The sequence below is a fragment of the Ruminococcus sp. NATIVEDY160 genome (genome assembly GCF_045819885.1).
GTDB lineage: Bacteria > Bacillota > Clostridia > Oscillospirales > Acutalibacteraceae > Ruminococcoides.
The window spans coordinates 57,672-284,749 of the sequence record NZ_CP162391.1; the positions used below are offsets into that span (position 1 = coordinate 57,672).

Consider the following 227,078-nt stretch of genomic DNA (forward strand, 5'->3'; position numbering starts at 1 on the left):
GCCGTTCATCAGCTCGACGAAGTTCTTCGACGACGAGGTGATGTAAACATTTGGAAGCTCACGCTCGAGCATACCCCAAAGGCTCTCGCGCAGAGCCTTGTCGGTGCTGACAAATTCAATGCTGTCGAGGTTTTTGCGGTTGCGGCGGATATAGCCGCGCATATCGGCGCAGCAGCCGCGCGAGCCGCGCACATAGCCGACATAAGCCTCTGAGCAGCCGTATTTTGTCGGGTCGTCGTAATATCTCTTGTCGGTGCAGGTCTCGCCCTCGAGGAACGCCTCCCAGATAAGGTCATGCTCCTTTGTGAGGTCGAGCACGCGCAGAACGTCCGCTTCACTGAGGGTGTCTGAGTGCGCACGTACTCCGTTTTTGTATATAGCCGCGCCGTTTGAGGCGACGACCCAGCTGATACCGTCGATCGCGAGCACGTCCTTCGGCATTGACGAGAACGGCCTGCCGCTTGCGACGGCGACTTCTATTCCGCCGTCGATAGCCTGTTTTATCGAGTCCTTTACCTCGGGCGCGAGGGTGTTGTCGGTGCGCAGGACGGTGCCGTCGAGGTCGAGCGCGAGCAGCTTAATCTCCATTTTTCAGCTCCTTTACTCCCATGCGGCAAAAGCCGTTCATGCAGCAGTCTTTGCATTTGGGGCTTCTCGCCGTGCATACCGCTCTGCCGTGCAGCACGATTCGGTGACAGAAGTCGTTGCTCTCCTCGGGCGGCAGCAGCTTTCGCAGGGCGTTTTCTATCTTTCTCTGGTCGGTTTCCTTGTGCAGACCGAGCCTTGTCGTGATACGTATGCAGTGGGTGTCGACGACGACGGCGGGCTTGCCGTAAACGTCGCCGCAGATCAGGTTCGCGGTTTTTCTGCCTATACCCGGCAGCTTTGTGAGGTCGTCGATATTGTCGGGAACCTCTGAGCCGAAGTCGCTGACGAGCATCTTCGCCATCGCCACGAGGTCTTTTGACTTTGTCTTGTACAGTCCGCAGGATTTGATATACTCCGCGACCTCAGATACCTCCGCTCCGGCAAGGCTCTCCGCGTCGGGGAATCTTGCGAACAGCGCGGGCGTGACGAGGTTGACTCTCGCGTCGGTGCACTGAGCCGAGAGCCTTGTCGCGACGAGTAATTGCAGCGGAGTTTCGTAGTCGAGCGAGCATTTCGCGTCGGGATATTCTTTTTTGAGCGCCTCGACTGCCGAGAGCGCGATTTCTTTTTTCGTCATAACAGCACCTTCTCCGATAAAAATTTTATCATATTTTCAAAGCTATTGCAATCGCGGATTTTTCAATATATAATGGTATAATAAACGGAGGAGATTCAATGTACAAGAATTACATTTTCGATTTATACGGAACCCTTATCGACATCAACACCGACGAGTGGTCGGCAAAGCTCTGGAAGTCCCTGCAAATCCTCTACGCCTACCACGGCGCCGAGTACACTCCGCAGGAAATCAAACGCGAGTACGGCAGACTTGTCGACAAGGAGAAGGCTTCGGTACGCCGCCGCCACCCCGAATTTACCGTTATCGACGTGAAGATAGAGAAGGTTTTCCGCGCGCTGTTCACCCAGAAGGGCGTTAAGGTGCCGAAGAGCCGTATCGACTTCATCGCCGAGGCGTTCCGCTGCTATTCCACGAAGTATATCAAGCTGTACGACGGAGTTCAGGACTTGCTCGACACACTCAAGGCGCACGGCAAGAAGATATACCTGCTCTCGAACGCCCAGCGCGTGTTTACGGAGAACGAGCTGAATATGTTCGGTCTGGACAAGTACTTCGACGGCGTGTGCATCAGCTCGGACGAGGAGTGCTCAAAGCCCGACGCGCATTATTATCAGACGCTCTTTGACCGCTACGGACTGAAAAAAGAGGAGAGCATCATGATAGGCAACGACTACATCTCCGATATCGGCGGCGCGGCTGATTTCGGAATCGACAGCCTCTATATCCACCAGAGTATTTCACCCGAGATAAAGGGTGAGCTGCGCAGTCAGTACACCGTAATGGACGGCGACGTTTATAAAATCAAAAAATTGATAGTCAAGGAATAAAAAGCATCACCTCGGGCATACTAACCCCGAGGTGATTTTTAATGAGCAAGAAAAAGAAAAAGAAGTCCGACGACACCCCGGTTACCGAGATGAACACGGTATACACCAACGAGATGACGGGCATGGTTCCCGCGAATCCCGACGAGAACGACGAGGACTACGCTGAGGACGAAGAGCTTTAAAACAAAAGGGCGGAGATGTTTTCATCTCCGTCCTGTACTTTTAAATTATTTTACTCTGTGCATACCGCTTAGGTCGGCGGTGAGGATACAGCCGACGGAGCAGTTTTTCGCGCAGACCGCGAAGTCGGGGCAGTTGTCGCACTTTTCGTAGTCGATGACAGCCACGTTGTCGACTACCTTTATCGCGCCGAGAGGACAGACCTTCTCGCACTTTTTGCAGCCGATACAGCCGTTCGAGCAAACCTTTCTTGTGACGGCGCCCTTGTCCTTGTTGCTGCACGCGACGACGACTCTTTCAACGTCCGCAACGAGAGAGATAAGGTGGTTCGGGCAGGTCTTGGCGCAAAGACCGCAGCCAACGCAGTCCTTTGTGTTGACGCGCGCTACGCCGTCCGCGATACAGATAGCGTCGTGAGGGCAGACCTTCACGCAGTCGCCGAGTCCCAAGCAGCCGTAGGTGCAGCTTCCCTTGCCGCCGTACATCAGCTTTGCAGCGGCGCAGGACTCAATGCCCTGATAAACGACCTTGTCGCTCGTGTGCTCGCAGTCGCCCGAGCAGTGCACTACCGCGACCTGCTCGACAACGTCGGCGAATTCAACGCCCAGAATATCGCTGAGCTGTCTTGAAACGCCGTCCGCGCCGGGGATACACAGGTTAGTAGGCGTGTCGGGATTTTCGCAGAGCGCCTTAGCGTAGCCGTCGCAGCCCGCAAAGCCGCAGGCTCCGCAGTTTGCGCCGGGCAGACATTCCCTGACCGCGGGGAATCTCTCGTCCTCCTTGACCGCCATGACCTTGGCGGCGATAACGAGCACCGCGGCGCAGATAACGCCGATGATTACGACGGGTATGACCGCCGTGAGAATCGCTTCCATGTAACTTCCTCCTTACGCGAACAGATTTTCAATAACGCCGCCGAAGCCTAAGAACGACAGCGAAACGATAGCCGCCGCGACGAGCGTGATCGGCAGACCCTTGAAGCTCTTGGGCACGTCGGCTTTTTCGAGAACCGAGCGCACGCCCGAGAACATAACCATCGCGAGGAAGAAGCCCAGACCGCTTCCGAGCGAGTTGACCATCGCCTCAAGGAAGGTGTAGCCCTCGTCGATGTTGAGGATAGTAACGCCGAGAACAGCGCAGTTTGTGGTGATAAGCGGCAGATAAACGCCGAGGGACTTGTGCAGAGAGGGTACGAACCGCTTGAGCACTATCTCGACGAGCTGAACGAGAGCCGCGATAACGAGGATAAATACGATCGTCTGCAAGTAGCCCAGACCGTTCGGGTCAAGCAGATAGATCTGGATAGGATACGTCGCCGCGGTAGCCATGAGCATTACGAAGATGACCGCAAGGCTCATTCCCGTTGCGGAGTCGAGCTTCTTCGAGACGCCGAGGAACGGACAGATACCGAGGAAGCGCGAAAGCACGTAGTTGTTGATGAATACCGCCGAGAGCAGGATAATGATCAGCTTAGTCATTTGCCGCAGCCTCCTCTCTGTTCACGCAGGAGTGCGAGCAGATCTCAGCCGACGGACAGCCCGTGCAGCCGAAATCCTGTTTCTTGGGCTTGTGGGCGGAGAACTTGTTGACCGCCGCGATGAGCAGACCGAATACGAAGAAGCCGCCGGGAGCCATCGTGAGAATCGAGATGTGGTTGTCGTAAAGTACGGGGATAGGCAGACCGAAGAAGGTGCCGTTGCCGAATACCTCGCGGATAAGAGCCATCAGGCTCAGCGCGAGGGTAAAGCCCGCGCCCATGCCGAGAGCGTCGACAGCGGAGTCGAATACCTTGTTCTTGTTGGCGAACATTTCCGCACGACCGAGGATAATGCAGTTAACGACGATCAGCGGCAGGTAAATTCCCAGAGCCGCGTCGAGAGCGGGTGCGAACGCCTTGACGAGCATCTGAACCATGGTAACGAAGCCCGCGATAAGCACGATATAGCAGGGGATGCGCACCTTGTCGGGAATGACCTTGCGCAGCGCTGAGATAACGATGTTCGAGCAGAGCAGAACGACCGTCGCCGCCAAGCCCATTCCGAGGGCGGTTGAGATGCTTGTTGAGGTGGCGAGAGTGGGGCAGGTGCCGAGCACCAGAACGAGAACGGGGTTTTCCTTGACAAGACCCTTCGAGAAATTTTGCAGGGTGTTCATCACTTCGCCTCCTTCGTCAGTTGATCGTAAGCGGCAAACGCGTTGCCGAGCGCTTTTTTGTATGCCTTTGAGGAGATCGTCGCGCCCGTCACCGAGTCGACCTGAGAGTAATCGTCCTCACTTTTTCCGATGTAGTTGTCGCCGTAGTCGCCCGCGACGACCTTCGAGCCGATGCCGCTCGTTTCGTTGTGCGAGAGGGTTTTGGTTTTAGTCAGCTTGCCGTCGAGGATACCGCAGATTAGCTTGATGTCGCCGCCGTAGCCCTTTGTGGTCAGCATGAAAACATAGCCGCCGTTGTCGGCAAGGTATGCTTCCGTAACTCCCTCGGGAAGCTCGGAGTCGATTTTCTCAAAGCTGTTTGCCTCGGGCATGACCTCGAGCCGCGCTTCCTCTGCAGCCTTCTGTTCGGCGGCGAGGATTATCGGCGAGGTGACGGAGTTGATATATGCCAGCAGCGCGGTGACGACAAGACAGATAGCGCCGAGTACCGCGATGGGCTTGATTATGTCTTTCATTCCTCAACACCTCCCACCAGCGGCTTTGAGCGCGTGAGCTTGGAGATGTACGGCGTGAGGATATTCATAAGGAGTATCGAGTAGCTCACGCCCTCGGGGTAGTTGCCCCAGAAGCGGATAAGTATGGTGATAAGACCGCAGCCCACGCCGAAGATGATCTTGCCCCATTTTGTGTTTGGAGTTGTGGCGTAGTCGGTCGCCATGAAGAACGCGCCGAGCAGCAGACCGCCCGAGAGCACCTGACCGGGCACGTCCTTGCCGCAGACGAGCGACATGAGCGCGACGGTGCCGATGAACGCGACGGGAGTGTGCCATGTTATTACGCGGCGCACGAGCAGATATCCGCCGCCGAGCAGAAGCGCAAGCGCGCAGGTCTCGCCGAGCGAGCCGCCGTGTCTGCCGAGGAAGAGGTCGAGGTACGAGGGTACGTCGGTGCCGTTAGTCATCGCGAGGAGCGGAGTCGCGCTTGTTGAGGCGTTGACGTCGGTGAAGAAGCCGCTTGGGGTTATCCACTTTGTCATGTCGCCCGAGAACGCTACGAGCATGATGATTCTTGCGGTGATGGCAGGGTTAGCGAAGTTCTGACCAATGCCGCCGAAGAGCTGCTTTACCACGATTATCGCGATAACGCTGCCGAGCATCGCCTGCCAAATCGGGATAGTCACGGGCAGGTTGAAGGCGAGCAGGATTCCCGTCACGATCGACGAGAGGTCGGAAACGGTGTTCTCTCTCTTGCAGAGCTTCTCAAAGAGGAACTCCGAGAGCACGCAGGTGCCGACGCATACCGCCACGATCAGGAGCGCGCGCCAGCCGAAGATTATCGCCGAGGCGATTTCCGCGGGCACGAGCGCGATGATAACGTCGAGCATTATCATCTGTGTGCTCCGCGGCGTATGGAAGTGGGGCGAAACGGTTGAAATCAGCTTGTTCATCATTTGCCCTCCTTTTTGCTGTTCCGGTACTGCCTGAGCACGAATTTCGCTAACTTATTTGTCTGCACGAGCGGTCTGTGCGCCGGGCAGATGAAGGAGCAGCAGCCGCACTCCATACAGAGGTCAACGCAGAGCTTTTCGAGCGATTCCGCGTCGTTCGTTTTGTAGGAAATCGCGATCTCGCGCGGGTCGAGCTTCAGCGGACAGTGGTTGATGCACGAGCCGCAGTTTATGCACGGAGTAGTCCTCGGCGGCTTTGCCTCGCGGCTGTCCATCGCGACAATAGCGTTTGTGTTCTTCAATACCGGGCTGTCGAGCGTAGGTACGGCAATACCCATCATCGGGCCGCCGTAGAGCACCTTCGCAGGCTCTTCCCTGCAGCCGCCCGCCGCCTCGAGCAGATCGGCAATGCTCATTCCGATAGGCGCGATGACGTTTTTTGGTTCCTTTACCGCGCTTCCGTCGACGGTCACGCACTTCTCAACAAGCGGCATGCCCGTTTCGAGGTACTCCGCAATGAAGGCGAGGGTCGTGACGTTTATCACAATCGCGCCGACGTCCAGCGGCAAGCCGCCCTTGGGGACGATTTTGCCCGTGCAGTTGTAAATCAGCACCTTCTCGCCGCCCTGAGGGTACATCGCGGGCAGCACCTTGACGGTAACGCCGTCTGTCTGTGAGGCGAGCTCCTTCATCTTCGCGATAGCCTCGGGCTTGTTGTCCTCGATGCCGATTATGAAGGTCTTTACGCCGAGGTACTTTTTCATCGCCTCGATACCCTTTCTGATCGAGTCCGTGCGGTCGAGCATCGTGCGCGTGTCCGAGGTTATGTACGGCTCGCACTCCGCGGCGTTGATGATAACGTACTTGAAAACCGAGAGATCCTTTGTGACAAACTTCACGAAGGTAGGGAAGCCCGCGCCGCCGAGTCCGACGGAGCCGCTGTTCTTCACCGCGTCGATGAAGCTGTCGAGGTCGTGAACCCCGGGCGGCGTAATGCTTTCGTCGGGGGTCTGCAAGCCGTCGCTGTCGATAAGAATACATGGCACCTTCGAGCCGTTCATAATGGTGATCTCGTCAATCTTCTGCACCTTGCCCGAAACGCTCGAGTGAATCGGCGCTGAGATGTATCCGTCCGCCTCGGCGATCAGGGTGCCGACCTTGACCTCGTCGCCGCGCTTGACGACGGGCTTTGCAGGTCTGCCGATGTGCATGGACATCGGGATAGCCACGGTCTTTGGCGGCTCAAGCCGTACAGGCGGCAGATGTGCCGTGTTTTTCTTGTGCGGCACATGAATACCGTGTAGTTTCATATATTTCCTCCTCGTTTGGTTACAACTCTGTTTGAGCGCATATGTAATTATTATACCATTTAAAAGGGTTTTTGTATATGTGATTTTTGTCAGAAATACAGTTTTGAATTTATCGAAGTTTCACAAAAAACCGCGCCGCTGTTCTTTGTGGGTATTCCATGAAAACAGAATTGTATCGTTGTGCAGGGTGCACAATTGACAAAACGGAGAATTCGGCTGATTCTGCATAAATATAAAATTTATTTTTTTCGATTTGGAAAATGTTGACTTTGGTGAAAAGTGATGATATATTTATCTCGGAAAAATCCGCATGGATTCCGAAAGGAGATTATTTTATCATGAGAAAGATAATGAAAAAAGTCGCGGCTATCGGTGCTGCGGCGGCTCTCGCGGCAACTGCAGTTATCAGCGTTTCCGCGGCGAGACTTGAGAATGAAAACATTATTGTAAGAACAAGCACTGACAGAATGGATATGTTCAGCGCGAAAGGCGGCAATCTGCTGTACTCGTTTATATCGCGTAACGGAGATACTGCCGACGCTACCTCACGTCCGTATGTCAGCGTAAACGAAAGCATGATCATTCCGGACTTCTATGACGACGTTGTCGATCCCGCGAACCTTACGCTCACCGGTACATCAAAGGTTTACGGCATCGATGTTGTAAGAACCATCCGCATTATCGGCAACAACACCAACGGCGCGATGGATACCGCCGAGTTTTCACTCACACTCACAAACAACACCGACACATCAAAGAACGTCGGCGGCAAGTTCTTCCTCGACACCATGGTTGAGGGCAACGACCATGCTCCCTTCCGTGTTGCGGGCGTAGGCGCGATCAGCACAAAGACACAGTTTGAGGGCGATGCTATTCCCGCGTCCTTCCAGGCGTTCGACAGCCTCCAGAGCCCCAAGACGATCGGCACAGGTACATTTGCTGCAGGCGCAGGCAAGCCCGACGTTGTACAGTTCAGAAACTTCGGCGACTCAAATTATCCGCTTGTTCCCGAGATCGATACGTCGGAGGAAATCGGCGACAGCGCGGTAAACGTTATCTGGCTCGAGCGCGAGCTTGCACCCGGCGAAACCCGTGTACTCATGACCTACTACGGTCTCGGCTATATCGACGTCAGTGAAGGCAGCGAGCTCAAGCTCGGCGCGACCAAGATCGACGGCAGCTTCACCATCTCTGAGGACGGCAACAGCTACAATCCCGTCAGACTGACCTCCTACGTCAGCAACACAGGCAACAGCGAGCTCAGCGGCGTCGGCATGTACCTTGATCTGCCCGAAGGCGTTACCGTTACAGGCAGCAGCAGCGGAGTCGCCTATCCGAGCCTGAAGGTCGGCGAGGAAAAACAGCAGACATGGACGCTCGAAGCGGCTCCCTCACCCGTTGAGAGAACCGTGACCGTTACTATCAACGCGCAATCCACGGAGACCGGCAAGGGCGAGCCTATTATCTACACCTATGTAATTCCCGCAATCAACGGCGCAGAGCCCATCGTTGAGCCTACAACAGCCGAGCCCACCACAGCAGAGCCTACAACCGCAGAGCCCACAACCGTTGAGGCGACTACCGCGGCTCCCGCCACCGTACAGCCCACCACAGCCGCTACAAAGGACGAGGCGACCAAGTCAGAGGCTACAAAGTCAGAGGCCAACGGCACCGTAAAGACAGGCGAGGCATTCCCTGCGATCGCTGTTCTGATCACTCTCGTTGCAGGAGTCGGCGCTGTCTACTTCTACAGAAGAAAGTACTCAAATTAATAAACTGAATTAATATTCGGGACAGAAAGGCACAGGCTTTTCTGTCCTGTTTTTTTACCATAAAAAGTATGACAGAGACAGCCGCACCTGCCGAAAGCAGAAAGTCTGACCCGCCGTTTATGAACATTTCAGGCAGATGATTGTTAAAAAAGGCGGAGGAGGCACCCACCGGTGCACACACTTACCAAATCAATGGGCATTATCGACGGGTTCATTCGCTAACTTTTACAAAAAAAGTTAACGAATGCTTGCTAAAATACTTGAAAAGAAACGCTTTTTATGATAAAATACACTTGATACTATGTGCCCGTGTGACTAACGAGGAAATCAGCGAGGACATAGAAAAATTAATATCCGTCAGAATGGAGTTGATTATTTATGGCAAGAAGCGCAGGCGTATTATTATCCATCACTTCGCTTCCTTCCCCCTACGGAATCGGCACCATCGGCAAAGAGGCTCGCAAATTCGCGGATTACCTCAAGGAGTCAGGTCAGACAATCTGGCAGATTCTTCCCGTTGGCCCGACAAGCTACGGCGACTCGCCGTACCAGTCATTCTCAACCTATGCGGGCAACCCGTACCTGATTGATCTCGACACGCTGGTCGAGGAAGGTCTTGTTACCAAGGAGGAGCTCGACAGCCGCGACTGGGGCGACAACCCTCAGCAGGTTGACTATGAGAAGATTTACAACAACAGGTTCGCAGTTCTGAGAATCGCTCACGAGAATTTCAGAAAAAAGGACCAGAAGAAGTTCCGTGTGTTCACCCGCAAGAACAGCAAGTGGCTCAAGAACTACGCGCTGTATATGGCGGTCAAGAACAGCTTCGATATGAAGTCGTGGACAGAGTGGCCCGAGGACATCAAGATGCGCGAGCCCGAGGCGCTTGCTCGCTACGAGCGCAGACTCAGAAAGGAAATTTCCTTCTGGAAGTTCGTTCAGTTCAAGTTCTACGAGCAGTGGGAGAGCTTCCGCGCTTATGTAAACGGTCTGGGAATCAAGATCATGGGCGACATGCCGATCTACGTCGCTATGGACAGCGCCGACACCTGGGCTAACCCCGAAATCTTCCAGCTCTACGACGACGGCGACCCCATCGCTGTTGCAGGCTGTCCGCCCGATTACTTCTCCGAGACGGGACAGCTCTGGGGCAACCCGCTCTACGACTGGGATTACCTCGAGCAGACCGACTACGAGTGGTGGTTTGAGCGTGTCAAGGCGGCGTCCAAGCTCTACGACATCACCCGTATCGACCACTTCCGCGCTTTCGCGAGCTACTACTCCATTCCTTATCCCGCCGAGAACGCTATCAACGGCGAGTGGGTAGTCGGCCCGAGAATCAAGTTCTTCCGCATGATGGAAGAGGCTGTCGGCAAGTTTGAAATCGTAGCCGAGGATCTCGGCACACTCACTCCCGACGTCACCGAGCTCATGGAGCAGACCGGTTATCCCGGAATGAAGGTTCTCGAGTTCGCGTTCGACAGCGGCGAGGAAAATGACTATCTGCCCCACAAGTACACAAACAACTGCGTTGTTTATACAGGTACTCACGATAACGACACTCTGATGGGCTGGCTCGAAACCGCTAACCCCGAAGACGTCAGATACGCAAGAGAATACTGCAAAATGCCTCCTGACGAGCCGTTTAACTGGGGTCTGATCCGCACCGCCTACGAAAGCAAGGCGGACATGGCTATAGTGCCTATGCAGGATCTGCTCGGACTCGGCAAGGAAGCGAGGATGAATACACCGTCGGTTCTCGGCAACAACTGGACATGGAGAGTGACTGAGGACGCTTTCACTAAGGAACTGGCGGAAAAATTAAAAACAATGTCTGTTAAATGCGGACGACTGGAGGAATAATAATGTCAAATATTATGGAAAAGCTTGAGCTTACCGCTCAGTCCATGTACTGCAAGAAGATTGAGGAGCTTACCGCTTCCGAGCTTCACCTTGCTCTCGGCAAGGCTGTAATGGGCGAAATCGCTCCCAACTGGGCAAAGAGCAAGGCAAAGCACAACAGTGAAAGACGCGCGTACTACATGTCCGCGGAGTTCCTGATGGGCAGAATGATGTACAACAACCTCTATTGCCTCGGCATTCTCGACGAGGTAAAGAAGCTTCTCAAGAAGAAGGGCATCGACATCAACGTATTCGAGGACATCGACGACGCTGCTCTCGGCAACGGCGGTCTCGGCAGACTCGCAGCCTGCTATCTCGACTCAGCCGCTACCCATGAGGTACCCCTCGACGGTTACGGAATCCGCTATAAGTACGGCCTGTTCAAGCAGCTCATCAAGGACGGCTATCAGGTAGAGGTTGCCGACAACTGGCAGCGCTTTGAGGATCCGTGGTGCATCCGCAAGGAGGACGAGACCGTCACCGTAGCGTTCAAGGATCAGACCGTAAAGGCAGTTCCCTACGATATGGCTGTAATCGGCTGCAAGACCGACAACATCAACACCCTCCGTCTGTGGCAGGCTGAGGCTGTCAACGACTTCGACTTCACCGCGTTCAACAACACCGAGTACGACCTCGCTGTCAAGGAGAAGAACGACGCCGAGAATATCTCCAAGGTTCTCTATCCCAACGACAACAAGTACGAGGGCAAGGTGCTCAGACTCAAGCAGCAGTACTTCTTCTGCTCCGCTTCGCTTCAGGATATTATCCGCCGCTACAAGGCTAAGCACGGCAATGATTTCAGCTTCTTCGCAAAAGAGAACGCTATCCAGCTCAACGATACTCACCCCGTATCCTGCGTTCCCGAGCTCGTAAGACTTCTCCAGATCGAGGGCATGACCTTTGACGAGGCTTTCGAGATCGCGAGAAAGACCTGCTCCTACACCAACCACACCGTTCTCGGCGAGGCTCTCGAGAAGTGGCCTGCAGACCTGATGAACCAGGTTATCCCCGTAATCTACGACATCATCGCGCTCATCGCCAACAAGTGCCAGGAAGAGCTCACCGCTAAGGGCGTTTCCGAGGACAAGAAGGCTAAGATGCGCATTATCGACGGCAACGTTGTTCATATGGCAAGACTCGCAACCTATGCCGGCACCTATGTAAACGGCGTGGCACAGCTCCACACCGAGATCCTCAAGAGAGATCTTCTCAAGGAGTGGTACGAGGTATATCCCGAGCGTTTCCTCAACAAGACAAACGGTATCACACAGCGCCGCTGGCTCGGTCTGTGCAACCCCGAGCTGAGCGAGCTTATCACCAAGAAGGTCGGCTCCGACGAGTGGCTCACCGACCTCTCCAAGCTCTCTGTTCTCAACAAATGCCTCGACGCGAGAACCATCAACAAGTTCAACGACATCAAGGCTACAAAGAAGAAGCAGCTCGCCGAGTACATCAAGAAGATGGACGGCTATGATATCAACCCCGACACCATCTTTGACGTACAGGTAAAGCGTCTCCACGAGTACAAGAGACAGCTCCTCAACGCCTTCTCGATCATGGCTATCTACTTCCGCCTCAAGGAAGGCAAGCTGCCCAACTGGACTCCTACAACCTTCATCTTCGGCGCGAAGGCTGCTCCCGGCTATGCGAGAGCAAAGGCTATCATCAAGTACATCACCGAGATCGCTAACCTCGTAAACAACGATCCCGATACAAAGGACAAGCTCCAGGTTTACTTCATCTCCAACTACAACGTATCCTACGCTGAGAAGATCGTTGTCGCTGCCGATATCTCCGAGCAGACCTCGACCGCTGGCCTCGAGGCTTCCGGTACAGGCAACATGAAGTTCATGCTCAACGGTGCCGTTACCCTCGGCACATGGGACGGCGCGAACATCGAGATCGCTGAGTGCGCAGGCGAAGAGAACGAGTACATCTTCGGTGCGAGAGTTGAGGACATCGAGAAGCTCAAGGCTGAGGGCTACAACCCCAGAGCTATCTACGAGGCTAACCCCGAGACCAAGAGAGTTATCGACACCCTCATCGACGGCACCTTCGACGACGACGGCGCTCAGGGCGAGGGCAGCTTCAAGGAGCTCCACGACGCTCTCCTCATCGGTACCTCCTGGCAGGTAGCCGACCACTACTTCCTCATTTACGATCTGCCGCTCTATGTTGACGCGAAGATCAAGGCTAACTCCGACTACGCCGACAGAAAGGAATTCGGCAAGAAGTGCCTCCTCAATGTTGCGAACGCCGGCAAGTTCTCCTCCGACCGCTCGATCCTCGAGTATGCGAAGGAAATCTGGCACACCTCCTATAAGAAATAATTTGTATTTTATACAGCAAACGGGCAGTCCGAATGGACTGCCCGTGTTGTTTTAACTCTCACCCAAAACCTTATACAGCAGCTTGTAAAGCGTCTGAGCTTCCTCGGGGGTAAGATTGGTGCACGCCGCCATTTTCTGCGGAACCGATTTCGCTTCCTCGCGCAAGGCAAAGCCCTTGTCTGTCACCTCGACCATCAGCACTCTCTCGTCAACGGCTGACCGAGAACGCTTCACAAAGCCCTTCTGCTCAAGGCTCTTGATAACGGGCGTGAGGGTGCCCGAGTCGAGGTACAGCTTCTCGCCGAGCTTCTTCGCGCTGCACGAGCGGTTTTCCCAGAGCACCATCATTGTGATGTACTGGGTGTAGGTCAGGTTGAGCGCGTCGAGGTATGGTCTGTACAGCTTCGTCACCTCGCGCGCGGCTGCATAGAGCGGAAAGCAGACCTGGTTGTCCAGCTTCAGCGCGTCGTATTCAGAAAATTCCATGTCGCTCTCCGTCAGCTTCTCTCGGCAAGGCTCGCCTCGCGTACTGCTCTCGCAAGCTGGTCGGCGCAGGAGGTCGGACGTCTGCCGCAGGTGTTGCCTCTGAGCTTCTCGTCGATCTCGTCGGCGGTCATGCCGTTAACGAGCTTTGATATCGCCTTGAGGTTGCCGTTGCAGCCGCCCGTGAAGCGGATATCCGTGACAACGCCCTTGTTGATGTTGAAGTTGATTTCGAGCGGACAAACTCCCTTGGGGTGATATGTGTAATGCATAAGATTACTTCCTTTCGGTTGGATTCAATTAGATTATACACAACCGAGAGTCGGCTGTCAAGACAGAGAAAAAGGAGGCCGCGAGCGACCTCCCTGATTCTGATAAATTCGGATTATGCTTTCTTGCCCTCGAGGAATCTGTAAACACCTGCCGCGAGAGCCGCGCCTACGAAGGGACCGACGATGAATACCCACAGAGCGCCCATGGGTTCGGCGTTGCCGTTCATCATAGCAACGAGCGCGGGGCCGAAGCTGCGCGCGGGGTTGACAGAGGTGCCTGTCAGACCGATGCCGAGAATGTGAACGAGGGTGAGGGTGAGGCCGATGATGAGACCGCCGAAGCTGCCGTGACCTGCCTTCTTGGAGGTTACGCCGAGAATGGTGAGAACGAATACGAAGGTCAGGAAGCACTCAACGATAAGACCCGCAACGACGCTGCCGTTAACGCCTGCGAGACCGTTGGAGCCAAAGCCGCCTGTCTGGTCGTTCACGCCGCCGAGGCCGAAGATCGCCGCCAGAACGCCCGCACCCGCAAACGCGCCGAGGCACTGGGAGATGATGTAGGCGATGAAATCAACAGCGCTCATGCCGCCCGAGAGCAGTACGCCGAGAGATACCGCGGGGTTGATGTGGCAGCCCGAGATATTGCCGACGCAGTAAGCCATGCCGACGATTACAAGACCGAAAGCGAGAGCGGTCAGAATGTAGCCGCCGCCGTTTTTGGCGTCGCAGCCGACGAGCATAGCCGTGCCGCAGCCGAGAACAACGAGCACCATGGTGCCGATGAACTCAGCGATGTACTTTTTTACCGAATTCATAGATATTCCTCCTTTTATAATTTGCTATGAATTTTCAGCCAATTACAATATATCATAATCATTCGGAAAAAGCAATAAGATTTGCATATTTTTTGTTTGGCAAAAGTCAGTTTTTTAGTCGGTAATATTTAAAAATCGGAGCGAAGCGACCCTTAATTTTCAACTTTCAATTTTACATTTTCAATTAATTCTAATTCGTCCAGATGAGCGTCGAAAAGAATTGCTCGTACGCGTCGTCCCAGCCGTCGATAGCGTTTACGCCGCCGCCGTTGACGCTTCTGAGCTTCGCGTCGCTCGCGGTCATTCCTACGGTGAACAGCTCGCCTGCGTTAATGTCATAGCCCTTGCTCCGGCAGAACGCGCAGAAGTCCTCGACGGGGTTGTTGCTTGCGCGGGTTTTCAGCAGCGCGATCTTGAGGTCGGGGTCGGCCTTCGCGTCTTTGAGCAGGCGCTCGAGTTCAATTTCTATCATAATAATCCCTCCAAATAAAGAAAAAAAGGCGGTATATTTGTACCGCCTTTGGTTTCGCAATTATTCGATTGAGTTGTCGAGATACTCCATCAGCTCTTCGTCGTCCTTTTTCTGCTTGTCCTTGACAATCAGGAACGCGGTGAGAGCTGCAGACGCCGCAGCAACAATTGAAATGATGCCGATGATCCACATAAACTTTTTGTTTTTCATAATCGTTGACCTCCAATATAGTTAGTATTTACAATCAAGCTGTGTATACTTCTATTCTAAACATTTTTTTATAAAAAGTCAACAGAAAAACAAAAAAAGCAGAGGAAAATCTCTGCCTTTATCGTATCGTGATTGCTCTTACGCGGAAGCGTTAAGGCGCTTCGCGAGATTAGACTTGCTTCTTGCAGCAGTGTTCTTGTGAAGAATTCCCTTGGCAACTGCCTGGTCGATTTTCTTTGTAGCAAGACGAACTGCCTCCTGCTTGTTATCTGCGTTGGTGTCGATCGCGTAGAACGCCTTCTTGATGGCGGTTCTGAGAGCGGACTTGTTGGCCTTGTTGCGGGCTGTCTTAGAAGCGATAACCTTTACGCGCTTTTTAGCTGACTTAATGTTGGGCATTGTCCCACCTCCTTAAAATAGCAGTCATACAAGTGTTATTCTAGCATACATTTGGCTAAAAATCAAGCGTTTTTTCAAAAAAAGTACGGTTTTTCGCAGTTTCGCCGCGCTGCAACAATATCTTGTGGCGCGGAAACGGTCTGCGTCTATATGCGGTTCAGTTTTCCTCGCGGCCGTCCTCGCAGTGCTCACAGTGGCAGTCCTCCGCGTGAGGAACGGTCTTGTTCCGGGTATTGAACTGAGCCTTTCTGCCGCGGTACCAGATGAAAACGACCACTATCAGAAAGACTATCAGCACTCCTCTGAACACGTGACCCATAACTCCGTCGAACACAGGCAGTCCGCCGAACGCCTCAAGCCCGTACCATACCGACATGAATAAAAAGAAAACCGTCAGCAGGTAGCCCACAAGACCGTGCTTTCTGCCGATAAAGAAGCAGAGCACGGCAAGCACCGCCCAGAGAAAGACATAGAAATAGTGAATAAACGGCATAAGCGGCTCCTTTCCTTAGTATATCCGAAAATGCGCTGTGGTGAACATATATATTGTATAATAAACGCCGCTCAAAATCAAGTGGATTGTGAACGGGACGTGAAACTTTTGTAAATTGGAAAATATTTTTAATAAAATGCTTGACTTTTTCTGACTTTGGGGGTATAGTAATGATAGAGTCAATTAGCACTCACCACCCGAGAGTGCTAAAAGCAAAAATCAAGGAGGAACAGACATGACCCCTGCCGCGAGAAAAGAAACGATTCTCGCCGCCATCGTCGAGAGCTTTATCCAAAGCGGCGAGCCTGTCGGCTCAAAGGCGCTGCTCGGCGGAACAGGGCTTCAGGTTTCCTCGGCAACCGTCCGCAACGATATGGCTGAGCTCACCGCTCAGGGGTATCTCGTGCAGCCGCACACCTCGGCGGGACGCGTTCCCACTGCCTTGGGCTACCGCTACTACGTCGACAACGTGATGCGCGTAACTCCTCTGGCACAGGTCGCGGCGGCATATATCCGCGACTCGCTCGGCAAGCTCGCCGATTCTCCCGAGATGATTTTGCAGGGAGCGGCGGATCTGACGGAGCAGCTCACGGGTTCGGTTGCACTCGCCACCACCCCTGCGGCAGACAATTGCAGGGTCAGGCGGCTCAGCTTTGTGCAGACGGGCAGACATACCGCGATGGCGGTGCTTATCTGCTCAAACGGCGTGATACGCACGCGGCTTTTCCGGTGCGCGTTCGTGATCACCCCCGAGATCATCACGATGTTCGACAAATCGCTCAACGAGCTTTTCGCGGGCGTAGAGGTCGGTGTGATCGGACAGCCGTTCATTCAGTCCGCAGCGGTTCGCTTCGGCGAGCTGTCGCTGTTCATGCCGCCGGCGCTTATCGCGATAATGGAAGCGGCGCAGCAGGCGGCGAAGGTAAGCGTGAAGCACAGCAAGCTGAGCAGACTTATTTTCAACTACGGCGCATCGGCGTCGGTCAGCAGGGAGTTCATCGACTTTCTGCAGAACGAGCGCGACGTTGCGGCAATGCTCAGCCGCAGACCGCAGCATACGGCGGTCACCATCGGCACCGAGAACAGGCGCGTGGAGCTTAGCAAAAGCGCGGTGTTCTCAACGCGCTACAGCATAGACGGCACACCCTCGGGCGTGCTCGCGATAATAACGGCGCAGCGGACGGATTACGCGAGAAACATCGCGATAATCGAATGCGTTGCACAGTGCGCGGGCGAGCTGATGGAAGAGCTTATTGAAACAACAGATTAACCCTGAAGGAGATGAATAAAATGTCAGAGAAGAACAAGGCTGAGATCCCCGAGGAGGAGATTCAGGCTGAACAGACCGTCGAGGAGGTTGAAGCCGAGGCGGTCGACGCTGAGGACATTCCCGACGAGCGCGATGAAAAAATCGGGAAGCTCGAGGCGGAGCTTGCCGCTCAGAAGGACAGATACATGAGGCTCGCGGCGGAGTACGACAACTACCGCAAGCGCACCGCGAACGAGAAGCTCGGCATTTATGACGACGCTACCTCGAAGGCGGTCACGGAGATTCTTCCCGTAGCGGACAGCGTGAGAATGGCGCTCGAGAACCTCAAGGATTCCGACCCCGAGATCATCAAGGGCGTTGAGCTGATAAAGAGCCAGCTCGACCGCTCGTTTGAGAAGCTCAGGATCGAGAGCTACGGCGAGGTCGGCGACGAATTTGACCCGAACCTGCACAACGCGATTTCGATGGTGGACAGCGAGGAGCTGAAATCCAACCAGATCGCCGCGGTATTCCAGACGGGCTACAAAATCGGCGACAAAATCATCAGACACGCAATGGTACAGGTCGTTAACTAAAATATACTCGGAGCGAAGCGACCATAAATTTTCAATTTTCAATTTTTCATTTTCAATTAAAATAATTCGGAGGTATTAATTATGGCAAAGACAATCGGTATAGATTTAGGTACAACAAACTCATGCGTAGCGGTAATCGAAGGCGGCGAGCCCGTAGTAATCGCAAACGCTGAAGGTTCAAGAACAACTCCCTCAGTCGTAGCATTCTCCAAGGACGGCGAGAGAATGGTAGGTCAGGTCGCAAAGCGCCAGGCTATCACCAACCCCGACAGAACCGTTTCCTCTATCAAGAGAGAAATGGGTACAGCGTACAAGGTAGCGATCGACGGCAAGAGCTACACACCCCAGGAGATTTCCGCTATGATTCTCCAGAAGCTCAAGGCTGATGCTGAGGCTTACCTCGGCGAGACCGTAACACAGGCTGTCATCACCGTTCCCGCATACTTCACCGACGCACAGCGTCAGGCTACAAAGGACGCAGGCAAGATCGCGGGTCTTGATGTAAAGAGAATCATCAACGAGCCTACAGCGGCAGCGCTTTCCTACGGCGTTGACAAGGAGAACGACCAGAAGGTCATGGTATACGACCTCGGCGGCGGCACCTTCGACGTAAGTATCATCGAGATGGGCGACGGCGTACAGGAGGTTCTCGCAACCGCAGGTAACAACCGTCTCGGCGGCGACGACTTCGACAAGCGCATCATCGACTGGATGGTAGCTTCCTTCAAGACAGAAACAGGCATCGACCTTTCATCTGATAAAATGGCAATGCAGCGCCTCAAGGAGGCTGCTGAGAAGGCAAAGATCGAGCTTTCGGGCGTAACGACCTCCTCGATCAACCTGCCCTTCATCACTGCCGATCAGACAGGTCCCAAGCACCTCGACCTCACCCTCACAAGAGCTAAGTTCAACGAGCTGACCTCTGACCTCGTAGAGGCTACAATGGGTCCCGTACGTTCCGCTCTCTCAGACTCAGGTCTGCAGATCGGTCAGATCGACAAGGTTCTCATGGTCGGCGGTTCCTCGAGAATCCCCGCTGTACAGGAGGCTGTTCAGAAGCTTATCGGCAAGGAACCCTTCAAGGGCATCAACCCCGACGAGTGTGTCGCTATCGGCGCGGCTATCCAGGCAGGCGTTCTCGGCGGCGAGGTAGACGGACTTCTTCTCCTCGACGTTACTCCGCTTTCTCTCGGCGTTGAGACCATGGGCGGCGTAATGACCAAGATCATCGACAGAAACACCACTATCCCCACCAAGAAGAGCCAGATCTTCTCCACCGCGGCTGACAACCAGACCCAGGTTGAGATCAACGTTCTCCAGGGTGAGCGCGAGTTCGCACGCGACAACAAGCAGCTCGGTCTGTTCGCACTCACAGGCATCGCACCCGCAATGCGCGGTATTCCGCAGATCGAGGTAACCTTCGACATCGACGCCAACGGTATCGTAAACGTTTCCGCAAAGGATCTCGGCACCGGCAAGGAGCAGAAAATCACGATTTCCTCCTCCACCAACATGAGCAAGGAGGACATCGACAAGGCAGTCAAGGACGCCGAGCAGTACGCGGCTGAGGACAAGAAGCGCCGCGAAGAGGTTGACGCGAAGAACGAGGCTGAGAACCTCGCATATCAGGCTGAGAAGCTCGTCAACGAGAACGGCGACAAGCTCGCCTCAGACGACAAGAACACAATCACCACCAAGGTTCAGGCTGTCAAGGACGCTATCGCGAAGAACGATATCTCCATGATCAACGCTGCCAAGGAGGATCTGCAGAAGTCGCTCTACGAGGTTTCCGCGAAGCTCTATCAGCAGGCTGCGCCCCAGCAGGGCAATCCCGCACAGGGCGCACCCGACATGGGCGGCGCACAGCCGAACAGCGGCAATAACGGCGGCAACGGCGGCGACCCCAACGTATACGACGCTGATTTCACCGACGCTGACTAAGATAAAAACAAAGCTTTCAATAAGCCATGAGGAGCTGCCAGCCACAGCTCCTTTTGGCGTATCGGTATCATAATATATCCCACAGACGGGCGCGGGCACCGCGCTGTCTGCCCGGAGGTAAAATACCCACAGTAAATATCACATCCAAACGACGGGCGCGGGACACCGATTTACGGATAAAATCCGCACTGTCTACCCGGAGGAAAAATAATGGCAGATAAGAGAGATTACTACGAGGTTCTCGGCGTTCAGAAGGGCGCGAGCGAGGACGAGATCAAAAAGGCGTACCGTCAGAGCGCCAAAAAATACCACCCCGACCTTCACCCCGGCGACAAGGACTGCGAGGAGAAGTTTAAGGAGGTCAACGAGGCGTACGAGGTGCTTTCCGACAGCGAAAAGCGCGCGCGCTACGACCAGTTCGGCCACGCGGGCGTAGACCCCAACTACGGCGCGGGCGCAGGCGGCGGCAGTCCCTTCGGCGTCGACATGGACTTCGGCGACATCTTCTCGAGCATATTCGGCGGCGGCTTCGGCGGCAGACGCGCGGCGAACGCACCCCAGCGCGGCGGCGATGTTGAAACGAGCGTCACTATCACCTTTGAGGAGAGCGCCAAGGGCACCACAAAGAAGGTCAGCTACAACAGCGTAGATACCTGCACCGACTGTCACGGCACAGGCGCGGCGGCAGGCTCGCAGCCCAAGACCTGTTCGGCATGCGGCGGCTCGGGAAGGGTGACCATCAACCAGCGTTCACCGCTCGGCGTTATCCAGACCCAGCGCACCTGCGACGCTTGTCACGGACGCGGAAAGATCATCGACAACCCCTGCCGCAGATGTAACGGCTCGGGCAGATACAGACAGCCCCACACTGTTGACGTGAGCATTCCCGCAGGTATCCGCGACTCACAGATACTCAACGTCGGCGGCCACGGCAACGCGGGCGTAAACGGCGGTCCCAAGGGCGATCTGCACGTATATGTAAACGTCAGGAAGCACGAGCTCTTTGAGCGCAGAGGCGACGACGTATGGTGCGACCTTCCGATCACCTTCGCGCAGGCTTCACTCGGAGCTGAGGTCACGGTTCCGACAATCGACGGCAAGGCGCGTTACACTATCCACGAGGGAACCCAGCCTAACGATATATTCAAGCTCAAGGGCAAGGGCTTTACACACCTCGGCGGAAGAGGCAGAGGCGATCACTACTGCCGCGTAGTCGTTGAGATCCCGAAGAACCTCAACCAGAAGCAGAAGGATCTCATCACGCAGTTTGACCGCTCGACAACCGAGAGCAACTACTCAAAGCGCAGCGGCTTCTTTGACAAGCTCAAGAAGATGTTCGGCTAAGGTGCGGCTATGAATACATGGACTGAAATCAAAATCGCCGTAAGCGCGAAGAATATCGACCGCGCAAGCGACATCGCGAACGTCGTTGTGCCTTACGGAATATATATCGAGGACTACACCAACCTCGAGCAGACGGTAGAGGACATCGCGCACATCGACCTGATCGACGAGGACCTGCTCAAAAAGGACAGGAACCGCGCGTATGTACATATCTACCTCGAGCCCGACGTGTCGCCTGCCGAGGCGGTGGCGTTTCTGAGCGAGCGCTACGGCGCGGAGGGTATCGCGCACGAAATCGAGCTGCTCGACTGCGCCGAGGAGGATTGGCGCAACAACTGGAAGAAGTATTTCTCACCGCTCGCGGTGGGTAATAATATAATGATCGTGCCGAGCTGGTTCGAGGACGTCGACACACAGGGCAGGATCCCGCTCAGCATCGACCCGGGACTCGCGTTCGGCACGGGCGGCCACGAAACAACGCGGCTCTGTCTTGAGATGTGCGAGAAGTACATGAAGAAGGGCGACAGCGTGCTCGACGTAGGCTGCGGCAGCGGCATTCTCGGAATCGCGGCTCTGCTCATGGGCGCGTCAGAGGCGACAGGCGTTGACATCGACGAGACCGCCGTGCGCACGGCAGCCGAAAACGCTGAGCTCAACGGAGTTGCCGACCGCTTTACGGCGATTTGCGGCAGCTTCACCGAGAAGGTCGAGGGAAAGTTCGATATCGTTCTGGCGAACATCGTCGCCGACGCGATCATCTTTCTGTCTAAGGGCGTCAGCGGCTTCATGAAGGACGACGCGGTCTATATCATGAGCGGCATTATCGACACCCGCGCTGATGAAGTCAAGGCTGAGGTATCGAAGTACTTTGATATCATCGAAGAACACCTCGACGGCGGCTGGGTATGTCTGGCTGCGGTCAAATCGCGGCGGTCACGCGACCGCGGGCAAATCGCGTACTATAAGTTAAATAATAAGGCAGCGTCACTTTTTCGCGGGAAGTGTTTCCGCGGGCGGTTACGTTGCCTTTCTTGCTGACCGATAATCGCCCTTGCAAAATCCTTATAAATATACTATAATATACCTTACAAAAAAGGAAGTGATATGATGGGGCATAAGCATAAACACAGCCACGCGCCCGATTTCTACACTGCGGCGCGATTTACGTCTGACGACCTCGGCAAGCTGTTTTTGTTCCGCGACCGCTACACGGGTACGCTCTACACCTTCGAGCTTCTCGACTGCGTGACCAAATCCGTCGCGGAGCTTGACTCGCTGTTGATCGGGGAGTACAATCTCCGTCCTGACGTCGCGGTTGAGCAAATCTGGTGCCGCGTAACGCCGTCTGACTTTGACCGCGAGCGGCTCATAATCGGCTTTGACGAGAGCTATTCGGATATCTACACCGAGGACGCCGACGGCCCGGTTGCATTCGGATTGCAGCTCAAGCCGTCGAATAAGCTCGAGGGCGAGGTGTTCACAGCTTCGACCCTGAAGCCTGACGCGGATTCCTCTGTCAGCTGGAAAATCGAGGTGTGGAATGTTTAAGGCGGCGGTTTTTGATATGGACGGTCTGATGTTCGACACGGAGCGGCTGGTTTACGACAACTGGCAGCAGATGATGGACGAGCGCGGCTATCCGTACAGCATAGAGGACTTCAAGCAGACCGTCGGCAGGCGCAAGGCTGAGGTTCAGAACTTCTACTTCGGCAAATACGGCGCGGATTTTCCGTACTGGGAGCTGTCGGAGCATGGCAAGAAGATGTACATCGACAAGGTGAAGCGCGACGGTATCCCCGTAAAGCAGGGATTGTACGAAACGCTTTCCTATTTAAAGAACAAGGGCTGCAAAATCGCTCTCGCGACCTCTACCTCGCGGCAGACGGCTGAGTTCAATCTCGAAAGTGCAAAGGTGACTGAGTTCTTTGACGCTCTTGTATGCGGCGGCGACGTCAAAAACGGCAAGCCTCACCCCGAGGTTTTCCTGACGGCAGCGGCGGCTCTGGGCGAGAAGCCCTCTGACTGCATCGCGTTCGAGGACAGCATCAACGGCATAAAGTCGGCTCACGCGGCAGGCATGACGACGGTCATGGTGCCCGATTTTCTCGAGCCGACCGACGAGATACGCCCGATGATAGACTGTCTGTGCAAAAGCCTTGAGGAAAGTATATTATATATGGAAAAGGAGTAATAATATGAGTTACGGTTATCATTATTCATCAGGCGAACCCGCTTTTGCGGTGTTTATGATGATTTTCACTATGATTTACATACTGGTGATGTTCGGCATAGTGGCGGCAGCTTACATTTCGCGCTGGTTCATCTTCAAGAAGATGGGCATGCCCGGCTGGAAGGGCATTATCCCCTACTACGGCGAGTATCTTCTGTTCCGCGAGCTGTGGACGACAAAGATGTTCTGGGCGCTTGTCATCAGCGCCGCCGTATACGCGTTCGTGAGCATTTTCGCAGTGGTATTCGGCATGGTGGGCTTCGCTGTGGCAGTGGCAGGCGCTCATAGCTCGCACGCGGTCGGACAGGCGGCGATAATACCGATCCTTGCATTCGCGTTCTACGGACTGCTCACGATCGGATACCTCGTATTCGCGCTGGTAGTCAACTTCAAGCTCAACAACCGTCTGGCTAAAGCCTTCGGCAAGTCGACGGGCTTTGCGGCGGGACTCACCTTCCTCTCACCGATTTTCGATTTGATCCTCGCGTTTGACAAGTCATACTACATTGGCAGACAAGCGCCGGTGGGCGCGTTCTCCCGCCTTTGAAAACGTTAATCTCCGGAAACGTTCATAAACGGCGGGGCGGAGAAGTTTTCAATAAATCGGATAAAGGAACCGTTTCATATGAAGCGGTTCTTTTTTTGTTACCAAATGACGGCTGTGCAAAAACGACAAAAGATTAGGGATAATTTTGGATTGCGGTGTGTAAATATATGTGGTAGAATTTAGATGTGATAGTTTGCGCTTTTTGCGCGGCTGCAGAACCGTAATATCTCAAAACAAGGAGGATTCTTATGAAAAAGCTCACAAGATTTGTCAGTGTGCTTCTTTCGGCGCTGATGGTAGCGTCGATGTTCACGGCGCTGAACTTCACGGCGTTCGCGGCGGACAGCAAGCTGACAATTCGGGCAAACTCAAACATTTTCCCGACGCAGACACAGGAATTTAACGCGGACACAAATCAGATCACCGTCACATGGTGGATGCAGGTGTCCGACGCCAATATGGTCAACACCCAGTGCGTCATCACCTACGACAGCTCAAAGCTCGCGGTTGATATGACGGACGGCGTTAACTCGACCATTCAGGACGGCAAGCGCGTAGACCGTATTCTCCGCGTTACCGACGGAGTAGGTACAGTCACAAACTATGCTCCGCAGCAGACCTACCTCGATTTGCACGAGAACAACCCCTCGGGCAAGTTCCTCGACGGCGAGAGTGACAACGACGCGAGCATCAAGGTCAACTCCGTCAACCTCGAGGGCAGAGAGCTTACCGAATCGAACGGCAAGGTGCCCTTTGTATCCGTGACCTTCAACCCAAAGGACGGCGCTCAGGGCGTGACAAACGTCAACCTCTATGTCGAAATCATGCAGATCAGGGGCGAGAGCGAAGAGGAAGAGCACTACTTTATCGCCCGTTCCGAAATCGCGGACAACAAGGTTTCCTATATGCCCGAAACACCCTCGGCTGTTTACGCGGGCACGTTTGACGACTACAGCGTTCAGGCTGGCGACGTATTCACAGTCGCGGGCACAGCGAACTTCCTCGGCACCGAGTGGGAGGCTAAGCCCACCGTAAACGTGATGACCAAGGGCAGCGACGGCATCTACAAGATCACCGTCAAGAACGTCAAGGCGGTCAGCGGCGCCGTATATGAAGTAAAGGTAGTCGAGTTCAAGAACGGCGACACCGAAAATCCGATCTGGCACGGCAAGGACGGCGGCGACGCTAATGTTGACTTCGGACTCAGCAAGGACTGCGACGTAACCGTGACCTACAACCCGACCACAAAGGAAATCAAGGTAACAGGCGCAGGCGTTACCGATCCGAGCTACAAGATCGACTATGTAGCAGTAGTCGGCAACGGCAAGGACGTACCGAGCTTTGTAAACGGCAAGAACTGGGATCCGACCGCGGCAGCCAACAAGATGACGGCGAGTTCAAACGTCTACGAGATCACCTACAAGAACGTAGCCGCAAACAAGGATCTCGAATTCAAGTTTGCCGCGAACGGCGCGTGGGCTCTCAACTGGGGCAACGGCTCAGCCGTGACCCCCGGCACAGCCATGGACGCATACGACGGCGGCGAGAACATCAAATTCAACTACAAGTCATCAAAGTCGACCTTTGACCTCACCCTCAAGCTCGACCTCACGAATTGGGACGCTGACAAAAAGACAGGCGCGAAGTTCACCGTAACCGCGAAGGACTGCGAGCAGCCCACAACCGAGAAGCCCGAGCCTACCACAGTTGCTCCCACAACAGCGGCACCCACGACAGTCGCACCTACGACAGTTGCTCCCACTACGGTTGCTCCCACTACGGTTGCTCCGACAACAGTCGCTCCTACGACAGAGGCACCCACGACCGAGCCTGTCCACGTTCACACAATTGTAGTTGACAAGGGCTATCCTGCGACCTGCACATCGACGGGTCTGACCGACGGCAGCCACTGTGAAACCTGCGGCGAGGTCATCAAGGCGCAGGAGGTTATCCCGATGCATCCCGACACCATGGTAGTCAAGGGCTATCCCGCTACCTACGAGAAGGACGGCCTCACCGACGGCGTAAGATGCAAGCGCTGCGGTACATGGGTAGTCGAGCGTCAGGTTATCCCGAAGCTTATCCGCTACGGCGACGTTAACCGGGACGGCGAGATCACGATTGAAGACGCAACACTTCTGCAGAAGTTCATCGCGGAGCTGGTAACCTTCAACGAAGATCAGAAACGTGCGGCGGACACCAACGGCGACGGTCAGATCAGAATTGACGACGTTACAGAAATCCAGAAGTATGTTGCCGAGCTAATTCATGAGCTCGGTCCGAAACAAACATCCTCTTGAAACGGATAAATAAAAACAGCAACAGCCCCGAGTGCTTACCTCGGGGCTGCCGCTGTTTAGAGAGATTATTTTATAAGAAAGGAAAATCTATATGATGGACTTTCGTCCGGAGTTGGAAAATAAAAAAGGAGAAAAATAAAAAAATGAGAAAATCTATATGAATGTTCAGTTGTTAACGGGCACCAGCACGGGCAATCTCCATGCTGTAGACAATGTTGTCCTTGGCGACCATTGTAATTGATACATCGGGAGCGAACCGGTTGAACATCACCAAAAAGCTCTCGTTTCCGCCGTCATGCATTCCTGTCACAATACGGCTGACGTTATTGTCGTTGACAAACTGCGCTGCTGCCGCGGGGGCATACGCACTGAAAATAACGGTCATGTCTGCACCGTTTGCCTTCGATACCCTGTGAAGGTACTCGAGTACATCGGTTACATTTGAATAATCTTCCGTGGGTCTGAGTACGCTGAGTACCCTGAGCTCACATTCCTGTTCTTCCGCGATTGCCGCGGCGGTTTCAATAATACGGTCACAATCATACTGACCTGTGACGCAGGCGAGGATGGACGGCTTCTTGCTGTACATCGTTGCACCTCCTTTCTTTACTGTGACTATATGATACAACGTGAATATGTTTAAAATATATTGCTTGTGTGAAATATCGGTGAAAAATTTCTGAAAATCGCATGCGAGAAAAACGGAGTATTTAAGAGCATAGCAAAGCATTTGCAAGCGGTGAGGGGTGTAAATTAAATTTTTCGAAAAAAGTGTTGACAACGCGGATTTAATGATATATAATCATAGGGCACGAATAAAGATTAGGAGGAATAAATATGTCAACATATTTAGCTAAGAAAAGCGAAGTTGAACGCAGCTGGTATGTAATCGACGCTGCGGGCAAGCCCCTCGGCAGAGTTGCAGTACAGGCGGCAGTGCTCCTCAGAGGCAAGCACAAGCCCACCTTCACACCCAACGTAGACTGCGGCGACCACGTAATCATCATCAACTGCAAGGACGCGGTTCTCACCGGCAGCAAGCTCACTCAGAAGAAGTGGCAGCGCCACACCGGCTATATCGGCCACCTCAAGGAAACCCGTTACGATACCCTCATGGCTACAAAGCCCACCAAGGCTATGGAGCTCGCAGTTAAGGGTATGCTTCCCAAGAATACACTCGGCAGAAACGCTCTGTTAAGACTCAGACTCTTTGAGGGCGCCGAGCACAAGCATGAGGCTCAGAAGCCCCAGCCGTTTGAAGCATAAGAAGGAGGCAGAACAGAATGTACGACAAGACACCTTATTTCTACGGTACAGGTAGAAGAAAAAGCTCCGTTGCCCGCGTAAGACTCTACCAGGGCACAGGCAAGATCACCATCAACGACCGTGACATTGACGATTATTTCGGTCTTGACACACTCAAGCTCATCGTAAGACAGCCTCTTGCTCTCACCGAGACAGACGAGAAGTTCGACGTTGTATGCCGTGTATCAGGCGGCGGCGTAACAGGCCAGGCGGGTGCTATCCGTCACGGCATCGCCAGAGCTCTGCTCCAGTACGACACCGAGAACCTCCGCGGCAAGCTCAAGAAGGCAGGCTTCCTGACACGTGACCCGAGAATGAAAGAGCGTAAGAAGTACGGTCTCAAAGCCGCACGCCGTGCGCCGCAGTTCTCAAAGAGATAATCATACGTTATCGATTTTATCAAGGCTTTCCGATATGGGAAGCCTTGTTTTATATGAAGCTAATGCAAAAAGGAACCGGAGGAGATCAGAGATGACATTGGCAAAAAAACACCTGAACGGCAATCAGCTCAAGCTCATCGCGATAATCGCGATGACGATTGACCACCTGACGTGGGTAATATTCCCGGGAATGCAGGCGGTCTGGTACGTTTTTGCCCTTCACATCATCGGCAGGCTGACAGCACCCATAATGTGGTTTTTTATCGCGGAGGGGTGTTTTTACACCCGTAATATCTGGAAATACGCGGGCAGACTGTTTATATTTGCGCTGATATCTCACTTCGCGTACAACTTCGCGTTCGGCATACCGTTCCTTCCGTTCTCAACAGGCAGCTTCTTCAACCAGACGGGCGTAATGTGGTCGCTCGCATGGGCGGTCGTGCTGATTGCGATTTTCAAGAGCGAGAAAATCCCTCAGTGGGCAAAGTACCTTGCGATTCCCATAATATGCGTGATAACGTTTCCGTCAGACTGGTCGTGCATCGCGGTCATGTGTCCGTTCTTTTTGTATCAGCACCGCGGAAACTTCAAGGCTCAGGCGATCGATATCGTCCTCTGGACGCTGATGTATGCCGTGGTATACTTCTTCTGTCTGGATAAGCTGTACGGCGCGCTGCAGATGTTCACCTTCCTGACTATCCCGATCCTCGCGCAGTACAACGGCGAACGCGGCAAAAAGATACCCGGAACAAAGTGGCTGTTCTACATCTACTATCCCGCGCACCTCTTTGTTGTAGGAATCATCAGGCTCGCCCTGCACGGAATCGTTCCGATTATATTTTGATCATCAAGGCTTCCGAAAACCGGGAGCCTTTTTTGTGCCTGCCGCGCTTTGCCGCCCGTGCTTTTTCTCCTTGACTTTTTGCGCTGTTTGCGGTATCATTTATACTGTATAATTATAAAAAGAAAGGGGTGAGGCGAGTGTTTGATTTTTCCGTAATAATAGATATCGGCGTTGTGGCGCTGCGAATCCTGCTGCCGCTCTACGCGATATTCATCGTCTATCAGTGCTACGCCGCGATGCGCCGCCGCAGACGACCCGAAAAACCGCTTGTCACCCTCATGAACACCCGCACCTTTGAGAAGATTCCCGTACTCTTCTGGGAGAACTCGATCGGCAGGAAGAAGTCCAACGACGTCGTCGTCGAGGACGCTGCCGTGTCAAAGGTTCACGCCGTACTTCTGCGGCGCGACGAGGGATGGTTCATCAACGATACCGAGAGCCTTCACGGCACCTTCGTCAACGGAAGGCGCACCGAGGGCAGAACGCAGGTATATATCGACGACATAATCCGCGTCGGCAACACCGATTTCCAGTTTTTGCGCGGCGAGGAATACAACGAGGAGCTGCGCTCGAGCTGGTTCTTCAAGAATCCCTCGCAGAAGCCCGCCGTCAAATCGTGGAAGCTGATGCTGATGATAACGCTCTTCCACTTCTTCATGACCGTCGAGGCGGTTTACTGGAACGACGGAAAGAATCTCCTTTCGCCGCTTATCATCTTCGGCATCGTGGCGGCTGTCAACTGGGGAATGTTCATCGTCAGCTACTTCGGACTCCGCAGAACGACGTTTGAGCTGGAGGCTCTGGCGCTGTTTTTGTCGGGCATAGGCACGATACTGCTGGCGCGGCAATACGAGCGGTCGGCGTACATGCAGGTGATATCCACCGTCGTCGGCTTTGTGATATTCTGCGCGATAATCAAGCTGATTGAGGATCCCGACAAGCTCTACCGCTTCCGCATACCGCTGATGATAGCGGCGGTCGGACTGCTCGGCGTGAGCATCGTTTTCGGTAAGGTAACGAACGGCGCGGCAAACTGGATCTACATAGGCCCCTTGTCCTTCCAGCCCTCAGAGCTTGTAAAGGTCATTTATATACTCATCGGCGCGGGCGCGCTCGACAAGCTGAACACTAAGAAGGACTTGTTCATCTTCATCGGCTTCTCTGTCGTCTGCGTGGGACTTCTCGCGGTAATGCGCGACTTGGGAACTGCGCTGATATTCTTCGTCACCTTCCTGCTCATTGCGTTCATGCGCTCGGGCGACTTCAAGACGATCATACTCGCGGTTTCGGCGGCGGTATTCGGCGCGATCTTTGCTATACGCTTCATGCCGTACGTAGCCGACCGTTTCAAGGCGTACCGCCACGTGTGGGAGTACGCTCAGGCTGAGGGCTATCAGCAGACGCACGTCCTCACCTTCATCGCGAGCGGCGGACTCTTCGGCGTAGGCATCGGCAACGGCTTCCTCAAGCAGGTCGCCGCGTCCGAGAGCGACCTTGTTTTCGGACTTGTTGCCGAGGAAATGGGCATCATCGTCGCGATAACTCTGGCTCTGGCGGTAGCGCTGCTCGTGGTTTACGCGCGCGCCATCACCACAAGGAGCCGCAGCACCTTCTATTCTATCTCCGCCTGCTGCGCGGCGGGTCTGCTCGTGGTTCAGCTCACCCTGAACATATTCGGCGCAACCGACCTGCTTCCGCTCACGGGCGTTACCTTCCCGTTCATCAGCGCCGGCGGCTCGAGCGTGATCGGCTGCTGGGGACTTATCGCCTTCATCAAGGCGGCTGACGAACGCACCTATTCAATGAAACGCTGATTACTCCAAAGGGAGTGAATATATATGAAAAGAATACTGAAGCGCAGCACGCTGATCCTCGTCTTTACGCTGCTCTTTATCGGCGGCGCGTCGTTCTTCTGCGTCGAGCTTGTTTTCAACGCCGACGACTGGGCTAACCAGCCGTACAACGCCCACATCTCGGGCAACGGCGGTCTTGAACAGGCGGGCGCGGTATATGACCGGAACGGCGTTGCTCTGGCAAAAACCCAGGGTACCGACCGCGTCTACAACGAGAACTACAGCGTCCGCGTTGGTCTGCTCCACACTGTGGGCGACAACAGTCTGAATATCTCGACGGCTGTGCAGAGCAAGTACCGCTCGCAGCTCACGGGCTACAGCCTTATCTGGGGTCTTAACATGCCGCAGTCGCTGCGAACCTCTCACGACATCACCCTGACCGTCGACGCGAACGCTTCCGCCGCGGCCTACGACGCTCTGAGCGCCTACGGAAAACAGGGCGCGTGCGTTGTTTACGACTACAAGACGGGCGAGGTCATCAGCTCGGTCAGCACATATTCCTACGACCCCGAGGCTCCGCCCGAGATCAACGAGGACAACGAGCACGAATACGAGGGCGTGTATCTCGACCACGTGCTTTCCTCGTCATACACACCAGGCTCCATCTTCAAGCTCGTCACCGCGGCTGCGGCGATCGAGAACATTCCCGACCTCTTTGAGCGCACATGGTACTGCGAGGGTCACGAGGACATCGGCGGTGCGGAGGTTCGCTGCGTTGACGGCGAGGCTCACGGCACGCTCGACTTCTACGGCGCGCTCGAGCACTCCTGCAACATCGTTTTCGCGGAGCTGGCGGTCGAGCTCGGCCCCGAAAAAATGACCGCGGCAGCCGAGAAGATGGGAATCAACCTCAGCTATGAGATCGACGACGTGAGCACCGCCAAGGGTCACTACGACGTTTCCAAGGCGACGACAAACGAGCTTGCGTGGTCGGGCGTCGGACAGTACAACGACGAGGTCAACCCGATGCAGATGGCAATCCTCTGCGGAGCCATCGCGAACGGCGGCAACTCCGTCAACCCGACGTATATAAAGAGCGGTACGGGCGATCTGCTCAAGATGATAGGTCTTAACGACACAAAGAGCCGCGAGCTCCTCAAAAGCTCCACCGCCTCGACGCTCAGCCGGTCAATGCCGTCCTATACCTTCGGCAGCCTGAGCGTACGCGCAAAGACGGGTACAGCCGAGGTCGGCGATGAAAAAAGCCCCAACGCGTGGATGGTCGGTTTCTCGACCGACGAGGACTGTCCGCTCGCGTTTGCCTGCGTAGTAGAGGACGCGGGCTTCGGCAGCCAGTACGCGCGTCCCGTTGCGGAGACCGCCATGCAGAGCGCGGCGCAGGCTCTCAGGGGATATTAATACAGAAAACAACCACGAAAGGATAATGATATAAATGAATTTCTTAAAATCACTTTTCGGCAACTACAGCAAGCGCGAGGTCAAGAGGATCCAGCCCATCGCTGACAAGGTTCTCGCGCTTGAGAGCAAGTATGCCGCAATGAGCGAGAGCGAGCTCAAGAACCAGACGACGCTTCTCAAGGAACGCCTCGCAAACGGCGAGACGACCGACGATATTCTTCCCGACGCGTTTGCGGCATGCCGCGAGGCGAGCTGGAGAGTGCTCGGAATGAAGCACTTCCCCGTACAGGTGCTCGGCGGCATCGTGCTCCACCAGGGACGTATCGCCGAGATGAAAACCGGTGAAGGTAAAACCCTCGTTGCGACCCTGCCCGCGTACCTCAACGCGCTCACGGGCAACGGCGTTCACATCGTAACCGTCAACGACTACCTTGCCCGCCGCGACTCCGAGTGGATGGGCAAGCTCTATAAGTACATGGGACTCAAGGTCGGACTTATCGTACACGACCTCGAGAACGACCTCAGAAAGGAAGCCTACGCCGCGGACATCACCTACGGCACCAACAACGAGCTCGGCTTCGACTACCTGCGCGACAACATGGTAGTTTACAAGGAGAACAAGGTTCAGCGCGGCCACGCGTTCGCGATCGTCGACGAGGTCGACTCTATCCTTATCGACGAGGCGCGTACACCTCTTATTATTTCGGGCAAAGGCGACAAGTCCACCGATCTGTACGAGAAGGCTGACGCGTTCGCAAAGACGCTCAAATTACAGCGCTTCACCGAGCTCGACTCCAAGGAGGACATGGAAGCCTACTACGAGGAGAACGGCATCGACTACGTTGTCGACGAGAAGCAAAAGACAGCTACCCTTACCCAGCTCGGCGTAAAGAAGGCTGAGGAGCATTTCGGCCTTGAGAACCTCACCGACCCCGAGAACCTCACGATTTCTCACCACATCAACCAGGCAATCAAGGCTAACGGCGTAATGAAGCTCGACGTTGACTACGTTGTTAAGGACGGCGAGGTCATCATCGTCGACGAGTTCACAGGCCGTCTCATGTACGGCAGACGCTTCAACGAGGGTCTGCACCAGGCTATCGAGGCTAAGGAGGGCGTAAAGGTTCAGAGCGAGAGCAAGACGCTCGCGACAATCACCTTCCAGAACTACTTCCGTCTGTACGGCAAGCTGTCGGGCATGACAGGTACAGGTCAGACCGAGAGCGAGGAGTTCCAGGAGATCTACAAGCTCGACGTTGTCGAGGTTCCGACCAACAAGCCCGTTATCCGTCAGGATCTTCCCGACTCCGTATTCAAGACCGAGCGCGGCAAGTTCAACGCGGTAATCGACCAGATCGTCGAGGCGAACAAGAAGGGTCAGCCGGTGCTTGTCGGTACTATTTCGATCGAAAAATCCGAGCTGCTCTCGAAGATGCTCAAGCGCCGCGGTGTTGCGCACAACGTTCTCAACGCGAAGCAGCACGACAAGGAAGCCGAGATCGTCGCCCAGGCAGGTAAGTACGGCGCGGTGACCATCGCGACCAACATGGCAGGCCGCGGTACCGATATTATCCTCGGCGGTAACGCAGAGTACATGGCGAAGGCTTCCATGCGCAAGCAGGGCTATCCCGAGGAGCTTATCGAGGAGGCGACAGGCTACGCCGAGACCGATAACGAGGAGATTCTCGAGGCGAGAAAGACCTTCCGCGAGTTAAACGAGAAATACAAGGACGAGATAAAGGACGAGGCTGACCGCGTAAGAGAGGCGGGCGGTCTGATGATCATCGGTACAGAGCGCCACGAGTCGCGCCGTATCGACAACCAGCTCCGCGGACGTTCGGGACGTCAGGGCGACCCGGGTGTGAGCCGCTTCTTCCTGTCCACCGAGGACGACCTCATGCGTCTGTTCGGCGGCGACAGAATGAAGGCTATGATGGAGCGCATGAACGTCGACGAGGACACCCCGATCGAGAACAAGATGCTCTCAAACATCATCGAAGGCTCGCAGGAAAAGGTCGAGCTGCGCAACTTCGGCATACGTAAGGACGTACTCCAGTACGACGACGTTCTCAACCGCCAGCGCGAGATCATCTACGGCCAGCGCGACCAGGTACTCAACGGCGAGGATCTTCACGACACCGTGCTCAAGATGCTTTCCGATTCGATCGACACCTCTATTGTGCACTATCTGCCCGAAGGCCCCCGCGAAAACTGGAACTACCCGGGACTTATCGAGTATTACAAGGGCTGGATCATCACCGACGAGAAGCGCTACGCTCTCGACAAGGACGACCTCGAGGAGATGGAGCCGTCCGAAATCGGCGATATGATCAAAGAGGACGCTCTGAATATCTTCAAGGCAAACGAGGAGCTGCTTGCTCCCGAGGTTATCCGCGAGATGGAGCGCGTATATCTGCTCAAGGCAGTCGACACCCACTGGATGGATCACATCGACGCGATGGATCAGCTCAAGGCAGGTATCCGCCTGCGTTCATACGGTCAGCACGACCCCGTTGTCGAGTACCGTCTTGAGGGCTTCGATATGTTCGACGAGATGATCGAGAATATCCGCGAGGATACGATAAAGATGATGCTCATCATGCCAAAGCGCGTGTATGAGATCCAGAAGCGCCAGGAGGCTATCGAGGCTGCGCGCAAGGCGGCTGAGGCAGCTGCGGCAGCGGCGCATCAGGTCATGCTCGACAAGGGCGAGGAGAAGAAGCAGCAGCCCAACCCCGTTGAGGCGGCTCTCAAGCGCGAGCAGGTCGCTCAGCCCACAAAGACCTCGGGCGATGGCACCGACACCGCCAACAAGACCGTCCGCAAGGGCAAGAAGGTCGGCAGAAACGATCCCTGTCCGTGCGGCAGCGGTAAGAAGTACAAGAAGTGCTGCGGACGCGACGCTTAAATTTTCAATTTATTAAGGAAGGGCTAATCGCCCTTCCTTTCCTATTTACCACCAAAACCGACTCCGATTGTGCCATTAATTTTGGTAAACCGTGTAATTGACTTTAGCGCGTAAAAACAATAAAATTATATTGTTGAATAATTATGCAAAGGAGAGTATCTATGTTTTGCGAAAAATGCGGTAATCCCGTAAACGATAACGATAAGTTCTGCCAGAAGTGCGGCGCTCCCGTTAAGCCCCTGAACGCGGCACCTCAGCAGGCTCCCGAGGCACCTCAGCCCGAGGTACAGCCCATGCAGGCTCCCGAGGCACCTCAGCCCGAGGTTCAGCCCGTACAGGCACCCCGGCCCGAGGTTCAGCCCATGCAGGCTCCCGAAGGCTATCAGCCGGTTCCTCCTATGGCGGATGACTTCAATCAGACAAACGTTCAGACCGTACCTCCCGCAGAGAAGAAGCCCTTCCCCAAGGCTGCAAAGCTCGGCATCATCTTCGGCGGCATCGGCGTTGCAGCAGTCGCGGCTATTCTGGTTGTGATCTTCGCGGTGATCATTCCGATGACCAAACCCAAGATCGATCTTACCAAATTCGTCACAGTTGATCTTTACGAGCACGGCGAAAGTGTTGTAGACGGCAAGATCAACGGCGAGTTCGAGCTCGACAGCCGGAAGATCGTCGAGGCTTATCCCCAGATCTTCAACGGCAAGCCCGCGGCGCTTTCGGCTCTCGACAGCGCTCTCTATGATATCAAGGTCGAGTATGTTGACTCAAGCGACACCTCCAACATGGACTACGGCTACAAGTACGTAACCTTCAGCAACCTCAAGAAGGACAGCGAGGTAAAAATCACAATCGTTCTTCCCGAGAAGGATTCTTTCGGCTACGAGAGCCTCAGAACAGAGGAAAGCATGATCGGCGCGTCCTTTGTCGGCGGCACGGTCAACGTAAATATCGCTGATTCGATCGAGGCTGAGGGCTACAGCGTTGTTGACACCGAGAATATCGACCTTCTCGGCTACATCGAGAAGAACAAGCTCGCGAGCGCGATCGTCGACAGCCTCGGCGAGGTAACAATGGGTATCCTGCCCTTTGAGGCGAAGTTCGGCAGCTATACCGTCAAGAACGAGAGCTATGAGTCCTACGCTCCCTCTGTTTACGATGCGAATGACAACTACATCACAAGCATCTATCTCAGCTTTGACAAGAAAGCCGCTCTCAAGGCAGGCGACAAGGTAACCGTCAGCTACGATGGCGACAACTCCTATATGGCGGACAACTACGGTCTGGTTCTCGAGGGCAAGCCCTTCACCTACACCGTTGCAATGCCCGAGAAGCTCGACGAAAAGTCCGCGAAGAAGAACGCAGAGGCGATCAAGAAGTACATCACCGATCACCCCGAACTCGATTCCTCATACAAGAAGGGCGACAAGCTCGAGGTCACCGACCTGTACTATGTAAGCTGGAAGGATAATTCCGACTACCACGACATCGTGGCAATCGTCCGCAACTCGACTCAGAATTACTACTGCACCCTCGAGCTCGAGACGAAGGGCTTCTTCGTCAACGGAGAGTTCATCTACGGCGGCTATTCGAGCTACGCAGGCTCACACGGCAAGTCGACCGACGACGCTGCAAAGAGCAATTCCTACCTCGAACCCAACAGCAAATACTACACAGCGACAAAGCTCATCTGATAAAATCTTACGGGAGATACGGCAAAGCGCCGTACCTCCCGTTTTTTATAAACTCCGCGGACAAAAAGACGGATATAAAATACTTGTATATTTTGTTTTGATGTGGTATGATAGAGGATAAGGGAGTGAATTACCAATGAATAAAAGATTTCTGACGACTGCGGCGGCGATCCTGCTTGTCGGAGCGTCCGCTTTTTCCGCTCTTACCTTCACGGGCTGCAGCTGCACGGGCAAGGGCAATAAGACTCAGACAACAACGGCTGCAAGCGCGGTTCAGGCAAAGACCTATGAAACAAAAGACCTGCTGACCTGCGAGAGCTGGATCGGCAAGCTGACAAATCAGGTCGGCATGGAGAGCTATACCGCCAACAACCAGATCGAGGTCAAGGGTCAGCTGTTCGGCACGGCTGCCACAGGCGTTGCTACCGTCCAGAAGGGCGGCGACGTTATCAGCTCGGTCAAGCTCACAGCCGGCGCGCTCGCCTATGACACAGCGAAGGACGAGCTCACCAAGAAGTACGGCGACCCGATCAAGGACGAGGGTACGACCTGCAGCTTCCGCACGGGAAGCAACACCGCAGTCCTCACTCAGAGCGGCGACGGCGTAACATTTGAATTTAAGTAACAGAAAAACGGAGAGCGTGTTGCTCTCCGTTTTAGTTTTGGCAATTGGTAAAAATTAATTTTGAATCTAGTAAATTCCCTGAACCGTGACCTCGCCGGCGTTGAGGGTGCGGACGGTGCCGTCAGAGAGCATGACTCTCAGCTCGCCTGCCGCGGTAACTCCCACAGCCGCGCCGCTTACGGTGCGCTCGCCCTTCTTGAAGGTGACGCTCCTGCCGATCGTCGCGCAGAGCGAAACGTACTCCTCGAGAGCCTCGGGCGGAAGCTCGAGGTTATAGCGTGTGAATTCACGCTCGATCTGTCCGAGCAGCGCCGCGAGAAGGCGGTTCTTGTCGTAATGTCTGCCCGTTTCGAGCAGAATCGAGGTCGCCTTGTATGCGATTTCCTCGGGGAACTCTATCTGATCGACGTTCACGCCGATGCCCGTGATGACGTACTCCACAGCGTCGAACTCCGCGCACATCTCGGTGAGTATGCCGACGAGCTTCTTTTTGCCGATGATAATGTCGTTCGGCCACTTGATTCTGCAGTCAAGTCCCGTCGTCTTGCGCAGAGCCTTGCACACGGCAAGACCCGCGAGAGGAGTGATCGGTGTAACGTCCTTCGGAGCGAGCTTCGGGCGGAGGAGGATAGAGAACGCGAGGTTTTCGTCGCGCTTGCTCTGCCATACCCTGCCGAGCCTGCCCTTGCCGCTTTTCTGTTCGCGCGTGGTGACGACGGTGCCGTTTTCGCAGCCGTCGCTGCCGAGGCGCTTGAGATAATCGTTTGTCGAGCCTACCGAGTCGAGCACGATCAGGTTATTGCCGATAACCGAGGTGCCGAGATGTTTTCTGATGGCGGTTTCGTTGAGGTATTCGGGCAGCGAAACGAGCCTGTAGCCCTTGTTTGGCGCGGATTCGATCACGCAGCCGCTCGATCTCAGGGCGTTGATGCCCTTCCACACCGCCTGCCGCGACACGCCCAGCTCCTTTGCGAGCGCCTGACCCGAGAGGTAGCCGCCGCACTGCGTGAGCAGCGCGAGGATCTGCTCTTTCACAACAATCATCTCCTCTCTCCCAAAAGGGAGGTACTGTGTATAGATTACTTTCTTGTTCTTACCGCGTTGACAACCTTTACGATAACGGGGCAGAGGATCATGTTCACGCCAAGCTCAACGAGGAAGTTCACACCCGTCAGACCGATGATGGCGAAGAACAGAATGTCTGTGTCGCCTGCCCACTGCGCGAGAACGTCGCGGAAGAAGAGCAGCAGACCCGCGATAAAGATGCCCGTGTTGACGACGGGAGCGGCGAGTGCCGCGAGTACGGCGCCGAGGATCTGGTTCTTTTTGCTGACCGCGTTGTAGATAAGACCCGCGACGAAGCCTGCCGCCGAGCCCTTGAGCAGACAGAGCAGAATGCACATTGCGGGGTTCGCGTAGAACACCATCGCACCGCCGGCGTCAGCGCCTGCCGCGCACATGATGAGAACCACGACGCTGAATACCGCGCCGAGATACGCGCCTGCCTTCGCGCCGTAGAGAGCCGAGCCGATGACGATCGGGATCAGCGCCAGAGTGATCGCGAAGGGCTTTGTGGGGAAGTATGTGGTGACTACCTGCAGCACGATGATGATTGCCGTAAGGATAGCAAGACCCACAAGCGTAAAGGTTTTGCTGTTAGTGTTTTGCTTTTTCATTAAAACAACCTCCTGCTGTCTTTCTGCCGATTTGATACAGATAAGACGCAAAGTTTATTTACAAAGAGCCGAAGCTCGTTTGTACATGGTTAGTTGAGGAGCTGCCTGCTTACTTCCTGTTCCTCTTATATATCGATTTCAAGCCCTCGAGGATAATGTTCTCGTCAAACAAGATCTCGTGCGAGCAGTTTCTTATCATCTGGGGAGCAAGCCCGCCCGTGGCGATGATCTTGCAGTCCTCTCCGGCTTCCGCGAGGAACTTGTCGAGCATTCCGTCGAGCATACACGCCGTGCCGAACATAACGCCCGAGCGAATGCAGTCGACGGTGTTGGTGCGGATAGCGCTCTTCGGCGCGCGCAGGTCGACCGCAGGCAGAAGCGCGCCGTTGTTTGTCAGCGCGTCGAGCGAGATTCCCACGCCCGGTGCGATAGCGCCGCCGCGGTATGCGTTGTTGCTGTCGACGTAGCCGATGACCGTCGCCGTGCCCATGAATATCATCAGCAGCGGGCCGCCGTACTTCTCGAGCGCGCCGACGCAGCCGCAGACTATGTCGCCGCCGAGGGTTTCGGGCCGGTCGATACGCAGTTCAATGCCTGTTTTCAGCCCGGGGCCTACCACAAGGCTGCGCACGCCGGTGCTGACTTCGATAGCGTCGCGCAGAGGCTGGGTTATCTTAGGTACGACGGAGCTGATTATCGCCGCGTCGATAGCCTTGTTGTCGATATGGTAGATCTGGAAGAAGGTGAATAGCTCGACCGCGATTTCGTCGCTTGTCTTGCGCGTATCGGTCGAGATCCTGAGCTTGAATTTCAGCTCGTCGCCCTCGAAAAGACCGAATTTTATATTGGTATTTCCTACGTCGGCTGTAAGCAGCATAAGTGTTTTCTCCTAATGATTATTACATCAATAATTATAACACATTTTTCTACAGTTTCAAGGTGCATATTAGGTATTTTATTACAATTTGAAAAAGTGGTTAATTATTTGTTGAATTTTCACCGCGATGGTGTATAATATTTATAGCTAGGCATTGTGGTTTTCCGTCGGCATTTGTCGGAATTCAGATGCGACTTGCATTGAAAACCATGGGGGTTTTTGAGAAAGGATGGTTAATCAGATGGATAGTTCAGAACTCAGACAGCTTCGGATTCTTGCCGCAAAGTCACGCTTGGGCGCAATCCTCGGCACATATCACGCAAAGTCCGGTCACCCCGGCGGCTCGCTCTCGGCGGCGGATATCTTCACATATCTCTATTTTAAGGAGATGAACGTAGATCCCGCAAATCCCGGTTGGGCAGACCGCGACCGCTTTGTACTCTCAAAGGGACACTGCTGTCCCAGCCTCTACGCCACTCTGGCGCTCAAGGGCTATTTTGACTGGAACGAGCTTACGGTACTCCGCCACATCGGCGCGATGCTCCAGGGTCACCCCGATATGAAAAAGACGCCCGGCGTCGACATGAGCACAGGCTCGCTCGGACAGGGAATCTCAGCCGCGTGCGGCATGGCGCTGGCTGCGAAGCTCGACGGCAAAGACTATCGTACCTATACACTTCTCGGCGACGGCGAGGTAGAGGAAGGTCAGGTCTGGGAGGCGGCGATGTTCGCATCTCACCACAAGCTCGACAACCTCGTTGTAATGGTAGACCAGAACGGTCTGCAGATCGACGGCACCGTCGACGAGGTAGCGGGAATTGAACCGCTTGACAAGAAGTTCGAGTCCTTCGGATTTGAAGTAATAAAGATCGACGGCCATGATTTTGAGCAGATCGCCGCGGCTTTGGACAAGGCAAAGACCGTTAAGGGCAAGCCCACGGCTATCCTTGCCGCAACAGTCAAGGGCAAGGGCGTATCGTTCATGGAAAATCAGGTCGGCTGGCACGGCACCGCTCCCAACAAGGAGCAGTACGAGCAGGCAACCGCCGAGCTTGAGGCGGAAATCAAGAGATTGGAGGGCGAGTGCTGATGGCTCAGACAGTATTGAAGGCAACGCGCGAGAGCTTCGGCGAAGCGCTCTGCGAGCTCGCAAAGGATAACAAGGACATCGTCGTTTTTGACGCCGACCTCGCTGCGGCTACAAAGACAGGCGTTTTCAAGAAGGCATACCCCGACCGCTTCTTCGACTGCGGTATCGCCGAGGGCAACATGATGGGCGTCGCGGCAGGCATGGCGGCTGCGGGCAAGATCCCCGTAGCGGCGTCGTTCGCGATGTTCGCAACAGGCAGAGCGTTCGAGCAGATCCGCAACTCTATCGCCTATCCGCGCCTCAACGTAAAGATCGCGGGCTCACACGCGGGTATCTCCACGGGTGAGGACGGCGCGACACACCAGTGCATCGAGGATATCGCGATCATGCGCGCTATCCCGAACATGGTAGTTCTCAATCCTGCCGACCACTGGGAGATGAAGGCGGCGACAAAGGCGGCTATCGAGTACGACGGCCCCGTATATATCCGCCTCGGCAGACTGGCTATCGACAGCTTCAACGACCCCGAAACCTACTCCTTCGAGCTGGGCAAGGGCATCACTCTCCACGAGGGTAACGACGTTGCCGTTATCGCGACGGGTCTTGTCGTCAACGAAGCGCGCAAGGCTGTTCAGGAGCTCGAGGCAGAGGGCATTTCGGCGCGCCTGATAAACATTCACACAATCAAGCCCATCGACCGCGATATCATCATAAAGGCGGCGAAGGAAACGGGCAGGATCATCACCGTTGAGGAGCACAACGTTGTCGGCGGACTTGCGGACGCGGTCTGCGAGGTCGTTACAGCGGAGTGTCCCGTCAAGGTAACGCGAATCGGCGTTCAGGACGAGTTCGGCCACAGCGGTCCCGCTTGGGAGCTGCTCGACGAGTTCAAGCTCACCCAGCCGCATATCGCGAACGTTATCCGCGAGGTTGTAAAAGAGAAATAATATTATGGCGCTGCGGGGAACGAAGCAAAACGCTTCGGTCCTTCACAGCGCCGTTTTTTATTATTGCAGCTCGTTGAGCTTTTGGTTTATTTCCGCGGCAAGCTCGTCGTAATCCTCCTGCGGAAGATATCCTTTGTCGCGGCGGAATTTCAGCTCGTCAAGCTCTTCCTCAAGCTCTCTGCGCTCGCGGAGGTTCTTTTTGATACCCTGCTTCTCATTAAAATCGCGGAACACCTCCGAAAACGACGGCGTAATATTTACCAAGCCGTAAACAAGCGTGCCGATAAATACCGCGAACAGCGATACGTAGGTGATGATGTCGGCAGGCTCAAGCGGAATTGAATACATGGTGTGCTGATAGATGTAGTTGAACAGCAGGTTCGTTTGACAGAAAACAAGGACGGCTGACGCGGGGATAAGCAGCAGCCTTGACGGCAATCCCTTTATCGCGGCGGCAGCGATCACTGAGCACGCCGCGATAAATACAAGGTACATTCCTATCAGATAATAGGAGTTCGAAACTATCGGGCTGAAGCCGTTATTGTTATAGAACGGGATCTGCTGAAAAACAACAACGGCAGCGATCACCTTTTGTATTGCCGCAAGCACGAAAGCCAAGGGCAGAAGGAATACTCCCGCCTTTGTTTTGCGGAAGAAAAATATATACAGCGAAAATACAAGGCACGGCAGAACAGGGAACACTATGTATCGGATATAAAACCAGACCGTTCCGAAGCCGCCCTGCGCGTTCTGCGCTGAGCCAAAGCTTGATGTGAAGAAAATAAGGGCAATACAGGCAAGAAATCCAAGCAGTGAGATCGCCGCGCATATCATAACGGGCACCTTGCCGCGCATAATTTGTTTTTCCATAGAAATTCTCCTTTCGGTTTCTTTTGAAATTATAGCACAAATTTTTCAATATAACAAGATATAAGAAAGAGGTGTAACAAATGGCTGTATCAACACAAAAAACACTGAGAAATCAGGTGATGTATCAGGTATTCGTCCGCAATTTCAGCGACGAAGGCACCTTCGCCGCGGTTCAGAGCCGCCTTGACGAGATAAAAGCCCTCGGCACGGATATCATCTGGTTCATGCCTATCCACCCGATCGGCAGGCAGGCGCGGAAGGGTACTCTCGGCTCGCCCTACGCGATAAGCGACTACCGCGAGGTCAACCCCGAGTTCGGCAGCATGTCGGACTTCAAGAGCCTTGTCGGCGCGATCCACGGAAAGGGCATGAAGTGCATCATCGACGTGGTCTATAACCACACCTCGCCCGACTCCGTTCTGAGCCAAAAGCACCCCGAGTGGTTCTATCACCGTCCCGACGGCAGCTTTGGCAACCGCGTCGGCGACTGGACGGATATCATCGACCTCGATTACTCGAACCGCGAGCTATGGGACTACCAGATCGAAACGCTCAAGTTCTGGGCAGGCATCGTCGACGGCTTCCGCTGCGACGTCGCGCCGCTGATTCCGCTCGAGTTCTGGCTAAAGGCGCGCGAGGAGGTCGAAACGGTGCGAGAGGGCTGCATCTGGCTCAGCGAGTCCGTCGAACCCGGCTTCATTACATATATGCGCGGACGCGGAATGACCGCGCTGTCTGATTCAGAAATTTTTCAGGCGTTCGACATGGCGTACGACTACGACGTCTACGGCGCGATGAAAGCATACCTCGACGGCAGCGGCAGTCTTGAAGCCTACGCCGACGCGCTCAACCGTCAGGAGTACACCTTCCCCGATAACTACGTCAAGCTCCGCTTCCTCGAGAACCACGACCAGCCGTGCGCGAGGTTCCTGATTCCCGACGAAAACAGGCTCAAAGTATGGACTGCGTTCCTCTTCTTCCAGAAGGGCATGACGCTCATCTACAACGGACAGGAAAAGGCTGTCGCGCACGCGCCGTCGCTCTTTGACCGCGACACCGTCAGGTGGAACGCGGCGGAGAGCATTGATTTAACCAGATACATCGCGCGCCTGTCAGATATAAAGCGCGACCCGGTCTTTGCCGACTGCTCCTACACCGTCACCGCGCCCTCGGAGGACACCCTCGTCGCGCTCAGAGAGCATGACGGCAGAAAAATGCTCGGCGTATTTCCTCTCAGGGGCGAGGGCGGTTTGGTTCGCGTCGAGTTTGAGGACGGCGTTTATGAGAACCTTATCAGCGGCGAGGCTGTCGAGGTGTTCCGCGGAATGCTCAGCTCGAACGGCCTGCCCGTGATCCTGCGCAACTTCTGATATGAAGGGATTTCTGCGAACAAAAACCGCCGCCGTGCTGCTCTCTGTGTTCTGCACCCTGCTCTGGGGCACGGCGTTTCCGTTCATAAAGCTCGGATATTCGGCGTTCGGAGTGGCTGACGGCGACGTCGGCGCAATGCTGCTCTTCGCGGGCTGCCGGTTCTTCCTCGCGGGGCTGATGGTGCTGCCCGTCACCGCCTTGCAGCATACGCGCGTCCTTCCGAAGAAAGCCGACGTGCTCCCGATCGTGACCCTCGGTCTTGTGCTGACGGCGGGTCAGTACTTTTTCACCTACATCGGGCTGGGCTTCACGAGCGGCGCGAATACCTCGATAATCACCGCCTGCGCGTCGTTTCTGACCGTCCTCGCCGCGCCGGTATTCTTCCGCTCGGACAGGCTGACCGTTCTCAAAATCCTCGGCTGCGTCCTCGGCTTCGGCGGCGTGCTCGTGATGAATCAGGGCGGCGGCGTGTCGGGCGATACGCTCTTCGGCGACAGTATGATTTTCATTTCGACCGCCTGCGCGGCTGCAGGCAACCTGCTCTCAAAGAAGGTCGCAAGCGGACGGAATCCGCTGACCGTGACGGCGTGGCAGCTCCTTGCCGGCGGTGGTCTGCTGGCAGTCGCCGGACTGATTTGGGGCGGCAGGCTGAACTTCTCGAGCCTGCAGGGTGTGGCGATACTTCTGTGGCTTTCGTTTGTGTCGGCTGCGGCGTTCAGCGTATGGACTGCGCTGCTCAAGCACCACCCCGCGAGCAAGATCTCGGTCTACACGCTGCTGATACCCGTTTTCGGCACCGCGCTCTCGGGACTGCTGCTCGGTGAAGCTGTATTTAAAATAGAAACACTACTCGCGCTGCTGCTGATAGCCGCGGGAATAGTGCTTGTAAATATTACAATCAAAGCGAAAGGAGAAGGTCATGATTAAAGGTATTCTCACTGATATGGACGGTCCGGGAAGCCCGGCGGCAGAATCGCGGACTATACCGCGCCGTAATAGCAATGCCGCGCGTTTACGCGGGAGAGGTTCCGAAAGGAGAAAAGCATGATTAAAGGCGTTTTGTTCGATATGGACGGTGTTATTTTAGACAGTGAAAAGCTATACGTACGCTTCTGGTGCGAGGCGGGTCAGGCGTGCGGCTTCCCGATGGAGCGAAAGCACGCGCTCGGTATCCGCTCAATGGCGCGACCCTACGCGATCGAAAAATTACAGGGCTGGTTCGGTGAGAGCTTCGACTACGACGAAGTGCGAAACAAGCGTATCGAGCTGATGAACGCCTATGTCGACGTCCACGGCATCGAGCCTAAGCCCCAAGCGGAGTATCTTCTTTCCTATTTAAAAGAAAAGGGAATAAAGGTCGCACTCGCGACGGCAACCGCAAAGCCCCTCGCCGAGAAGTACCTCGAGCGCGTCGGACTGCTGAAATATTTCGACGCGGTAGCAAGCGCGAAGCAGGTCGAGCACGGCAAGCCTGCGCCCGATATCTATATATATGCCGCGAGCCTCCTCGGTCTGAAGCCCGAAGAGTGCATAGCCCTCGAGGACTCGCCGAACGGGATACGCTCGGCTCACGCGGCAGGCTGCAAAACGGTCATGGTGCCCGACCTCGACGGCGCGGCGGAGGAGATAAAGCCGCTGCTGTACGACATCGCTGACGGACTGGCTGACGTCGTGAGGATAATTGAAAATTGAAAATGAAAAATTGAAAATTAAAGAGAGAAACGCCCGATGGTACATCGGGCGTTTCCTGTCTGTAAAAAATGAGGGGTACAATTACGTGCCTCTGTGCCGGCACGTATTGAGGAGGGTAGAACAATATACTCGACGGTTGCGGTTCCGTCTTTTGAGTACGCTTTTATTAAACTATATCAATATGAAAACTGTGTGAATTCTGGTTGAAACCTCGCTGAAAAAATTTTTTTCAAAAAAGTCAAAACAAATGTTTGATTTTTCCGAAAACCTGTGTTACAATATAGTCGGAAAGGTGTGTGCGCTTATGAAAACACTCAGTAAAAGTCAATCGAAGATACTCGAATACCTCCGCGAATGCTCCGACAGCGGAAGGGTACCCTCTGTGCGTGAAATCTGCGACTACACGGGACTCAGCTCGACCTCGACGGTGCACCATCACCTCAAGGCTCTCGAGGAAAAGGGGCTGATTATCCGCGAGCACGGCGTTAACCGCTGCATTCAGATCGCGGGCGAGGAGAAGAGCGCCAGTGTGCCCGTCCTCGGCAAGGTCGCTGCGGGCATTCCCATCACCGCTATCCAGGACATTGAGTTCTACGTGCCCGTGCCCGAGCAGCTCAAGCGCGGCAGAGAGCTCTTTGCGCTCAGAGTACAGGGCGAGAGTATGATCAACGCGGGCATTCTCGACGGAGATATCGTGATCGTCCACCGCACGCCCGTCGCAGAGAACGGCGAGATCGTCGTCGCGATGGTCGAGGACAGCGCCACCGTCAAGCGTTTTTACAAGGAAAACGGCTGCTTCCGCCTGCAGCCCGAAAACGACAGCTTTGAGCCGATCATCGTCGACGAGGTAGTTCTGCTCGGCAAGGTCGTTTCACTCATCAGAAATTACTAAGGAGAGATAGATTTGAGCACCGTTTGCGTTTTCGGTTCCTCTAGCGAGGCGATCGACAGACGATATCTTGACGCCGCGTACTCTCTCGGCGCGGCGATATGCAGACGCGGCGAGGGTATGATCTTCGGCGCGGGAAAGTACGGGATCATGGGAGCTGCTGCGCGCGGCCATATTTCAGAGGGAGGCGTTCCGACGGGAGTCAGCCCGTATTTCTTCAGGGAGAGGAATGTCCTGCTCGAGGAGTGCAATCTTGTTTTCACCGACTCAATGCGCGAGCGCAAGGCGTACATGGAGGACAACTCCGACGCGTTTGTCATCTGCGCGGGCGGCATCGGCACCTTCGATGAGTTTTTCGAGGTGCTGACCCTCAAGCAGCTCGGCAGGCACAAAAAGCCGATCGTTATCTACAACCTTCTGGGTTGCTACGACGGGCTGATCGAGCTCATGGAGAACGCTATCCGCGGCAAATTTCTCTCTGAGGACACCAGAAGCCTTTACTCGGTCGTCGAAACCGAGGAAGAGGTCTTTGAGATCATCGACGGCTACACGGCTGTCGAGTACGACAAATACGGAGGCAGATGATGGCTGATTGCTGCGAACAGTGCGCGCACTACGTTGCCGACGAAGAGTTCGGCGACTACTGCTCGGTCAATCTTGACGAGGACGAGATGGAGCGCTTCCTCACCCAGAGCGTAAAGGGCTGCCATTACTTTCAGCTCTACGACGAGTACAAGATCGTGCAAAAACAAAATTGATAATCTATTGCGCCGTCCCGCAAAGGGGCGGCGTTATTTTTTTGTTCTGAAAGGTACATTTAGGGTTTTGCCTGCCGTACTCGCGGAAATCTGCGGATTTCCATTGCGTTTACGGTATTCTCACGTACAGCGCAAACGGCTGATAAACCTTGGTGCTTCGGCTGTTGAATATTATTACTCAAAAATTGATTAATAGCTGCGAGAAATAGCATTTAAACTGCACAAAGCAAATGTGATGTTTTTGTGAATGCATACAAAACTGTACCTTTTGTCGATAAATGATGAAAAAAGGAGTGTCTGCAATGGGTGTTTTCAAAAAGGCAGCCGAGAAGCTGACGAGTGAAAAAATGAGCTCAAAAAGCCGCAGGAGGCTGATTGTGTTCATTGCGATCATCACGCTTCTCTCGATGACCACCTCGACCGTCGCGTGGTTCACGATCAATACCTTCGCGGGTGTAGACACACTTGACGTACATATCAGCGTTGCTGTTCAGCTCAAGGTCGCTATGCACGACTACGGCACCGATCTCAGCAAGTACGGCAAGGTCATTACAAACGAGATGATCGACGAGTTCCTAGCGGGCGACAACACAAAGCTCGCGGATATTCTTCTTGACCCCGCGACCTCAAACGACGGCACACGCTTTACAAACAAGAGCGGCGCCGAGCGTCAGAGAAACAAGAAGAGCTTTCTCTTCTGCTCCTCGATGATACCTTCGAGCTCTGTGATCTTCGCCTCGAGCTGAGCCTTGATTGCCTCGAGCTCGGCGACCTTCGCGGTCAGGGCTGCAACCATTGCCTCGAGCTCCGCGCTCCTTGCCTCGAGCTCGGCGACCTTTGCTTCGAGCTCGGCGATGCGTTCCTTCGCCTTGATGAGCTCTGCCTTGACCTTCTGGAGCTCGTTCCTGAGCTCCTTGATCTGATCCTCAAGAGCCTTGATGTTGCTCTTGAGCTGTTCTATCATTCTGTCGCGCTTTTCGATTTCGCGCTTCAGCGCCGCGATTTCATTCTTCTGGTCACGAATGATCTTCTCACGCTCGCGGATTTCGTGAACATTATCAGAATCGCGACGGGCAATTATCGCGACGAGGATGAGGAGAGCATATCCGAGATAATCGAGCGCATTCAGCGCGAGGATATGGAGAAGGCAGAGGAGAAAAAACGCCGTGCCCTGAAAAACACTCAGGATATGGTCAGCATTATGGCAGAAAGCGGTTCCGAAAAAGCCGTTCCTTCCGAAGAAGCACCCGAAGCAGCTTCCGAAGATGAACCCGAAGATGAACCCGAAGAGAATGCCGATGAAAAATACGAAGAATAACTCCTTTTATGACAAAATCTACGCGGCGGTGTGCCTTATCCCGCGCGGGCGCGTCGCGACCTACGGACAGGTCGCCGCTCTTGCGGGCAACGGCGGCGCAGCGCGTGCTGTCGGCAACGCCCTTCACAAAAATCCCATGCCGGGCGTGATACCCTGCCATCGCGTCGTGAACGCTCAGGGCAGGCTGGCTCCGCATTTTGCCTTCGGCGGAGCGGACGAGCAGCGGCGGCTGCTCGAAGCGGAAGGCGTCAGGGTGGACGGCGGGTACGTCGACCTCAGGTTGTATCAGTGGCGCAATCAGTGAGATTTGCATTTTTCGACAAACTGTGGTATAATGTATAAAGATTGTGTGAATACGGTTAGAGGTGACAGATATGGACTATAAGCTCATTGCCGTTGACGTTGACGGCACACTGACCAATTCGCGTAAAGAAATCACACCGCGCACACGATACGCGCTTCTGGAGGCTCAGAAACAGGGCAAGCGCGTGGTTATCGCCTCGGGCAGACAGCCCATGGGCGTTTATCCGATTGCGCGCGACCTCATGCTCGACCGCTACAACGGCTATATCCTCAGCTACAACGGCGGCAAAATCATCAGCTGCGCTACCGACGAGACCGTCGCGACGAAGTTATTCCCGCGCGAGTACCTCGCCGACATCGTGAGCGTGCTCAATGATTATAATGTTACGATCAATACCTTTGACGACAAAAAAATCTTTTCGAACTCAAAGGTCAACGACTACACCTACATCGAGCAGGAGGTAACTCATGCCGAGATGATAGTCTGCGCGGACTTTGTGGCGGATATCAAGTTTCCGTTCAACAAGCTCCTTCTGGCGGGCGAGCCGCTCGAGCTCGACGCGTGCCAGGAGCTTCTGCGCAAGCGCTACGACGGTCTGCTCGATATCTACAAGAGCGCGCCGTATTTTCTCGAGATAATGCCGTTCGGCGTTTCCAAGGGCTCGATGCTGCCCGTGCTTCTCGACAAGCTCGGAGTCAGCCGCGAGGAGCTGATCGCCTTCGGTGATAACTACAACGACATGACAATGATAGGCTATGCGGGAATGGGCGTCGCGATGGGCAACGCCGAACCCGAGGTCAAGAAAATCGCCAACTATGTCTGCGAGACCAACGACGAGGACGGCGTCGCGAAAACAATTGAACAGATGATTTTATCAAAAGCCTGACCGTACGGTCGGGCTTTTTTGTTGACAAATCGGAAATACGGTACTACAATATTGCTGATAGTAATTCTGCACAGATGTATATAATTTTGTGATTAATGCTCAATAAAGTATGCGGCTAAAGGAAATTAATAATATGAAAAGAGGAGAGAAAATGAAACAATCAACCAATAAACTGACAGCGCTGTTTCTGTCGATGTGCATGGCGGCGTCGGTTCTGACGACTGCGTCTGTTTCGTCGGTAAGCGCGGCGGAAACGGAAAGCGCCGTCTCGTATGATGACGATTACGCGCCTGAGATTGCGGCAGACGTCACGGGCAAGACTGAGTTCGTGTATTACAACGGAGGCAGTTACCGCTATCCAGAAGTACGCCGCGGCATATGAAAAGTTCAATGCGGCGCAGCTCAAGTACGCCGATGTGAACAAGGACGGCGCGGTCGACATCAACGACGCAACCGCTGTCCAGAAGTACATCGCCGGAATAATCAAATCTTTCGATTAAAACACAAAAGGCAGGCTTTCTACAGCCTGCCTTGAATCGTCTGAGGCGGCTGTGAGGGGTATGAAAGAGCGCCTTTGGGCAATATATACAAATCGGCGGTCAAAACTTTGGAGGGTGCCAAAAGGGATAATGTTAAAAAAGAAAAATAGATTTTTTTCTCTTAAATTATAATATAAATGTATAGTCATATTCAGATTATAAGGAGGAGAATATATGGCACATATGAAGAAAATTCTTGCTCTGCTGTTGGCGGCTTGCGTTTTCTGCACGGTGGGCATTTTTGCCGCGACCGCTGCGGAGACCGACGACGCGGGCGAGGAAGTAGGCGCTGATGTCGGAATCACGGTTCACTATATCTGTGAAGACGGCAAACCTTCAATCTACTACTGGAACAGCCTGCCCCAGAACAAGGAGACAAGCTATCCGGGACCTGCGATGATTGATGAAGGCAACAACTACTACAAGTACACCTTCAGCACCGAGAGCAAAATCAACTTCCTTTTCGTTGTAGACGGAAAGCAGTCTGAAGAGCTCACCCGCAACGCAGGCGAATGGTGGTACAAGAACAGCCGCTGGTATGACCACGACCCCGATGATATAGTCACATGGGATCGCACCGACCTGCGCGAGGATTCGATCTACTTCGTTATCACCACCCGTTTCTACGACGGCGACAAGGGCAACAACGTTCACTGCTGGGACGACCAAAAGGCGAACAACTCGACTCCGACCCCGCCTGGAGAGGCGACTTCAAGGGTCTGATCGACAAGCTCGACTACCTCAAGGCGCTGGGCTTCTCCGCAATCTGGATCACTCCTGTTGTTGAGAACGCTTCGGGCTACGACTACCACGGCTATCACGCGCTCGACTTCTCAAAGGTCGACCCGCGCTACGAGAGCTCAGGCGCTACATACCAGGATCTTATCAACGCCGCTCACAACAAGGGCATGAAGATCGTACAGGACGTTGTATGGAACCACACAGGCAACTGGGGTGAAGCGTTCCTTTGCCCGATTTTCAAGAAGAACTACAGCAAGGATCTGTCCACCGCGGACTGCATGGAGATCATTCCCGGCAGCGAGATGGCGACAGGCTATCCGAACTACGCGAGCCTGCCCGCGGGCGAGCAGTTCCAGGCGCGTCTTGACGTAATGCAGGCGACCAAGAATCCCAAGTACAACTCAAAGGGCTACTATCACGATCCCGAGAACGCCGGTTGGGGACAGGCGACCGAGCAGACAGGCTCCATCGAGGGCGACTGCCGCGACGTCAACACCGAGAACCAGCCTGTAGCTGATTACATCAAGGAAGCGTACACCCAGTATGTAAACATGGGCGTTGACGCGTTCCGTCTTGACACAGAGAAGCACATAAACCGCTGGACGCTCAACAGCGCGTACTTCCCGCACTTCACAGGCGGCCAGTACAAGAACTTCTACATCTTCGGCGAGGTCTGCGCACGCTGGAGCGAGTTCATCAACGAGGGCGGCGCGTCCGACTCCTGCTTCTTCTACACATGGAAGGAAACCGACATCAAGTGGATCGGCAACTTCAGCACAACTCCGTTCACCGATTCCTCTCATAACGGCACAAACATCAAGAAATCCATGGAGCACTACGGCCAGTATCAGGAGAAGAGCGTTCCCGAGAAGAGCACCAACGCATTCCTCAACGGCGTGACCTACCATGCTCCCGACTATTCCAAGTGGAACGGCACAGGCGTTATCGACTTCACCATGCACTGGAACTTCGAGAACGCGAACAAGGCGTTCGACACCGCGAAGGGTGAGGATCACGCGTTCAACGACTCCACATGGAACGTAACCTACGTTGACTCCCACGACTACTCTCCCGACTTCTGCCAGAAGGTACGCTACATCGGCGGCGAGCAGGCATGGGCTGAGAACATGGATCTCATGTGGACATTCCGCGGAATTCCGTGTATCTACTACGGCTCCGAGATCGAGTTCCAGAAGGGCGCCGAAATCGACGTCGGCCCCAACGCTCCTCTGAGCAAGACAGGCCGTGCTTACTTCGGCGACAACATCGAGGGCAGCGTAACAGCTACCGACTTCGGTAAGTACACAGGCGCGAGCGGCGCGGTTGCGACAACACTCAACAAGCCTCTCGCAAAGCACCTCCAGCAGCTCAACCAGATCAGACGCGCTGTACCCGCTCTCCAGAAGGGTCAGTACACAACCTCTAACGTATCTGGCGGCAACATGGCGTTCACACGCCGCTACACCGCTAACGGCGTAGACAGCCTCGCGTGCGTAGCCATCTCCGGCGGCGCGACCTTCACGGGACTTCCCGACGGCCTCTACATCGACGCCGTAACAGGTGACAGACAGACCGTATCCGGCGGCAGACTCAGCGTTCCCTCCATCGGCAAGGGCAACATGAGAGTATATGTATGCTGCGCAGGCGGCTTCAAGGGCATCAGCGGCAAGATCGGCGAAAACGGCACATATCTCAAGTAATTAAAGGCATAAAAGAAAGGCTTGACTTCGGTCAAGCCTTTTTTAGTTGGCAGTATTACGTAGTGACAGCCCTTGCGGCTGTCTTTCAAAATTGCAGTTGTTCTGCAAATTTGAAGGGGAGCCCACAAGGAGCTCCCCTACGGATTAATCTAAAGTTTGAGTTTGGATTTATTTGATTCAGTACAAAGGTATAACAGGGACAGCTGCATTTTTCGCAAACGCAAACGTCTGACCCGCCGTTCATGATACCAATAATGCAGATGAACATTTAAAAAGGCGGAGAATCAATATCCGAAACGGTCGAAGAATCTGACGCCCTGATAGCTGAGAATGAAGTTCTGGCTCTCGTGGAAGGCGCTCTTGACCATGTAGGGGTTGTACATATAGAGCATGCGGTGCTGAACCGCGCTGCCGTCGTCGTCGAAGATATAGCGCACAGCCTGAACGCACTCATCGCTGGTGCCGCTGGTGGTGCTGCCGTCGTAGCGGCAGTACTTGATAACGTCCTCGACCGTGGAATAGCCGTCAAAGCACATCGCGTCCCTGACGCACTGTGCGATCATCGCGGCTCCGATAAATCCGCCCGAGCCGAATTCGCCGTAGCAGAGCCTCTCGAGCAGGTCACGATCCTCGTCGGTGAGCGAAATGTGGTAGCAGGAGTAGGTGTAGTCGGGGTTGTCGATGGCTACGAGATAACCCGCGTCCCACTGAGTCTGATAGTCGGCAGGAGTATCGGGCGCGATTGCGGTGGCGAAGGGTACGGTGCCGTCGGGAGCCGTCGAGCTCGGCGCGGTCGTGCTTGGCTTTGTGGTTGTGTTTTCCTTTTCGGTTGTCTTTGTTGCTGCAGCCGCTGTCGTTTTGGGAACTGAGGTTGCCGGCGGTGTGTTAACGGAGTCCGCCGTCGCGCGCGCTGTGGGGTAGATGTTCGAGGCAGGCAGCGCGGTAGCCTCACCGTCGCCTGCCTTCCACAGACCGCCGGTCAGCATTACCACCGTTCCGATGACGGCGAGAGCCAGCACGGTGGCGGAAATCATCACGACCTTCTTGTGGTTCTTGAAAAACTCGGATAATTTATTCATTCTTTCACCTTGAATTCTGATAATGTGTTCCTATTATAGCACAAGCTTGCGCGGATTTCAAGGGGAGATAGTTGGCAGACATGCTCCGCTATTTAAAAGGAAAACGTCCCGTCTCATCGGAAACGGGACGTGGTGCAATTAGGATTTTCGGTATGCTGACGGAGTTTTGCCGAAGTGCAGCTTGAACGCACGGTTGAAGTTCGAGAGGTTGTTGAAGCCCGAGAGCGCCGCGATTTCGATAATCGGGCTGTCCGAGGTCATCAGCAGCATCGCCGCGCGGTTCAGACGAAGCTTGTTGACATATCCCACGAAGGTGGTGTCCATAAGCTCCTTGAAGAGGTGCGATACATAGTAGCGGCTGATTCCTGTCGCGGCTGCAACCTCGTCGAGAGAGAGGCCGTCGATGTAGTGCTCGTCGATGTAGTTCGTGACTCTCTGCAGAGCGCGGTACTTCTTGCTCTTGCTCTCGGCGTCGACAATGCGGACGTACTTGTTGGCAAAGAGCTCGTAGAACGCCTCATACATTTTGCCGTAGACAAGCAGCTGGAAGAAGTCAGGCTTCTCGAACTCAGCCTTCTTGGCAATCGAGATGCAGTTCAGAATGCGGCTGTGCGGAGCTTCAATCGGAGAAATCTTCGCGTAGCTGGTGCAGTTGCCGTTGATCAGAGCACGGATAATGCTCTGCGCCAGGTAGTCCTGCGTCACGGCTGCAGGGTTTGTGAAATTAATGGTGATAACACTAATTTCGGCTTCATACTTGGTCAGCTTGTACCTTGTGTTGGGCGATATGAAGTAGATATCGTCCTGATTCAGTTGTGTTGCTCCGTCGGCGGTTTCCAGCGTGACAGTGCCATGCTTTATGTGACCGAACAACGCCTCATGATGTGAGATGCTCTTCTCAACGCGAGGCATGGTTCCGCACACGACTCTGAACGCCGAGTTGGATGCCGAAGTTGCATTCAGCAGTTCAATACTCATGAGAAATCCCCCAAAATTTGTTCAAGTAATGTGCTGTGTAAACTTATCCTATTGTACAATCATTCTATCAAATAAATGGTATTTTGTCAATGTTTTTTTGCCATAAAGATAAAAAATTGACATAAAAGCAAGAAATGACCATTAATACCGTGATGATACCACCAATATCTTGTTGTAAAAAGCAATTTTCACATATTCGGGAGAAATAATTCTTATCTTGTTTTCCATTCCGAAGAGCCACGCGTAGAATTGGGGGCTTAAAATAAGACGTAAATTGACAGTAAAAGTTTTGTCGCTCTCGGGTGAGATGATGATATCCGTGCCGAAGCGGTCGACGATAACGCCGATCTTGTCGTTGTCGACGGAGAGCCTTACGTCGGCTTCCTCGCCGCCGAACATCGAGAAAACCGCCTTTGCGTACTGAGCGGGGTTGAAGGCGTCGATGATATCGTTGTGTTCGCGCGGTGCGGCGAGCTGTTCGATACGCTCCATCTTGTCGACGCGGAAGTGCTTGATGATCCCCGCTGCGCTGTCAAAGGCGATGAGGTAATAGTTCTCGTCGTCCCAGCAGAGCGCGAGCGGAGATACCGCATACGGCTCGTCCTTTTTTGGTACCTTTTTGATTCTCTCGGGCGAGGTGAAGTCGACCTCGTACTTGTAGTAGATAAAGCTGATCTGCCTGTCGGCGGAGATGGCGTTGTGAAGAATGTCGACGCTGTAGTATATCTTCTCGTTGACGTTCTTGACGCGGTTGGTGACAAAGACCTGCCGCCGAAGCTGTTTTGCGTCGTTTTCGCTTACGAGGTGCGAGAGCTTGCCGATAAGCTCAAGGCTCTTTTTGCGCGTGATGAACTTCGAGCTCTGAATCGCGTCGACGAGGAGCTTCAGCTCGGCGAGCTGGAAGTCGCGGTTGCCGACGTAGTAGCGCACGGTGTTGGTGCGGATAGTGCAGATATCGAGTCCGCAGCCGCCGAGCAGCTCGAGGTCGTCGTAGAGCGTCTTGCGGTCGGCGTGGATATCGTAGGCGGCGAGCGCTTCCTTGAGCTCATTAACGGTCATTGCGTGGGCGTCGTCGGTTTTTTCGAGAAGGATTTTTTGAAGATAAATCAGCTTCTTTTTCTGGTTAGCGCTTTTGGGCATGGTTCCACCTCAGCTGATGACGATGTATTTGTGTACTTCCTCGAGCACGATGAACAGCGCAGCTGTGCTCGCCATCGCGCGGATATAGTCGCGCTCATTGTCCTCGCCGAGGAGCAGCTTGACGGCGTACGCGTCGGTTTCGCTGCAAATCCCGAGGAATACAAGTCCGACGGGTTTTTCGGAGGTTCCGCCCGAGGGCCCCGCGATTCCCGTAACGCTGACGGTGATGTCCGCGCCCGAGAGCTTTTTGACGCCCTCAGCCATCTGTATCGCGGTTTCGGCTGATACTGCGCCGAGTATGCTCAGCGTGTCGTGCCGAACACCGAGCAGCTTTTCTTTTATTTCGTTCGCGTAGGAGCATACGCCGCAGTCAAATACCTCGCTTGCACCGCTGACGCGCGTGATTCTTTCGCTTATCAGGCCGCCAGTGCAGCTCTCGGCGGTCGCGACCTTGAGATTTTTCTCGCGGAGCCTTTCGACCACCTCAAATTCGACCTTGTCAGGCTCGAGCCCGTTCTTTTTGAGCAGAGCCATGATGTCGGCAGATGTCAATGTTACCATAGCAGTCACCTCTCTGATTATTTTAGCACGATATATTTAATATTGCAATTATTTTTGATTTGGAGTATTATATTTATATACTATAGAACGGAGTAATGCGTATGGCATGGTTTTTCTCCGGGGGCGGGGTGCCTTCGGACGTCTATCAGTTTGACGGCGAGAACGCAAAGCACATCAGGGTTCTGCGGCTTCGTCAGGGCGAAGAGGTGACGATCGTCACACCCTCGGGCGAACAGTGCGAGGCGGTGATGGAGAACGTCTCGGGCGACTGCGTGACAGCGCGCATAATTTCGCGCAAAAGGTGCGAGAACGAGCCGGACGTGTTCGTGACGCTCTATCAGGCGCTTCCGAAGGGTGACAAGATGGACTACATCGTCCGGAAGTGCGTCGAGCTCGGAGTCAGCCGTATCGTGCCCGTGCTCAGCGCGAGGTGCGTGTCGCGTCCCGACGAAAAGTCGATGCGCAAGAAGCGCGAGAGGTGGCAGAAAATCGCCTTGCAGGCGGCAATGCAGAGCCGCCGAGGAATTATTCCGCAGGTCGGCGAGTGTGTGTCATTCGCGCAGGCGGTGGAGCAGTCGGCTGAAAACGGGCGGAACATATTCTTCTACGAGCTCGGCGGCGAAAGCGTGAAGGAGATCCTCAGCGAGAAGCCGGAGAGCGTCGGAATGTTCATCGGCAGCGAGGGCGGCTTTGAGGAGAGCGAGGCGGAGCTCGCGGTGCAGAGCGGAGCAGTCGCGGCGACCTTGGGCAGGCGTATCCTCCGCGCGGAGACAGCGCCATTGGCGGCTCTCTCGATAATCATGTACCAGACGGATAATTTTTCATAGAGATCAAGGAGTAGGAAATGATTGGTATTATCTGCGCAATGCAGCTTGAGGCGGACGGAATCGTCGCGCTCTCGGAAAACGTAAAGGAAGAAATCATCGGCGGAATGAAGTTCTACACCGCCGCTCTGCACGGCAGAGAGGCCGTTATCGTCGTCTGCGGCGAGGGCAAGGTCAACGCCGCGATGTGTACGGCGACGCTTATCCGCGAATACAGCCCGAGCCTGATCATCAACAGCGGCGTCGCGGGCGCGCTCTCGCCGATCGTCAGCGTAGGCGACCTTGTTGTCGGCAGCAAGGCGGTCGAGCACGACATGAACGGCACCGCCCTCGGCTACAAGCAGGGCGAGGTCAACCTCCCCGGTCAGGGAATGTGCACGTATTTTGACTGCGACAAGGCAGCCGCGACAAGGCTCGCGGTGATCTGTAAGGAGCTGCCCGGCACTCGCGTCGCTCAGGGCATAATCGCGAGCGGCGACGTATTCATTTCGGACAGAAAGAAACGCCTTCTGCTCAACGACCGCTTCGGCGCGGTCGCGTGTGAGATGGAAGGCGCGGCTATCGGACACGTCTGCCGCTGCTTCGGGGTTCCGTTCGCGATACTCAGGGCGATCTCGGACGACCTCGACGAGAACAAGGGCATGGACTTCGTGAAGTTCTGCCGCCTCGCCGCCGACAAGACGGTCAAGGTGCTGGACAAGTTCCTGCTGCAAACTGCCGAATAAAAAAATCCCTTCCGCCGAGGAAGGGATTTTTATTTTATTCCGCCGTGATGACCTCGTACTCTCTGACGTTGAGGACGGTTTCGCCGTCGATCTGGAGCGCGACGGGTCTGTCGAACGCTACCTTGACGCGGTTGCTGACGAAGGTCTTGACGATTTTTGTCTTGTTGACGTGCTCGCCCTTGAAGATTGACGGAAAGGCGGCGAGCGTTCCTATTTTGCCCTTGCCGTACATAACCATAGTAGTGACTGTTCTCTGCGTGTTGAGTCGGTCCTGGTCGGGAGTCGCCATCATGCCGCCGCCGTAGAACCTGCCGTTCATCGTGGGAGCGAGCCACGCCTTGTCAAAAACATGGGTCTCGCCGTTGACGGTGATCGTCGCGCGGGTGGGCTTGTAGTGGAAGAGCAGTCCCTTGATCGCGATGGAGGTGTAGTTGATCGGCTTGTCGCCCGCCTTTGTGCGCTGACGGTCGCCTTCTTCGCAGCAGTAGCCGTCGATTCCGTAGCCGATGCCGTTGATGAATTTCTTTGTCATGCCGTTGACGATGACGGACGGCAGCCTGACGAGGTAATCGTTGATCAGCGCGGGGCCGTCCTCGGCGCTCTTGCCGATGTCGGTCCAGAAGTCGTTGCCGCTGCCCGTGGGGTAATAGTAGACGCGGTTCTCGATGGAGTCGCAGTCGATTTCGTTGACGAGGAAATTCAGCGTGCCGTCGCCGCCGCAGACAACGACCTCGTCGTCGGGCGAGATGCTGTCGAACAGCTCCTGATAGGTGTCGAACTCATTGACCTCCTTGTAAACAAGCTCCTTCTGCGTCCAGATCTCCTTGATCCTGAACGCGCCCTTGGCGCCCTGATCGTTGTTGGACTTTTTGTTGTAGATAACGTAGGTTTTCATAATTGTTCGCCTCACAGATTTTTATTCATGATCCCGGCGACCCTCTCGCCGATTGCGGTCGTTTTCATACCCTTTATCTCCTCGGCAGACAGCACCCCGAGAACGTCGAGCTCGACATGGCTGCGGTGGAGAGGAAAGTTCTTCTGGATCTCATACGTGCCCTTCGCGGTCATGACCACGATCGGGACGTTCGCCTTCTGGGCGATCTTGAACATCGCTCCGTGGAAGGGCAGCAGACCCTCGTCGTAGTTTCGCCTGCCCTCGGGATAAACGGCGACGTTGACCTCGCCGCGCTTGAGCAGATCGGCGGCGCGGTTGACGGTTTTCATGGCGTTGCGCGGATTCTCGCGGTCGATCGCCATGAACAGGCAGCGGTGGATAATCCTTCCGTAGACCGGCACCTTGAAGTTCTCGGGCTTCGAGATGAACGAGAGCTGTTCCTTTCCGAAGGCGTACCATGTCAGTATCGGGTCGAACTTCGAGCGGTGGTTGCACACGAGCAGGTACCTTGTATCCTTCGGCAGAAGCTCTCTGCCCGTGACCTTGACGCGGATACGAATGAGCTTTGCCGCGACGGCGGTGGAGTTCGTCAGCAGGAAGCGGAAGAATTTGCTGTCGTGCTCGTACTCCTTATTCATGTCGACGAATAGCCCGACGATGAAGAGAAAGATGAAATAAAGCGGACAGAACGCGAGCACAGCGATAACTATCCAGAAAATGATCCAAAAAATAACGGTTCCCATAATTTACATTCCTTATAATAAGATACTATAATTATATACAAAAATCGACCGAACGTCAACGATTTCCACAAATAAATACGTTTTTTGAGTGCGGAAAAATACGGAATAACGACAAAAACAAAAGGCGTTGCCGCGGGCATTTGTACTTTTTTATGAAATTTCGGAATCGTGAAAAGACTTGCGCCGCAGATGTTGAAAACACCCTCAAATAGTGTTAAAATAACAGTGAGCAATGTACCAATCAGCACAATTGCTCCATAAATTTTTTAAAACAAAATAATAGTTACGAGGTAATTTGCATGAAGCTCAAAGAACCGTTGCTGTACTGGCTCAAGCCCGGCAAGATCCAGCCGATCAACTACACGCTCTTTATCCTGATACTCGTCGGCAGCTCGATCGTGCGCTACCGCGTCGGGGTCAACAGCCTTAATCAGAAGCTCCGCGTCGAGGAGCTCAACGGCGCGCTCGAGGATATAGCCAACCACGACAGCCTTACCCATCTTTATAACAGGCATTCGCTCAGCCGCATGATACCGTCCTATGTGGGCGCGGATATCTGCCTCAGGGAATACTCGACCGACAAGGGCAGACCCGAGCTGAGCTTTGCCTACGGCTTTGTCAGACTGACAGCCGCAGACCTCAGCGCCGTTCACGAGGCGATCTCGAGGGCGGATAAGCTGCTGTATGAGAATAAGAAAAACGCACGCGTTCAGCGTGCGTTTTTGCTTTTAATATACGATTACGGGCGTGCCGTATGAGGTGCGCTCATAGAGGATCTTTACCTTGTCATAAGGCGTGTTGACGCAGCCGTGAGAGCCGTTGCCGTTGTAGATAGTGCCGCCGAAGGACGAGCGCCAGCTCGCGTCGTGGATTCCGATACCGCCGTTGAAGCCCAGCCAGAAGTTGACGAAGGACGAATATCCGGGGCCTGTGAGGGTGGTGTTGACAGCGCGTGAGCTGATGCTGTAGCGGCCTGTGGGAGTGTTGCACTCGCCGTCGTTGTTGCCTGTAACAACGTCGGTGTCGAGATACAGCTCGTTGTTCTCGTAGTACCAGAGGTGCTGCTGCGAAATGCTGATCTCAATATACGTACCGCTTCCGGCGGCGGTGGCGGCGTTGTTCTTGCCCTCCGCCTTGGAAACCTCGATCTCGCAGGTGGTGTATGTGCCGCGGGCTTCCTTGTTATTGCCGAGCACATAGTACGGCTCAACGCGGAAGGTGTAGGTGTCGCCTGCGGTTAGCTTGTCGGTGATGAAGTAGTTCCTCTCGGTCGCGTCGAGGTACTCGAGGTCGCTGTCGCCGTGAGCGACATAGATGTTGTAGCCCGTGGCATAGGTGTTGTAGTTCCAGCTCAGGTGAACTCTGGACGCCTCGCTTGTCGCGATGAGGTCGGTAGGCGCGCTCATTCCGCAGACGAGCTGGATCGTCCTGCCCTCTGAGGGGTAGTTGACGCCGTTGTACAGAGTGCGGTTCGCGCAGACCTTGTAGGTGTAGAGAACGCCTTCCTTGACGTCGTCGTCGGCGAAGGAGGTCTTGTCGGCGTCGTTTATCTCACCGACGAGCGTGTACTTGCCGTCCTCGACGGAGCGGTAAACGCGGTAGCTGTCGGCGGTGTCGGACTTGTCCCAGCCGATCTCCATCTCGTCGGAGCTGTGCAGGACGTGGAGGTTCGAGACCTCGCCTGCCTGGGTGGCGGTTTTCTTGACGGACTCGGGATATTCTCTCGTTTCGCCGTCGATCACGGTGTAGGGAACGATCTTGATCCAGTACTGGGTGCCGCTCTTGAGCTCACCGATAGAAACCTCTGGCTCGGTGACGTCCTTTGCCTTGACGTAGTCCTCGGAGCTGTCCCTGTCGCAGATATAGACAGAGTATCCGTCGGCGTCGTCGGCAGCGTCCCACGAAAGGTCAATGCGGTCGGGCTCATAGCTGGTTTTTTTGATTGTGTCGATCACACCGCGCGACTGAACGGGAAGCGCGGCATTTTCGTTGAGCGAGGCGGGCGACATTTTTGCGACGTCGGCGGTCTGAGCCGGGGACGACGCGGCGGTGTCGTTCGCGACGACGAAGATGCTTACCGCGACAGCGGAAACCAGAACCACGGAGCCAAGGATCACCGAAAGGGCAATTCTTGATTTTTTCATATACCTTCCATCTCTCTCTCGTAAATTATACAAAGTTTTGGTTTTCAGATAGGCTGTTATCGATATTTAGATTATTATATATTATTTTGCCGCGGTCTGTCAATTCCCTGAGAGAAATTTTTGCGGCGAAAAGCTGCTTTTTATATGAACTGCCAATGCGTCGGGTAATTTTGGGGGTATTTTTGACAATATGATATTTCCGGGGCAGAAACTGCACTGAAATGACCGAAAAAAGCCATGAAAATCAGCGCGTATTATATCTTGTTACAAAAAATGACAGAAGAGGCACCGGAAAATAGCAACATTGTTTTCCAAATTAACTTGTATTATATTGAAAAAGATGATATAATTGTAATGAACTAAAGGATGGCAGAACCTGATGTTCAAAACTTGCAGCATTGCCGCGTGAAGAATAAAACACAGAATGTCTTCTATAAGCAAACGCGGCGGTGCTGTTTTTCTATCTATAAGGAACGCTTAAAAAAAGGGACGACTATGAGGTATTTCATCGATTTTGAGGCGTCGCAGTTTGCCGAGGAGATAATCTCGGTGGGCTGTGTTGACGAGAGCGGACGGAGCTTCTACTCTCTGGTGCGCCCGAAAAAACCGAAAAAGGTGACTGACTTCATCACCAAGCTGACGGGCATAACGCGCGGGGAGGTTCTCGCCGCGCCCGAGGCGGACGAGGTTTTCGCCCGTTTCTACGACTGGCTCGACAAAAGCGAGGCGTTGAAGTTCTATTGCTACGGCGACTGTGACAGGCGGTTTGCGCTCAACACGGTCGGTGCGGTCACGGATTTCAGCGCCCAGACTGCTCTGAGCCTGATCATCGCCAACATAGTCGACTTTTCGGTCGAGCTCAGACGGCATTTCAAGATGAAGCGTTCCATCGGACTTGCGAAGGCTGTGTCCTACTACCGCGGCGAGGAGATCGTGCAGCGGCACAACTCCCTCGACGACGCGGTATATCTGCGCGAGGTATTTTTCCGGTCGCGCAGCGAGGTCATCGACAAGTGCCCGTTTGAGGAGGAGCTTCCCTCCCCGGCGGATATCGTCCATACCGGCAAGCACAGCGTAGTGGCTCTCCGCGACGAGTTCGAGATCACCTTTGCCTCTTGCGGCAAGGCTGCCGAGTGGCTCTCTCAGACGCAGCTCAAGAAGAAGCTCACCGTCAGGGAGAAGCAGAACATCAGCAACAAGATCTCGCTCGCAATGGAACGCGACAAGCCCTACAGCGGCTTCATCTGGCGCAGGAACAAGCAATAAAAAGAGGTTTGACAGCGGGCAAGCGCCCGCGGGCTCCTCGCGTACTATAGGTTAAATATTCAGGCAGCGTTGCATTTTCGCGGGAAGTGTTCCCGCGATAAGTAACGTTGCTTTTTTGTTGCATATCTGTTGCATTTGCAAAAATATATGTTATAATCATTAAGGTGAAATTATATGGAAAGATATCTCGACCATTTCCGCGAGGAACACATTGAAATATTACAGTCCAAGGTGCTTTTCCGCGGCATGAACCGCGACGAAATCCGCTCCTTCATCGTCCACGCAAACCCTGTCTACGTCGAGCTTTACGAAGGTCAGCGAATGCGCCTTGACCGCGAGTTCTCACACATGATAGGGCTTGTTATCACGGGCGTGACCCACATCTACAGCGTGGGCTACGACGGCACGCGCACGCTTCTGCGCTCGCTCGAGGACGGCGAAACAAGCGGACTTCTCTGCTCGATGCTCGACTACCAGAACTCGCTTGTTGAGTTCGTCGCGTCGTCGGACGCTGAGATGATAATGTTCACGCCCGACTCTATCCGCGTACAGGAGCTCGGCGACGTTCAGGTTCAGCACAAGATCCTCGTCAACCTCATCGCGGGTCAGAAGAACCTCTACTACGAGATGACCCAGCACCTCGCCTGCCTCTCAAAGCGCACCGTCAGGGACAAGGTCATGCGCTTTTTGTACTACTACGCCGAACGAGTGCGGTGCTACGAATTCACTGTGCCGTTCTCGCGCGAGGAGCTTGCGGATTACCTCGCGGTCGACAGGGCGTCGCTCTCGCGGACTCTCGGCGAGCTGAAAAAAGAGGGAGTTATCGACTTCAACCGCAGCCGCTTCCGGATACTCGGCACGCGGCTGTTTAAATATTGATATGAAAAATTTGGGATACGGATTACAGAAGGAAGATTTATGACAAAACGGACTTTCAAACGCGCATTTCGCGACAGCCTGCCGATACTTGCGGGCTATCTCGCCCTCGGCTTCGGCTTCGGCGTGCTCCTCGAGAGCAAGGGCTACAGCTTCTGGTGGGCGATACTCATGAGCATAACCATGTTCGCGGGCTCGGGTCAGTACGCGGGCGTCGACTTTCTCGCGGGCGGCGCGACGATACTCACCACCGCCTTCATGACGCTGATAATCAACGCGCGCCACTTTTTCTACGGCTTCTCGCTGCTCGACAAGTACAAGGGCATGGGCGCTGTCAAGCCGTACCTGATTTTCGGTCTGACCGACGAAACCTACTCCGTCGTCTGTTCCGCGCAGCTCGACGACACGATAAGCAAGCGGAAATACTACTTTTTCCTGACGGCCCTCGACCACCTCTACTGGATAACGGGCTGCACCCTCGGCGCGATAATCGGCGGCGTGCTGCCGTTTTCAAACGAGGGCATAGACTACGCGATGACCGCGCTTTTCATTGTGATAATGGTCGAACAGTGGCTCAGCACAAAGGAGCACCTGCCCGCGATCCTCGGCGTGGCGACAACGGCGGTATGTCTGTTCGCCTTCGGCCCCGACATGTTCATCATTCCCGCGATGACGCTGATAGCCTTCGAGCTGGTTATCCTGCGCAGGAAGCTCGACAAGACTCAGCCCGAACCCGACGGCGGAACCGGGAAGAAAGCGGAGGTGGAGAGCGATGATTGACGGCGTTATCAACACACCATACTCGCTGATACTCATAGCGGTGATGGCGGCGGTGACGGCGTTTGTGCGCTTTTCGCCGTTCATACTCTTCCCCGAGGGACGAAAAAGGCCGCGCGTTATCACATATCTCGGCACTGTACTGCCATATGCTGTCATAGGAATGCTCGTCGTCTACTGCTTCAAGGGCAAGTCGCTGATAGAGTATCCGTACTGCATACCCGAGCTTCTGGCGGCGGCGCTCGTCGTGGGGCTGCACGTCTGGAAGCGCAACACCCTGATAAGCGTATTCGCGGGCGTAGCGTTCTACATGGTGCTCGTTCAGCTCGTATTTTAGGAGATTATTATGTCATATCTTGAGTTATTCGTAATCGCGGTGGGACTGTCGATGGACGCCTTCGCCGTGTCGATCTGCAAGGGTCTGTCGGTAAGACGGCTGAAGCCCCGTCACAATCTCATTTGCGGACTGTACTTCGGCGGCTTTCAGGCGCTTATGCCCGTTATCGGCTGGCTGCTGGGCAGGCAGTTCGAGAGCCTTATAAAGAGCATTGACCACTGGATAGCCTTCGCGCTTCTGGTGCTCATCGGCGCGAACATGATCCGCGAGGCGGTCAAGAACGAGGAGGAGAACCTCAACGACTCCTTCTCGCCAAAGACGATGCTGCCGCTCGCGGTGGCAACGAGCATAGACGCGCTCGCTGTGGGCGTGACCTTCGCCTTCCTCGATGTTTCGATAGTGCCCGCGGTGTCGATGATAGGCGCGACTACCTTTATCCTTTCGGCGGTCGGCGTGAAGATCGGCAACGTGTTCGGCGCGAAGTACAAGTCAAAGGCGGAGCTTGTCGGCGGCATAGTGCTCATAGCTATGGGCGTAAAGATACTAATCGAGCATTTGTTTTTTGATTAATCAGCGAAAAATCAAAGGCTGACCTTGCGGTCAGCCTTTTTTGCACTAGTCTTTCCAGACGATTTCGTCCTCGGTGTAGCCTTTCTTTTTCATCTTTGCGATAACGCCCTTGGCGATGAATCCGCTGATGAATACGAGCACCGATACAGCCCAGCCTGCGACGATCTGCGCCCAGATGGGATATCCGCCGTAGCCGCCCTCGGTTGAGAAGAGGGTGATCATGTTCCAAACGAACAGACCCGCGAGCAGCAGCGGAGAGATGAACTTGATCGAAGCCGCGAACCACGCGAACGGCATCTTGAAGCGTTTTGCGTTGCGGTTGACTTCGGTGAGCACCTTGCGGAGGTTGAATGTCCAGCCGATCGCGATGCACTCGAGAATACCGATGAGAATGAGGTTGATCTGGTTAGTCCAGTTGTCCACGATGTCGAGCCACGCAAGACCTGCCTGTGTAATGAATACGAGCGAGATAAGTCCGCTGATAGCGCAGACCGCGATGGTTACGGTCTTGGGCTTGAGGTGGAACTTGTCGGAGATCGCCGCCGAGATACCCTCAACGATAGAGAACGCCGAGTCGATGGCGAGTGTGATAAGCATTAAGTAGAAGATAGCGCCGAACGCCGCGTTGAGCCAGCCGATGTTGGTGAGGTTGACGATCGCGGTGGGATATACGAAGAACGCAGTGCCGATGCCGCTCGCGGTGATGTCGCCGAGCATTCCGGTACCGCCCATGGTCGAGAACATTACGATACCCGAGAGAACGCTGACCGCCATGTCGGAGAACGCGATGATCATCGCGTCAGCCGCGATATCCGCGTCGTCGCCGACGTAGGAGCCGTAAGCGAACATAATAGCCATCATGATCGACAGGCTGTAGAATACCTGACCGATAGCGTCGACCCAGAGCGTCGGGTCAGAGAACGCGTTGACGTCGGGAACGAAGAGCATCTTGATGCCGTCCATAGCGCCTTCCATCGTGCAGCCCTTGACCGCCATGATAAGCAGCAGAACTACGGGGGCGAATACGGTGAACTTTACTACCTTGCCGACGGACTTCGCGCCGTTGCGGATACAGTAGAAGATCAGCCCCCACGCGATGAGCAGACAAACGAGCACGATGCCGGGGATATTGCCGCCGTCGATAGCGGCTGTGGTCTGTGTCAGGTTCAAAAACAGGGTTGAAGCCGCCTCGTTGTCAGCTGTCATGCCGGCGAACTGCCACGAGTTTACGAACATCAGGATAACCCACGCGAATACAACCGAATAGTAGCAGACGATTACAAACGCGTTCGAGGTTGCCGCCCAGCCGACAAACTCCCATTTCTTGCCGATACCGCGCATGGATTCGATAGCGCCGCGGCGGAACTTGCGCGCGATCGAAATCTCCATCATAAGAAGCGGAATACCCATCAGCAGCATTGCCAGCAGGTAAACCACCAGAAACGTACCGCCGCCGTGCTTAGCGGCGAGACCCGGGAATCTCCACGCGTTGCCCAATCCTACCGCGGAACCGACAGCGGCAAGGATAAAGGTAAGGCGGGAACTCCACATACCTCTTTTTTCCATTTTTCTTCAATTCTCCTTTTCATTATGTCATTCAAGACAAAAGATTGTACCTATTATAACACAAGGCACAGTATTTCTGCAATATCTATTGAAAAAATCATCCCAAAAGTTTATAATATTATGTATAATATAATAATGACTGCGAAAGGAGCCACAGATATGAAAACCGTAATTGTTTACTATTCCCTCGGCGGATTCACAAAGAAAATCGCTCAGCAGCTCGCCGCAAAAACAGGCGCTGATCTGCTGCGGCTCACCCCCGTGAAGGAGTACCCGAATGAGGGCGCGAAGAAATTCATCGTCGGCGGCAGAGCGGCTGTCGCAGGCTCAAAGCCGAAGCTGCAGCCCTATCACTTCAACGCGGAGAAATACGACCGCGTCGTTTTCGGCTCTCCCGTATGGGCGAGCTCGCCCGCACCGCCGATCCGCACGTTCATTGAGGACAACAGGGACGCTCTCGGCGGCAAGGAGCTCGCGGCGTTCTTCACACAGCTCGGCAACGGAGCGGAGAAGGCTAACAGAAAGCTCGCTAAGTGCCTCGGAAAGGACAAGATCGAGCCTGAGATGATATTCTTCGAGCCTAACAAGAAGGACGCGCACAAGGAGAACGAGGCAAAGCTCGGCGACTTCGCGGCGGTGCTCGGAAGATGAAGCAAATCGACCTGATAACGGGCTTTCTCGGCGCGGGCAAGACTACCTTTATCCGCCGCTATACAGACTTCCTTCTGCGGCGCGGAAGCCGCGTCGGTATTCTCGAGAACGACTACGGCGCGGTCAATGTCGACGTAATGCTGCTGCAGGACTTGGAGGGCGAGAGCTGCGGCGTTGAGGCTGTCGCGGGCGGCTGCTGCGCGGACTGCCACCGCCGCCGTTTCAAGACGAAGCTGATCGCGCTCGGAATGTCAGACTACGACCGCGTGCTGATCGAGCCGTCGGGTATCTTTGACGTTGACGAGTTCTTCGACTCACTGTGCGAGCCGCCGCTCGACAGCTGGTACCAAATCGGCAGCGTTATCGCGGTCGTCGACGCGAACCTCGGCGAGCTCAGCGAGCAGTCCGAGTATATCCTTCTCTCTCAGGTCGCAGGCGCCGGCAGGGTAGTGCTGAGCAAATCCCAAAACGCGACTCCAGAGCAGATTCAGAACACGATCAGCCGTCTCAACCGCGCGGCGGAACGATTCGGCTGTGCGCGCAGGTTCGGCGCGGACGTTATCACAAAGCCGTGGGACGAGCTTACTGACGCGGATTTTGAGGAAATTCTCGGCAGCGGCTACCGCAGCGAGAGCTTTGTCAAGCGGCTCGACACCGAGGGCTATCAGTCGGTGTACTTCATGGAGCGCAGCTTCACCGAGGACGTGCTGCGCGATAAGGTAGAGAAAATCTTCGCGGACAAGAGCTGCGGCAACGTGTTCAGGATAAAGGGCTTTTTCAGCGACAGCGGCTGGAAGGAGCTGAACGCCACCCGGGAAGAAACGTCCGTCACCCCGATAAAAAACGGTCAGGAAATCATAATCGTGATAGGTGAAGAGCTGCACGAAGAAGCAATTAATAAATACTTTTAAAACACCACACGGGTCAGCCTGAACTGACCCGTGTTTTTTTATCATCTGTATCCGCGTTCACTCATCACCGCGAGGATCGTCTGTACATTTGCCGCTTCATACTGATTGAGCGAGCCTTCGTTGAAGTCCGACGGCGAGATCGTGCCCTTGTACCAGCTCTTTGAGCTGAAATATTTCTGCAGCGGGGGCGTGCTGAACTTCCTGCCGCGGCGCGCGTAGATCTCGTTGAGCGCGATGGTCATTTCCCATTCGCTGAGCGGAGTGACCTCGTTGAAGCTAACGTATCGCTTGTCGGAGCCGTCGAGAATGTAGTCGCCGGAGCTGCCCGAGCTGTGTTTCTTTGTCGGCGAGGTCGCGCCCGTCGAGGGCCGGGTCGCGGGCGGAGTTGTATTCGGCTGGTCAACGCCCTTCGAGATGATGACGAGCACCTTCTCAGAGTCCTTGATGACCGTACCCGCGTCGGGGCTCTGGCTGATGACGTGCTCGGCGTCGACGTCCTCGCTGTACTCGCGCTTGATCTCGAACCTCGTACCCGCGTGGTTGAGGGCGGTGTAAGCGTCGTTAGCCTTCATGCCGACGATATCGGGAACCTCCCATGTCGGCTCCGCTGTGGTAGGCTCGGCGGTAGTCACGGCGGCGGTGGTTATTTCCCCGGTCGCGGGAGCGGTGGTTTCGTGCGAAAAGAGCTTTGTCAGCCCGAGCTGCTCGCCGAAGAGCATATATCCGACAACGCCGCTGAGAATCAGAATCACGACGATAATCAGCACCATAACGGCTATCAGACCCTTATTCGATTTCGGTTGGTTGTTTTTCATAACACCGCCTCCTCTTTTTATGGCATTATTGTACCTTTTCCGGCAGAAAAAGTCAATAGGTGGGGTTGACGTACGGGCGGTTTGCTGTGAAAAAGCCGATAAATTTCCAGCAAAAACATTACAATAACTGTAGAAATATGTCGAATTATGTGTTATAATTAATTCGTTTGGATAATTTCCGCAATTTATCTTCAAGGAGTTAATATGAATACAACATCGGTAAACGGAGCGCTGCTTGCCGCGATGATAAAAAACGGCGCCGCTTCACTAAAAAACAAGGTCAAGGAGGTCAACGACCTCAACGTGTTCCCGATCCCCGACGGCGACACGGGCGACAATATGTTTCTGACGATCGACGCGGGCGTAGTTGCTCTCGCGGACGAACCTGCTTCCGTGGGCGAGGCTGCGCGTCTTGCCGCGAACGGAATGCTGCTCGGCGCGCGCGGCAACAGCGGCGTAATCCTCTCGCGAATCTTCGCGGGAATCGCGCGCGGTCTTGAGGGCGTCGACGAGGCTGACGTGCGCACCTTCCACAAGGCGATGGAGAGCGGCGTCAAGGAGAGCTACAGCGCGGTGTCTGTACCCGTCGAGGGCACAATCCTCACCGTATACCGCGACGCTGTCCGTTACGCGGGCACCTGTATCACGGGCGGAACAAGCATGGAAACCTACTTCGAGGACTTGCACTACGAGCTTTGCCGCTCGCTCGAGCGCACACCCGATTTGCTCGACGTGCTCAGGGAGGCAGGCGTTGTCGACAGCGGCGGCGCAGGCTTTATTTATATCGCCGAGGGCATGGCAAAGGCGCTTTCGGGCGAGATGACCGAGCTTGCCGAAACATCGGCGGCGAGAAAGAACGTAGACCTCAATGCCTTCACAGAGGACAGCGTGCTCGAGTTCGGCTACTGCACGGAGTTCCTTCTCCGCCTGCAGCGCGCGAAGGTCGACATCGATACCTTCGACGTAAATCCGCTGATTGAGTGGCTCGGCAGCGTCGGCGACTCCGTCGTCTGCTTCAAGGAGGGCAGCATTGTCAAGGTTCACGTCCACACAATGAAGCCCGGCGACGTTTTCAACCACGTACAGCAGTACGGCGAGTTCCTCACGATAAAGGTCGAGAACATGACCCTCCAGCACAACGAGGTTCACGGCGGCGAGAGCTTCAAGTCACGCATCGAAAAGCCCCGTAAGCCCTTCGGAATCGTCAGCGTTGCGGCGGGCAAGGGCATAAAGGAAACCTTCCTCAACCTCGGCTGCGACGTAGTTGTCGACGGCGGCCAGAGCATGAACCCCTCGGCGGAGGATATGATCTCCGCGTTCGAGCAGATCAACGCCGACGTTATCTTCGTTTTCCCGAATAACTCAAACATCATCATGACCGCGAATCAGGCGGCTGAGATTTACAAAGGCTCCGACGTGCGCGTCGTACCCAGCAAGACGATCGGCGAGGGCTATGCAGCTATCTCGATGCTCGACACAGAGATCGGCGACACCGACGCTATCATCGAGTCGCTCAAAGAGATCATCGCCGACGTAGTAACGGGCACGGTCTCAAAGGCTGTCCGCGATACCGAGATGGGCGGCGTGAGCGTCAGGAAGGACGACTACATCGGCTTTGTCGGCGATACTATATATGTCGACTCACCCGACAGGGCAGAGGCGGCGCTTGTGCTCGCCGAGAAGATGAACGCCAAGCGCTACGACATCATGCTCGTGTGCTGCGGCGAGGACGTAAGCTCCGACGAGAGCGATAAGCTGCAGAAGGAGCTTTCGAAGGCGTACAGACGCACGGAAGTTGTTATGATAGACGGCGGCCAGCCGATTTATGACTATATAATTATATTGGAATAAGGAGAGAATAATAATGAGAAAGATTAAAATCGTCACCGACTCCTGCTCAGACCTCAAGAAGTCGATCAGAGAGAAGTATGACATTGATTATCTGCAGATGTTCACAGTCCGCGACGCGAAGGAAACTCCCGCGAGCCTCGACTGGGAATACTACAGCCCCAAGGATCTGTACGATACTATCCGCGACGGCAACCGCGTTACCACAACTCAGGTTCCTGCAGTTAACTTCGAGAACGGCTTCAAGAAGTTCCTCGACGAGGGCTTCGACATCGTTTACATCGCCTGTTCCTCAAAGCTCTCAGGCTCCGTCAACACAGGCAGAAAGGTAGCCGAGGAGATGCTCAAGGACTATCCCGGCGCAACGATCCGCTGCGTTGACTCTCTGAACGCCTGCGGCGGCGAGGGTCTTGTCGCCGTAAAGGGCGCTCTGCTCCGCGACGAGGGTCTTTCCGCTGACGAGATCGCCGACAGGCTCGACGAGCTAAAGAACAACGTCAACCAGTTCGTAACCGTACACTCGCTCAACGCGCTCAAGGCTGCCGGCAGAGTAAAGGCTTCCTCAGCGTTCTTCGGCAACCTGCTCGGTGTAAAGCCCATTCTCGTTTCCGACAAGAACGGCGACAACATCGCTATCAAGAAGGTCAAGGGTCGTCTCAACTCCCTCGAGGAGATCGTTAACCTGACCGTCGACGGCATTATCCCCGGGGACAACGAGTTCATATACGTCGTTCACGCCGACTGCGAGGACGAGGCTAAGGAAGTTGAGAAGCTCCTCAACGAGAAGCTCCCGGACGTCAAGGTCGAGATCGGCTACATCGGACCCATCATCGGCGCGTCCATCGGCGCCGACGCTGTCGGCATTTTCAGCTGGGGCAAGAGCTGCGAGAGGTTCACCGTATGATGATGGCGGTCGTACTTGCGGTTTCCGCGGTCGTTTCCTACCTCATGGGCGGTCTCAACGGCGCGATCGTCGCCTCACGCCTCTTTCACCGCGAGGATATCCGCGAAAAGGGCAGCGGCAATCCGGGCTTTACCAACTACAAGCGCGTCTACGGCAACGGACTCGTCACATGGCTGGTGCTGATCTTCGACGTGGTCAAGACGATGTTCGTCGTATCCATCACCGCGTGGGTGATGTGGGCGTACTTTGACCAGTGGCAGTTCGGCGCACAGTTCTCGGGACTCTGCGCGATGCTCGGCCACTGCTTCCCCGTGTGGTACAGGTTCAAGGGCGGCAAGGCGTTCATGGCAGGCTTTGCGACGATCTGGTTCGTCGACTGGAGAATGACGCTCATGGCAATGGCGCTGTTCTTACTCGTGCTCTTCACGCTCAAATACATGTCCGTCGCCTCGTGCACGGCGTCGCTCTTCTGCCCGATAATCCTTCCGTTCCTCGGAGTTGCGAACATCTGGGTGGAGATCCTCGCTATCGCGGGCGCTGCGCTGATCATTCTGCGCCACCACGAGAATTTCGCAAAGCTCCTCAGAGGAGAGGAAAGCAAGTTCTCGCTCAAGAGCAAGAAGGCAAGCTGACAATAGATTAATTAAAGGCTCACTCGGTAAGGGTGAGCCTTTTTAATTCTAAAAAATCAGAGGCTTGGCGTAATGCCAAACCTCTGTTGATCAGCGATTTAACTCTGAACTCTCAAATCAGAGCTTGGGGCCTGCCTCAACGAGAGCCTTGCCTGCCTCGTTGGTGGTGTACTTGTCGAAGTTCTTGATGAATCTTGCGGCAAGGTCCTTAGCCTTCTCGTCCCACTCAGCGGGATTTGCGTATGTATCTCTGGGGTCGAGGATTCCTGTGTCAACTCCGGGAAGCTCTGTGGGAACCTCAAAGCCGAAGTAGGGGATAGTCTTTGTGGGAGCGTTCTTGATGTCGCCGCCGAGGATAGCGTCGATGATGCCGCGTGTATCCTTGATGGTGATTCTCTTGCCTGTGCCGTTCCAGCCTGTGTTTACGAGGTACGCCTTTGCGCCGCTCTTTTCCATTCTCTTTACGAGCTCCTCAGCGTACTTTGTGGGGTGCAGCTCGAGGAACGCCTGACCGAAGCAAGCGGAGAAGGTGGGAGTCGGCTCTGTGATGCCGCGCTCTGTACCGGCGAGCTTAGCGGTAAAGCCCGAGAGGAAGTAGTACTGAGTCTGCTCGGGAGTGAGGATAGATACGGGAGGCAGTACGCCGAACGCGTCCGCGGAAAGGAAGATTACGTTCTCGGCAGCGGGACCCGCAGAAACGCCGTTTACGTTCTTCGCGATTTTCTCGATGTGCTCGATGGGATAGGAAACACGGGTGTTCTCGGTAACGCTCTTGTCGTCGAAGTCGATAACGCCGTTTTCTTTTACGGTTACGTTCTCGAGCAGCGCGTCTCTCTTGATAGCGTTGTAGATGTCGGGCTCGCTCTCCTTGTCAAGACCGATAACCTTAGCATAGCAGCCGCCCTCAAAGTTGAATACGCCGTTGTCGTCCCAGCCGTGCTCGTCGTCGCCGATAAGCAGACGCTTGGGGTCGGTGGAAAGGGTGGTCTTGCCTGTACCCGAAAGTCCGAAGAAGATAGCTGTGTTCTTGCCTTCCATGTCGGTGTTTGCGGAGCAGTGCATTGAAGCGATGCCCTGAAGCGGCAGGAAGTAGTTCATCATAGAGAACATACCCTTCTTCATCTCGCCGCCGTACCATGTGTTGAGGATAACCTGCTCGCGGCTTGAAACGTTGAAGAGAACGGCTGTCTCGGAGTGCAGACCGAGCTCCTTGTAGTTCTCGACCTTAGCCTTGGAAGCGTTGTAAACAACGAAGTTCGGCTCAAAGCTCTCGAGCTCCTCAGCGGTGGGCTTGATGAACATGTTCTCAACGAAGTGAGCCTGCCAAGCGACCTCCATGATGAAGCGTACAGCCATGCGGGTGTCCTTGTTCGCGCCGCAGAAAGCGTCTACGACATAGAGCTTTTTGCCGCTGAGCTCGTCGAGAGCGAGCTTCTTGCAGGCTTCCCATGTTTCTTCGGTAGCGGGGTGGTTATCGTTGGGATACTCGGGAGTAGTCCACCAAACGGTGTCCTTTGACTTCTCGTCCATAACGATGAACTTGTCTTTAGGTGAACGGCCTGTGTAAACGCCTGTCATTACGTTGACAGCGCCCAGCTCGGTCTCAACGCCGACGTCAAAGCCCTCGAGAGAGGGGTCGGTCTCGTCCTTGAAGAGCTGTTCGCAGGAGGGATTGTGAATGATTTCGGCGGCGCCTGTGATGCCGTACTTTGTTAAATCAATGTTTGCCATTGTGCATACTCCTTCTGATATAAGATTACAAATACATGATACCATAGCGAAGCGGCGGTTGTCAATATCGGCGCACGTACAAATAAACCGCATAAAATGCAGTTTTTTCAGCCAATAATTGCAAAACGGCGCGTCAGAACCGCTCCTGCAGCGCGAAAATGAATTATTTCCATGCAAATACCGCAAAATTACCCCCAAAACCTGCCTCTGCAAAATCCGACGGGATTTGACGAACGCCCGAAAGCGTGCTATACTGATTATAATGATACCGAAAGGGTGAGAAACGTGAGGAGAATAATCGCGTGTCTGTTGATATGCGCAGCTGTGCTGCTGTGCTTTGCGGGCTGCGGCTCGGACGACAACTCAAAAATCGTCGGCAAATGGCAGGCGACGAAGGTCAAGCTAAAGGGCGAGATCATCAACTTTTCCGAGCTCGAGAGCGAAGGCAAGGAATTCAGCTTTGACTTCAAGGAGGACGGAAGCTGCAAGGCAGTCCTCGGCGGCGTTGAGAACAACGGCAGCTACACCTTCAACCAGACCACGGTCGATATCATGTACGGCAACAAGGAAGAGAAGCTCAAGTACGACCGCGGAGTGCTCACGCTGACATTTTATTATAACAACGAGGCGACCTCATATTTGTTCACGAAGATTGAATAATTGAGGAGAAGCTGTCAACAATAACCTCACAGGAGGTAATTGACATGACAGAAAAAGAATTATTGTATGTTGAAGACGCGCTCGGCCACGAGCAGTATTTCCAGACCCAGTGCCGCGACACCGCGGGCAGGATCGAGGACGGCGAGCTGAAACGCTTTGCTCAGCAGCTTGAGCAGAAGCACAGCGAGATATTCCGCAGCTTCATGGGCTTGCTGTAAGGGGGTGCGCGCGATGAATGACAGAGATTTGATGGAAAATATGCTCATGCTCGAAAAGGGAGCATGCGAGCTGTTCATGCACGGCACGATCGAATCCTCGAGCACGGACGTCCACCAGACGTTCAACACCTCGCTCAACGCATCTCTTCGGCTGCAGGACGAGATCTACTCGAAGATGCAGTCCAAGGGCTGGTACCCGACCGAGCAGGTACAGCAGTGCAAGATCAACGAGGTAAAGCAGAAGTTCGCACAGGCATAAGCAAAGGACGGAAGGGAAACCTTCCGTCCTTTTTAATTGAAAGTTGAAAGTTGAAAGTTGAAAATTACGGGTCGCTTCGCTCCGGGTTATTGTTTTTGCGGCAATAAAAATCGGGTGCGGGTGTCCCGCCCAAAATTTTCCATTTTCCATTTTTCATTTTCAATTTAAATCGACGCTCGCTTTACATTGACCTTCTTCGCCTGACCCATGACCGAATTCTTGCGGCAGAGCATCAGCGCGGCTCTGCCTTTTTCGCTGCGCGTGTAGACGACCTGCATTCTGTTTTTGAGCAGAGAGGCGAGTATCTCGGCGTTTTCCTTTTTATTGCCGACCGCCGACGGGACTGCCATGCTGTTGACTCCGTTGCTGTCGCCCATGAGCACGTATCTCGGGTTGTCGATAGGCGAGAGCAGCTCGCCGAGAGCCTGGGAGTAAACCTGTTTTTCGCGCTGGGTACCGCCCTTGAGAGCGGCGAAGAGCCTTCCGTTCTCGCTGAAAATCTCGGATTTCGCGTCGCGCGAGGTGATAACGCCGACCTTTTTGAGCGTTTCGAGCACAGCCTCTGAGGCTATGCGGAAGTTTTCGAGCGGATTTGAAGCGCCGTTCGCCTTTTTGAACAGCATTATGCACACGGGAATTCCGATACCCGCGAGGATAAGCACGAGCACTAGCCTTATCCAGAACGGCACGCAAAGCGCCGCCATGACGATGAGTATAAGTATTCCGAAGAGCACAGCCGTGAGGATAGCGGTGGTGAGGCTGCCGCCGCCGAGCTTGACGGGTACGCCCTCTGTTTCGACCGTGTCGCTGACCTCGGGCTTCTGCGTCGGAGTCGCGCGGTAGGATACCTCCCAGCTCTTTTTCATGCGTTCCCTGTCGGCGGCGAGGGCGAGCATTCGTCCGTTGAGCTGAGGGACGGTCTGCGCGTTGAACGGCGGCTTGATGATATCGAGCCTGTCGGTGCCGCTCTCGATAACGCGGCTGCTGTAGGCAGGCGCCATGAAGCAGTCGAACCTGCGGCTGACGGTATCCCAGTCCGCGCCGGCGGGTCTGTCGCTGACGGTGGGGTCGAGGGTGACGAGGTGGAAGATATCCGAAGCCTTCTGAGGGTCGTTCCTGTCGGTGCGGATAGCCCTGCCGCGCATCTGGTTCGAGAGCATGAAGCTGCCGACGAAGCTCGCGAGGATAAGCGAGTTTATGCACGGAGAATCCCAGCCCTCGCCGAGCAGAGCCTTTGTGCCGACGAGAATCTGGAACAGCCCCTTGTTGAACGCCTCGGTGATGAGCGAGACCTTGTTCTTGTTGGAGCCCTGAAAATTCACCCTGCTGTAGCCTACGCCCTCGATGGGAGCTGACGAGAAGCCCACGTCGGCGGACTTAGCCATTTCCTTTATCTGGGGAAGGATCTTGTCGGGCAGAATGACGAGCGTGCCCGAGAGAAGCGCGATATCGGCGCTGCACGAGCGGCGCACCTGCTCAAAAATCGGCACGGTGCCCATCGTCGTGAGCTTTTCGGTGCTGCCGATGAGCGACACGAGGTCTTTTTTGATGAAGTCGGTGAGGATAAGCATTCTCAGATTTTTACCGAGGTTGTTCATCTCGCTCCGTGCGATTTGCGCTATGCTGTCGAGCTTGCCGACGGAGGATATGAACGCCTTCTCGACGGCGGCGTTGTTCTCGATGCAGACGCGGCCGCGGTCGAGCATCATTCGGCTCTCGAGTCTGCCGCGGAGTTCTTCGGCGCGTTCCCTGCCGAAGAGGTCGGGACGGTCGATGATAAGCTGCATGGCGCGCTCGAGGTCGTCGGAACTGAGCTTCCGGTCGCTGTAGTCCGCGACGAGCCGCTGAGCCCGGGCGCTTAGCTTCACGCCCGACACAGCCGCCGCCATTAAGAGCGAGGCAAATTCCTCGGGACGCGCGTAGATTTCCTCCTCAAAGTCTGCCCATTTAAATAGTATACCGCTTTCCTGCACCGCCTGAGCGAAAATCCCGCTTTTGAGTTCAGCCTGAGCCTGGGCGACTGCCTTTGCGCGCCGCTCGTTTATCATCTGCAGCTCCTCTTGGGTGGGGTAGTTGAAGATAACGTAGTCCTGGTGCGGACAGAGTGTCTTTTGCGCGACGAGGTCGGGCACGTATATCTCCTCGTCGATGTCGCCGCAGAGGTCGTGGTACCGCTTCCACTCGTTCGCCTTTGAGTCGTAGGGCGGTGTGGCGGTGAGCGCGATGAGGGTGATGTCGCTGCCGAGCTTTTTGAGGAAGCTCTCGAGAGCCTTCTGCCATTCGCTGCGCAGGTGGTGGGCTTCGTCGAGGCAGACGGTCTTGACGCCGGCTTCCTTCATCGTCTTAATGAGGTCAAAGCCCGTGAAGTTCTCGCTTTCGCCTGTTTCCTCGTCGCGGTCGTCGAGCTGCAGCCTGTTCATCGCGGCGTGGAGAGCCTGATATGTGACGGAGGTGATGAGCGCGGGAGTTTTGAGGTCGAAGGAAACGTAGCCGTCCGCGTTCTCGCCCTCGGGGAGGAAGCTGCCCTCGAAGCGCTCACCCCACTGCTGACGGATAATTACGGAGGGCGAGAGCACTACGGCAGGCTTGCCCAGTCCGCGGATAAGCTCAAGCCCGAGAATGGTCTTGCCGCTGCCGGGAGCGGCGACGATGTGAATGCGCCTGTCGGCGAGGTGGCGGTTGGCGTTTTGGAGGACGCGCGCCTGATAATCGCGGAAGGTGCCGCTGAAACGGATATTCCCGAAGTTTTTCATGGTAACACTCCTTGGATAAAATGCTGTATAAATCACACAAAACGTCCGATATATCGGATATTTTGTCTGTTTTTAACAGTATACCATAAATTCGCCATATAATACAATGCACTATTGGGAATATTTTTGTCAATTTTCCTTCTGATAATTCTAATATAGAATTATAAAATGTTGCTTTCGATTATAATTATGATTGAGTATATATCGAAAAGTTACCAAATTGCGCCTGAATTTGTTAATTTTTTGACAATACGAAGGAGTAAGGCGAATAATTATACAATCTTGTATGTTTTTTCGCCGGCATTTTATAAGAAGGAGGAATTTATTTGCAACACAGCAAACACACAGGCTTGAATCTTAAACGCAAGATAACAGCCTCACTTCTGTCACTGGCAATACTCGGCACGGGTACATTGCCACTTGTAAGCACAGTTGTTGCGTCCGCTGCTGAGGACGGTGATTCCGTCGGTGCTGCTTCCGTTATCAATGTTAAACAGGATAACAATGAGAACAAGACAGTCACCTATGACGGCAAGACCGAGAACGTATTCTGGGCAAGCGCCAAGTATTACGACTACCTCACCGACAGCGAGGTCAACGGCACCTGGCGCACGAGCATTACTCAGTCAGGTACAGGCCACAGCGGCTCGGAGGACGACTGGTATCCGTTCAAGAAGTTCAACAAGTACATCAGCGGTATCGCCGCGAACTCAGGCTGGAGCACACCGCTGTACTTCGGCAACTTCTACAACGGAAACGACGGCCCTTACGCGACAAGCAGCCACAACGGCGGCTATATGAACGCGAAGGATGGACTCACAAACTGGAACCATGCTCCGAACAACTCCCGAAAGGGCTTTACGGATCATGACTGCAAAACTGACGAGTCCGGAACGACTGTAGGTCTTGACAGAGAGCACCAGAGCTATCAGGGTCTGGTTGACAGCACTCTCAAGGACGGCAACCTCACCGTAGCGGGCGGCACCACAGCTCCGTACTTCCAGGCGAATGATACGTACGTCAAGGAGTTTCAGAGTTCCTTCCCGTTCAGAGAGGACACCCACACAGACTACACAAAGTACATCTTCAGATCATCTACCAGCAATAACACGAAACCGTCTGATAACGTTTACTTCAACTGGAGCGGCAACACTCCCACCGACGTAAACTACAACTACGGCTCCGCTCACGCCGTTAAGGACGGAAAGCGTTACTTTATGTACAACGAAGCTTCCGGCTACGGCATCTATCCGTTCAACGGAGTAGGCGAGGAAAAAAATGGTCAGACTAATGGCTATCTCTATATTTCCGTAAGAAACAGCGAGGTTGGCTGGAATCTAGGAATGGGCAGAGATCCCTATGTATACTGGAACGACAACAGAGTCGCGTGGCCCGGAAAGAAAATGGAATGGGTCAGAGACGAGGACAGTGGAGATAATAAGGTATACAGGATAAAGATTCCGGACGGATTAAAAAATACCGGATTTGTCGTTAACAACGGCAGCAGCGACGGCTCTAACCAGACCGAAGACGGTTCTTACGACCTCCTCAAATGGGGCTGCGCAACCGTTAAGGGCGGCAACACCGGTGCAAAGCACACCCTTGAGGGATGGCCGACAGCAGAGTCCGGCGCAGGTATCAGCGAGTATACCTACAACACAGAGAAGCTCGACCACGGCTTCGGCGTACACCTCACCGTACCCTTCCGCGTACCCGGCGAGCATCTCGCTTCCGACGGCAAGACCGTCATTCCGGCAGGTAAGTCCGAGGAAAAGGACAGCAGCGGCAACTACACCCGCATCTCCTTCGACTTCGCGGGCGACGATGACCTCTGGATGTTCATCACCGACAACACCACCAAGCAGTCTCAGCTTGTGCTTGATTTAGGCGGCAACCACAAGGTGAGCAAGGGTCACGTTTACTTCGATACACTCGAAGCGGTTGCGGAGGACGTATACACAAAGGGCAAGACCACAAAGAAGTTTGATTTCGATTACAGCCACACCTACACCATGGACGTATTCTACATGGAGCGCGGCATGATCGAGAGCAACTGCGATATGTCCTTTACAATGACTCCTCTCGGCAACAACTTCATCGTAACCGAGAAGATCGACACCACCAAGGTAAATGCAGGTCTTGTTGACGACGTTACTGCTCTGAGCAAGTTCACCTTCACACCCAACCAGAACGGCACAACTCACTGGGAGAACGGTCTGAACTACAACATCGGCGGCACTAACTACAACAAGTCCGGCAAGGATTCTATCGACCTCGGCAGCGGTCAGCTTTTCTCGATCGCGAACTTCTTCAAGATCAACGACGAAATGCTCGTTACCCAGACCAGAGGCGAGAGCGTTCTCAAATATACGACAGACTATGTATTCAAGAACAACACCACGGGCGAGCAGCTCGACAAAGCCCACAAGGATTCTTCCGTAGAAACCGTAGCGACCGGCAAGGGCTTCCTGTCCAACACAGGCACAGCCTCGGGCGATCCCTACGAGTTCGCGGAGCTGCAGGCTGACTTTGTCAACACTCCCGAGGTCGCTGACGTAACAATCAGCAAGGAGACCGTTGACTTCCTCAAGCAGCGTCTTGTCGCGGGCGACAAGGGTCAGGACGAAGAGTTCCCGATCACCGTAGCTCTCAACTTCGGCGGCTCGACCACAGACGGTCTCTACGACTTCGAGTACACCAAGGGCACAGTTCCGGGCACAGCCGACAAGGGCAAGCTCACGATCAAGGACGGCGATACCGTCACTATCCCGAACGTACCCATCGGCACCACCGTCACAGTCAGCGAGGATATCTCAAACAGCACGAACTTCGACCGGAAGGAAGTCAAGCCCGAGAGCTTCACCGTTACAAAGGACGGCACAAACAGCTCGGCTATCACAAATATCCGCAAGCTCCCCGAGCCCACCACAGACAAGGTTACTGTAAACAAGACTATCTTTACAAAGACCTTCGAGGACAAGAGCACAGCCACCCTCGGCGACGGCTATGAGTTCCAGCTCCTGAGCGGAAGTACTCTTGTTGACACCAAGACGATCACCGATACCGCCAAGGATACAGGCTCCGCTGACTTCAAGGAGCTTACCTTCACTGTTAACGAGGCTGACAAGGGCAAGGAAGCTCAGGGTATCTTCTATATCGATCCCGCCGAATTCAAGAACGGCGGCAGCAAGGAATTCACCTTTACCGTACATGAGAATCTTACCGACGCTCAGAAGCAGGCTATCGACCAGCCCGCCGATCAGGAGGTCAAGATCACCATTTACTACAACAAGGCTAAGAACACCCTGTCTACAGTTCCTGCCGATCAGGAGGGTTCTGTTCCGAATCCCGTCTACACCACGGACTTTGTGAACCCCTACAACGTAGGCAGCGTAAGCATCACAAAGACGGTTACCAGAGATTCAGGCGAGCTTGACGATCAGGATAAGAATACCGCCTTCACCATCAACGTAAGCTTCAGCTTCAACGGCAATACTTATCCCAACGGCGTTCCCTTCTACTACACCGTTAACGGCGGCAGCAAGACATATCAGCTCGGTTCTTCACAGTCGATCTCGCTCAAGCACGGCGAGACCGCTTCGTTCGACGGACTGCCCGTAGGCACCACCGTTACCGTATCTGAATCGAATCCCGGCGCTGAGTATTCTCCGTCGGTATCACCCGAATCCGTTAAGATCACCGAAAAGGGTCAGGCGTTCAATGTTGTAGTTACCAACAAGCGTCAGGCTCCCGGCGAGGCTCCCGTAAGCGTAACAAAGGTTCTCGAGAACGCTGACGTTGCGGCTAAGGCAGGCGTGAACATCGAAAACGCAAAGTTTGAGTTCACGATCACCGAGAACACCGCGGGCGCAGAACCCTACTCCGAGACCGTAACAGCCAAATCGGCGACAGTAGACTTCACACCCATCAAGTTTGATCACGCAGGAACCCGCACCTTCACGATTGCCGAGGCAACCGGCAGAGTTCCGAACGTTGAATACGACAAGTCCGTGATCAACGTTTCCATCACAGCGGCGAACGACGGCGACAAGCTCAAGATCACCGAAACCAAGTACACCGACGGTCAGGGCAACGTACTCACTGCACCCACCTTCACCAACAAGTACAAGGTAGGCGAGGTGACTTTCGCCAAGGCAGTTATTGACAAGGATGCTAAGACGGTCGACAGCGATAACACAGAGTTCACCGCACAGGTAAAGATCAAGTATCCGCAGGAAACTGCATTCAGCGTAAAGCCGTTCAAACTCAACGGCGAAACCGTTGACAACGAAAAAGGCGAAATCACCATCACCAACAAGGGCACATACGTAATCACCGAGCTTCCCGTAGGCACCAAGGTCAAGGTCACAGAGACCGATTCCAAGGGATACCTCGTATACTACGCCGACAGTCAGGAAATGATCGCGACTGAGGCAACCAACGCCACAGCAGGCGGCAGCAACGACTACAACTCCGACGGCAGCGGCGACGGCTCAGCAGATGCGTCACTGGGTACCGCTCAGGCTATGGTATATAACCAGAAGGTTGAGCTTCCCGTTGACATCACTGCCAAGAAGGTCGCAGAAGGCTTTGCTCTCAAGGGCGAGGACTTCGCGTTCACCCTCAAGGGAACAGGCGTTGACCAGACCAAGTCAAACGACGCTCAGGGCAATGTCAAGTTCGACACAATCACCTTCGAGGTTCGTTCCGACGACAAGGCTACAGGCAATAACACCATCGTTATCAAGCCCGACCAGTTCACGGATGACAAGTACACCGCTGAGTACACCATCGCAGAGACAGCAGGCAACAACGCGTTCCTCACCTACGACGGCACAGAGTACAAGGCAACCGTTACCGTAACCAGAACTCCCCGGAGCAATGTTGAGGGTCTGTATACATACGCCGCGGCCGTTGATTACGGCAACGCGACCAACACACCTCCGACCTTCACCAACAGCTGGAAGAAGGCTCCCGCAAGGATCATCAAGAAGGTTCTCGATTCCGACGGCAAACCCTACGACACGAACGAAACCTTCAAGATCGACATTACCTACACCTATCCCGCCGACTACACAGGCGACACAACACAGTTCCCGGCTTCCGTATCGCTCAACAAGGCTAACGGCTTCACAGCGACCATCAACGACCTGCCCTACAACACGGGCGTAGCGGTCAACGAGGCTGATTCCAAGGGCATGACCCCGTCCTACGACCCGGCTTCGAAGCAGATTACCGTAGACGGCACAAGCACAGCCGAGAACCCCGTAACAATCACAGTTACCAACAAGCGCCAGGCGCCCGGCACCACGAGCTTCCCCGTACAGTTCAAGAAGCAGTTCAACTACGGCACGCTCGAGGCTGACGCGTTCGAGTTCGAGATGCTCGAGGGCGACGGACTCAAGGGCGACAAGGTCAAGAACACCGCTCAGGGCGTTGTTGACTTCGGCACAGTAAACGTCGAGTACAGCAAGACCGCAAAGGATCCTGCAAACAAGACAGTTTACCTCGACGACAGCAAGTTCACAGACGATATCGCTACCCTCACCTACAAGGCGAAGGAAGCAGACGGCAAGAAGGCTAACATCTTCTACGACGGCGACGAGATCACCTACACCGTCAAGATCAAGAGAACCGTGACCGCGGCTCAGACCACTCTCGAATTTGTCTCCGGCACATACGCAAAGGGCAAAGACAATGCTGAAAGCGACACCTTCGTAAATAACTGCTTAGGCGACATTAAGATCACCAAGGAAGTAAGGAACGCTGCCGACGCCGAGAAGGCTAAGCCGTTCAAGGCTGACGTTGAGATCGCTCTCATGAAGGCTGACGGCACCCTTTCGGAGTTCGCTGCTATTCCTTACATCTACACCTACGAGGGCGGCAAAACAGAGGCGACCGCAACCCTCGACCTCTACGACGGCAGAGTATACACCCTCTCCGGACTGCCCATGGGCTCTCAGGTCAAGGTAACAGAGCAGTCGGCTAAGTACCCGAACTACTCCGTGACCTACGATCCGCAGATCGTTACCGTAGGCGAGACCGCAAGCACAGCCAAGGTCATCAACACCCTTCAGGCTCCCGGTCAGGTAACTCTCGGCGTGAACAAGACCTTTACTCAGGACGCTCTCAACGCAGGCGTTGATCTCGAGGCTAAGGGCAACAAGTTCAGCTTCACCATGACAGCCGAGGCTAACAACCCCGTACTCAAGGATTACACCTCCACCGTTACCCTTGACAAGTATCAGGACGGCAAGCTCGTTACAAGCGGCGAATTCGCAGCAATCGTATTCCCGCCCGAGTACGCGTACGGTCAGGGCACCGACGTTGCGTTCAAGGTCGTCGAGAACAGCGCGATCGAAGGCAACGACGGCAGCATCATCTACGATACAGCTACATATTCCGTAGTTTACACAGTCAAGCAGGGCGAGAGCGGTCTTGATATCTCTGCTCCCGTGATCACCAAGTCCAAGAACGGCGACACATCTGTTCCCGGTACCGTTTCCTTCGAGAACGGCTATCCTGTAGGCTCCGTAGAGATCAAGAAGCTCGTCAAGGACTTCGACGGCGCAAATCTCGAGGCATACAAGACCGAAGCGTTCCCGATCAAGGTCACCATCACCACACCCGACGGCACCACAGACGTCAAGGAAACCACAGTAAGCGCCGCGCAGAGCGTCAAGTACGACAAGCTGCCCTACGGCACTACCGTAACGGTTGAGGAGACCGACGCCAAGGGCATGACCGCTTCTATCGACAAGGCGACCGTGACCGTTTCCAAGGAAACACCCGCACCCACGGTAACCATCACCAACACCCGCGAGACCCTCAACCCGACAGACGTTCAGGTTCCCGCTAAGAAGGTAATCAAGGGCGCTGACATCGCCGACTATCAGCAGGCGTTCCTCTTCGAGCTGAACGGCAACGGCATCACAATGCAGGCTCAGAACGACGTAAAGGGCGACGTACTCTTCGACAAGATCAACTTCCGCATCAAGAAGAGCGCAGACGACGCGGCGGAGAAGAATACCATTCTCGTTGACAAGTCCGCGTTCGCGAGCTCCGACACAGTCGCGTACACCTTCGCGGTTAAGGAAATTCCTGCCGACAGACCCGACATCACCTTCGACAACAACACATACAACGTGACCGTAAATGTCAAGAAGACAGAAACACTCAATGCAATCACACTGAGCGCGTCTGTTGACAAGACAACGGTTCCCACCTTCACAAACCAGAAGCTCGGCAGAGCGATCCTCTACAAGGTTGTAAAGGACATCGACGGCACCGGCTTCAAGCCCGACGTCGACTTCAAGTTCAGCCTTAAGGTTGACGGCAAGGTTGTAAAAGACGACATCATCATTAACGTAAGCAAGGACGAGACCTCAAGGTTTGTTACAGGCTACTATCCCGTAGACACCGTACTCACCTTCGAGGAGACCGACGCTAAGGGCTTTGAGTGCACAGAGCCCGTCAAGACCGTGACCATCATTGACGAGACAGGCGAGATACCGTCTGCAGAGGTTGAGTTTGTCAACCGGCGTCCGCAGCCCGGTCAGACAAGCATCACTCTCAGCGCACTCAAGACCGTTTCCGGCTACAAGCTGTCCGCAAACGACTTCTCCTTCACCGCGAAGGGCAAGGGCCTCGACGAGACGAAGAAGAACAACGAGAACGGCAACATCGTATTCAGCACCATCACCTACAAGTACACCAAGGGCAATGAGGCTGACACAGGCAACACCGTATACCTCCGCGACGGCGACTTCACCGACGGCAAGGCGGTATTAAACTACGAGATCAAGGAAACAAAGGGCAATAACACAGATATCACCTATGCTTCCAACACCGTAAAGGCAGTTGTTACCGTCAAGAAGACCGAGACCGCAAGCGATATTCAGCTTTCGGCGACAGCGGCTTATCCCGACGGCACAACCTTCAACAACCCCGTCCGCACAGGCAGCGCGACAATCATCAAGAAGGATCAGGAAGGCAACCCCGTAGACGGCATCGAGTTCACCCTCTTCAAGGTAACCTCCGACGGTCTGAGCAGAGAAGAAGTTCTCGCAAACGGCTCCGTTGTTGACGCCAAGACCACCAGCGGCGGCAAGGTGACCTTCAATGACCTCGACCTCTACAAGGACGCAAGCCGGACTCTGAGCAATCCCGAGTATCAGTGGTACTGCTTCGCCGAGACCGATCCCGGTGACAACCACAACCTCAACAGTGAGCTCACCTTCTTCCGCGTTCCCACCGAGGGCGTATACGACGTAGAGTTCACCTACATGAACGGCAAGATCACCTCACCCACCTCGGGCGGCGAAGGCATGTTCACCTTCAAGCTTGTCGGCTCAATCCTTCTCGCGTTTGCGTCAGCACTGCTCGCAGGCTACGTATTCTTCTTCTCAAAGAAGTCAGGTAAAAAATCCGCACACAGCGTAAAGTAATTTAGAAAAGGAGAATTAATGATGAAAACCACTAAACGAGTTATCGCCATTGCTCTCGCAGCTCTCATGCTCGTTGCAATGATCCCTCTCGCGGTAGTATCCGCAACTTCCTATGAGCTCAAGGTTACAAGCTCCAAGGAAGGCTTCGCATTCGAGATCATCAAGGTCGCAGACATCGACACCCAGAAGGGTACATATGACAGCACTGAATATCCCACCGTTGTTGCCGCTCTCAAGAAGGGCGACACAGCAGCGGCTCTCGCGGCGGCTGACGCTATCGAGTGGGACAAGACCGACTATGTTCCCGTATTCACCTACAATACCACAGACACAGGCGTAAAGAACGTTGACGTAGCTGCCGGCGTATACTATGTAAGATGCACCGAGAAGCCCTCAACCGTAAAGACCGTAAAGAGCCGCATGATCCCCGTTCCCTACTACGAGGACGGCGCATGGAAGACCTATGACGAGGTAGTTGACCTCGCTTCCAAGATCAACGTAGAGCCCGAGGTTCACAAGTACATCGTTGAAGGCGAGAAGCTCACCGACAACACCGTAGTTGCTATCGGCGACACCGTTGATTTCCGCCTCACCGCTACCGTAGCAGGCTCCACCACCGACAAGCTCGACAAGTACGCTATCGTTGATACAATGGAGAAGGGCATCACCTACACCGAGGGTTCCGCTAAGGTCAAGCTCGTAAAGAGCGGCGCTAACGACAGAATCCTCGCTGATACCGAGTTCACCATTGTTCCCGCTAACGACGGCACAACCTCCTTCCGCGTAGACCTCGCCAAGAGCGTTCTCGACGGCGACGAGTTCTACAGCTACACCGACGTAGTAGTTGACTTCAAGGGCGTTCTCAACGAGTCCGCCAAGGTCGGCAAGATCGGCAACGAGAACCACGACGACCTCGAGTATGTACACAAGGCTGACACCGAGGTACACTTCATTCCCGGCGACACCGTATACGTATTCACCCTCCAGATCGACGTTCTCAAGATCGACGCCGAGACCAAGGAACCCCTCAAGAACAATCCTGCCGAGTTCACCCTCTTCGCAGATGACAAGACCACAGTTGTAAAGAAGGGCGAGACCGACAAGGACGGCAACCTCTCCTTCGTAGGCCTCAACAAGGGCACCTACTATGTACAGGAGACCAAGGCTCCCGAGGGCTACAACCTCAACACCTTCCAGTATGAGGTCAAGCTCGTTCCCGTAATCTCTGAAGAGGGCGGCAAGCTCGTTATGAACCTCGACGTTGCTCAGGGCACCACCAACAAGATCGAAGTAGAGGATACCAAGTCCGTACTTCCCATCACCGGCGGCACAGGCACAATGATGTTCATGATCATCGGCGGCAGCCTCATTCTCCTCGCGGGCGCACTCCTCGTAGTTGTTCTCAAGAAGAGAAGCAAGTAATCACTAAAAACCCTCTTTTCGGCTGAATACAGCTGAATCTCTCAGGCCGGCGCGGCAACGCGCCGGTCTTTCTTCTCCGGCGCCGGTGGGCGCTTCCTCCGCCTTTTTAAATGTTCATCTGACCTTGACGCTTCATCAACGGCGGGTCAGGTGTTTTCTTTTTCTCCTGCTGCGCCTGTCTTTGAGAAAACTCTCCGCTCTCAAAAATTTTCTTGACTAAAGACACAGTTTAGGGTACAATTACCATGTATGACCATATGCGAAATCAACCTAAGGAGATGATTGCTTGGTATTCTCAAGCCTCGTGTTTCTTTTCGCCTATCTCGCGGTGACCCTCGTTATCTACTACGCCGTTCCACGGAAGGCGAGAAACATCTTCTTGTTCTTCATCAACCTTCTGTTCTACGGCTGGGGCGAGCCGATGCTGGTGTTCCTGATGGTGTTCAACATCTTCTTCAACTACCTCGGCGGCTACCTCGTGGACAAGTTCCGCTCCGACCGGAAGAAAAAGAAGCTATTCCTGATACTCACCTGCGCGCTAGACATCGGCATTCTCGCCGTGTTCAAGTACACGGGTCTGATCGTCGACACGGTAAATCTGCTGCCCTTCCTCAATATCCCGACGGTGCAGATAAGCCTGCCTATAGGCATCAGCTTCTACACCTTCCAGACCATGAGCTACGTGATCGACGTCTACCGCAACGACGCGCCCGTATCGCGCAGCTTCATCAACTTCGGAACCTACGTCGCGCTGTTTCCGCAGCTTATCGCGGGTCCCATCGTCCGCTACCGCGACGTCGCCTACCAGCTTGAGCACCGCCGCGAGACCCTCGACCGCTTCACCAAGGGCGTAAAGCTCTTCTGCGTCGGACTGGGCAAGAAGGTTCTCATCGCAAACCAGATGGGCGCGCTGACCTCGGCGATGTTCTCGAATACGGAGGAGAACGGAGTGCTCGGCACATGGGTGGGAATTTTAGCCTACACCTTCCAGATCTACTTCGACTTCTCGGGCTATTCCGACATGGCGTGCGGTCTGGGCAATATGTTCGGCTTTGAGTTTCTCAAGAACTTCAACTACCCCTACATCTCCACCTCGATAACCGACTTCTGGCGCCGCTGGCACATCTCATTGTCAACATGGTTCAAGGAGTACGTTTACATTCCGCTCGGCGGCAACCGCAAGGGCGTTCGCCGTCAGATCATCAACCTTCTTATCGTCTGGGGGTTGACGGGACTCTGGCACGGAGCCTCCTACAACTTCATTTTCTGGGGACTCTACTACGGCCTTCTCCTGATTCTCGAGAAGTTCGTCCTCAGCAGGTTCCTCGACAAGCTCCCCGCGGTACTCCGCCACGTCTACACCCTCTTTATCGTCATGATCGGCTGGGGACTGTTCTACTTCACCGACGTGAATCAGCTCTTTGCTTTCCTCGGCGACCTCTTCAACTTCGGCAACGGAGTGTTCAGCGAGACAGCGCTCAACCTGACGCTCAGCTACCTGCCGGTTCTCGTCGTCGCAGGTCTGGCGAGCACACCTCTCGGCGCGCACCTCTACTCAAAGGTCAGCCAAAGAAAGTACGTCTGGATAGCCGAGACCGTTTTCTGCGCCGTAGTACTCTTCGTCAGCACGGCGAGCCTCGTTCAGCAGAGCTACAATCCCTTCCTGTACTTCAGATTCTAAAGGGTGAACAAAATGAAACACACACCTCAGTCAATTCAAAATATAATCGAGAACGACAAGACGCGCGTATTCAGCAAGGAGGACGACAACGGCAAGACGCGGATCTACCGCACCGAGCGCGACGGCAAGGATCCGATGGCGCTTTCCGCGAAAATCTACGCCGATTCCGAGCCTGTCGTCAACAAGGAGAGCGGCAAGCTGAGATTTTTGCCCGCGTTTCTGTTTCTCGCGTTCATCTTCGGGCTTGCGATCTGGTTCATCTTCAACCCCAAGCACGACTACAGCTCCTCCGAGAAGCGCTACCTCCAGAAGTTCCCCGAGGTCACCGTCCAGAGCGTTTCGAGCGGCAAGTTCGGCGAGGAGTTCGAGAGCTACTTTGCCGACCATTTCCCCGCGCGCAACCTCTGGGTCGGCTTCAACGCCTACTACGCCCTCGGCACGGGCAACAACGGCGCGGCGGGAGTATATAACTGCTCCGACGGCTACCTCATCAACAAGCCCGTACCCACGGAGAACAGCGTCGAGAAGAACCTCTCAGCTATCGTCGACTTCAAGCAGAACCTCGGCAAGATACCCGTCACCGTGATGCTCGCGCCCTCGACGGGCTACATCGCGAACGACAAGCTGCCGATGATACATGACCGCTACAACGACGACCGCTATTTCAATACCGCCAAGCGCACCCTCGAGGAGAACGGCATGACCTTCGTCGACCTGCGCGAGAGCTTCAAACAGGCGTATTCCGGGGGCGAGCAGCTCTACTACCGCACCGACCACCACTGGACGACCGCGGGAGCTTACCTCGGCTACACAAAGCTATGCGAATCGCTTGGCAAGAAGCCGATAGAGAAGTCCGCGCTCAACGTCGAGATATACCCGAACTTCTACGGCACGACCTACTCGACGAGCGGCTTCTGGCTCACAGAGCCCGACGAGATTCAGGTCTGGAGCAACCCGAAGAACACGATAAATATCCGCGTCGACATCACCGACGGCACCGAGAACAAGCACAGCGACTCGATGTACTTCTACAGCCACCTCAGCGAGGATGACAAGTACCCCGTATTCCTCGACGGCAACCACGCCATTACGGAAATCACCAACACCAAGGCGGCTGACAAGGGTACGGTAATCCTCGTCAAGGACAGCTTCAGCCATTGCCTTGCGCCGTTCCTCGCGGAGAACTACAGCAAGGTGATACTCGTCGATATGCGCTACTACAAGCTCAGCGTTTCAGACCTCGCCAAGAGCGAGAACGCCAAGAACGTGATAGTCCTCTACGGAATCGACAACTTCGCGACCGACACAGACCTCGTCTGGGTCAGCTAATAGCCGTCGAGAGTGTTGATTTCCTCGAGCTCGTCGATATCGTAGCTTGAAGCAAGCGGCGGCGACTCTGCCGGGTCAAATTCTCCCTCGAGGACGCGCACGATGTTGTCGGGGTTCATGACCCAGTCAAAGCTCGCCTTCCAGCCCTTCTTTCCGCAGCCGCAGAGGAAGTCCGACCTCGCCACACGTCTGAACAAGCCTTCAAAGCCCTCGCCGTCCAAGTGCGGCAGGGCTTCTTTTATGCGCTCAAGCCGTTTCGGAGTCAGCCTCTTGACCTTCGGCAGCCTGACGCATATTCCGTTGAACTGAGAGAGAACGCTCTCGCCAAACGACGCGCCGTCGTTTTCTTTTTCGTTTTCTTCTTCGTTTTCTTCTTCGTCTTTGTTTTCTTTTTCTTCTTCTTTTTCTTCTTGTCTACGGTCGTATACGCCCGTATAACGCTTATTTATATTTTTTCTGTTCTGCTCGCAGATCTTCTGATAATTCTCAAATTCCCTGTCCATGCTTTTTTTCAGAATAGAGAAGAAGAGCTTGACGGTCAGGTCGTCAAAATCAGGCTCCTCACCGTCATTTGCGTAGGAAAAAAGCGCCTTTATGAGCATACCTGCCTGCGCGTCGGAGAGCATCCGGAACTGTTCATCGTAGTCGAGGTAGAGGTGGAAGAAGCTCGGCGCCTTGTTTTCAGCCATAAAAAATCCCCTTTCACTAATCCCGCGAAAGGAGAGATAATTGCATAGTTTTATGCAAGCGGATTGGTATAAACTTCCGCCTTCCTGCCCATACTAACCCCGAGGTGAATTATATGAACGATATCGAAATGCTCAAATGCATAGCGCAGAACGCCGAGATGGGCTGTCAGGGCGTGACCGCGGTACGTAAACGAATCGACAACAAGGCGGTTGACGATCTTCTATGCACCCAGCTCACGCGGTACGGAAAGATTTATCACGCGGCAGGGAAGATGCTGCGGAACCGCGGCGAGAGCGTGCGCCACATCAGCCCTATGGCAAAGACGATGACGAGGATAAGCGCACAGGTAGACCTGCGCCGCGACAACACGCCCTCGCACGTTGCGGAGATGATGATAAAGGGCAGCACGATGGGCGTGAACAAGCTCGTTCACAACCTGCGCGAATACGACCGCCGCGACTCGTCGGTGACCCTGCTCGCAAAGAAGCTGCTCGACACCGAGGAGGAACATATCCGCGAGCTGCGCGCGTTTGTGTGACAGCAAAAAACGGAGAGCGATTTGCTCTCCGTTTTATTCGTTTGATTATGACTCCACGAGCAAGAAGCTCTGGGGCTGCATTTTGATTTTGCCGTCCTTGATTTCAGCCTGACCGATTTTGTATACAACGTCGCCGTCATAGCGCGTGTCGATTTCAAAATACTCGCTTGTCGGGTTGAAGTACATAACAAGGCTTCCTCTGCGGTATGCGAACGCGAGGCTGTCGCCGCTCGTCATGAACTCAAGCTCGCCGTTGCCGTGGAGGTCGGCGTACTTATGGCGCAGGGCGATGAGGTCGGTCACTACGCGGTAAATGCTGTCGGGGTCGTCCTTCTGGTTCTCGACTGTGGGCGCGTCCGCGCTCTTGTCGACGGGCAGATAAGGCTCGTCGCTCGTCGAGAAGCCGAGGTTCTTGCCTTCGCACCACTGCATCGGAGTTCTCGAGCCTGTGCGCGAGAAGCCGCCTTCCTTGCTTACGAGGTCAGCCTGATAGCGCATGCCTATCTCGTCGCCGTAGTAGAGGAAGGGCACGCCGGGCATGGTGAAGATGAACGCGTTCACGAGCTTGATAGCCTGCTTGTCGAGGTATGCGGTGACGCGCGGCATATCGTGGTTGTTCGTCATGAAGCAGATGTAGCCGTTTTCCTTTGTGTGGTTATATCTGGGCAGGTACTCGTCGGTGAAGGGCTTTAGCTTGCCCTTGCCGTTCTTGTTGAACACCGCGAGGTCGCCCCATTCGCCGAAACGGAACAGCCGCGAATAGCCGTTGCCGTAGTGGTCGAGGTAGAAGTCCATGTGGAAGCCCGAATCGTTGATTGAGCGCTCAGGCCAGCACCATTCCGAAACGAGCGCGCACTCGGGATAGTCCTTGTCCATCATATCTCTCACGCCGCGCCAGATACGCGAGGTTGCGATTTTGTCGTCGTCATTCTTGACGAGGGAGTCCGCCATGTCGACTCTGAAGCCGTCGGCGCCCTTGTCGAGCCAGAAGCGCATGATGTCCTTGATAGCCTCGACGGTTTCCTGACAGGCAGGGTCGCCCGCGGGAAGCTGCCACTCGGGGTGGCTGACCTCATAGAAGCCGTAGTTGAGGGCGGGCTGAGAGCTGAAATAGTTGACCATGTAGTTGCCGTTGCGCTCACAGATGCCGCACATCATGCGGTACTCGGGCGGAGCGTCCCAGACGGTCTTTGTGAAGATATAGCGGTCGGAGAACTCGTTCTTCGCCGCTTTTTTCGCCTCGAGGAACCACGGGTGTTGGTCTGAGGTGTGACCGGGAACGAGGTCGAGCAGCACCTTGATGCCCTTTGCGTGGGCGCACTCGAACAGCCGCACCAAATCCTCGTTCGTACCGTAGCGCGGGGCTACCTTCTTGTAGTCGCGCACGTCGTAGCCCGCGTCCATGAACGGAGAGTCATAGACGGGGTTGAGCCAGAGCGCGTTGCAGCCGAGCTCCTTTACGTAGTCGAGCTTCTCGATGATACCCTGCAAATCGCCGATGCCGTCGCCGTTTGAGTCGTAGAAGCTCTGCGGATAGATTTCATAAAAAACCGCGTCATTGAGCCAAGTAGGCATAATAATCACCCTTTCAGGAATAAATTTTTGTACACTTTTATTGTAACAAATCATGCGGCGTTTGGCAATCGTTTTTCCAAGAAAAATCACTTGCGCGGACAGGTTTTTTGGCATAGAATGAGGTGTATGACGACGGGGAGGATTATCTATGACAGTCAACAGGCTCAGCGGCAACCGCGTACTTATCATTCTGGACGGCGACGACATGCGAACGCTCTCGCTCGACATAGATTCTATCGGCGGCAAGGACAGTCCGTCCATGCGCGCTCTCTCAAACCTCAGCCGCACCGCCTGCAGGCGCGGCGGTATCCGCGCCGAGGGAAGGAGCCTCACGGTCGAGGCGCTGTCCTTCGGCTCAAGCTGTTACCTGCTCGTCACCGTCGGCGGCAAAAAGTACCTGCGCAAAACCGCCACGCTCTGTTACCGCTTCTCGCGCGCGGGTGAAATGACCGACTGCCTCGGTCAGCTCTGCCGCTCGGGATTCGTGCTGCCGCGCAGCGCGCTCTATTCATACTCCGGCGCTTATTATCTCGTGCTAAGCTACCCTGCGCTTCCGAAGCGCGCGAGGGTGCTGCTCAGCGAGTACAACGCTTCGCGGTGCCGAGGACTGACGGCGGCGTTCCTCGGCGAAAGGGGAAAGGCGCTCTGCCCGAGGTGCGCTGTCCAGACCGTGGGAAGACACTTTGTAAATTGAAAATGAAAAATGGAAAATTGAAAATTAAAAATTAAGGTTAAAGTCAAAAAGGTGTGACACTTTCGGAAATTTGTGCTATAATTGTTGCATCACCGAAAGGAAGTCCACGCAATGAAAAAGATTTACAAGCTGATGTGTTCGCCCGCGCTCTCGCCGTTTTTCACCCTGCTCTACAACATCTTCATCGTTGGGCAGTACCGCCTTCTGAGCGTCAAGTGGAAGCTGCAGGGTCACGGGAAGCCTTCGCCCGGCGAAGCGCGCGCGGTCAGCGAAAACGTCACCTTCATATACAAGTCCTTCGAGCGACAGGGCATGGCAAAGCGGCTCTACCGCAATATTCAGCACTACTACCCCGGCGCGAGGGTCATCATCGCCGACGACAGCCGCAAGCCGCTCAGACTCAAGGGCGATTCGCTGACGGTTCTGCAGTTTCCGTTCAACATGGGACTGAGCTACGGCATCGGCAGAGCGCTTGAGCAGTCGCAGACTCCGTTCACAATGCGAATGGACGACGATACCCTGCTCACTCCGTTTACAAACATACACGGTCAGCTTGAGTTTCTCAGGCAGCACCCCGAGGTCGATCTGGTCGGCGTACAGGCGTGCAGCGCGCCGCTGCTCAGACCAGCGCGCGAAGGAGCAAAGGCGTATAACAAGTTCTCAATGAAGAACGCGCCCAAGCCGCTGCTTATTCCGCACAGGACAAAGCTCGACGACCGCCACTACGTCATGGGCAAGGTTCCGAATATCTTCCTCGCGAGGACGGACAAGTATAAGTCGGTCGGCTACGACGACAATATCCGCATGATAGACCACCACGAGTTCTTTTGGCGTGCGGCGGGAAATATCGTCGCTTCAATGGATATCGACGCCTACGTTTTTCATTACCACAACCGCTTTGACTCGCATTACACAAAGTACAGAAGCGACTGGAAGCGCGACATCGCTTACATAAGAATGAAGCAGGAAGGCACTTCGTTAATTGAAAATGGAAAATGAAAAATTGAAAATTAAGGGTCGCTTCGCTCCGATTTATATTTCCAACTGCCCACTGATTTTTTTCTTTCCACTGTTGCAATACTCACGCCTTTATGATAAAATAAGAAAAAGGAGTGATGTGTATGAAAATTCGTAGAAATATAATAAAAACCGTCTCAGTTTTTTTATGTGCCGCGCTGCTCACCGTTACAATGGCAGTCTCTGCCTTTGCCGCGGCTCCCACTGAGTCCGGTATGATCGATATAGCCGTGTCCGACAGCGACGCCTCGTTCGTCGCTAACCACCTCGACGCGCTCGAAACCGTCCGCGACGGCGCGCTCAAGCTCAAAAGCAATATCGACATCTCTGATTACAGGCTGACCGAGAGTGAGCTCAGCTCGCTGTTCGCGGCTCTCAGGGCTGTTTATCCCGAGCTGTTCTTTGTCGACCTCCAGTACAGATACAGCTACAAGACGATAGGCGGCGTCAACTACACTTCGTCGCTGTTGCTCTCTTATGACGTCAGCTCCGTTTCAGAGCTCAACGCCATGCTCGATAAGTTCTACTCAAAGGCTGACGGATATCTTTCTCTCGTCGACGACTCGATGAACGACTTCACAAAGGCTCTTGTTCTCCACGACGCTATCGTCATGAACAGCGAGTACTTTGTCGCAAAGGACGGCGTCAGCGGCACTCCCTACACCCTGATGGTCGAGGGCTGGGGCAAGTGTGAGGATTATTCGCGCGCATATGCTTTCCTGCTCGCTCAGCTCGGCATCAAGTCCGAGCTTGTCACCTCAAGCTCGATGAACCACGAGTGGATGAAGATCCGGCTCGACGGAAAGTACTATCAGGTCGACATCACCTGGGACGACCCCATTTCCGCCGAGGAGGGCACGGACTTCCCGGGCAGAGTTTCTCACGAGTACTTCCTCTTCAGCGACAGCACCTTCCCGAACCACTCGGGCTACTACATGATAAATCCGTCCGCGGACACCACATACGATAACTATTATATCCACAACATGGATTCTCAGCTCTGCATGGTCAAGGGCGCCATCTACGGTATCTACTGCGCGAAGGGTGAGTCCGAGACAAAGCTCGTCACCTACACCGCCCGGAACGAGATGACGACCGTGGCTGACCTCGGCGCCGCGGTTCAGGATTCAGATGACTTCTGGGCTGCCCACTGGCGCTCAAACGGCAACAACTACTATGTCGGCAGCTACTCTAACCTCTGCTCAGACAGCGGTCTGCTCTATTACAACATGCCCAAGGCGGTCTATGTCTACGACCCGGCGTCGGGCATCAACCTCAAGCTCGCGGATTATTCGGGCAGCAACCAGCTCTTCGGACTTAAAATCGACGGCGGCAAGCTCTACGGCAACGATTCGGCTCAGGCTAATTCCTCGGGAACCTTGGCGGAGCTCGGCGGCTGCCTCATGATGGGTGACGTTGACGGAGACGGATTGCTCAACGTAGTCGACGCGACAATGATTCAGAAGAAGGTCGCGGATCTGGCTAAGTTCGACGCAACAAACACGATCAAGGCGGATTTTGACCGCGACGGCAAGATCACCGTCAACGACGTAACCGCGATCCAGTACGAAATAGCAAAGTAAGGCAAAAATATAAGCCGGCTCGTCTGAGCCGGCTTTTGTTATTGTTATTCAGTTTCCGAGAACGGTGATTATGACAGTGAATATACACCACGCCACTGCCGCGCACGAAACAGCCGTAGCGATGTATGTCCGTCTGAGCTTCAGCCGCATTCTGCGCGAGATCGAGCCCGTGACAAAGGCGAGCACCATCGACCCGAGTGCGAGCACCGTCCCTGCGGACACGGCGAAGATCTTGTATTCTTCAAAGACAAAGAGGAACGACACGAGCACGCCGACAGCCGCGAGCACAAACGTCAGCACGGTCATTTTTACGATCTGTTCTCTGTGGGCGAGGTTCTCGATTTCGTCGAATTCGTTTGAGCTGCCCTCTGAAAATACCACGACTTTCTCGCGCAAAACGTTGCCGCAGACAGGACAGCGATCCTTGTCGATTACATTTGTTCCGCACTTGCTGCAAATCATTCGGACGGCTCCTCTCGCTTTTTTACCCATTATAGCTTTTTTGCCTTTTAAATCAAGCTATAACTTGCGATATGACAGGTAAAATTCTTGTATTTTTCTTGTAATCCCGCCGCGGAAATGTTATAATAAAAAGAAATTTACACTTACAGCTACAACCCGAAAAGAAGGAATAAATATGAAAATAACGTCTTTATTTGAAAACAAGGGCAAAACGGTGTTCTCGTTCGAGGTGTTTCCGCCCAAGAAAACCTCGCCGATAGAGTCCGTCTACGGCAAGCTCGAGGAGATATGCGCCTTAAAGCCCGACTTTATCAGCGTAACCTACGGCGCGGGCGGCACGGGCGGTCACAGCCGCACCTGCGAGATCGCGTCCAAGATCAAGCACGGCTTCGGCGTTGAGTCCGTCGCACACCTCACCTGCGTCAACAGCTCGAGAGCCGACATCGACTCCACCCTCGAGGACTTCCGCGAAAACGGCATCGAGAACATTCTCGCCCTGCGCGGCGACTTCGTACCCGGCGTTGAGCCGAAGCACGACTTCCGCTACGCCTCCGAGCTGTGCGAGTACATCGCCAAAAAGGGCGGCTTTGACATCGCGGGCGCGTGCTACCCCGAGGGTCACGTCGAGGCGAAGGACGAGGTCGAGGACATTCTCAACCTCAAGAAGAAGGTCGACGCGGGCGCGTCGCACCTGATAAGCCAGCTCTTTTTTGACAACGACAGCTACTACCGTTTCATCGAGAGAATGCGCATAGCCGAGATCGACGTTCCGGTCGAGGCAGGAATCATGCCCGTCACCAACAAGGCTCAGATCGAGCGCATGGTATCTCTCTGCGGCGCGAGCCTGCCCTCGAAGTTCACCAAGGTGATGCAGCGCTACGAGAACCGTCCCGAAGCCCTCCGCGACGCGGGCATAGCCTACGCGGTCGAGCAGATCGTCGACCTCATCGCGAACGGCGTCGACGGCATTCACCTCTATACAATGAACAATCCCTACGTTGCGCGCCGCATAACCGAGGCGGTGTCCAATCTCTTATGATAAATATTACGCATATCAACAGGGAAGAGGCGCTGCGATATCTCGGCGGTGCGGGCGAGCCTGACGGGCGAATGCTCGCGCTTCTCGACGAAGCCGAGGCCGCTCTGCTCAAGGCGGCAAAGCCGAAGTACCTCTACCGTGTCACAGACCTGCCCTGCGACTGGCTCAGTCAGGGTGAGGATATCAAAAAACACCTCGCGGACTGCGACAGGGCGGTCGTGTTCTGCGCGACCCTCGGCGCTGAGGCGGACAGGCTTATCCGCGTCAGCCAGATCTCCGACATGCCGCGCGCCGTTGTGATAGACGCTCTCGCCAGCGCTATGACAGAACAGGTCTGCGCTGAGGTCGACAGGCTTCTCGCCGAACAGATGGAGGGCTGTTATTTCACCTACCGTTTCAGCCCGGGCTACGGCGACTACCCGATAGAATTACAGCGCGAATTCCTGCGTTTTCTCGACGCGCCGCGCAAGATAGGACTGACCGTGACCGAGAGCTTCCTGCTCACACCCGCGAAGTCCGTCACCGCCGTCGCGGGTATCTCGGGCGAACCCGTACCGCGCGGCAGACGAGGCTGCGCCGTTTGCAGCCTGCGCGATACCTGCGCCTACCGAAGAAAGGGGTCTCACTGTGGATTTCAGAACCTTACTTAATACAAAAGAATTTATTTTGCTCGACGGAGCGACAGGCACGATGATCCAGAAGAGCGGCGCGAAGTACGACCACTCGCCCGAAACGCTCAACATCACCTCGCCCGAACTCATTGCGTCCTTCCACCGCGCCTATATCGACGCGGGCGCGGACGTGGTTTACACCAACACCTTCGGAGCGAACTCCTACAAGCTCGGCGGCAGCGGTCACTCCGTTGAAGAGATCGTCTCCGCGGCTGTCGGTATCGCGAAGAACGCCGCCGGAGGTGCGGCTCTCGTCGCTCTCGACATAGGCCCCGTCGGTATGCTCTGCGAGCCTGCGGGCACGATGACCTTTGAGCAGGCTTACGGCTTCTTCAAGGAGCAGATAGAGGCAGGATGTGACGCTGACCTGATCGTCTTTGAAACGATGACCGACCTCCTCGAGCTGAAGGCGGCTATCCTCGCCGCGAAGGAGAACTCCGACAAGCCGATTATCGCCACAATGACCTTCGAGCGCGACGGCAGAACCTTCACGGGCGTATCACCTGCGGCGTTCGCGTTAACCGCAAGCGGACTCGGGGTTGACGCTCTCGGCGTTAACTGCTCCTTAGGCCCCGACGAGCTCGAGCCTGTTGTCGCCGAGCTGACTCGGTATACCGACCTTCCTCTCGTTGTCAAGGCGAACGCGGGCTTGCCCGACCCCAACAGCAACGAATACAATATTTTACCCGACCGTTTCGCCGAGTGCGTAGAGGCGCTGCTGCCCTACGGAGTGAAGATCGCGGGCGGCTGCTGCGGCACCACCCCCGAATATATCGGAAAGCTGCGCGAAATGCTCGCGGATAAGAGATACACGCCCTCGCCGCGTACTGCCGACACCTCGGTGTGCAGCGCGAGCAGGGTCGTCGAGATCAACGCACCGCGCATCATCGGCGAGCGCATAAACCCGACGGGCAAGAAGATCTTCAAGCAGGCGCTCGTCGACAACAATATAGATTACATTCTCTCTCAGGCTCTCGTCCAGCTCAAGGGCGGCGCCGAGCTGCTCGACGTCAACGTCGGCCACCCCGAGATCGACGAAAAGAGCATGATGGTTCGCGTCGTCAAGGCAATCCAGAGCGTGTGCGACGCGCCATTGCAGATCGACTCAACCAAGCCCGAGGTGCTCGACGCGGGACTGCGCTGCTACAGCGGCAAGCCCATCGTCAACTCCGTCAACGGCGAGGAAAAGAGCCTTTCCGAGGTGCTTCCGCTCGTAAAGAAGTACGGCGCGGCTGTCGTCGGACTGACCCTGGACGAAAACGGCATTCCAAAGACTGCCGACGGCCGTTTTGAGATAGCAAAGCGCATCGTCGAGCGCGCCGAGGCTCTGGGCATCGACAGGCGCGACGTGTACATCGACTGCCTGACCCTGACGGTCTCCGCCGAACAGGAGGCGTGCCGCCAGACGCTCGAGGCGCTTCACCGCGTAAAAACGGAGCTCGGCTGCAAGACCGTCCTGGGCGTGTCGAACATCTCCTTCGGACTGCCGAACCGCGGACTTGTAAACTCAACCTTCCTCACGATGGCGCTCGAGCAGGGGCTTGACCTGCCTATCCTCAACCCGAACATCGAGGTCATGTCGGGCGCTGTGCGCGCGTTCAGGGTTCTCTCGGGCTACGATAAGAACGCCAACGACTTTGTCGCCGCCTACAACGACGCACCGCCGGCGCAGCCTGCCGCAAAGCCGCAGAACGGCGAAACCGACCTTTCCACCGCCGTTTACAGCGGACTGAAAAACGAAGGCGCCGCGGCGACAGAAAAGCTGCTCGAAACAGAGGACGCTATGGCGATCGTTAACGAGAAGCTGATCCCCGCCCTCGACAGGGTAGGCGCGGACTTTGAGAACAAAAAGATATTTCTGCCGCAGCTTATCCAGAGCGCGAACACCGCTCAGGCGTGCTTTGAGGTGATAAAGAAGCACCTCGCCAAATCGGGCGGCGCGGGCGTGAGCAAGGGCAAGATCATTCTCGCCACAGTCAAGGGCGACATTCACGACATCGGCAAGAACATTGTCAAGACCCTGCTCGACAACTACGGCTACACCGTCATCGACCTCGGAAGGGACGTTGACCCTCAGCTCGTAGTCGACACGGCGGTAGAGCAAAATATCACAATGGTCGGACTTTCCGCCCTTATGACGACGACCCTCAAGAGCATGGAGGACACCATCACCCTTATCCGTCAGACAAAGGCGCTCCAAAACCCCGACGGTACAAGTAAGGTCAGGGTTTTTGTAGGCGGAGCGGTTCTGACGGCGGATTACGCCATGAAAATCGGCGCGGACTACTACTGCCGCGACGCAAAGGAGAGCGTCGACACCGCAAAGCTTGTGTTCGGTGAGTAAATCCTGTTTTATCCAAAACAGCGGACAAAATATGACAATTGACAATATTGTCATGAAAATGTATAATGATAAGTTGGAAATGCTAATCCGAAAGAGGGGTTTATCGGATTGAAAAGAAAGTTTAATTACCGCAAGGTGGTATTGCTCTTTGCGGATATATTCATAATAATCGTCAGCGGGCTACTGCTGAACTACGTGCTCTCGCTGGTCGGCTGGATAGCTCCCGAGACAAGCAGGACTCTGCTGCTGTTCATGTCCGTGAATATCCTCACCTGCGAGCTCGCGCTTGTGGTATGCGGCGCGTACACGCGGCTGTGGCGGTACTTCAACATCAAGGACTACATCATCTGCGGTCTGGCGGTCGCGGGCGGCTTTGCGATGAGCTACGGCCTGTTGATGCTGCTCGGCATGCGGCCGCGAAAGATATTATGGGGACTGTTCTTCATCGTGGCGGTTCTGGGAATACTCCTGTTCCGCTACCTGTTCAAGCGGACGTTCATCGACCTGACGGGCGTGGGCTACCGCGATAACGCCAAGCGCACGCTGATTGTCGGCGCGGGTCAGGCGGGCAGAATGATTGTCCGCGAGATACACAACGCCGATTTTGACGACAACAACCCGTCCAAGAACCTGCTCGCCGTCGGTTTTGTCGACGACGACATCACAAAGCAGGGCGCGAGGATAGACGGAGTGCCGGTGCTCGGCACAACGCCCGAGATCGAGCGCATCTGCACCGAGCACAATATACAGACGATCATCGTCGCGATACCCTCCTGCGAGGAGGACGAGAAGCGAAAGATACTCAACTTCTGTTCAAAAACCGACTGCGACATCAAGGTTATCCCGTACCTCAGCGAGCTGCTTTTCGGCGAGGGCAGGGAGCTTATCTCGCAGGCTAAGGAAATCAAGATTGAGGATCTGCTCGGACGCAAGCCTATCGAGTTCGACCGCGGCAGGATCCGCGATTTCATCAAGGGCAAGGTATGCATGATCACGGGCGGCGGCGGTTCGATCGGCAGCGAGCTTGTGCGCCAGATCGCCGCATACGATCCCAAGCAGGTCATCATCGTCGACATCTACGAGAACAACGCCTACGATATCCAGCAGGAGCTTGTGCTCGAGTACGGAAGCTCGCTAAATCTCGTCACGCTTATCTCGTCGGTGCGCGACTACGACAAGATGGAGATGATCTTCCGTCAGTACCACCCCGAGCTGGTTTTCCACGCGGCGGCTCACAAGCACGTTCCGCTGATGGAGACCGTGCCTGAGGAGGCGGTCAAGAACAACATCTTCGGCACCTTCAACGTCGCAAAGCTCGCTCAGGACTACGGCGTCAGGAAGTTCGTGATGATCTCGACCGACAAGGCGGTCAACCCGACAAACGTAATGGGCGCGACAAAGCGAGCCTGCGAAATGATCATCCAGTACATGGCGCAGAACTCCAACCAGACCGACTACGTCACCACGCGCTTCGGCAACGTGCTCGGCTCAAACGGCTCGGTCATTCCGCTCTTCCGCAGACAGATCGAGAGCGGCAACCCCGTCACCGTTACCCACCCCGACATTATCCGCTACTTCATGACTATTCCCGAGGCGGTATCTCTCGTTCTCGAGGCGGGTGCGATGGCTCACGGCGGCGAGATCTTCGTCCTCGACATGGGCGCACCCGTCAAGATCACGACCCTCGCCGAGAACCTTATCCGCATGTACGGCAAGGTTCCCTACAAGGACGTTCCGATCGTTTTCACGGGACTCCGACCCGGCGAGAAGCTGTTTGAGGAGCTTCTGATGGACGAGGAAGGTCTGAAGTCGACGGCGAACAAGAAAATATTCATCGGCAACCAGATCGAGATCGACCCCAAGGCGCTCGAGCAGAAGCTCGACACCCTCAAGGCGGCGGCAGAGGCGAACGACTCCGACAGGACAGTCGAGCTGCTCGCCGATCTGGTACCCACCTTCCATCATAATGAGCATTAAAAAAGAGGTTCGGATTTCCGAACCTCTTTTTATCTTAGCCTACGATATGGCCTTTTGCGCGGATAACGTCGATGACCTGATCAACGTACTTCTCGCACTCCTCGTCGGAGCCTGCCTCGACCATTACTCTGATAACGGGCTCTGTACCCGATTCTCTGAGCAGGATCCTGCCGTTCTCGCCGAGAGCAGCCGCGACCTTCTCGACCTCAGCCTGTACGTCGGGGTCGTTCTTCGCGTCGGGCTTGGAAGCAACCCTTACGTTCTTGAGCACCTGCGGATACATTACCATCGGCGCCGCAAGCTCGCTCATGGGCTTTTCCTTCGCGAGCATTACCTCCATCAGCTTGAGCGAGGTCAGAATGCCGTCGCCCGTTGTCGCGTAGGTCGGGAAGATAATGTGACCCGACTCCTCGCCGCCGATCTTGTTGCCTGTCTGCATCATGTTCTCGTAAACATACTTGTCGCCGACCTTTGTCTTGTCGTACTCAATGCCGACTTTGTCGAGCGCCTTGAACAGACCGAAGTTGCTCATAACGGTAGCTACGACCTTGTTGTTGTGGAGCTTTCCTCTCTCCTTCATGTAGCAGCCGTACATATAGATGATGTGGTCGCCTGTAACGACATTGCCCTTCTCGTCAACGGCGAGGCAGCGGTCTGCGTCGCCGTCGTAAGCGAAGCCTACGTCGAGGCCGTTGTCAACAACGAACTTCTGCAGATGCTCGATGTGGGTCGAGCCGCAGTCTGTGTTGATGTTGAAGCCGTCGGGGTTGTCGTTCATAACGTATGTCTTTGCGCCGAGAGCGTCGAATACGCCCTTCGCGATCTGCCATGACGCGCCGTTCGCTACGTCAAGACCAACCTTTTTGCCCTTGAAGCTGTACTTGCTCATGGAGATGAGGTATCCGATGTAGCGGTTTCTGCCGGCTACATAGTCGACGGTTCTGCCGATGTCGGCTCTCTCGGCAACGGGAATCTCGAGCTTGCCGTCGATGTAATCCTCGACCTTGAGCAGGGTCTCCTCCTCCATCTTCTCGCCCTTGCTGTTGAGCAGCTTGATGCCGTTGTCGTAGAAGGGGTTGTGAGAAGCGGAGATCATGATGCCGCAGTCGAAGTCGTCGATTCTTGTGATGTACGCAACCGACGGAGTGGTGGTTACGTGCATGATGTACGCGTCGGCGCCGCTCGCCATAAGGCCTGTGCAGAGCGCGTACTCAAACATATATGAGGAACGGCGGGTGTCCTTGCCGATGACTACCTTCGCCTTTTTGCCTTGATTCGCGCCGTAGTACCAGCCGAGGAAACGGCCGATCTGTACCGCGTGCTCAAATGTCAGGTTCTTGTTGGCTTCGCCGCGGAAGCCGTCTGTTCCGAAATACTTACCCATCAGTCAGCCTTCCTTTCTATAACAACGCCGCTGTTCTTGAAGATGCAGTTCTCGGGGATAACTCCGCGGACGCATGAGGTGGGATAAACGCTCGAGTGTCTGCCGATGACTGTGCCGGGGTTGCAGACCGCGTTGCAGCCGACCTCGACATAGTCGCCGAGCATTGCGCCGAACTTCTTGATGCCTGTTTCGATGTTCTCGGTGCCGTTGTGAACGACGACGAGCTTCTTGTCGGACTTTACGTTCGAGGTGATCGAACCCGCGCCCATGTGGGAGAAGTAGCCCAGAATGGAGTCGCCTACGTAGTTGTAGTGGGGAGTCTGAACGTGGTCGAAGAGAATGACGTTTTTGAGCTCAACGGAGTTGCCGACAACGCAGTTCGCGCCGACGAGAGCCGAGCCTCTGATGAAAGCGCCGTGTCTTACTTCTGTTTCGGGGCCGATGATGCAGGGCGCGCCGAGGTAAGCGGAATCAAAAACCTTGGCGGTCTTGTGAACCCAAACGCCTTCGGCTCTCTGCTCGTAATCGCCGCCGAGTGTGGGGCCGAGCTCGAGGATAAAGTCCTTGATGCCCTTTAATGCCTCCCACGGATAGGTGAACTGCGAAAGATAATCCTTCGCAAGGGTATGATCGAGGTCATACATGTCTTTGATAGTATACATTAAAGTCTCTCCTTCTTCTCGATATCGAGGAAGTATTTGTAGGTGTCGACAGTCAGCTCGCCGCATGCCGCCTCGTCGCAGGCGATGATAGCGCCGTTGTGCATCTGAAGCGCGGAGCAGGTCCACTTGTGGCTGACGGAACCCTCTACGGTCGCGGCAAGAGCTCTCGCCTTGTTGTGGCCGTTGATGAGAATGAGAACCTCCTTGGAGTCGGTAACGGTGCCTACGCCTACGGACAGCGCCTGAGCGGGAACCGCCTCGGGGTCGTTGCCGAAAAAGCGTGAGTTTACGATTCTGGTGTCTGTGGTGAGGTTTCTCACGCCTGTGCGTGAAGCGAGGCTTGTGAAGGGCTCGTTGAAGGCGATGTGGCCGTCAACGCCGATGCCGCCCATGAAGAGGTCGATGCCGCCGTAGGAAGCGATCTTCTCCTCGTAGCGCGCGCACTCACCCTCGGGGTCGTCGGTCATGCCGTTGAGAATGTTGATGTTCTCGGGCTTCATGTCGACAAGGTGATTAAAGAAATTGTCGTGCATAAAGTACCAGTAGCTCTGGTCGTGCTCGTGGGGCAGTCCGAGGTACTCGTCCATGTTGAAGGTGACTACGTTCGCAAAGGACAGCTCGCCTGCCTGGTTCATCTTATAGAGCTCCTTATAAACGCCGATAGGCGAGGAGCCTGTGGGAAGACCGAGCACGAAGGGACGCTCTTCCTTGTGGTTCTTGATCTTGGCGGCGATGTAGTTTGCCGCCCACTTGCACATCTTATTGTAATTATCCTGGATTACAACTCTCATATCTAAAATCTCCGATTTCTATTATTTCATATTCTGTTCATATTCTTTCGGTGACAAGAGGAGCTTTGTTACAGTTTTGATTCTGCTTTTTGGTTCCTCTCTGACGACGCACCAACGCCGTGGCGGCATCCGCCGAATCTTTCGATAACCGCCATTCCTCGTCAGCCTTTCGGGCCCCGGCGCTAATAGTCCGAATGTCCTCCTTCCGCAGGGACTATTTTATGCGGGAGAACTGCGTGCGATTACGCAAATCCGCCCCAAAAATGAGGTTTACCTACTAACCCACGGTAAACATAAAAATTTTAACATAGATAAAGCCAAAAGTCAAGGCGTCATCGGACGCTATCTCCGGCGTCATCGGACGCTCTCTCCGCCTTTGGAGAGGTTCATCTGACTCTGACGCTTCATAAACGGCGGGTCAGGCGTTTGCTTTTGCTTATGCCTCGCCTGTCCCTGAGAAAACTGCCCGAAAATACAAACCCGAAAACACAAATCGGAGCGAAGCGACCATTAATTTTCCATTTTCAATTTTTCATTTTCAATTTAAACACAAATTCCTCTTGCGTCATCTGACAAAATATACTATAATAAATCTGTATGTAAATTTATCCGTATTTTGTATGGAGGAATGGAAGATGAGAGGAAAAATTGTCAGGAAGCTCGCGGCGGCGGGACTTTCCGCGGTTGTCGCCGTCAGCGCGTCTGTACCCGTGTTCGCGGCGGACAAGAGCTACAGCATTTCCGAAATCGGAGACATGAATATTTCACTGCCCGAGGACATCACGGTCATCGACCGAAACGCGCCCGACAGCGCGGAGTATTTCAAGCTCTTCGGACTTGACTACAATACCGTCATGTCGCAGATGGACTCGAACAACGTCTATCTCCAGGGCATGGACAGCACCGCGTCGCTGACCGTCACCGTCAGTATGACCGAGAGTGCGGATTCGCAGGAGCTTGAGAACTACAATCTCCTCTCCTCCGAGCAGCTCGGCGATATCGCGCGCAATTTCCTCAGCCAGCCCGAATACACCGCCTGCCGTATCGACGAGGCGGGCAAGCCCGTCACTTGGCTGAGCTTTGACACGAACGTCGGCGGAGTCAAGGCGTACCTCGCGAACACCGTATACGACGGCAGGAGCATCAACCTCACCGTCCAGCGCGCGGGCAAGGACGCTACCGACGACGACTACAATATCTTCACCTCCGCGGTATCGAGCGTCAGCTTCGGCACAAAGAACTTTTTACAGAAATACTGGCTCTGCCTCGCGATAGCGGCGGCAGCGCTGATAGTTCTCCTCGTTCTGCTCATACTTATAATAAAAACCGTCCGCTCGCTCAGGACACAGAAGAAGCAGCAGAAGGAAAACGACAAGATACTCGAGGAGCTTTCGGGCAAGTACTCGCGCCGCACAGCAGGCAAGCCCTCGGACGACGACAACCCCGCGGCGACGAAGGTCATTCCCGTTCAGAACAAGACCGCACCTCCCGAACCCGAGGAGGCAGCGCCCGAAGAAGTACAGCCCGTACCCGACGAACAGCAGCAGACGCCGCCCGAGGTCGTTGCGGAGGATTATGATGATTACGACGACGAGCCGCGCAGCAAGTTCACTGACGAACAGCTCGCGGAAATGCTCGGCGAGGAATTCGCGACCGACGAGCCGTATGTGATACTGCCGACCGAGCCTGAGCCTGTCCCCGGGGAGGAGCCCGAGGTCGTCAAGGAATACGTCCGTCAGCCCAAGCAGGCGGCACAGCCCGAAGAAGCGGAACCCGAAGAGGACGATTTCTTTGCGGGCGCGAACTTCACCGACGGAGAAGCGGAGCCTGACGAAGAGCCCGAAGCCGAACCCGAGGTTGAAGCAGCGGCAGAACCCGAACCCGAAGCGGAGCCGGTTGAAGAAGCCGCCGAGGTGATAGAAGCGGACAGACCCGAGCTGATTGAACAGCCCGAATCCGAGCCTGTTCCCGAAGAAGAACCCGAAGCGGAAACCGAGCCCGAGCCGATAGCCGAGGAGGTGCTCGAGCAGGCGTTTGAGGAAGCGGCGGAGAACGCGAAGCCCCTGACGAACGCCGAGCCCGAACCCGCCGGGGAATTCTACGACGAGGATGACGGCGACGATGATGACGACGGCGAGCCCGAGGCTGAACCCGACGAGCTCGAGGAATATATGAACGACGAGGTGCTTGTCCGCGAGGACGCGAAGTCCAACAAGTTCAGGGACAGCAGCGACTTCTTTGAGGAAGCGCCGCGCAAGAGCATGGGAGTGCTCAGCAGCCGCGATATCCAGGACGCCGAGGAGTACGACGTAATCGGCGAGGAGGAGAAGCGCGCCGAGAAGGTAAAGCGCGACGAGCCCGCGCCCAAAAAGAAAAAGAAGAAAAAGTCAGGCGGCTTCAAGGGCTTTGCACTGGGCTTCCTCGCGGGAGCGAAGTATTTCTTCGTTCACTGCGGCTACTTTATTACAAATGTCTACCGCCTGATAAAGCGCAAGCATAAAATCAGGAAGCGCAAGAAGGCTGAGGAGGAGCGCCGCAGACGCGCACGCGAGCGCGCGGCACAGCAGCGCGCAAGGGCAGCTCAGCGCGAAAGACAGCAGAGAGAAAACGGCGGTCTTGTACAGGTTCACAGCCGCGACGACCGCAGACCACCCTCAGGTCAGCAGCGCAGACCCTCAGGTTCACCCCAGCGCAGACCGTCAGGTTCGGCACAGCGCAGACCGTCGGGCAGCCAGCAGCGCAGACCGCAGCAGAAGCGCAGACCCGCGGGTTCACAGCAGCGCAGACCGCAGCAAAAGCGCAGACCTCCCGAGAGAAGATAGGAGTACAGATGAAAACAGTTATTAAAAACGCGACGGTCGTTTCACCCGCAGACGGGCTGAACGGCGTATGCGACATTCTGATAGAGGACGGCAAAATCGCCGCGTTCGGCAATGACCTCACCGCCGAAAACGTAATCGACGCGGCGGGACTTACAGCCGTTCCCGGGCTTGTGGACATGCACGTCCACCTTCGCGACCCCGGTCAGACCGCCAAGGAGGATATCCTCACGGGCTGCCGCGCGGCGGCGGCAGGCGGCGTCACCAGCCTGCTCGCGATGCCCAACACCAACCCCACGACCGACAGTCCCGAAACCGTGCGCTGCATTCTCGACAAGGCGAAGAACGCCGACGCGAGGGTGTACGTCGCGGCGAGCGTGACAAAGGGACTCAAGAGCGAGGAACCCACCGACCTCGACGCGCTCAAGGCGGCAGGCGCGGTGGGACTGAGCGACGACGGCAGACCCGTGGTCAATACGGCGTACCTCAGAAATGCGATGAACCGCGCGCCAAAGCTCGGCATGACGGTAGTCGCACACTGCGAGGACTTGTTTTTGGCGGACGGCGGCAAGATCAACGAGGGCGAGATCTCTGCACAGCTCGGCGTCAAGGGAATACCCGCGGCGGCTGAGGACTGCGGAACAGCGCGCGAGATAGCTCTCGCGGCGGCTGACAATGTCCCGATACATATCTGCCACGTCAGCACAGCGACGAGCGTCGAGCTTATCCGCGACGCAAAGCGCAGGGGAGTGCAGGTCACGGCTGAAACCGCGCCGCATTACTTCTCGCTGACCGAAAAGGAGCTTCTCAGGCGCGACGCTGACTACCGAATGAATCCGCCCCTGCGAACCGAAAAGGACGTTCAGGCGATAACAGAGGGACTTCTCGACGGCACATTGGACGCGGTCGCCACAGACCACGCGCCGCATACCGTTGAGGAAAAATCCGACTTCGTGAAGGCGCCGAACGGCTCGATAGGCATGGAGACCTCGTTCGGAGTGTCGTACACATATCTCGTAAAGACAGGGCTGATGACGCTTTCGCAGCTCGTTGAAAAAATGAGCCTCAACCCCGCGAAAATCCTCGGTATCCCCGCAGGAACACTTGCTGTCGGCGCGAACGCCGATATCGCCCTTATCGATACGAACGAGGAATGGACGGTCGACGTTGAGAAGCTGCACGGCAAGAGCAAAAACACACCCTTCAAGGGCATGACGCTGACGGGAAAGGTCAAGATGACGATCCTCGGCGGCAAGGTCGTTTTTGAGAGTGAAGTAAAGAATAAAGAATAAAGAATAAAGAATAATTGTGGGCGGGCTCTGCCCGCACCCGATTTATATTATTGGGTTATATACGAACGCTGCTCAGAGAATAGCAACGGTAAAAAATAATACACACAGACGGGCGCGGGCATCCGATATACGACGACAATCCGCGCTGTCTGCCCGGAGATAAAAAAATTGGGTTATATACGAACGCTGCTCAGAGAATAGCAACGGTAAAAAATAATACACACAGACGGGCGCGGGCATCCGATATATGACGACAATCCGCGCTGTCTGCCCGGAGGAGAAAAGTATGGCACAAAAAGGTAATCTTCTGTCCGTCAGACAGGACATACGCGTCGTTGACGCAACTATCCGCGACGGCGGACTTTGCAACGACTTCCGCTTCTCGGACAACTTCGTCCGCGACTTGTACAAGGCGAATCTCAAGGCGGGAGTCGACTACATGGAATTCGGCTACAAGGCGAGCAAGGAAATTTTTGACGAGGACGACTTCGGCAAGTGGAAGTTCTGCAACGACGACGATATCCGCGCGATAATCGGCGAGGGCAGCCCCAAAATGAAGGTCGCTGTCATGGCTGACGTCGGCAGAACCGACTTCGAAACAGACATTATCCCCAAGAACGAGAGCCCGATCGACCTCGTCAGGATCGCGACATATATCAATACCATTCCCGCCGCGGTCGAGATGATCGAGTACTGCGCAAAGCAGGGCTACGAGACCACTATCAACATCATGGCGGTCTCAAAGGCGAGAACAGAGGACATCAAGACAGCCCTCGAAATCCTCGGTCAGACTCCCGTTTCATGCTTCTACATCGTCGACAGCTACGGCTCTCTCTATCCCGAGGAAGCCAGAAGGCTAGCCGAGATGTACGGAGAGATCGCCGACAAGTACGGTAAGCTCACGGGTATTCATGCCCACAACAACCAGCAGCTCGCCTTTGCGAACACCATTGACGCGATGGCTTACGGCGCGAGCTACCTCGACGCGACAGTCAACGGCATGGGCAGAGGCGCGGGCAACTGCGCGCTCGAGCTGCTTCTCGGCTTCCTCAAGAACCCGAAGTACAAGGTCAACCCGATCATCAAGTTCGTTCAGCAGAACATGAACAAGCTCCGCGAGGAAGGCGTAAAATGGGGCTACGACATTCCGTACATGCTCACGGGTCAGTACAACACCCACCCGCGTCCCGCTATCCAGTTCGTCAGCGACAACCGCGAGGATTACTACAAGTTCGCGAACGACCTTTACGACATTATTAATTCTTAATGATGAAAAATTGAAAATTGAGGTAGAATATGGCTTTTGATAAGTTGATTGAAAAGATTATAGAAACACAGAACCCCACAGTCGCGGGACTTGACCCGAAGCTCGACTATGTTCCCGCTTCGATAAAGAACGCCTGCTTTGAGAAGTACGGCAAGACCCTCGAGGGTGCGGCTGCCGCGCTGCTCGAGTTCAACAAGAGGATAATCGACAATATCTGCGACATCGTGCCTGCCGTAAAGCCGCAGGCGGCGTACTACGAGATGTACGGCTGGCAGGGCGTGAAGGCTCTGACCGAGACCATCGCCTACGCGAAGGCTAAGGGCATGTTCGTCATTACCGACGGCAAGCGCAACGACATCGGCACCACCATGGAGGCATACGCCACCGCTCACCTCGGCGCGACCGACGTAGCGGGTGAGAGCGTTGAGGCGTTCGGCGCGGACGCGCTCACAGTCAACGGCTACCTCGGCACCGACGGCATCAAACCCCTCGCGGGCATCTGCAAGGAGCGCGACAAGGGCATCTTCGTTCTCGTCAAGACCTCCAATCCCAGCTCGGGCGAGCTTCAGGACATGAAGCTCGAAAACGGCGCGACCGTCTATGAGCAGATGGGCAGAATGTGCGAGAGCTGGGGAGAAGAGCTGATGGGCAAGTACGGCTATTCGGCAGTCGGCGCGGTCGTCGGCGCGACATACCCCGGACAGCTCGCCGAGATGCGCGAAAAGGCGCCCCACACCTTCTTTCTCGTACCCGGCTACGGCGCTCAGGGCGGCGGCGCTGAGGACGCTAAGAACGCATTTGACAAGAACGGCCTCGGCGCGATAATCAACTCAAGCCGCGGCATCATGTGCGCGTGGAAAAAGCAGGGTCTTACAGAGGAGGACTTCGCCGAGGCGGCGAGAGCCGAAGCCCTGAGAATGAAACAGGATATCCTCAACACAATAGGCGAAATCAAATATTAAGATTATTGAAAGGCGCTCCGGAAGGGGCGTCTTATTAATTGAAAATGAAAAATTGAAAATTGAAAATTACGGGCGGGACACCCGCACCCGATTTATATTTTGGAGCGAAGCAGCCAAAAACTACCCAACTACCAAAAAATTAACTGAAAATTTTTGTTAATTTTTTAACTATTGACAATCCCTATTTAAAAGCGTATAATCATATGGTAAAATAGGGCAGTATGGGGTTATATACCGCAATTCGCTCAAGTAATAAAAAGGGAGTTTTAGACAATGGCAAGAGTTTACAATTTTTCCGCAGGCCCGTCCATGTTACCCGAGTCTGTACTTAAAAAAGCAGCCGCAGAAATGCTCGACTACGAGGGCAGCGGCCAGAGCGTTATGGAGATGTCACACCGCAGCAAGACCTATGACAAGATCATCAAGGACGCTGAGGCTCTCCTCAGAGAGGTTATGAATATTCCCGACAACTACAAGGTTCTCTTCCTTCAGGGCGGCGGTTCGACACAGTTCGCCATGGTTGCCCTCAACCTCATGAACAAGAACAACAAGGCTGACTATATCGTGACCGGTCAGTGGGCAAAGAAGGCTCTTCAGGAGGCTCAGCGCTACGGCGACGCTCAGGCTGTCGCTTCCTCAGCCGACAAGACCTTCACCTACATTCCCAAGACAGATAAGTCCATGTTCCGCGAGGACGCTGACTATGTTTACATCTGCCTCAACAACACAATCTACGGCACGGTTTACCACGAGCTTCCCGATACAGGCGATATCCCGCTCGTAGCTGATATCTCCTCCTGCATCGTGAGCGAGCCGCTTGACGTTTCCAAGTTCGGTCTGCTTTTCGCGGGCGCACAGAAGAATATGTCCGGCGCAGGCGTTACCATCGTAATCGTACGCGAGGATCTCATCGGCAACGCTATGGACATCACACCCACCATGCTCAACTACAAGACTCACGCTGACGCTGATTCTCTGTACAACACACCGCCCTGCTACGCTATCTATGTTGCAAAGCTCGTGCTCGAGTGGATCAAGAACGAGGTCGGCGGCCTTGACAAGATGAAGGAGCTCAACGAGAAGAAGGCTAAGCTCCTCTATGATTTCCTCGACAGCTCCGAGATGTTCAAGGGCACCGTTGTTCCCGAGGACCGTTCGCTCATGAACGTACCCTTCGTAACAGGCGACAGTGATCTCGACGCTAAGTTCGTCAAGGAGAGCACAGCGGCAGGTCTTGTTAACCTCAAGGGTCACCGCACAGTCGGCGGCATGCGCGCTTCCATCTACAACGCTATGCCCTACGAGGGCGTTGAGGCTCTCGTTGACTTCATGAAGAAGTTCGAGGCAGAGAATAAATAATCTATTAAAGGACTGATTTGTATGTATAACGTACTCAAGTTAAATAAAATCGCGGCGATCGGCACCGACCGTCTCGGCGCGGACTACAGCTGCGCTGACAGCGTTGAGAATCCCGACGCTATCCTCGTCCGTTCCGCTTCCATGCTCGACATGGAGTTCGGCTCAAACCTCCTCGCTATCGCGAGAGCAGGCGCCGGCACAAACAATATCCCCAAGGACAAGTGCGCTGAGCAGGGCATCGTTGTTTTCAACACTCCCGGCGCTAACGCAAACGCCGTTAAGGAGCTTGTTCTCGCGGGACTTCTCCTCTCCTCCAGAAAGGTCGTAGAGGGCATCGAGTGGGCCAAGACTCTCAAGGGCAACGGCGACGCTGTCGGCAAGATGGTCGAAAAGGGCAAGAGCCAGTTCGTAGGCCCCGAGATCATGGGCAAGACCCTCGGCGTTATCGGTCTCGGCGCGATCGGCATTCTCGTTGCGAACGCGGCTGACGCTCTCGGCATGAAGGTTGTCGGCTTCGATCCCTTCGTCTCCGTTCCCAACGCGCTCAGACTCAACCCCGACGTCACCCTCCTCAAGAGCGCAGAAGAGGTCATGACCTCCTGCGATTACCTCACTATCCACGTTCCGCTCACTCCCGAGACAAAGGACATGGTCGACGCCGAGACGATCGCCAAGATGAAGGACGGCGTGCGCATTCTCAACTACAGCCGCGACGGTCTTGTAAACGCCGACGCTGTGCTTGAGGCTCTTAAGAGCGGCAAGGTCGCTAAGTACGTCACCGATTTCGGCAACGACAAGCTCCTCTGCGAGGAGAACGTCATCGTTCTGCCGCACCTCGGCGCTTCAACTCCCGAGTCTGAGGACAACTGCGCTGTTATGGCGTGCGATCAGGTCAAGGAGTACCTCGAGAACGGCAATATCATCAATTCCGTTAACTATCCTGCCGTATCTCTCCCGAGAAGCGGCGACAAGCGCATCTGCGTGATGCACAAGAACGTACCCGAGCGCATTTCCGACGCTCTCAGCGGTGTTACCGTTGTCGGTATGCTCACAAAGAACCGCGGCGACTACGCCTACACCATCGTTGATGTAAAGGGCGACGCCGACGCTGACAAGCTCGCTGCCGTTGACGGCGTAATCAAGGTAAGAGTTCTGTAATTGAATAAACTCAAAGGGGCTGACCTGCGGGTCAGCCTTTTTTAGTTGAAAATGAAAAATACAAATCGGAGCGAATCGACCCTTAATTTTCCATTTTACATTTTCAATTTTCAATTAAAACAGCGTTACTCCGAACATATGCAGCACCCATAGTATCAGTCCGTAGATCGTGGCGGCGAAGGTGCCGTAGACGATCACGGGGCCTGCTATCGCGAACATTTTCGCGCCGATTCCCGTGATCAGACCCTCCGTCTTGAACTCTATCGCGGGCGAGGACATTGCGTTCGCAAAGCCCGTGATTGGTACGAGAGTACCCGCGCCGGCGTGCTTTGCTATTTTGTCGTAGACGCCTACGAAGGTCAGCAGTATTCCGAGAAAAATCAGCGTCACCGAGGTGAGGGTTTTCGCGTCCTTATCATTCAGCCCGAGCGCGTTGTACGCCTCAAAGAATCCCTGTCCGACCGCGCAGATACCGCCGCCGATACAGAACGCCGCAAGGCAGTTGACGTATGTTTTTGATTTCGGCGAATTGCGTTTCACAACCGCGCTGTATTCCTGTGGAGTCATATCGACCACTCCTGTCAAAAAACTGTACTTTTATTATTTCCGCGCGTGCCCTAATTATGTTAAATTTATCACTTTATTTTTTTGCGGCCTTGTAGTATAATAACTATATATGTGTAAAAAAGGAGGAGTGGGCTTGCATTATCTCGACAACAGCGCGACGACGGCAGTATCTGCCGCCGCGGCCCGGAAGGCTCTCGAAATCATGACAGAGAACTTCGGCAACCCTTCCTCTCTCCATACCCTCGGAATCAACGCCGAGCACGAGCTCGAAGCCGCACGTGATTTTGTCGCGCGCGCGATCAGCGCGGACAGCGGCGAAATCATTTTTACAAGCGGCGGCACCGAGGCGAATAACTTAGCGCTTTTCGGCGCGGCAGAGGCGAAGCGCAGAACGTGCAGGCGTGTGATAATTTCATCAACGGAGCACAGCAGCGTGATAGAAGCGGCAAAGAAGCTCTCCGACGACGGCTATGAGGTCGTGCGGATTTCTCCCTCGGAGAACGGAGTAATCGAGCCGTCCGATGTAGCATCCGCCGTCACTCCCGACACCTCGCTCGTGTCCGTCATGCTCGTCAACAACGAAACAGGCGCGATAAATCCCGTCGCGGAGATATTCGAGGCGGTTCGCCTTCGCAACAAGAACGTAATCTGCCACACCGACGCGGTTCAGGCGTTCGGCAAGCTCGATTTCAAGGTCAAGAAGCTCGGCGCGGATCTGCTGACTGTCAGCGCGCACAAGGTTCACGCGCCGAAGGGCTGCGGAGCCTTGTACATAAAGAAGGGCGTGCGTATCCTGCCGCGCCAGATAGGCGGCGAACAGGAGAAGCGTATCCGCTCAGGCACGGAGCCTCTGCCCGCGATAGCGGCGTTCGGGGTCGCGTGCACGGAGTTTGACATCGCGCACAACCTCGCTCTTGTTTCCGAACTGAATAATTACGCCCGCGAAAAGCTCACGCAGATCGACGGCGTTATGATAAATTCGCCCGAAAACGCACTGCCTTACGTGCTCAACATCTCGGCAGGCAGAGTCCGCAGCGAAACAATGCTCCACTTCCTCGAGGAGAGGGAGGTCTATGTTTCCTCGGGCAGCGCGTGCGCGAAGGGCAAGCCAAGCCACGTACTCAGCGCGATGGGTTACTCAAGACAGCGTGCCGACAGCGCGCTGCGCATCAGCTTCTCAAAGCTCAACACAAGGGACGACGTCGACGCTCTCTGCGAGGGAATCGCCCTCGGACTAAAGACGCTCGCCCACAGATAAGGATATATTTTATGAAAGAAATTCTACTGCTCAAGGACGGCGAAATCGTCCTCAAGGGACTCAACCGCCGCCAGTTTGAGGACGCGCTTAAGCGCAACATAAAGCACTCGCTCTCGGATTTAGGCAGGTTCGACATCTCGTCGGCGCAGTCGACCATCTACCTCAGACCGCTTTCCGACGACATCGACCTCGACGAGGCGTGCGACCGCGTTTCGCGCATATTCGGAATCGTCTCTTTTTCGCGCGCGGCTGTCTGCCCCGAAAAGACCCTCGAGTCGGTGCTCGAAACCGCGCCGGTATATCTCGAAAAGATTCTTGGAAGCGCAAAGACCTTCAAGGTCGAGGCGAAGCGCAGCGACAAGAAGTTCCCGTTCAAGTCGCCCGAGATCTGCCGCGAGACAGGCGGACTTCTGCTCTCGAAGTTCCCTCACCTGAGTGTCGACGTGCACAACCCCGACGTCACGGTATATGTTGAGATCCGCGACTTCGGCGCGTATATCCACGCTGACCCCATTCGCGGCGCGGGCGGAATCCCCGTCGGAACGGGCGGACGCGCGGCGATACTTATCAGCGGCGGCATAGATTCACCCGTCGCGGCGTACATGATGGCAAAGCGCGGAATAAAGCTCACCGCCATTCACTTCGCAAGTCCGCCCTACACCAGCGCGAGGGCTGAGGAGAAGGTCGTAAAGCTGCTGCAGAAGGTCAGCCGCTACGCAGGCCCGATGCGAATGTACACAGTACCGTTTACAAAGCTGCAGGAAAAGCTCCGCGACGACTGTCCCGAGGAGCTGTTCACGATAATCATGCGCCGCCTGATGATGCAGATCTCGGAGAGGATCGCCAAGCAGCGCGACTGCGCGGCTCTGATCACGGGCGAGAGCCTCGGTCAGGTAGCGAGCCAGACCATCGGTGCGCTCGGCTGCACCGACGAAGCGACAGACATGGTGGTTTTCCGTCCGCTTATCGGCATGGACAAGCAGGAGATCATCAATATCTCATACAAAATCGACACCTACGAAACCTCGATCGAGCCTTACGAGGACTGCTGCACGGTATTCACACCGCGCCACCCGCGCACAAAGCCGATACTCAAGTTCGTCAAGGCAGCGCAGGAGCAGGCGAACTTTGAGCCGCTGATCGAGGAAGCGCTGAACAACCTGAAGATCACATACATCGAATAACCCACCCACTAAAACGGAAGGAAATTAACGGCGTGTTTATTGAAATTATTTCCGTGAGCAAAAAGACCGAGCAGGACATGCTGCCAGACCGCGAGGACGAGCTGCGGCTGAGTCTTGCGAAATACGGCTATTCGCTCAAAGCTATCAAAAAGACAATTATGCACCCGACGCTTATCAACGCCGAGCTGAGCAATATCGCGAAGTCCGACGATAAGCCCGACGTAGTCATCATCGCCAACGCCCTGCGCACAAAGGACGAACGCTCCTTCAAGAAGTACTTTGTCGAGACCGTCGCCGCCGCCGAGCGCGCGGAAAACGAGCCTGTGCCCAAGGATTACTGGAAGAAACGCCGCAAGGCTGTTGCCGAGGCAAAGGCGAACGGCGCGACAACTCAGGAGCTTGAGGCTCTCGAAAGCGAGCTCGACGTCACAAGGCGAAAGGCGAAGGTATTCTCTCTCGGCGACTTCGGCGAGGGCTACCGCGGCTACTGCTTTGTATTCAAGGGGATACGCGTCGCGGCGGTACCTCAGGCTGAGCTGACGGGCAACGACTTCGGTCAGGTCGCCGCGCTCGCTGCGGTACGCACCACCGAGATCTACGAGAATTCCTCGAACGACTACCCCGACGGCTTCGGTGTGGAGAAGTACACTCCGCCAAAGACCGATTTCAAGAGCCGCTATGTTCCTATGCGCGGCGACTCGAGGTCGGAAATCGGCAGAAAGAGCGTTTCTATCGGAATGGCGCTCGTCTTTGTCGGGGCGTTCGCGTTTTTGATGTACAACATGGTATTCCTGAGTCTGCAGAACCAGCAGCTCAACAACGAGATCCAGAAGGTCGCACACCGCACCGACCGTTCCGACGACGACCACGCGCCCGACGTTGACGAGGGCAGCGGCATCGACTGGGACGAGCTGCTCGCGATCAACCCCGAGATCGTCGGCTGGATATACATAAACGACACCAAAATCGACTATCCCGTCCTCTGGCACAAGAGCGACGATATGTACAGCCAGTACTACCTCAACCACAACTACAAGGGCGACTGGGACTCCTACGGCACGATATTCCTCGACTACCGCGACCTCGACGGCACCGACAGCAAGAACGTCGTCATGCACGGCCACCATATGAACGACGGCTCAATGTTCGGCAACCTGATGAGCTACGCGGGCATGTCGGGCAACCTCGACTTCTACGAGGAAGCGCCGATAATCGAGTTCGACACCCCGAAGGCTGACGGAAAGTACAAGATAATCTCCGTATTCAAGACAAACACTCTCTCGAGCCAGGGCGAGTTCTTCAACTACCTGCGCGCGGACTTCCAGAACGAGAAGGACTTCATGAACTACGTCTACGACGTCCGCGTCCGCTCGCTGATAAACTGTCCCGTCGACGTAAACGAGGACGACGAGCTGATAACGCTCTCGACCTGCTCCTATGAGTTCACGAACTTCCGCACAGTCGTCGTCGCGAGAAGAGTCCGCATCGGCGAGAAGGCTGAGGTGGACACCAGCAAGGCGAGCATCAACGACAACGCCGTCTGGCCTGAGGTTTACTACAACGCCTACGGCGGCACGCGCCCGAAGGTCACTGACTTTGTCACCGCCTACGAGAACAAGGAAATCGACTGGTACGACGGCAAGCTCGACTTCAAGGATCAGAAGGTCACCGGCACGACCGACGAGGACGACGAAACAACGGCAGGCAGCACCAAGAAAGGCACCACAGCCCAGCCGACGACCGAGCTGAGGATATTCCATACCGTCACCTTCATCAACTACGACGGAAGCGAGATCAGCACTCAGGAGGTCGAGGACGGACTGTCGGCAGATCCGCCGGCGGATCCCGTAAAGCCCGGCGACGAGTACTTCGACTACGTGTTCAAGGGCTGGCAGCTCGACTTCAACGTCGTCCAGAGCGACATGACGATCGCACCGAACTTCGAGGCAGTGCGCAAGCCCGCCGAATCTCAGTAGGAGGTGCGAAATGGACTGTTCGGTTATCTACTACGCGGCGAGGAAAACCTCCTTCTGCGAAAAGGCGCTCAACCGCTGTCTGTCGCCGCTTCACCTGAGGATCAGCTCAGCGTGCTTCGCAAACGGCGCACAGCAGCTCGGTGAAAGACTGATCGAGGCGTTGAGCACAAACGGTATCTGTGCCGTCGTCGGCGGAATGGAGTTCACCGACGAACGCGCCGTAACGCGGATCATCTCAAACGCCGCGGCTTCAAGCCGTCCCGAAACCGTCAGGAAGCTGCCGTGCACGGGCGGCTGCGGATACCTGCTCAGGGCAGGCAGCCAGCTTCTGCTGCTTCTTCCCGACGACCCCGGCAGGATCGAGGAGATCCTCCGCGGCGATTTAAGCGACTACATCAGAAATACTATAATATAAATGATTGCGAGGGTATATGATATGAACACTAATGCGTTTGAAACCTACGAATCCGTTGTCCGCTCCTACTGCAGACACTTCCCCAAGGTATTCACCGAGGCGACAGGTGCCGTTATCAAGGACGAGGACGGACAGGAGTACATCGACTTTTTCTGCGGCGCAGGCGCCGTAAACTACGGCCACAACAACCCATACATCAAGCAGAAGCTCGTCGAGTACCTTTCGACCGACGGCATTATCCACGCGCTCGATATGTACACCGTCCCCAAGCGCGAGTTTATCGAGACGCTTGAGGAGAAGATCATCAAGCCCCGCGGTCTTGACTACAAGATCCAGTTCTGCGGGCCCACCGGCACAAACGCGGTAGAAGCCGCGATCAAGCTCGCCAGAAAGAACACGGGCAGAAGCAACATCTTCGCCTTCATGGGCTGCTTCCACGGCATGACCCTCGGCGCGCTCTCGCTGACCTCCGAGATGTACGCGAGAAACGGCGCAGGTGCGAGCCTCAACGACGTCACCCACATTCCCGCGCCCTATATGTTCGAGGGACTTGACGTTATCGAATACATGCAGACGCTTATCGACGACGACCACAGCGCGGTTTCAAAGCCCGCCGCGGTAATCATGGAAACACTGCAGGCTGAGGGCGGTATCCGTCCGTTCACCGATGAATTCCTCCGCGATGTAAGAGAGTTCTGCGACAGAAACGGTATCCTGATGATCGTCGACGACATTCAGGTCGGCTGCTGCCGCTGCGGCACCTTCTTCTCGTTCGAGAGAGCGGGAATCAAGCCCGACATGGTAGTAATGTCCAAGTCCATCGGCGGCATGGGCATGCCCCTCGCCATCGTACTCCTCAAGGAGGAGCTCGACAAGTGGAAGCCCGGCGAGCACAACGGCACCTTCCGCGGCAACCAGCTCAGCTTCATCGCCGGCAAGGCGAGCTTTGAGTGGCTGCTCAAGAACGACGTCGAGGCTGAAACACGCCGCAAGGGTGAGATCGTCCGCGAGTTCCTGACCAAGGAGGTCATCTCTCTCGACAGCCGCCTCGAGCTGCGCGGAATGGGTCTTATCTGGGGTATCGACTTCGGCAAGATCAACCCCGAATTAAGCGAGCAGATCATCGAGAAGTGCTTCGAGCAGAACCTCATCTGCGAGTGCGCGGGCAGAAACGGCGCTGTCCTCAAGATCATGCCTCCGCTCGTAATCGACGACGAGCTGCTGATGAAGGGTCTTGAAATCATTGCCGCCGCCACAAAGGAAGCTCTGGCATAAAACAAAAAACACGGGATTGGCTGAGTGCCAATCCCGTCTTTTTTATGTAAAATGAAAAATGGAAAATTGAAAATTAATGGCGGCGCCGGTGGGCGCTTTCTCCGTCTTAGGAGAGGTTCATTTGACCCCGACGCTTCATAAACGGCGGGTCAGACGCTTTCGTTTGCGGCTGTTGCGCCTATCTTTGAGAAAACCTATTTAATTTTCCATTTTCAACTTTCGATTTTCAATTAATATTCTATTCCTTTTCGCGCCTGAATGCCTCTGTCGTAGGGGTGCTTGTGCTTCTTGAACTCCGTGACATAGTCCGCCGCGTCGATGAACCTCTTCGGCGGCTTTCTGCCGGTCATGATGATCTCAATGTTGTTCGGTGCGTTCGAAATGAACTCAAACACAGAGCTTTCACTGAGCATTCCCTCGTTGATAACGTCAAACACCTCGTCGAGCACGATCATGTCGTAGCGGTCGGACAGTGTGATCGAAACGGCGCGCTCGAATATCCCGCGGTACATCATGCTGACCTGCTGGCGCTCGCGGTCGTCCATCTCGTAGGTGAACTTAAGCTCCAGCGGACACGAGGTCAGGGTTATCCCGTCGATCGACTGCAGCGCGAGCCGCTCGCCGGTGTTTTCGGTTTTCAGAAACTGCACGTACATTACGCGCATACGGTTGCCTGCGGCACGCAGAGCAGCGCCCGCCGCGGCGGTGCTTTTGCCCTTTCCGTCGCCGTAGTAGGCGTGAATCATAGCTATCTCCTCGCTTTTCGGTGATTAGGTTGTGATATTTTGGTTCTGATTTTAGGACAGACAATATTTGACTTTATTTAAATTATAAATCGAAGTTCCCGATTTGACAATATAGCAAAGTTAACAAAAATTACATCTGATGTTCGGAAAAGTTCTACAAGGGATTTTTCGCCCGATTTTGCTCCAAGACTTGAAAAAACGGCTTGAATGCGCTATAATAACACTTGCGTGACTGCACACTGATATGCGATGAAGCGGGAGGTTGCGGCTGAAAGATGCCGGTTTTTCCGTGGAGTATGTCCGATTTTAAACCGGGCGATTACAATGAAACAAGGGTATTTTTGCGGCAAGTGGGTTGCTTTGCCATAACTATGCTCTTTTTGCGTTCAGATGTACGCCGATGAACTGAATAGTGAGTCGGTTTTTTTCATGCGGGGTGAGGAAACACCCGGGTGAGTTTCTGGAATCTGAGCGCGATCAGCCCGCCTAACAGAGCGTTGAGAGTAACGCGCTCGACGCAAAAGAGTGCCGGGGGTTTGCCATATAACCCAAACGGCGAACCAACGCACAAAAATTTTAAGGAGGCGACGATATGGCAGTCAAGGAAAAGATCAGGATAAGATTAAAGGGTTACGATCACTCTCTCGTAGATCAGAGCGCTGAGAGAATCGTTGCTACGGCAAAGCGCACAGGCGCGAGAGTTTCAGGTCCCGTACCGCTCCCCACCGAGAAGCAGATTGTTACAATCCTTCGCGCGGTACACAAGTACAAGGACAGCCGTGAGCAGTTCGAAATCAGAACCCACAAGCGTCTTATCGACATCTTAAGACCGTCAAACAAGACAGTCGAAGCTCTTATGAGCTTAGAGCTCCCTGCCGGCGTTGATATCGAAATCAAGCTTTAATCGCTGAGGAACGATACCAACCTACAAGCAGACAGGGTCATGTTGGCACAGCCAACCAATAACCTACAAGGAGGATAAATTCTATGCAGAAAGCAATCATCGGCAAGAAAATCGGCATGACACAGATTTTCGATGAAAAGGGAAGAGTTGTTCCCGTCACTGTTGTTGAGGCAGGTCCCTGCGTGGTAACCACCAAAAAGACAGTTGAAAACGACGGCTACGCGTCCGTACAGCTCGGCTATGGCGACCTCAAGCCCCACAAGGTTAACAAACCCATGAAGGGCTTCTTCGACAAGAACGGCGTAGCACCCAAGAGAATTCTCAAAGAGTTCCGCTTTGAGGACACCGACGCTTTTGAAATCGGTCAGCTCGTCAAGGCGGACGTATTCACCCCCGGCGACAAGATTGACGTAACCGGCAAGAGCAAGGGTAAAGGTACCGCGGGCGTAATCAAGAGATGGAACTTCCACCGTCTCAAGGAAAGCCACGGCACAGGTCCCTGCGTCCGTCACGGCGGCTCAATCGGCGCCTGCTCATCGCCCTCAAGAGTCTGGAAGGGCAAGAAGATGGCAGGTCACCTCGGTTCAGAGCAGGTAACGGTTCAGAACCTCACAGTCGTTAAGGTTGACGTAGAAAACAACCTCATCGCTGTCAAGGGCGCCGTTCCCGGACCCAACAAAGGAATCGTTGTTCTCAAAGATTCCGTGAAGGCGTAAAGGAAGGGGGATTATAAATGCCTAGTATTACAGTTGTAAATATGGAAGGCAGCAGCGTCGGCACAATCGACCTCGCTGAGTCCGTATTCGGTATTGAGCCCAACGCCGCTGTTATGCACCAGATGGTAGTCAACTACCTCGCGGCACAGCGTCAGGGCACACAGTCTGCTCTTACAAGATCAGAGGTTTCCGGCGGCGGCAAGAAGCCGTGGAGACAGAAGGGCACAGGCCGCGCAAGACAGGGCTCGACAAGAGCTCCCCAGTGGACACACGGCGGCATCGTGTTCGCTCCCAAGCCCAGAAGCTACCGCTTCACAGTCAACAAGAAGGTAAGACGTCTCGCAATGAAGTCCGCTTTCTCGACTAAGGCTGCAGAGAGCAATATCATCGTTGTTGATTCCATCGCAACAGATGAGTACAAGACCAAGAAGATTGCTGCAATGCTCAACGCCATCGGCGCAGAGAAGAAGGCGCTCATCGTACTTCCCGAGGTTGACAGCAAGGTTATAAAGTCCGCTTCAAATATCCCCGGCGTAAAGACCGCTCAGGTCAACGAGCTGAATGTTTACGACATTCTCAACGCTGACAAGCTCGTCATCGCCAAGGACGCGGTAAGCAAGATCGAGGAGGTATACGCATGATCGCTCACGATATTATTGTACGCCCGATCATCACCGAAAAGAGCATGCTCGGCGCGGTAAATAAGGTATATACCTTTGAAGTTGCAAAGACAGCGAACAAGATCGAAATCGCAAAGGCGTGCGAGGCAGCCTTTAAGGTAAAGGTTGCAAAGGTCAACACCGTTTCCGTCCGCGGCAAGTTCCGCCGTCAGGGCAGAAACAACGGCGGCTACACCAAGAGCTGGAAGAAAGCCATCATCACCTTGACCGAGGACAGCAAGCCTATCGAATTTTTTGAAGGCATGATGTAATTTTATGCGCTGACCGTCCGAGCCCGAGAATAACGAACTGCGAGGACTGAGCCGCAGAGCAGCGACGAGCTTCGGCGCGGGTCAGACGAGTGGGAGTTATCCGAGGAGAAGCGAGGACGACGAAGCGTGATATGGCGCAGTCTGACAGAGAGCGCCTCACGCAGAACGCTTCAGTGCACAAAATGCAAGTAGTTATGGGAAAAGCCATTTCCCGCAAAACCATCATGAGGAGAGTGAAAACTAATGGCAATTAAGGTTTATAAGCCGACTATCAACTCCAGAAGAAATATGTCGGTTATTGATTATTCAGGACTTTCAAAGGTTGCCCCCGAGAAGAGCTTGCTTGCTCCCCTTAACAAAAAGGCAGGACGTAACAGCTACGGCAGAATCACCGTTCGTCACAGAGGCGGCGGCAACAGAAGAAAGTATCGTATCATCGACTTCAAGCGCAACAAGTTTGACGTTGAGGGTATCGTAAAGACAATCGAGTACGATCCCAACCGTTCCGCGTTCATCGCGCTGGTTGAGTACGCAGACGGCGAAAAGTCGTACATCCTCGCTCCCGAGGGTCTTAAGGTAGGCTACAAGGTAGTATCAGGTCCCAACGCCGACATCAAGATCGGTAACGCGCTTCCCCTTACCTCTATCCCCGTCGGTACCTTCGTACACAACATCGAGCTCTATCCCGGAAGAGGCGCTCAGCTCGCCCGTTCCGCAGGCAACATGGCTCAGCTCATGGCAAGAGAGAACGGCTACGCGCTCTTAAGACTTCCCTCCAACGAGCTGAGAAACGTTCCCGAGACCTGCATGGCGACAATCGGCCAGGTTTCCAACCCCGACCACTTCAACGTGAAGATCGGTAAGGCGGGCAGAAAGAGAAACATGGGCTGGCGTCCCACCGTACGCGGTTCCGTAATGAACCCGAACGACCACCCGCACGGCGGTGGTGAGGGTAAATCACCCGTCGGTCGTCCCGGACCTGTTACCCCGTGGGGTAAGCCCGCTCTCGGCTATAAGACACGTAAGCACAACAAGCAGAGCGACAAGCTTATCGTTCGCAGAAGAAACGGTAAGTAAGGGCAGAAAGGAGCTTAAACAATGAGTAGAAGTACTAAAAAGGGTCCTTTTGTTCAGCCTGTACTGCTCAAAAGAGTCCTTGAAATGAACGAAAAGGGCGAAAAGAGAATTCTCAAGACATGGTCTAGAAGTTCCACAATTTTCCCCGAGTTCGTCGGTCATACATTTGCGGTTCATGACGGCCGCAAGCACGTTCCGGTATACGTAACAGAGGATATGGTTGGTCACAAGCTCGGCGAGTTTGCGCCCACAAGAACCTTTAAGGGTCACGCCGGTTCAAAGACCAGCAAATAAGCGGAAGGAGAGTTTTGCAAATGGAAGCTAAGGCAATTGCGAAGTTTGTTCGCGTTTCACCCCGCAAGGTTGGCGTTGTTCTTGACCTCATCAGAGGCAAGGACGTCAAGTACGCGGAAGCTGTTCTCAAGCACACTCCCAAGGCCGCTTGCGAGCCGCTTCTCAAGCTGCTCAAGTCAGCTATGGCAAATGCTGAGAACAACCATGACATGGATGTATCCAGGCTCTACGTTGCCGAGTGCAACGCGACAGCAGGCCCCATCCTTAAAAGAATTCGTCCCAGAGCACAGGGCAGAGCGTTCCGCATCAACAAGAGAACTTCTCACATCACCCTTGTACTCAAGGAAAAAGAAGACTAAGGGGAGGTTTAGATTATGGGTCAGAAAGTTAATCCGCACGGACTGCGTGTGGGCGTAATCAAAGATTGGGATTCCCGTTGGTACGCAAGCAAGAAGGATTTCGGCGCTACTCTCGCCGAGGACTATAAGCTGCGTCAGACGCTCAAAAAGCAGCTCTACAACTTCGGTATCTCCAAGATCGAAATCGAGAGAGACGGCAAGAAGGTAAAGATCAGCATCCACACCGCCAAGCCCGGTCTTGTAATCGGCAAGGGCGGCGCTGAGATCGAGAAGCTCAAGGCTCAGTGCGAGAAGATGCTCAGTAAGCCCGTCGCTATCAATATTGTTGAGGTAAAGGCTCCCGAGCTCGACGCTCAGCTCACAGCCGAGAGCATCGCTCAGCAGCTCGAAAAGAGAATTTCCTTCCGCCGCGCTATGAAGCAGAGCATCGGCAACGCGATGCGCAGAGGCGCGAAGGGTATCAAGATCATGTGCTCAGGCCGTCTCGGCGGCGCGGAGATCGCGCGCAGCGAGCAGTATCACGAGGGCACCATTCCGCTTCAGACACTCCGTGCCGACATCGACTACGGCTTTGCTGAGGCAAATACCACCTACGGTAAGGTCGGCGTAAAGGTTTGGCTCTACAAGGGTGAGGTTCTCAACGTCAGCGAGGATAAGCCCAGAAGACGTCCCCGCAGAGACAGAGAAGGAGGCAGAAAATAATGTTAATGCCTAAGAGAGTAAAGTACAGAAGAGTTCACCGCGGCCGCATGACCGGCAAGGCTCTTCGCGGAAATACCGTTACCTACGGTCAGTACGGCCTTCAGGCGTGCGAGCCCGGTTGGATCACCTCCAACCAGATCGAGGCCGCGCGTATCGCGATGACCCGTTACTGCAAGCGTTTCGGTAAGGTATGGATCAAGATTTTCCCCGACAAGCCCGTTACCGCGCGTCCCGCTGAAACCCGAATGGGTAAAGGTAAAGGTAATGTCGAGTACTGGGTAGCAGTCGTTAAGCCCCAGAGAGTAATGTTCGAGCTTGCGGGCGTCGATGAGGCAACCGCACGCGAGGCGCTCCGTCTGGCTTCTCACAAGCTCCCCGTTAAGTGCAAGTTCGTCAAGAAAGAGGAGGGTGAGCAGTAATGAAAGCATCAGAACTCAGAGAACTTTCCGTTGAAGAGCTTCAGACAAAGCTCACAGAGCTCAAGGAAGAGCTTTTCAACCTTCGTTTCCAGCTTGCTGTCAATCAGCTCGAAAATTCATCAAGAATCGGCGCCGTCAAGAAGGACATCGCGAGAGTTTCCACCGTTCTTCGTCAGCGTGAGCTCGGCTTTGACGCTTAATGAGAGGAGGACGTTACAGTGAGTGATAGAAATATGAGAAAGACCGTTATCGGTAAGGTAGTGTCCGACAAGATGGACAAGACCATCGTTGTAGCGGTTGAGGACAGCGTAAAGCATAAGCTTTACAACAAGATCGTAAAGAGAACCGTCCGCTTCAAGGCGCACGACGAGAACAACGAGTGCGGCAAGGGCGACAGAGTAAAGATTATGGAGACCCGTCCTCTTTCCAAGGATAAGAGATGGAGACTCGTCGAGATTATTGAGAAGGCTAAATAAGTTTATTTTAGCAGCCTATTAACACGAAGAGCCGTATCCCGGCAGTCCCTCGGGAAAGGGAATATGGCTTGACAGCAATTAAAGGAGGAATCGACTGTGATTCAGCAGCAAACTATCCTCAAGGTTGCCGACAACACCGGCGCAAAGGAACTTATGTGCATTCGTGTACTCGGCGGTACCGGCAGGAGATATGCCAACATTGGCGATATTATCGTTGCTTCTGTTAAAAAAGCAGCGCCCGGCGGCGTTGTTAAAAAGGGCGACGTTGTAAGAGCTGTAGTTGTACGCTCCGCTAAGGGCGTAAGACGTGAGGACGGAACATATATCCGCTTCGACGAGAACGCAGCAGTTATCATCAAGGAAGATAAGAACCCCCGCGGTACTCGTATCTTCGGACCCGTTGCGAGAGAGCTTCGTGATAAGGACTTCATGAAGATTCTGTCCCTCGCTCCGGAAGTACTTTAATGGAGGTGTCACGCAATGAGTAAGGTTCATGTAAAGACAGGCGACACCGTTATCGTAATCAGCGGTAAGGACAAGGGCAAGAAGGGTCAGGTTATGGCCGTAAGCCCCAAGGAAGGCAAGGTTATCGTAGAGAAGGTCAATATGGTATCCAAGCACGTAAAGCCCAGAAAGATGGGCGAAGCAGGCGGCATCATCAAGGCCGAAGGCGCTATGTATGCTTCCAAGGTCCAGATTTACTGCCCCCGCTGCAAGAAGGCCACAAGAGTTGCCCACAAGATCTATGAGGATGGCACCAAGGGCAGAATTTGCGCCAAGTGCGGCGAAGCGCTTTAAGGAGGATATAAGAAATGGCAAGACTGAAAGAATTATATGTTAAAGAAGTTGCACCTGCTCTTATGAACAAGTTCTCCTACAAGAGCACAATGCAGATCCCCAAGCTCGACAAGATCGTTATCAACGTCGGCGCGGGCGAGGCGAGAGAGAACAGCAAGGCTATCGACGCTATCGTTAAGGATATCGCGGCAATCACCGGCCAGAAGCCCATGGTTTGCCACGCGAGAAAGTCCGTCGCTAACTTCAAGCTCAGAGAGGGTATGCCCATCGGCGTCAAAGTTACCCTCAGAGGCGAGAGAATGTACGAGTTCCTCGACCGTTTCTTCAACGTCGCTCTCCCCAGAGTACGCGACTTCAGAGGCATCAACCCCAACTCCTTCGACGGACGCGGCAACTACAATATGGGCCTCAGAGAGCAGCTCATCTTCCCGGAGATCGACTATGACAAGATTGACAAGGTTCGCGGCATGGACATCTGCTTCGTAACCACCGCAACCACAGACGAAGAGGCACGCGAGCTCCTCACGCTCATGGGCGCTCCGTTTTCAAAGTAAGGAGGGATTGTTGTGGCTAAGACATCAATGAAAGTTAAGCAGCAGAGAAAGCAGAAGTTCTCGACCAGAGAGTACACAAGATGCAGCATCTGTGGTAGACCACACGCCTACCTCCGCAAGTATGGTATTTGTCGTATTTGCTTCCGTGAGCTCGCTTACAAGGGCGAGATCCCGGGCGTAAAGAAAGCAAGCTGGTAAGGAGGAATAAGGTAATGCAGATTACAGATACAATAGCTGATTTACTGACCCGCATCCGCAACGCGAACGCGGCGAAGCACGATTCTGTTGAAATTCCCGCCTCAAACCTCAAGAAGTCGATTTGTCAGATTCTTGCGGACGAGGGCTACATCAAGAGCTTCACAGTAATCGAGGACGGCAAGCAGGGCATTATCAAGGTAACTCTCAAGTACCTTGAGGGCAAAAGACCCGTTATCACAGGTCTGCGCCGTGTTTCAAAGCCCGGCCTGCGTATTTACAGTAATGCAGAGGATATGCCCAAGGTAATGAAGGGTCTTGGCGTGGCGATCATCTCCACCTCCAAGGGTGTTATGACCGACCGCGAGGCAAGACGTCAGCACGTTGGCGGCGAGGTTCTCGCTTACATTTGGTAAGAGGAGGTGCGATCATGTCTCGAATTGGAAGAAAACCGATAAATATTCCCGCGGGCGTTGACGTTAAGGTCGACGGCAGCGTAATCACCGTCAAGGGCGCTAAGGGTGAGCTCAGCTACACCTTCAACCCCAACATGACGGTAGAGGTCAAGGATGGCGCGATTGAGGTCAGCCGTCCCGACGACAACAAAATGAACCGTTCACTTCACGGCCTGACAAGAACACTGATCAACAATATGGTGATCGGCGTAACAGAGGGCTATGTGAAGGAGCTTAAGGTAAACGGCGTCGGTTACCGTGTACAGAAGCAGGGTAACAAGTGCGTTATGAACCTCGGTTACTCACACCAGGTCATCGTTGAGGATACCGCGGACATCAAGATTGAGGTTCCGGATCCCAACACAATCAAGATTGTCGGCATTGATAAGCAAAAGGTTGGTCAGTTTGCTGCCGAGGTCAGAGAGAAGCGTCCGCCCGAGCCTTATAAGGGCAAGGGTATCCGTTACGCTGACGAGTATATCCACCGCAAGGAAGGCAAGGCCGGTAAGGGCAAATAATTAAGGAGTGAATCAATATGGTAAGCAGACCTGATACAAAAAAGGCGCGCATCAAACGCCATAAGAGAGTCCGTGCGAAGATCAGCGGTACTCCCGAATGTCCCCGTTTGTGCGTATTCCGCTCCACCAACAACATCTACGCTCAGATCATTGATGACGTAGCGGGTGTTACTCTTGCTCAGGCTTCCAGCCTTGACAAGTCAATCACAGGTAACGGCGGAAACAAAGAGGCAGCCAGAGCTGTCGGCAAGCTTGTTGCTCAGCGCGCTCAGGAGAAGAACATCACCGACGTCGTATTCGACAGAGGCGGCAACATCTATCACGGCCGTGTGAAAGAATTGGCCGAAGGCGCCCGTGAGGGCGGCCTCAATTTCTAAGGAACAGGAGGAATCACTTTGGCTAATAAAGTAGAAGTAACAGGCGAGTTAAAGGAAAGAGTTGTCACCATTAACCGCGTATCAAAGACGGTTAAGGGCGGACGTATCTTCAAGTTCGCGGCTCTCGTGGTTGTCGGCGACGGCAACGGCGTTGTCGGCTTCGGCATCGGCAAGGCGGGCGAGGTACCCGACGCTATCCGCAAGGGTATCGAGGACGCCAAGAAGAACCTGATGAAGATTTCGCTCAGAGGCACCACCATTCCTCACGAGATCATCGGCGAGTTCGGCGCAGGCAGAGTTCTTATGAAGCCCGCCGCACCCGGTACCGGCGTTATCGCGGGCGGCCCCGTCCGTGCGGTAGTTGAGGCAGTCGGCATCAAGGATATCCGTACAAAAGCTCTCCGTTCAAACAACCCCTGCAACGTAGTCCGCGCTACTCTCGCAGGTCTCAGCGCTCTCAGAACCGCTGAGGAGGTTGCCGCTATCCGCGGTAAGTCCGTTAAGGAAATTTTATAATAAGGGAGGCTGCAAGTTATGACAATTAAGTTGGTAAAGAGCCTCATCGGCTCCAAGAAGGATCAGATTGCAACCGCCCACGCTCTCGGTCTGAAGAAAATCGGCGACGTTACAACACAGCCCGACAACCCCCAGACAAAGGGCAAGGTAGCAAAAATCATCCACCTCGTAGAGGTTAGTGAAGCGTAAGCAAGGAGGTGCGAACAATGAAGTTACATGAACTTTCTCCGGTTGAGGGCTCCAAGAAGAAGTCCAAGAGAATCGGCAGAGGTCACGGTTCAGGCTGGGGCAAGACAGCAGGCAAGGGACATAAGGGTCAGAAGGCCCGTTCCGGCGGCAGCATCCGTCCCGGTTTTGAAGGCGGTCAGATGCCGCTCCAGCGCCGCGTTCCCAAGAGAGGTTTCAACAACATCTTTGCTAAAAACGTGGTAGCTGTTAACCTCAGCGCTCTTAACAGAAAGTTTAACGACGGCGACACTGTTGATGCAGAGGCTCTCAAGGCAGCAGGCGTTGTCAAGAACGGCTTTGACGCTGTTAAGGTACTCGGCAACGGTAAAATCGACAAGAAGCTCAACGTTAAAGTTTCTGCCTATTCCAAATCAGCAAAGGCGGCGATCGAAGCTGCCGGTGGAAAGGCGGAGGTGATCTAAGTGTTAAAGACAATCCGCAACGCTTGGTCAATCCCCGATCTGAGAAAAAAGATTCTTTTCACCCTGCTGATCATCATCGTATTCAGAATCGGTTCGGTAATCCCCGTTCCGTTCCTCGATACAAACGTTCTCACGGCGGTTATGGCGCCTGCCAACTCCCTCACGGACGGCAGCTCCAACATGATCGCCTACCTGAACACCCTTTCGGGCGGCGCGTTCTCAAACGCAACGCTCTTCGCTATGGGTATCACACCCTACATCAACAGCTCGATTATCATTCAGCTCCTCTGCGTAGCTATTCCCGCTCTTGAGCGCCTCACCAAGGAAGGCGAGGCGGGCAGAAGAAAGATCGGCACCATCACACGTTACGTCACCGTAGCGCTCGGACTTATCCAGGGTACCGCATACTTCTTCTACCTCAAGAACACCGTCTGCACAGAAGAGGGCGACTACTACGGCAAGCACATCACCGTTTACAACGAGGGCTTCTCGATGGTATTCGCGGGCATCGTTATCGTGCTCGTGTTCACAGCGGGTACCGCTCTGATGATGTGGCTCGGCGAGCAGATCAACAAGTACGGCATCGGCAACGGTATCTCAATGCTCCTGTTTGCGGGCATCATCGCAAGACTTCCCGTTACCGTCCGCACCCTCGCGGCTTACTGGAACCTCGGTTTCGGTGACGGCACCGCGGGCGCTGCAGATCCGAAGTTCTTCATCTTCGTAATCGTCTGGGTACTTATCTTCCTCGCAATCATCTGGCTGATCACCTTTATGCAGGACTCCGAGAGAAGAATCCCCATTCAGTACGCGAAGCGCGTAGTCGGCAGAAAGATGTACGGCGGACAGTCCAGCTTCCTTCCCATCAAGGTTGCTCTGGGCGGCGTTCTCCCCATCATCTTCGCGAGCTCGATCCTTTCAATCCCCAGTACGATCAACCTCTTCCTCAATGTCAAGGAAGGCTTCTGGAAGGCGTTCTTCGACGCGTTCAACACAAGCAACTGGCTCTACATTGTACTGTACTTTATCCTGATTCTGATGTTCGCTTATTTCTATACCACCATTCAGTACAACCCTGTTGAAATGGCGAATAACCTCAAATCAAACAACGGCACCGTCCCGGGTATCCGTCCCGGTGCTCCCACCGCCGCCTATATCAAGAATATTCTTTCGAGAGTAACTCTTATCGGCGCGCTGTTCCTCTCAGTTATCGCGCTCGTACCCCTGGTATTCTCCGCGGCGACAGGAATGCACGGCCTCTCAATGGGCGGTACATCAATCATCATTATCGTCGGCGTTGCACTTGAGACCGTAAAACAGCTCGAGTCACAGATGATGATGCGTCATTACAAAGGTTTTCTTGACTAATCAGTTAAAATGAGGTATAATAATATGAACATTATCATGTTAGGCGCTCCCGGTGCAGGTAAAGGCACTCAAGCCGCTGTACTTTGTGAGCATTTTGGTATTCCCACTATTTCAACCGGCAACATGATTCGTGAGGCGCTGAAAAACGGCACTGAGATGGGTCTGAAGGCAAAGTCCTACATGGACGACGGCAAGCTCGTTCCCGACGAGGTAGTCATCGGCATCGTCAAGGAAAGACTTGGCGAGGATGACTGCAAGAAGGGCTTCATTCTTGACGGATTCCCCAGAACCATTCCTCAGGCTGAGGCTCTGGACGCTATGGGCGTGGAGATCCAGTACGTCATCAACATCGACGTAGCTGATGAAACCATCACCAGACGTATGTCCGGACGCCGTGTCTGCGAAAATTGCGGCAGACCCTATCACATTGAGAGCTTGAAGCCTCAGAAGGATGGAGTTTGCGACGATTGCGGCGGCACCCTTGTTCAGCGCAAGGACGACCACCCCGACACCGTGCTCGCTCGTCTTGCTGTATATCACAAGGAGACCGAGCCTCTCGCCGACTACTACCGTAAGCAGGGTAAGCTTGTGAACGTAGAAGGCAGGAACACCGTCGCTGAGACCACAGCGGCTGTCCTCGAGGCGATTGAGGCTTAAGCATGGTTCAAATCAAAACAGCGCGGGAACTTTCCCTTATGAAAGACGCTTGCCGCATCTCCGCACAGGCGTTACGCGCTGCGGGTGAGGCGATACGCCCAGGCGTATCCACCCTCGAGATAGACACTATTGTCCGCCACTATATCGAGAAACAGGGTGCCACACCCTCGTTTCTCGGTTACGGCGGATTTCCCGCGAGCGCTTGTATTTCCGTAAACAACGTGGTCATCCATGGCATACCCGACAAATATACCGTCCTGCGTGAAGGCGATATCGTGAGCGTAGACACCGGAGCCTGTTATAAGGGCTATCACGGCGACAACGCATACACCTTCGCCTGCGGCAGAATCAGCGAAAACGCCGAAAAGCTGCTGAACGCCACGCGGGAGAGCCTGTATGAGGGAATTAAGCAGGCAACCGTCGGCAACCGCATTGGCGATATCGGCAGCGCGGTTCAGAGGTATGTCGAAGCTCGCAGTTACTCGGTGGTACGAAATTACGTCGGCCACGGCGTAGGTGCGAATTTGCATGAGGACCCAAGCGTACCTAACTACGGTACACCCCATCGGGGACTAAAGCTGCTCCCCGGCATGACAATCGCCATTGAACCGATGGTGAACGAGGGCACATATCACGTTCGCGTGATGCCCGACAAGTGGACGGTCAAGACCGTCGACGGCAAGCTGAGCGCTCATTTCGAGCACACGGTTGCCATCACCCCCGACGGCCCCAGAATCATGACCATTTGTGACTGAGGTGACTTATGGACATAGTCAAGGGCAGCGTCGTCAGGGCAAAGGCGGGAAGAGACAAGGATAAGTTCTTTGTCGTCCTGCAAACGGACGGTGAGTACGCGCTCATCGCCGACGGCAAAAGGCGCAGGGTCGAGCACCCGAAGCGCAAAAAGCTGAAACACCTGTCGCCGACAAACACGGCGCACAACGGTTCATTGGAAACGAATCCGAAGATAAAACAGATTTTACGCGATTTTAACGGAGGCAAATAATGTCAAAGCAGGATGTAATTGAAGTAGAAGGTATCGTAAGAGAGGCGCTCCCGAACGCGCAGTTCAAGGTAGAGCTTCAGAACGGTCACATGATTTTAGCTGTTATTTCAGGCAAGCTGAGGATGAACTTCATCCGCATTTTGCCGGGCGACAAGGTCACCGTGGAGATGTCTCCATACGACCTGAGCAGAGGCAGGATTACTTGGAGAAGTAAGTAATTCTAAACACAACACAGACTTTAACATGGAAAGGAATGATTCTTAGTGAAAGTCAGACCTTCAGTAAAGAAAATGTGCGACAAGTGCAAGGTAATCAAGAGAAAAGGCAAGATTCTGGTTATCTGCGAGAACCCGAAGCACAAGCAGCGTCAGGGCTGAGTTTTTTTCCTCGCGTACTTCGGCGCGGCGGTATTATTTACCGCGAGTTTTCGCGTGAGAGGTTCGATATTTTCCGAACTCCGCGAAACTTTCTATCAGGTCAGTCTGCTGACCTAAAATTCAAAATCTACTTTTTATTAAATATGGAGGTGCAACTGAATGGCTCGTATAGCAGGTGTTGACTTACCGAGAGACAAAAGAGTTGAGATCGGTCTCACTTATATCTTCGGTATCGGACGTAAAACTGCAACAGACATTATTGCTGCAACAGGTGTAAATCCTGACACTCGTGTCAGAGATTTGACAGAAGAAGATGTATCAAAGCTCAGAGAGTACATCGAGCACAACTGCCGTGTAGAAGGTGACCTTCGCCGCGACATCGCCTATGATATCAAAAGACTTATCGATATCGGCTGCTACCGCGGTGTACGTCACAGAAAGGGTCTCCCCGTAAGAGGTCAGCGTTCAAAGACTAACGCCCGTACCCGCAAGGGTCCCCGCAAGACCATGGCAAACAAGAAGAAGTAAGGAGGTACGACTATGGCAGCACCAAAGGGTAAGAAGGTTATCCGCCGTCGTCGTGAGCGTAAGCACATCGAAAAAGGCGCAGCGCATATCCAGTCTACATTCAACAACACAATCGTTACGATTTCCGATACACAGGGCAACGCTGTTTCATGGGCAAGCGCAGGCGAGCTCGGCTTCAGAGGTTCCAAGAAGTCCACTCCGTTCGCGGCTCAGTCCGCTGCAGAGACCGCTGCAAGAGCAGCTATGGAGCACGGTATGAAATACGTTGAAGTATACGTAAAGGGTCCCGGACAGGGCAGAGAGGCAGCGATTCGTGCGCTTCAGACCGCAGGTCTTGAGGTAACGATGATCAAAGACGTTACTCCCATTCCCCACAACGGATGCCGTCCTCCCAAGAGAAGACGCGTATAGTATAATTTAAGGAGGATAACTTTTATGGCTAAAAATATGCAGCCTATCGCCAAGCGCTGCAGAGCGCTCGGCTTATCGCCCGCTGTAATGGGTTACAGCAAAAAGACTTCCAACAGAAACCCCGGCGGCAAAATGAGAAGAAAAAAGAGCGAGTACAGCATGCAGCTGACCGAGAAGCAGAAGGTAAAGTTTATTTACGGCATTCTCGAGAAGCAGTTCCGCGCGTACTACGAGAAGGCTGAGAAGGCTGAAGGCAAGACGGGTGAGGAGCTCCTCTCCATCGTTGAGCGCAGACTCGACAACGTCGTATTCAGACTCGGTCTTGCGGCTACACGCCGTGAGGCAAGACAGCTCGTTAACCACGCTCACTTCACCGTAAACGGCAAGAAGGTCAACATTCCCTCCTACATCGTCAAGGTAGGCGACGTAATCGAGGTCAAGGAGAAGAGCCGTTCCACCACACGCTTCAAGGCTATCGCTGAGGGCGAGAACGCTTCCATGCTCACTCCCAAGTGGCTTGAAAAGAACGAGAACCTCCTCGGCGGCAAGGTCGTAGCGCTTCCCCAGAGAGACGACATCGACTATCCCGTTGAAGAGCACCTCATCGTTGAGTTGTACTCCAAGTAATCATCTATCGGCTGATTTTTCAGCGTTTATATCCACAGGAAGATTACACAAGCGGCCGCCAACGCCATTGGCGGCATGACGAAGGAGGATTCGCGAATGATTGAAATTGAAAAGCCAAGAATTGAAACAGCGGAATTAACCGAAGACGGCAAGTACGGTAAGTTCGTTGTTGAGCCGCTCGAGCGCGGCTTCGGCAACACTCTCGGCAACAGCCTGCGCAGAGTGCTGCTTTCCTCACTTGAAGGCTGTGCTGTCACATCTCTCAAGATTGACGGCGTTCTTCACGAATTTTCAACTATCCCCGGTGTAAAAGAGGACGTCACCGAGATCGTACTCAACATGAAGAGCCTGGTCGCCAAGCTGGTCGACGTCGCTCCCAAGGTAGTCACAATCGACGCCGAGGGTCCATGCGAAGTCACCGCAGCCAGCATCAAGGCTGACAGCGAGGTTGAGATCCTTAACCCTGAGCTTCACATCGCCACTCTCGGCGAGGGCGCGAAGCTCAACATGGAGATCACCATCGACAAGGGCAGAGGTTATGTTCCCGGCGAGCGCAACAAGCAGCTCACAGGCAACAACGTCATCGGCGTGCTTCCGATCGACTCCATCTATACACCTGTATTAAAGGTCAACTACACCGTCGACAACACCCGTGTCGGTCAGATCACCGACTACGACAAGCTCACGCTCGACGTGTGGACAAACGGCGTAATCAACGCCGAAGAGGCGGTTTCCCTTGCGGCAAAGGTGCTCACCGAGCATCTCAACCTGTTCGTAAACCTCTCCGACAAGGCTTCCTCCGCGGAGGTCATGGTCGAGAAGGACGACAAGGGCAAGGAGAAAATCCTCGAAATGACTATCGAGGATCTCGACCTTTCGGTTCGTTCGTTCAACTGCCTCAAGCGCGCAGGTATTAATACAGTTGAAGATTTAATTAACAAGTCCGAAGAGGATATGATGAAGGTTCGCAACCTCGGCAGAAAGTCGCTCGAGGAAGTCGTTCAGAAGCTCAATTCTCTCGGTTTCAGTCTTCAGAAGGAAGACGAATAAATACCCTTTCAAAACTACGGTAAAGGAGTGAATACCATGCCAGGTACAAGAAAACTGGGAAGAACTACCGCGCAGAGAACCGCTATGCTTCGCGCAATGGTTACCTTCCTTCTCGAAAACGGCAAAATTGAGACCACCAATACTCGTGCCAAGGAAGTTCAGGCTATGGCAGAGAAGATGATTACTACAGCAAAGGACAACACCCTGCACAACAGACGCCTCGTGCTCGCGTTCGTTACCAAAGAGGACGTTGTTTCCAAGCTGTTCAGCGAGATTGCTCCCAAGTACGCTGACCGCAACGGCGGCTACACAAGAGTTACCAAGATCGGTCCCCGTCGCGGCGACGGCGCCGAGATGGCTGTCATCGAGCTGGTTTAAGTTAATTGCAAAACGCCCGGAGTTTTCCGGGCGTTTTTTGTGCCGGTGGGCACTTTCTCCGCCTTTTGAAAAGTCAGGTAATGACTAATACTTTCATTAACGGCGGGTCAAAATAATGTAGTGACAGCCCTTGTGGCTATCAGGACTTTCATAAGAAAAAGGCAGCGTTTCCAACTGAGGAAACGCTGCCGTATTTTTGTGAAGGACCAAGGTCTGTAGTCGAACGTCAGAATTCGCAATAGCACTTCCCGCGAAAATCCTGACGCTGCCGAATAAACTGACTTATAGTACGCGATCCGCCCGCGGGCGCGTCCCCGCCGAAGTCAGCGAACGTGAGATTTCACGGTAACATCTCCCGCGAAAAACCCGACGCTGCCTAACAACAAACCTTTAGTACGCGAGGAAAATCAATCGAAGAATTTGCGGTGGATAGCTCTGACGGCTGCGTCGGCGTCGTCAGCGTTAATGAGTACCGAAATCTTGATCTCGGAGGTGCTGATCATGCGGATATTGATCTGAGCCTCATAGAGAGCCTCGAACATCTTCGCGGCTACGCCTGCGTGGCTCTCCATGCCTGCGCCTACGATAGAGATCTTGGCTACGTCCTCGTCGAGGAGAATGTCGCTCGCGCCGTGGGAGATAACATAATCCTTGAGAGCGTCTACGGCAGCCTGACCGTGGCTCTTGGCTACGGTGAAGGAGATGTCCTTCTTGTCGTGCTGACCGATGGACTGGAGAATGATGTCTACGTTGATGCCCTTCTTCGCAAGACGTGAGAACATCTTGAACGCGATACCCGGGGTGTTGGGTACGCCCTTGACTGAAATTCTGGCAACCTCTGTATCCTTAGCGACGCCGCTGATTAACATTTTTTCCATTTTTGTATTCTCCTTTACGATTGTGCCGGGCGCCTGTGTCAGTGATGAGAGCACCTCGAGCTCGATATTGTATTTCTTCGCCATTTCTACCGAACGGTTGTTGAGTACCTGCGCGCCGAGCGTCGCGAGCTCGAGCATTTCGTCGTACGAAATCTCGTCGAGCTTCTTCGCGTTCTCTACCTTGCGCGGGTCAGCCGTGAATACGCCCTCAACGTCTGTGTAAATCTGACAGAGGTCTGCGTGCATTGCCGCAGCGATTGCTACCGCGCTTGTGTCGGAACCGCCTCTGCCGAGGGTGGTGATGTCGCCGCGCTTGTTTAACCCCTGAAAGCCCGCTACGACAACGATGTTGCGGCGGTCGATAGCCTCCTGGATTCTCGACGGGTCAACGCGCTTGATACGCGCCGCTGTGTGCGCGGAAGAGGTCTCGAAGCCTGCCTGCCAGCCCAAGAGCGAGGTCACGTGATAACCGAGCTTCTCAATAGCCATCGCAAGCAGCGCGATTGAGATCTGCTCGCCTGCCGCGAGAAGCATATCCTGCTCACGCTTGGAGGCTTTGGGGTTGATCTCCATCTGCTTGTCAACGAGCACGTCGGTGAAGTCGCCCTGCGCTGATACGACAACGACAACGTCGTTGCCCTTGGCGTAGGTGTCTGTGACGATCTTCGCCACGTTCATTACGCGTTCGGCGTTGGCAACTGAGGTGCCGCCGAATTTCTGAACAATCAAACTCATTTCTAATATACTCCCTTTTTTGCATTCGGACGGTGTCCGCCCTGAATTTGCTTGATTACTGCTTTGTTAGTTTATCTTACAGGTCGCCGATGCGGATCGTCGAGAGGATCTCAACGCCGTCTGAGGCGAGCTTGTTGATCTTTTCAGTGAACTCACCGTAGGACATAGCCTTTGTGGTGAACGCCGCTCTGTCGCCGCCGTGGGTGCTCAGCGACTGTACTGCGCCGAAGATACCCTCTGCCTTTGCGATAGCGTCCTTGCCCTTTACGCGGACGTACATGGCGAATACGGACTCGCTGACATTGATGATGTTGCTGCCGTTGCCGTCTGTCCAGAACAGGAAGCGTCTCTTCTTGAGATGCTGGCAGCAGTCGACGATATCGGCTACAACAGCGCTCGCTGTGGGCAGCTTGCCTGCGCCCTTGCCGTAGAATACGACGTCGCCCGTGCAGTCGCCGCGAACCATGATGCCGTTGAACTCGTTGTCAATGTTCGCGAGCTGGCTCTTGAGGGGAACGAGCATAGGAGCGGTGATGATGTCGATCTTGTTGTTCTTGAGCTTCTTGACTCTGCCGATGAGCTTGATGACGCAGCCGAACTTCTCGGCGTACTTGACGTCCTCAAGCGTGATTTTGGTAATGCCCTCGGTATGTACGGAATCGGGATAAACGTGCTTTCCGAAGGCGAGAGAAGCGAGAATACAAATCTTGCGGCAAGCGTCGTGACCCTCGATATCAGCTGTCGGATCCTTCTCTGCAAAGCCCAGCTCCTGAGCGAGCTTGAGAGCGTCCGCGAACTGCATGCCGTCCTCGATCATCTTGGTGAGAATGAAGTTGGTTGTGCCGTTGAGGATACCCGCGATCTCGTCTACGATGTTTGCGACGAGGCACTGGTTCATCGGGCGGATAATCGGAATGCCGCCGCCGACGGAGGCCTCAAAGAGAAAGTTGACGTTGTTTTCCTTTGCGAGAGCAAGCAGCTCTGCGCCGTACGCCGCGACAAGCTCCTTGTTGGAGGTGACAACGCTCTTGCCCGCCTTGATGCAGCGGGAAACGAACTCATAGGACGGGTGAAGTCCGCCCATGACCTCGACGACAACGCGGATCTCGAGGTCGTTGATGATCTCCTCAAAATCCTTTGTGAATCTGTCCGCGATCGGGCTGTCGGGGAACTCGCGAAGGTCGAGAACCTTCTTGATGTAGATTTCCTCGCCGAGACGCGCGAACAGCTTCTGCTTGTGCGTCAGCAGGATTTCGGCGACGCCCGAACCGACAACGCCGTGTCCCATAATAGCTATTGATACCATATTCTTACCATCCTTTTATAGTTACTAATATCTTACAGGCTGAATTATTCTATAACAGCGTCGGCGCTGCTCTGACCGCCGCCACCGCCGCCACCGCCGCCTTGCTCGGGCGGTACAACCGGACCTTCTGAGCTTTCGGCTGAGGATTGACCGCCGCCACCGCCGCCGGAGGACTGGCTGCTTTCGCCGCCGGAGCTGCTGCTGCCGCCGCCGGAGCCGCTGCTTTCGCCGCCGCTGCCGGAGCTTTCACCGCCGCCGCCGCTGTAGGCGTTCCAGTCGTAGGTCGAGTCATCGTACCACGCCGAGCCGAACGCGGGCATGTTGTCCTCGGTGTAGTAACCGACGTACTTGCCCGAAACGCTGTCGGTGGAGATCACAAGACCCGTAACGGGGTTGTAGGTCGCGGGAATGAGGTTCTTGGAGATTTTGTACTCCTTCTGTTCCTTGTCCTTGAGGTACTCGCCCATTACGTTGGCGAAGAACTTCGCGGAGCGTGTTTTGTCGGAAATCGTCTGGGGACTGTCAAAGCCCGTCCAGGTCGCCATGACCGCGTAGGGCGACATTCCGCAGAACCAGCAGTCGCGGTCGCTGTCGGTGGTACCTGTCTTGCCGACGATGTCCCAGCCCGGAACGCGCGCGTACATTGCGTAGGTGTTCTGTGAGTTTTCGACGTTGTAGTGCAGCAGGCGGTTCATGATGCCCGCTGTTTCCGCTGAATACGCCTGCTTGGGCACGGCGTCGCGGTTATCGAGGATAATGTTGTCCTCGGAGTCGGTGATATAGTAGTAGGTGTAGGGCTTGTAGTACAGACCCTCGTTGCCCATGTAGGTGTAGGCTGACGCCATCTCGCGGACGGTGACACCGCCGTTGAGACCGCCGATAGACAGCGCACCTGTGTTGACGCCGTCAAGCTCGGTGAGGTGCTTGAAGTTCATCTTTGTTATAGCCTGCTCGTATGCGACCGACGGGCCGCCGATAAGCTCCATGACCTGAACCGCGACGGCGTTCGAGGAGCGCTCGATAGCGTCGGGCAGGAGAATGTTGCCGAGATACGAGCCGTAGGCGTTCTTAGGACCTGAGATGTAGCCGCCCGAGGCCTCGTCGTATTCGTACTTCTCGATCGGTTCGTCGAGAACGGTCGAGGAGAAGTAGAGCTGCTTGTTTTCGATAGCGATGGGGTAGACAAAGAGGGGCTTGATCGAAGAACCGGGCTGCAGCGCCGAGTGAGCCGCTCTGTCCCACGCGAGGTCGGTGGTCTTGCGGTTTGAGCTGCCGACGGTCGCGATTACTCTTCCGTCGAAGTCCATAAGTACCGAACCCAGCTCGATGCTCGGGTCGGCGCTCTTGTCGATGTTCATCGCTTCCTTCTCGATGTAGTTCTGCATCTTCTCGTCCATCGCGCAGTAGATTTTCAGACCCTCGGTGTAGATTTTCTCACTCGCCGCGTCGGGGCTGATGTTGTAGTACCGCGCAAGGTCGTCGCGCAGGTCGTAGAAGAGCTGGTCGTAGTACCAGTTCTGAACGTCGTTGTCCTCGTCGTCCTCGTCCTCGGACGCGCTCTTGAAGCCCACGAAGGTCATCTTCGCGCTCTCGGACATAGCCTCGTCATATTCCTTCTTGGTCTTGATGACGCCCTGATCGTACATCTCGCTGAGAATCAGCTCGCGGCGTTCGCGGTTGTTCTCGGGATAGATCAGAGGGTTCCAGCGCGAGGGGTTCTGGGTAATGCCGGCGATAGCGGCGCATTCGGCGAGCGAGCAGTCCTTGATGCTCTTGCCGAAGTAAAGCTGAGCCGCCGCCTCGACGCCCTGACAGTTGTTGCCGTAGTTTACGACGTTGAGGTATGCCTCGAGGATCTGGTCTTTTGTGTATTCCTGCTCGAGCTTGAGCGCCTTGCAGATCTCGCGCAGCTTACGGTTGATACTCACCTCGTTGTCGTCGGTGATGTTCTTGATGAGCTGCTGGGTGATAGTGGAGCCGCCGTAGGAATCGCTGCCCGTTGCGAGCATAGCGACCGCCGAGAGGGTACGCTGCCAGTCAACGCCGTTGTGCTCGTAGAAGCGCTTATCCTCGATCGCGACCTGTGCTTCCTTCATGTAATCGGGAATGTTCTGGTTATCGACCCAGATGCGGTTCTCGGTGCTGTAGAGCTTCCGCGTTTCGGTGAACTCGCCCGTGTCGCTGTCCTTGATGAAAATGCGGCTGGTCTGGTTCAAGGATTTCGCCTTGAGGTCGATACCCGTAGGCTCAGACGCCAGCGCGATGATGTAGATGGCAAGCGATATCGCCGTTACGATACCCGCCACCGCGAGCACCGAGAAGATAGTCAGCAAAAACTTGCCCAAGCCCTTGAAGAACCGTTTTGCGCCGCTTTCGCTCCGCTTGTAGGTGATTTCAGGTTGCTGCTCGGGTGTTTTGCCCATGTAGCTGCTGATATCAGTTTCACGTTTGTTACGCATAAGAACTCCTTGTACAGTGGTCAAATAATGTTTTTTGATTTATTTTTGTGGTAAGGCGCGGTCGTTTACGGTACTACCGCCGCCATTGTAAACATTAGTAAAGTTTATTATAGCACTTTTTCGGGAAAAAATAAATATGTAAATCAAAATTTCAGATAAAAAAATTGTGTTTTTCACCTTGCGATTTTATTGAAAAGGGTGAATAATGCGCATATAAACGGAAATGCTAAGAGAAAAAGGAAGGATAGCTATGAAAAGAATTATACTGATATCGGTGACGGGCGCGATACTTATCGGCTGCGTTATCGCGCAGTCGCTGGCTGAGCAGAGCGCTGCGGGCAACGTCAGCCTGAGCCTCAGCGACAAGCTGCCCGACAGCGAAAAGAGATTCGTGATGGGCGAGGACAAGGGCAGGGTAGTGGTCTACCGCGCGGGCGAGAGCGAGCCGTTCATGACGACCGACACCTTCACCTATTCTCTGCCCAAAGCCGACAAGCAGAAGCTCGAGCAGGGCATCATCATCGAGGGCGAGGCGGCGCTGAGAAGAACGCTGGAGGACTATTGCAGTTGAGAATTGAAAATGGAAAATTGAAAATGGAAAATTAAGAGCCGCTTCGCTCCGAGTTATATTTTTTGGCAGATCCGGTAAAGATACGCGCAGCAGCCGCAGATAATGATTTGATATAGCAAGAATCTATCCGGCAGCGGCGACGATCATTCCACTCTGAACTCTTTACAAACTCCTTTACATTTCCCTTGATTTGTGGTATGATGTAACGTGAATCATAATGCAAATCTTCGTGAAAAAGAGGGATATGTATGTCGTCAGAGAATGCGATCGGCGTTTTTGACTCGGGTCTCGGAGGCTTGAGCGCCGTCAAGGAGTTCCTCAGAGTTCTTCCGCAGGAAAAGATAATATACTTCGGCGATACGGGCAGGGTGCCCTACGGTACCCGCAGCCGCGATACGATCAGAAAATACGCCGTTCAGGATACCAATTTTCTTTTGAAGCACAACGTAAAGATGATCGTCGCCGCCTGCGGCACCGTCAGCTCCGTCGCGGGCGATCTGCTCAGGGAAACCCTTCCCGTGCCTTATACGGGCGTTGTCAATCCCACAGCCTACACCGCCGTCCGCGTAACGCGCAACGGCAAAATCGGCGTTATCGGCACCGCGGCGACCGTCAATTCCCACAGCTACAAGCTCCGTCTCCAGAAGCTCGAGCCGAGGGTGAAGGTATACGAGCAGGCGTGTCCGCTCTTCGTACCGCTCGTCGAGAACGGGGTGATCGACCGCTGCGACATCATCACAATGTCTGTCGTCGCGAGGTACCTCTCGCCGCTCAAGGAGCAGGGCGTCGATACGCTGATTCTCGGCTGCACGCACTTTCCGCTTCTGCGCGAGGCTATACACGACTTCATGGGGCCGAATGTGCGCCTGATAGATTCGGGTCTTGAGACCGCCGTCTACGCCGCAAAGGTGCTCGGTAAGGAAAAGCTGCTCTGCACTCGCTTTGAGCAGCCGCAGCCCGAGTTCTATGTCAGCGACACTCCCGACGGCTTTACCTCCGTCGCGGGGCTGTTCCTCGGCAGGAACATGGAGCACGCCGTGACGCAGATCGACATTGAGGCGTATTGAGGTGGATATGACGGATAAGGATTTGAACCGCTACAGAATAACCATCATCGGCGAGCAGCTCGTCGACGGTGAACACAATAAAATCGAGGTTCTCACGGACGGAAAGTTCATGCAGAAGCGCGATCATTTCTACATCGGTTACCGCGAGTACGACGAGGACAATCCCTCGAAGGTGTACAACAACGTTATCCGCGTCGACGAGGACATGGTTACAATCAGCCGAACGGGGCCTCAGCGTTCGCGTCTGCTGCTGCAGAAGGGCAAGCGCCATCAGTGCATTTACGAAACCGTCGCGGGCACGCTCTCGATCGGGGTCTTTACAAAGACTCTGCACAGCACGCTCAGAGAAAACGGCGGCACGCTCGAGGTCAGCTACACCCTCGATTTTAATACAGATTTGGTAAGCGAGAACCGCTTTCATATAACAGTGGAAGAAAAGTAAGGGGTAATATTTATGGATACATACGCAAAGGCTGTTTCTCAGCTCAAGGCTGCCGTAGAGGCGGCTATGAAAAAGGCTGTCGCCGCGGGTACTCTGCCCGAGGCAGAGCTGCCCGAATTTATCGTAGAGGTGCCTGCGGACACCTCCCACGGCGACTTCGCCACAAACGCCGCTATGGCAGGCGCGAAGGCGTTCCGCATGCCGCCGTTCAAAATCGCTCAGGCTATCACCGAAAACCTCGACCTCAGCGGCACCTTCTTTGAAAAGTGCGAGACCGCGGGTCCCGGTTTCATCAACTTCTTCCTCGGCGGAGAGTTCTACGCCGGCACCGTACGCGACATTCTCCGTGACCCCGAGGGCTACGGCTCGTCCGACTTCGGCAAGGGCGAGAAGGTAATGGTTGAGTTCGTTTCAGCCAACCCTACAGGCCCCATGCACATGGGCAACGCGCGCGGCGGCGCTCTCGGCGACTGCCTCGCGTCCGTTCTCAGCAAGGCGGGATATCAGGCGTACCGCGAGTTCTATGTCAACGACGCGGGCAACCAGATCGAGAAGTTCGCTTCTTCCCTCGAAGCGCGCTATCTGCAGATCTACAAGGGCGACGAGATCGTATTTCCCGAGGACGGCTATCAGGGCGGCGACATCACCGACCTTGCGAATGAGTACAACAGCGAGTTCGGCGACGCGCTGCTGAACGTCACTTCCGACGAGCGCAAAAAGGCTCTCGTCGACTACGCCCTGCCCAAGAACATCAAAAAGATGCAGGAGGACATGGCGGCTTATAAAATCACCTACGACAAGTGGTTCTTTGAGAGCGAGCTCCACAAGAGCGGCGCTGTCAAGGCTGTCGTTGACGAGCTGACCGCCAAGGGTCTGACCTACGAGCTCGACGGCGCGGTTTGGTACAAGAACAAGGAAGTCCTCACAAAGCAGCTTCTGAGTGAGGGCAAGACACAGAAATACATCGACAACCTCGAGCTCAAGGACGACGTTCTTATCCGCAAGAACGGCAACCCGACCTATTTCGCGGCGGACATCGCCTACCACAAAAACAAGTTTGACCGCGGATTCACCACCCTCATCGACGTATGGGGAGCCGACCACCACGGCCACGTAATGCGTATGAAGGGCGCTATGGACGCTGTGGGAAAGGACGGCTCAAAGCTCACCGTCGTGCTCATGCAGCTCGTAAAGCTCCTTCGCGACGGCAAGCCCGCTAAGATGAGCAAGCGTACCGGCAAGGCTATCCAGCTCCGCGACCTGCTCGAGGAGGTTCCCGTAGACAGCGCAAGGTTCCTCTTCAACACGCGCGAGGCGAACACCCAGATGGACTTTGACCTCGACGTCGCAGTCAAGCAGGACAACCAGAACCCCGTATACTACGTTCAGTACGCTCACGCGAGGATATGCAGCATCTTCAAGGCGCTCGCATCCGACGGAATCACTCCGCGCGAATGCACCGACGCTGAGCTCGCGCTTCTGACCGCTCCCGAGGAGAAGGAATTGATTTCTCACCTCGCGCTCTACGGCAGCGAGATCATCTCGGCGGCGAAGGACTACGACCCGACCAAAATCACGCGCTACGTCACACGTCTGGCGACGCTCTTCCACAAGTTCTACAACGCCTGCCGCGTAAAGGGCGAGGACGAGGGTCTGACTCAGGCAAGGCTCGCGTTGTGCGACTGCGTCAGGGCGGTAATCAAGAACGTTCTGACCATGTTCAACATCACCTGCCCCGAAAGCATGTAGTGCCCGAAAAAAACTAACCTGCCAACTAACAACCGACTATGAATATGTTAAATAAAATAAGAAAATCGCACCCTCAAAAATCCACGCCGAAAAAGCTCGCCTTCACGTTTCTGGCGCTGCTCGCGGGCTTCGGACTGGGCATTCTCGCTGAGCTTTTCAGCGGAATGTCCGCGCGAGTGCTGCCACAGTGGCTTGAGTCGGTCAATATCCGCAACCTTTTTGCCACGCTCATGCCGTGGGCTCTCGGCACGCTGATAATCTCGCTGTTCAGCCGCACCCCGATACGCGCGGCTATCAACGTCTTTACGTTCTCCTGCGGTCTGATACTCGGCTGCTGCGTCTATCTCGGCGTGTTCGTCCACATTCTGCCCGACTGGAGCCACCTCAGCTACATCGTTATCCTCACGGCAATATCGCCGCTCATAGCCGCGGTCTGCTGGTACGGACGCGGCGTAGGAACGGTCGCGGGCTTCGTTGCGGCGTTCATACTGGCGTACTGGTTCTTGCAGGCGTTTCATTTCACGCCGACCTTTCAGGGCTTCGGAGTGAACTTCACCTATGGAGTGCTTCCGCTGGTATTTCTGGCGGCGGCGATCGGAATGCTCTGGCGAAAGCCTCTGCAGATCCTGTTCTCGACGATCGGCGGCTTTTTGATCGCGTATATCTACATACTTCTGCCGTTCTCGATTCCATATGTATAAGAAAAACCGCCCGTTTGGGCGGTTTTTTATACTATTTTCAATTAAAACGCTTTAAAACAGATGTTAGCGGAAAATTTCGCAGAACAAGGCGGAGGATGCAGGAATCCTGACGGATTCCGAGGACGACAACGCAGTTATGCGGAATTTAACGCAACAGATGTTAAAGAGTTTTATTTGATAATAGTATTAGTTGGCAGTTACCTTATCTTATAAGCTGGAACGGCAGCGCGAACCATTCTCTCACCACGTACGTCGGGAGGAATTCGAGCCTTGTTTCCGCGCAGACCGCGCCGACCCTGCCCTTGAAGCCCTGCTGCCTGACGATCAGCATAGCCCTGAGCATATGAAAGCTGTCCGTGGTGACCGTGATATCCTCGCCGAGGTCGTTATCGGCGAGCACCTCGCGCGAATAGCGGAAGTTCTCCATGGTGTTCTTTGACTTGTCCTCCATGATCAGTCTGTCGGGCGAGATGCCGTCCTCGACCATCGTGCCGTACATGCATTTCGCCTCGCTCATAGGTTCGTCAAAGCCCATTCCGCCCGCGAGCACAGCCTTTGCCTCGCGGTGCTCGTCGAGGTATTTTTCGGCGGCGTCTATCCGTCCGCGCAGTATCAGCGAAGGCACTCCCTCGGGACGAACCTGAGCGCCGAGCACAATGAGCGTAGAGTTGTCTGCGGGCTTTGAGTTGCAGGCGAGAGCCATAAAGCAGGTGATGATGATTCCGTAGACCGCAAATGCGGTGAAGCCGATGTTTACCGCGCGGTACAGAAATGTCAGAAAGCCGTTCTGGTGCATTATCCGCGAGAAAAAGCTCTGCACGGGTCTGCAGCTTACGCAGAACAGCCACACCGCGAAGATCACGCCCGCGATGTTTCCGACGTTGATGACCCTGACGGTCATCGGCATGATGAAGATAAATAGCAAAAACAGCGACAAAAGTACGCCGATACTTCTCAGCAAGCTTAGTATTGTATTCATGTCAGCCTCCTTTTGTAATAATATAACATAAGACGGCGGCAGTTGCAAGAGCTTGACATTTTGTGTCTGTTGCTGTATGATTATTTGTAATAACAACACTGACACAATACGGAGGTAATTATGAAATGTCCACGCTGCGGCTTTGACGCCCAAAATACGAGATTCTGCCCGAACTGCGGCTTACAGATGCCTGTGCAGCAGCCGACATATCAGCAGCCCGTTCCGCCCGTGCAGAACACTCCGCGCGCTGTACCCATACAGACCGCGGACGCGCACGTCGTTCCCATGCAGAGCGCTGCCCGCGTCTCGTCCGTCCAAAGCGACGCGCATCTCACAGCCGTTACGCCGCCTAAGAGCAGAAACACAGCGCTTCTGGTCGCGGCAATAATCATAGGCGCGGTCGTCGTCAGCGGAATCGTTATCGCGGTGCTCTCGGGAATTTTCTACAACAGGAGTGTTTTCTCGTCTGACGAGAAGGCAACCACCGCGGCTCAGCTCTACACCACCGAAACCGACAGCGCATCCAGCTACCCCGAAAGATAAAGTAAAGCGGAGAGGTCACGCCTCTCCGTTATTATTTTGCATTTTTTACTGATTATAATTATCGGGGGTGCCGATTTTTCTGAAACGCTGATAACGCATTTCGGTCAGCTCCTCGTCGCTGAGCGCGAGGTTCTTCTCGAAGGTGCGCATTACGAGCAGCTTAAGGCTCTCGAACATCGCCTGGTCGTCAGCTCTGGGCTGGCGGATAATACGCTCGATTACGCCGAAACGGAACAAATCCTGAGCCGTCATTTTGAGCGCGGCAGCCGCCTGCGGAGCCTTTGTGCTGTCCTTCCAGAGAATGGACGCGCAGCCCTCGGGCGAAATTACGGAATATACGGAGTTTTCGAGCATCCAGACCTCGTCTGCGACCGCGAGCGCGAGCGCGCCGCCGCTGCCGCCCTCGCCGATAAGGATCGTGAGCACGGGGGTTTTGAGCGTCATCATCTCCATCAGGTTTTCGGCGATCGCCTGACCCTGACCTCTCTCCTCGGCGCCGATTCCCGGGAACGCGCCGCTCGTGTCGACAAGACAGAGCACGGGCCGTCTGAACTTCTCCGCCTGCTTCATCAGCCTGAGCGCCTTGCGGTAGCCCTCGGGGTGAGCCTGGCCGAAGTTGCGCTCCATGCGCTCCTTGGTGTTTCTGCCCTTCTCGATGCCGATTACGGTGACGGGTGTGTCGTAGAGCATCGCGAGTCCCGCGACGATAGCCTTGTCGTCGGAATATCTTCTGTCGCCGTGCAGCTCTATAAAGCTGTCGCCGAACATGTATTTAATGTAGTCGACCGCCGTCAGCTTCGACGCGTCGCGCGCCGCGAGAACCTTCTCGTAGGCGGGATTGGTGTTTGGTGTAGCTGTGCCTGACATTCTTAAACCTCCTCGCAGCCGTGTAATTTCAGCAGCTTAACGATAGTGGGTTTCAGCGACGAGCGCTGAACTACCGCGTCGATAAAGCCCTTTTGCAGGACGAATTCCGAGGTCTGGAAGTCCTTTGGCAGCTTCTGGCGCATTGTCTGTTCGATTACTCTCGGACCCGCGAAGGCTACGAGAGCGTTCGGCTCGGCGAGGATAATGTCGCCCTCCATCGCGAACGACGCCGTTACGCCGCCCGTGGTGGGGTCGGTGAGAACGGTGATGTACAGCAGACCCGCGTCGCTGTGGCGTTTAACCGCGCCGGAGGTTTTTGCCATCTGCATGAGCGAGAGGATACCCTCCTGCATTCTCGCGCCGCCCGAAACGGTGCAGACTACGATCGGCAGCAGGTTGTCGGTCGCGTATTCAAAGGCGCGTGTGATTTTCTCGCCCGTGACCGTGCCCATGCTGCCCATCATGAACTCCGCGTCCATGACGCAGAGAACGGTTCTTATGCCGTCGATGGTGCATACGCCGCAGCGGACGGATTCATTCGCTTTTTTCTTTGCCTTGACGAGCTTTTCGTCGTAGCCGGGGAAGTCGAGAAGATTTCTGCCTGTCAGCCCGGCGTCCTGTTCGTCAAAGCTGTCCTTGTCGGCGAGCAGCTCGATTCTCTGTTTGGCGCTCATGCGGAAGTGGTGGTCGCAGTGCGTGCAGACGTGGAGGTTCTCCTCCATGTCCGTTGTGAGCAGCATAGCGTTGCACTTAGGGCACTTGACCCACATTTCCTCGGGGACAAACGGCACGTTCTGCTGCTTCTCCGCGGTATTCTCAAGCTCATTTTTAGGTTTTACAAAAGCAAAAAAATCCATTTCTTTCAACTCCGGGTAGAAAGATCGGCGGCGCCGACATATCTCGGCAGCCCGCGTCATTCTGCGTGTTATAATTTATTACGTTCCTATTCTCTGCCAAATGTCAGCGTTGGTAGTTTAGCAAATACAAATCGGGTGCGGGTGTCCCGCCCGCAATTATTCATTATTCTTTATTATTTTCTGCCGCTCTTCTCTTCTCAAACTCCTGCATGAAGTCTGTGGTGTACTCACCCGTGACGAACTGCTCGTCTGAGAGGATCTCGGCGAGGATATTTCTGTTGATGTCAACGCCCTCGATAGTCAGCTCCGAGAGCGCCATCTTCATCTTTCTGATAGCCTCGGGGCGTGTTCTCGCCTGAACGATCAGCTTGCCGATCATCGAGTCGTAGTACGGCGGCACAACATAGTCCTGATAGAGCGCGGTGTCGAATCTTACGAACGAGCCGCCGGGTGTGTGCAGCCTTTTGATTTTGCCGCAGCAGGGACGGAAGTCCTTGTCGGGATTCTCGGCGTTGATACGGCACTCAATGACGTTGCCGTGGGTGAAGATGCTGTCCTGGGTTCTTGTCAGCTTTGCGCCGGCGGCGATCCTGATCTGCCACTGAACGATGTCAAGACCGGTGACCATCTCGGTAACGCCGTGCTCGACCTGCAGACGTGTATTCACTTCCATAAAGTAGAAGTTGTTGTTCATGTCGAGCAGGAACTCAACGGTGCCCGCGTTTACGTAGTTGACAGCCTTAGCCGCCTTGACCGCGGCGATCATCATCTGCTTTCTTGTCTTTTCATCGAGCGCGGGACTGGGGCTTTCCTCGATCATCTTCTGGTTCTTGCGCTGAACCGAGCACTCTCTCTCGCCGAGGCAGATAGTATTGCCGTACTTGTCGGCGAGCAGCTGCATCTCGATGTGCTTAACGGGGTGGATAAACTTCTCGAGGTAGCACGCGCCGTCGCCGAACGCCGCCTGAGCCTCGGCGGACGCAGAGAGGAACGCGTCCTCGAACTGCTCGAGCGAATCTACCCTGCGGATACCCTTGCCGCCGCCGCCCGAACGGGCTTTGATCAGCAGCGGAAAGCCGATTCTTTCGGCCTCTGCCTTGGCGACCGCGATGTCCTCAACGACGTCGCAGCCGGGAGTAACGGGCACGCCCGCGGCGCGCATGGTCTTGCGCGCGATGTCCTTGTCGCCGAGCATTGCGATCATCGACGAGGTGGGGCCTATAAAGTTGATATTGCACTGCTCGCAGAGCGACACGAACTTCGCGTTCTCGCTGAGCAGACCGTAGCCGGGGTGGATCGCCTGGGCGCCGCTCTCGACCGCGACGGTGAGGATCGCGGGAATGTTGAGATAGCTGTCAGCTACGCGGCTGCCGCCCACGCAATAGCTCTCGTCGGCGAGCTGAACGTGCATGGCGTTGCGGTCTGCCTCGGAGTAGATGGCGACGGTGGAAATGCCCATCTCACGGCAGGCGCGGATAATGCGCACCGCAATCTCGCCGCGGTTGGCAATCAGAATTTTAGAAAACATTTCATTAACCTCTGGATCTGGTTTATTTTTCGTTGGGAACGAGCGCGAAGCTCAGCTCAGCCGAAACGCAGAGCTTGCCGCCGACGTAGCCCTTGGCGTCGATGAAGTAGAACGGCCCTCTGTTCTTGATGAGGGTGCAGACGCTCTCGAGGGTGTCGCCGGGCTTGACGGGGTTCTTGAACTTGACGTTGTTCATCTTGGTGAAGTAGGGAGTGCAGTCGCTCACCTTGTCGGCGAGCAGGCAGCAGCTTGCCTGACCCATCATCTCGCAGAGGATAACGCCGGGCACGACGGGATTTCCGGGGAAGTGACCCTGCAAAAAGAACTCGTCGCCCTTGATAGTATATCTGCCCTTGGCTGTAACGTCGTCAACGACCTCGCTCTCCTCAACGAGGAGCATATTGTCGCGGTGGGGCAGGATCTTCTTGATTTCTTCCTGGTTCATAAGCGCTCCTTACTGAATGCTGAACAGCGGCTGACCGTATTCAACGAGCTCGCCGTTTGTCGCGAGAACAGCGGTGATCTCGCCGTCCTCCTCAGCCTGAATTTCGTTCATACACTTCATCGCCTCGATGATGCAGACGACGTCGCCCTTCTTGACCTTCTTGCCGACGCTGACATAGGGGTCGGCGGTGGGTGAGGGAGCGGCGTAGAACACGCCTACGATCGGAGCGTTGATGGTCTTGCCGCTCTCGGCGGGAGCTGCGGCAGGCGCGGGAGCGGGAGCCGCTGCGGGAGCGGGAGCAGCCGCGGGTACGGCAGCCGGAGCCATAGCTGCAACGGTTGCAGCGGGCTTTTTGAGGCGAACCTTGCAGTCACCCTGCTCAACCTCGAGCACTGCGAGCGAGGAATCCTCGAGCAGAGCCATTAATTCCTTGATTTCATCTATATTAAACATTGAATTCAGTCCTCTTTAATAAATTGAAGGTTGAAAATTGAAAATGGAAAATTACGGGTCGCTTCAATTTCAATTTTTATTTTACAGTTTCTTGAATACGACGCACGCGTCGTGGCCGCCGAAGCCGAGGTTTGTGGACGCGGCAACATTGATGCCGCGCTTCTTGGCTGTCTTGGGGGTGTAGTCGAGGTCAAGACCCTCCTCGGGCTCGTCGAGGTTGATTGTGGGCGGAATCATGCCGTCCTCAATCGCCTTTACCGCCGCGATAGCCTCAATAGCGCCTGTCGCGCCGAGCATATGACCCGTCATCGACTTTGTGGAGCTTATGCTCGCCTTGTACGCGTTCTCGCCGAGGGCTGTCTTTATCGCCATAGTCTCGGTGAGGTCGTTGAGGTGGGTCGAGGTTCCGTGAGCGTTGATGTAAACCTCAGCGTCGTCCGCGACGTTCGCCTCCTTGAACGCGATCTCGATTGCTCTCGCAAGTCCCGCGCCCTCGGGATCGGGAGCGGTAACATGGTGCGCGTCGCAGGTGTTTCCGTAGCCTGCGAACTCAGCGTAGATCTTCGCGCCGCGAGCCTTTGCGTGCTCGTATTCCTCGAGGATAAGCATGCCCGCGCCCTCGCCCATAACGAAGCCGTCGCGGTCCTTGTCGAACGGACGCGAAGCCTTTGAGGGATCGGGGTTGGTGGAGAGAGCCTTCATGTTCTGGAAGCCCACGATAGTGAGTCTTGCGACAACAGCCTCGGCGCCGCCTGCGATGATAGCGTCGGCGTAGCCGTCCTTGATAGCGTGGAACGCCTCGCCGATCGAGTTTGTGCCGGTAGCGCACGCGCTCATTACGGAGAGGGATACGCCCCTGGCGTTGAAGCGGATAGCGACGTTGCCTGTCGCGATGTTGCCTATCATCATCGGAATGAAGAACGGAGATACCTTGCGCGGACCGCCGTTTTCAAGGTTTACGGTGTTGTTGATGAAGGTGTTCAGGCCGCCGATGCCCGCGCCGATGTAAACGCCGAAGCGGTTCTCGTCGATTTTGCCGAGGATACCGCTGTCGTCGACCGCCTCCTGAGCCGCCGCGATGGCGTACTGGCAGTAAACGTCGAGCTTCTTTGCCTCTCTCTTTTCGAAATATTTCTCGGGCTCAAAGTTCTTGACCGTGCCCGCGATATGTACCTTTAAGTCGCTTGTGTCAAAAGCGGTGATTGTTTCAATGCCGTTCACTCCGTCGAGCATGTTCTTCCACATGGTGGGAACATCGTTTCCGACGGGGCTTACCGCGCCCAAGCCTGTTACGACTACTCTTCTTGCCATCGTGTCCTCCTTAAATCGCGAGACCGCCGTCTACGCGGATAACCTCGCCCGTTACATAAGCCGCCTCGTCCGAGCAGAGGAAGGCTACAACGTTCGCAACGTCGTCGGGGGTACCGATTCTCTTAGCGGGGATCTGAGCCTGCATGCTCTCCTTTACCTTGTCGGAGAGGGCGTTTGTCATATCTGTGCCTATGTAGCCGGGAGCTACGGCGTTGACGGTCACGCCTCTGCCCGCAAGCTCTCTCGCTACGGACTTTGTCAGACCGATGATGCCTGCCTTTGAAGCGGAGTAGTTCGCCTGACCCGCGTTGCCGATAAGTCCGACGATCGACGAGGTGCTGACGATCCTGCCTGCGCGCTTTTTCATGAAGTGCTTGTAGGTGTGCTTGATCATATTGAAGGTGCCCTTGAGGTTAACGCCGATGACCGCGTCGAAATCAGCCTCCTCCATGTTGAGCACGAGCTTGTCGCGGGTGATGCCCGCGTTGTTGATGAGAATGTCGATGCCGCCGAAGTCGGCGATAACCTTGTCGACGACCTCCTTGGAAGCGGCGAAATCGGCTACGTTGCAGAAATACTGCTCGACCTTTGTGCCGTACTTCTCGAGCTCAGCCTTTGCGTTGATACCCTCGCTCTCGTCGCCTACGTAGAGGATAGCGATGTTCGCGCCGCCCTCTGCGAGCTTCTTTGCGATTGCGAGTCCGATGCCGCGTGAACCGCCTGTTACAACAGCGGTCTTGTTTTCAAAGTTCATTTTTTACCTCAATACTTTCTCTATATCCTCGGGCGTTTCGACCTTGTATGCCTTTACGTCCGCGTTGATTCTGCCGATCAGACCCGTCAGGGTCTTGCCTACGCCGACCTCAATGAAGGTGTCGACTCCGTCTGCGATCATGTTCTCGACGATCTGCTGCCATCTTACGGGGCTTTCGACCTGCGCCTTTACGAGCGCCTTGTAATCGCCCTCGTAGGGCTGAGCGGTGAAGTCGGAATAAACCGTGATCTTCGGCTCGGAGAACTCAACGTTCTCCATGTATTCCCCAAGACCCTTTGCGGCTTGAGCCATGAACGGTGAATGGAACGCTCCGCTCACCGCCAGAGGCTTGCCTCTTCCGCCTGCTTCCTTGACCGCGGCGCAGAACGCGTCGCAGTTTTCGGAGGTCGTCGCGACTACCGTCTGTGCAGGTGAGTTGTAGTTGACGGGGTAGGTCTTGTCGAACTTCGAGCAGATCTCCTCGACCTGCGCGGGAGTTATCTTCATGACCGCGACCATCGCGCCGGGGTTTTCCTTAGCCGCCTTGTCCATCAGCTCGCCGCGTCTGCAAACGAGCCTGAAGGCTTCTTCGTCGCTGAGCATTCCCGAGAACGCGAGCGCGGCGATCTCTCCGAGAGAGAAGCCTGCTACACAGTCGGGAACAATGCCCTTTTCCTTTAATGCGTAAGCCGCCGCCAGATCGGCGGTGAATACGCAGGGCTGGGTGTTGACGGTTTCCCTGAGCTCTTCGGCTGTGCCCTCAAAGCACTGTGCCGAGGTGTCCGGACGGATGCTGTCCGCCATATCATATGTCGCCTTTGCGGCAGCCGACGCGTCATAAAGCTCCTTGCCCATGCCGCTGTACTGCGCGCCCTGACCTGAAAAAACAAATGCTATTTTACCCATTTTGCAGCTCCCTTGAGGACTTCCTCAGCCTCGGTGAACATCTCGACGATGATTTCACGCGCGGGCTGTTCCTTCGTTACCATGCTGGCAACCTGTCCGGCTAAAACGCAGCCGTTCTTTACGTCGCCCTCGCGTGCAGCCAGACGGAGCACGCCTGCGCCCATCTTATCGAGCTCCTCGTCGGAAACGGAGGAAGCGTCGTACTCAGCCTTCTGGTACTCTCTGGTGAAGGCGTTGCGGATAGAGCGTACGGGGTGACCGAGACGCTTGCCGGTAACTACTGAGTCGATGTCCTTGGCTTTGAGAACCTTGTCCTTGTACGCCTGAGAGATAGTGCACTCCTCGGCAACGAGGAAACGTGTGCCGACCTGAATGCCGACCGCGCCGAGCATGAACGCCGCTGCGACCTGTCTGCCGTCGGCGATGCCGCCTGCCGCGATAACGGGGATATTGACAGCGTCGACGACCTGAGGAACGAGAGCCATTGTGGTGAGCTCGCCTACGTGACCGCCGCTTTCGCCGCCCTCGGCGATGAGAGCGAACGCGCCCATCTTTTCCATCTTGCGCGCAAGAGCCACGCTCGGAACAACGGGGATTACCTTGATGCCCGCGGCGTTCCACTTTTCCATATATTTGCCGGGGTTGCCCGCGCCTGTGGTGACGACCTTGACGCCCTCCTCGACAACGACGTCGGAGACCTCGTCGGCAAAGGGACTCATCAGCATGATGTTAACGCCAAAGGGTTTGTCGGTAAGCTCCTTGCACTTGCGGATCTCCGCGCGGAGCTGTTCACCGTTGGAATTCATCGCCGCGATAAGTCCCAGACCGCCCGCGTTGGACACGCCCGCGGCGAGAGAAGCGTCGGCGACCCAAGCCATTCCGCCCTGAAATATGGGATATTCGAGGCCTAAGCTTTGGTCAATCACAGTAGAAATCATTTGAACTCTCCTTTCTCATTTTAATGAGCAAGATTTTATCGGTTAGGTGATTTTGAACGCCACAATTTCGAAATTTTCATAATTATGGCATTATCTTTTATCATCATACAGCAAATCGCCCTAAAAGTCAATTATTTTATTTCGCGTACTAATGGTATTATTTATCGGTTACGGTTCTGAACTCTAAACTCTCAAATAAACCCCCTTGTGCTCGGCGCGGTTTTGTGGTACAATACCATTATATATGTGTAAAAGGGTGATTTCGATGTCATTTTCACGTGACAAAATCAGAAATTTCAGTATAATCGCGCACATTGACCACGGCAAGAGCACGCTCGCGGACAGGATACTCGAGCACACCAACGCCGTTTCCGCGCGCGACATGGAGGCTCAGCTCCTCGACGACATGGAGCTCGAGCGTGAGCGCGGAATCACGATCAAGGCGCGCGCCGTCAGCGTAGTCTACACCGCCGACGACGGCGAGGACTATCTCTTCAACCTCATCGACACTCCCGGCCACGTCGACTTCAACTACGAGGTCTCGCGTTCTCTCGCCGCCTGTGAGGGAGCGATTCTCGTCGTCGACGCTTCTCAGGGAATCGAGGCTCAGACCCTCGCCAATACGTACCTCGCGGTCGACAGCGGACTTGAAATCGTGCCCGTCGTCAACAAGATCGACCTGCCGAGCGCTGACCCCGACAGAGTAATAAATGAAATCGAGGACGTTATCGGCATTCCCGCCGAGGACGCGCCCAAGATCTCCGCGAAGGCAAATATAAATATCCACGCCGTGCTCGAGAAGGTTGTTTCCGACATTCCGGCTCCGACAGGCGACCCCGACGCGCCGCTCCGCGCGCTGATTTTCGACAGCTACTACGACAGCTACAAGGGTGTTATCATCTACGTCCGCCTCAAGGAGGGTCAGATACACCCGGGCGACGAGTTCAAGCTCATGGCGACCGGCTCTGTTTTCAACGTAGTTGAGTGCGGACTGATGCACGCGACGACGATGGAGAAAACCGACGGCCTTTACGCGGGCGAGGTAGGCTACATCTCGGGTTCGATAAAGACACTCGCTGACGCGAAGGTCGGCGACACCGTTACCCTCGTTTCGAATCCCGCCGCCGAGCCGCTGCCGGGCTACAGAGAAGCTCAGCCGATGGTATTCTGCGGCATCTATCCCGTCGACGGCGCGAAGTACGGCGACCTCAAGGACGCGCTCGAAAAGCTCCAGCTCAACGACGCGGCTCTCTCGTTCGACGCTGAGACCTCCGTCGCGCTCGGCTTCGGCTTCCGCTGCGGCTTCCTCGGACTGCTCCACATGGAGATCATTCAGGAACGCCTTGAGCGCGAGTACATGCTCGACCTCATCACCACAGCGCCGAGCGTAATCTACCGCATAACGCGCACCGACGGCACCGTCGAGATGATCGACAACCCGACGAACTACCCCGACCCGTCGCTCATCGCCTCAGCCGAGGAGCCCGTCACCGACGCGCACATCTACACCCCCAAGGAGTACGTCGGCAACATCATGGAGCTCTGTCAGGACAGACGCGGCACCTTTGTCGACATGCAGTACATCGACGCGGACAGAGTAGATTTGCACTATGCCCTGCCGCTCGCCGAGATAATCTACGACTTCTTCGACACCCTCAAGTCGCGCACGCGCGGCTACGCGTCCTTTGACTACGAGCTTAAGGACTACGTTCCCAGCGAGCTCGTCAAGCTCGACATCATGCTCAACGGCGAGGTAGTCGACGCGCTCTCGTTCATTATCCACAAGGACAAGGCTTACGGACGCGCCAGAAAGATGGCGGAAAAGCTCAAGGAGAAGATCCCGCGCCAGCTCTTCGAGGTTCCGATACAGGCGTGCATCGGCGGAAAGATCATCGCGCGCGAAACCGTCAAGGCTATGCGCAAGGACGTTCTCGCGAAGTGCTACGGCGGCGATATCACAAGAAAGAAGAAGCTCCTCGAGAAGCAGAAGGAAGGCAAGAAGCGCATGCGCCAGCTCGGTACGGTAGAGGTTCCGCAGGAGGCGTTCATGGCGGTCTTGAAATTAGATACCGATTAGAGTACTTGCAATTTACCTATATAATATGTATAATATAAAGCGCCGGTGGGCGCTCTCTCCCGCCTTTGAAAACGTTCGCTTCCGGAAATGTTCATAAACGGCGGGACGGAGAAGTTTCCTATAAAGTAAAAAACACAAGTCCGAAAGGAAGATGAAAAATGGAATATACAAAGGCATTTGATCTGATAGCAGGCAAGGTTGAGGAAGAACTCAAGAAGAGCGGCTACACCAAGCAGAAGGTCGCTTCCGAGAACGAGGGCGATCTGGTCGCGCTGTTTACCAGCGACAACATCGCTTACTCCGTTGTCTATATCCTCGACAGACAGCAGATGGTGCTGCGTTCCTGCACCATGACCGACGAAGGCCCCGACAACGAGTGGAAAACCCTCGCTACATGGCTCTATGACGAGGAGACCTCCTCGCAGAAGGACGCCGAGAGTATCGCGAACGACTTCATCGAGGGCGTTTCGGGTACGATCGCCGTGAAGCGCGCTAAGCAGGTCAAGCAGAAAAAGAAGAAGGGTGACGACGGCAGCGCCGACCCGAAGTTCCTCGCAAAGCGCTTCGTCGCGTATTTTCCCGAGCTAAAGGACGAGATAAAGATGGAGGAGGACTGCTACTATCCCTTCCGCGGCGCGACCTTCGCCAAGGAACACCTCGCTCCCAAGATCGCAGAGTTCGTAAAGAGGGCAAAGGGCAAGGAGCTCGAGAAGTTCGCGGGCGTTTTCAACACCCAGTACGGTAACGGCGACGTAGACACACGCTCGATCATCACAATCGTCATTCTCAACTCCCTCGAGGACAGCGAGTTCACAAAGCTCTGCAACGAGCTCAACGAGGAAACCCAGAAGGCTGCCCTTGCCGCGCGCAAGTACAGAGGCAGAGAGGTCAAGCCCGAGAAACCCAAGAAGAAAAGCGTTTCAAAGGCAAGCAGCCTGCTCGACAGCTCAAGATGATTTTTTAAAGAGGTTCGGTTTTGCGCCGGCCTCTTTTTAATGGAAAATGAAAAATTGAAAATGGAAAATTAAGGGTCGCTTCGCTCCGGTTTGTATTTTTGCCGGCGGTTGGCGGTTAGCAGTTAGTTTTGACAGAGAATAGGGAAGGAAAAAGTCATATGGGACCCTTCCCGCGAAAATCCTACGTTTCATTACAAAAGACTTTTAGTACGCGATATGCCCGCAGGCGCGTGCCTGCCGCGAAAAATCGACGTAAAGCTGTGAAAAAACTTTTAGTACGCGATTTAAAATACTTGACTTTATTGTAAATGTGTGATAAAATAGCTTTACCTCTAAAAGGGGTTTTCTTTTTGTGCCCCGCTGAGGGAGGCTAAAAATATTCCGAAATAACCGGGAGGTGCCGTTATGAGAGTTAAAATCACATTGGCCTGCACAGAGTGCAAACAGCGTAACTACAACACAATGAAAAACAAGAAGAACAGTCCCGACAGACTTACCATGAACAAGTACTGCCGCTTCTGCAAGAAACACACTCCTCACAAGGAAACGAAATAACGGAGGTACATGATGGCTGACGAGAAAAAAGCCGACGTTAAAAAGGCGGAAGCTAAAAAGACCGTCAAAAAAGACGTCAAAAAGAAAAAGCCGAATGTCTTTCAGAGACTTTGGAAGTACCTTATCGCTTGCAAGGGTGAGTTGAAGAAGATTACATGGCCGTCTGTTTCACAGACAACCAAGAACTTTGGCATCGTTATCGCGGTGATCATCGTTATGGGTCTGTTTATCTTCGGACTGGACACGGGTCTGTACGCATTGCTCGGATTGGTAATGGGCACAGGTTCGGCTGCATAAGAAAGTATTATCACTAATTTTCGAAAGGAAGCAGTATAATGCCTGATTATGAAGCAAGATGGTATGTTGTGCATACCTACTCGGGCTATGAAAACAAGGTTGCCGGCGACCTTATGACGACCGCCGAAAACCGTCAGCTCCAGGATATGATCCTCGACGTAAAGGTTCCCACCGAGATTGTCACCGAAAAGGTAGTCAACCGCAAGGGTGAGGAAACCATCAAGGAAGTCGAGCACAAGATCTACCCGGGCTATGTTTTTGTCAAGATGGTCTATACCGACGAAACCTGGTATGTCGTCCGCAATATCCGCGGCTGCACAGGCTTTGTGGGACCGGGATCCAAGCCCGTACCGCTCACCGAGGCTGAGGTCTACCGCATGGGAGTAGAACAGCGCAGCGTCAAGGTTTCCTACGCTGTGGGAGATTCGGTGAGAATTATCGACGGTCCGCTTGAGGACTGTGTTGGTGTTGTAGACGAGTTGAACACCGACGAAAATTACGTCCGCGTCATCGTATCGATGTTCGGACGCGAAACGCCTGTCGAGCTTGAGCTGTCTCAGGCAGAGCGTATTGAAGACTAACGATAAATTGCCTGAATTTACGCAGGCTGTTTATTGGGAACACCCGTTCCCTGTGGGAGGAAACCCTACACAGTGGCGTTCCGCAATTTACCACGAATTTTTGGAGGTGCAAACACAATGGCTCAAAAGGTAGTAGGCTTAATCAAGCTGCAGATCCCTGCCGGAAAAGCTACTCCGGCTCCGCCTGTTGGTCCGGCACTCGGTCAGCACGGCGTAAACATTGTCGCGTTCACAAAGGATTTCAATGAGCGTACAAAGAATGACATCGGTCTTATCATTCCTGTTGTTATCACAGTATATGCCGACCGTTCGTTCTCTTTCATTACCAAGACTCCGCCCGCAGCGGTTCTTCTCAAGAAGGCTTGCGGCATTGAGAGCGGTTCAGGCGTACCCAACAAGACTAAGGTTGCCAAGATCACCAAAGAGCAGCTCACCAAGATCGCTGAGCAGAAGATGCCCGACCTCAACGCGGGTTCACTCGACGCTGCAATCAGCATGATCGCAGGTACTGCGAGAAGCATGGGTATCACTGTCGTTGACTAACATCTAATCCGGGTGGGAGGAGATTTCCGCTTGACCACCTAAACATGGAGGAAAATTAATGAAACACGGTAAGAAATATGTCGACGCTGCGAAGCTCGTTGACAAGACTAAATTATATGATACTGACGAGGCTCTCGATACAGTCATCAAGACTGCCGTAGCCAAGTTTGACGAAACCGTTGAGCTTCACGTAAAGCTCGGCGTTGACAGCCGTCACGCTGACCAGCAGGTCCGCGGCGCTGTCGTACTTCCCAACGGTACAGGTAAGAACGTTCGCGTTCTCGCTATCTGCAAGGGCCCCAACGAGGAGCTCGCTAAGGAAGCAGGCGCTGATTTCGTAGGCGCTGAGGACATGACCCAGAAGATCCAGCAGGAAAACTGGATGGACTTCGACGTGCTCATCACCACTCCCGACTGCATGGGTCTGGTAGGCCGTCTCGGTAGAATCCTCGGTCCGCGCGGTCTTATGCCTAACCCCAAGGCAGGTACCGTAACTCCCGACATCGCCAAGGCGATCAAGGAAGCCAAGGCCGGTAAGATCGAGTACCGTCTTGACAAGACAAACATCATTCACTGCCCCATCGGCAAGGTCAGCTTCGGCACCGAGAAGCTCAGCGAGAACCTCGGCACCCTTATGGACGCCATCGTTAAGGCTAAGCCCTCTGCCGCAAAGGGCCAGTATGTTCGTTCCGTCGCTGTTACCTCTACAATGGGTCCCAGCGTAAGAATCAACCCCACTAAGTTCGGCGCATAATTTCTGCCGGCCTTATACAGTTTAATATGAGCAAACAGACGGGATAACGGATAATCCGTGATGCCCACGCGATGAGCCGATTTATTCACAAAAATGCGTTACCAACAAACTTGAGCTCATTGTCGGGAGACCGATCTTTCCGTTAAATCCGCCTTGTCTGCTCGTTTTAAAAATAATGCTGTTCTAAAGACAGCAGGTGCGTATGCGTAAAGGAGAAATCCGCCTGCCGAGGAAGATGCAATAATTCTATTGTATTTTACTGCCGTCCGAGGAACAATTCGGGCGGCGTTTTTTTGAACCGCAATAAATCATTTCCGGAGGTGAAATTTTTTGCCAAGTCAGAGTGTTTTAGAGCAAAAGAAAGCAATTGTCGCTGAGCTCTCCGAGAGACTCAAGAACTCCGTAACAGGCGTAGTTGTCAGCTATCAGGGTATCAACACTGAGGACGACACCAAGCTCAGAAAGGAGCTCCGTGAGAACAACGTAAAGTACACCGTTGTTAAGAACACACTTCTCTCCCGTGCCTGCGAGGAGGCCGGTCTTGACGAACTCAAGCCCGTTCTCGAGGGTACCACCGCTCTTGCGACAAGCGACAGCGAGTATGCTGCCGCGGCGAGAATTCTTTGCGGTTACGCGAAGGATCACGACAATTTCAAGGTGAAGTCAGGTTATCTTGACGGCGCTGTTGTAGACATGGATACTATCGTATCTCTCTCCAAGCTGCCCACAAGAGACGTACTTCTCGCAAATGTACTCGGCGCATTCCAGGCGCCCATCGCAGCGTTCGCGCGCGTTATGCAGGCTGTTGTTGACGAGGGCGGCTTTGACGCCTGCCTCGAGAAGAAGGCAGCCGAGGCAGCTCCCGCAGAGGAAGCTCCCGCAGCGGAATAATCCGCAACTGAATTCAAAATTAACGACATAATATTGGAGGTAAATTAAAATGGCATCAGAGAAAATCACTGCTATTATTGAAGAATTAAAGGGCCTCACCGTTCTCGAGCTTTCCGAGCTCGTACACGCTGTAGAGGATGAGTTTGGCGTAAGCGCAGCTGCTGCTGTAGCTGTTGCTGCTCCCGCTGACGGCGGCGCTGCCGCTGCTGCTGAGCAGACCGAGTTTGACGTTATTCTTAAGAGCGCAGGCGGCAACAAGATTGCTGTCATCAAGGAAGTCCGCGCTATCACAGGTCTCGGCCTGAAGGAAGCAAAGGCTCTCGTAGACGGCGCTCCCAAGGCTCTCAAGGAGCAGGCTTCTAAGGAAGAGGCTGAGTCCATCAAGGAGAAGCTCGAGGCTGCAGGCGCAGAGGTTGAGATTAAGTAATCTGACTTCACGGAAATTGAGGACAGGAGTACACACTCCTGTCCTTATTTATATTTAAAATTAAAAGGCTCCCAAATCGGGAGCCCTTTTCCTTTTTAAATTATGAATCCTCCGTTCACCCCGAGAACCTGTCCCGTGATGAACTTCGCCTTGTCTGAGCAAAGGAACACCGCTGCGTCGGCTATGTCCTTCGGCGTGCCGAGGGCGTTCAGCGGAGTTTCCTCCCTGAGCGACTGAATAGTTTCCCCGTCAAAATCCTTCATCATATCGGTCATTATCACACCCGGCGCGATGCAGTTTACGCGCACGCCGCTGAGCCCGACCTCCTTCGCGAGAGCCTTCGTCAGTCCGATAACGCCTGCCTTTGCCGCGCTGTAGTGAACCTCGCACGACGCGCCGACCTGACCCCACATCGAGCTGATGTTGAGTATCACGCCGCTGTGAACGGGCAGCATGTGCCGCCGCAGAGCTTCCTGTGAGCAGTTGAATACGCCGCTGAGGTTAGTGTCGAGCATAGCGCGCCAGTCATCATAAGTGAGGTCGGTGAACAGCTTCTGCTGAGCGATGCCTGCGTTGTTAACCAGGATATCAACGCCGCCGAGAGATTTGTCAACCTTGTCAAACATTCGGTTGACGCTCTCTCTGTCTTTGATGTCCGCCTGAACCGCAATCGCCTTTATGCCGCAGCTCTTCTGGAGCTGAGCGGCTAAGGCTTCGGCGGTTTCTTTTTTTGTGTTGTAATGTACGGCGACCTGACAGCCCGCTCTCGCGAGTCCCGTGCAGATAGCGGAGCCGATTCCGCCCGCGCCGCCTGTAACTAACGCCGTTTTCATATTACTTTTTCTTGAAGCCGTCCTTCAGGCTTACGCTTCTGTTGAATACAAGGTGCCCGGGCGAGCTGTCCTTGTTGTCTACGCAGAAGTAGCCCAGACGCATGAACTGGAAGCTCTTTGGAGCCTCGGCGGTCGCAAGACTTTTCTCTGCCTTACAGTCTGTCAGAACCTCGAGTGACTTCGGGTTGAGATAGTCGAGGAAGCTGCCCTCCTGAGCGTCGGGGTCGGGTACGGTGAAGAGGTTATCGTACAGCCTTACCTCTGCGTCAACGTAGTTCTCCGCGTCGACCCAGTGGATAGTTCCGCGAACCTTTCTTCCGTCGGGAGTATTGCCGCCGCGTGTTTCGGGGTCGTACTCGGCGTAAACCTCGGTGACGTTGCCGTTCTCGTCCTTCTTGCAGCCCGTGCACTTAACGATATACGCGGACTTGAGGCGAACCTCGTTGCCGGGATAGAGGCGCTGATATTTCTTTATCGGCTCCTCCATGAAGTCCTCGGCCTCGATCCAGCACTCGCGCGAGAAGGTAACGGTGCGGAAGCCGTCCTCGGGACGGTTGGGGTTATTCTCAACTTCGAAGGTCTCTGTCTGACCCTCGGGATAGTTTGTGATTACGAGCTTTACGGGGTGGATAACGCACATTACGCGCGCGGCAGTCTCGTTGAGGTCGTCGCGCAGACAGTGCTCGAGGAAGGAGTACTCAACGATCGAGTTGACCTTCGAAACGCCGATCTGATCGATGAACGAGCGGATCGAGCGCGGAGTATAGCCGCGTCTGCGCAGACCGCAGAGGGTAGGCATACGCGGGTCGTCCCAGCCGCTGACGTGGTTTTCCTCGACAAGAGCGCGGAGTTTTCTCTTGGACATAACGGTGTTGTTGATGCCCAGACGCGCGAATTCGATCTGACGCGGCTTGCTCGGCGCGGAGATGTTCTCGATGACCCAGTCGTAAAGCGGACGGTGATCCTCAAACTCGAGAGAGCAGAGAGAGTGGGTGATACCCTCGATTGCGTCCTCGATCGGGTGTGCGAAGTCGTACATCGGGTAAATGCACCAGCTGTCGCCCGTGCGGTGGTGGTGCATGCGGTTGATTCTGTAGATAACGGGGTCGCGCATGTTGAAGTTGCCCGAGGCAAGGTCGATTTTCGCGCGGAGAGTCATGCTTCCGTCGGCAAATTCGCCCGCTCTCATTCTCTTGAACAGGTCAAGGCTTTCCTCAACAGGTCTGTCGCGGAAGGGGCTTTTCGCGGGGGTGGAGGTGTCGCCGCGGTACTCGCGCATCTGTTCGGGGGTAAGCTCGCAGACATAGGCAAGACCCTTTTCAATCAGCTCGACGGCGAAGTCATACATCTGCTCGAAGTACTCTGACGCGAAGTAGAAGCGGTCGTCCCAGTCAAACCCGAGCCAGTGAATGTCCTCCTTGATAGCGTCGACGTACTCAACGTCCTCCTTGGTGGGGTTGGTGTCGTCCATGCGCAGGTTGCAGATGCCTCTGTACTTTTCGGCGGTGCCGAAGTTGATGCAGATAGCCTTTGCGTGACCGATGTGGAGATAGCCGTTCGGCTCGGGAGGAAAACGGGTGTGAACCTGCATTCCTTCGCATCTTCCGCCCTCGGCGAGCTCCTCGTCTATAAAATCGTGAATGAAGTTACCGGTCATAACCTCATTTGGTGTTGTTTCTGACATATCTTTAGCCTTCTTTGTTTATATTTTTCAGAACTTCTCAAGTCCGATTTCGAGCCTTCTCATTGTTTCCTCTCTGCCGAGGATATCGAGAATTTCGATAGCGCCGCCGGGTGTGACGGTCTTGCCTGCCGCGGCGATTCTGACCGGCCACATAACCGTGCCGTTCTTGAGTCCATTTTCGGCAGCCATGTTGATCAGGCAGTCGTGGATAGCGTCGGCTGTCCAGTCGGGAAGCGCGCGCAGTCTGTCGGTTGCCTCTTTGAGCACGACGGGCGCGTTCTCGAGGTTCGTCTTGCTCTTCTTGTTGACAAAGAGCTCCTTCTCGTACTCGGGAAGCTGCGCGAAGAAATCGAGCATTTCGGGAATCTGCGTGAGCTGGGTGACGCGCTTCCGGAGTATTGCCGCGAACTTCTCATAGGGCATTTCCTTATCGCCGAAAACCTGCTTGTAGTAGGGCATAGCTACCTCGGTGAACTCCGTTTCGGTCATAGCCTTGATGTACTCGCCGTTGAACCAGCTGAGCTTGTCGTAGTCAAAGACGGACGGCGACTTGCTGATACCGCTGATGTCGAACGCCTCCTCGAGCTCCTTGAGGGTGAAGATCTCCTGATTGTCCTTCGGGCACCAGCCGAGAAGCGCGATGTAGTTGATGATCGCCTGCGGCAGATATCCGTCGTCGATAAGGTCGTAGAAGCCCGTCGCGCCGTGACGCTTTGAGAGCTTAGAAACGTTGCCGTCCTCGTCCTTGCCCATGATAAGCGGCAGATGGATATAGGTCGGTATCTCCCAGCCGAACGCCTCGTAGAGCAGGTTGTACTTCGGGGTCGAGCTGAGGTACTCGCTGCCTCTGACGACGTGGGTAATGCCCATCGTGTGGTCGTCGATCACGTTCGCGAAGTTGTAGGTGGGATAGCCGTCAGTTTTTATCAGGATCTGATCCTGCAGCTCGCTGTTCTCGACGGTGATTTCGCCGAATACCGCGTCGGTGAAGGTCGTGCTGCCCTCGATCGGCATTTTCTGGCGGATAACATAGGGCACGCCCTCAGCGAGAAGGCGGTCGATCTCCTCCTGCGGAAGTTCGCGGCAGTGTCTGTCGTAGCCGCCGCCGACGGTTTCCTTCTGGATTTTCTCGAGTCTCTCCTTTGAGCAGAAGCAGCGGTACGCCTTGCCGTCGCGGATAAGCTGCTCGGCGTAGGGCAGGTACATATCCTTTCGCTCGGACTGCACGTAGGGGCCGAAATCGCCGCCGATATCGGGGCCTTCGTCGTGTTGCAGACCTGCCAGCTTAAGCGTGTTGTAGATGAAGTCAACCGCGCCTTCGACAAGTCTTTCGCGGTCGGTGTCCTCGATGCGGAGGATAAATTTGCCGCCCTGCGATTTGGCGACAAGGTACTCGTAAAGCGCCGTTCTGAGGTTGCCGACGTGCATGAAGCCCGTGGGACTCGGCGCGTATCTGGTTCTGACTGTAAGCTCAGCCATCAAATCACCCTTTGCTATAATAGTATACCTAATCAGTATACCATATTTTGGTGAGAAGTACAAGAGTTTTTAGTGGTAAGTGATCAGCGGCAGGCGGTCAGTTGGGGAGATTTCGCAATATTCTGTCGGTTCTTGTAAACCAACGCAAAATAATCTGGTTGACAATAGCACCGCGCAGGTGTATAATGTCAACATAAACCAAAGAAAGAAGTTGACGATATGGCAAACACTCAACCGTCAAAGGCAAAGCTCACGACTCTCGCAATGGTACAGATCGCGCTTTGCACCGCGCTTATCTGCGTATCGGCACAGCTCGCTATCCCGCTGCCGATAGGCGTACCGTTCACATTACAGGTGCTCATGGTAATGCTCACCGCGCTTATCCTCAAGCCATTGTACTCGGTGATCTCGCTGCTGCTCTACGTGCTGCTCGGCGTAGTCGGACTGCCCGTTTTCTCGGGAGCAAAGAGCGGTATCGGTACGATCCTCTCACCGACGGGCGGCTTCATCATCGGCTTTGTCCTCGCGGCGTTCTTCGTCAGCCTGCTCAAGGGCGTGCTCGGCAGGAAGCTCGGCGGAAAGCTCACTGTTGTGCGCTACATCGTCGTAACGGTGATCATCGGCATTCCCGTAATGTATATCCCGGGAATCGCGCTCTACATGGTATACACGGGCGCGGATCTCGTCAGTGCGATCGTCACCCTCACCTCGGTGTTCATTCTGCTCGACATAGCGAAGTGCGTGATCGCCTCGCTGATCGCGGTGCCGCTCAACAAGGCGCTCGCAAAGATATATTAAGCCTCATTCATATACTTAAGGGAATCTCTAAAAATCCCTTACCGCGCATAAGCACGAAATCTTCACGGCATAATCTTGCCAAAACTTCTTGGAATACGTCAGTATTCCTGCGGCATTTTGACAACATTCTGCCATAAATCTTCCGCACTTCTGCACGACATTGAATTATTAGAGATTCCCTTAATACAAAAGCGCCGCGCTGTCCTGATTGGCAGCGCGGCGCTTTATTAATTTTCAATTAACGGATTGACGTGAACCATGACGTGTTTTACCTGCGGGAAGCCGTCCTCGACCGCATCGTGAACCTTCTCCGCGATACCGTGGGCGGTGCATACGCTGAGCGCGCTGTCAACGCCGATTTCTATGTCTACGTAGATCTTGTTGCCGAAAACCCTGGTGCGCAGCAGGTCGATCTGCTCAACGCCCTCGATTTCTTCGGCGCAGGCTTTGATTTTCGCTTCGGTTTCCTCATCGCATGAGTGGTCGACCATGCGGTCAACGGCGTCCTTGAAAACGTCGAACGCGACCTTGAAGATAAACAGGCAGATGACTATGCTCGCGATAGGCTCGAGGATCGGGAACCCGAGAGCCGCGCCGCCGATACCGATAAGCGCGCCGACCGACGAGAGAGCGTCGCTGCGGTGGTGCCACGCCTCAGCCGAAAGCGAGGGAGAGTCGATCCGTTTGGCGTTGATTTTTGTGTACCAGAACATCGTCTCCTTGACGACTATCGAGGTGATAGCCGCGATAAGAGCGAGCGGATTGCGGAAGCTCAGCTCCGTGTACGCGCCCGTGAATATGCTCTTCAGCGCTTCGATACCTATCGCGCCGCCCGCGAGAAACAGCACGACCGCGAGGATAATTTCAGCCACGCACTCGAACCTCTCGTGGCCGTAGGGGTGGTCTGAGTCTGATTCGCGCGCCGAAAGACGTACGCCGACAATGACGATGATTCCGCTGAAAACGTCCGAGGCGGAGTGAACCGCGTCTGAGATCATCGCGCCCGAGTGCGAGATAATGCCCGCGAACAGCTTGAACAGCGTCAGCGCGACGTTGCCGGCCATTCCGACGATAGATACCCTCGTCGCTACCTGTTTTGCCTCCTGCTGATTTACCATAAAAACCGCTCCTCTCGTTTTTGGGGAGTTTGTAACAATATATGTCCGGATAATAAAAAAGTACCTGCGGCGCAGTTGTCACTGTCCCGCAGGTATCCGCTACTGTCTGTAAAGACCCGGCTCCAAGCTGTCGCTTCGGCCTGTTCAGTACCGCTATTGTATCATGTAATCGCGCGGCTGTCAATAAATCAGGGGAGTCTGAGCAGAAATAATTATTTCTTTTCCTTGCGTGAACGCCGTTCTCGTGGTAATATAGTCTTATCCGAAAAAACCGAAGGAGAAAATATATGAAACTCAAAAGAATGTTCTGCGCGCTGACAGCCGCGGCGGTTCTCGCGGCGTCGATGTTTTCGCTCACGGCGCATGCCGATGACAGCAAGGCTTATTCCGACGAGTACAAGAGCTCGCCGTACTACGAGAAGCTGACCGCCGCTCTGGAGGACAGCCGCGATAAGACGACGATGGAGAAGGCTCTTGCCGCCGCTCTCTCTCAGGAGGGCTACAAGAACTACGCGACCGAGGGAGCCGACCTCGACAAGGCGAGAGAGGACGGACTTCTGTGGACGGGCAAGGAGCTGAGAATGAACGCACACGACACGGGCAACACCGAGTACACCCGCTGGGCTCAGACATGGGTCATGGACGGGGAAGGCGACGCTCAGTACCTCGACTGCGACTGGTGCGCGATCTTCGTAAGCTGGTGCCTCTATCAGGCGGGCTACTACAGCAAGGACGAGCTGAAAAAGTACTACTACGCCTACTGTGCCGAGCCGAGGGTCGAGTACGACGCAGATTCGTGGATCCTCGCGTACAACCTCGACCAGAAAAACGTCTGGTACGCTCCTAAGGCTCACCACAAGCTCGACGCCTACAACTGGAACACCTACTACAATATCGACATTGACCCGTTTGAAATGCCCTACAAGCCCGGCGGACTTGTGTTCTTCTCATGGGACGGCTCGGGCGAGTACTTTGACCACGTGTCGATCGTTGTTGACTATGACCAAGACACCCACGTGCTGACCTACTCAAACGGCAACTCCGCGGGTCAGGTAATCACCCGTCAGATCGACCTCGACGTCGAGGAGGAGTTCCGCGGCATGGCTTTCACAAAGAACAGCAACCGCATCATGGCTTACGCCGACTACGACGAGATCAAGCCCCTCGAGCCGAAGAAAATCACGGCTCCGAATACCGAGATCATGTGGGACAAGGGTGCTTCGTCGGGCTTACGCTTCCGGACGAATTCCGATTCCAAGATCTTCTCTGTCACCGTTGACGGCGAGTACTTAGGCTCAAACGTCGAGAGCAACATGATTCTCCATGAGGGCAAGGTGATCATCGGCAGGTCTGAGATCGTAAACCTCGAAGCCGGAAGTCACGACCTTCTCTTCACCTTCGACGACGGCGCGCTTCCGCTCACGCTGACCGTGACCGACGAGAACGGTATTGAGGATAAGCTCTACGGCGACCTCAACTTCGACGGCAAAGTCACCGTTGACGACGCTACGGTTTTACAGAGAGCCGCTGTCGACTTTGTCCAACTCACCGACACCCAGACCGCTCTTGCTGACGTAAACGGCGACGGCAGAGTTTCCGTCCTCGACGTGACCTGCGTACAGAAGTACATCGCGCAGTTTGCATCGGGCACAGGCAGAGCAGGTCAGAAGTATTGATCAAAAAAATAAAGACGTGTATCAGCGCGATACACGTCTTTTTGTTTTAAGTCTTAGCCGTTGGAGGTTTCGGACTGCGCTTCGGCGGTCGCCGCAGCGTCGTCGGCAGCGTTGAAATCATGAGTGTCGGAGATCGAAGCGTTGCCCTCGAGATCCTCGTAAACCGTCACGATCGAGTAGTGCGGCTGAGGATTGGCGGTAACGGGAGTGATCTTGCAGAGCAGCATGTAATTTGTGCCGCTGACTATCTGGGTGCCGAGCAGAGCCTTTGCCTCGTACTGAGCGCCGTCAAGACCCTCAAGTGCCTTTGTCAGAGCCTTCTGGGCTTCGGGAGTAACTTCGGGGGTTTCGGGCTCGGTGTAGCCGCCGGCAATGGGATTCTCGCTGTCTGTGGGAGCCGGCGCCTCAATGTCGCTGTTAGCTACATCGGTGATCTCAGCTTCGCCGTTAAGACCCTCAAAGAGAGTTACGATAACGTAGGTGGTCTTGGGCTCGGCTGTTGTGGGAGTTGCCTTGCAGAGAAGGAAGTGGTTGGTTCCCGCTACGACCTGAGAGCCGAGATATGCCACAGGCTCATAGCCTACGCCGGTGAGAGTGGCTGCCGCCTTGTCGAACACGGTCTTTACTTCGTCGGGAACTACGGGAGAAGCCGCGTCGGTGATGCCGCCCGTGATAACGTCGCCGCCCTCGGAAGCAGACGTCTCAGCCTCAGCCGCGGTTGTCGCCGCTTCGGTGGAGCTCTGTGAGCTTGCGTTGTTCTGTCCGCACGCCGCGAATGAGCATATGATAAGTCCGCTGAGAATAATTGCGAATAATTTTTTCATGTCAAATCCCTCTTTCTTTATAGATTTATTGTGGGGGTTATTCCTTGACTTTATTGTAACACAAGCGTTGAAAAAATCAATGGGGAAAACGCAAATTTCCCACAAACTTCTCCTGTTGTTCACAAGAAAATCAAACTCCCGCAGTGTTCTGCGGGAGTCCGTGTTTTACATTATTCCGACCTCTCCGATATGGTACGGAGTGTCGATGTCAGCGAGGTATTTCTGGATAGCCGTTGCGTCCTCAATGCTCAGAGCGTTGCCGGTAACACCGCCTCTGAGAGCACATTTGCCGTCGGGGTCGTCGCTTAGCTCGGCGACAAGGCTCTGCACCGCGGTCACGTCGTTAACGTCGATAACGCCGCTGCCGTCGCAGTCGCCGATGAGATATCTCAGCGACATCGGGTCGAAGTGCTCCTCAATCCACTTTGTGCGCTCGCAGCACCAGTTCTTCATGAATTCGAGGTTTTCCTCATAGGTCGGCAGAGGGTACATCATGACGTTTATCTGGTAGCTTATCTTCCAGCCCGCGTCGGTGTAGTTCCTGTTGAACACGTCGGCGTACTCAGCGGCAAGCCTGTCGGTAAGACCGCCCTCGGCGCCGATGTCGCGGATATAGTCGATATGCCGCGCGAATTCCCTGCGGATCTCAAGCTCGAACCAGTCGTAGGTGCAGAGCTTCTTGTAGAAGAGCTTGTCGTTAATCTGCAGCCCGTCGGTCTTGAAGGCGGAGGCGGAGTTCGAGGAGAAGTCCTTGTTTACGTTGCCCATCGAGAGGTCGTAGTCCCACGGCGGGCCCGCGTAGAGCTTGCCGTCCTTGTAGTAGAAGAAAACGGAGCTGAAGTTGAAGTCGTTCGTCTTTGCGAACTCGTTGAGGACGTAGAACTTCGCAAACGACGGCACGTCGATCGCGTTCTCAATTGCCTCTCTGTCACCGCTTGCCATAACGTCGGTCAGGCGGTTGACGGTGTTTGTGATGTACTCAAGCTGTTCATCGTCGGGCTCGTCGGGAGCGCTTACGCCGAACCGCAGTCCGCCCTTTGAGGTGATGTAGGACGTGCCCTCGTCAGTGCGCAGCCGCTCGTACTCGAGCAGGAAGTCCTTATTGCCCTCAACGTCGATATCGACCCTGTCCTTGCCGTCCTGAACAGGCTCCATCAGTGTGTAGCAGCCGCGGAAGCTGCCGTCAAGCCACAGCTCGACGATCTTCTGCCGCGAGGTGTACTCAAGCCCCAGCTCGTCCGCGAAGTCAAACATGACGTAGTTTCGCAGCAGGGTAGGGTCGAAGGGGTTCGCGAGCAGCGCCCACTTTTTGCCCTTGCCCATGCCGAGCAGATCGCGTTTCTTGGAAAACTTGAAGGTGAAGGATTTCTTTCGCGCCATCGCTGTGCTGTTACCGCGCACCTTCACGACGACAGACTCGTCTGCGACGCTCTCGCCGTTGTCCGTGACCTTGATATGAGCGTCGGTGTAGCCGTCCTCCTTTTGAAGCGACAGACCGCTGCCGTTATCGGTGGTGATATACAGCTTCGGCACCTCGGCTGTTTCGGCGGCGAGGGTTGTTGTCCGGGATACTGCCGCCAGCGTCACAATGCAGACGGCGCAGAGAAATAAGGAGATTATTTTTTTCATAAAGCACCTCTGTTGTTTTGTGTTGTTATTTGATTATAAACTATGCACATGTTTGTGTCAAGCGAAAACCAATGCCAAATAATTGCGGCTGATATCCGGACAGTGAGGGGTTCGGATTCATCGTTTTTCCTTTTTTCGGGTTCGATTTTAAACATTTTTGAATTTCGTGTCCAAATAAAATCGTCAAAAGAAGTGCTCGAAAAGCAGCATAAAACCTGACAAAAAACGAACTTCCTGTCGGTGTCCGAATCATCAAGGGTTCAGATTGCAACAGGAAGTTCAGATGTCCTATGTGTATAAAAAGATTTTTTTCGGCGGATTTGCGTCAGGGACTTGAACCCCCGAAAAAAGCTAATCGCTTTTTCGCAGAATATCAATGATACGCGGTGTATCATATGAGCCTTACCGCGTCCTTTTCAAGTGTGTCCAACACTTCCGTTCCCATATCGTTGCTATTGATTTTCAGACCGTTTTCAGTGCATACTTGACAGAACGCTCTCACGAGCGCATCATCCTCAAATGACTGCACGACCGACACGGTTAGCGCGTCGCCGACAGCATTGACGGCAAACACGACAGGCGCGGTGAGCGCCGGGATATAAAGCTCCATATCAGCTGCCAAGTCTACCAAATGATAAATTCGGGCAAACTTGCCATAGCCCAAGCCAATCAGATCGTTATTGACGATTAGCCGCATATCTGACATTCCGGCAGGTTCGCCAGTGTAAACTTCGTTCAGTTCAAATATCGTATAGGGAAGATGCAGGGCTACTACAAGAATCCCGAAGAAACCGCCAAGACGCTCACCGAGGACGGCTGGCTGATGACCGGCGATTTGGGCTACAAGGACGAGGACGCCTATCTCTATATTACCGGCAGAAAGAAAAATCTGATTATCCTTTCTAACGGCGAGAACGTCTCTCCCGAGGAAATTGAGAATCAGTTTGTCACCTTTGAGCCGATAAAGGAAATCGTTGTCTATGACAACCAAGGGAAAATCACCGCCGAGGTGTATCCGAATCCCGACATGGAATTTGACGACGTAAGAGCGGTAATTCAGGAGAAGATTGACGAGGTAAACAGCGGTTTTCCTGCCGCAAAGCAGATTGTCAGCCTCGTGATTCGCGAGGAGGAGTTTGAAAAGACCGCTTCAAAAAAATCATCCGTTCCTCTGTCACCGGCAGGCAATCATCATAAATTCCTTTTTGTATAAAGACCTATGGTCACCGCAAAACCGCAGTGACCATAGTCTTTTTTGTACGGAAAGGAACCGTATTGACATTTCCGTCAAAAAGGTTCGCGCGAACCGCGCGTTGCAAAAGAAAATTAGAGATATATTTTCGGTGCGATTCGCGCTTTTGTGAAAGGGACGGAGGGTATCGTCAAAGCCTTTCACTGAATAAGACGAAAAAAATTCAAAAAATATTTTATAAATTAAATAAAAAACAAAAACTTTTCGTTATAATAAATGAGAGTTCGTTTTCGCGGCATATCATACAAACCATCGGTAAACTTCTATAAGCGAACGCCGCGCAAGCGCTCTTTGACAACAGGAGAGGAGACCCCGGTTTCTTCTCCGAAATTCCGAAAAACAATCCAAAGGAGAACAAGGCAATGAAAAAGCAATTGAAAAAGACCGCAGCCGTGCTGACCGCCGCTGCGATTCTGACGGCAGGCACGGCGACCGGCGCTGTGACTGTCAGCGCGGCAGGCAGCATCGGCTGCGGCGGCACTATGGGTGTTTACACGCCCTCTGCGGGCGTCGTTACCCAGCAGGTACTGTTTGCCATGCCCGGCAGCTGGACAAACCAAATGACGGCGCAACACGGCGATGTTGCCGGCGCTTTTTGGTGGATAGGTGCGGACAATGTTTTCGCGGCAGGCGGCGACTCACCCGGTTACAAAACGACACGCGTGGAGGAGGACGGGGTTCAAAATCTGTTCTGCACCCGAATCCCGGGATACGGCAACGGCAGCCAAAACGCGAACATGATGTTCTGGGACAACTATCTGGATCCCGGAATCGAGAGCGATCCGCGTATAAACCCCTATTATACCGCCGCCGCGATGACAGATAACGTCCGCTGCGACTTTATCAGCAGAGAGGACGGAGAGGAACGGTTTGAACCGCTGTTCCGCTATACCTACCAAAAGCAGGCGCAGCTTTGCGGCCTCAGCGGCGCCGCCGCCCTGAACCGCAGCGCGGAAACCTTTTGGGAGGATATCAACCGCCTTGCCGCCGGCGCAATGGGCGAATCATGGTCGTCACTGAGCGACGGCGACAAGGAAAAACAAATCGACGCATTCTTTGACGAGCACAACGAGCTGTTGGACTTCTCCGAATACGGCAGCCGTTACAGCGGCAACTTTTTCAACGAGGATTTCGCGGACGAAATCTATCCCAAGGAGTCAACTGACGGCTTTGGTATATCCTTTACCTACGACAATATGGTCTATGTGGTAGACCTTGACGCGCCTGTCAGCGAGAATCCCGTCAGCGGGCACGCGCTCTGCAAAGGTGATTTTTACTTCTATTACGGCGGCGGTCAGTACGGCGTTATGCCGACAAAGGCGCTCAACACGGCGCTTGGCTGTGAACAGGGCAGCTTTGTGACGGAAAAATACCTTGCTCCTTCTGCAAGCGGCAAAATCAAGCTCAGCTCCGTCAGTCTTATGAGTTTTGAACACAGCACGTTTTTGTATGACGAAAGCGATATGAACGACACTGCCGCCCTGCTCAACGGCACCTCCCTCTATGTGACCTATGACGAGCCCCGCGTTCAGGATTATTCTACCTATTACGACGGCTTCCTCAACTGGGACGGCGAAAAATACGTCAGCGAGGCATTCCCCGGCGAAAGCATCGCCGTTACCGATGTTAACGTGAACGTTGGCGAGTATGAAACCGTCATGCAGCTGACACTTGACTACGGCGACTGCTACGCGTGCGACGAAAGCACGGTTTCTGCTCTCCTGCACATCACCGAGAGCTACAAGGGCAGAGTGGCAAAGAGCGTTACACTTTTGGAAAAGCCCAACACGGTATTTGAACGGCGCTACACCTTCGGCGACGAGGCGCAGTGCATTCCGCTGCATATGGACGGCGCGCAGGTGCGTGTGGACTATGAAAACGGCGACAGCGAGGTTCTGACCTTTGGCAAGGACTGCGCCGTCGTCAGCCAAAAGGACGGCATGACCACGGCATACAGCTTCGGCAATTCCCATCTGAAAGCGTTTGTCAGCTTTGATTCAACGATGAAGGACTACGACGTATCTGTCCGCATTGTTTCCTCTGAGGGCTATGTGTATAGCCGTTCGGTTTATGAGGAAATGGGGGAAATCCGCTTCACCGCCCGACATATCCACAAGAGCGGCGACATTAACGGCGACGGCAGCGTCACGGTTTCCGACGTGACCGCTATCCAGCGTTACCTTGCGGAAATGCAAAGCTTTTATGAAGAAGAACGCATGGTTACCGATACCAACGCCGACGGCGTTATCGACATCAGCGACGCGACCTATCTGCAAATGTACCTTGCCGGGTACGACGTCGTGCTGGCATAAAACAACACAAGCCCGGTTCAGCAGAGCCGGGCTTGTACTTTTTAAGCTTTGAATGGGAGAAAGCGGAGAAAATACCGGTTTTCGGGAACAAGGTTGCCTGCCTCATTTTCTATCCATCGGGAAGCGTCCTCCACGATATACACGCCGTCTCGGGTAATCCGCACAGGCGTCTCATGCTCCTTTAGCGCAAATTCGGCGCGGGTGAGCTGCGGCCCGCCGTTTTCGAGCGCGAGCATTTGCAGCCGGACGGCGTCGTCATCGTCCTGAAGCGGAACGGCGATGATGTCGCTGTCGGACGAACAGCCGTGCCGCCACCATGTTCCTTCCTCCCATCCGCTGATTTCCGTGACGCGTTCGGCACGGTAATCATAGACCTGCCACGTGCCTGCCTGTTCGTAGAGCACGAACGAATCGGCGGTGTTGCCGCACCATTCCTCGTCGCACGGTTCTTCCGAAATGGTGTAGTCGCCGTTGGCATACACCGTGTAGCGATAAAAGGGCGGCTCGACAAATCCGAAGCCGAACTGGTTGCGGCTGTTGCCCATCAGGAACACCGCCTTGTTGCTGTCGGCATAGCGGAGGTTAAAGGAATCGTTGACGTGGAGCAGCGCGAGCGTTTCGCCTGTCAGCAGGTCGCGGCGGTAGAGCTGCAAATTGTAGTGCGAGGAACCCCACACGCCGATTTGCTCGTCGTCGGCGAAGAAAAACAGCCAGTGACCGGCAAGCTCCAGGCGGTTGGTGAGCCGTTCGTGCGCAAACAAAACCTCCTGCGTGCCGCCGATGGGGTCGAGCTGCAGCAGCTTGCCGTCGCGCACAACAAAGCAGAACAGCCTGCCGTCCAGCTCCGCCGCATAGTCGAGGTCTATGTCGCTGTCCACGGCGGTTTCCGTGCCGAACGCTAATTCGTACAGATAGGCTTGCTTGCCGTCGCTGTAGTGCAGCCGGCCGCCGCTGCACGTGAGGGCTTCGGGCTGACAGGACAGGGAAAGCCGGGTCATTTCGCCCACGCTGTCGGCGGCATAAACGCCGCTGTCCGTCACGGCAACGCCGCAGCCGTCCGTAAGGAGCAGGTTGCCGCGCACCGCCGTATACGTTTTGCAGTCGGTATAGAGCGGCTTCGGCGCAGACGGCGCGGTTGTTTGTCGGGGCGGCTCGGTGACGGTGACCACGTTTGTCTGCGGTATGGTGCGGTCAACGTAGGTGGTGACCTCCTCCACCATTTCGTGCCAACGCGTCACGCGTTCGGCTTCGGCGCAGACGGCGCGGTTGTTTGTCGGGGCGGCTCGGTGACGGTGACCACGTTTGTCTGCGGTATGGTGCGGTCAACGTAGGTGGTGACCTCCTCCACCATTTCGTGCCAACGCGTCACGCGTTCGGGTTCGGACGTCGGCGTCTGCTGCGCGTCAATGATGGTTTTCGGCGGTTCGGCAACGGCAGGATGCGGCTGAACCGGCGTATTCGCGGAGGACGGCGTCGAATGAAGCTGACCGAGCACCGCCGTAGCGGAAAGTATGCCCACGGTCAGCGCAAGGGACAGCGCTCTGACGCGCCGTCTGCGGCGGCGCCGCAGCAAAACCGCCTTGATAACAGCGTCCGCCGCGATGGTACGTTCCAATTTGTTCATGTGCTTCACCTGTTCAGCTGCGCGAGGGCAGTTTCCTTATTGTATAAATCCAAATGCACCGCTTCGATGCGGTCAACCATTCCCCCGATTGCGCCGGCGAGGGTCTCCGGCGGTATGCGGTACGCGATAGGGTGTATGCTGTACAGCGGCTGCAAATACAGCCACGCCGGTTCGCCGCCGACCTCGCAGCTGCCGAGCAGGTTTTCCGCCGGATAATAGGCGTTTTCCGGCGGACAGTCGGTGACAAAGAGCTTGCACAGCGCGTATGTCTCGGACTGCAATGCCGGATAGGCGTAGAGCTCGCTGTCATACACGGTATAGCCCTTGCAGTAGCGGCGTTTTCCGCTGAAAAATATTTTGTTAACCGGCTCCACGTTGACGTTTTCGACCCATTCCGCCGGTATGTTGAACACAACGTCCTCCACTGTCAGCCGCCCATCATGCAGCAGCGTGTCGTTGTACTTTTCGCCGACAAAGCGCGGCGTGTGCGGCGCTGCCGGTTCCGTGGCGGCTTCTTCCGGCGGCGCGGTCGCAACCTGATAGCATGTGTCCGTCACGACAATGTCGCGCGGCACGGTCGTGTTGTGTGTCAGCAGGATGTTTTCGTCCTGATAGACGGTCTTGTTTTCTGCGGCGCCGCCCTCCGCTGCCGCCACAGTCGCTTGGCGGTCGGGCGTATCGGGCGTGTCCTGTTCCTGCACGATGGTTCTTGGCTGCGGCTGCGGCGTAAAGTCCGTATGCGTCAAGCCTGTTCCGAGAGCCGCCGCGCCGGTGACAACCGCCATTGCCGCGACCGCGGACTGCTTGGCGGCGTCCGCTGCGGAAGTGCTCCCGGTAACCGTGGACGATTGGAGCAAAAGCTTTTGCGAAAGCCGCCGCCACGGCAGCAGCGCGAACGGAATTTTGAGCCGCAGCTTGATACGGTGCTTCTTTTCGTATTGGAGCACCTTTTTTTCGATGGCGTGGTGCGCGTAGTACAGGCGGGAGCTGACGGTGCCCTCCGGCAGCTGCAAGCGCTGCGCGATTTCCCGAATGGACAAGTCCTCGTTATATTTCAGGCGGAGCACCTCCTGCTGGGCGGCAGGCAGGGTGGCGATCATCTCGGCGACCGTATCGCTGACGCCCGAGACAAACCGGGTTTGCGGATCGCTTTTGCCGTGCGGCTCCGCGACCACCGTCTCGTCAATCTGCTCTGTGTCGTTCAGGGCGGCTTGTTTTTTGTCGCGGCGGTACAAATCGACGCAGTGGTTGTGCGTCATTCGCTTGATATATTGCAGCGGCGCGTCCGACGCGGCAATCAGCGCAGTTTTGCGGTAGACCATCAGGCAAACGTCCTGCGCCGCGTCCTCCGCGATGTCCGCACCGGAAAAAAAGTCGGTGCAGATGGCTTTGATTGTCGGCTCGATTTCACAAAACAGCGCGTTCCAGTCGGCGCTTTGTCCCTCAGCCAGCGCGGTCAGCAGCTCCTTTAGCTCCCGGTTATCCATAGCGGTTTCTCCTTTCCGTCCTGTTTCGTTGTCACTATCATATCACCGCCATCCGGCAAAGTCAAGCGCCGCGGCTTGCCCTTACAAAGCAATCATCCTTTGAAGTGCGGTGACGTCGCCAATGTCAATCTTTCCGTTGCGGTTGACGTCGGCGGCATAAAACCTTTCGGGGTATTCGTTTCTGTTGAGAGATACGTCGTCGAACTCCGCAAGACCTTTTTGAATGAAGGTGGCGTCCTGAATATCCACACTGCCGTTGCCGTCTGCGTCGCCGAGCTCGCTGTACAGGCGAAATGTCTCGCCTGTGGTGAGCGGTATCCGGTGGGCGCCTATGCGCAGTGCGTATGTGTCGTCATATGCCAGAGTGACCGAACCAAGGGTTTTATCAAATATTGTACATTCATCGAACTGCGCAGGCTGTGGGATGGAAAAACTGCCGGTGCAGACGGTGTCGTCTGTTTTCTGTGCGGTATAGGTGATGGTATAGCGGTAGTCTTGATAGGCAATGTTGTCCAGACGGATGGATTGGATTCCGTTGACCGTGACCTTGAACGGCACGGTTTTGCCCATAAAATGCGCGTGGAGAATGTGTACGCCGTAGGCATCAGGGGACAGGCGGTATTTTTCTGATGTATAGTCCATGTCATTCATATCTGACAGAGAAATCGTGTAGTCGCGGTTCTGCCATGTAAAGACTTCATTGGGCGACAGGACAGCGGTTGTGCCGTCCTCCATTTGCACGTTAACCTTGGGATTGATTTCATAGTAGGTGCCCGTAGCACCGGAGACAAAGCTTTCGTAACCGACGGTTATATCGTCCACGGTAATCGACGTGACCGGACTCTTGGTGACAATCACCTTGAACGGCACCTCCACCGACTCTTCGCTTCTTTCGGTGCTCAGATAGGCGGTCGCGGTATGCTCGCCGACCGTCCACGGGTTTTCGGCGCTCTGGTCATCCTCAATTGAAATCCATTGGAATACTGCATCGTCAATATCCCAGTCCGAAGCGTCGTGATTCTCGGGAATTACCTGTGTTGTACCGTCTTGTAAGGTGATGGTGATGCGCGGACGATAATAGCAGAAGCGGTTGAAGTACGTTATCTCATCGTTGCTTCCGTAAGATTCAGTCGGCACGCTTTCAGCCTCAGACAGCACCAGATCGTCCGCCACAATGCTCTTGATGACAGAGGGCTCCACGCGGTAGGTGTAGGTCTTGCAAAAGCTGCCGTGTCGGATGGTCAGCGGATGCTCGCCGATTGTCCACGGGTCGTCGTCCACGGTGATATCCAAGTACAGACTGGTTGCCATTTTTGACGGGGAATAATCAAACCCCTTGATGCTTTGCCAGTCAAATTGGAGCGGAATTATCGGTTTGACGGACGTGCCGTCGACAAAGCGAATCTCGCTCATGCGCAGGTCTGTTTTCTTGTCGAGCAGCTCGTCAAATGTCAAATTTTCAAACGTTATGTCTGCGATATCAGGCTGCTCCTTGACCGTGAGGCGGAAGGTGGTTTCCGCGTCCAGCACCCTTGCGGTCACGGTGTATGTGCCGATCTCCAGCTCAGATATGTCTTTGCCGCCGAAATCGAACTCCAGAGGATTGACGTAATAGGATTCGCCTTCGACTTCACCTTCTGTGCGAAAGATGCTGTCTCCCCGATGGCAGGTTGTGCCGTCGGCTAAGGTAAACGAAAAGTCCGGCTTCAATTCATAGGAGCCCTTGACGATTTCGCAGTCCTTGACGGTGAGATCGGTCACAAGCGGCTGAGTCGGTTTCAGCGTGATGTGCAGGTTATCCGTTATGAATGTCATATCGCTGCACCACATTTCCACGTCAATCCCGTCTTTTTGGTAACAGGGGGATCCCGAAAAACCAACATAATTGTCGTGCTGCGCGGCATACGCGGCAAGGTTATCAAAGGTTTCCGTAAATTCGTCCGTGCCCTCATATGATTCCCATGTGGCAGAGCCGCTTATCATGGATAGAAGCGTGTCATCGTCGTACTGGTAAGCTAAACCCCAATTATAGACATGGTACTCCCCGTTTCCATAGGCGGATATTTCGAGGTAGTTTAACTCCACCTTCGTACAGTAGTAATCGTCGTAGTCCACGCCCTCAGCCGCCGCAGCCGAGGTGACGGCAGGCACACACATGGCGGCGGCAACAAGCAGACTTGCCGCCCTTTTGGTTAATTTTTTCAAAATAGTTCCTCCTTTTGCGCCATCGCGCGATTTATAAAAGGGAGACGGTTGCTGCCGGGTCCCTTCGTTTATTATTGACGAAAGATTTTTTGAAAAAATTTTATTTTTGCCAAAGTAATTGGCGGATTTTCGGGAGAGCAGGCGGATTGTTGGGAAAATAAAAAAAGCAAGCAGTGTTTTGACCGTCCGGGGCTTGGAGTTTTGTGGTGTGATGGAGGATTTGCTATCGAAAAAAGACAAATCCGAACCCGTCTCCAACAGGGAGAAGGTTCGGATTATCTTCGCTTGTCCTATCCGGATAAAAAAGATTTTTTTGGCGGATTTGCGTCAGGGACTTGAACCCCCGAAATCTTTTTGCTATGGTATACGACAACTGCCTGTTGATAACCGGATTTGAGATTTCGGGGCTCAACAGGCAGATAGCTTTTTTATCAATAGTTTTCGGCGTGAAGCTCAAAGAAACTTTGCGGATGATTACAGGTCGGACAAATATCAGGGGCTTGAGTGCCGACGACGATATGACCGCAGTTACGGCATTCCCAAACTTTGACCTCGCTCTTTTCAAATACCCGAGCGGTTTCGACATTTTTGAGCAGTGCGCGGTAACGTTCTTCATGGTGCTTTTCAATTTCGGCGACCAGTCTGAACTTTGCGGCAAGCTCCGGGAAGCCCTCCGCCTCGGCGGTCTCGGCAAAGCCTTCATACATATCCGTCCACTCGTAGTTCTCGCCTTCAGCAGCTGCTTTTAGGTTTTCTGCGGTGTCACCGATCCCGTTCAGTTCCTTGAACCACAGCTTGGCGTGTTCTTTTTCGTTATCGGCTGTTTTCAGGAACAATGCGGCGATCTGCTCATAGCCCTCTTTCTTTGCTTTTGAGGCAAAGTAGGTGTATTTGTTCCTCGCCTGTGACTCACCGGCGAACGCGGCTTCAAGATTCTTTTCTGTTTGTGTGCCAGCATATTTGTTTGCCATTTTAGTTCCTCCTTATTATGCTTTCCAAAGACTGTGAAGATTGCAGTAGGCGTATACTGCTGTGACTTCTTCTCCTTCGCAAAGCGCGAAACAGGCTTTCGGTTCATCGGAAGGAGACAGCGTTTTACGCTGGCGGCCGCCCGTTGTTTCCAATGCGATCCACTCAATGTAGTGCTCGGGAATCATAGGGTGAGCAACTTCGCCAACAGTGACAAATACCCTTTGATCTTTGACCTCAAAAACAGGGATGTGTTTTTCGACCGCAGCATCCGTGGTGCCGGGAACGATTTCTTCCATCTTCTGACCGCAGCACATTGTCGGTACAGGGGCGTCTTTGACGATTGCAATGATTTTTCCGCAGGTTTTGCAAATGTAGAATTTCATAACTGGATACCTCCATTCAATATTTTAACGCAGCCGCGTTAATTCTTTTTGGTTCAGAATCGTGATTCTTCCTCTTCTGAGGCGAACAATATTTTGCTTTTCCATGTTCTTTAATGTTCCGGAAACTACCTCACGGGAGGAATTGATTTGATTGGCAAGCTGTTCAAGTGTGACGGATATCTCAGGGTTTTCCCCTGCTCTGTCCGCTGACAAATCGCCGCGCATATCTTCCTCTCTAACTGTTCTCTGTTAGTTACAGACAAGTCGGAGGTTTTTTCATTTCAGTTTCAGTCCGTCTTTGAATGCGTTACCGACTCTGCCGCCGACCTTATAATAACCGTGGGTGTACGGGTCAAAGGCGATCGCTTCAAGGGAGTCAACGTCCACCTTGCCGTCTTTTATATTTGCTTCCTCAACAGAGGTGCGCAGTACCTTTCCGATAACGCCCAACTCGGTGTCTCCGTCCTGATACTCCATAAACTCGCATTCCATAGCAACGGGCAGTTCATTGATAACAGGTGCATCCACCAGCGCGGATTTTTCATAGCTCATACCGGATTTTGCGAATTTATCCGGCTCATTACTGCCGTGGACAACGCCGAACCAGTCCGCCTCGGTTACGTGCTTCGCGTCTGCTATATGGACGACAAAGCCCTTGCGCGCCTTTATGTTCTGAACAGTGGTGTGTGTTTCAGTCAGGTTAAGCGCAACGATATCACGGCTGACCATGGTGCCCCATGCGGCGTTCATCACATTGACAGTTCCGTCTTCGTTGAAGGTGGCGATCAGCAGTACCGGCATCGGAAAGATGGCTTCGGTTGTTTTGATTTGTTTTTTCATGGAAAATTTCTCCTAATTCTTATTTGTTTCAGTATGGGATTAACGTCTTTTTCGCGGAAATTTTATTTTGGTTACTGAATCAGTTCGATGCCCATTTTCCGTAAACCTTCCTCAAATTCATCCCTGTCCAGCTCACCGCTGTCAAAAAGATTTTGAAGATTGGCGCCTATTGAAACGCTCTTTGGCATACCACTGTTTGCCGCACGGAAAAATCGTCGGGTTTCCAACCGCAGTTCTGCCAAAGGTGGCTGCGATTGTTTAAGTTGGTGAAAAGCTCGATAAATTGTTCAAGTTGCTTTTCGGTCAGCGTGACTCCCAACTCTTCTTCCATAAATTTCAGAGTATAATCTAAATCATCAGCTACACTATTATAAAACTGGTTTCCGATTTGAAGATTCATGCGAATATAATCCATCAGCTTTTTTAGTGCAGTTTCCTTAAACAGTTGCCGCAGGGTTCCTTTCTTCGATTCTCTTTTGTAATAATCAATCTCAAACTGTTCAAGATGCGTGTAAAACACAAAATCTGACAGGCGTTTGCCTTTAACCGGGTTGCCTTCGATATCACGGATCTCAGTGGTTTTGCCGCCGTGCATTTTGAATACACCGTCTGATTTCAAATCGCTCAAAAATTCTGCCATTTTCTTACCTTCCTCTGAAAGATAGAAACGGTCGATATGAAACTCGAACAGTTCATCTTTACTGTCAGGAAGCCAAAGCGGTTTGTCAACAGCCATGTCTGACAAACGATATATTTGTTCATATTTTCCGTATCCTAAACCGATCAGGTCATTGTTGACAATGAGACGCATATCGGGTTTTCCGGCAGGTTCGTCGGTGAAAACCTCGTTAAGCTCCAATACCGAAAACGGTAGGTCAGGCTCTCTTTGAACGATACCGGAAAAGGCAATGAAATCCTTTTTGCGTATTTTGTTTCCTTCGTAATGCTTGAAAACATCCCACGCCTCCCGTACCTCCAGCATACCATACAGATTGGCGAAGCAGAGAAAATAGTTGCGCAGTAAATCAATTTTGGCTTTTGACAGACCAAGCTCAGCGTATTTTCTTTCCAAGGTTTTGGGCGATAAAGGCTTCATTGGTAATCCTCCTCGTATATTTTTTGGTGATTTATTCTGTTTTCATTTTAACATATCAGCTGTGCTTTCGCAAGGTAAATTTCTGAAAAAGAATTCAGAAATGGTATAGAGGAGTATATTCGGTTTTATAACGATGAGCGTCCTCACTCAAAGAACAAATACAAGACTCCGTCTCGGAAGGAAGCGGAATATTTCAGTAAACAAGCGGAAAATGCCGAGTAGAATCCGGACAAACAAGGGTTCGGATTCATTCTTTTTACGTTTTTCGATTTCGTTTTTACGCGATTTTGGTTTTTGTGTCCAAATAAAAACTCCATAAGAGCTGTCAGAATAGCCGCATAAAATCTGGCAAAAATAAAACTTCCTGTTGATGTCCGAATCCTCTGGGGTTCAGATTTCAACAGGAAGTTCAAAAATTTTACTGTCAATTGTAAGATTGCAAAAAGTCCTCACACGCGATACGCGGCGACTACAAAGCGTCCGTTTTCGGCGTGGTAACTACAGGTCGAAAGCATCATGATCTGCGATTTCTTTACAGGTCGATCGCCTGTATCCATGACGGAAGCCTCTTTGATATCCTTTACGAACGCCGTATACTCTACATCGTTGAGTTTACCTGCTCTTTCATTGTATTTGAACTCGTTCTCGCCGCCGATGGTGGTTTGAAACGCGGCAAAAACACGATAAACACGGTCTTCGTTCGCAGTGTCAAAATGGATGTACGGGTGTTGCTCAGCCCATTCTTTATCTGCGTAAAAATCAAGGGTGCCGAACATCGTACCGTTGTTCATATTATGGGCATAGATGACAAACGCGTCTGAGTTTTCGTCCGCGCCGGCGCCGATGAAAGGCGTCCCGGAAAAGGAATAGTTCTTATCATAATCGCGGTGAAGATAGTATTCGGGGTCGTCCTCCGAGGACTTGACCACGGGATAGTCTATGATCGTATCCTCTATCCTCAGCCAGCCCCTGAAATCATCGTTGATCCTCACGATATCGGAATATACCGCAGGATTTTCCTCTTCTGTATAGACAGGTTGCGTATCGTCCCCGGTCGGCTTTGTCTGTACAGGGGCGCTGCTTTCTTCACGCTCACGTTCGACAATCTGCTTCAGCTCGTCAAAACGCTGTTGTTCCTGCTTTTGAGGGATGTAGATGATCAAGCCCTGATAAAGCGTATACAACAGCACTGCGACACACAGCACGGCAAGCAAAACAAGTATGATGTTTTTTGCTTTGGCTTTTTTCATCAGCAAAACCTCTGTAAGGATCGGCAGCTATGCTTTGGATCCTTCGTAGTATTTGCGCCGTAGGAGAATAAACAGAAAAATGAGCAGACAGAATACCGCGATCATAACGACTGTCATGATGTCCGTCACATGAAACACACCTGTCGGAACGATAGTGTCACGATCATTTGTTACGGCGAGCGTTGCGTTATCACTAAGCCGGAAGGTCTTGGTATTGCCCGCAGTCGCGGCATCATCATTAAGCTTCATGCTCACAGTATAATCCAGACTGTTTTCCCGTATCGTAATATTCTTTTTCACCGGCAGCATGATCTTTACGACGTCGCCGTTCCTGAGGGTAAACGTCGAGTTGTTGTGCAGCGGTTTGTTTTGCTGGACGCCGTTTTTAGTCCAGGCGTATTCATCGGTAACATTCGCGCCCTCAACAGTCAGCGTAAACACAAATTCTTTGGTTTTGTCACCCATAGAGCCGGTAACGGTTTTGGTTATCGTCAGTTCCGCAGGAATGGCATCGTGATCGCGCTGATTTTTCGCTTCGATTCTATTGCTGGAGGTTGAAATGTCAGCGGCGGTATGCATAAAGTCATCCGGAGCATCGTGTGGAGCCGAAACGTTCTTACTGAACCAAAAATAGAAAGGCGGGGGATCATCCGGGAGGATATACCCGGGAGGCGCTTTGGTTTCCATGATACAATAGGCAGTGTCCGTTTGATATACCTTTGTTCCGTTGTCGTATGCATCGTTCAACCTTATAGTGATTTTTCCGTCAGAGTTTGTTGTGTATGTTTTGGGGGTAGCGACCCACTCTCCGTTAACGGCATCCCAGGTATATACGGTAAAGACAGCATTGGGCAGCGGTCTTCCGTCTTCCTGGTCAGTTTTTATGAGCCAGAATTCCTCAAATGATGATTCACCGAAGGTATCAAAGTCTTCAGCCTTAATATGCGTGTTGTCATTTCCGGACTCGTCTCCGTGTCCTTCCAGCGTCGCTGAGTTGGTAAGCGTAATTCCGTCGGCTATAGAACTGTTGACCTGATAACTGTAAGTCAGACGCAGGTGCGTGCTGTCGGGAACCTGCATTTTGATGAACGCATGCTTTACGGTCGGATCAACGGAATCGGTTTCGGTATGTGCAGTCCATTGTATATTATGCAGCTCGGACCAGACGCCGTTTTCCTCTTTTTCTAGTTTAACGGAATTCAAGCTGAGGATAGCCTCTCCGGTACCCGTTCCCTGCCTTGCCGTATACGTAAGCACATCCGTAAGCGACAGCCATTCGGGATCGTCCGTTCCGCCGACGCCTGTGAGAAGGTTTTCGGCAGACGGGTTGATATCCACCGTATAGGTGAGCCTATGCAGGTTTTTGTCCCAGCTGCCGGTCTTGTCAACGATTTTTTCCTTTTTGGTCGCGTCAATATTGATCTGATTGTTCGCCTCGCCATAATCAACGCCGTTTGTCTGAACACGTACCGTGTTGTTGAGTTTAAGATGAACCGTACCGTTTTGAGGCCACGCCTTTTCAGCGAGCTGACAGTAATAGATCACATAGAAAGTATTGCTGAACAAATTGGAGCTCTGAGAGTTTGCCGTCAGCGTAATGTCAACCACTTGTCTGCCTTCAGCGGAGGTTGAGAGCTGTCCGGACGCCAATGTCTTGCTGTTCCAGAGATTGCCGATCTCTCCGGAAATCTGACCGTTATCAATTGTCAATAAGTTATCCAGGTAGTCATTCATCCCGTAATTATACGCGTTCAAAGAAGCCGGCATCACTTTGACGCCAATCAGTTCAACCCCTTCCGGAAGCGTGTCTATAACGCGATACTGCTGCAAACCCGAAGTAGGTGTGATCTCCGCGATCCAGACGAAAGACTTGTCTTCGTCTTCATAATCAAGCGAGATAGAATAGGGCTTCTCCGAAAAGATCGTGTTCCAGTCGCTGATCTTTTGCACATTCAGCTTTTTAACGTTCGGGCTGATATTGTTGATGACCGGCAGTGTCTTTTGTCCGTCTGTAAACGTATTGACGAACGACTCCGAAACTTTGCCGCTCATATCACCGGTGGTCTGGTACTGCCAGGTGATATTTTCCACCATTCCGTCATCGTCATCAAAAAGATATTCGCTGCCGGCTGTGCCGACGGTAAATGTATATCCGGTGATCTTGTCTCCGGTATTCACAGGCGAGACAGACACATTCGAACCCCAGGCTGTTTGAAGCTCAGAAACAAGCGCGTCATACTGAGCCTGAGTCATATAATGCGTATCGGGGCTCAGCGTGTCGGAGAATGATGTGCCGGACTGAATGCCGCCCACGGGAATCTGAACGTTGATCGTCCAGTTCATTTCGTGCAGATCGTTTCCGAGGCTCTGTTCTCCGTCTGCCGTTTTATCAATATCGCCGCCAGTAACAACAACGTCGTAAGATGCGGTATCACCGTCGAATTCCGCGTCATTATGCACGACTTTGGTCTCGCCGTACGCGACGTCGGGAAGGGTATAATAGGTAATGTGGTAGGTGTTGTTGTTTGGCGTGCTTCCGTCCGCCGGAAGGAAGCGTACGCCTTTGATCTCGCTATCATCATTGTAAACGAACTCGTAATCTACGCCAAGCGTCGCGTCAGCCCATCCTCTCTGAACGAAGACGCCGTTGGTTCCGTTGATCGTTTCATTCCGCGCATCCGCAAAGCTGTCGTCATAAATGACTTTTCCGGCAATATCGCTTCCGCGGTCGTTGACGGAAATATACCACTGAATGTATTCGCCGAAAGGAATACCGTCTTTTCCGACCTTTTGGGGCTGCTTATTATAAATGAAATAATCCGCGTAATCCGTTGTTGTGTCATGGTTGTCTGTCGAGGTGGCTTCAAGCGTGTTGTATGCCGAAACAGCCGCGTTTTCATCCGGCAAACCGGTCACACCGTATTCATATACAAGAGTATAATACTCGTTATCATCGAGCTGGAGCAGGTTGAGCGATATCTTATATATGTTCTGCGAAGTAGCGTTGATATGTCCCTGTGTGGAGATAACGGAGGTTTCGATGGTTCCGTCCGCATTATGCTTTACGACCGAGATTTCTGTCGGCGGGCTTACTGTTCCGCCGCCCGAATACGTAAAGGTATCCAGAACGTCTATGTCAGACGGCGTACCGTGTACGGAACTGACAGTGACCTCATAGCGAAGCTTGCCGTTGGCAGTGTAAGAACCTGTCTTCTGCGTCGTGATATCATAACCCTCATTGATATCCTCCGGCGGAATATGCAGTGTCTGGCTGTCGGTAAAGACAATATTCAGTCCATCTTGACCGGCGCCGCCGCTCGATCTGATCCAACACCTGCAGTTCAGAAAGCTTTTGATTAATGCGGTTTCGCTTTCGATCGCGTCCTGAACAAAATTATCATCGTAAACGATTTCTATTCTGTAACGACCGTCGTCGGTAGATTTGAATTCGTATGTGAACGCCAATTCAAGCGGATACTTGTCCCGCAGATACGCATAGTACGGACCGCCGTTGATAAGACCCTCATTGAGGACCACTTCTCCCGGGAGATCATACACGAACTTATCTCCGGCGCTTGTTACTGCTCTAATGCGATCTGTATCGATTACGAACTGGAGCTCAACTGTTGCCTGATAAAGATTATCTGCGACCTTTGTCGTTCCTGACGCGGCAACACTTGTTATGTAGCGGTCGAGCAGCACATCTCCGGTCGGCGCCGATCTCAGCTGACCGGACGGCGCTTTGCGCGCCTTCGTTTTGGCTTTTTTCGGTTCGCCGGCAAAGCTTGAGGAAGCCGAGGTATCGTTTGAACTGTTAGAATGATCATCGTCGGCGGCAGAAACAACAGGAGTAAGGTATCCGGCAAAGCTTCCCGTCATAAGAATCACGGCAAGGATGAACGTTACCGCTCTGTTGATATTATGCTTTGCGGTGCGTAAAACAGCCATGATAAAGGAGGATAATCGCAGTGCGGCTGCTGATATTGATTTTTTAAGCTGATACATACGCAAACCATCCTTTCTTTCTGATTTGTTATGTATATGTTATGGCGCTAATTTTCTTCTTTGTTTTTCTTGTTTATCATTTTCTGCGTGTCGATAAGATACACTATCGACAGCGCAAGCAATCCGGCGGACGCGATTATGGCGAACAGAAAGTATATCTCCATTCTGGTATCGTCGTTTGTCTTGGGATTTCTGTTTTTGTCGGGAGGCGAACCGCCGTTATCACTTGAGTCCGTTGGATTGGTAGTCGGTTCATCGCCGCCCTTTTCGGTGTTGACAAAGATGAGGCGGTTGTACTTTTCCTCACCCTTTGAGGCGATCACAGTCGCTTCGAGCCTGCCGTCATTGTCGGTCACATAAAACTTTATATTGTAAACCGTGTCGTCAAACTCGATATCTCTGTCATCGGGGACTGTTTTAACAGTGTAGTCAAAAACGCCCGGCTCGACAAAATCTATATCAAACCTTCCGATCTCGCCGTCTTGCAGCGTCAGCGCGGTTTTTTCGGGGATCGGACAGTTAACGTTCGGTATGATTGCTACTGTTCCGCCGAGGATGACCTCGACTTCTATCTCAGCCTTAACGGGCTGATACGCATAGGCGTGCGCGGTAAACCCGAATAAGCCCGGAACAAGTAATATTAAAATGCAAAATGTAAGTATTTTCTTCATTCTTAATCCCTGACTTCAGTTTAGTTTAATGTTCCGAAAACAATCATTCTCTCGTAGCTTTCGGCAGATTGGCAGGTGGAAAGCGCTATCAGCTTGGAGCCGGCGCTGACTCCGCGCGGGTCATATATGATAGCGTGTTTTTTCAGATATGCAAGCAGCGCTTGATTGCTGCTTTCGGGAGGGTCAAAAATGACCTTATCGGTTGCCTGCGCTTTACACGAGGCAAAAAATGTGATTTTGTATTCTGCTCCTTTGATTACGGTCAGCGTACCTGTTCTGTGCGCGTCAAAATATTCTCTGTCGGCATATCCGTCAAGAGAACCGAACATCGCTCCGTACTCCATATGGTGACCGTAAACCAGTGAGTAAGGGTCGCTGAACATTTTATCGTTTCTGCTGTCAAGAAAGATGCTGCCTGACAGCGAGAACTCACCGTAAGGATCTTTGTTCAGGTATTCCGAGTTGGTTTCACCCTGCATCACAGGGTAGTCGATCTTTGTATTATCGACCGTGAGCCACGCGACCGCGTCGCCTGACAGCTCGCGCAGTATTTCGGTATTGCCTGCCGCGGGCTTGTATTTCATTATGTTTGAATCGTTCGCGCCCGCGTAAACCATATAGGCGTCAATCATTGCGTACAGGCAGATAAGAAACAGCAGCAGCGCGGAAATCAACACAATATAGTCTATACTTTTATGTGCAATAATTATGCTTTTTCGTAACATTATCTCACCTGTCGGAAGTCTTTCAGGCAGCGGCAATAACTTGGACTGATTATTGCCGCTGCGCTGCGAAAAATACGGATTCGCACTAAAGGGATTCAAGCAGGTTGGACTATAAATCCAATCTGCTCATATTTCCCTTTATCCGTTTTTCTTTCAGCCGCGGCTGAAAAAACAATTTTCAAAAATTTCGGTTATCAATAGTTGCGTCTTTTTCTTTTGCAAATAATGAAGATGATGATTGCGCCGAATACGCAGATACCGATTGCGAACGGTGCTATTGCCATAATAACGCCCGTCGGGATGATGCCTTCACGGGTATTGGTAAAGGCAACGCTGTGGTCGCTGTTGAGAGTGACGTCGCCCGAGCTATCACCGGAAACCGCTGTGCCGTTGTCGAGGCTGTGAGTAGCAGTGTAGCCCTCGGCGTCCTCCGTAACGGTGCAGACTGCGCCGGCGTTAAGACCGATGACCTGAACGGTGCTGCCGTTTGTAAGGGAATATTCTCCGGTCGCTGTTCCGTTTGTGCCTACAGTAATAGATGTAGGATTACCCGTTACGTCATTTGTGATGACGGGATATGTACCCGGGTTAGCGCCTGTGATGTTGAGCGTGAAATTGAACCTCTTGTTCTTGTCACCCTGATTACCGGCGATGGTCTTTGAGAATTTAAAGTCATACTGTGTAAGGCTGTTGATGTAACCCGCGCTTTTAACATCGGGATTCTCCACATATTCGCCGTTTGTGCCGATGTCTGTTGCAGAATCACGAAGAACATAGCTGTTAACGCTGAGCACGTTGTTTTCGTCCGCAACTACAAAAACATCCAGATAACGTGTCGGGTTTGAATCATAGGTAACGCCCGGCAAATTGTTGTTTGTTTCGTTGATAACAAATCTGTATACGCCCGGTTTTGTAAATGTACCGACAGGGAATGATATCGAAACGGTTTTTTGAGCGTACTTTTTGCCTGCGGTCGGCTGTGTCGGGTCAGCGTCTGACGGAATACCGTTGATCGTGTTTGCCGTATCTGCATTTGAGAATACAGCAGTGCCGATAGTTCCGCCGCCGAGAGGAGACTCGAGGATCTCAATGGTCGTAGCGGTTGCGTCCTTCGGAGTGCCTCTTCTGATGGTGTAGTTGAAGGTGATGTCGGGGATATTTGCGTCTTTATCAACAACAAGATTCTTAACTAATGTTGTTGAACCGCCGATGGGGGTGTAGGTGGTCTCCGCCGAAGCGGTGATTGCGGTAGTGCCGATAAGCAGTGCGAAAGCTAAAAGCATTACCAGGGCTGATGTAAATCTTCTTTTCATGATTATTTCCTCCTTTTGTTATGAATTAAGAAAATTTTTACCTGTTTTATCTGCACCTGTTTTACAGGATTGGATTTGTTGATTTATGCCGCTAAAATCCCCTGCGGCGTAGGGATAAAATAAGAGGTCCGTCGATCTCGCTCAAATCGACCGCGCCGAAAGTTCGGCTGTCGTCGGTATCTTCCCGGTAATCGTTGAGGATAAACGCCTTTCCTTCTTCGACCGTGTACGGATAGCGGACGGTCGAATTCTCCGCTTGATAGGTCGGATAATAAACGTCCTCCGACGCGATTGCACCGTTGACGATCAATTCACCGTTCTCAGATAGTTCGATGACGTTCCCGGCCAGCCCGACGACCCTTCCCGTGCGGGTCTTACCATCGTGCCTATACAGCACCGCAGCGTTCAGATACGGACGCTGGAGCTTCAGCGAAATAACCAGATCACCGTCGTTGACCGCAGGGTGCATATTGTTCCCGTAGTTGATCGTGAGCCCGAGAACGAAGATGAAAACCAGCCATACTGCAAGGACGATCGCCGCGATTTTGATCAGTAAGCTGATTGCGAGCCGCTTAGTCGATAAGGGCTTTGGAGGCTCCTTGTTATTTCTTGCTTTTTCATCAGGGGGGCGTCCCCGGATCTCTTCTTTGTTTCTTTTGGGTTTCATTATTTTTCCCCGTTTTCTACAAATAAGGAATCTATTTTTCCGTTTTAAGATTACAATTATTTATTATAATGATAACACAGGAATACCCAAAAGTCAATAGAAAACTATATATATAGTATAAAAAAACTTTGACTTTCTGCATTTTTATGAATAAAATTCAATATTCTTTTTCAGGCTGTTAGATTGAATATCTGTAAATGATCAATAAACAATATTTCAGAAGATGGATGTTTTCGGTACAAATGATACCTTAAATCTCAAAGATGTTTATCTGCCAATCTTACTGTTGAAATTCGGATAAGCATAGAAAAAGACAAATCCGAACCCGTCCCCGACAGGGAGAAGGTTCGGATTATCTTCGCTTGTCCTATGTGTATAAAAAAGATTTTTTTCGGCGGATTTGCGTCAGGGACTTGAACTCACGAAATCATTTTGATTCTTTGGCGGTTTTCAATGAAGCAATCAAAATCCTTTTGATCTCCAAGCAATCGTTAATCAGTGATTGCGCGAGTTTTTCGTCCAGATAATCAGACAGCAACAGAAGTTTTAGCCAATACTCTGTTTCGGCGGTTTCTTTCAGCGCAATCTGCATTTTAGAGATAAAATCCGCCTGACTGACGCCATAGGCGGCTTCGTTGGCGTTCGCTCCGATGGAAGTACCGCTCCATATGATTTGTTTGGAGATAACGCTTTCCTTTTTCTCATTGGAAAGGTATTGATATAACTTTACGATTCGGGCTGCAAAACACAAAGATTTTTCAAGCAATGGATTTTCTTTCATAACTTCGTTCCCTTTTTAATGAATAAAGAATAGTGAATAATGAAGAATGAATAATGCACCAGAAACGCCCTAAGGGTTCATCTGATTATACACTATTCACTATTCATTATTCACTATTCATTGAGCCTCACGTCAGTGAGGCGTTTCTGGCTTTTCACTTCACCTTTGATACAATTTTTATCGCGGTCGATGAACGACAGTAAAAACACCCCTCATTTTCATTTTGAGGGGTGCTATTTTCATTTCACACATATAACGTCTTGTCAGGCGTTCGCTCCTGAATAATGTATTACATCGAAGAAGCCGCTATCGTATAGCAGCGCCATTTTGGTATTTGCCATAATTGATTCTGCTTTATCAAGAGCTGTTTCGTCTTCAATGTTTATGCAATCAATTCTATCCTACTACGGCGTCTTCTTTGTCAATGCTTTTCGTACCGGGGTCAGGGATTTTGCGGTAGTCGGACGGAGTGAGACCGAATTTCTCAAAAAAAGCGCGCGAAAAGTAAGACAGATTAGAAAATCCGCATGACAGAGCGATCTCCGAGATCTTTGTTTTTTCGTTGCGCAACCGAACCGCCGCCATCTCCAAACGGTAGTTTTTCAGATATTGCGTGAAGGAATCTCCGGTCAGTTGACGGAACAGCTTCGCAAAATGGCTGGCAGAGTAATTGCTCTGAGCCGCGATAGCTTCGACGGTGATGTTATCGGCGTAGTGCTCCTCAAGATAGAGCAGCGACCGTTTCAGCTTTTCATAAGCAATATCCTCATTGGCAGAAGCGATGTCTGCCTTTTCACAAAAGGGCAGGATCCTATGCAGCATCTCAAAAGTTCTCGCTTTGATCAACAGTTCTTCATGGAACCGTTGATAATGCGGTTCTGTCGTGAGCTTGCGGATGATGGGCTCGATCTGACTGTGCAGAGGATGCTCCGGCGTCAGATATTCCGGCATCAACAGCCTGCGATTGTAGATCGGCTCCAGATATTTCTCCCGGCAGGTATCGTCGGCGGCGTTCTCCAACATCGAAAGCCGAAACAGAATATTGTAGTAAATGGCCGAATCCCCATTGTGCTGACGGATCGCATGGATCGTCTGAGGGTGGACAAGAATGATATCCCCGACCGACAAAGCGTATTCGTTGTTGCCGACGGATACGCTGATCATGCCGTCGGTCACATAGATGATCTCCATCTCCTCGTGCCAGTGATGGGGGATCCCGCTGATATGCTCGGGCAGGATCCCCGGATAAACGATATAGGGAAAGCCGGGCGTTCCGTGGATCTTTGTTTCCTGATAAGCTGACATTTGATCGCCTCACAATCGTCTTGTGTTAAAATCATCGTGATATTATGCAAGAATTATACATCATATAATCGTATAATACAAGTAGGTTTAACGAAATCATGGAAGAAATCAGGTAAAGTTATGAAAAAAATGAAGTTGTTCAGCTTGGCGTGGCCGATCTTTATCGAAACAGCGCTGTTCATGCTGCTCGGCATGATCGACGTATTGATACTCAGCTCTTATGATGATCTCGCGGCTTCCGCTGTCGGCACGGCAAATCAGACTGTATCTATCGTTACCATCATCTTCAACATCATATCTACCGCAAGCGCCGTGATGATCTCTCAGTACCTAGGAGCGGGAAAAAGAGAGTCCGCTTCACTGACAGCGGCGCTGTCCATCGCACTGCAATTGATATTCGGCATTCTTGTCAGCGTGTTCTTTTTGTTGTTCCGGCAGCCTATGCTGATGTTGATCGGCGCGGAAGGTCAGCTGCTTGACTTTGCCGGTCAGTATCTGTCTATCGTCGGCGGTACGATCTTTTTGCAAGCGGTGATGACCGCAGTATCGGTGATTATCCGCAACCACGGACTCACCAAGATCACGATGTTTGTTTCTGCAGGAATGAATCTGTTCAATACGGCGCTGGATCTGATATTGGTACCTCGTACGGGAGTTGTGGGAGCAGCGATCGCAACCGGCGTCAGCCAATTGATCGGATGTGTGGTCCTGGTCATCATCCTGTTCACTAAGATCGAGAAGCCGGCTGTCTTTCGTATGCTGATTCCGTTCCCGCTCAAACAGTTCGGGACGATGCTGAAGGTCGGTATCCCGTCGGCTGCTGAGACCTTTCTCTATAATCTTTCTCAGCTGGTTATCACCTCCATTGTGCTCAACTTCCTGACAGAAAACGAGCTGATTGCCAAGACCTATGTTCAAAGCATCACGATGCTGTTTTATCTTTGCTCGCTTGCCATCGGACAGGCTTCTCAGATCATGATCGGACATCTTGTCGGAGCAGGCAGGTATGATGAAGCCTGCAGACAAGGCTATCGGTCTCATCGTACAGCTCTACTGCTCATGGCTGCTGTCTGCGGTGTCGGTGTATTACTGAGGGAACCGCTGATCGGACTGTTCACCGATAACCCTGAGATTATCTCCATCGGCAGCGAAATTATCTTAATGAACTGTATCTTGGAGCTTGGCAGGACAACAAATCTGGTTATGATAGCCTCTATGCGGGGAGCGGGAGATGTGTATTTCCCGACCGCGTGCGCGATCTTTTCCAACTGGCTTCTCAGCGTGCTTGGTTCGTATTTATTCGCGGTCGTCTTCGGTATGGGAATCTACGGTTTATGGATCGCTCTCGCTGCGGATGAATGTGTGCGCGGTGTATTGATGCTTCTGCGATGGAAGAACGGCAGGTGGCGAACCAAACGCCTCATACGCTCCGATACCCCCCAAATCGAAAATGAAGCGAGCTTACCGATACAGCAAAAAGCCTCTTAATAGTAAAACCAAATATTTGCAAACACCATGCCTGCTTCTCATATCATGATTGTTTTTTGAATCTTTTTTTCTATAAGCATTATTGGAGAAAACCCATTGTCATTATAATATGTAATTACAATACAATTGACATTCTTTTCGTGTGTCAAAAAGGGTTTCAGATACTTCTCTGCCAGACGGTCCTCCCCCAAAAGCGAAAAAATGAACATAATATTATAATACTCCGCCTTCTCGGACTGGGCTTGTTCGATAGCGTGGATGGCGTGAGGGAGAACAATGACAATATCCCCCGGTCCCAGCAAGTAGTTCTGGACCCAGACCGATACATTCAGTCGGCCGGCGGTTACGTAGATCAGTTCCGCTTCCTCGTGCCAATGGCGGGGAAATGCAGTGATGTACTCTGGGACCCGGCCCAGATACACTGCAAAGGGAAATTCTACAGTGCCGTGAATTTTGGTTTCGTGAAGCAATCTTTCGTCCACTTGCGGCCCCTCCTTCCCGAAAAATAGGATCGTGTTAGAAATACAGTATAATTGTAGGAGAATTATACCATAGGCAAGTGTATAATGCAAATAGAAAGAACATATTAAGACTTGTATCGGAAAATGAGGTAATGTTATGAATTATGCTGCTATTTGGCATGAAGCCACCCAGAGATACTGCTATTGTCTGGAACCGGGCAGATTTCTGTTCCGGCTCCAGACGGCAAAGGACGACATAAAGTCCGTGACCCTTCATGCCCTGGACAAGTACCTTCCCCTGAAGATCAGAGATACCCGTAAAACTACCCCCATGAAGTGGGTGGCCAGCGACGGACTTCGGGACTACTACGAAGTGGAGTTGGAATTTAGGGTAGTCTGCCTGCGCTACTGCTTTGAGCTGGAAGACAACGCGGGTAACCGGGTCTTCTTCTCAAACAGCGGATTTACAGACACCCTCCCTGATGATATAGAGAGGCTGTTTGACTGCCCCCAGACCCTCCGGGAAGAAGAACGCTTCCTCGCTCCAGACTGGGCATCCGACAAAGTTATCTACCAGATATTCCCCTCCCGGTTCGCCAGCCACGAAGAAGTGGAGGACAAAATCTGGTATCAGGCCCCCATCACTGCCAATGCGGCGCTGGGGGGCAGTCTGAAAGGTATCATTCAGCAGCTTCCCTACATCGCGGACTTAGGAGTGGATGTGATCTACCTAACTCCCATCTTCTACTCCAACTCCTGTCATAAGTATGATACCATCGATTACTACACCATCGACCCCACCTTTGGCACTACCGATGATTTGGTGATGCTGGTGGACAAGGCGCACACTCTGGGGCTGCGGGTGATTCTGGACGGTGTGTTCAATCACACCTCCCCGGAGTTTTTCGCCTTCAGGGATGTGGTAGAAAAGGGAGAAAACTCCCGGTATAAAGACTGGTATTACTTTAATAAATTCCCGGTTTGTACGATTCCCATGCGCCACAACTACAAGTGCTTCAGCTATTTCTGGGACATGCCCAAGGTACATCTGCGTTGCGCTGCCGCGGCGGACTACTTCACAGAGGTAGCGCTTTACTGGCTGCGAACAGCGAAAGTAGACGGGTGGAGGCTGGATGTGGCGGACGAGATTTCCCACGGTTTTTGGCAGTATTTCCGCACACAAATTAAGACGGAATTTCCCCAGGCGCTGATTGTGGGGGAGGTGTGGCACCACGCTCCGGACTTTTTGCAGGGCGACCAGTGGGACAGCGTCATGAACTACCCCTTCTATCGGGCAGTGCTTGACTACGCCGCTAAAGGGACACTGACCGCCTCCGGTTTTCTGGGTGTCATGGGCTTTCAGCGGGGTAATACCCACAACGCCGCTCATCATCTTATGTGGAACCTCATCGGCAGCCACGATACCGCAAGAATCCTCCATCTGTGTGGCGAAAATAAGGATAGGCAGAAGCTATGTGCCGCGCTGCAACTTCTGACACCAGGTATGCCTATGATCTACTACGGTGACGAGGTGGCTATGACTGGTGCCAAAGATCCGGACTGCCGCCGGGGTATGCTGTGGGACGAAAGTCGACAGGACAAGGATATGCTTTCCTGGTACAAACGGCTGCTGCGGGTGCGTAAGGAGATCCCTGCCATTACCCGAGGCAAAACGGTAGCGGAGGAGGCCCGGGACAAAGATGGTCTCATCTGCGTAACCCGGTGTCTGGAAGACGATGAAGTGACCATTCTGTTCCACGCCAAGGAAGATGCAATTTCCTTACCGGCGCTTTCCGGAAAGCGGAATCTGCTTACAGATAACGTATTTGACGGCAAAGTACAGGGAATTACAGCCTTGGTGCTAAAATAAAGAGAGTGACAGTATCTTGATTCTTAGGTCCATTTTGCGTATAATGTTTATATCAAGGCAACAACCACCCGAAACAATTACCTTGATCCGCTCCCAATCATTTATCACCGCTGATAAGATTTTGATAAGCATCCATCGTATAGCTATGATAATATGGATAGTCAAAAGAATCAGAACAGCAGGCATTATATTCACTATGAGCTTTTTCTTAACGCTTATCATTCTATACTGATGGAGGCATACGCAAAGAAAAACCGTCCCCGTTATTTTTCAGAAGAAGGGCTTGCGCTTGCTGGATTAAAGTGAAATTTGATAAATCGTTTATTTGGAGAGATGAAAATGGATATGCTAAAGCCACAGCTTATGAGAGGATTTGATACAATGAAACTATCAACAATATTTGAGAACCAGCCCGAAAGTTGGGGACTACGAGGTGATCCATACTTCTGGGAGTATTTGAAGAATCAGGCAGAAAGCATGGACATTTTGTCACCCGAAGATTTGGAGGCGTGGATCAAGAAAGAGCACTTTGAACTTTCGGGAGTCGAAATGACCACTGATAGTATGGCATATGTTGAGCAGTTTGCTCACGAAGGAATGAGCTCCGGTGGAATCAGTGGAGAATGGTGGAATGAGAACGGGATTCCTATGTTGAAGAGCCGCTTATCTTAATCGGAACGGTTTACTTGTTTCATCTCGTACAAGGAGACGCTGCTTCTGTTCGTCCAGCGTTTTCTGAATCGCTGTAAACATTGTCTCGATCTGATGGTTACACCACGTCGGTGAAACGTGATTTTTCCCATTCCTATGCGGTTTGTTGGGTGTAGTATAACATAGTCAACAGAGGCGTGTCAAGATAATAGTTATTTAAGCTCTATACCCTTTGCTCATTCCTTAAAAGCACTTTCCTCCTCGCGCTCGGAAAAGCGCATACCTTCCTGCCAAGTGCCGTTTCCTGCCATCTGAGCGAGCTTGCTGCCGCTGTAGTTTGTTAAATCAGAATTTGGTGGATAATATCATAAACTCTCCCGTAGCAACACTGCTTTAAGCTCTGAAATAATCGTATTCAAATCTTCGGTCAGATTATCGCTTTGTGTCAGCATATCGTCAAAAAGTCGGTTGAGGTTTTCTTCAAAGTGCTCAGGAAGAATCGTGCAATTATTTCTGCAAAGCGCCATCAATCGCTTTTCGCCCGGATGTGTTTGCTTGTTCAATGCGAAAATCACATCAAAATACGATTCCAAAAAGGCGGCTGTTCTGTGAACAACGCTTACCCTGTCGTTTCTGCCGTTCGCCTTTTTCACTTGAAGAGAGTATGCGGGCATAGCGCTGTATAAAAGAGCTGTGTTTCTTTTGATGATGTTGTTTCGAAGTTCTTCGGGATAAGGAACGGAAAAGCGTTCTTTTGCGTTTTGAAGCCTTCCGTGCTTATCGCAGACAATTTTGCAGGTCAAAAGGTTATGCCACATACAGGTGGTATATCCGTTGCACGCCTCAAAACCTTCGACTACTCTCGCAACACCGTCACAGAATTCGTCCAAATTGCGGTAAAGGATGTCGATGTCGATTCCATTGTTCAGAACACAGTTATCCTCGTATTCCCAGTAATGGTTTCCAATCTCCATATATTGACAGTAATCAGCCAATAATGCGTGTCTGCTTTCTTCTCCGATTGGCGCTGTGATGTAAACATACACATCATAATCGGATTTTTCATCATAGTTTTCTCCCGAACGGGAACCGCCGAGCGCGATCGCCTCGACCTGATCAAATTCGATTAGTTTTTCAAATAGTTTATTTATCATTTTATCATCACCTATATATTTCGATTGATATGTGTATTATATCAGAAAAAAGAAAAAACGTCTATACTCTAAATCCCATTGCCTTTGCAAAATCCGTTTATTTGTTATATTCCGCAACAAGCGGCAGTATAACATAAAAGCCTCCGCAAGGAAGAATCCGTGCGGAGGTTTTTCATGCTACTGTTTTGAGAATTCCTGTGAGAGCCACGCGGCGCGACTTGTCAGCCAGTCGTTGCAATAATGGAACATATCGGTGAAGTTCGCTTGGTATTTGGCGGCGGTAGACTCAGTCACCATTTTTCTTGTCTGTTCGTCAAAGCGCGCCTTTGTCAGAGAATCGTGATCGGCGATCCACTTACCCGTTTTCAGCAGCCAGCCGCTTGTGTAGTTCATTTCCGCGCTGTCGTGAATCAGGTCGTAATAGGTATCCGCGGAGTAGAACTCCCTGTTTATCTCTTCGCTGTTTTTTTCACCCGAGAAATGCTGAATAGCGGGAACAAACTCCTCAAACCAAATGCGCTTTGCCGCAGCCTTGACCTCCGGATTTTGTGAAAGACGATTCACGATATTGCCGAAGCCGCCTTTGTGTTCGCACCACCAACCGGTGTAATCCTCATAATCCTCGACCTCCAAGCCATTGAGCTCACTCTCGACGCCTTTTGCGTTGCCGAGGGTGTTGTCAAAGTCCCACACGGGAGAAGCGTAGAATTTATATCTTCCCGACTCGTCCGGCTTGTATACAAAGAATACGCTCGATACGCCGGAGTCCCAGTTTTTTCCAAGCTCGTTTACCAGATAGAGCTTAGCCATAGAGTCGATATCTGCAAGCGCAGAAAGCTCATTTTTATCAGACCCTGCCGCTTCATAGAACGCGTCGTATTTTTCAGCGACATAATCTTTTACCTCGTTGTAGCCGGGTTCCTCTTTGGCAACTTCGGGATACTTGATGGACAGCTTTCCGCTGTTTGTGGATGTGAAGTAGTCGGTTAAATAATCGGCGCCCGGATCAACCTCGCACAGAAACGGGAAATCCTGCTTCACCTTACCGTTCGCGTCAAGGTAATCCTCCGCTTCGATATCTCCGACAAGAGAATTCTTACCGCCGTCGATCTTTTCGCACATCTGGTACGAGCCCCAGTAGAAGCCGTTGACGTATAGGTCGACATAGCGTGAATCCGAGGCATACGGCATTCCGACAGCATCGGAGAGGTCGTACAGTATGCGGTTGCGGGAAAGGGAATCGTCCTGATAATTGGCGACAAGGCAGAACTTTTTTCCCTCCTTGATTCCCGCGACCGAAACAGCACTCTCATAATTTACGTTATAGGATTTCTTGGGCTTTTCCCAAGAGGTGTTTCCCCTACCCTTGATTTTCTTGATGGGCGTGTTGTCGATATTTCCGTCACTGTCCAAAATCGCCCCTGTGGCAGTCGCTGTCAGGTGTTTGTCATAGTTTTCGTCCTCATCGTTCAGATAAGTCATCAGATCGGTGCCTTTGCCGTCGGCGTCGCTGTTGTTGATGAAAACAGCCGCCTCGGCATTTGATTTCATAAACCTGAGAGAGAAAGTCTCGTCTTTGACTTTAACGTCATAAGGCTCGGAAACAGTGTAGCTCACTGCCTCGGTCGCCCCGGACGGGATCTCTACACCGTTGACAGTGACCGGCTCAGCGTATCCGTTGTAGATATCCACCGATTTTTCATCCGCAGATGTAGGCAGAAAAAAGTATTTTTCATAGGGCTTCGCTGTTTTGAATTCCTCGTCGTGAACACTTTGCCAAAGGTGCCAAGCCTGAGTGTCATCCGAGCCCGATAACGCATGGACATACAGACCGTCCTTCGTTTCAAAAGCGACAGGGCTAACCTTTGCCTCATCCATTGTTGACTTGACCGGTTCGCTTTTTTGATTGCAGGCTCCCATCACAAAAGCTCCCGAGAGCAATGACGCAGCCAATAACAGAGAAATACGTTTTTTCATCTCAAAACCTCCTTGAATTTTTATAATTACTTGGTAAATATTCACTATTCACTAAATCACAAGACTCCTTCACTAACCGCGGGGAGCAGCACGGCTATTTCGAGATTGCCGTTGCGGGTGCGCAGGTCGTCGATGAAGCTCTGCACGTTGTCCTCGCTTTTCAGCTCGACCTCGTAGCTCAGCTTGTAAAGGCTGCCCATGTTGGTGGTCTTGACGTTGAGCAGCTTGCTGCGCTTTGTGTAGGTATCGAACAGGTCGTCAAACTCATGCGCATAGTTGAGGTCTTCGGGAATGGTGATTTTGAGCTCCCTCACAAGGTCGTCCTTTTCCTTGAAACGCACATAGGTCGAAATTATCATAATGAGCGAGATAACTATCACGAACACCGCCGCCAGAGCGATGTAGCCCTTTGCCGTGGCAAGACCCGTAGCCATCGCGAGGAAAATGCTGACGATCTCCTTTGCCGAGCCGGGAGCGCTGCGGAAGCGAACCAGCGAGAACGCGCCCATTACGGCCACGCCCGCGCCCACGTTGTCGTTGACGAGCATGATGACCATCTGAACGATGACGGGGATCAGCAGCAGCGCAAGCATGAAGCTTTTGCTCTGACGGCTGCGGAAGCCCGCCGCGAAGGCTATGACCGCGCCCAGCGCCAGCGACGCGAGCGAGCAAACGAGATAAACCGAGGCGGTTATCTGATCGGTTGAGGTGTATACAGGTAAAAATAATGAATCAAGCACAGGGACGTCCTCTTTTGTAATCACTGAGATGGTTTTTCTTTCTTTCTTCGATGAGCTGATATGCGGTTCCGTATTTTGAGAAGGTGCCGGGGAAAATCCTCATTTGAGCCAGCGCCTCGGTAAGCCAGAGCGGCATTGCGGACAGCGCCTTGATCTCCATTACGCAGAGCCCCGGGGCGAGTATGCGCTCGCCGTAGTCGCCCTTTGAGAGGTCGAGGTTTGTGGTGCGGAACCTCACGTTGCGGTCAAAGGTAATGCGCAGCTCGTGGTCTGTCTTGCTGTAGAACGCCGTGCGGTCATAGGCTATGAACACCCTCGGCGCGATGGTTTTGTAGTATTTCATCGCCCAGTCAAGCTCGCGCATGATCTGTGAATCGTCGGGCATTACGCCGTATTTCAGATAGTCCTTAGCTTCGCCGAGCTTCATGGTCTTGCGCCGCTTATAGACCACTCCGTTATACTTCTTTTTGAGCTCGAGAAATACGTTGCTGTCGCGCTTCGGCGTCGAATAGCTTCGCAGCCTGAGCTTCTCCTTGTACACGGGCTTCTCCATCGAGCGGCGGATGAGCCTGTAGTCGTCGGTGTCGAAATAGAGCGAGCACACCGTGCTTTCGCCGTATTCGTCGGGCTTGATATGCTCCGCTATCCTTTTGAGCAGCTCGCGGCGCTGCGCAAGCGTGAGGATGTATTTCTTTTCGGTTCTTTCAAAAACCGTCTGAATCTTCATTTTGAAAACCCCTTTCGTTTGAGATAAGCTTACCGCGTCAACCTTAAAAAAGCCTTCGTACAATACGGCAAGAATCTGCAAGCTCTGGTTGTCGCTTTTAATACCGTAGGTGCGGTCAGCGTCAACAGGATCCACGAAATATTAGGCGGCGTATTCAATATACCTCTTTCAACCGGTACGATTAAGTATATCGTAAGCCGTTGTGCAGAGAAAGTAAAGCCGGCACTTGAGCTAATACGTCAAAAGCTTTCTGAAAGTTCGTTGGTTCATTGCGATGAAACGGGAACCAACATAGACGGTAAACTTCATTGGGTTCACAATGTTTCATACGGAAGCTACACATATATGACCGTCAGCAAAAAACGCGGTTATGAAGGCATAAAATCCACGGGTGTCCTTCCTGATTATCACGGGATCATCGTCCACGATTGCTGGACTTCCTATTGGAAGTTTAACGATGTGACGCATTCTGTATGCTGCGCTCATCTTCTGAGAGAGCTGAACGGAATTGCAGAAAATCACCCGGAGCAAGCATGGGCGAGAAAATTCAAGGAACACCTTTTGCGTATGAAAAGAGCAAAAGACAAGGCGATCGCGGCAGGAAAAGATTATCTCAGCGTGTTTACAATTCAAAAATACAAACGCGAATACGATGTCATAATAAAAGAGGCATACGCGCAGAATCCTATTGCGGAACCTGTCAGGAAAAAACGCGGCAGAGTAAAACGCGGTAAAATTCTCGCGCTCATCGACAGGCTCAAAAAACACAAGGGAGCAGTCTGCCTGTTTTTAGAAAAGCTCGGTGTTCCGTTCGACAACAATCAAGCCGAGCGCGATATCCGCAACATCAAAACAAAGACCAAGGTTTGCGGCTGCTTCAGAAGCAGAACCGGCGCAGAGGAATACATGGGCTTAATGTCGTTCGTTAGCACCGCCCGCAAAAACGGGTTTGATTCTTATCACGCGGTAAAGATGGTTTTATCAGGTCAGATCAATCAGGTTTTTGGGGTGGGGTGCTGAATAGTTACATTACTTGTATTATACAATTTTTTATAGTATAATACTAACAGAATACCAGCTTATTATTGACACAAAACGATTATTTGAGGTGTTTATGTCTGCATATCGAGAAACCAAACTCCATGGAACGCACGGGTTCCCGTAACAGGCGTGTATATCATTTGTGCGAATAGGACAATAGAAAAGGTGCATAGGTTACGCGTCTGCCAACAATTATTTTTCCTCTGAAAATACAAAAAGCCCGATAAAATCGAGCTTTTTGTGGTGCGGATAACAGGAGTTGAACCTGCATGAGCGCAATGCTCACATGGACCTGAACCATGCGCGTCTGCCTATTCCGCCATATCCGCATATTCGTTTTTACCCTCTGAATTTTTACACGGTAGAGAGGTGAGAACCGAGGTGGAGCTTATCGCTTGATCCACGTTTTGCAAGACAAGTCGGAATTTTGCAAGTTACCGACGTGGTGTAACCTGATCTGACGTGTACTCATAATAGGGGTATTTTGCAATTTTACCCAATTGAATAAGCGCATCAATAACACGATTGCCTGGATTTGTCTCAACCAGCTAAAGCGCCTAAATCTGACCGAAGAAATGCGCCACTACCTTATTGGAAGGCAGTATGATTCGGAACGTGCGGCATACTGGTATAGCGTAGAACACACAGAGAATGCTGAACCTATGTCAAGGACGACCCTTAGGAGATTAATATCGGGGAGAATAGCTCAGGAAAACAATGTGTCCCAGGGTACCGTTGAGAAATATTCGAGGTATTCAAGAGCAATCGATCGCCGCACATATTTTTCGTTCTGTTTGTTCTCTACTCATATTTTGAAATCATCTGTATCAGTATGCGTATCGTTCTTTTCTGCTTTTTGCTCTGATAAGCGCGCTGTTCCATTCGGCTTCTTCTCTTATGATACCAGAATTGCTTTCCTTTGTCTATCGAAAACTTTTGACCCGCTCAGAAAATTCAATTATCCGGAAACCATTCAAAACAGCAAACACCTATAAGGCTGAAAAATCTCTCAGCCGCATAAGTGTTTGCTGTTCTTAGCTGAGAGGCTGATCAACCTCTGTGCCGTCCTTAAACACAATTTTGATTTGCTCTTTGGACTGTACGACCACACATTCAAGCATTTGACGAATGAGATTGTCATCAAATTGCAGTGGTTGATTCTCGATGATTTCGGTGATGTGAGATATTTCGTTGAGCTTTGATTCCGGTTCCGATGTTTTTCCGAACCCCTGATAACTCTCAAGCTCTTTTTCCAAAGCTCGTTTTTCAGTCATCAGCTCGGCAATACTCGTTTTGTGTACCGATAACCTTTCGAATACGAAAATCCGAATTGAGCTTTCCGTTCTGCGACACAGATACCCGTACATTGAAATATGCCGTGGGAGCACTGACGGTTCCTCCTGATACAACATCCTGATATGACGATGAGTATGCTATTAACTTTGCCTCGTTTGTTGTGGGGACGCCGGTTTTCAGCGCACTCAGCATTTCAGTTGTTCCCGTCGTATTGAGTTTGGCGGCTGACGGCGTGAGCGTCACCTTGTTGCCGTTCACCTTAACGGTGACTGTGGCATTGCCGACGTTAATGGTTCTGTTGTTGAAGCCTGTAAACTGCGACATTACGCTGTTGCTGTCCGTCAGCGTCAGCGGCGCATAGTTCCAAACTCTTTTGACGTTATTGTATTTGGCTGTGAGCGTGTATGTCGGCGCGTTTGATGACTCTTTTCCGGCAAATGACGGAACGGTCTGCGCTGAAGACATTGCGCTCTCAATGCGGTGATAGGCTTCGGCAATATTTCCGTTATATCCGTCGGCACAGTACATGGACAGGTATCCGTTACCTTCCAGAGAAAACGGAGCCGTCGAGCTTCGTTCTCCGTTTACGATTTCCCAGATAATGAGCTGTGTCGCAAGATAGCACTGGTCGGAATTGATGGAGGTGTTTCCTTTAATATTGGAAAAGTTTCCCTCTCTGCCGAAACAGAGCGCCGTATTGATTGCCTGCTGCTGATTACCCGAGAGACTCGCCCAAACGCCGGTTGAGGTACTCGGCGTCAGATCCGAGTAAGCGTTCAGAGCTTCGCCCGGCTGAATACAGTAGGCTCTCGAGCTGTTGACGAATATCATCAGCGCGGCTTCACCGACATACTGCCGTGCCATAGCGCGTCTGACGTATATCTGATTGCCGCCTGTGTCATAGCAGCCTTCAAAACTCGGAGTGTAGGATGCGCCAACCGAGTCATCGTTGATATGCCGGGCGTATTCCGATTTCGAGATGTAACCGCCGTAGGAAATAAGCTCGCCGAGTTCATCATTGGAAATGTATTCGCCGTAGCTACTGAGATCAACGTCGCTGTCGCCGCCGATTTCCGCCGCCTTGACTGCATCCATTGTTACAGAGCAGGCTGTCAGAAGGACAACTGTCAAAACGAGCAGAACGGCGACCGCTCTTTTAATAATGCTTTTCAAGTTTTCTCTCCTTTCTTTGGAATGGTCTGTTGAAGAATTTTGCGGGTCTGTCGCGTGTACGGTAAAAGTGTTTCATGTGGATTTCCTTTCGCAAATTAAATAGAACCGGTCAAAACCGCCGTGTCCGTTCGAGACGCAGGTGATAAGCGTGAGCAAATCCCTGCCCTCGGTGATGTAGCAGTCTGCCGATTCGTCTTTTTTATGGATTTGTTTGTCAATGACCCTGTAGGTTAGAGTATCCCAATAATTCTCGACGGTGATCTCATCGCCGATGCTCAGACTCGTAATGTAGTCGAAGAATATCCTGCCGACGTAACCCGAATGCCCCGACAACACACAGTTGGTGCTCTTGCCGCCGACGGGGAGCGAGGTGTATGTCATGTGAGCGGTACCGAGAGCCATGTTGTCATCGTTGCCGCCGAGATAGATCGGAAGCTCCAAGCCGATAGACGGCGCGGAAATATATCCGTAAACACCGCTTGTGATTCCATAGCTGCTCAGATTCAAAGCGGGGAATTGGTAGGACTGCTCATTTGTAAGCAACTCGTGCTGGTGCTTTTTCAAATTCTCGTTGTACGCTATGCTGTCGGAATAGAGGCGGTCAAAATCAATCTTCGGGACGTTGTCTGAGCTATTGCGGCTTTCAGGGTTGAGTCCTTTTTCTTCCACCTGCAGAATGCGAAGGCATTCGGCTTCAGAGTTCTCTCTTTGGGTGCTCTCCTCGGACGATTCTTTCTTTTCCGTTGGTTCATCATAAGTCGATTTGCTTTTCAAAGCCTTGAAATCCTCGACGGTGGTATGGGCTATCTGCTCACCGACACGGTTGGATATTCTCGGGACGATCAGCATTGCCAAGCCTGCAGCCAAAAGAATTACTGCAATCGCCGTGAATAGTTTTCGTTTCATGTTTTTGGTTCGTCTGTGAACTGTATTGCTCCCAACCCGTATTTTCGGATTGCCATCGCGTTACAGATGAGCGCGAAGGTCTTTGCGTTGATCAGCTTATTGTCGGCAAGATCGTTAATGGTGATGTGCCTGGTACCGAGATACAAATCCTTCGCCGCACAGTAGAGGGGATAGGAATACTCGGAGCAGTTCTTTGGTCGCAGCTTGCCGAAGCTGATGCCGTGGTTCTCGACATATCGCCGTGCCTGATTCCATAGTCGGAAATCTGCTGTCAGTAAATACAGAGCCGCGACAAGCGCGCAGTTCTTTCTGTCATACTTTCCGATCCTGTCGAGTGCTGCGTTAAAACTCAATCTGTGCTGTTCGCTCAAGAATGTCATGGGGATGACCTCGCTTTCCTTTATATATTTTCTCAGCCTGCGGTTAAAACCGCTGTGTTTGATTTCTGACATCGTTTCCTGCATGACCTCTTTGAGTGAGGCGACGCCGACGGCGATCCGTTCCTCTAAGCAGACGCATCGTGGAACCTTGCAGCCTCTCAGTTTGCCGCCATAGTGTTCGCATAATCGACAGTCACACATCTTTGCTGTGTACTCAAATTTCCCTGTCACTACGATTCCCGAACTTCTCGCGTAAAAGTTTGGTACACCCTTCATCATCCATTCGATGCTGCGGTCGTACCGGTTTTCTGTAAAATACATTGATTATCATCTCCTTTAGTTTTTTTAGAAATAAAAAAAGAGCCAACCGCTTATTTCTAAACGATTGGCTCTGAAATGAGATTTTTTCGATTGTGAGTAGCACTCATTAATTTGAAATGCCTAAGAAAAAGTTTATTTTGTTGCCTGATTTTCTGTTCTTCGGGGGTTCATTTCCCTGAAAAATGGTAAAAACGCCGTTTTACATCTACGTTTTTGTACGCTCGCGGACAAGCCCCTGAGACGTGAAAAAGCCCGATAAAATCGGGCTTTTCGGGGCGAATATCTTTTTTATTCGCATAGGATGGTGCACCAACAGGGACTCGAACCCCGGACCAACCGGTTATGAGCCGGTAGCTCTGACCAACTGAGCTATTGGTGCGTTTTGTTCTTTCGCAAATTCTATTATATCAAAAAAACTCAGTTGTGTCAATGAAAATCTTCTCTGAACGTGTAATAAACAATATAATATATGAACTTTTCATCAATGCGTCTTGTGCGGCGGCATAAAATATGATATACTAAAAGATAAGCATGAATCAGAAAAGGGGCATTTTTATGGCTGAAATCAAAGCGTTCAGGGGTATGCGCTACAACACCGAACGCGCAGGCAGGCTCGATGAGCTCTGCTGTCCTCCCTATGACATTATCAGCGAAAAGGAAAGAAAATCGTATCTCGCGCAGAACAAATACAACGTTATCCGCCTTGAGCTGCCCAAAGAAGGCGACAATGTTTACACAACAGCGGGCGAGGTTCTTGACCGCTGGAGAGAGAAGGGGATCCTCATTCACGAGGATAAGCCCGCGATTTATATTTACGAGGAGGAGTTCAACGCCTACAACACGCGCCGCAGTATCAAGGGCATCATCGCGCGTGTGAAGGTCGAGGAGTTCTCGAAGGGAGTTATCCTTCCGCACGAGTTCACGCTTTCGAAGGCGAAGGCTGACCGTTTCAACCTCATGAAGGCGACAAACTGCAACTTCAGCCAGATTTACGCGCTCTATATGGACGAGGAGCATACCACGCTCTCGACTATCGACGAGCTGTCAAAGCGTAAGCCCAACGCCAAGTTTACCGACGGCGACAAGGTTACCCACAAGCTCTGGATTATTACCGACGAGAAGGCTATCGCGAAGCTGTGCGCCGATTTCACCGACAGAAAGCTCTATATCGCCGACGGTCACCACCGCTACGAGACCGCGCTCAACTACCGCAACTACTGCCGCGAGAACGGTATCTCGAAGGAAGGCGACGCTCAGGACTACCAGATGATGTTCCTCATGGACATGGAGCACCCGGGGCTTGTCGTATTCCCGACGCACCGCCTTGTGCGCGATTTGCCTAAGTTTGACAGGGATAAGCTCCTCGACGGCTGCGAAGAATATTTTGATATCAAGGCGTTCGACAGCGTTTCGCATATGAACGAGCTGCTCCACAGCGAGTACAAGAAGGGCAGCAAGTCCTTCGGCTTCTACTGCGGCAAGGGTGAGTGGTACCTGCTCACGCTCAAGGATATCGACGTGATGAAAAAGGAGCTGCCCGATCTGAGCGAAGCGTCACAGCAGCTCGACGTCAGCGTCCTGCACACACTGATTCTCGAGAAGATCCTCGGCATCGACAAGGAGAACATGGCGGCTCAGATCAACCTGACCTACACGAAGTTCTATGAGGAAGCGATCATGGGCGTCGACAAGGGCGAGTTCCAGTGCTCGTTTATCCTCAACCCGACCCGCGTCACCGAAATCCGCGACGTCGCGGCGGCGGGCGAGAAGATGCCGCAGAAGTCCACCTATTTCTACCCGAAGATGACGACGGGTATGGTTATGAACGATATTGGCGTAGAATGAAAATTACAGTGATATTTACGGGCGGCACGATTGCCTGCTCGAACAGGAATGGGGCGCTGTCACCTGACGGCGCCAATTCCTTTACCCTGATTGAAATATACCGCGCTCTTGACGGCAGCGTAGAGTTTGAAACGCTTTCTCCGTACTTCATACTGAGCGAAAACCTCGGCTGTGAGCATTGGGAGAAGCTCTCTGACTGCGTAAAGAGCGTGCGCGGCAGCGACGGCGTTATCGTCACCCACGGCACGGATACCATGCCATACACGGCGGCGTACCTCGGACTGAAGCTCGGGCTGTGCGATATTCCCGTTGTGCTCGTGTCGGCGGCATATCCGCTGTCAGACAGCCGCTCAAACGGTCTTGACAACTTCCGCGGCGCGGTTGATTTTATCCGCTCGGGAGTCGGCAAGGGCGTTTTCGTATCGTACAGGAACAGCGGCGAGAATGTCATGATCTACCGCGCGGCAAGCCTTTTGCCGCATCAGCCGTACAGCGACAGCGTCCTCAGCCTTCGCGATAATTACTTTGCCGAGCTTGTCGGCGGCGAGGTCGTGCTCAATCCCGATTTTGAGGAGGAGAGCTTGGGCGACTTTTCCGAATGCAAGCCGAACGGAAAGATTATCTGGCTGCGCGCGCACCCGGGAATGATTTATCCGCCAGTTGACGGCGCAAAGGCTGTGCTGCTCGAGGGCTATCACTCGGGAACTCTGCCGACCGCGAGAGAGGATTTTAAGAACTTCTGCAAATCGGCAAACACAGCAGGCGTACCGCTGTACCTGACAGGCAGCGAGGAAGGCTTTGACTACGAGAGCAAGCAGGCGTTTGATGAATTGGGTATAAACGTCCTGCCGCCTATGTCACCCGCAACGGCGTTTGTTATGCTGCTTTTGAAGTCGCACCCGAAAATATAAACCGGAGCGAAGCGACCCTTAATTTTCAATTTTTCATTTTTCATTTTCAACTAAAAAAGGACTGCTCTCCTCGGAGAACAGTCCTTTTGATTTCTACTGCCAGTCGCAGACGTTTGCCCAGTTGAGGAGGAATTCTCTCTCTTCGGGGTTGCCCTTTACGGACTGAGAAGCCGCGACGATCGGCATCCACGCGTTGACGTATTGACGCGCTGTGTCTGTCTTTTCGCAAAACAGCTTGAGGTACTTCTCGGCGAGGTCCTTGTCGCCCTTCAGACAGAAGAGCAGGTAGGTTCTCGCCGCGTCAGCCGCGCCGTTACCCTGAGTGGCGTGCGACCAGTCGAGGATAAACGGAGTGCCGTCGGGAGTGATGATGATGTTCGAGGGGTTGAAGTCGCCGTGGCAAACCTTGTCGTGGCGCTTCATCGATGCGAGGCGGGTGTGCAGCTCGTAGCGTGTGGTTGCGTCGAGGTCTGTGCTGCTGATCTTGTCCTGCATCTTGTCCTGCAGTCTCTTGAGCAGCGGACACTTTTTGCCGAGGATCTCCATCTGGACGTTCACGAAGAGCTCGAGGTACTCGTCGAGCTTGTCGGGGTTCTCGTCCATAAGCTGCTGGAGGGTCTTGCCCTCGATGAAGTCGGAGATGATAGCCCACTTGCCGTCGATTTTGGTGACTTCCTCGATTTTGGGGATATTCAGTCCCGTTTCCTCAACTCTCGCCTGGTTGAGCGCCTCGTTGAGGATATCGGACTTGGGGAAGGATTCGTCAAAGACCTTGACAGCGAGGTCGCCGTCGCGGTAGATGACCTTATTTTTTCTCTCGGCGAGAACATTGTCAAATTTCATGGTAAAGCCCCTTTCCGCGCATTAAACCGCGTCTTTGTTGTTGCCGTAGTAGGCGTTGAGGTACATCTGCTTGATTTCCTTGAAGAGCGGATAACGCGGGTTGGCGCCTGTGCACTGGTCGTCGAACGCCTGCTCGGTCATCTCGTCGAGGGTAGCGAGGAAGTCCTCCTCCTTAACGCCGTAATCTGCGATTGTATTCTTGATGCCGACCCTTGCCTTGAGCTCGTTGATGCCGTTGATGAGGTTCTCAACGCTCTCCTTGTCGTTCTTGCCGCCGAAGCCGAGGAACTGAGCGATCTCAGCATAGCGCGCGAGGGTGTGGGGGTGGTCATACTGGGGGAAGGTACCCATCTTTGAGGGAACCTCAGCGGAGTTGAAGCGGATAACCTGCTCGAGCATGAGGGCGTTTGCAACGCCGTGAGCGATGTGGTGGAACGCGCCGAGCTTGTGAGCCATTGAGTGGCATACGCCGAGGAAGGCGTTTGCGAACGCCATACCTGCCATAGTGGCGGCGTGTGCGACCTTCTCACGCGCAACGGGCTCGTTCATGCCGTTGTCGTAGCAGGCGGGCAGGTACTCAAAGATGACCTTGAGAGCCTTGAGCGCCAGACCGTCGGTGAAGTCCGTAGCCATCATCGAAGCGTAAGCCTCGAGAGCGTGGGAAACCGCGTCGATACCCGAGGCGGCGGTCAGACCCTTGGGGCCTGACATCATGAAGTCAGCGTCGACGATAGCCATGTTGGGCATGAGCTCGTAATCGGCGAGAGGATATTTGATGCCTGTCTCCTGGTCGGTGATTACCGCAAAGGGAGTGACCTCGGAGCCTGTGCCCGAGGAGGTCGGGATAGCGATGAAGTAAGCCTTTTCGCCCATCTTGGGGAAGGTGTAGATACGCTTGCGGATATCGACGAAGCGCATCGCCATATCCTGGAAGTCTACGTCGGGATGCTCGTAGAGTACCCACATGATCTTCGCAGCGTCCATAGCGGAGCCGCCGCCGAGCGCGATGATAACGTCGGGCTCGAAGGAGCGCATAGCCTCGGCGCCCTTCTGTGCGGAAATGAGCGACGGATCGGGCTCAACGTCGGAGAAGGTGGTGTAGGTGATGCCCATTTCGTCGAGCTTATCGGTGATAGGCTTGGTGTAGCCGTTCTTGTAAAGGAAGGAGTCGGTGACGAGGAAGGCGCGCTTTTTGCCCATAACGTCCCTGAGCTCCTGAAGTGCGACGGGCATGCAGCCCTTCTTGATATAAACCTTTTCGGGCGCTCTGAACCAAAGCATGTTCTCTCTCCTCTCAGCGACCGTCTTGATATTGAGCAGGTGCTTCACGCCGACGTTCTCGGAAACAGAGTTGCCGCCCCATGAGCCGCAGCCGAGGGTGAGCGAGGGAGTGAGGCTGAAGTTATACAAATCGCCGATACCGCCCTGTGACGAGGGAGTATTGACGAGGATACGGCAGGTTTTCATGTGAGCCGCAAATTCGTCGATCTTGTCCTTGCAGTTGATCGCGTCGACATAGAGGGAAGAGGTGTGGCCGTAGCCGCCGTCGGCGACGAGCTGCTCAGCCTTTGCGATAGCGTCCTCAAAGCTCTCCGCCTTGTACATAGCGAGAACGGGGCTGAGCTTCTCGTGAGCGAATTCCTCGCTGATATCTACGCTCTCGACCTCGCCGATAAGAATCTTTGTCGTTTCGGGAACCTCAACGCCGGCGAGCTTCGCGATAGTCACGGGCTTCTGACCGACGATACGCGCGTTGAGCGCGCCGTTGATGATGATAGTCTTTCTGACCTTCTCGCATTCCTCGTCGTTGAGGAAGTAGCAGCCGCGCGCCTTGAATTCCTTCTTGACCTTGGCGTAAATCTTCTTCTCGACGATAACGCTCTGCTCTGAGGCGCAAATCATGCCGTTGTCGAAGGTCTTGGAGTGAATGATCGAGTTGACCGCGAGCAGAATGTCGGCGGTTTCGTCGATGATAGCGGGTGTGTTGCCGGCGCCTACGCCGAGAGCGGGCTTGCCTGAGGAGTAAGCCGCCTTGACCATGCCGGGGCCGCCTGTCGCGAGAATGCAGTCGCTCTCCTGCATGAGCAGGTTGGTGAGCTCGAGCGAGGGCACGTCGATCCAGCTGATGATGCCCTCGGGAGCGCCTGCCTCAACGGCAGCCTCGAGAACGATCTTGGCAGCGGCGATAGTGCTCTTCTTTGCGCGGGGGTGAGGGCTGATGATGATACCGTTGCGGGTCTTAAGGCAGACAAGCGCCTTGAAGATCGCGGTCGAGGTTGGGTTGGTGGTGGGAATGACCGCACCGATAACTCCGATAGGCTCGGCGATCTTTTTGATTCCTGCCACGGGATCCTCCTCGATCACGCCGCAGGTCTTGGTGTTTCTGTAGGTGTTGTAGATGTACTCCGAGGCGAAGTGGTTCTTGATGACCTTGTCCTCGGCTACACCCATGCCGGTCTCTTCCACAGCCATCTTGGCGAGCGGAATTCTTGCGCGGTTAGCGGCGGTCGCTGCCGCCAGGAAAATCGCGTCGACCTGTTCCTGTGTGTAGGTGGAAAACGCCTTCTGAGCCTCGCGTACGCGCGCAAGCGCGGCGGCGAAGGATTCGGCGCTCTCTACGATCGGATACTCTTTTGTACTCATATTATCTACCTCGCTTTTGCCGGTTTAATGATTGGCTCTTTTATTTATACCGCCTCATAGCTGATGCCCTGCTCCTGTGCGTACTGCTCGGCGTAGGAGCCTGAGGCTACCTTGAGGGTGAGGTCTGCGGGACACTCGCTGAAGGTATCGTCGGCGATTTTTGTGATTGTCGCGGGAATTACAACCTCCTTGAGGTTGGGGCACTGATGGAACATCAGCTGGGGAAGCTCTGTGAGCGTCTGGCTCTCGGGGATCACGATTGTCTTAAGGCCTGCAGCGGAGAATGCGAAGGGCTCGATCTTCTCGAGGGAAGCAGGCAGCTCGATAGTATCAAGACCCGAGCAGTAGAAGAAGGCGTTGGTGCCGAGGTGCTTGAGGTTCGAGGGGAGCTTTACGTTCGTCAGAGTCTTGTTGCTCGCGAAGGCGTAGTCCTGAATGTCGGTAACGGTTTCGGGAATGGTGACCGACTTCAGACCGTCGTTATTGAACACGCTGTGACCGATCGCGGTAACGGTGTAGTTCTGGAAGCTGTCGGGGATCGTAACGTCGGTGAGTGAGCCGAAGTAACGGGTGAGGATAACCTCTTTTTCGTTGAGGATATAGAAGCCGAAGGTCTCGTCCTTGAGGTCGGGCTGTGTCGCTACAACCTCATAACCCTGTTTGCTTTCCTGGTTGCCCGAGGAGGGCTTGCTGCCGTTGCAGCCGCAGCCGTTGAGTGAAGCCGCAGCTACCGCTCCGATGGTACATGCGAGAATTGCGCAGATGACTTTTTTCATTTTAAAAATCCTTTCTGTGTGTCAATGAGCTCGTTGACTGACACTATTCTATATGATTGTTAAAGTTTTGTCAATCTTTTTCGAGCTATTGAGAGTATTTTTTTAGTGTTACATAAATTTTCGCGCGACATCGGCAATACATTATGCAACATTACGTGAGGGGCGGTTATCGACAGAGAACCACCTATACTAATATATAATAACACAACAATATTCCAAAGTAAAGTGCCAGCGGGCACATTTTATTGGTTCATCTTTCCGCTGCGTGTGATATCGTCAGGTCAGGGCGGCTGTCTTTGTCATACCTTTCTATTATATATATAACTCGGAGCGAAGCGACCCATAATTTTCCATTTTCAATTTTCCGTTTTCAATTACCAGCTTCCAGTATTTCCCAATTATTACAAAAGAATTTACAATTTTGAAACCACCGCTTTAGGAAAGCCCCAAAAATCGCACATAGAGGCGAAAAATGTTAGGGAAATTGCCAGAAATATAATTCGATTTCAAAAGAATGGGCGTTAGGGGTTGATTTTTTGAAACTTTGATGATATAATTATTACAAATTTGTTAACAAGTGCATTTCGGGCTGTCATTTTTCGTGACGGAAAATGAACCGATTCACCCGGAAAAATATCGGCACTTGTCGGACATTGGAGGTAATAACGATGCACAGGATAAAAAAGCTTACCGCTGTGATATTGAGTACACTGACCGTGTCTAGTGTATGTGTGTTCGGCGGTCTGAACGCCAGCGCTTCAGGCACAGGCGCGGGTCTTGCAGAATACTGTCTCAACGCTTATGACGAGGGATGGAGTTACGTATGGGGCGGAACAACCCCGGGCGCCGTTGACTGTTCGGGACTTATCTGGTCCTACTGCGGCGGCAACAGAATGAGCATGCTTTCCGACGCACAGGAAAACGGCAGAGATTGGGGCTATGTCTCCAACGGTGTACCCAGAGTACACGGTCTCGGACTTTCCAGACCCGGTCACGTCGGCGTCTATATTGAGGACGGTATGGAGGTTGACGCGCGCGGCGACGAATACGGCGTATGCTATCAGGAGATCGGCGGCTGGAACAACTGGGACTGCTGGTTCAAGCTCACCGCTGTAACCTACCCCGAAAACGGTTGGGAAGAGTTCAACGGCAACTACTATTACTATGAGGACGGCGAGTACATCGTCAACACCTCAAGAGAAATAGACGGTACTACATACTATTTCGATTCAAAGGGTCATTCGGGCACAACACCGACCGATACTTCGGCAACGGTCAGCAGCTCGTCTAATTCAGGTTCGTCAAAGTCTTCGACCTCTCTCCTCAGATACGGCTCAAGCGGCAACGAGGTAGAGAAGATCCAGAAGCGCCTTTCAGAGCTTGGGTTTTACGACGGCGCGATTGACGGCGACTTTGGTCGAGTTACCGAGCAGGCGTACAGAGCTTTCCAGGAAGCTGCAGGCGTCACAGTCGACGGTATTTCAGGTTCAGACAGAGAGGTACTCTATTCCGATGAAGCCCCTCGCGCCAACGTAAAGAACGAATCCGAAGATAAAACAGAAGATAAGACAGAAGAAGCAGCTGCGGATACAGCTGATAACGATAAGGATACAGACGAAGTCGGAGCTCCCGAGGAGGAGAAGAAGGCTGACGAGACCGTAGAGGCTGCCGAAGGTCAGGAGACCGAGGTAGAGTTCGAGGTCAAGCCCGCTCTGCCCGTTGAGGGCGACTTCACCGACGCGGTATACGAGATGCAGGCTCAGCTTGCAAAGCTCGGATACTTCGGAATTGAGCCCACAGGCTTCTACGGCGACTATACCGCCGACGCTATCAAGGCGTTCCAGCTCTGCAACGGCCTTGACGTAACAGGACAGATGGACGAGGCTACCGTTGCCGCTATGAACAGCGACGACGTTGTATATAACCCCAACGTCCTCTCAGTTCTCAACGAAGAGGTTGCAGGCCCCGTTTATGCCGCCGCTGACAGCGACGACAGCGTGGCAGCTCCCGCTACCGCAGATTCCGCTTCCGCTTTTGCAGCCGGCAACAGCAACGGCAACGGTTCGGGCAATGCGCTCGCGTCAAGCTCAAACACTGTTGACAAGACCAACAAGGCTGCCGACAAGGCGCTTCAGGGCGCTGCTTCCGCAGTGCCTGAGGGTCAGACCGCTCAGATCAAGAGAGCGGCAAACATCTGGATTTGGCTTGTACTCACCATCATCGTGATCAGTGCGGTTGCTCTGATTTTCCTCAGAAAAACCACCAGAAAGCCCCGCACAGCGAAGATGAGCACCAAGGCTGCGCTTAATACACGTTGGTAAGCATTGACTTGCATAACGAATAATTGATAACCCGAAAGGGCGGACATCATGTCCGCCCTTTTGCGTTTGTTAATGTAAAATTGAAAGTTGAAAATTGAAAATTAATGGCGGGCGCTGCCCGCACCCGAATATAACTCGGAGCGAAGCGACCCTCAATTTTCCATTTTTCATTTTACATTTTCAATTATTTATAATTCTTCCCTTTTCCACGTTCGGCATGATGAAATTGTTCAGCGAGTACTCCCAGAGCGCCTTTGAGCCCTCGGGAGTTATTTTGTTTCTCTCCAGGATCTGGCTGAGCTTCACGCCCTTTTCCTTCCACGCCCGTCCGTCGGTGGCGCAGTTGAGCATAGCGGGCTGAATGTTGTCCATCGTTCTCGCAAACTTCGCCTCGGGCGTCTGAGCCGCCTCGAATTCCTCCCAAAGGCCGCGCAGCCTGTCGCGCTGGTCGTCGGGCAGCATTCCGAATATCCTGTCCGCCGCCTTTTCCTCGCGCTCGCGCTGGGTCTGCTTTGCGTTGTCGTCGTAGGCGTAGGTGTCACCGGCGTCGATCTCGACCATATCATGGATTAACAGCATCGTCACGGTTTTAAGAAGGTCGATTTTTTCGTTTGAGTACTCGCCGAGCAGAATCGCCATCAGCGCGGCGTGCCAGGCGTGCTCGGCGTCGTTTTCCTTTTCAGCGCCGTTCGAAAGGTATGTCTGCCGTCCTATGCGCTTTTCCTTGTCCGCCTCAAGCGCGAAGCGGAACTGGCGCTCCATTCTGTCCGTCATGCGTTTGCCTTGAAGTCGAGGACTATCGTTTCGGTGTCGGTTTTGAACTGCCTGAGCTTCACGCCCGCGGACTGCAGCATTCTCGCCGAAGCGCGCGTAGCTTCTGAGTCGGCGTACTTGTTATAGAGGTAGACGACCTCCGCTATGCCCGACTGGATAATCGCCTTGGCGCACTCGTTGCAGGGGAAGAGGTCGACATAGAGCCGCGCGCCCTTGAGGTTCTTGCCGCGCGCGTTCAGGATCGCGTTGAGCTCGGCGTGAACGACGTAGTTGTACTTTGTATCCTCGCCCTCGCGCTCCCACGGATAGAGGTCGTCGGAGCAGCCGTACGGAAATCCGTTGTAGCCCGTCGAGAGAATGATATTATTGCTGTCGACGATGCACGCGCCGACCTGAGTGTTGGGATCCTTGCTGCGTTTTGCCGCGAGCAGCGCGACTCCCATGAAGTATTCGTCCCAAGAGATATATCCGTTCCTTTTCACGATAACGCGTCCTCCCGTTATTATTATACAATTATTGTATCATACGTACGGCGTGAAATGCAAGATGTTTTGCGTATATTGCGGAAAATCATATGTTTGGCAAATCGCAAAAAGAAATTGACAAATCGGCTTGATTTTTGCACTAAAAAGGTGTATTATCTTTTTATACTATATATACAAATTCTTCGGGGGATATCACTATCTCCCGTATGTATTTTAGGTGGAGCAATTTATGAAAATAGTAATTGTGGGCTGTGGCAAGGTCGGCACCTCGATTGCCGCCGAGCTGAATTCCGAGGGACACGAGATCGTCGTCGTAGATATCAACCGCGCGGCTGTGAACCGCCTCTCAGATTCCATTGACGCGATGGGCATCGAGGGCAACGGCGCGACCTACGAAACCCTCTCGGAAGCGGGCGCGGGTACCGCAGATCTGGTTATCGCCGCGTCGGCGAGGGACGAGGTCAACCTCTACACCTGCCTCATGTCGCGCGCCTGCGGCTGTAAGAATACTATCGCGCGCGTGCGCAATCCCGAATATACAAACGACCTCTACCGCGTCAAGGATATCCTCGGACTCTCGATGTTCATCAACCCCGAGATGACAGCTGCGGGTGAGATCAGCCGCCTTCTGCGTTTTTCGGGCGCTCTCGAGATCGACAGCTTCTCAAAGGGTCAGGTCGAGCTGATCAAGGTCAACGTCCCCGAGAACAGCCCCGTTGCAAACCGCGAGATAAGCAAGATCGATATCCTCAAGGGCAAGGTGCGTATCTGCGCCGTCGAGCGCGGCAGCGAGGTATTTATCCCGAACGGCGACTTCGTCATTCACGGCGGCGACCGCATAACGGTCATCTCAAAGCCCGAGATCGCCGCGAAGTTCTTCAAGAAGGCTAACATCAACATCGGCAGAAGCCGCGACGTCATCATTCTCGGCGGCGGCAAGATCTCGTTCTACCTGGCGCAGAGACTCCTCAAGGCGGGCATCGGCGTTAAGATCATCGAGAAGAACCCGCAGCGCTGTGACGAGCTTTCCGACCTGCTTCACGAGGCGGTCATTATCCACGGCGACTGCATGGATCAGGATCTGCTTCTCAGCGAGGGCATCGAGCACGCCGACGGCGTGATCGCCCTGATGGACTACGACGAGGAGAATATCCTCATTTCAATGTACGTGCGCAATGTTTCGCGCGCGAAAATCATCACCAAGGTCAACAACGCGCACTTCGATTCGATCGTTGAGCAGCTCAACATCGAGTGCGTCATCAACCCGAAGAAAATTGCGGGCGAGTATATTGCCCGTTATATCCGCGCGGTACAGAACTCTCTCGGCAGCAACGTCGAGACGCTCTACCGCCTCAACGAGGGCAGGGTAGAGGCGCTTGAGTTCCGCGTAAAGAGCAGCTCCCGCGTCGCTAATATCCCTCTCTCAAAGCTGAACCTCAAGGACGATCTGCAGATCATTTCCATCGCCCGCAGGGGCAGGATCATTCTCCCGACAGGCTCGGATTCCGTCATGCCCGACGATTCCGTCGTCGTTATCACAAAGCACAAGGGCCTCAAGGACCTTGACGACATTCTGAGCAGACGCTGAGGGATTGGTTATGAATAAAAGATTGATTGTCTATATCCTCGGCTGGGTTCTGATAGTCGAGGGCGCGGCAATGCAGCTGTGCACCGTAACCTCAATTATTTACGGAGAACACGAGGCGCTGTACTTCCTCGGCACGGGTATTGTCAGCGCGGTTCTGGGCGTGCTCGCCGTCAAGGTGAAAAAGCCGAAGAACATGGTGCTCTACCAGAAGGCAGGCTTCTGCGCGACGGCTCTGAGCTGGATCGTGCTCTCGCTTGTCGGCGCAATGCCGTTCTTCCTCAGCAGAGAGATACCGAACTACATCGACGCTCTGTTTGAGACCATCTCGGGCTTCACCACTACGGGAGCGACGATCCTCGTCGAGGTCGAGCGGCTCAGCCACGGAATGCTGATGTGGCGCAGCCTGATGAACTGGCTGGGCGGCATGGGTGTAATCGTGTTCCTGCTCGCGCTTATCCCGAAGCTCGGCGGTCAGCAGAATATCTATCTCATGCGCGCCGAAAGCCCTGGACCTATTGTCGGCAAGGCGGTGCCCAAGATGCGCCACTACGCCGCTATGCTCTACGGCATCTACTTCGGACTGACGATGCTGGAGATGATCCTCCTGCTCTGCGGCGGCATGGAGTTCTTTGACGCGATAAACACCAGCTTCGCGACCGCCGGCACAGGCGGCTTCGGCGTGAGAAACGCGAACATCGCCGCCTACGACACCTACTATTTCCAGACGGTTATCGCGGTATTCATGATGCTGTTCGGCGTGAATTTCTCCGTGTATATCCTGATAATAACGCGTAAGTTCCTGCAGGCGGCAAAGATGGAGGAGCTGTGGTTCTACCTCGGCTTCATCGTTCTGTCGACGGTCATAATCGGCATCAATATCATGCCTCTCTATCCGACCGCCTACGATGCGTTCCACCAGTCGTTCTTCTACACCTCGTCGATCATAACGACGACGGGCTTCGGCATAGGAGACGTCAACCACTGGCCGATGCTCTCGAAGTCGATAATAATGTTTCTGACCTTCCTCGGAGCGATGGCAGGCAGTACGGGCGGCGGCTTCAAGGTCGCGCGATTGCTCCTGCTCGCGAAGGAAGCTAAGAAGGAATTCCTGCTTCTCGTTCACCCGCGGAATATCCGTCAGGTGAAGATGGACGGCAAGACCGTCGACCACAACACGATGCGCAGTACCTCTGTGTTCCTCGTCGTGTACATGGCGATTTTTGTCATCAGCTTCATTCTGGTTTCGATCGACGGAAAGGGCTTTGTGACGAGCTTCACCTCAGTCGCGGCT

General features: G+C 53.6%; 228 protein-coding genes, 2 tRNA genes, 1 pseudogene and 1 other annotated feature (2 of these 232 cut by a window edge). Of the genes and pseudogenes, 138 read left to right on the forward strand and 93 right to left on the reverse strand.

The window, feature by feature from the left end; translation table 11 throughout:
• On the reverse strand, positions 1–588 hold the 5' portion of the coding sequence (locus tag AB1I49_RS00275) for an HAD-IIB family hydrolase (RefSeq protein ID WP_407721104.1). It extends 228 nt beyond the left edge of the window; 588 of the gene's 816 nt are visible here — the first part of the coding sequence; the start codon lies at positions 586–588; its stop codon lies beyond the left edge, outside the window.
• Positions 578–1,225: an endonuclease III gene (nth, locus tag AB1I49_RS00280; RefSeq protein WP_201428187.1), complete on the reverse strand. Its 648-nt coding sequence runs from the start codon at positions 1,223–1,225 to the stop codon at positions 578–580. The genes AB1I49_RS00275 and nth overlap by 11 nt, the downstream gene beginning before the upstream one ends.
• 98 nt (positions 1,226–1,323) lie before the next feature.
• Between nth and AB1I49_RS00285 the strand changes: the two genes are divergently transcribed.
• Complete coding sequence (locus tag AB1I49_RS00285) at positions 1,324–2,055, forward strand: HAD family hydrolase (protein ID WP_201428186.1); 732 nt, start codon at positions 1,324–1,326, stop codon at positions 2,053–2,055.
• Positions 2,056–2,096: 41 nt separating this feature from the next.
• Positions 2,097–2,237 (forward strand): hypothetical protein, encoded by a 141-nt coding sequence (locus AB1I49_RS00290; protein ID WP_201428185.1) that lies wholly within the window; start codon positions 2,097–2,099, stop codon positions 2,235–2,237.
• A gap of 45 nt (positions 2,238–2,282) precedes the next feature.
• On the opposite strand, the gene AB1I49_RS00295 is transcribed toward AB1I49_RS00290, so the two are convergent.
• Genes AB1I49_RS00295 through rsxC form a run of 6 tightly spaced genes read right to left on the reverse strand, consistent with a single transcriptional unit; the run spans position 2,283 to position 7,146 of the window.
• Positions 2,283–3,110 carry an RnfABCDGE type electron transport complex subunit B gene (locus AB1I49_RS00295; RefSeq protein ID WP_407721105.1) on the reverse strand — a complete coding sequence of 276 codons (828 nt, stop codon included), beginning with the start codon at positions 3,108–3,110 and terminating at the stop codon, positions 2,283–2,285.
• Positions 3,111–3,122: 12 nt separating this feature from the next.
• Positions 3,123–3,713 (reverse strand): electron transport complex protein RnfA, encoded by a 591-nt coding sequence (locus AB1I49_RS00300; protein ID WP_316609101.1) that lies wholly within the window; start codon positions 3,711–3,713, stop codon positions 3,123–3,125.
• Positions 3,706–4,389, reverse strand: coding sequence for an electron transport complex subunit RsxE (gene rsxE / locus AB1I49_RS00305; RefSeq protein ID WP_407721106.1), 684 nt, complete (start codon positions 4,387–4,389; stop codon positions 3,706–3,708). Before rsxE ends, AB1I49_RS00300 begins: the two co-directional genes overlap by 8 nt.
• On the reverse strand, positions 4,389–4,904 hold the full coding sequence (locus AB1I49_RS00310) for an RnfABCDGE type electron transport complex subunit G (RefSeq protein ID WP_407721107.1): 516 nt from the start codon (positions 4,902–4,904) through the stop codon (positions 4,389–4,391). Before AB1I49_RS00310 ends, rsxE begins: the two co-directional genes overlap by 1 nt.
• Positions 4,901–5,839, reverse strand: coding sequence for an RnfABCDGE type electron transport complex subunit D (locus AB1I49_RS00315; RefSeq protein ID WP_201428180.1), 939 nt, complete (start codon positions 5,837–5,839; stop codon positions 4,901–4,903). The genes AB1I49_RS00310 and AB1I49_RS00315 overlap by 4 nt, the downstream gene beginning before the upstream one ends.
• The gene (gene rsxC, locus AB1I49_RS00320) at positions 5,836–7,146 is read right to left on the reverse strand and encodes an electron transport complex subunit RsxC (RefSeq protein WP_407721108.1); all 1,311 of its coding nucleotides are present in this window, start codon (positions 7,144–7,146) and stop codon (positions 5,836–5,838) included. The genes AB1I49_RS00315 and rsxC overlap by 4 nt, the downstream gene beginning before the upstream one ends.
• A gap of 338 nt (positions 7,147–7,484) precedes the next feature.
• Between rsxC and AB1I49_RS00325 the strand changes: the two genes are divergently transcribed.
• The 3 genes from AB1I49_RS00325 (at position 7,485) to AB1I49_RS00335 (ending at position 13,150) form a co-directional block, all read left to right on the forward strand.
• A complete protein-coding gene (locus AB1I49_RS00325; protein ID WP_407721109.1) occupies positions 7,485–8,918 on the forward strand; it encodes a hypothetical protein in 1,434 nt (477 codons plus the stop codon).
• Between the two features lie 378 nt (positions 8,919–9,296).
• Positions 9,297–10,781: a 4-alpha-glucanotransferase gene (gene malQ / locus AB1I49_RS00330; RefSeq protein ID WP_201428177.1), complete on the forward strand. Its 1,485-nt coding sequence runs from the start codon at positions 9,297–9,299 to the stop codon at positions 10,779–10,781.
• Between the two features lie 2 nt (positions 10,782–10,783).
• Positions 10,784–13,150, forward strand: a complete 2,367-nt coding sequence (locus AB1I49_RS00335; protein ID WP_407721111.1) for a glycogen/starch/alpha-glucan phosphorylase — start codon at positions 10,784–10,786, stop codon at positions 13,148–13,150.
• Positions 13,151–13,201: 51 nt separating this feature from the next.
• Here AB1I49_RS00335 and AB1I49_RS00340 read toward each other — a convergent pair whose 3' ends face one another.
• From AB1I49_RS00340 to AB1I49_RS00370, 7 genes are all read right to left on the reverse strand, one after another.
• Positions 13,202–13,636, reverse strand: a complete 435-nt coding sequence (locus AB1I49_RS00340; RefSeq protein ID WP_316611298.1) for a MarR family winged helix-turn-helix transcriptional regulator — start codon at positions 13,634–13,636, stop codon at positions 13,202–13,204.
• 11 nt (positions 13,637–13,647) lie between these two features.
• Complete coding sequence (locus AB1I49_RS00345; RefSeq protein WP_316609109.1) at positions 13,648–13,905, reverse strand: TIGR03905 family TSCPD domain-containing protein; 258 nt, start codon at positions 13,903–13,905, stop codon at positions 13,648–13,650.
• A gap of 113 nt (positions 13,906–14,018) precedes the next feature.
• On the reverse strand, positions 14,019–14,723 hold the full coding sequence (locus AB1I49_RS00350; RefSeq protein WP_316609111.1) for an MIP/aquaporin family protein: 705 nt from the start codon (positions 14,721–14,723) through the stop codon (positions 14,019–14,021).
• 190 nt (positions 14,724–14,913) lie between these two features.
• Positions 14,914–15,195, reverse strand: a complete 282-nt coding sequence (locus tag AB1I49_RS00355; RefSeq protein WP_316609113.1) for a hypothetical protein — start codon at positions 15,193–15,195, stop codon at positions 14,914–14,916.
• A gap of 60 nt (positions 15,196–15,255) precedes the next feature.
• A complete protein-coding gene (locus AB1I49_RS00360) occupies positions 15,256–15,405 on the reverse strand; it encodes a hypothetical protein (protein ID WP_316609114.1) in 150 nt (49 codons plus the stop codon).
• A gap of 138 nt (positions 15,406–15,543) precedes the next feature.
• Positions 15,544–15,804, reverse strand: a complete 261-nt coding sequence (gene rpsT, locus AB1I49_RS00365; protein ID WP_216523076.1) for a 30S ribosomal protein S20 — start codon at positions 15,802–15,804, stop codon at positions 15,544–15,546.
• Positions 15,805–15,961: 157 nt separating this feature from the next.
• Positions 15,962–16,297: a hypothetical protein gene (locus tag AB1I49_RS00370; RefSeq protein WP_316609115.1), complete on the reverse strand. Its 336-nt coding sequence runs from the start codon at positions 16,295–16,297 to the stop codon at positions 15,962–15,964.
• Positions 16,298–16,532: 235 nt separating this feature from the next.
• Here AB1I49_RS00370 and hrcA point away from each other — a divergent pair, with 235 nt between their 5' ends.
• From hrcA to AB1I49_RS00415, 9 genes are all read left to right on the forward strand, one after another.
• Positions 16,533–17,567, forward strand: a complete 1,035-nt coding sequence (gene hrcA / locus AB1I49_RS00375) for a heat-inducible transcriptional repressor HrcA (RefSeq protein ID WP_407721112.1) — start codon at positions 16,533–16,535, stop codon at positions 17,565–17,567.
• Positions 17,568–17,587: 20 nt separating this feature from the next.
• Positions 17,588–18,142 carry a nucleotide exchange factor GrpE gene (gene grpE, locus AB1I49_RS00380; RefSeq protein ID WP_316611300.1) on the forward strand — a complete coding sequence of 185 codons (555 nt, stop codon included), beginning with the start codon at positions 17,588–17,590 and terminating at the stop codon, positions 18,140–18,142.
• A gap of 81 nt (positions 18,143–18,223) precedes the next feature.
• Complete coding sequence (gene dnaK / locus AB1I49_RS00385) at positions 18,224–20,083, forward strand: molecular chaperone DnaK (RefSeq protein WP_316619536.1); 1,860 nt, start codon at positions 18,224–18,226, stop codon at positions 20,081–20,083.
• A gap of 210 nt (positions 20,084–20,293) precedes the next feature.
• Positions 20,294–21,427: a molecular chaperone DnaJ gene (gene dnaJ / locus AB1I49_RS00390; protein WP_407721113.1), complete on the forward strand. Its 1,134-nt coding sequence runs from the start codon at positions 20,294–20,296 to the stop codon at positions 21,425–21,427.
• A 9-nt stretch (positions 21,428–21,436) separates the two neighbouring features.
• Positions 21,437–22,465, forward strand: coding sequence for a 50S ribosomal protein L11 methyltransferase (gene prmA / locus AB1I49_RS00395; RefSeq protein ID WP_407721114.1), 1,029 nt, complete (start codon positions 21,437–21,439; stop codon positions 22,463–22,465).
• A 66-nt stretch (positions 22,466–22,531) separates the two neighbouring features.
• A complete protein-coding gene (locus AB1I49_RS00400; protein WP_316609123.1) occupies positions 22,532–22,975 on the forward strand; it encodes a hypothetical protein in 444 nt (147 codons plus the stop codon).
• Entirely contained in the window at positions 22,968–23,618 is a 651-nt protein-coding gene (locus tag AB1I49_RS00405; protein WP_316609124.1) for an HAD family hydrolase, read from the forward strand. The genes AB1I49_RS00400 and AB1I49_RS00405 overlap by 8 nt, the downstream gene beginning before the upstream one ends.
• A 4-nt stretch (positions 23,619–23,622) precedes the next feature.
• Positions 23,623–24,204 carry a DUF5684 domain-containing protein gene (locus tag AB1I49_RS00410; protein ID WP_316609125.1) on the forward strand — a complete coding sequence of 194 codons (582 nt, stop codon included), beginning with the start codon at positions 23,623–23,625 and terminating at the stop codon, positions 24,202–24,204.
• Positions 24,205–24,452: 248 nt separating this feature from the next.
• A complete protein-coding gene (locus tag AB1I49_RS00415; RefSeq protein WP_407721115.1) occupies positions 24,453–26,504 on the forward strand; it encodes a dockerin type I domain-containing protein in 2,052 nt (683 codons plus the stop codon).
• A gap of 172 nt (positions 26,505–26,676) precedes the next feature.
• Here the strand turns inward: AB1I49_RS00415 and AB1I49_RS00420 are convergent, their stop codons facing one another.
• On the reverse strand, positions 26,677–27,093 hold the full coding sequence (locus AB1I49_RS00420; protein ID WP_407721116.1) for an adenine nucleotide alpha hydrolase family protein: 417 nt from the start codon (positions 27,091–27,093) through the stop codon (positions 26,677–26,679).
• 248 nt (positions 27,094–27,341) lie between these two features.
• Between AB1I49_RS00420 and rplM the strand changes: the two genes are divergently transcribed.
• The 8 genes from rplM to AB1I49_RS00460 all read left to right on the forward strand — a co-directional run bounded on the left by rplM (position 27,342) and on the right by AB1I49_RS00460 (position 37,469).
• Entirely contained in the window at positions 27,342–27,770 is a 429-nt protein-coding gene (gene rplM, locus AB1I49_RS00425) for a 50S ribosomal protein L13 (protein ID WP_201427664.1), read from the forward strand.
• A gap of 17 nt (positions 27,771–27,787) precedes the next feature.
• Positions 27,788–28,189 carry a 30S ribosomal protein S9 gene (gene rpsI / locus AB1I49_RS00430; protein ID WP_201427665.1) on the forward strand — a complete coding sequence of 134 codons (402 nt, stop codon included), beginning with the start codon at positions 27,788–27,790 and terminating at the stop codon, positions 28,187–28,189.
• Between the two features lie 91 nt (positions 28,190–28,280).
• Complete coding sequence (locus AB1I49_RS00435) at positions 28,281–29,033, forward strand: TraX family protein (protein WP_316609131.1); 753 nt, start codon at positions 28,281–28,283, stop codon at positions 29,031–29,033.
• Positions 29,034–29,170: 137 nt separating this feature from the next.
• Positions 29,171–30,847 (forward strand): FtsW/RodA/SpoVE family cell cycle protein, encoded by a 1,677-nt coding sequence (locus tag AB1I49_RS00440; protein WP_316609133.1) that lies wholly within the window; start codon positions 29,171–29,173, stop codon positions 30,845–30,847.
• A gap of 24 nt (positions 30,848–30,871) precedes the next feature.
• Positions 30,872–32,245: a penicillin-binding transpeptidase domain-containing protein gene (locus AB1I49_RS00445; protein ID WP_407721117.1), complete on the forward strand. Its 1,374-nt coding sequence runs from the start codon at positions 30,872–30,874 to the stop codon at positions 32,243–32,245.
• A gap of 34 nt (positions 32,246–32,279) precedes the next feature.
• Entirely contained in the window at positions 32,280–35,153 is a 2,874-nt protein-coding gene (secA, locus tag AB1I49_RS00450; protein ID WP_407721118.1) for a preprotein translocase subunit SecA, read from the forward strand.
• Between the two features lie 161 nt (positions 35,154–35,314).
• Positions 35,315–36,844, forward strand: coding sequence for a zinc-ribbon domain-containing protein (locus AB1I49_RS00455; RefSeq protein ID WP_407721120.1), 1,530 nt, complete (start codon positions 35,315–35,317; stop codon positions 36,842–36,844).
• A gap of 136 nt (positions 36,845–36,980) precedes the next feature.
• Complete coding sequence (locus tag AB1I49_RS00460) at positions 36,981–37,469, forward strand: hypothetical protein (protein WP_407721121.1); 489 nt, start codon at positions 36,981–36,983, stop codon at positions 37,467–37,469.
• 66 nt (positions 37,470–37,535) lie between these two features.
• Here AB1I49_RS00460 and AB1I49_RS00465 read toward each other — a convergent pair whose 3' ends face one another.
• The 3 genes from AB1I49_RS00465 to AB1I49_RS00475 form a co-directional block, all read right to left on the reverse strand.
• Entirely contained in the window at positions 37,536–38,504 is a 969-nt protein-coding gene (locus tag AB1I49_RS00465; RefSeq protein WP_316620317.1) for a biotin--[acetyl-CoA-carboxylase] ligase, read from the reverse strand.
• 44 nt (positions 38,505–38,548) lie between these two features.
• Positions 38,549–39,145 carry an ECF transporter S component gene (locus AB1I49_RS00470; protein WP_201427462.1) on the reverse strand — a complete coding sequence of 199 codons (597 nt, stop codon included), beginning with the start codon at positions 39,143–39,145 and terminating at the stop codon, positions 38,549–38,551.
• Positions 39,146–39,254: 109 nt separating this feature from the next.
• Positions 39,255–40,022: a type III pantothenate kinase gene (locus AB1I49_RS00475; protein ID WP_201427463.1), complete on the reverse strand. Its 768-nt coding sequence runs from the start codon at positions 40,020–40,022 to the stop codon at positions 39,255–39,257.
• 241 nt (positions 40,023–40,263) lie between these two features.
• On the opposite strand from AB1I49_RS00475, the gene AB1I49_RS00480 reads away from it, so the two are divergent.
• Positions 40,264–41,112: a transketolase gene (locus AB1I49_RS00480; protein WP_407721122.1), complete on the forward strand. Its 849-nt coding sequence runs from the start codon at positions 40,264–40,266 to the stop codon at positions 41,110–41,112.
• Positions 41,112–42,059 (forward strand): transketolase family protein, encoded by a 948-nt coding sequence (locus AB1I49_RS00485; RefSeq protein WP_316609139.1) that lies wholly within the window; start codon positions 41,112–41,114, stop codon positions 42,057–42,059. Before AB1I49_RS00480 ends, AB1I49_RS00485 begins: the two co-directional genes overlap by 1 nt.
• Positions 42,060–42,119: 60 nt before the next feature.
• Here the strand turns inward: AB1I49_RS00485 and AB1I49_RS00490 are convergent, their stop codons facing one another.
• On the reverse strand, positions 42,120–42,929 hold the full coding sequence (locus AB1I49_RS00490; RefSeq protein WP_407721123.1) for a hypothetical protein: 810 nt from the start codon (positions 42,927–42,929) through the stop codon (positions 42,120–42,122).
• 80 nt (positions 42,930–43,009) lie between these two features.
• Between AB1I49_RS00490 and AB1I49_RS00495 the strand changes: the two genes are divergently transcribed.
• The 7 genes from AB1I49_RS00495 to AB1I49_RS00525 all read left to right on the forward strand — a co-directional run bounded on the left by AB1I49_RS00495 (position 43,010) and on the right by AB1I49_RS00525 (position 48,385).
• The gene (locus tag AB1I49_RS00495) at positions 43,010–44,299 is read left to right on the forward strand and encodes an alpha-amylase family glycosyl hydrolase (RefSeq protein WP_407721124.1); all 1,290 of its coding nucleotides are present in this window, start codon (positions 43,010–43,012) and stop codon (positions 44,297–44,299) included.
• Position 44,300: 1 nt separating this feature from the next.
• Positions 44,301–45,227: a DMT family transporter gene (locus AB1I49_RS00500; protein WP_316610743.1), complete on the forward strand. Its 927-nt coding sequence runs from the start codon at positions 44,301–44,303 to the stop codon at positions 45,225–45,227.
• Between the two features lie 117 nt (positions 45,228–45,344).
• Entirely contained in the window at positions 45,345–45,992 is a 648-nt protein-coding gene (locus AB1I49_RS00505; protein WP_407721125.1) for an HAD family hydrolase, read from the forward strand.
• A 304-nt stretch (positions 45,993–46,296) separates the two neighbouring features.
• Complete coding sequence (gene lexA / locus AB1I49_RS00510; RefSeq protein WP_201427470.1) at positions 46,297–46,884, forward strand: transcriptional repressor LexA; 588 nt, start codon at positions 46,297–46,299, stop codon at positions 46,882–46,884.
• Positions 46,885–46,896: 12 nt separating this feature from the next.
• Complete coding sequence (locus tag AB1I49_RS00515; protein WP_407721126.1) at positions 46,897–47,466, forward strand: LOG family protein; 570 nt, start codon at positions 46,897–46,899, stop codon at positions 47,464–47,466.
• Positions 47,466–47,639 carry a DUF6472 family protein gene (locus AB1I49_RS00520; protein ID WP_201427472.1) on the forward strand — a complete coding sequence of 58 codons (174 nt, stop codon included), beginning with the start codon at positions 47,466–47,468 and terminating at the stop codon, positions 47,637–47,639. Before AB1I49_RS00515 ends, AB1I49_RS00520 begins: the two co-directional genes overlap by 1 nt.
• Before the next feature lie 302 nt (positions 47,640–47,941).
• The gene (locus AB1I49_RS00525; RefSeq protein WP_407721128.1) at positions 47,942–48,385 is read left to right on the forward strand and encodes a hypothetical protein; all 444 of its coding nucleotides are present in this window, start codon (positions 47,942–47,944) and stop codon (positions 48,383–48,385) included.
• On the opposite strand, the gene AB1I49_RS00530 is transcribed toward AB1I49_RS00525, so the two are convergent.
• Positions 48,310–48,603: a hypothetical protein gene (locus AB1I49_RS00530; RefSeq protein ID WP_407721129.1), complete on the reverse strand. Its 294-nt coding sequence runs from the start codon at positions 48,601–48,603 to the stop codon at positions 48,310–48,312. The genes AB1I49_RS00525 and AB1I49_RS00530 overlap by 76 nt on opposite strands.
• Positions 48,604–48,687: 84 nt before the next feature.
• Here AB1I49_RS00530 and AB1I49_RS00535 point away from each other — a divergent pair, with 84 nt between their 5' ends.
• The 7 genes from AB1I49_RS00535 to AB1I49_RS00565 all read left to right on the forward strand — a co-directional run bounded on the left by AB1I49_RS00535 (position 48,688) and on the right by AB1I49_RS00565 (position 53,127).
• On the forward strand, positions 48,688–48,957 hold the full coding sequence (locus AB1I49_RS00535; protein WP_407721130.1) for a hypothetical protein: 270 nt from the start codon (positions 48,688–48,690) through the stop codon (positions 48,955–48,957).
• Positions 48,938–49,261 carry an MGMT family protein gene (locus AB1I49_RS00540; RefSeq protein ID WP_243411790.1) on the forward strand — a complete coding sequence of 108 codons (324 nt, stop codon included), beginning with the start codon at positions 48,938–48,940 and terminating at the stop codon, positions 49,259–49,261. Before AB1I49_RS00535 ends, AB1I49_RS00540 begins: the two co-directional genes overlap by 20 nt.
• 70 nt (positions 49,262–49,331) lie before the next feature.
• Positions 49,332–50,147 (forward strand): Cof-type HAD-IIB family hydrolase, encoded by an 816-nt coding sequence (locus AB1I49_RS00545; protein ID WP_316611153.1) that lies wholly within the window; start codon positions 49,332–49,334, stop codon positions 50,145–50,147.
• A gap of 151 nt (positions 50,148–50,298) precedes the next feature.
• Complete coding sequence (locus AB1I49_RS00550) at positions 50,299–50,529, forward strand: hypothetical protein (protein WP_407721690.1); 231 nt, start codon at positions 50,299–50,301, stop codon at positions 50,527–50,529.
• The gene (locus AB1I49_RS00555; protein ID WP_407721686.1) at positions 50,423–50,647 is read left to right on the forward strand and encodes a dockerin type I repeat-containing protein; all 225 of its coding nucleotides are present in this window, start codon (positions 50,423–50,425) and stop codon (positions 50,645–50,647) included. The genes AB1I49_RS00550 and AB1I49_RS00555 overlap by 107 nt, the downstream gene beginning before the upstream one ends.
• 213 nt (positions 50,648–50,860) lie before the next feature.
• Positions 50,861–51,409 (forward strand): starch-binding protein, encoded by a 549-nt coding sequence (locus AB1I49_RS00560; protein ID WP_407721131.1) that lies wholly within the window; start codon positions 50,861–50,863, stop codon positions 51,407–51,409.
• 41 nt (positions 51,410–51,450) lie between these two features.
• The gene (locus AB1I49_RS00565) at positions 51,451–53,127 is read left to right on the forward strand and encodes an alpha-amylase family glycosyl hydrolase (protein ID WP_407721688.1); all 1,677 of its coding nucleotides are present in this window, start codon (positions 51,451–51,453) and stop codon (positions 53,125–53,127) included.
• A 284-nt stretch (positions 53,128–53,411) separates the two neighbouring features.
• Here AB1I49_RS00565 and AB1I49_RS00570 read toward each other — a convergent pair whose 3' ends face one another.
• From AB1I49_RS00570 to AB1I49_RS00585, 4 genes are all read right to left on the reverse strand, one after another.
• Positions 53,412–54,206 carry a hypothetical protein gene (locus tag AB1I49_RS00570; protein WP_407721132.1) on the reverse strand — a complete coding sequence of 265 codons (795 nt, stop codon included), beginning with the start codon at positions 54,204–54,206 and terminating at the stop codon, positions 53,412–53,414.
• 138 nt (positions 54,207–54,344) lie between these two features.
• Entirely contained in the window at positions 54,345–55,184 is an 840-nt protein-coding gene (locus AB1I49_RS00575) for a helix-turn-helix domain-containing protein (RefSeq protein ID WP_407721133.1), read from the reverse strand.
• A gap of 141 nt (positions 55,185–55,325) precedes the next feature.
• A complete protein-coding gene (locus AB1I49_RS00580; RefSeq protein ID WP_407721134.1) occupies positions 55,326–56,324 on the reverse strand; it encodes a helix-turn-helix transcriptional regulator in 999 nt (332 codons plus the stop codon).
• 9 nt (positions 56,325–56,333) lie between these two features.
• The gene (locus AB1I49_RS00585; RefSeq protein ID WP_316610733.1) at positions 56,334–56,885 is read right to left on the reverse strand and encodes a CinA family protein; all 552 of its coding nucleotides are present in this window, start codon (positions 56,883–56,885) and stop codon (positions 56,334–56,336) included.
• Positions 56,886–56,986: 101 nt separating this feature from the next.
• On the opposite strand from AB1I49_RS00585, the gene AB1I49_RS00590 reads away from it, so the two are divergent.
• Positions 56,987–57,712: a 16S rRNA (uracil(1498)-N(3))-methyltransferase gene (locus AB1I49_RS00590; RefSeq protein WP_201427491.1), complete on the forward strand. Its 726-nt coding sequence runs from the start codon at positions 56,987–56,989 to the stop codon at positions 57,710–57,712.
• A 17-nt stretch (positions 57,713–57,729) separates the two neighbouring features.
• Positions 57,730–58,434 (forward strand): 5'-methylthioadenosine/adenosylhomocysteine nucleosidase, encoded by a 705-nt coding sequence (locus AB1I49_RS00595; protein WP_407721135.1) that lies wholly within the window; start codon positions 57,730–57,732, stop codon positions 58,432–58,434.
• Positions 58,435–58,468: 34 nt separating this feature from the next.
• Here AB1I49_RS00595 and AB1I49_RS00600 read toward each other — a convergent pair whose 3' ends face one another.
• Both AB1I49_RS00600 and AB1I49_RS00605 read right to left on the reverse strand, forming a co-directional pair.
• Positions 58,469–59,329 (reverse strand): diacylglycerol/lipid kinase family protein, encoded by an 861-nt coding sequence (locus tag AB1I49_RS00600; protein ID WP_201427493.1) that lies wholly within the window; start codon positions 59,327–59,329, stop codon positions 58,469–58,471.
• An 11-nt stretch (positions 59,330–59,340) separates the two neighbouring features.
• Positions 59,341–60,072, reverse strand: coding sequence for a lysophospholipid acyltransferase family protein (locus AB1I49_RS00605; RefSeq protein ID WP_201427494.1), 732 nt, complete (start codon positions 60,070–60,072; stop codon positions 59,341–59,343).
• A gap of 299 nt (positions 60,073–60,371) precedes the next feature.
• Between AB1I49_RS00605 and AB1I49_RS00610 the strand changes: the two genes are divergently transcribed.
• Positions 60,372–60,830, forward strand: a complete 459-nt coding sequence (locus AB1I49_RS00610) for a hypothetical protein (protein ID WP_201427495.1) — start codon at positions 60,372–60,374, stop codon at positions 60,828–60,830.
• Here the strand turns inward: AB1I49_RS00610 and AB1I49_RS00615 are convergent.
• Positions 60,801–62,216 (reverse strand): L,D-transpeptidase family protein, encoded by a 1,416-nt coding sequence (locus tag AB1I49_RS00615; RefSeq protein WP_407721136.1) that lies wholly within the window; start codon positions 62,214–62,216, stop codon positions 60,801–60,803. The two genes, AB1I49_RS00610 and AB1I49_RS00615, sit on opposite strands and share 30 nt — an antisense overlap.
• Before the next feature lie 495 nt (positions 62,217–62,711).
• Here AB1I49_RS00615 and AB1I49_RS00620 point away from each other — a divergent pair, with 495 nt between their 5' ends.
• From AB1I49_RS00620 to AB1I49_RS00640, 5 genes are all read left to right on the forward strand, one after another.
• Complete coding sequence (locus AB1I49_RS00620) at positions 62,712–63,482, forward strand: exonuclease domain-containing protein (protein ID WP_407721137.1); 771 nt, start codon at positions 62,712–62,714, stop codon at positions 63,480–63,482.
• Positions 63,483–63,656: 174 nt separating this feature from the next.
• Positions 63,657–64,361, forward strand: a complete 705-nt coding sequence (locus AB1I49_RS00625) for a Crp/Fnr family transcriptional regulator (RefSeq protein WP_407721138.1) — start codon at positions 63,657–63,659, stop codon at positions 64,359–64,361.
• 39 nt (positions 64,362–64,400) lie between these two features.
• Positions 64,401–65,138 (forward strand): AzlC family ABC transporter permease, encoded by a 738-nt coding sequence (locus tag AB1I49_RS00630; RefSeq protein WP_316609721.1) that lies wholly within the window; start codon positions 64,401–64,403, stop codon positions 65,136–65,138.
• Complete coding sequence (locus tag AB1I49_RS00635) at positions 65,131–65,472, forward strand: branched-chain amino acid transporter permease (protein WP_316609722.1); 342 nt, start codon at positions 65,131–65,133, stop codon at positions 65,470–65,472. The genes AB1I49_RS00630 and AB1I49_RS00635 overlap by 8 nt, the downstream gene beginning before the upstream one ends.
• Positions 65,473–65,475: 3 nt before the next feature.
• Positions 65,476–66,042 carry a manganese efflux pump MntP gene (locus AB1I49_RS00640; RefSeq protein WP_399552657.1) on the forward strand — a complete coding sequence of 189 codons (567 nt, stop codon included), beginning with the start codon at positions 65,476–65,478 and terminating at the stop codon, positions 66,040–66,042.
• Between the two features lie 45 nt (positions 66,043–66,087).
• Here AB1I49_RS00640 and AB1I49_RS00645 read toward each other — a convergent pair whose 3' ends face one another.
• Complete coding sequence (locus AB1I49_RS00645; protein ID WP_316609725.1) at positions 66,088–67,608, reverse strand: sodium-dependent transporter; 1,521 nt, start codon at positions 67,606–67,608, stop codon at positions 66,088–66,090.
• A gap of 159 nt (positions 67,609–67,767) precedes the next feature.
• Here AB1I49_RS00645 and AB1I49_RS00650 point away from each other — a divergent pair, with 159 nt between their 5' ends.
• Positions 67,768–68,259 (forward strand): flavodoxin family protein, encoded by a 492-nt coding sequence (locus tag AB1I49_RS00650; RefSeq protein ID WP_201427878.1) that lies wholly within the window; start codon positions 67,768–67,770, stop codon positions 68,257–68,259.
• Entirely contained in the window at positions 68,256–69,170 is a 915-nt protein-coding gene (locus tag AB1I49_RS00655; RefSeq protein WP_201427879.1) for a GTP-binding protein, read from the forward strand. Before AB1I49_RS00650 ends, AB1I49_RS00655 begins: the two co-directional genes overlap by 4 nt.
• Positions 69,171–69,211: 41 nt before the next feature.
• Here the strand turns inward: AB1I49_RS00655 and AB1I49_RS00660 are convergent, their stop codons facing one another.
• Entirely contained in the window at positions 69,212–69,985 is a 774-nt protein-coding gene (locus tag AB1I49_RS00660; RefSeq protein WP_407721139.1) for a YARHG domain-containing protein, read from the reverse strand.
• Between the two features lie 204 nt (positions 69,986–70,189).
• On the opposite strand from AB1I49_RS00660, the gene AB1I49_RS00665 reads away from it, so the two are divergent.
• Genes AB1I49_RS00665 through plsY form a run of 3 tightly spaced genes read left to right on the forward strand, consistent with a single transcriptional unit; the run spans position 70,190 to position 73,369 of the window.
• Positions 70,190–71,836, forward strand: a complete 1,647-nt coding sequence (locus tag AB1I49_RS00665; RefSeq protein ID WP_407721140.1) for a DAK2 domain-containing protein — start codon at positions 70,190–70,192, stop codon at positions 71,834–71,836.
• Between the two features lie 13 nt (positions 71,837–71,849).
• On the forward strand, positions 71,850–72,737 hold the full coding sequence (locus AB1I49_RS00670; RefSeq protein ID WP_407721141.1) for a DegV family protein: 888 nt from the start codon (positions 71,850–71,852) through the stop codon (positions 72,735–72,737).
• Positions 72,734–73,369, forward strand: coding sequence for a glycerol-3-phosphate 1-O-acyltransferase PlsY (gene plsY / locus AB1I49_RS00675; protein ID WP_201427883.1), 636 nt, complete (start codon positions 72,734–72,736; stop codon positions 73,367–73,369). The genes AB1I49_RS00670 and plsY overlap by 4 nt, the downstream gene beginning before the upstream one ends.
• A 117-nt stretch (positions 73,370–73,486) precedes the next feature.
• Here the strand turns inward: plsY and pckA are convergent, their stop codons facing one another.
• Complete coding sequence (gene pckA / locus AB1I49_RS00680; protein WP_201427884.1) at positions 73,487–75,100, reverse strand: phosphoenolpyruvate carboxykinase (ATP); 1,614 nt, start codon at positions 75,098–75,100, stop codon at positions 73,487–73,489.
• Between the two features lie 171 nt (positions 75,101–75,271).
• Between pckA and AB1I49_RS00685 the strand changes: the two genes are divergently transcribed.
• From AB1I49_RS00685 to AB1I49_RS00695, 3 genes are read left to right on the forward strand one after another with little or no spacing between them, the layout of a single operon-like run.
• On the forward strand, positions 75,272–75,760 hold the full coding sequence (locus AB1I49_RS00685; RefSeq protein WP_407721142.1) for a hypothetical protein: 489 nt from the start codon (positions 75,272–75,274) through the stop codon (positions 75,758–75,760).
• A 44-nt stretch (positions 75,761–75,804) separates the two neighbouring features.
• Positions 75,805–75,978 carry a hypothetical protein gene (locus tag AB1I49_RS00690; RefSeq protein ID WP_201427886.1) on the forward strand — a complete coding sequence of 58 codons (174 nt, stop codon included), beginning with the start codon at positions 75,805–75,807 and terminating at the stop codon, positions 75,976–75,978.
• Positions 75,979–75,991: 13 nt separating this feature from the next.
• Positions 75,992–76,237 carry a spore coat protein gene (locus AB1I49_RS00695; RefSeq protein WP_201427887.1) on the forward strand — a complete coding sequence of 82 codons (246 nt, stop codon included), beginning with the start codon at positions 75,992–75,994 and terminating at the stop codon, positions 76,235–76,237.
• Between the two features lie 164 nt (positions 76,238–76,401).
• Here the strand turns inward: AB1I49_RS00695 and AB1I49_RS00700 are convergent, their stop codons facing one another.
• On the reverse strand, positions 76,402–78,990 hold the full coding sequence (locus tag AB1I49_RS00700; protein WP_407721143.1) for a DEAD/DEAH box helicase family protein: 2,589 nt from the start codon (positions 78,988–78,990) through the stop codon (positions 76,402–76,404).
• 326 nt (positions 78,991–79,316) lie between these two features.
• Between AB1I49_RS00700 and AB1I49_RS00705 the strand changes: the two genes are divergently transcribed.
• From AB1I49_RS00705 to AB1I49_RS00720, 4 genes are all read left to right on the forward strand, one after another.
• Positions 79,317–87,437, forward strand: a complete 8,121-nt coding sequence (locus tag AB1I49_RS00705) for a DUF5979 domain-containing protein (protein WP_407721144.1) — start codon at positions 79,317–79,319, stop codon at positions 87,435–87,437.
• A 21-nt stretch (positions 87,438–87,458) separates the two neighbouring features.
• Positions 87,459–88,859 (forward strand): SpaH/EbpB family LPXTG-anchored major pilin, encoded by a 1,401-nt coding sequence (locus tag AB1I49_RS00710; protein WP_407721145.1) that lies wholly within the window; start codon positions 87,459–87,461, stop codon positions 88,857–88,859.
• A gap of 286 nt (positions 88,860–89,145) precedes the next feature.
• Positions 89,146–90,540 (forward strand): MBOAT family O-acyltransferase, encoded by a 1,395-nt coding sequence (locus tag AB1I49_RS00715; RefSeq protein WP_316610580.1) that lies wholly within the window; start codon positions 89,146–89,148, stop codon positions 90,538–90,540.
• Positions 90,541–90,552: 12 nt separating this feature from the next.
• Positions 90,553–91,869 carry a DHHW family protein gene (locus AB1I49_RS00720; protein ID WP_407721146.1) on the forward strand — a complete coding sequence of 439 codons (1,317 nt, stop codon included), beginning with the start codon at positions 90,553–90,555 and terminating at the stop codon, positions 91,867–91,869.
• On the opposite strand, the gene AB1I49_RS00725 is transcribed toward AB1I49_RS00720, so the two are convergent.
• Positions 91,866–92,558 carry a DUF6291 domain-containing protein gene (locus tag AB1I49_RS00725; protein ID WP_316610578.1) on the reverse strand — a complete coding sequence of 231 codons (693 nt, stop codon included), beginning with the start codon at positions 92,556–92,558 and terminating at the stop codon, positions 91,866–91,868. The two genes, AB1I49_RS00720 and AB1I49_RS00725, sit on opposite strands and share 4 nt — an antisense overlap.
• 113 nt (positions 92,559–92,671) lie before the next feature.
• Here AB1I49_RS00725 and AB1I49_RS00730 point away from each other — a divergent pair, with 113 nt between their 5' ends.
• A complete protein-coding gene (locus AB1I49_RS00730; protein ID WP_407721147.1) occupies positions 92,672–93,097 on the forward strand; it encodes a hypothetical protein in 426 nt (141 codons plus the stop codon).
• Positions 93,098–93,142: 45 nt separating this feature from the next.
• On the opposite strand, the gene AB1I49_RS00735 is transcribed toward AB1I49_RS00730, so the two are convergent.
• A complete protein-coding gene (locus tag AB1I49_RS00735; protein WP_407721148.1) occupies positions 93,143–94,672 on the reverse strand; it encodes an alpha-amylase family glycosyl hydrolase in 1,530 nt (509 codons plus the stop codon).
• Between the two features lie 148 nt (positions 94,673–94,820).
• Between AB1I49_RS00735 and AB1I49_RS00740 the strand changes: the two genes are divergently transcribed.
• The 3 genes from AB1I49_RS00740 to AB1I49_RS00750 all read left to right on the forward strand — a co-directional run bounded on the left by AB1I49_RS00740 (position 94,821) and on the right by AB1I49_RS00750 (position 97,966).
• Positions 94,821–95,366 carry an adaptor protein MecA gene (locus AB1I49_RS00740; protein ID WP_316610575.1) on the forward strand — a complete coding sequence of 182 codons (546 nt, stop codon included), beginning with the start codon at positions 94,821–94,823 and terminating at the stop codon, positions 95,364–95,366.
• 111 nt (positions 95,367–95,477) lie between these two features.
• Positions 95,478–96,365: a hypothetical protein gene (locus AB1I49_RS00745; RefSeq protein ID WP_407721149.1), complete on the forward strand. Its 888-nt coding sequence runs from the start codon at positions 95,478–95,480 to the stop codon at positions 96,363–96,365.
• Between the two features lie 122 nt (positions 96,366–96,487).
• Positions 96,488–97,966: a dockerin type I domain-containing protein gene (locus tag AB1I49_RS00750; protein WP_407721150.1), complete on the forward strand. Its 1,479-nt coding sequence runs from the start codon at positions 96,488–96,490 to the stop codon at positions 97,964–97,966.
• Between the two features lie 48 nt (positions 97,967–98,014).
• On the opposite strand, the gene AB1I49_RS00755 is transcribed toward AB1I49_RS00750, so the two are convergent.
• Positions 98,015–98,428: a hypothetical protein gene (locus tag AB1I49_RS00755; RefSeq protein ID WP_316610572.1), complete on the reverse strand. Its 414-nt coding sequence runs from the start codon at positions 98,426–98,428 to the stop codon at positions 98,015–98,017.
• A 175-nt stretch (positions 98,429–98,603) separates the two neighbouring features.
• On the opposite strand from AB1I49_RS00755, the gene metF reads away from it, so the two are divergent.
• The 4 genes from metF to AB1I49_RS00775 all read left to right on the forward strand — a co-directional run bounded on the left by metF (position 98,604) and on the right by AB1I49_RS00775 (position 104,459).
• Entirely contained in the window at positions 98,604–99,467 is an 864-nt protein-coding gene (gene metF / locus AB1I49_RS00760) for a methylenetetrahydrofolate reductase [NAD(P)H] (protein ID WP_316610571.1), read from the forward strand.
• Entirely contained in the window at positions 99,464–100,117 is a 654-nt protein-coding gene (locus AB1I49_RS00765; RefSeq protein WP_407721151.1) for a vitamin B12 dependent-methionine synthase activation domain-containing protein, read from the forward strand. Before metF ends, AB1I49_RS00765 begins: the two co-directional genes overlap by 4 nt.
• A complete protein-coding gene (locus AB1I49_RS00770; RefSeq protein WP_407721152.1) occupies positions 100,095–102,482 on the forward strand; it encodes a homocysteine S-methyltransferase family protein in 2,388 nt (795 codons plus the stop codon). Before AB1I49_RS00765 ends, AB1I49_RS00770 begins: the two co-directional genes overlap by 23 nt.
• A 108-nt stretch (positions 102,483–102,590) precedes the next feature.
• Positions 102,591–104,459 carry a polysaccharide biosynthesis protein gene (locus AB1I49_RS00775; RefSeq protein WP_407721153.1) on the forward strand — a complete coding sequence of 623 codons (1,869 nt, stop codon included), beginning with the start codon at positions 102,591–102,593 and terminating at the stop codon, positions 104,457–104,459.
• 34 nt (positions 104,460–104,493) lie between these two features.
• On the opposite strand, the gene glmM is transcribed toward AB1I49_RS00775, so the two are convergent.
• Genes glmM through nagB form a run of 3 tightly spaced genes read right to left on the reverse strand, consistent with a single transcriptional unit; the run spans position 104,494 to position 107,296 of the window.
• On the reverse strand, positions 104,494–105,843 hold the full coding sequence (gene glmM, locus AB1I49_RS00780; RefSeq protein WP_316611193.1) for a phosphoglucosamine mutase: 1,350 nt from the start codon (positions 105,841–105,843) through the stop codon (positions 104,494–104,496).
• Positions 105,843–106,505, reverse strand: coding sequence for an LbetaH domain-containing protein (locus AB1I49_RS00785; protein ID WP_316610567.1), 663 nt, complete (start codon positions 106,503–106,505; stop codon positions 105,843–105,845). Before AB1I49_RS00785 ends, glmM begins: the two co-directional genes overlap by 1 nt.
• A complete protein-coding gene (gene nagB / locus AB1I49_RS00790; protein WP_316611195.1) occupies positions 106,505–107,296 on the reverse strand; it encodes a glucosamine-6-phosphate deaminase in 792 nt (263 codons plus the stop codon). Before nagB ends, AB1I49_RS00785 begins: the two co-directional genes overlap by 1 nt.
• 635 nt (positions 107,297–107,931) lie before the next feature.
• Between nagB and AB1I49_RS00795 the strand changes: the two genes are divergently transcribed.
• The 6 genes from AB1I49_RS00795 (at position 107,932) to AB1I49_RS00820 (ending at position 116,153) form a co-directional block, all read left to right on the forward strand.
• A complete protein-coding gene (locus AB1I49_RS00795; protein WP_407721155.1) occupies positions 107,932–110,118 on the forward strand; it encodes a hypothetical protein in 2,187 nt (728 codons plus the stop codon).
• Positions 110,119–110,126: 8 nt separating this feature from the next.
• Entirely contained in the window at positions 110,127–111,407 is a 1,281-nt protein-coding gene (locus tag AB1I49_RS00800; RefSeq protein WP_407721156.1) for a dihydroorotase, read from the forward strand.
• 286 nt (positions 111,408–111,693) lie between these two features.
• Positions 111,694–112,674 carry an aldolase catalytic domain-containing protein gene (locus tag AB1I49_RS00805; protein ID WP_316610798.1) on the forward strand — a complete coding sequence of 327 codons (981 nt, stop codon included), beginning with the start codon at positions 111,694–111,696 and terminating at the stop codon, positions 112,672–112,674.
• A gap of 29 nt (positions 112,675–112,703) precedes the next feature.
• On the forward strand, positions 112,704–113,636 hold the full coding sequence (gene pyrF, locus AB1I49_RS00810; protein ID WP_407721157.1) for an orotidine-5'-phosphate decarboxylase: 933 nt from the start codon (positions 112,704–112,706) through the stop codon (positions 113,634–113,636).
• Between the two features lie 273 nt (positions 113,637–113,909).
• Positions 113,910–114,995, forward strand: coding sequence for a 3-phosphoserine/phosphohydroxythreonine transaminase (gene serC / locus AB1I49_RS00815; protein WP_316610796.1), 1,086 nt, complete (start codon positions 113,910–113,912; stop codon positions 114,993–114,995).
• A 21-nt stretch (positions 114,996–115,016) separates the two neighbouring features.
• Positions 115,017–116,153 (forward strand): 3-phosphoglycerate dehydrogenase family protein, encoded by a 1,137-nt coding sequence (locus AB1I49_RS00820; RefSeq protein ID WP_316611201.1) that lies wholly within the window; start codon positions 115,017–115,019, stop codon positions 116,151–116,153.
• Between the two features lie 114 nt (positions 116,154–116,267).
• Here the strand turns inward: AB1I49_RS00820 and spoVAC are convergent, their stop codons facing one another.
• Complete coding sequence (gene spoVAC, locus AB1I49_RS00825; RefSeq protein WP_186833766.1) at positions 116,268–116,720, reverse strand: stage V sporulation protein AC; 453 nt, start codon at positions 116,718–116,720, stop codon at positions 116,268–116,270.
• Between the two features lie 127 nt (positions 116,721–116,847).
• Here spoVAC and AB1I49_RS00830 point away from each other — a divergent pair, with 127 nt between their 5' ends.
• The 5 genes from AB1I49_RS00830 to AB1I49_RS00850 are packed head-to-tail and all read left to right on the forward strand — an operon-like array spanning position 116,848 to position 122,828.
• Positions 116,848–117,978: a cysteine desulfurase family protein gene (locus tag AB1I49_RS00830; RefSeq protein WP_407721158.1), complete on the forward strand. Its 1,131-nt coding sequence runs from the start codon at positions 116,848–116,850 to the stop codon at positions 117,976–117,978.
• A gap of 11 nt (positions 117,979–117,989) precedes the next feature.
• A complete protein-coding gene (gene thiI, locus AB1I49_RS00835) occupies positions 117,990–119,162 on the forward strand; it encodes a tRNA uracil 4-sulfurtransferase ThiI (protein WP_316609649.1) in 1,173 nt (390 codons plus the stop codon).
• 32 nt (positions 119,163–119,194) lie between these two features.
• On the forward strand, positions 119,195–121,138 hold the full coding sequence (srtB, locus tag AB1I49_RS00840) for a class B sortase (RefSeq protein WP_407721160.1): 1,944 nt from the start codon (positions 119,195–119,197) through the stop codon (positions 121,136–121,138).
• A 10-nt stretch (positions 121,139–121,148) separates the two neighbouring features.
• Positions 121,149–121,553: a hypothetical protein gene (locus tag AB1I49_RS00845; RefSeq protein ID WP_316619567.1), complete on the forward strand. Its 405-nt coding sequence runs from the start codon at positions 121,149–121,151 to the stop codon at positions 121,551–121,553.
• A gap of 21 nt (positions 121,554–121,574) precedes the next feature.
• Positions 121,575–122,828, forward strand: coding sequence for an aspartate aminotransferase family protein (locus tag AB1I49_RS00850; protein ID WP_316609646.1), 1,254 nt, complete (start codon positions 121,575–121,577; stop codon positions 122,826–122,828).
• A gap of 230 nt (positions 122,829–123,058) precedes the next feature.
• Here AB1I49_RS00850 and AB1I49_RS00855 read toward each other — a convergent pair whose 3' ends face one another.
• A complete protein-coding gene (locus tag AB1I49_RS00855) occupies positions 123,059–123,574 on the reverse strand; it encodes a cob(I)yrinic acid a,c-diamide adenosyltransferase (RefSeq protein WP_316611207.1) in 516 nt (171 codons plus the stop codon).
• Between the two features lie 592 nt (positions 123,575–124,166).
• Between AB1I49_RS00855 and rpsJ the strand changes: the two genes are divergently transcribed.
• From rpsJ to rplQ, 32 genes are all read left to right on the forward strand, one after another.
• The gene (gene rpsJ, locus AB1I49_RS00860; RefSeq protein WP_092965937.1) at positions 124,167–124,478 is read left to right on the forward strand and encodes a 30S ribosomal protein S10; all 312 of its coding nucleotides are present in this window, start codon (positions 124,167–124,169) and stop codon (positions 124,476–124,478) included.
• A gap of 83 nt (positions 124,479–124,561) precedes the next feature.
• Positions 124,562–125,194: a 50S ribosomal protein L3 gene (gene rplC, locus AB1I49_RS00865; protein WP_186833773.1), complete on the forward strand. Its 633-nt coding sequence runs from the start codon at positions 124,562–124,564 to the stop codon at positions 125,192–125,194.
• Positions 125,195–125,211: 17 nt separating this feature from the next.
• Positions 125,212–125,835: a 50S ribosomal protein L4 gene (gene rplD / locus AB1I49_RS00870; RefSeq protein WP_186833774.1), complete on the forward strand. Its 624-nt coding sequence runs from the start codon at positions 125,212–125,214 to the stop codon at positions 125,833–125,835.
• Positions 125,832–126,125, forward strand: coding sequence for a 50S ribosomal protein L23 (gene rplW / locus AB1I49_RS00875; RefSeq protein WP_186833775.1), 294 nt, complete (start codon positions 125,832–125,834; stop codon positions 126,123–126,125). Before rplD ends, rplW begins: the two co-directional genes overlap by 4 nt.
• A 243-nt stretch (positions 126,126–126,368) precedes the next feature.
• The gene (gene rplB, locus AB1I49_RS00880; RefSeq protein WP_186833776.1) at positions 126,369–127,202 is read left to right on the forward strand and encodes a 50S ribosomal protein L2; all 834 of its coding nucleotides are present in this window, start codon (positions 126,369–126,371) and stop codon (positions 127,200–127,202) included.
• Positions 127,203–127,223: 21 nt separating this feature from the next.
• A complete protein-coding gene (rpsS, locus tag AB1I49_RS00885; RefSeq protein ID WP_092965927.1) occupies positions 127,224–127,496 on the forward strand; it encodes a 30S ribosomal protein S19 in 273 nt (90 codons plus the stop codon).
• Between the two features lie 20 nt (positions 127,497–127,516).
• Positions 127,517–127,855 (forward strand): 50S ribosomal protein L22, encoded by a 339-nt coding sequence (gene rplV / locus AB1I49_RS00890; RefSeq protein ID WP_186833777.1) that lies wholly within the window; start codon positions 127,517–127,519, stop codon positions 127,853–127,855.
• A gap of 15 nt (positions 127,856–127,870) precedes the next feature.
• Entirely contained in the window at positions 127,871–128,557 is a 687-nt protein-coding gene (rpsC, locus tag AB1I49_RS00895; protein WP_186833778.1) for a 30S ribosomal protein S3, read from the forward strand.
• Entirely contained in the window at positions 128,557–128,976 is a 420-nt protein-coding gene (rplP, locus tag AB1I49_RS00900) for a 50S ribosomal protein L16 (RefSeq protein WP_186833779.1), read from the forward strand. Before rpsC ends, rplP begins: the two co-directional genes overlap by 1 nt.
• A complete protein-coding gene (gene rpmC / locus AB1I49_RS00905) occupies positions 128,976–129,176 on the forward strand; it encodes a 50S ribosomal protein L29 (RefSeq protein ID WP_186833780.1) in 201 nt (66 codons plus the stop codon). Before rplP ends, rpmC begins: the two co-directional genes overlap by 1 nt.
• 18 nt (positions 129,177–129,194) lie before the next feature.
• The gene (gene rpsQ / locus AB1I49_RS00910; protein ID WP_186833781.1) at positions 129,195–129,452 is read left to right on the forward strand and encodes a 30S ribosomal protein S17; all 258 of its coding nucleotides are present in this window, start codon (positions 129,195–129,197) and stop codon (positions 129,450–129,452) included.
• Positions 129,453–129,548: 96 nt separating this feature from the next.
• Positions 129,549–129,917 carry a 50S ribosomal protein L14 gene (gene rplN / locus AB1I49_RS00915; RefSeq protein WP_186833782.1) on the forward strand — a complete coding sequence of 123 codons (369 nt, stop codon included), beginning with the start codon at positions 129,549–129,551 and terminating at the stop codon, positions 129,915–129,917.
• A gap of 15 nt (positions 129,918–129,932) precedes the next feature.
• Positions 129,933–130,250: a 50S ribosomal protein L24 gene (gene rplX, locus AB1I49_RS00920; protein WP_186833783.1), complete on the forward strand. Its 318-nt coding sequence runs from the start codon at positions 129,933–129,935 to the stop codon at positions 130,248–130,250.
• A gap of 14 nt (positions 130,251–130,264) precedes the next feature.
• Entirely contained in the window at positions 130,265–130,804 is a 540-nt protein-coding gene (gene rplE / locus AB1I49_RS00925) for a 50S ribosomal protein L5 (RefSeq protein ID WP_186833784.1), read from the forward strand.
• A 12-nt stretch (positions 130,805–130,816) separates the two neighbouring features.
• The gene (locus tag AB1I49_RS00930) at positions 130,817–131,002 is read left to right on the forward strand and encodes a type Z 30S ribosomal protein S14 (RefSeq protein WP_186833785.1); all 186 of its coding nucleotides are present in this window, start codon (positions 130,817–130,819) and stop codon (positions 131,000–131,002) included.
• A 14-nt stretch (positions 131,003–131,016) separates the two neighbouring features.
• Positions 131,017–131,415, forward strand: a complete 399-nt coding sequence (gene rpsH, locus AB1I49_RS00935; protein ID WP_186833786.1) for a 30S ribosomal protein S8 — start codon at positions 131,017–131,019, stop codon at positions 131,413–131,415.
• Positions 131,416–131,429: 14 nt separating this feature from the next.
• Positions 131,430–131,972, forward strand: coding sequence for a 50S ribosomal protein L6 (gene rplF, locus AB1I49_RS00940; RefSeq protein ID WP_186833787.1), 543 nt, complete (start codon positions 131,430–131,432; stop codon positions 131,970–131,972).
• A 17-nt stretch (positions 131,973–131,989) separates the two neighbouring features.
• Positions 131,990–132,349, forward strand: coding sequence for a 50S ribosomal protein L18 (rplR, locus tag AB1I49_RS00945; protein ID WP_186833788.1), 360 nt, complete (start codon positions 131,990–131,992; stop codon positions 132,347–132,349).
• Positions 132,350–132,367: 18 nt separating this feature from the next.
• Complete coding sequence (gene rpsE, locus AB1I49_RS00950; protein ID WP_186833789.1) at positions 132,368–132,865, forward strand: 30S ribosomal protein S5; 498 nt, start codon at positions 132,368–132,370, stop codon at positions 132,863–132,865.
• Positions 132,866–132,883: 18 nt separating this feature from the next.
• On the forward strand, positions 132,884–133,054 hold the full coding sequence (gene rpmD / locus AB1I49_RS00955) for a 50S ribosomal protein L30 (protein WP_176789765.1): 171 nt from the start codon (positions 132,884–132,886) through the stop codon (positions 133,052–133,054).
• 17 nt (positions 133,055–133,071) lie between these two features.
• Complete coding sequence (gene rplO, locus AB1I49_RS00960; protein WP_186833790.1) at positions 133,072–133,515, forward strand: 50S ribosomal protein L15; 444 nt, start codon at positions 133,072–133,074, stop codon at positions 133,513–133,515.
• The gene (secY, locus tag AB1I49_RS00965) at positions 133,516–134,883 is read left to right on the forward strand and encodes a preprotein translocase subunit SecY (protein ID WP_186833791.1); all 1,368 of its coding nucleotides are present in this window, start codon (positions 133,516–133,518) and stop codon (positions 134,881–134,883) included.
• 24 nt (positions 134,884–134,907) lie between these two features.
• Complete coding sequence (locus tag AB1I49_RS00970) at positions 134,908–135,540, forward strand: adenylate kinase (RefSeq protein WP_186833792.1); 633 nt, start codon at positions 134,908–134,910, stop codon at positions 135,538–135,540.
• Positions 135,541–135,542: 2 nt separating this feature from the next.
• Positions 135,543–136,295, forward strand: coding sequence for a type I methionyl aminopeptidase (gene map, locus AB1I49_RS00975; RefSeq protein WP_407721161.1), 753 nt, complete (start codon positions 135,543–135,545; stop codon positions 136,293–136,295).
• Between the two features lie 8 nt (positions 136,296–136,303).
• Complete coding sequence (locus tag AB1I49_RS00980; RefSeq protein WP_186833794.1) at positions 136,304–136,546, forward strand: KOW domain-containing RNA-binding protein; 243 nt, start codon at positions 136,304–136,306, stop codon at positions 136,544–136,546.
• Positions 136,546–136,764, forward strand: coding sequence for a translation initiation factor IF-1 (gene infA, locus AB1I49_RS00985; RefSeq protein WP_186833795.1), 219 nt, complete (start codon positions 136,546–136,548; stop codon positions 136,762–136,764). Before AB1I49_RS00980 ends, infA begins: the two co-directional genes overlap by 1 nt.
• 45 nt (positions 136,765–136,809) lie before the next feature.
• A complete protein-coding gene (gene rpmJ / locus AB1I49_RS00990) occupies positions 136,810–136,923 on the forward strand; it encodes a 50S ribosomal protein L36 (protein ID WP_015523208.1) in 114 nt (37 codons plus the stop codon).
• A gap of 159 nt (positions 136,924–137,082) precedes the next feature.
• Positions 137,083–137,451: a 30S ribosomal protein S13 gene (gene rpsM / locus AB1I49_RS00995; RefSeq protein ID WP_092965883.1), complete on the forward strand. Its 369-nt coding sequence runs from the start codon at positions 137,083–137,085 to the stop codon at positions 137,449–137,451.
• 12 nt (positions 137,452–137,463) lie between these two features.
• Positions 137,464–137,862 carry a 30S ribosomal protein S11 gene (gene rpsK, locus AB1I49_RS01000; protein ID WP_092965881.1) on the forward strand — a complete coding sequence of 133 codons (399 nt, stop codon included), beginning with the start codon at positions 137,464–137,466 and terminating at the stop codon, positions 137,860–137,862.
• Between the two features lie 24 nt (positions 137,863–137,886).
• The gene (gene rpsD / locus AB1I49_RS01005) at positions 137,887–138,489 is read left to right on the forward strand and encodes a 30S ribosomal protein S4 (protein WP_186833796.1); all 603 of its coding nucleotides are present in this window, start codon (positions 137,887–137,889) and stop codon (positions 138,487–138,489) included.
• Between the two features lie 96 nt (positions 138,490–138,585).
• A complete protein-coding gene (locus tag AB1I49_RS01010) occupies positions 138,586–139,539 on the forward strand; it encodes a DNA-directed RNA polymerase subunit alpha (RefSeq protein WP_186833797.1) in 954 nt (317 codons plus the stop codon).
• A 36-nt stretch (positions 139,540–139,575) separates the two neighbouring features.
• On the forward strand, positions 139,576–139,917 hold the full coding sequence (rplQ, locus tag AB1I49_RS01015) for a 50S ribosomal protein L17 (protein WP_186833798.1): 342 nt from the start codon (positions 139,576–139,578) through the stop codon (positions 139,915–139,917).
• 407 nt (positions 139,918–140,324) lie between these two features.
• Here rplQ and AB1I49_RS01020 read toward each other — a convergent pair whose 3' ends face one another.
• The 3 genes from AB1I49_RS01020 to AB1I49_RS01030 form a co-directional block, all read right to left on the reverse strand.
• Positions 140,325–141,530: an aspartate kinase gene (locus AB1I49_RS01020; protein ID WP_186833800.1), complete on the reverse strand. Its 1,206-nt coding sequence runs from the start codon at positions 141,528–141,530 to the stop codon at positions 140,325–140,327.
• A 76-nt stretch (positions 141,531–141,606) separates the two neighbouring features.
• Complete coding sequence (locus tag AB1I49_RS01025; RefSeq protein ID WP_186833801.1) at positions 141,607–142,836, reverse strand: homoserine dehydrogenase; 1,230 nt, start codon at positions 142,834–142,836, stop codon at positions 141,607–141,609.
• 44 nt (positions 142,837–142,880) lie between these two features.
• Entirely contained in the window at positions 142,881–145,295 is a 2,415-nt protein-coding gene (locus AB1I49_RS01030; protein WP_407721162.1) for a transglycosylase domain-containing protein, read from the reverse strand.
• Between the two features lie 250 nt (positions 145,296–145,545).
• Between AB1I49_RS01030 and AB1I49_RS01035 the strand changes: the two genes are divergently transcribed.
• From AB1I49_RS01035 to AB1I49_RS01055, 5 genes are all read left to right on the forward strand, one after another.
• Positions 145,546–145,866 carry a hypothetical protein gene (locus tag AB1I49_RS01035; RefSeq protein WP_186833803.1) on the forward strand — a complete coding sequence of 107 codons (321 nt, stop codon included), beginning with the start codon at positions 145,546–145,548 and terminating at the stop codon, positions 145,864–145,866.
• A gap of 248 nt (positions 145,867–146,114) precedes the next feature.
• Positions 146,115–146,933 (forward strand): glutamate racemase, encoded by an 819-nt coding sequence (gene murI / locus AB1I49_RS01040; protein WP_407721163.1) that lies wholly within the window; start codon positions 146,115–146,117, stop codon positions 146,931–146,933.
• Between the two features lie 7 nt (positions 146,934–146,940).
• Positions 146,941–147,375 (forward strand): YwiB family protein, encoded by a 435-nt coding sequence (locus AB1I49_RS01045; protein ID WP_186833805.1) that lies wholly within the window; start codon positions 146,941–146,943, stop codon positions 147,373–147,375.
• 12 nt (positions 147,376–147,387) lie between these two features.
• A complete protein-coding gene (gene argS, locus AB1I49_RS01050; protein WP_407721165.1) occupies positions 147,388–149,124 on the forward strand; it encodes an arginine--tRNA ligase in 1,737 nt (578 codons plus the stop codon).
• A gap of 44 nt (positions 149,125–149,168) precedes the next feature.
• Positions 149,169–149,825, forward strand: a complete 657-nt coding sequence (locus AB1I49_RS01055; protein ID WP_407721166.1) for a hypothetical protein — start codon at positions 149,169–149,171, stop codon at positions 149,823–149,825.
• 202 nt (positions 149,826–150,027) lie between these two features.
• On the opposite strand, the gene AB1I49_RS01060 is transcribed toward AB1I49_RS01055, so the two are convergent.
• Entirely contained in the window at positions 150,028–150,804 is a 777-nt protein-coding gene (locus AB1I49_RS01060) for a YdcF family protein (RefSeq protein ID WP_407721168.1), read from the reverse strand.
• Positions 150,805–150,924: 120 nt separating this feature from the next.
• Here AB1I49_RS01060 and AB1I49_RS01065 point away from each other — a divergent pair, with 120 nt between their 5' ends.
• Positions 150,925–151,347 (forward strand): zinc ribbon domain-containing protein, encoded by a 423-nt coding sequence (locus tag AB1I49_RS01065; protein WP_316609618.1) that lies wholly within the window; start codon positions 150,925–150,927, stop codon positions 151,345–151,347.
• 45 nt (positions 151,348–151,392) lie between these two features.
• On the opposite strand, the gene AB1I49_RS01070 is transcribed toward AB1I49_RS01065, so the two are convergent.
• The 9 genes from AB1I49_RS01070 to fabK form a co-directional block, all read right to left on the reverse strand.
• The gene (locus AB1I49_RS01070; RefSeq protein ID WP_407721169.1) at positions 151,393–152,214 is read right to left on the reverse strand and encodes an acetyl-CoA carboxylase carboxyltransferase subunit alpha; all 822 of its coding nucleotides are present in this window, start codon (positions 152,212–152,214) and stop codon (positions 151,393–151,395) included.
• Between the two features lie 2 nt (positions 152,215–152,216).
• Positions 152,217–153,071 carry an acetyl-CoA carboxylase, carboxyltransferase subunit beta gene (gene accD / locus AB1I49_RS01075; protein ID WP_186833811.1) on the reverse strand — a complete coding sequence of 285 codons (855 nt, stop codon included), beginning with the start codon at positions 153,069–153,071 and terminating at the stop codon, positions 152,217–152,219.
• A 163-nt stretch (positions 153,072–153,234) separates the two neighbouring features.
• Entirely contained in the window at positions 153,235–154,599 is a 1,365-nt protein-coding gene (accC, locus tag AB1I49_RS01080; protein WP_186833812.1) for an acetyl-CoA carboxylase biotin carboxylase subunit, read from the reverse strand.
• Between the two features lie 22 nt (positions 154,600–154,621).
• A complete protein-coding gene (locus AB1I49_RS01085; RefSeq protein WP_316611230.1) occupies positions 154,622–155,044 on the reverse strand; it encodes a 3-hydroxyacyl-ACP dehydratase FabZ family protein in 423 nt (140 codons plus the stop codon).
• A gap of 9 nt (positions 155,045–155,053) precedes the next feature.
• Positions 155,054–155,497 (reverse strand): acetyl-CoA carboxylase biotin carboxyl carrier protein, encoded by a 444-nt coding sequence (accB, locus tag AB1I49_RS01090; RefSeq protein WP_186833814.1) that lies wholly within the window; start codon positions 155,495–155,497, stop codon positions 155,054–155,056.
• An 81-nt stretch (positions 155,498–155,578) separates the two neighbouring features.
• Positions 155,579–156,808, reverse strand: a complete 1,230-nt coding sequence (gene fabF, locus AB1I49_RS01095) for a beta-ketoacyl-ACP synthase II (protein ID WP_407721170.1) — start codon at positions 156,806–156,808, stop codon at positions 155,579–155,581.
• Between the two features lie 10 nt (positions 156,809–156,818).
• Complete coding sequence (gene fabG, locus AB1I49_RS01100; RefSeq protein ID WP_186833816.1) at positions 156,819–157,562, reverse strand: 3-oxoacyl-[acyl-carrier-protein] reductase; 744 nt, start codon at positions 157,560–157,562, stop codon at positions 156,819–156,821.
• 3 nt (positions 157,563–157,565) lie between these two features.
• The gene (locus tag AB1I49_RS01105) at positions 157,566–158,468 is read right to left on the reverse strand and encodes an ACP S-malonyltransferase (protein ID WP_407721171.1); all 903 of its coding nucleotides are present in this window, start codon (positions 158,466–158,468) and stop codon (positions 157,566–157,568) included.
• On the reverse strand, positions 158,456–159,406 hold the full coding sequence (fabK, locus tag AB1I49_RS01110) for an enoyl-[acyl-carrier-protein] reductase FabK (RefSeq protein WP_407721172.1): 951 nt from the start codon (positions 159,404–159,406) through the stop codon (positions 158,456–158,458). Before fabK ends, AB1I49_RS01105 begins: the two co-directional genes overlap by 13 nt.
• A 265-nt stretch (positions 159,407–159,671) precedes the next feature.
• Between fabK and lepA the strand changes: the two genes are divergently transcribed.
• The 9 genes from lepA to rplL all read left to right on the forward strand — a co-directional run bounded on the left by lepA (position 159,672) and on the right by rplL (position 166,487).
• Complete coding sequence (gene lepA, locus AB1I49_RS01115; protein WP_407721173.1) at positions 159,672–161,483, forward strand: translation elongation factor 4; 1,812 nt, start codon at positions 159,672–159,674, stop codon at positions 161,481–161,483.
• A gap of 158 nt (positions 161,484–161,641) precedes the next feature.
• Positions 161,642–162,439 (forward strand): DUF7674 family protein, encoded by a 798-nt coding sequence (locus tag AB1I49_RS01120; protein ID WP_186833820.1) that lies wholly within the window; start codon positions 161,642–161,644, stop codon positions 162,437–162,439.
• A 405-nt stretch (positions 162,440–162,844) separates the two neighbouring features.
• Positions 162,845–162,994: a 50S ribosomal protein L33 gene (gene rpmG, locus AB1I49_RS01125; protein WP_186833821.1), complete on the forward strand. Its 150-nt coding sequence runs from the start codon at positions 162,845–162,847 to the stop codon at positions 162,992–162,994.
• 12 nt (positions 162,995–163,006) lie between these two features.
• Positions 163,007–163,291, forward strand: a complete 285-nt coding sequence (secE, locus tag AB1I49_RS01130; protein ID WP_186833822.1) for a preprotein translocase subunit SecE — start codon at positions 163,007–163,009, stop codon at positions 163,289–163,291.
• A 38-nt stretch (positions 163,292–163,329) separates the two neighbouring features.
• Positions 163,330–163,872 carry a transcription termination/antitermination protein NusG gene (nusG, locus tag AB1I49_RS01135; protein ID WP_186833823.1) on the forward strand — a complete coding sequence of 181 codons (543 nt, stop codon included), beginning with the start codon at positions 163,330–163,332 and terminating at the stop codon, positions 163,870–163,872.
• Between the two features lie 117 nt (positions 163,873–163,989).
• On the forward strand, positions 163,990–164,415 hold the full coding sequence (rplK, locus tag AB1I49_RS01140) for a 50S ribosomal protein L11 (RefSeq protein WP_186833824.1): 426 nt from the start codon (positions 163,990–163,992) through the stop codon (positions 164,413–164,415).
• Between the two features lie 58 nt (positions 164,416–164,473).
• Positions 164,474–165,169 (forward strand): 50S ribosomal protein L1, encoded by a 696-nt coding sequence (gene rplA, locus AB1I49_RS01145; protein WP_186833825.1) that lies wholly within the window; start codon positions 164,474–164,476, stop codon positions 165,167–165,169.
• A 165-nt stretch (positions 165,170–165,334) separates the two neighbouring features.
• Positions 165,335–165,471, forward strand: a sequence feature (ribosomal protein L10 leader region).
• A gap of 28 nt (positions 165,472–165,499) precedes the next feature.
• Positions 165,500–166,060: a 50S ribosomal protein L10 gene (rplJ, locus tag AB1I49_RS01150; RefSeq protein ID WP_186833826.1), complete on the forward strand. Its 561-nt coding sequence runs from the start codon at positions 165,500–165,502 to the stop codon at positions 166,058–166,060.
• Between the two features lie 49 nt (positions 166,061–166,109).
• A complete protein-coding gene (gene rplL / locus AB1I49_RS01155; protein ID WP_186833827.1) occupies positions 166,110–166,487 on the forward strand; it encodes a 50S ribosomal protein L7/L12 in 378 nt (125 codons plus the stop codon).
• A 95-nt stretch (positions 166,488–166,582) separates the two neighbouring features.
• Here rplL and ymfI read toward each other — a convergent pair whose 3' ends face one another.
• From ymfI to gltX, 3 genes are read right to left on the reverse strand one after another with little or no spacing between them, the layout of a single operon-like run.
• Entirely contained in the window at positions 166,583–167,320 is a 738-nt protein-coding gene (gene ymfI, locus AB1I49_RS01160) for an elongation factor P 5-aminopentanone reductase (protein WP_407721174.1), read from the reverse strand.
• A 1-nt stretch (position 167,321) separates the two neighbouring features.
• Entirely contained in the window at positions 167,322–169,004 is a 1,683-nt protein-coding gene (locus tag AB1I49_RS01165) for a glutamine--tRNA ligase/YqeY domain fusion protein (protein WP_316610334.1), read from the reverse strand.
• Positions 169,005–169,031: 27 nt separating this feature from the next.
• The gene (gene gltX / locus AB1I49_RS01170) at positions 169,032–170,483 is read right to left on the reverse strand and encodes a glutamate--tRNA ligase (RefSeq protein WP_186833830.1); all 1,452 of its coding nucleotides are present in this window, start codon (positions 170,481–170,483) and stop codon (positions 169,032–169,034) included.
• Between the two features lie 219 nt (positions 170,484–170,702).
• Between gltX and AB1I49_RS01175 the strand changes: the two genes are divergently transcribed.
• On the forward strand, positions 170,703–171,281 hold the full coding sequence (locus AB1I49_RS01175) for a biotin transporter BioY (protein ID WP_407721175.1): 579 nt from the start codon (positions 170,703–170,705) through the stop codon (positions 171,279–171,281).
• Between the two features lie 227 nt (positions 171,282–171,508).
• On the opposite strand, the gene AB1I49_RS01180 is transcribed toward AB1I49_RS01175, so the two are convergent.
• Positions 171,509–172,399: a cation diffusion facilitator family transporter gene (locus AB1I49_RS01180; protein WP_186833832.1), complete on the reverse strand. Its 891-nt coding sequence runs from the start codon at positions 172,397–172,399 to the stop codon at positions 171,509–171,511.
• Between the two features lie 287 nt (positions 172,400–172,686).
• Between AB1I49_RS01180 and AB1I49_RS01185 the strand changes: the two genes are divergently transcribed.
• Positions 172,687–174,075: a dockerin type I domain-containing protein gene (locus tag AB1I49_RS01185; RefSeq protein ID WP_407721177.1), complete on the forward strand. Its 1,389-nt coding sequence runs from the start codon at positions 172,687–172,689 to the stop codon at positions 174,073–174,075.
• A 53-nt stretch (positions 174,076–174,128) separates the two neighbouring features.
• On the opposite strand, the gene AB1I49_RS01190 is transcribed toward AB1I49_RS01185, so the two are convergent.
• The 3 genes from AB1I49_RS01190 to AB1I49_RS01200 all read right to left on the reverse strand — a co-directional run bounded on the left by AB1I49_RS01190 (position 174,129) and on the right by AB1I49_RS01200 (position 177,225).
• On the reverse strand, positions 174,129–174,899 hold the full coding sequence (locus AB1I49_RS01190; protein ID WP_407721178.1) for a hypothetical protein: 771 nt from the start codon (positions 174,897–174,899) through the stop codon (positions 174,129–174,131).
• Positions 174,900–175,064: 165 nt separating this feature from the next.
• Positions 175,065–176,528, reverse strand: a complete 1,464-nt coding sequence (locus AB1I49_RS01195) for a CotH kinase family protein (protein WP_407721179.1) — start codon at positions 176,526–176,528, stop codon at positions 175,065–175,067.
• 391 nt (positions 176,529–176,919) lie between these two features.
• Positions 176,920–177,225 carry a hypothetical protein gene (locus AB1I49_RS01200; RefSeq protein WP_186833836.1) on the reverse strand — a complete coding sequence of 102 codons (306 nt, stop codon included), beginning with the start codon at positions 177,223–177,225 and terminating at the stop codon, positions 176,920–176,922.
• A gap of 63 nt (positions 177,226–177,288) precedes the next feature.
• Between AB1I49_RS01200 and AB1I49_RS01205 the strand changes: the two genes are divergently transcribed.
• Both AB1I49_RS01205 and AB1I49_RS01210 read left to right on the forward strand, forming a co-directional pair.
• A complete protein-coding gene (locus tag AB1I49_RS01205) occupies positions 177,289–177,741 on the forward strand; it encodes an acyl-CoA synthetase family protein (protein ID WP_407721180.1) in 453 nt (150 codons plus the stop codon).
• A gap of 401 nt (positions 177,742–178,142) precedes the next feature.
• Positions 178,143–180,092 carry a dockerin type I repeat-containing protein gene (locus tag AB1I49_RS01210; protein WP_407721181.1) on the forward strand — a complete coding sequence of 650 codons (1,950 nt, stop codon included), beginning with the start codon at positions 178,143–178,145 and terminating at the stop codon, positions 180,090–180,092.
• 41 nt (positions 180,093–180,133) lie between these two features.
• Here AB1I49_RS01210 and AB1I49_RS01215 read toward each other — a convergent pair whose 3' ends face one another.
• The 9 genes from AB1I49_RS01215 to AB1I49_RS01255 all read right to left on the reverse strand — a co-directional run bounded on the left by AB1I49_RS01215 (position 180,134) and on the right by AB1I49_RS01255 (position 188,699).
• The gene (locus AB1I49_RS01215) at positions 180,134–181,330 is read right to left on the reverse strand and encodes a hypothetical protein (protein ID WP_407721182.1); all 1,197 of its coding nucleotides are present in this window, start codon (positions 181,328–181,330) and stop codon (positions 180,134–180,136) included.
• Entirely contained in the window at positions 181,327–181,716 is a 390-nt protein-coding gene (locus AB1I49_RS01220; RefSeq protein ID WP_407721183.1) for a hypothetical protein, read from the reverse strand. The genes AB1I49_RS01215 and AB1I49_RS01220 overlap by 4 nt, the downstream gene beginning before the upstream one ends.
• A 5-nt stretch (positions 181,717–181,721) precedes the next feature.
• Positions 181,722–183,203 carry an RNA polymerase sigma factor gene (locus AB1I49_RS01225; protein ID WP_407721184.1) on the reverse strand — a complete coding sequence of 494 codons (1,482 nt, stop codon included), beginning with the start codon at positions 183,201–183,203 and terminating at the stop codon, positions 181,722–181,724.
• 81 nt (positions 183,204–183,284) lie between these two features.
• Positions 183,285–185,408, reverse strand: a complete 2,124-nt coding sequence (locus AB1I49_RS01230; protein WP_407721185.1) for a dockerin type I repeat-containing protein — start codon at positions 185,406–185,408, stop codon at positions 183,285–183,287.
• A 431-nt stretch (positions 185,409–185,839) separates the two neighbouring features.
• Positions 185,840–186,379 (reverse strand): rubrerythrin, encoded by a 540-nt coding sequence (rbr, locus tag AB1I49_RS01235; RefSeq protein ID WP_407721186.1) that lies wholly within the window; start codon positions 186,377–186,379, stop codon positions 185,840–185,842.
• 15 nt (positions 186,380–186,394) lie between these two features.
• A complete protein-coding gene (locus AB1I49_RS01240; protein ID WP_407721187.1) occupies positions 186,395–186,763 on the reverse strand; it encodes a desulfoferrodoxin family protein in 369 nt (122 codons plus the stop codon).
• A 24-nt stretch (positions 186,764–186,787) separates the two neighbouring features.
• On the reverse strand, positions 186,788–186,988 hold the full coding sequence (locus AB1I49_RS01245) for a helix-turn-helix domain-containing protein (RefSeq protein WP_407721189.1): 201 nt from the start codon (positions 186,986–186,988) through the stop codon (positions 186,788–186,790).
• A gap of 51 nt (positions 186,989–187,039) precedes the next feature.
• The gene (locus AB1I49_RS01250) at positions 187,040–187,603 is read right to left on the reverse strand and encodes a flavin reductase family protein (RefSeq protein ID WP_407721190.1); all 564 of its coding nucleotides are present in this window, start codon (positions 187,601–187,603) and stop codon (positions 187,040–187,042) included.
• Between the two features lie 166 nt (positions 187,604–187,769).
• Entirely contained in the window at positions 187,770–188,699 is a 930-nt protein-coding gene (locus AB1I49_RS01255; RefSeq protein ID WP_407721191.1) for a hypothetical protein, read from the reverse strand.
• A 78-nt stretch (positions 188,700–188,777) separates the two neighbouring features.
• Here AB1I49_RS01255 and AB1I49_RS01260 point away from each other — a divergent pair, with 78 nt between their 5' ends.
• On the forward strand, positions 188,778–188,921 hold the full coding sequence (locus AB1I49_RS01260) for an integrase core domain-containing protein (protein WP_143001687.1): 144 nt from the start codon (positions 188,778–188,780) through the stop codon (positions 188,919–188,921).
• 227 nt (positions 188,922–189,148) lie between these two features.
• On the opposite strand, the gene AB1I49_RS01265 is transcribed toward AB1I49_RS01260, so the two are convergent.
• The 8 genes from AB1I49_RS01265 to AB1I49_RS01300 all read right to left on the reverse strand — a co-directional run bounded on the left by AB1I49_RS01265 (position 189,149) and on the right by AB1I49_RS01300 (position 199,416).
• A complete protein-coding gene (locus AB1I49_RS01265; RefSeq protein WP_407721192.1) occupies positions 189,149–189,949 on the reverse strand; it encodes a class B sortase in 801 nt (266 codons plus the stop codon).
• Between the two features lie 27 nt (positions 189,950–189,976).
• Positions 189,977–193,954, reverse strand: coding sequence for a DUF7601 domain-containing protein (locus tag AB1I49_RS01270; protein ID WP_407721193.1), 3,978 nt, complete (start codon positions 193,952–193,954; stop codon positions 189,977–189,979).
• Between the two features lie 47 nt (positions 193,955–194,001).
• Positions 194,002–194,625: a Spy0128 family protein gene (locus AB1I49_RS01275; protein ID WP_407721194.1), complete on the reverse strand. Its 624-nt coding sequence runs from the start codon at positions 194,623–194,625 to the stop codon at positions 194,002–194,004.
• 20 nt (positions 194,626–194,645) lie between these two features.
• Positions 194,646–195,350: a class B sortase gene (gene srtB / locus AB1I49_RS01280; protein ID WP_407721195.1), complete on the reverse strand. Its 705-nt coding sequence runs from the start codon at positions 195,348–195,350 to the stop codon at positions 194,646–194,648.
• Between the two features lie 194 nt (positions 195,351–195,544).
• Positions 195,545–196,663, reverse strand: coding sequence for a DUF7601 domain-containing protein (locus AB1I49_RS01285; RefSeq protein ID WP_407721197.1), 1,119 nt, complete (start codon positions 196,661–196,663; stop codon positions 195,545–195,547).
• A 91-nt stretch (positions 196,664–196,754) separates the two neighbouring features.
• A complete protein-coding gene (gene lepB, locus AB1I49_RS01290; protein ID WP_407721198.1) occupies positions 196,755–197,330 on the reverse strand; it encodes a signal peptidase I in 576 nt (191 codons plus the stop codon).
• A 427-nt stretch (positions 197,331–197,757) separates the two neighbouring features.
• Positions 197,758–198,111: a four helix bundle protein gene (locus AB1I49_RS01295; protein WP_405318264.1), complete on the reverse strand. Its 354-nt coding sequence runs from the start codon at positions 198,109–198,111 to the stop codon at positions 197,758–197,760.
• Between the two features lie 396 nt (positions 198,112–198,507).
• The gene (locus AB1I49_RS01300) at positions 198,508–199,416 is read right to left on the reverse strand and encodes a helix-turn-helix transcriptional regulator (RefSeq protein WP_405318265.1); all 909 of its coding nucleotides are present in this window, start codon (positions 199,414–199,416) and stop codon (positions 198,508–198,510) included.
• Positions 199,417–199,560: 144 nt separating this feature from the next.
• On the opposite strand from AB1I49_RS01300, the gene AB1I49_RS01305 reads away from it, so the two are divergent.
• Positions 199,561–200,904, forward strand: a complete 1,344-nt coding sequence (locus tag AB1I49_RS01305) for an MATE family efflux transporter (protein WP_407721199.1) — start codon at positions 199,561–199,563, stop codon at positions 200,902–200,904.
• 38 nt (positions 200,905–200,942) lie between these two features.
• Here the strand turns inward: AB1I49_RS01305 and AB1I49_RS01310 are convergent, their stop codons facing one another.
• Positions 200,943–201,386 (reverse strand): AraC family ligand binding domain-containing protein, encoded by a 444-nt coding sequence (locus AB1I49_RS01310; RefSeq protein WP_407721200.1) that lies wholly within the window; start codon positions 201,384–201,386, stop codon positions 200,943–200,945.
• A gap of 136 nt (positions 201,387–201,522) precedes the next feature.
• Here AB1I49_RS01310 and AB1I49_RS01315 point away from each other — a divergent pair, with 136 nt between their 5' ends.
• Together AB1I49_RS01315 and AB1I49_RS01320 are read left to right on the forward strand one after the other, a co-directional pair.
• Entirely contained in the window at positions 201,523–203,235 is a 1,713-nt protein-coding gene (locus tag AB1I49_RS01315; protein WP_407721201.1) for a glycoside hydrolase family 13 protein, read from the forward strand.
• A 339-nt stretch (positions 203,236–203,574) separates the two neighbouring features.
• A complete protein-coding gene (locus AB1I49_RS01320; RefSeq protein ID WP_407721202.1) occupies positions 203,575–203,907 on the forward strand; it encodes a hypothetical protein in 333 nt (110 codons plus the stop codon).
• A gap of 344 nt (positions 203,908–204,251) precedes the next feature.
• On the opposite strand, the gene AB1I49_RS01325 is transcribed toward AB1I49_RS01320, so the two are convergent.
• From AB1I49_RS01325 to AB1I49_RS01340, 4 genes are all read right to left on the reverse strand, one after another.
• Positions 204,252–205,040, reverse strand: a complete 789-nt coding sequence (locus AB1I49_RS01325; protein WP_407721203.1) for a DUF4037 domain-containing protein — start codon at positions 205,038–205,040, stop codon at positions 204,252–204,254.
• 177 nt (positions 205,041–205,217) lie between these two features.
• Entirely contained in the window at positions 205,218–207,017 is a 1,800-nt protein-coding gene (locus AB1I49_RS01330; RefSeq protein WP_316610833.1) for a CotH kinase family protein, read from the reverse strand.
• Positions 207,018–207,073: 56 nt separating this feature from the next.
• Positions 207,074–207,757 (reverse strand): DUF4956 domain-containing protein, encoded by a 684-nt coding sequence (locus tag AB1I49_RS01335; RefSeq protein WP_316610834.1) that lies wholly within the window; start codon positions 207,755–207,757, stop codon positions 207,074–207,076.
• Positions 207,750–208,484, reverse strand: a complete 735-nt coding sequence (locus AB1I49_RS01340; protein WP_316610835.1) for a polyphosphate polymerase domain-containing protein — start codon at positions 208,482–208,484, stop codon at positions 207,750–207,752. The genes AB1I49_RS01335 and AB1I49_RS01340 overlap by 8 nt, the downstream gene beginning before the upstream one ends.
• A gap of 69 nt (positions 208,485–208,553) precedes the next feature.
• On the opposite strand from AB1I49_RS01340, the pseudogene tnpC reads away from it, so the two are divergent.
• Positions 208,554–209,504, forward strand: a pseudogene (gene tnpC / locus AB1I49_RS01345) (IS66 family transposase); the annotation flags it as partial.
• Between the two features lie 262 nt (positions 209,505–209,766).
• Here tnpC and AB1I49_RS01350 read toward each other — a convergent pair.
• The 6 genes from AB1I49_RS01350 to AB1I49_RS01375 all read right to left on the reverse strand — a co-directional run bounded on the left by AB1I49_RS01350 (position 209,767) and on the right by AB1I49_RS01375 (position 213,980).
• A tRNA-Leu gene (locus AB1I49_RS01350) sits at positions 209,767–209,854 on the reverse strand.
• A gap of 705 nt (positions 209,855–210,559) precedes the next feature.
• Positions 210,560–210,799, reverse strand: coding sequence for a hypothetical protein (locus AB1I49_RS01355; RefSeq protein WP_407721204.1), 240 nt, complete (start codon positions 210,797–210,799; stop codon positions 210,560–210,562).
• Positions 210,792–211,994: a thioester domain-containing protein gene (locus AB1I49_RS01360; protein WP_407721205.1), complete on the reverse strand. Its 1,203-nt coding sequence runs from the start codon at positions 211,992–211,994 to the stop codon at positions 210,792–210,794. Before AB1I49_RS01360 ends, AB1I49_RS01355 begins: the two co-directional genes overlap by 8 nt.
• Positions 211,995–212,066: 72 nt before the next feature.
• The gene (locus AB1I49_RS01365) at positions 212,067–212,900 is read right to left on the reverse strand and encodes a class C sortase (RefSeq protein ID WP_407721206.1); all 834 of its coding nucleotides are present in this window, start codon (positions 212,898–212,900) and stop codon (positions 212,067–212,069) included.
• Positions 212,897–213,601, reverse strand: coding sequence for a hypothetical protein (locus tag AB1I49_RS01370; protein ID WP_407721208.1), 705 nt, complete (start codon positions 213,599–213,601; stop codon positions 212,897–212,899). Before AB1I49_RS01370 ends, AB1I49_RS01365 begins: the two co-directional genes overlap by 4 nt.
• Before the next feature lie 302 nt (positions 213,602–213,903).
• A tRNA-Ile gene (locus tag AB1I49_RS01375) sits at positions 213,904–213,980 on the reverse strand.
• Between the two features lie 176 nt (positions 213,981–214,156).
• On the opposite strand from AB1I49_RS01375, the gene AB1I49_RS01380 reads away from it, so the two are divergent.
• On the forward strand, positions 214,157–215,446 hold the full coding sequence (locus AB1I49_RS01380) for a DUF1015 domain-containing protein (RefSeq protein WP_201428121.1): 1,290 nt from the start codon (positions 214,157–214,159) through the stop codon (positions 215,444–215,446).
• Positions 215,443–216,357, forward strand: a complete 915-nt coding sequence (locus tag AB1I49_RS01385) for an asparaginase (protein WP_186833050.1) — start codon at positions 215,443–215,445, stop codon at positions 216,355–216,357. The genes AB1I49_RS01380 and AB1I49_RS01385 overlap by 4 nt, the downstream gene beginning before the upstream one ends.
• Before the next feature lie 93 nt (positions 216,358–216,450).
• Here the strand turns inward: AB1I49_RS01385 and AB1I49_RS01390 are convergent, their stop codons facing one another.
• Genes AB1I49_RS01390 through AB1I49_RS01400 form a run of 3 tightly spaced genes read right to left on the reverse strand, consistent with a single transcriptional unit; the run spans position 216,451 to position 220,619 of the window.
• Positions 216,451–217,200, reverse strand: coding sequence for a phosphotransferase family protein (locus AB1I49_RS01390; RefSeq protein ID WP_186833049.1), 750 nt, complete (start codon positions 217,198–217,200; stop codon positions 216,451–216,453).
• A gap of 21 nt (positions 217,201–217,221) precedes the next feature.
• The gene (gene adhE / locus AB1I49_RS01395) at positions 217,222–219,843 is read right to left on the reverse strand and encodes a bifunctional acetaldehyde-CoA/alcohol dehydrogenase (protein ID WP_186833048.1); all 2,622 of its coding nucleotides are present in this window, start codon (positions 219,841–219,843) and stop codon (positions 217,222–217,224) included.
• 44 nt (positions 219,844–219,887) lie between these two features.
• Positions 219,888–220,619, reverse strand: a complete 732-nt coding sequence (locus AB1I49_RS01400) for a leucine-rich repeat domain-containing protein (RefSeq protein ID WP_186833047.1) — start codon at positions 220,617–220,619, stop codon at positions 219,888–219,890.
• A gap of 668 nt (positions 220,620–221,287) precedes the next feature.
• On the opposite strand from AB1I49_RS01400, the gene AB1I49_RS01405 reads away from it, so the two are divergent.
• The gene (locus AB1I49_RS01405; RefSeq protein WP_243411842.1) at positions 221,288–222,940 is read left to right on the forward strand and encodes a peptidoglycan-binding domain-containing protein; all 1,653 of its coding nucleotides are present in this window, start codon (positions 221,288–221,290) and stop codon (positions 222,938–222,940) included.
• A gap of 180 nt (positions 222,941–223,120) precedes the next feature.
• On the opposite strand, the gene AB1I49_RS01410 is transcribed toward AB1I49_RS01405, so the two are convergent.
• Both AB1I49_RS01410 and AB1I49_RS01415 read right to left on the reverse strand, forming a co-directional pair.
• The gene (locus AB1I49_RS01410; protein ID WP_186833045.1) at positions 223,121–223,714 is read right to left on the reverse strand and encodes an HD domain-containing protein; all 594 of its coding nucleotides are present in this window, start codon (positions 223,712–223,714) and stop codon (positions 223,121–223,123) included.
• The gene (locus AB1I49_RS01415) at positions 223,711–224,196 is read right to left on the reverse strand and encodes a deoxycytidylate deaminase (protein ID WP_201428123.1); all 486 of its coding nucleotides are present in this window, start codon (positions 224,194–224,196) and stop codon (positions 223,711–223,713) included. The genes AB1I49_RS01410 and AB1I49_RS01415 overlap by 4 nt, the downstream gene beginning before the upstream one ends.
• Positions 224,197–224,428: 232 nt before the next feature.
• Between AB1I49_RS01415 and trkA the strand changes: the two genes are divergently transcribed.
• A complete protein-coding gene (gene trkA, locus AB1I49_RS01420) occupies positions 224,429–225,787 on the forward strand; it encodes a Trk system potassium transporter TrkA (RefSeq protein ID WP_316609902.1) in 1,359 nt (452 codons plus the stop codon).
• Between the two features lie 10 nt (positions 225,788–225,797).
• A protein-coding gene (locus AB1I49_RS01425; RefSeq protein ID WP_316619725.1) for a TrkH family potassium uptake protein crosses the window boundary here: on the forward strand, positions 225,798–227,078 show its 5' portion. It continues 168 nt past the right edge of the window; only the first 1,281 of its 1,449 coding nucleotides appear in the window; the start codon lies at positions 225,798–225,800; the stop codon falls past the right edge of the window.

Excerpts from the sequence above, each read along its gene's own strand:
- malQ (WP_201428177.1), top strand. The coding sequence starts at position 9,297 with ATGGCAAGAAGCGCAGGCGTATTATTATCCATCACTTCGCTTCCTTCC.
- AB1I49_RS01400 (WP_186833047.1), bottom strand. The coding sequence starts at position 220,619 with ATGAAAAAAGTCATCTGCGCAATTCTCGCATGTACCATCGGAGCGGTA.
- AB1I49_RS00560 (WP_407721131.1), top strand. The coding sequence starts at position 50,861 with ATGGCACATATGAAGAAAATTCTTGCTCTGCTGTTGGCGGCTTGCGTT.
- AB1I49_RS00655 (WP_201427879.1), top strand. The coding sequence starts at position 68,256 with ATGAAGCAAATCGACCTGATAACGGGCTTTCTCGGCGCGGGCAAGACT.
- AB1I49_RS00525 (WP_407721128.1), top strand. The coding sequence starts at position 47,942 with ATGGGTGTTTTCAAAAAGGCAGCCGAGAAGCTGACGAGTGAAAAAATG.
- AB1I49_RS00805 (WP_316610798.1), top strand. The coding sequence starts at position 111,694 with ATGGCACAAAAAGGTAATCTTCTGTCCGTCAGACAGGACATACGCGTC.
- pckA (WP_201427884.1), bottom strand. The coding sequence starts at position 75,100 with ATGGCAAACATTGATTTAACAAAGTACGGCATCACAGGCGCCGCCGAA.
- AB1I49_RS01270 (WP_407721193.1), bottom strand. The coding sequence starts at position 193,954 with ATGTATCAGCTTAAAAAATCAATATCAGCAGCCGCACTGCGATTATCC.
- AB1I49_RS00550 (WP_407721690.1), top strand. The coding sequence starts at position 50,299 with ATGAAACAATCAACCAATAAACTGACAGCGCTGTTTCTGTCGATGTGC.
- AB1I49_RS00590 (WP_201427491.1), top strand. The coding sequence starts at position 56,987 with ATGGCATGGTTTTTCTCCGGGGGCGGGGTGCCTTCGGACGTCTATCAG.
- AB1I49_RS00620 (WP_407721137.1), top strand. The coding sequence starts at position 62,712 with ATGAGGTATTTCATCGATTTTGAGGCGTCGCAGTTTGCCGAGGAGATA.
- AB1I49_RS00670 (WP_407721141.1), top strand. The coding sequence starts at position 71,850 with ATGAGAAAGATTAAAATCGTCACCGACTCCTGCTCAGACCTCAAGAAG.
- AB1I49_RS01205 (WP_407721180.1), top strand. The coding sequence starts at position 177,289 with ATGCAGGGCTACTACAAGAATCCCGAAGAAACCGCCAAGACGCTCACC.
- AB1I49_RS00600 (WP_201427493.1), bottom strand. The coding sequence starts at position 59,329 with ATGAAAACCTACGTTATCTACAACAAAAAGTCCAACAACGATCAGGGC.
- AB1I49_RS00800 (WP_407721156.1), top strand. The coding sequence starts at position 110,127 with ATGAAAACAGTTATTAAAAACGCGACGGTCGTTTCACCCGCAGACGGG.
- AB1I49_RS00420 (WP_407721116.1), bottom strand. The coding sequence starts at position 27,093 with ATGTACAGCAAGAAGCCGTCCATCCTCGCCTGCGTCACAGGTCAGTAT.
- AB1I49_RS01025 (WP_186833801.1), bottom strand. The coding sequence starts at position 142,836 with ATGGTATCAATAGCTATTATGGGACACGGCGTTGTCGGTTCGGGCGTC.
- fabF (WP_407721170.1), bottom strand. The coding sequence starts at position 156,808 with ATGGCAAGAAGAGTAGTCGTAACAGGCTTGGGCGCGGTAAGCCCCGTC.
- AB1I49_RS01225 (WP_407721184.1), bottom strand. The coding sequence starts at position 183,203 with ATGGATAACCGGGAGCTAAAGGAGCTGCTGACCGCGCTGGCTGAGGGA.
- rplV (WP_186833777.1), top strand. The coding sequence starts at position 127,517 with ATGGAAGCTAAGGCAATTGCGAAGTTTGTTCGCGTTTCACCCCGCAAG.
- AB1I49_RS01385 (WP_186833050.1), top strand. The coding sequence starts at position 215,443 with ATGAAAATTACAGTGATATTTACGGGCGGCACGATTGCCTGCTCGAAC.
- AB1I49_RS00520 (WP_201427472.1), top strand. The coding sequence starts at position 47,466 with ATGGCTGATTGCTGCGAACAGTGCGCGCACTACGTTGCCGACGAAGAG.
- AB1I49_RS00545 (WP_316611153.1), top strand. The coding sequence starts at position 49,332 with ATGGACTATAAGCTCATTGCCGTTGACGTTGACGGCACACTGACCAAT.
- AB1I49_RS01120 (WP_186833820.1), top strand. The coding sequence starts at position 161,642 with ATGGAATATACAAAGGCATTTGATCTGATAGCAGGCAAGGTTGAGGAA.
- rpsK (WP_092965881.1), top strand. The coding sequence starts at position 137,464 with ATGGCAGCACCAAAGGGTAAGAAGGTTATCCGCCGTCGTCGTGAGCGT.
- AB1I49_RS00650 (WP_201427878.1), top strand. The coding sequence starts at position 67,768 with ATGAAAACCGTAATTGTTTACTATTCCCTCGGCGGATTCACAAAGAAA.
- rpsD (WP_186833796.1), top strand. The coding sequence starts at position 137,887 with ATGGCTAAAAATATGCAGCCTATCGCCAAGCGCTGCAGAGCGCTCGGC.
- rpsT (WP_216523076.1), bottom strand. The coding sequence starts at position 15,804 with ATGCCCAACATTAAGTCAGCTAAAAAGCGCGTAAAGGTTATCGCTTCT.
- secE (WP_186833822.1), top strand. The coding sequence starts at position 163,007 with ATGGCTGACGAGAAAAAAGCCGACGTTAAAAAGGCGGAAGCTAAAAAG.
- argS (WP_407721165.1), top strand. The coding sequence starts at position 147,388 with ATGGATACATACGCAAAGGCTGTTTCTCAGCTCAAGGCTGCCGTAGAG.
- AB1I49_RS00690 (WP_201427886.1), top strand. The coding sequence starts at position 75,805 with ATGACAGAAAAAGAATTATTGTATGTTGAAGACGCGCTCGGCCACGAG.
- AB1I49_RS00855 (WP_316611207.1), bottom strand. The coding sequence starts at position 123,574 with ATGATTCACGCCTACTACGGCGACGGAAAGGGCAAAAGCACCGCCGCG.
- AB1I49_RS00740 (WP_316610575.1), top strand. The coding sequence starts at position 94,821 with ATGACAGTCAACAGGCTCAGCGGCAACCGCGTACTTATCATTCTGGAC.
- AB1I49_RS00300 (WP_316609101.1), bottom strand. The coding sequence starts at position 3,713 with ATGACTAAGCTGATCATTATCCTGCTCTCGGCGGTATTCATCAACAAC.
- AB1I49_RS01410 (WP_186833045.1), bottom strand. The coding sequence starts at position 223,714 with ATGACGGACAGAATGGAGCGCCAGTTCCGCTTCGCGCTTGAGGCGGAC.
- serC (WP_316610796.1), top strand. The coding sequence starts at position 113,910 with ATGGCAAGAGTTTACAATTTTTCCGCAGGCCCGTCCATGTTACCCGAG.
- rplR (WP_186833788.1), top strand. The coding sequence starts at position 131,990 with ATGGTAAGCAGACCTGATACAAAAAAGGCGCGCATCAAACGCCATAAG.
- AB1I49_RS01275 (WP_407721194.1), bottom strand. The coding sequence starts at position 194,625 with ATGAAGAAAATACTTACATTTTGCATTTTAATATTACTTGTTCCGGGC.
- AB1I49_RS01185 (WP_407721177.1), top strand. The coding sequence starts at position 172,687 with ATGAAACTCAAAAGAATGTTCTGCGCGCTGACAGCCGCGGCGGTTCTC.
- AB1I49_RS00630 (WP_316609721.1), top strand. The coding sequence starts at position 64,401 with ATGACAAAACGGACTTTCAAACGCGCATTTCGCGACAGCCTGCCGATA.
- AB1I49_RS00970 (WP_186833792.1), top strand. The coding sequence starts at position 134,908 with ATGAACATTATCATGTTAGGCGCTCCCGGTGCAGGTAAAGGCACTCAA.
- AB1I49_RS01200 (WP_186833836.1), bottom strand. The coding sequence starts at position 177,225 with ATGCGGCTAATCGTCAATAACGATCTGATTGGCTTGGGCTATGGCAAG.
- AB1I49_RS00605 (WP_201427494.1), bottom strand. The coding sequence starts at position 60,072 with ATGGGAACCGTTATTTTTTGGATCATTTTCTGGATAGTTATCGCTGTG.
- AB1I49_RS01355 (WP_407721204.1), bottom strand. The coding sequence starts at position 210,799 with ATGACTGAAAAACGAGCTTTGGAAAAAGAGCTTGAGAGTTATCAGGGG.
- AB1I49_RS00495 (WP_407721124.1), top strand. The coding sequence starts at position 43,010 with ATGGCTGTATCAACACAAAAAACACTGAGAAATCAGGTGATGTATCAG.
- AB1I49_RS00530 (WP_407721129.1), bottom strand. The coding sequence starts at position 48,603 with ATGATAGAACAGCTCAAGAGCAACATCAAGGCTCTTGAGGATCAGATC.
- AB1I49_RS00290 (WP_201428185.1), top strand. The coding sequence starts at position 2,097 with ATGAGCAAGAAAAAGAAAAAGAAGTCCGACGACACCCCGGTTACCGAG.
- AB1I49_RS00325 (WP_407721109.1), top strand. The coding sequence starts at position 7,485 with ATGAGAAAGATAATGAAAAAAGTCGCGGCTATCGGTGCTGCGGCGGCT.
- AB1I49_RS01265 (WP_407721192.1), bottom strand. The coding sequence starts at position 189,949 with ATGAAAAAAGCCAAAGCAAAAAACATCATACTTGTTTTGCTTGCCGTG.
- rsxC (WP_407721108.1), bottom strand. The coding sequence starts at position 7,146 with ATGAAACTACACGGTATTCATGTGCCGCACAAGAAAAACACGGCACAT.
- AB1I49_RS00410 (WP_316609125.1), top strand. The coding sequence starts at position 23,623 with ATGAGTTACGGTTATCATTATTCATCAGGCGAACCCGCTTTTGCGGTG.
- AB1I49_RS00370 (WP_316609115.1), bottom strand. The coding sequence starts at position 16,297 with ATGCCGTTTATTCACTATTTCTATGTCTTTCTCTGGGCGGTGCTTGCC.
- AB1I49_RS00735 (WP_407721148.1), bottom strand. The coding sequence starts at position 94,672 with ATGCCTACTTGGCTCAATGACGCGGTTTTTTATGAAATCTATCCGCAG.
- AB1I49_RS01380 (WP_201428121.1), top strand. The coding sequence starts at position 214,157 with ATGGCTGAAATCAAAGCGTTCAGGGGTATGCGCTACAACACCGAACGC.
- AB1I49_RS00340 (WP_316611298.1), bottom strand. The coding sequence starts at position 13,636 with ATGGAATTTTCTGAATACGACGCGCTGAAGCTGGACAACCAGGTCTGC.
- AB1I49_RS01045 (WP_186833805.1), top strand. The coding sequence starts at position 146,941 with ATGACGGATAAGGATTTGAACCGCTACAGAATAACCATCATCGGCGAG.
- AB1I49_RS01195 (WP_407721179.1), bottom strand. The coding sequence starts at position 176,528 with ATGAAAAAAATAATCTCCTTATTTCTCTGCGCCGTCTGCATTGTGACG.
- rplM (WP_201427664.1), top strand. The coding sequence starts at position 27,342 with ATGTCAACATATTTAGCTAAGAAAAGCGAAGTTGAACGCAGCTGGTAT.
- AB1I49_RS00750 (WP_407721150.1), top strand. The coding sequence starts at position 96,488 with ATGAAAATTCGTAGAAATATAATAAAAACCGTCTCAGTTTTTTTATGT.
- AB1I49_RS00595 (WP_407721135.1), top strand. The coding sequence starts at position 57,730 with ATGATTGGTATTATCTGCGCAATGCAGCTTGAGGCGGACGGAATCGTC.
- AB1I49_RS00400 (WP_316609123.1), top strand. The coding sequence starts at position 22,532 with ATGATGGGGCATAAGCATAAACACAGCCACGCGCCCGATTTCTACACT.
- rplA (WP_186833825.1), top strand. The coding sequence starts at position 164,474 with ATGAAACACGGTAAGAAATATGTCGACGCTGCGAAGCTCGTTGACAAG.
- AB1I49_RS01285 (WP_407721197.1), bottom strand. The coding sequence starts at position 196,663 with ATGAAAAGAAGATTTACATCAGCCCTGGTAATGCTTTTAGCTTTCGCA.
- AB1I49_RS00490 (WP_407721123.1), bottom strand. The coding sequence starts at position 42,929 with ATGGAAAAACAAATTATGCGCGGCAAGGTGCCCGTTATGATATGCGCG.
- lepA (WP_407721173.1), top strand. The coding sequence starts at position 159,672 with ATGTCATTTTCACGTGACAAAATCAGAAATTTCAGTATAATCGCGCAC.
- AB1I49_RS01070 (WP_407721169.1), bottom strand. The coding sequence starts at position 152,214 with ATGTCAGGCACAGCTACACCAAACACCAATCCCGCCTACGAGAAGGTT.
- AB1I49_RS00660 (WP_407721139.1), bottom strand. The coding sequence starts at position 69,985 with ATGAAAAACAACCAACCGAAATCGAATAAGGGTCTGATAGCCGTTATG.
- rpmC (WP_186833780.1), top strand. The coding sequence starts at position 128,976 with ATGAAAGCATCAGAACTCAGAGAACTTTCCGTTGAAGAGCTTCAGACA.
- AB1I49_RS00730 (WP_407721147.1), top strand. The coding sequence starts at position 92,672 with ATGAACGATATCGAAATGCTCAAATGCATAGCGCAGAACGCCGAGATG.
- secA (WP_407721118.1), top strand. The coding sequence starts at position 32,280 with ATGAATTTCTTAAAATCACTTTTCGGCAACTACAGCAAGCGCGAGGTC.
- AB1I49_RS00310 (WP_407721107.1), bottom strand. The coding sequence starts at position 4,904 with ATGAAAGACATAATCAAGCCCATCGCGGTACTCGGCGCTATCTGTCTT.
- AB1I49_RS00795 (WP_407721155.1), top strand. The coding sequence starts at position 107,932 with ATGAGAGGAAAAATTGTCAGGAAGCTCGCGGCGGCGGGACTTTCCGCG.
- AB1I49_RS01010 (WP_186833797.1), top strand. The coding sequence starts at position 138,586 with ATGATTGAAATTGAAAAGCCAAGAATTGAAACAGCGGAATTAACCGAA.
- AB1I49_RS01165 (WP_316610334.1), bottom strand. The coding sequence starts at position 169,004 with ATGTCAGAAACAACACCAAATGAGGTTATGACCGGTAACTTCATTCAC.
- AB1I49_RS01295 (WP_405318264.1), bottom strand. The coding sequence starts at position 198,111 with ATGAAAGAAAATCCATTGCTTGAAAAATCTTTGTGTTTTGCAGCCCGA.
- AB1I49_RS00720 (WP_407721146.1), top strand. The coding sequence starts at position 90,553 with ATGAAACACACACCTCAGTCAATTCAAAATATAATCGAGAACGACAAG.
- AB1I49_RS00555 (WP_407721686.1), top strand. The coding sequence starts at position 50,423 with ATGACGATTACGCGCCTGAGATTGCGGCAGACGTCACGGGCAAGACTG.
- infA (WP_186833795.1), top strand. The coding sequence starts at position 136,546 with ATGTCAAAGCAGGATGTAATTGAAGTAGAAGGTATCGTAAGAGAGGCG.
- rpsS (WP_092965927.1), top strand. The coding sequence starts at position 127,224 with ATGAGTAGAAGTACTAAAAAGGGTCCTTTTGTTCAGCCTGTACTGCTC.
- rplF (WP_186833787.1), top strand. The coding sequence starts at position 131,430 with ATGTCTCGAATTGGAAGAAAACCGATAAATATTCCCGCGGGCGTTGAC.
- rpsH (WP_186833786.1), top strand. The coding sequence starts at position 131,017 with ATGCAGATTACAGATACAATAGCTGATTTACTGACCCGCATCCGCAAC.
- AB1I49_RS00505 (WP_407721125.1), top strand. The coding sequence starts at position 45,345 with ATGATTAAAGGCGTTTTGTTCGATATGGACGGTGTTATTTTAGACAGT.
- rbr (WP_407721186.1), bottom strand. The coding sequence starts at position 186,379 with ATGGCAAACAAATATGCTGGCACACAAACAGAAAAGAATCTTGAAGCC.
- AB1I49_RS01250 (WP_407721190.1), bottom strand. The coding sequence starts at position 187,603 with ATGAAAAAACAAATCAAAACAACCGAAGCCATCTTTCCGATGCCGGTA.
- AB1I49_RS01030 (WP_407721162.1), bottom strand. The coding sequence starts at position 145,295 with ATGCGTAACAAACGTGAAACTGATATCAGCAGCTACATGGGCAAAACA.
- AB1I49_RS00765 (WP_407721151.1), top strand. The coding sequence starts at position 99,464 with ATGATAAATATTACGCATATCAACAGGGAAGAGGCGCTGCGATATCTC.
- rpsJ (WP_092965937.1), top strand. The coding sequence starts at position 124,167 with ATGGCAGTCAAGGAAAAGATCAGGATAAGATTAAAGGGTTACGATCAC.
- AB1I49_RS00570 (WP_407721132.1), bottom strand. The coding sequence starts at position 54,206 with ATGAATAAATTATCCGAGTTTTTCAAGAACCACAAGAAGGTCGTGATG.
- AB1I49_RS01065 (WP_316609618.1), top strand. The coding sequence starts at position 150,925 with ATGAAATGTCCACGCTGCGGCTTTGACGCCCAAAATACGAGATTCTGC.
- hrcA (WP_407721112.1), top strand. The coding sequence starts at position 16,533 with ATGACCCCTGCCGCGAGAAAAGAAACGATTCTCGCCGCCATCGTCGAG.
- AB1I49_RS00405 (WP_316609124.1), top strand. The coding sequence starts at position 22,968 with ATGTTTAAGGCGGCGGTTTTTGATATGGACGGTCTGATGTTCGACACG.
- AB1I49_RS01405 (WP_243411842.1), top strand. The coding sequence starts at position 221,288 with ATGCACAGGATAAAAAAGCTTACCGCTGTGATATTGAGTACACTGACC.
- AB1I49_RS00845 (WP_316619567.1), top strand. The coding sequence starts at position 121,149 with ATGGACTGTTCGGTTATCTACTACGCGGCGAGGAAAACCTCCTTCTGC.
- AB1I49_RS01365 (WP_407721206.1), bottom strand. The coding sequence starts at position 212,900 with ATGAAACGAAAACTATTCACGGCGATTGCAGTAATTCTTTTGGCTGCA.
- AB1I49_RS00665 (WP_407721140.1), top strand. The coding sequence starts at position 70,190 with ATGAATACAACATCGGTAAACGGAGCGCTGCTTGCCGCGATGATAAAA.
- AB1I49_RS00625 (WP_407721138.1), top strand. The coding sequence starts at position 63,657 with ATGGAAAGATATCTCGACCATTTCCGCGAGGAACACATTGAAATATTA.
- AB1I49_RS01175 (WP_407721175.1), top strand. The coding sequence starts at position 170,703 with ATGGCAAACACTCAACCGTCAAAGGCAAAGCTCACGACTCTCGCAATG.
- AB1I49_RS01390 (WP_186833049.1), bottom strand. The coding sequence starts at position 217,200 with ATGAAATTTGACAATGTTCTCGCCGAGAGAAAAAATAAGGTCATCTAC.
- AB1I49_RS00710 (WP_407721145.1), top strand. The coding sequence starts at position 87,459 with ATGAAAACCACTAAACGAGTTATCGCCATTGCTCTCGCAGCTCTCATG.
- AB1I49_RS00575 (WP_407721133.1), bottom strand. The coding sequence starts at position 55,184 with ATGAGTATTGAACTGCTGAATGCAACTTCGGCATCCAACTCGGCGTTC.
- adhE (WP_186833048.1), bottom strand. The coding sequence starts at position 219,843 with ATGAGTACAAAAGAGTATCCGATCGTAGAGAGCGCCGAATCCTTCGCC.
- trkA (WP_316609902.1), top strand. The coding sequence starts at position 224,429 with ATGAAAATAGTAATTGTGGGCTGTGGCAAGGTCGGCACCTCGATTGCC.
- AB1I49_RS01370 (WP_407721208.1), bottom strand. The coding sequence starts at position 213,601 with ATGTATTTTACAGAAAACCGGTACGACCGCAGCATCGAATGGATGATG.
- plsY (WP_201427883.1), top strand. The coding sequence starts at position 72,734 with ATGATGATGGCGGTCGTACTTGCGGTTTCCGCGGTCGTTTCCTACCTC.
- AB1I49_RS01180 (WP_186833832.1), bottom strand. The coding sequence starts at position 172,399 with ATGGTAAATCAGCAGGAGGCAAAACAGGTAGCGACGAGGGTATCTATC.
- AB1I49_RS00295 (WP_407721105.1), bottom strand. The coding sequence starts at position 3,110 with ATGGAAGCGATTCTCACGGCGGTCATACCCGTCGTAATCATCGGCGTT.
- AB1I49_RS00445 (WP_407721117.1), top strand. The coding sequence starts at position 30,872 with ATGAAAAGAATACTGAAGCGCAGCACGCTGATCCTCGTCTTTACGCTG.
- AB1I49_RS00585 (WP_316610733.1), bottom strand. The coding sequence starts at position 56,885 with ATGGTAACATTGACATCTGCCGACATCATGGCTCTGCTCAAAAAGAAC.
- dnaJ (WP_407721113.1), top strand. The coding sequence starts at position 20,294 with ATGGCAGATAAGAGAGATTACTACGAGGTTCTCGGCGTTCAGAAGGGC.
- AB1I49_RS00615 (WP_407721136.1), bottom strand. The coding sequence starts at position 62,216 with ATGAAAAAATCAAGAATTGCCCTTTCGGTGATCCTTGGCTCCGTGGTT.
- pyrF (WP_407721157.1), top strand. The coding sequence starts at position 112,704 with ATGGCTTTTGATAAGTTGATTGAAAAGATTATAGAAACACAGAACCCC.
- map (WP_407721161.1), top strand. The coding sequence starts at position 135,543 with ATGGTTCAAATCAAAACAGCGCGGGAACTTTCCCTTATGAAAGACGCT.
- accD (WP_186833811.1), bottom strand. The coding sequence starts at position 153,071 with ATGGATTTTTTTGCTTTTGTAAAACCTAAAAATGAGCTTGAGAATACC.
- rpmD (WP_176789765.1), top strand. The coding sequence starts at position 132,884 with ATGACAATTAAGTTGGTAAAGAGCCTCATCGGCTCCAAGAAGGATCAG.
- AB1I49_RS00350 (WP_316609111.1), bottom strand. The coding sequence starts at position 14,723 with ATGAATTCGGTAAAAAAGTACATCGCTGAGTTCATCGGCACCATGGTG.
- AB1I49_RS01220 (WP_407721183.1), bottom strand. The coding sequence starts at position 181,716 with ATGAACAAATTGGAACGTACCATCGCGGCGGACGCTGTTATCAAGGCG.
- AB1I49_RS01035 (WP_186833803.1), top strand. The coding sequence starts at position 145,546 with ATGAAAAGAATTATACTGATATCGGTGACGGGCGCGATACTTATCGGC.
- rplD (WP_186833774.1), top strand. The coding sequence starts at position 125,212 with ATGCCTAGTATTACAGTTGTAAATATGGAAGGCAGCAGCGTCGGCACA.
- AB1I49_RS00755 (WP_316610572.1), bottom strand. The coding sequence starts at position 98,428 with ATGATTTGCAGCAAGTGCGGAACAAATGTAATCGACAAGGATCGCTGT.
- grpE (WP_316611300.1), top strand. The coding sequence starts at position 17,588 with ATGTCAGAGAAGAACAAGGCTGAGATCCCCGAGGAGGAGATTCAGGCT.
- rpmG (WP_186833821.1), top strand. The coding sequence starts at position 162,845 with ATGAGAGTTAAAATCACATTGGCCTGCACAGAGTGCAAACAGCGTAAC.
- AB1I49_RS00745 (WP_407721149.1), top strand. The coding sequence starts at position 95,478 with ATGAAAAAGATTTACAAGCTGATGTGTTCGCCCGCGCTCTCGCCGTTT.
- AB1I49_RS00610 (WP_201427495.1), top strand. The coding sequence starts at position 60,372 with ATGAAGCTCAAAGAACCGTTGCTGTACTGGCTCAAGCCCGGCAAGATC.
- rplB (WP_186833776.1), top strand. The coding sequence starts at position 126,369 with ATGGCAATTAAGGTTTATAAGCCGACTATCAACTCCAGAAGAAATATG.
- AB1I49_RS01105 (WP_407721171.1), bottom strand. The coding sequence starts at position 158,468 with ATGGGTAAAATAGCATTTGTTTTTTCAGGTCAGGGCGCGCAGTACAGC.
- rplQ (WP_186833798.1), top strand. The coding sequence starts at position 139,576 with ATGCCAGGTACAAGAAAACTGGGAAGAACTACCGCGCAGAGAACCGCT.
- AB1I49_RS00685 (WP_407721142.1), top strand. The coding sequence starts at position 75,272 with ATGCAAATACCGCAAAATTACCCCCAAAACCTGCCTCTGCAAAATCCG.
- rpsI (WP_201427665.1), top strand. The coding sequence starts at position 27,788 with ATGTACGACAAGACACCTTATTTCTACGGTACAGGTAGAAGAAAAAGC.
- murI (WP_407721163.1), top strand. The coding sequence starts at position 146,115 with ATGTCGTCAGAGAATGCGATCGGCGTTTTTGACTCGGGTCTCGGAGGC.
- ymfI (WP_407721174.1), bottom strand. The coding sequence starts at position 167,320 with ATGAAAACGGCGTTAGTTACAGGCGGCGCGGGCGGAATCGGCTCCGCT.
- AB1I49_RS01210 (WP_407721181.1), top strand. The coding sequence starts at position 178,143 with ATGAAAAAGCAATTGAAAAAGACCGCAGCCGTGCTGACCGCCGCTGCG.
- AB1I49_RS00475 (WP_201427463.1), bottom strand. The coding sequence starts at position 40,022 with ATGCTGCTTACAGCCGACGTAGGAAATACCAATATAAAATTCGGTCTT.
- nth (WP_201428187.1), bottom strand. The coding sequence starts at position 1,225 with ATGACGAAAAAAGAAATCGCGCTCTCGGCAGTCGAGGCGCTCAAAAAA.
- rplK (WP_186833824.1), top strand. The coding sequence starts at position 163,990 with ATGGCTCAAAAGGTAGTAGGCTTAATCAAGCTGCAGATCCCTGCCGGA.
- AB1I49_RS00820 (WP_316611201.1), top strand. The coding sequence starts at position 115,017 with ATGTATAACGTACTCAAGTTAAATAAAATCGCGGCGATCGGCACCGAC.
- AB1I49_RS00315 (WP_201428180.1), bottom strand. The coding sequence starts at position 5,839 with ATGATGAACAAGCTGATTTCAACCGTTTCGCCCCACTTCCATACGCCG.
- AB1I49_RS00850 (WP_316609646.1), top strand. The coding sequence starts at position 121,575 with ATGAACACTAATGCGTTTGAAACCTACGAATCCGTTGTCCGCTCCTAC.
- rpsM (WP_092965883.1), top strand. The coding sequence starts at position 137,083 with ATGGCTCGTATAGCAGGTGTTGACTTACCGAGAGACAAAAGAGTTGAG.
- AB1I49_RS01190 (WP_407721178.1), bottom strand. The coding sequence starts at position 174,899 with ATGAAAAAATTATTCGCAATTATTCTCAGCGGACTTATCATATGCTCA.
- rpsC (WP_186833778.1), top strand. The coding sequence starts at position 127,871 with ATGGGTCAGAAAGTTAATCCGCACGGACTGCGTGTGGGCGTAATCAAA.
- rplX (WP_186833783.1), top strand. The coding sequence starts at position 129,933 with ATGAGTAAGGTTCATGTAAAGACAGGCGACACCGTTATCGTAATCAGC.
- AB1I49_RS01315 (WP_407721201.1), top strand. The coding sequence starts at position 201,523 with ATGAATTATGCTGCTATTTGGCATGAAGCCACCCAGAGATACTGCTAT.
- AB1I49_RS01255 (WP_407721191.1), bottom strand. The coding sequence starts at position 188,699 with ATGAAGCCTTTATCGCCCAAAACCTTGGAAAGAAAATACGCTGAGCTT.
- AB1I49_RS00980 (WP_186833794.1), top strand. The coding sequence starts at position 136,304 with ATGGACATAGTCAAGGGCAGCGTCGTCAGGGCAAAGGCGGGAAGAGAC.
- rplE (WP_186833784.1), top strand. The coding sequence starts at position 130,265 with ATGGCAAGACTGAAAGAATTATATGTTAAAGAAGTTGCACCTGCTCTT.
- AB1I49_RS00285 (WP_201428186.1), top strand. The coding sequence starts at position 1,324 with ATGTACAAGAATTACATTTTCGATTTATACGGAACCCTTATCGACATC.
- AB1I49_RS01320 (WP_407721202.1), top strand. The coding sequence starts at position 203,575 with ATGGATATGCTAAAGCCACAGCTTATGAGAGGATTTGATACAATGAAA.
- AB1I49_RS00485 (WP_316609139.1), top strand. The coding sequence starts at position 41,112 with ATGGCTCAGACAGTATTGAAGGCAACGCGCGAGAGCTTCGGCGAAGCG.
- AB1I49_RS01300 (WP_405318265.1), bottom strand. The coding sequence starts at position 199,416 with ATGTCAGCTTATCAGGAAACAAAGATCCACGGAACGCCCGGCTTTCCC.
- fabK (WP_407721172.1), bottom strand. The coding sequence starts at position 159,406 with ATGATTTCTACTGTGATTGACCAAAGCTTAGGCCTCGAATATCCCATA.
- AB1I49_RS01085 (WP_316611230.1), bottom strand. The coding sequence starts at position 155,044 with ATGAACCAGGAAGAAATCAAGAAGATCCTGCCCCACCGCGACAATATG.
- rplO (WP_186833790.1), top strand. The coding sequence starts at position 133,072 with ATGAAGTTACATGAACTTTCTCCGGTTGAGGGCTCCAAGAAGAAGTCC.
- AB1I49_RS01325 (WP_407721203.1), bottom strand. The coding sequence starts at position 205,040 with ATGATAAATAAACTATTTGAAAAACTAATCGAATTTGATCAGGTCGAG.
- AB1I49_RS01060 (WP_407721168.1), bottom strand. The coding sequence starts at position 150,804 with ATGAATACAATACTAAGCTTGCTGAGAAGTATCGGCGTACTTTTGTCG.
- accC (WP_186833812.1), bottom strand. The coding sequence starts at position 154,599 with ATGTTTTCTAAAATTCTGATTGCCAACCGCGGCGAGATTGCGGTGCGC.
- rplC (WP_186833773.1), top strand. The coding sequence starts at position 124,562 with ATGCAGAAAGCAATCATCGGCAAGAAAATCGGCATGACACAGATTTTC.
- AB1I49_RS00345 (WP_316609109.1), bottom strand. The coding sequence starts at position 13,905 with ATGCATTACACATATCACCCCAAGGGAGTTTGTCCGCTCGAAATCAAC.
- AB1I49_RS00455 (WP_407721120.1), top strand. The coding sequence starts at position 35,315 with ATGTTTTGCGAAAAATGCGGTAATCCCGTAAACGATAACGATAAGTTC.
- rsxE (WP_407721106.1), bottom strand. The coding sequence starts at position 4,389 with ATGAACACCCTGCAAAATTTCTCGAAGGGTCTTGTCAAGGAAAACCCC.
- srtB (WP_407721195.1), bottom strand. The coding sequence starts at position 195,350 with ATGTTACGAAAAAGCATAATTATTGCACATAAAAGTATAGACTATATT.
- AB1I49_RS00725 (WP_316610578.1), bottom strand. The coding sequence starts at position 92,558 with ATGGCTGAAAACAAGGCGCCGAGCTTCTTCCACCTCTACCTCGACTAC.
- AB1I49_RS00635 (WP_316609722.1), top strand. The coding sequence starts at position 65,131 with ATGATTGACGGCGTTATCAACACACCATACTCGCTGATACTCATAGCG.
- AB1I49_RS00335 (WP_407721111.1), top strand. The coding sequence starts at position 10,784 with ATGTCAAATATTATGGAAAAGCTTGAGCTTACCGCTCAGTCCATGTAC.
- spoVAC (WP_186833766.1), bottom strand. The coding sequence starts at position 116,720 with ATGACTCCACAGGAATACAGCGCGGTTGTGAAACGCAATTCGCCGAAA.
- AB1I49_RS01240 (WP_407721187.1), bottom strand. The coding sequence starts at position 186,763 with ATGAAATTCTACATTTGCAAAACCTGCGGAAAAATCATTGCAATCGTC.
- AB1I49_RS00470 (WP_201427462.1), bottom strand. The coding sequence starts at position 39,145 with ATGAAAAAGCAAAACACTAACAGCAAAACCTTTACGCTTGTGGGTCTT.
- AB1I49_RS00540 (WP_243411790.1), top strand. The coding sequence starts at position 48,938 with ATGAAAAATACGAAGAATAACTCCTTTTATGACAAAATCTACGCGGCG.
- AB1I49_RS00785 (WP_316610567.1), bottom strand. The coding sequence starts at position 106,505 with ATGTATACTATCAAAGACATGTATGACCTCGATCATACCCTTGCGAAG.
- AB1I49_RS00500 (WP_316610743.1), top strand. The coding sequence starts at position 44,301 with ATGAAGGGATTTCTGCGAACAAAAACCGCCGCCGTGCTGCTCTCTGTG.
- AB1I49_RS00460 (WP_407721121.1), top strand. The coding sequence starts at position 36,981 with ATGAATAAAAGATTTCTGACGACTGCGGCGGCGATCCTGCTTGTCGGA.
- AB1I49_RS01020 (WP_186833800.1), bottom strand. The coding sequence starts at position 141,530 with ATGAGTTTGATTGTTCAGAAATTCGGCGGCACCTCAGTTGCCAACGCC.
- prmA (WP_407721114.1), top strand. The coding sequence starts at position 21,437 with ATGAATACATGGACTGAAATCAAAATCGCCGTAAGCGCGAAGAATATC.
- AB1I49_RS01245 (WP_407721189.1), bottom strand. The coding sequence starts at position 186,988 with ATGCGCGGCGATTTGTCAGCGGACAGAGCAGGGGAAAACCCTGAGATA.
- AB1I49_RS00645 (WP_316609725.1), bottom strand. The coding sequence starts at position 67,608 with ATGGAAAAAAGAGGTATGTGGAGTTCCCGCCTTACCTTTATCCTTGCC.
- fabG (WP_186833816.1), bottom strand. The coding sequence starts at position 157,562 with ATGAACTTTGAAAACAAGACCGCTGTTGTAACAGGCGGTTCACGCGGC.
- gltX (WP_186833830.1), bottom strand. The coding sequence starts at position 170,483 with ATGGCTGAGCTTACAGTCAGAACCAGATACGCGCCGAGTCCCACGGGC.
- lexA (WP_201427470.1), top strand. The coding sequence starts at position 46,297 with ATGAAAACACTCAGTAAAAGTCAATCGAAGATACTCGAATACCTCCGC.
- metF (WP_316610571.1), top strand. The coding sequence starts at position 98,604 with ATGAAAATAACGTCTTTATTTGAAAACAAGGGCAAAACGGTGTTCTCG.
- accB (WP_186833814.1), bottom strand. The coding sequence starts at position 155,497 with ATGTTTAATATAGATGAAATCAAGGAATTAATGGCTCTGCTCGAGGAT.
- AB1I49_RS00700 (WP_407721143.1), bottom strand. The coding sequence starts at position 78,990 with ATGAAAAACTTCGGGAATATCCGTTTCAGCGGCACCTTCCGCGATTAT.
- rplL (WP_186833827.1), top strand. The coding sequence starts at position 166,110 with ATGGCATCAGAGAAAATCACTGCTATTATTGAAGAATTAAAGGGCCTC.
- nusG (WP_186833823.1), top strand. The coding sequence starts at position 163,330 with ATGCCTGATTATGAAGCAAGATGGTATGTTGTGCATACCTACTCGGGC.
- rplW (WP_186833775.1), top strand. The coding sequence starts at position 125,832 with ATGATCGCTCACGATATTATTGTACGCCCGATCATCACCGAAAAGAGC.
- AB1I49_RS00480 (WP_407721122.1), top strand. The coding sequence starts at position 40,264 with ATGGATAGTTCAGAACTCAGACAGCTTCGGATTCTTGCCGCAAAGTCA.
- rplP (WP_186833779.1), top strand. The coding sequence starts at position 128,557 with ATGTTAATGCCTAAGAGAGTAAAGTACAGAAGAGTTCACCGCGGCCGC.
- AB1I49_RS00435 (WP_316609131.1), top strand. The coding sequence starts at position 28,281 with ATGACATTGGCAAAAAAACACCTGAACGGCAATCAGCTCAAGCTCATC.
- nagB (WP_316611195.1), bottom strand. The coding sequence starts at position 107,296 with ATGAGAGTTGTAATCCAGGATAATTACAATAAGATGTGCAAGTGGGCG.
- AB1I49_RS00695 (WP_201427887.1), top strand. The coding sequence starts at position 75,992 with ATGAATGACAGAGATTTGATGGAAAATATGCTCATGCTCGAAAAGGGA.
- AB1I49_RS00360 (WP_316609114.1), bottom strand. The coding sequence starts at position 15,405 with ATGAAAAACAAAAAGTTTATGTGGATCATCGGCATCATTTCAATTGTT.
- AB1I49_RS00355 (WP_316609113.1), bottom strand. The coding sequence starts at position 15,195 with ATGATAGAAATTGAACTCGAGCGCCTGCTCAAAGACGCGAAGGCCGAC.
- glmM (WP_316611193.1), bottom strand. The coding sequence starts at position 105,843 with ATGGGTAAGTATTTCGGAACAGACGGCTTCCGCGGCGAAGCCAACAAG.
- dnaK (WP_316619536.1), top strand. The coding sequence starts at position 18,224 with ATGGCAAAGACAATCGGTATAGATTTAGGTACAACAAACTCATGCGTA.
- AB1I49_RS01340 (WP_316610835.1), bottom strand. The coding sequence starts at position 208,484 with ATGAAGATTCAGACGGTTTTTGAAAGAACCGAAAAGAAATACATCCTC.
- AB1I49_RS00415 (WP_407721115.1), top strand. The coding sequence starts at position 24,453 with ATGAAAAAGCTCACAAGATTTGTCAGTGTGCTTCTTTCGGCGCTGATG.
- thiI (WP_316609649.1), top strand. The coding sequence starts at position 117,990 with ATGAAAGAAATTCTACTGCTCAAGGACGGCGAAATCGTCCTCAAGGGA.
- AB1I49_RS00580 (WP_407721134.1), bottom strand. The coding sequence starts at position 56,324 with ATGCCCAAAAGCGCTAACCAGAAAAAGAAGCTGATTTATCTTCAAAAA.
- AB1I49_RS01055 (WP_407721166.1), top strand. The coding sequence starts at position 149,169 with ATGTTAAATAAAATAAGAAAATCGCACCCTCAAAAATCCACGCCGAAA.
- AB1I49_RS01330 (WP_316610833.1), bottom strand. The coding sequence starts at position 207,017 with ATGAAAAAACGTATTTCTCTGTTATTGGCTGCGTCATTGCTCTCGGGA.
- lepB (WP_407721198.1), bottom strand. The coding sequence starts at position 197,330 with ATGAAACCCAAAAGAAACAAAGAAGAGATCCGGGGACGCCCCCCTGAT.